This window comes from Arthrobacter sp. MMS24-T111 (assembly GCF_054888995.1).
Genome location: NZ_JBTZRO010000001.1, coordinates 3,186,460 through 3,416,239, shown reverse-complemented (window position 1 = coordinate 3,416,239; position 229,780 = coordinate 3,186,460). Strand labels below are relative to the sequence as shown.

The window sequence follows — 229,780 nt, the reverse complement described above, 5'->3', positions numbered from 1 at the left end:
GAGATAGGCGACCAAAGATTCGACATCGTTCGATGCGGCCAGTGCAATGAGGCGACGCTCCGTGCCGAGAGCCTTGGCCAGGTCCGCGGTGCGCTCGGCCAGGCCCTGATAGGTCAAGGTGAGCCCGTCGGCGATGATGGCAGGCCTGGTTCCGTAGCTCGAAAGATCGGCAGCGAAAGGTACCCGCGCGAATTCAAGCTGCGTGGTCATCCGAGAAATTTTATTAGCTAAGGCTAGCCTAAGTAAAACCACTGCTTGGACAAACTCATACCCCACGGGCGCGGCGACGCCCCTCCGTACGGGATTGACAGAAAGCAGTGCTTGGCTTGGGCCGGAGCTAGTTGTGCAGGGCCACTGAGGGCGAGACCTTCACCAGTGCCCTGATGTGGTCCGGCACAGGCGCGGAGCAGCGCGCCTTCTCCACTAGCTGCAATCCTCGGAGAGCCTGCGGAATACTCGCCAAAAGCTTGGATTCGTCACGGGCCCAGGGTGTACCCCGCCGGAGGGTTGGCCCCGCAAATGTCTTTGTCGGAGGCCATAATTGCTGCGACGGGCTCTAGGGTTACCCTTACTGCTTTTGCCTAAACAGGAAGGGTAACGCGTCAAGCGTATATCGCTGCTGGTTTTCAGGTTCGGTTTTGAACGCGGAGATTTCTCAGCGTCGCGAGTGGCGAGGTGGCCGAAGGACGTGCTGTGAATCGTGCTCTCCTGAGAACAAGCCAGGGTCCCGCGCGTAATCGACATTTGCTCTCCTCAGGAGGCCTTGACGTCAGTTCGGGGTGTTGGGCAGCTGACGTCAGCTGGCGGGGATTAGAGGTGTGATTTTCAGCGGTGCATGGCGGCTTTTCGCGCGTATCTGCGATTGGTGTACCCACAAAACGATCCTTCACAGGATGCCGCGGCCGCCGGTGCAGCTGTCGTGTACGACTTGAGATTCGACGCCCAGAAATTGCGGGGGCACAGGTCATGGGGAGGGGCATGCCGCTCATCTTGGAGTGGCATGCCCCTGGGCTTTATGCAGGTGCTCGATTAGGGGGCTGGGGCTTGCTCAGTTGTTGTTGGGCGCAGGAAGAGGGCGACGGCCAGTGCTGTTGCCAGGCAGAGCGCGGCGTTGACCCAGACGGCCAGGGTTACTCCGGTGAGGACTGCCGGGGCGTCTGCTGATCCGATGGCCAGGAGCTGGGAGGTGAAGATGGCGCTCATGATTGGGATGCCCATGGTGATGCCGATTTGTTGGCTCATGGTTGCAAGGCCGGTGGCGAGGCCTGCTTCTTCTTCGGGCAGGCCTGTGGTGGCGGTGACCATGAACCCTACGATGACGACCAGGTTCGCGACGCCCCCGACGAACGTCGCGATCAGCAACAGGATGATCGCTGCGGGGTCGTTGCTGAGTAGAACGAGTGACGCTGTAGCGATGGCCTGGACGATGAACCCGTACACAATGGCGCGTTTGTTGCCAATCTTGCCGATGACCTTTGGTCCCAGGATTCCGCCGAGGACGGTGCCCAAACCCAGGACAGCGAAGGTGAGCCCCGCACCGAGCGGGGTGTAGCCGAGGACCCGCTGCAGGTACAGGGTGAGCAGGAAGACCAACGAGGTTTCGGTAACGAACGCCAGGATCCCGGCCACGTTGCCCCACGCTACGGTGGAGCGTTTCAGGATTGCCAGCGGCACAAGTGGAGCGGTTGCGCGTCGCTCGACGGCGACGAAAGCGACCAGCAGAATGACGGCTGCGGCGAAGGCTCCCACGGTGATGGGATCGGTCCAGGAGGCTTCGGCCGCGTGGGTGAGTCCGAAGACGAGGGCGAGCAGGCCCAGGGTGACCGTGATGGCTCCGGGAACATCCAGCCGGGTCTTTTCTGTGGGGCGGCTTTCGGCTAGAACGATTGGAGCGAGGACCAGCACGGCGGCCGCGACGGGGACGTTGATCAGGAACGCCCACCGCCAGCTGATCAGATCGGTGAGCAGCCCGCCAAGGATGGCCCCGGTGGTGAACCCTGCGGCCATGAGGGCTCCGTTCAGGCCCAGCGCTTTTTCCCGGACCTTTCCTTCCGGGAAGGATGAGAGCAGCAGTGACAGAGCTGCCGGTACGACGATGGCGGTGGCTACACCTTGGGCGACGCGGGCGATGATCAACAGGAGCGGTTCGGTGGCGATGCCGCCGAGGAGGGAGCCGGCGCCGAGCAGGGCCATGCCGATGATGAACATTCGTCGTCGGCCGGCCAGGTCAGCGACCCGGCCGAAGAGCAGTGTCAGCCCGGCCGCGCAGAGGGCGAAGGACGTGGCGATCCACTGCAGGTGTTCGAGGTTGAATTCGACGTCCGCACCAATGGTGGGCAGGGCGACGTTCAGGATGGAGAAGTCCACGGCCAGGGTGAAGCTGGCGGTGAGCAGGACGATCAGGCTGACCCGTTGCCTGCCGCTCATGCCCGGTTCGGGCCGGGCCTGGGCCGCTGTTTGGGGGCGGTCCATGTCATTCGATGTCGTCACGGGTATTCCTTCAAGGGTGATGAGGTCTGAAAAGAGAAGTTGTCGGATTCAGCTTGCGTGGATCGGGGAACGTCAGCCACACCACGTTGTGGGTAGCACTGGCAGGGACAGGACAACCACGTGACCGTCCGGGCAGACTGGGGGGATGAGCAATGGAAGTGAGCTGGGGGAATTCCTGCGAGTCCGGCGTGCAGCGCTGCAGCCCGAGGACGTCGGGCTCCGGAATTATGGTGTCCGCCGGGTCCCCGGGCTGCGCCGTGAAGAGCTGGCGATGCTTGCCGGGGTCAGCAACACCTACTACACCCGCCTCGAGCAGGGTCTAGGCACCAATGCTTCCGAGGCGGTGATAGAGGCGATCGCCCGGGCACTGAACCTGAACAGGGACGAAAGACTGCACCTGTTCAACCTGGCCAGGCCGGTCACCAAGCGCAAGCGCCGCGCTGCTTCACGGCCTGATCGTGCCCGTACAGGGACGGTGCGGCTGATCGACTCCATGGCGAGCACGCCCGCCGTCGTCCTGGGCCGGCGAAGTGAGGTGCTGGCTTGGAACAGTCTTGGGCACAGGCTGGTCGCCGGGCACCTGGCCTTTGATAGCCCTACCGACCCGGTGGAGCGGCCCAACATGACGAAGATGTTGTTCATGGATGAGCACACCCGGGCCCTTTACGTGAACTGGGCGGAAGAAGCCGCCCGGGCAGTGTCCTCACTCCGGCTGCTTGCAGGAGCCGCGTCCAACGACCAGGAGCTGACAGCCCTGGTTGGGGAACTGACAATGAAAAGCCCGGAATTCGCGAAGCTCTGGGCCAAGCACCCCGTGCAGAACTGCATGGCCGGAAAGAAAATGATGCATCACCCTGAGGTCGGCACCCTGGAGCTGAACTTCGAGGTCCTGGCCCAACCCGACGACTCCGGGCACCGGATCCTGATGTACACCGCGGACGCAGGCAGCCCCGCAGCCGCCGCCCTCCTCTTACTAGCCACCACACCTGACCCAGCGACACCGACCATTAAAACACGGCATCTTTTCCCGTAAACCGATCGGCTAACGCGGTAGCCGCGGATTTTTCGAGCGACCGGGCTGCGGGGCCCTGCAAGTACATCTTTTTGAACTAGAGTTCGCTGCATGATCGTTTGGCTGAACGGCGCCCATGGAGCGGGAAAGACGACTACGAGTGCGCTAGTGGCGGGCATGCTGCCTAGGTCCCGCGTCCTCGATGCCGAAAAGGTCGGCGAGGTGCTCATGGACATTAGGCCGGGACTTCCTGGAACCGACAACTTCCAGCACTGGGCCCTTGGCGGACCCTCGTTGTTGAAACCGCGCGGCGCGTGCTTGAGTTCACCGGAGGCACACTCGTAATGCCAATGACTGTTCTAGTCGAGAGCTACTGGCAGGAAATCAGCGACGGTCTTTCAGAGCACGGCATACCTATCCGGCATTTCGTGCTCCATGCCGATCAAGCCACGCTGCGTGACCGCATACAGAACGACACAGTTCTCGGCCCCTCGACGTTCCGTTTTTCGTATTTGGAACCATACGCCGTCGCAGCCCGCTCCTGGTTGCACAACCAAGCCGAAGTCATCGACACCACCGACCTCACGCCGGACCAGGCTGCGCAACAGGTCGCGGACTCTGTGCTTCGTCGCTGAGATTGCTGAACGCCGAGCCCGGGGTCCGCCGGGGAATCCTTGACGGACTCGCTGCCAGACGGAGTCCAATGCGCTTGCTGAGAGGAACGGGTCTATGGGATCGGTATTCGTGAGTCGAGCAGTCGGAACGGCCACCCTGGCCGATGCGCCGAGCGCGGCTGAAGGCAACTCGCCGTCATTGATCCGGACGCAATTCGAAAGCTGAGGCCGACGCAGGCTTCGGATCGGTTCAACCATGAACTCGAACAGTTTAAGCTCAAATGCCTCGCGGCACCTGCCGGGCAGCGGTGCAAATTGAATCATCGTTGCGAGGCAATCCGGGTGCGCGTCCAGTGGCTCCATGCCGAAACAGCCACCTGACCGATACCGACGGCCTATGGATCTTCGACCCACCGTCGATTGCGGCAAGACCTGGTCCTGGCACTAGATTCTGTGCCCGGGCCCAGCCTTCCTTCCGCCGGAACGCTCCCTCAGTAGGCTGCGGCCAAGGCCGGTGCCAGCCCGGTCAGAGAAGACACCGTGAATTCGGGAGCCGCAAAATAGGCCGGGTAGCTGTCTCCGGTTCTGTTCAGCCACGCGGTTCGGAGCCCGGCCCGGGAGGCGCCGTGGATGTCCCAGGGATGCACGGCCACGAGCAGCATACTGCCTGGATCGGAGCCGGTACTGGCGGCTGCGTAGTCGTAGGAGCTGCGCACCGGCTTCCACGCGGACGCGTTTTCGACCGACAGGACCGCCTCAAATTCATCCCTGATCCCGGCATGACTAAACACTTCCTCGGCGATCTGGGCTGAGCCGTTGCTGAGCGTCACGAGCCGGAACCCTGCGCCCTTGAGAGCTCTGATCCCCGCTGGGACGTCCGGATGCACATCCAGGTCTTTCATACCGCCCATGACGTGCTCGACAACTTCGTCGAGGGGCCGGTCGAGTCTCACATCGCTAAGCAGTCGCCGGAGAACGTCGGCGCCGATGGTGGAAAACGAGCCGTTGTCTCCACTGACGGCCAGCGCGAACCCGTCCCGCAGCAAGGTCGCGAACCAGGGCTTCGCCATGTCGGCGGGTGCCCCGACCTCGCGGAAGCGATCACTCATAGGGGACATGTCGGACAACGTTTCGTTCACGTCAAAGACTATGACGGAGATGGCGGACGTCATGGTTTCTCCTTGCATCTGCGGTGAATCAGCGGTCCTGCTCTGCAGGGCACTATTCTTCCGGCACCGCGTGGAAGTTCCAGCCATCGAACCGGGTGTCCACAGCTAGGAGCGAACCGTCACCGGATGTGGATCTCGGCAGCAGCGTGCCCTCACGCGGCTCCTGTACAGATAATTCCTGGAAAGGGCGTCCTTCGCGTTGGCTACCGCGTCAGTCACGCTGCGGCCGCCCACCGTGAATCGGCTGGCGCCCTGTTCCGCCACGCATTCAGACAGCAAGGTACAACAAAGATCGGCAAGCGCACGCCAACTGTGGGACGTGCCTATACGCACGCCTGCGAACTTCTGGCCCGGACCGGCCGGGGCGTGGGCTTAGGTGGTGGTGGCCATTGTTGGGGTGTCGTGGTCGGCGGCTGGGATTGTCAGGGTTGCGGTCGTGCCCTTTCCGGGATTGCTGGAGAGGGTGATGTGGCCGCGGTGGTTTTCGACGATGGATTTGGTGATTGCCAGTCCCAGACCGGCGCCGGGAATGGTCGAGGAATGTGCGTTCGCGGCGCGGAAGAAGCGGATGAAGGCCTGGTCGATTTCTTCCTCGTTCATGCCGACACCGGTGTCGGTTACTTCGCAGCGGAGCTCGTGCCCTGTGGCATCGACAGTGACGGTGACCCTGCCACCGCGGGGCGTGTATTTGATGGCGTTGGAGATCAGGTTGTCGATGGCCTGGCGGAGCCGTTCGGGGTCGAAGTAGCCCGTGGCGGTTCCATGGGCGAGTAGGTCCAGGGTGACGTCGTCGGACTTCGCTTTAGGCTCGGCGGCCTCGACGCTTTGACGGACAACTTCGACCAGGTCCGCGTGACGGGGCTCTATGGTCAGGGCTCCGGCAGCAACGGTGAGAAGGTCTCCGACCAGGTGCAGGAGCCGCTGGGCGTTCCGTTTTGCGACGGTCAGGTACATCTCGATGTCGGGGTCAAGATCCTTTTCGTCCAGGGCCAGGTCCATGTAGCCCAGGATCGAGGTCAGTGGGGTCCTCAGTTCGTGGGAGACGCTGGCGACGAACTGGTCTTTGGCCGAGAGCGCGTCGACCAGCGCTGTGACGTCGGTGAACGCCATGACCGCTCCCCGGTGTTCGCCACGGGAGTCACGGATCAGCCGGCACGTTGCGGAGTAGGCCCGCTGGCTGGTTCCGTTGTCTGCCCAGATCAGTTCGTCGGTGAAGGACTCTCCTCGTGCCGCCCGGAACCCGGGGCGTCGCTCCGGCGGAAGCGGTTGCTTCCGGTCGGGACCATAGACGAGGAAGCCCGGTGGTTCATCGGATAGCTGCCTGCCGGTGACGGTGCCGCCGAAATGGCTGCTGAATTGGTGATTGGCAAGTACCGCCTGCCCGTTGGCGTCGACGGCGCACACTCCTACACTCACGGTGTCCATGACGCTGCTCAGCAGCCGCTCACGGTCCTCGCTGGCGACCAGGAGGTCCCTGACCTTGCAGCCCTGGGCTTCCAGCCGTTGCCGCTGCAGCGTGAGGGCGTTGGCGATCGCGTAGGACGTCAGTGCGATCGCTCCGAGGATGACTGGCAGCAGGACGATCCGGATGAAGTCCGGGCCGTCGAAGCCCGTGCCCAGGATGACCGGGGGCAGCACGGCGCTGAGGATGGTGGCGACGACGGCGTAAAGGACGCCGCTGCGGCGCCGGTCCGCTGCCAGCCATACGACGGGAAAGACCAGGAGGAAACCCAAAACGGTGAGGTACTGGTCGGCGGCCTCGCGGGAGATCCCAACGACTATGCAGTCCAGGAAAGGGATGACGAGCACGGCCCGTTCGGGCAATCGACCCCACGGCACCAGGGCGCATGCAGCGAGTAAGAGCACGTGTGCTCCCAGGCTGCGGATGAATGGGCCGGCCACGTCGAGTTGGGGGTGCAGGACCATCGTCAGGAGCACAACCATCAACATGGTCACAGAAAGCGGCAGCTGGAACAGCACCGCCCGGCCCCTGGGCCCCAACGTCCGGTAGTACGCATTTAACGGCTCAAAAAGCATGGTCTCCCCTTGTCCCTGCTCCGAACGCCTTTCACCAAGAACCTACCCCAGAAACCCGCAACCACCACCGCAAAGGTTCCTTGAAACGACATATGGCTGGTGGAGCACGAGACAGCAGACGGTTAGCCGGTGAGTCGGACATTGGCTGCGGCCCGGAGGTGAAGTATCGGGTTGGGCATGGCGGCCCTTGGGACGGGTGAAGACTCGGGCGATCACCACGTAATCCGGTAGGTAATCCACCGGGCCCGGCTACTGGTGACGGGGCGTGTGCCATACCGCATACGTCGACCCCGGGCGGCGTGTTCGCGGCTTGCGGGGCGTCCACCAGCGGACGCCGCTTTGTGTTGATCCGTGTCATATAGTTGCGACTGGCTCGGCGTCTCTTCGTCGACGAAGGAGTCACGTGCCCTGACGGTTTGGGGGATCGGGTGTACCTGGATTGCATCGTACAACATGTGCGATGCCGTGGATCGAGAGTTTGTTCCGGTGCGGGGCCGGGAGAGTTGGCCTGGCGGCGGATCGGTCCGACGTCCGTCGGTTCCGATGGACCCGCCCGCCGCCGGCCAACTCTCCCGTATTGATGGCCTCACCACCCCAGCGGTGTGGCCTCGATCCCGAGGTTAGCGCCTGTGTCTCAATGGAGGCGCAGGCCAACCGCGGGATTTGCTCAAGAAACAGTGAACCGGTGGGCTGCCACCAACCGGACTGATCCTGCCCGTGGGGGTTGTCCTGTGGCGTCGTCAGAGAATCGTTGGGTAGCGGGGTCCGCAAATTGGGTAGCTATGTGAGCCATTGGGGTATCGCGTTCACTGAGCGCACTGGTGGTCGCCGAGTAGATTTAGTCCTGTCGCGGTCCGACTACCGCGACGGACCCAAAGCGTGGGGCTGAATGTGGGCCATTTTTTTACGCCGCCCGCTTTTAGGGCTGGCCAACATATATAGACGTTTCGACAGGAGGCAGCCATGTCTGCACGCCGCGCCTCAGCGGTTGCCGCGCTCTTCCCGGCGCTCTTCCTCACGGCAGGGGCTGCGACAGCCTCTTCCGATACCGACGATAATTCTCTGACCACGTACGTCGACTGCCCGCTCGAACGGATCGGGACCCAGCTCGTGCGGTGCGACAACCTCACAGGTGCGGGGGTGCAGGCACCGGCCTCGATTCCCGAACAGAACTAGCCCCGGTACTGCGCTGGCGCGTTCGGAGGCGTGACCGGCGCGATGAGGTCTCCTTCACCTGGCGCGCGAAAGCATCGAGAAACTTGAAAAACGCGCGCTGAATTGATGAAAATTTGGGCGGCGCGATCTGGGAAACGGGGGCAACGATGCCTCTTTTCCCATTTGGCGGCGACGATGCGGCCGCAGGATCCCGAGGAAGAAAGGCCAGGCCAGAGCCCTTCCGGGGCGGTGAGAGGGTCTCTCCGCCCCTCTCACCGGCAGCCATAAAACGGCATTGGATCGGCCCTGCGTCTTCCTCCGGCAATTGGCCCGAAAAGTCTTGGGCCGGAAACTGCTGCTCCTTGACCGCGTCAACCCGGGGGATCACGCTGGTTGCCTGTTCGTGGTGAGCTCTTGATCGGAAGGCCGACGATGTCCTTGACTAGTTGTGCACCCCACGTCTCGCGTCTCCGATTGCTGTTGGCCGCATCGGCAGCCGCCGTGCTGATGCTCGTTGGTGCTCAAGCGCAGGCAGCCACGACCGCTGGTCCCGGTAACGACGTGTCTTGGCCGCAGTGCGGCCAAACGCTGCCCAAGTCCCAGACTTTCGCCATCGTAGGTGTCAACAATGGTCTGGCGAACAACACCAACCCGTGCTTGGCCGCCGAGCTGTCATGGGCGCGCACTTCGAAGGGCGGGACGGGCCAGCCCTTGGTCGCCTTGTGTGTAAACACCGCCAACCCGGGGGCGGCCGGATCTTGGTGGCCCAGCAGCAACACCTACGGCGGGACGACCGTGCCGAACCCGTACGGGCAGTGCACCAGCGGATCGGTCGGGGCAGCATGCTCCTACATGTACGGGTACGCCAAGGCTTATGACGATGCGAACATCCGTGGGGTTAGCAACCCGGCTTCGTACACCTGGTGGCTGGATGTAGAAACAGGGAACAGCTGGTCGACGGATAGGGTGGCGAACAGGGCTGATCTGGAGGGCATGTCGGCCTACTTCGCGAGCATCGGCGCCGGAGTCGGCCTGTACTCCACGAGCGCCCAGTGGACGCAGATCGTTGGCACCGTGCCTGCCACGAGCAACCTGTTCACCCTGCGCAACTGGCTTCCTGGTGCCAGCTCGTCGGCCGCGGCCAAACGCAGGTGCTCCGACGCCCCCCTCACCGGCGGAGGAAAAGTCGCCCTCACCCAATACACCTCGGGCAGCTTCGACTACGACATTTCCTGCATTTGAAGACAGGCTGGTGGTCAGTCGGCAACCAGCATTCCCCCGCGGGATCCACCCTGGCCTAACGCGGGCGGGGCGATTGTTAGTGTGGCCTGGTGACAACCCTTTCATTTCGTTGGACTACCGTGTCAGCGCTGGTCGAAAAGTGAGCCATTTCGCGGGCTTGGCGTCTAGTGGTCGTTGCAACACCTGAGCTTTTAGGAGTTGCAATTGGCAGAGATGAAGAGAGCAAGAAAGTCCCGGGGCGCACCTCCAAATAACGCCGCTCGGGCTCACTATGATCAGCTGATGAAACAGGGAATGGGCAATTCTGAGGCCTGCCGGATTGTGGGAATCAGCCGTAGCTCGGGGACGCGATGGCGGCATGGCCACTCGGTTGTTCTGAAGTCCGGAGACATCAAGAAGGTTGCGCCCATCTCGCATCAGAGGCCGGCGGTTATCTCCGCCCGGTTTCTCTCGGAATTGGAACGGATCACGATCGCGGACCTCCTCCATGCAGGGCGGAGCGTTCGCGCTATCGCAACAGAGCTCGGGCGCAGTCCATCGACAGTGAGCCGGGAAATCCGCCGGAACATTCACGAGCCCTCCGGTAACTACCGTCCTCGCACGGCCCAGCGCAGTGCCGAGCGTCGACGGAGCCGCCAGCGGACGGGGAAGATCGCGTCTAACCCAGTGCTGCAGCAGTTCGTGCGGGAACACCTGAAACAGCGTTGGAGTCCCCGTCAGATCAGCAACCGCTTGCGCGCCGTTTTCCCTGGACAACCGGAAATGCACGTTGTCCCGGAGACCGTCTATCAAGCCCTGTACGGGCGCGGAAGCCTCGATTTGGCCGTGGATGCAGCAGTAGCCCTGCGCACCGGACGGACCGGTCGCCGGCCGCGTCGTCGGAAGGAACACCGAACCAGGCGCTTCCCGGACATGGTCATGATTCGAGACCGGCCGGCAGATGCGATCGGCAGATTAGTACCCGGGCATTGGGAAGGGGACTTAATTATTGGAAAGGGAGGCCGCTCTGCCATCGGCACGCTGGTCGAACGGACCACGCGCTTCATCGTCCTCGTGCACCTGGCCGGTAACCGTGGAGCTGAGAATCTGCGCGATCGACTGGCCGAAGCGATGGGACCGCTACCGGCCCATCTACGCCGATCTCTGACCTGGGATCAGGGCACTGAGATGGCCTGCCACCAGGATTTCACACGGCAAACACTCATCCCTGTCTACTTCTGCGACCCAGCCAGCCCCTGGCAACGCGGATCCAACGAGAACACCAACGGCCTGCTCCGCCAGTACTTTCCGAAGGGAACAGATCTCAGCGTCCACACCCGCGAACACCTGGCCATGGTCGCCGCCGAACTCAATCAGCGACCACGTGAAATCCTCGGATGGCAAAGCCCTTTGGAACACCTCACTAGACTGGTCTCACCGTCGACAGAACCATAAATCGTTGCAACGACCGCTGAACTCCGCCGCCGTCACAATGGCTCAGTTTTCGACCGTCACCGACATACCGAACTCTCCGCGCGTGACTACGCCGATATGGCCGTTCTATTCGATAGTGAATATGAGGACGACTGGGGGCCCTGGAATCCGAAGCGAGGCTACGGTTACGCGCGAGGTGAGCTGCATTGCTTCGCACGTGTCGGTGGAAAACTCGTTGGATACGCTGCCTCAGCACGCCGCTTTGTAGGTGTAGGCAATGATGAGGTTCTCGTCGCAGGCCTGGGTGGTGTCCTGACAGCGGCCGAGGCTCGTGGCCAAGGGGTCGGGCGCGAGGTTCTTTTTGGGCTGCAAGAAGCTATGCGTGGGTTGGCTCCTGCCGATTTCGGTCTGCTCGGATGCCGTGAAGAGGTCGTGCCCTTCTATCAGTCGTGCCGCTTCACGCTTATTGAATGTCGCATTCGAGATGTTTCGCCACGCGATGCCATGAGCGTGATTGAGAGTGCCGGTCCGACCTTGATCTGCGGGGGGACCAAGCCGGTCGAGGCTTGGCCCGACGGAATTGTTGATCTGCGAGGCTTGCCTTGGTAAGCCGTGTGCCAACGACATTGCCGGGCAGTCAGAGTCCTAGTTGATGGTGTTCAAAGGGGCGGTGAGATACTCCGGCAACTGCTGACGCGACACGCCCCGGGGGCTCACTCGGAACCCGCACCCAGCGAATTGTCAGACGCGCTCCAGGATCATCACCTCGCTGGACGGCCCCCGTGGCGCTCACGAGAGTGCGCGGCCGTCGGGCGGATTGGGTGAGGTGACCGCAGCATTGGTCTTCCCCGGTGCGGCGGCGCTTACGACCACTTCTCGAGGTGACGATTCAGATCGGGCGTCAGGATTTGGAGCTGGGTCGACCAGGAATATGGCTAAGAATCGACCTGGAGAAGCCACCGTCGACACAGATGTCTTGGCTGGTGACATAACCGGATAGCGGACTCACAAGGAATTCGATCACGTTGGCGATGTCCATGGGATCGCCAATTCGCCCCAGCGGGATGATATTTTCCCTTGCCTTTTTGATTTGCGGATCAGCGTACATTTTTTCGGTCATCCGCGTGTGAGTCATGCCGGGGGATACCACATTTACTCGGATCCCGTCCGGTGCCCATTCCAACGCGAATGTTTGGGCCAGCATCGTCAATGCAGCCTTGCTCGGGCTGTAGGCCCCGGATCCGGCATGGGGTAGCTGGCCAGACATGGAAGAGGTAAAGCAAGCGGCGCCCTGGCTCTGCTTCAGGTGCGGGTAGCTTGCTTTGGCCAGGAGCCACGGGCCGCGGAGGTTTACGGAGAACATGTTGTCCCAATCCTCAAGGGATACGTCGCAGAGCGCTGCAGGGTTGGCGATTCCGGCGTTTGCTACCAACGCGTCCAGGCCGCCGAATTCAGCTACAGCAGCCTCTACGAGTTGACGTGGCACGTCAGCGTCGCTGAGATCGCCCCCCAGTGCGATGGCGGTACCACCCATGGACTGGATTGAACGAACGACTTCCTCTTGGCTGCTGTTCGATTCGTGTCCAGCCACGGCAATCATCGGCTGCACACCCCGAGCAAGGGCCGCCTCTGCGATTCTCACGCACGTAGCCGCACCTATGCCGCTGCTTCCGCCACTTACCAAAGCTCTCATTGCATACATTCCTTCTACTTGAGGGTTCACATGAATTCGTTTGACTGAAAGAGGGATCTCGGCCTGTACAGCCGGCTGACTTTCCCATAGAAGTGGCAGTGGAATGTCACTATGGATAGACAACATTGACTGGCTGGCCGCAACTTTGGCCTTGGGCTAGGACCCCAGATCCCAGCCTTGATTTTTGAGATCCTGCACGGCCTTATTGAATTCCTGCACGGGGTTTTCTTCGCGAATGATCTCAAGGACGACGTTATTGACGCCGCAGGTTTCTCTTACGGCTTTGCCCAACCCCTTCCAGTCGATCACTCCGGTGCCGATTGGATCGTGACCCCAGGTCTCGGTGCCGGTATCGGAAATGTGCACGAGTCCGATCGATGAATGGTGCGAGAGCAAGCTGTCGACGGGGTCTTCTCCGATGTAGGCGGCGTTGGCGACGTCGTACACAATCTTCACTGCATCGTCGTTGATATTGCTGACAACGCCTGCCAGGTCCTGGATGGTAGGCGTGAAGCAATAGGGCGTATTTTCGAAGAGCAGTCGTGTGCCAGCCTGTCTGGCCAGCGGAATGAGGTTCTCCATACTCTCGTACATCCACCCGTAGGTGTTTTCGAGTGAAGGTGAGATCATGGGGCGTCTTGTGCCGGGGGATATCACGACGTCGGGGACATTCCAGGCCGCAGCGAGGTCAATCACCGATTTGATGTGCTCGATGCTTTTGCGTCGCATGTTGGCGCCCGGGCTGGCCAAGTTGATGTCATAGCCACCGGCGTTCAGTGACCTTACCGTTGCGCCGTAGTCATCAAGTCTCGCGCGAGTGGCCGAACGCTCCAGGGCGGTAATTTCATCCGGCCAGCAATGGGGGAGCTGATCGGAACTTCAAAAGTTCTGTAGCCGTTGTCGGTCAATTCGGCGATGGCATCAATTGCCGTAGCTGACCATAGGTAGGAGAACGTGTTGATGATCATGTGGTTCACGTAAAGGAATCCTCTCTGTTTTTCGCCTGTGGACAACGCGCCGTGAATGTCGAACCCTGCAAAGGGCTCTAAAGCGCGAGCCGGGCGGCTCGACGAGGCTCGGGCGGAAACGCCCCATGTCGCCTGGTCGAGCCGCCATTGCGGCGTGGTACCGGCCTGCTTACCTGGAACGCTTAGCCTCGTGCGTGGCATGAGAAGGAGCCACCAGCAGGTGCTCGCCTTCAAGTACCTCAGCGTCAGCCAGCGCCACGGTGGCACGGCCGGTACGGCTGCCGGTCTCCGGAAGGGTGAAGTAGACGACGAGGCACAGGGCGACGACGACAATCATGTACACCGCGACCAGCATGGGCTGTCCGGCGCCAACGAACGCAGCGGCGATCAGTGGCGCTGTTCCGCCAAAGACGGCGATGACGATCTGGTGTGCAAACCCAATTCCGGATACACGCACTGAAGCCGGAAACAGCTCGGCCTGAATGGTCGGGTAGACAGCCTGCCAGATACCGAGAACCACCCATCCCGAGGCCGATACCAGAACGTAGACACCGAACCCCGGCTGGTTCAGCAGGAGCAGGAGAGGGTAGAAGAGAACGATCATGCCGATGGCACCGACGATCGGGAAGATCTTGCGCCGGCCGAGCCGATCGGACAGCGCGCCGCAGATCGGCACAATAACAACGAGCAAGGCCAGCCCAATGACGTTCCCGGTCAGCGTGGAAGCCAGGTCCCTGCCGGTAGTCAGCTTGGCGTAGGTGGGAAGGAAAGTGGCCCAGGTGTAATAGGCTACGGCCGGAGCAGACAGTGCTGCCGCTTGCAACAGCGCCTTGGGATGTTCCCGAAGCAGGTCCATCAGACGGGCCGCTGCGGACTTCTGATCGACGAGGGCAGTTGCCTCAAACTCGGGAGTCTCTTCAGCCCGGGACCGCAAGATCAGGCCAACGACGCCGAGGATACCGCCCGCAATGAACGGGATGCGCCAACCCCAGGCGGCCAGGTCCGCTGGGGCAAAAGCTGACGTCACCATTGCCGCGGCGCCGGTCGCTGCGAGAGTCGCAAGGCCGCTCGCCGTGTTGGAAAATGAACCGAACAGGCCCCTCCGGTTCGCCGGGGCGTGTTCGACCATGAAGGCAATAGCGCTCTGCGCCTCACTGCCGGCCGAGATGCCCTGGAGGACGCGTGCCACCAGGAAAAGAATCGGTGCGGCATAGCCGATGGTCGCAAATGAGGGTGTGAGGCCGATGATCAGCGCGCCGACCGCCATTCCGGAGATGGACAGAGTCAGGATGCGACGGCGACCGAAACGGTCCGCCAGCGGAGAAACGATGACTCCACTGAGCGGTCGCACAACAAACCCCACGGCATAGGTGAGCAATGCTGCGACCAGCGAGGCGAACGGGGAATCGCCGGGGAATATCTGGGACGAAAACACCGCCGCAAGCAGCCCGTAGATGTACCAGTCGTACCACTCCACGAAGTGGCCAATCGTTCCCGCCACCATATTCACATTGCGGCGAGGACGCTTGGACACTTCGGGAAACTCCGAAGGGTCCGGCCTGCCAACGGCTTCTTTTGAGGTCTTCATTGAACTCTCCATATTTTCACATTTGCTGCGGAGGGGTAATGGGATAAGTGGCGCATGATGCTCGCCCGGCCCTTGCCTTACTGCGGCTCTCCAGCTCGCGACCCGATCATGAGATCGGTTGCTGAGATCGGTTGCAATAACCTTACGAGTGATGAAAGTCGCTTGTCAACGTCTTGCGGAAGGGGTCGTCCGGAAGCTGGGCCCGCCGTCGGCATCCGGCAGGCGGCCACGCTGCCTGTGCTATGGAGGCAGGCCTCCCGCCTCAGCCGGACAAGAAGTAGGGCAGCAGGCCTGAGGAGGGCCGCTCAGAGGGTCCGTGAAGGCAAGCGGTGCGGTCAGGTCTGAAAGTCACGCATCTGCCGGGAGCGGTGTTTCGTTGTTGAAGTCCAGGTACTCCACCCCGGACCACGCGCATTCGAGGCTTCCGTAGATGGACCAGTACTCGTCCCAGTGCGAGAGTTTCCATTGGTCTCGTTCCAGGCCGCGGCGGGTAAGCCGTTCCCGCAGAAGATTCTGGGGAACCCTGACCCGCACGACTGTGGTCTGCGAAGGTGGCCAGTGAAATTTCTCTGCCGCGCCGGTCAGGAAGTCGGGTACCTGGAAGTAGGCGCCGAAAGGGGCGTCGATCACTACCGACCGGCCGAGGCGCAGGTTCGCTCCAGCCACGTCCATAAGTGTGTCGTATTCGAGGGGGAGCAGGTGGTCGCGATAGTAGTCGTTGGATTCCCGGTCGGTGGGGTCGTGTCCGGTCACTTTCAGGGCGAACTCGACAAACCGTCCGCATATCCTGTCCTTGTCCAGGTAAGTGGCATCGTTGTCTTTTGCCGTTTTTTGGGCCACTGTCGTTTTTCCTGAGCCGGCCGGGCCAATGACGATGAAGACGCTGGGGACGGTCATCGGCGGGCCTCTGCCACCGCTGACAGGAATTCCTTGGCGGTTTTGGTGACGCGGGTGAAGTCGCCGTCCGGCTGCCATGCTTTTGTCACATAGCTGCCGACGCCGACACCTGCGACGCCAGCGGCAAACCATTCGCCTACGTTCTCAAGGGTCACGCCGCCTGCCGGCATGATCGGCAGGTGCGCGAGCGGTGCGAGGACGGATTTGACGTAGGGGATGCCTCCGGCTTCGGTGGGGAAGAGCTTGAGGATGTCAGCGCCGGCTTCGGCGGAGTTGACGAGTTCGGTCGGCGTGTAAGCCCCGCTGACGGTTGGTATCTGGTACCGGTTCGCGGTACGGATCATCGCGGGGTTCAGTTGAGGGCTGACCAGGAACTCGGCGCCGGCGCGGATGCATTCGTAGGCTGAGTGCTCGTCCAGTACCGTACCGGCGCCGATCGCTACTCCATTGGGTCCGTGCTTGGCGGCGAGCCGGCGGATGACATCCACGGCTCCGGGGATCGAGAGGGTGATTTCAAGGGCTCGGAAGCCTCCGATGATGGCGGCTTCTGCCACGCGTTCTGCTACCTCAGCGTTCTGGAGGCGGACGATCAGGACGGCGCCGGATTCGTCGATGGTCTGCAGGGTCCGAAGTTTCTTGTACATGTTTGCCTTTTCTGCGCCCCGACGAGTTGATGTAATTGCCCGGGCAAGTTGAAGTGTCGTTGACAAACTTTCCCACCATCCATACTGTTATTGCAACCGATCTCAGCAACCGATCTCATACAAGGGGGTATTGCGGTTGACTCACGTACGCACAATCATTCTGGGCGCTTCCCACTGGCACGTTCCGCTCTGCGCGCCGGCCATTGCCGAGGAACACGAGGTCATCGGAGTCGGTGACGACGACGTATCCCGCATGCAGGTGCAGGACCTGGCGAAAGGATGGGGGGCGCCGCTTGAGGCCGACTGGCGGAAGCTCGTTGATCTCCCTGGCGTCGGACTCGCATATGTCTTCGGCCCGCATGACGGGATGGCCGAAAAGTGTCTTGCCCTGATCAAGCGTGGTATTCCGTTCGTTGTTGAGAAGCCGTTGGGCACGTCCCTTGACGAGCTTTCCGCAGTGCGTAAAGCCGCCGAGGCAGCTGGCGTGCCTGCCACTGTCCCGTTGGTCCAGCGCGGTGGACCTACAGAGCAATGGCTTGCCAAGGCAGGCAGGCCGACTTACCAGCGAACATCGTTCATTGCCGGCCCGCCAGCCCGGTATCGCGACAATGCCAATCCCTGGATGCTCGATCCGGCTAAGGCTGGCGGGGGTTGCCTGGCCAATCTGGGCCCACATTTTGTCGATCTGTTCCTTAGGGGCACGGGTGAGACCATAGCGCGTGTGGACTCCCGGCTCTCATCGGCTCTTCACCACCAGGGCGTTGAGGATCATGCAAGTCTCATCCTCACGACACCGGAAGGACGCGAAGCCGTTGTGGAGGTTGGCTACGCCTTCCCTGGCTCCCCGCTAAGCGCTACTGCAGCTTTACCTCCGTCGGTGAGGCGGGATTCGCCTCCGTTGATTCGGACGGCACAGCGACGTTCACTGCACTGGACGGCACCACGGAGGTCGACAAGATCAATGTGGACAGCGACCCGCTTTACGATCCGTTCGTGCGGAGCGTCGCCCGGACGCTGGATGATGGATTCCGGGGCCTGACGACCCTGGCCCAGCTCGAAAACGTCATGCGCCCCATTTGGCGGGCCTATGACAACCAGCGCGGAGGAAAAGAACATGTCTGACTTGAGTATCGACGTCGTGGCAAAAGCTGCTGGTGTCCATAGGTCTACGGTCTCCCGGGCGTTCTCACGCCCTGAAGCGGTGAAGAGTGAGACACGCGAGCACATCCTTCGAGTCGCCGAGGGACTCGGCTACACGATGAGTCCACTCGCCCAGGCGCTTCGCCGGAAAACCAGCACGTTCATCCCGCTGATCGTCCCCGACATCACCAACCCGTTTTTCGCCGAACTTGCCAAGACGATGACACAGGCGGCGGACGAGCGCGGCTACCAGCTGCTGCTCTGCGTCACCAACGGGGACCCGGCCAAAACCGATGGCTACTTCACCGCCATGCAGGCCATGTACGCCCCCTTCGGAATTGTTGCCCCGTCCACGAAAGTCGACACCGAGGCCATGAAACGCTTCGACTTCGGACGCAAGGTCGTGGTGATCGACCGGGTTGAAGGGGACGACGCCGTCCCCACGGTCACCGTCGACAGTCGCCGCGGAATCATGCTGGCCTTGGATCACCTTCATTCATTGGGCCACAGGTCGATCGGTTATGTCTCCGGTATCGCCGGAACGCACACCGCCCAAGACCGGATGGACGCTTATTTGGAGCTGTCCGCCGAGAGCGGGAGCGCACCTGTCGTGCTGGACAGCGGGTCGGATCTGGATGCGGGCACGCGCGGGGCAGAACATTACCTCGAGATGGACAATCCTCCAACGGCAATCATCGCGGCCAATGACATGGTGGCGTTCGCGGTCATCTCGGCGCTCGGCCAACGTGGCGTACGGGTACCGGAGGACGTGTCGGTCATCGGCTTCGACGGCCTCGCTCTCGGTGCCCGGTTCAACCCTCCACTGACGACGGTCCGACAGCCGATCGCCGACATGGGACACCTTGCCATTGAACTGGCTGAGAAGCAGAACCTTGACGGCTCCGTGGACCACATCGTCCTCGAACCTGAGCTCCTGGTGCGTGGCTCCACCACGGGACCACGCAAATGACCCGGGGACAGGACTCAACGCTCCGGCGCCTGCCAGGGCTCCGCCACACGGACCACGTCGGCCTGACGGTTCCGAACCTTGAGGACGGCATCCGGTTTTTCGTCGACGTTCTCGGAGCCGAGGAGCTCTACCGTTCCGAACGCGGGCCCGACGAAGAATTCATGCCCACAAACTTCGAGGTCCCGGCAGATGCGAAGCTCACGCTCGCCATGCTGCGCCTGCCGCCGAATCTCAACATCGAGCTTTTCGAATGGAGCAGCGCTGAGCGGCGCGATACCCCGCCGCGGCACTGCGACGCCGGCGGGCACCACCTGTGCTTCGTCGTGGACGACGTTGATGAAGCAATCGCGGTGCTGCAGGAAACCCCGGGCGTACGCGTGCTCGGAGAGCGCAAGGAAGTCGCGGGCGACAGCCCCCGCGTGGCCGGCAACCGCTGGACCTACTTCATCACCCCCTGGGGACTGCTGATGGAAATCGTGGATCGATCCCGCGTCGCAGCCCCGCCCCGGCTGGTCGGCCCTGCGGACTGGACGGCAGCCCACAACACTTCTGAAAGGACAAAGAATAATGCGGCTAGCGGGTCACACACTCGGCACCCCGGACCACACGGTTCCCCAAGCACTTAAACTCTTTCGAGCCGCCGGGCTCGACGCCGCCGAAGTCATCTACCAGGATGACTACAGCTCCGGATTGCCGTTAGGCGACCGGCGCGCCGCCATGGAGGCGCTGCAGGCAGCCAATGGCGAAGGCCTGCCCATCGTCGGTCTCACACCATACACAACCGCCATCAACTCACTGGACGATGCGGAATGGCGTCAAGCAATCAATGAATTCCGCGGCGCGATTGAGACCGCGCACCTGCTCGGCGCTGACCGGGTCCGCGTCTATGCCGGTTCCTGGCACCCCGGGGACAACGACCACGCGACACATTGGGGGAAACTGCGCCAGGCATTGGAAACGCTCGCACCTGAAGCGGACCAGGCAGGGGTCCGCCTTTGCGTGGAAAACCACTTTGGCACCATGACCCAGACCGCCGCGGACACCGCCGCACTGGTCCGCGAAATCGCCCACCCGGCCGTCCGCGTTCTCTATGACCAGGCAAACCTGACATTCACGCACGATGAATCGTTCGAACAGGCCTTTGCTGTTCAAGGGGACCTGATCGGCCACGTGCACGTGAAGGACCTCATCTTCACGAACCCCAACGCGGCTTTCCGCGCCACGGAAACAGCCCGGGTCAACGCCTCCGAGCGGTCCGTCCGGTCCCGGGTCGTGGGAAGCGGCGTCGTTCCGTGGCCCCAAATCCTGGCCGCGTTGCTGCAGCATGGCTACGACGACGTACTGAGCATCGAGCTTGAATACCGTTGGCACCCGCAGGACCTGCCTGCACCCGAGGACGGGTTCAGGGAATCCGCCGCCGTTCTGCGCGCAATGCTTTCTGACCTGGCCGAAGTGAGGAACTCCTAATGAACACCAACCGTCTCCGCGTCGGAGTTGTCGGCGCAGGCAACATCGCCACCATCGCCCAGTTGCCCACCCTCGTGCAACGTGCCGACGTCGAATTGGCCGCCCTGGTGTCCCGGCGTGAGGACCCCAGCCACCTGGTCCGGCGCTGGGGCTTCAACGCAGCCTACAAAACGGTGGAGGACATGCTGGATTCGCAGGAGCTGGATGCAGTCTTCGTGCTGACGCCACGCTCCGAACACGCCCATGCCGTCCAGCTATGCCTCAGCCAGGACGTTGACGTGTTCTGCGAAAAACCGTTGGCTCCGGCAACAGATGAAGCAGAACGCCTGGCAGATCTGGCCGACGAGCGGGGACGAGTGCTGATGGTCGACTTCAACCGCCGCTACGCCCCCGTCTACACTGCCGGTCGTGAAGTTTTTGGTAACAAAGGTGCCACCTTCTGCGTCGCCCAGAAAAACAGGCCTGGATCGGAATACCGTGCGACATTCGAGAATGCCATCCACATGGTCGATCTGCTCCGCTGGTACTGCGGCGGCGAACCGGAGCACGTGGCCGCCCACGCCGCCGGTGACGACCCCTGGGAAGAAGACGGCGTCGCAGCGATGATCCGGTTCAGCACCGGCAACACCGGGGTCCTGATGGCAGCCCGCACAGCGGGAGCGTGGAACGAAAAGCTTGACGCCTACGGTGGCGGCAACACCGTTGAAGTCAGGGCACCTGAAACAGTCTCAACCACCGTCAAGGGAGTCACCACGTCACGCGAACTCAGCGCCGAGGCGTATGGCTGGGCCACCGCGACAGACACTCTCGGATTTTCCGCTGCCGTCCACCACTTCCTGGACCGGGTCGCCGACAGGCAACAGCCACTGACCTCTGGCCGTGAAGCCGTCCACACCCAGCGCCTGCTCGACCAGATCCTCGCCGCATCCGGGCTGCCGACAGAGGAACAAGCCGGTCGGGAATGGGCCAGCCACGCAGTGAACGGAAACTGAACAACTAAGCTCGCCCAATTCCTCGGTTTAGGTCTTGCAGCCATAGGTCAAGAAACCGCGGCCTCCACAAGCCGCCGAGCATAAGGAGGCACAAAATAGCTCCAAACCGCCTCCACCCGAGCAACCCGAAAGTCGGGGGAGCGGGACGACAACCGCTGCGCGGACGGCTCACCCCGCTCATTGGCATCCTGCTGGTCGCGTTCAGCGCCAGACAGGCGGTTTCGGCGGTATCGCCACTCCTTGGTCCAATAGGCGGGGACCTATCCCTCGACGCCGTGACGACCGGCATCCTTGGAATGCTGCCGACCGCCGGCTTCGCAGCGATGGGCTTCCTGGCTGTTCCCCTGATCCGACGTACCCAGCCCGAACACCTGCTGCTGGTGTCAATCCTGCTGACAACACTCGGCCAGGTCGGACGCGCCCTGGGGTGGACTACCCTCGCCTTTTTGGTGTTCACCTGTGTCGCAATGCTGGGGATCGGCGTGGTAAATGTGGTGATTCCGCCGCTGCTGATGAAGTATTTCCCCGATAAAATCGGGGTCCTCCCTGCCCTCCACGTAACTCTCCTCGCCGTCAGCACTGCCGTGGCCGCCCAAGCGGCCATACCCTTGGCGGGTATGTATGGCTGGCGGTTCTCCATCGGCATCTGGGCGGTCATCAGCGCCGCCGCGGCCGTACCCTGGCTGATGGTCCTTGCGGTCAGGCGTCCGGCTGCCCGCGTCGAGAAGCCGCCCACCAGCGAAGTGCCGCCGCCCCGCACCAGCGTCATCAAGCCCTGGAGATCATCTCTTGGCTGGGGAACGGCACTGATCTTCGCGGGTTGCTCGAGCAACACGTTTGCGGCGCTGGCGTGGCTTCCGACTGTTCTTGTAGACAGAGGGATGAGTCCGGGAACGGCCGGATTCATGTTGGCGCTCTATTCCATCCTCGGCCTGCCCGTCGGCCTTATTGTGCCTTTTGCCGTGGTGAGGATGCCTCGCCCGCTTCCTGTCGCAATCCTGTTCGTCGTCACGTTCGCGGTCGGCTATGGAGGCATCATCTTTGCTCCGGTAACTTCTGCCGGGGTGTGGGTAGCCATCGCCGGGCTTGGTCAGGGCGCATACTCCTTCGCGTTTACCATGATCAATAAGCGAGCACGAACACAGACCGGGTCGGGGGTACTGTCCGGGTTCGCCCAGGGGATCGGCTACACCCTGGCAAGCCTTGGCCCATTCCTTTTTGGCCTCCTGCATCAGCCCGGAGACCACTGGCTGCCGTCGTTCGGCATGCTCGGAGCCTGGCTGCTCGTGCTTACCACGGGAGCCCTGATGATCAACAGACCGCGCGTGATTGAAGATGCACTAAGGACTTCGGGGCCCCAAACGCCGCATCTCAATACCGAGATACCTCTCGTCCACGACCGGAACCAGAAGGCTCCGAAAACCTGAGCTGAATAATCCTTGACAGACCCTGCTCCCGACCCTATGTTTATTGCAACCGATCTCAGCAACCGATCTCAGTCGCGCTGGTGAAAATGCAACCGATCTCAAAGGAGAGATGAATTGATCAAAGCTGCAAGTACTTTGACCGCCATTGCCGTCGCCGGGGCGCTGCTCACCGGCTGCTCAGGCAGTTCAGGCGACTCCGGCAACAACAACGACGACGGTCCCGTCACGTTGACGTACTGGGACTTCATGGACCCCAGCCAGAACAACCCACGGGCTGCGGCGCTGAAGCAAAACCTCGAGAACTTCCACAAGGAAAATCCCGACATCACAGTCCATCTCGACGGTTTCCTTCGGTGACATGATCAGCAGGCTCCCGCAGGCAGCAGCAGCGGGACAGACACCGGACGTCGTGAAGATGTTCGCCCCGGTTGTTCCCCAAATTGCTGCCGCGCAGGTCTATCAGCCGCTTCCTGAGGAGGCCAAGCAGATCACTGACTGGTTGCGCCCGGTGGACAAGCTGGCGGACAAGGATGGAAAGCAAGTAGCCGTCCCGTACGACTACCGTACGTGCACGCTCTATTACAACGACAAGATCCTCAAGCAGGTCGGCGCTGCCGTACCCACCACCTGGGACCAGGTCGCCGAGGTTGCTGGGAAAGCGGCGAAGGCCGGATTTACCGGGTTCGGGACGGGGTTCTCCGGGGTCGACAACTCAGCGATCATCTCGACCTTCTTCGATTGCTTCATGAGCGAGGTGGGGCAGGAGATCTCCAACCAGGACGGCAAGGCCAGCTTTAACACTGAAAAGGGTAAAGAATTCGCCGACTTCCTCGTGAAGCTCAAAAAAGCCGGCGGCATGCCACCGAGCGTTGTGGGGGACCAGTACTCAACGGTTGCGGACGGCCTCCAAAACGGCACTGTTGCCATGTCCGCCCTCGGAACGGAACGCCTCCTGACCCTGCAAAAGGCCAACCCGGACATCAAGTCGGCCACCCTGCCCAAAACCTCAAACGGCTCGGACACGGGATCGACGTTTGGCTGGACCCTTGGCATCGGCGCCGGAAGCAAGCATGCCAAGGCGGCTTGGAAGTTCATCCAATACATGACCGGCCCGAAAGCCGGGGCGCTCATGGCAACCGGGGGAGACGTACCCACCCGCTCGTCGACGTTCCAGGAGCCGTACTTCACCACTCCCGAGGCCAAGACCGTGCTGGACGTCAGTAACTTCGTCAAAGATCACAGCGAGCCACACACCTACCCGGACAACTGGATCGCGATTGCCGGTGGACTTGCCAACGCCGGACAGCAGCTGTACCTGAACAACTCGTCCGCCGACGATTTCATGAAAGCTGCCCAGGACGCAGCCAACAAATGAGCCCCCGACCGGACAGGACTAACCAGGTAAACCTGCCCCCAGGAAAGCGAATCCCATGTCAGTGACACAAGAACAACGCGCAGCGCGGAGCACCAAGCCCCGTCTCCGGCCGGCACGGAAGGACCGCGCAGTCTGGCTCTACGTCATCCCGGTCGTTGCTGTCTTCCTTTTCGTCTTCGTTGGGCCCCTCCTCTTCACAGCCTGGACGGCCTTCCACGACACCACGTACTACCAAATCAAGGACTTCTCGGGACTAAAGTCGTTCACCAAGCTTTTCACCGACAAGGACCTTCCCAAACAGATCGGCACCACCCTTGCCTTCTCGCTCGGGGCCCTCGCGATTGCCTTGCCACTCGGCTTTGCCTCAGCGGTGGTCCTGAATAAAATCATTCGCTTCAAGCGGACGGTGCGGAGTCTGTTCCTGCTTCCATGGCTGATGTCACAAGCCACCGTCGGCACCCTCTGGCTGTGGTTCCTCAACCCCACCTACGGCCCGGGGACAGCCATCACAAAAGCCCTTGGTTTCGGGCCCGCCGATGCGTTCTCCACACCGGGTTCTGCGCTGCTGGCACTAACACTCATCACCGCGTGGTGGTCCTATCCCCAGGCAATGGTCCTCTTCCTCGGGGCGCTTCAGACCGTACCAACCGAACTGTATGAGAGCCTGCGCGTTGACGGAGGGAACGTGTGGCAGGGATTCGTGAACATCACACTTCCCTTCCTTCGCAACACCATCGTTTCCGTCGTCGTCGTCCTCCTGATGCTGTATGTACAGATGGTAACCATCATCCTGGTCACCACCCGCGGCGGGCCCCTGGGCGGAACGGAAACGCTCTCCATGCGGGTGTTCAACAAGACGTTCCAGGACTTCGACCTCTCCGGTGCCTCCGCGGCAGCAATTTTGCTCTTCGCCATCAACATCGCCTTGACACTGGTAGCGATCCGCTTCCGACGGAAGGAAACCCTGTGACTGCCACCATTCCCGCACGCCGCCGACCCGGGCATATACTCCGCCGGCTACCCATCTGGGCAGTCGTCGCAGTCACGGCGGCCCTGGTGCTGCCTCCCGTCCTGTGGATCTTATCGACGTCCCTGAAAACCGATGCGAACACGGTCGCTTTCCCGCCCGTGTGGATACCGAACCCGTTCTCGTTCGACAGCTACGGCGGACTCTTCACCTCCACCAACGTCCGCTTCTTCCTGAACTCGCTGATCTACGCCATCGGTTCGATCATCCTCGCCCTGGCCGTCTGCGTTCCCGCAGCCTACGTCGCGACCCGATACCGGGGCCATCGCATGGAAAGCCTCATGACCGCAATCCTTGTGCTGTCCATGGTCCCCGGCGTCGTCGTCTTCATTGCGCTCTACTCCATGTTCGTGAAGACCGCGCTCATCAATACCTACCCTCTGCTGATCGTGGTCTACACCGGCATCATTTGCGGACAGACGATCCTGTTCCTGCGCAACTTCATCGAAAACATCCCAGTTGAGATTGAGGAAGCAGCAGCAATCGATGGATGCAGCCGACGCCAAATCCTTCTGCGCATCGTGCTGCCACTGATCCGCCCAGGCATCGCCGCCGTCGCGATCTTCATCTTCGTCTTCGTCTGGAACGACTTCCTCGTCGGGACCGTCCTGGCAACAACCGAAGACATGAAGACCGTGCAAAACGGCATCGTCCGCTACATCTCCACCGGCTACGGCAACTTCTGGGCCGCCTTCGGCGCCTTCGTCATCGTCGCATTCATACCTGTCCTGGCCATCTTCGCCGCCTTCCAACGCTGGTTCATCGCCGGCCTGACCTCCGGTGGTGTCAAGTCATGACCTCAGCAACACCAGCTCCGCGCGTCGCAGTCGTCGGGGCGGCCGGCTGGGCCGGCTCCCGACACGCACGAGCATTCGCCGCAGCAGGGGCCCACGTCACGGCTCTTGTAGAAAAGGACGACCGCGCCTACCCCCTCGCCCAGGAACTGGGCGCCGTGCTGGTAGCCAGCACCGAAGCGCTCCGCCCCGAGCACGCAGACCTCGTGGTCGTTGCCCTCCCGACAACCATTCAACCCGCCATCTGCGCTGACCTGCTGAACCGCGGCTTCCATGTGCTGACTGAAAAACCGGTCGCCGCAGACGCAGAAGGCGCGGCCGTCCTTGCCGCCGCGTCCGGTGTCAACGAGCGCCTGATGGTCGGATACACCCTCCACCAGCACCCGGCAGCAGCCCTCCTCTCTCGATGGGTGAGGAACAACGACGTGGTCGCCGTATCCGTACGCTCCGTAGCCCACAAACAGAACGTCGATTCCTGGCGAGCTGACCCAAAGGAGGGCGGCGTCGCCGTTGTAAACGGCATCCACGCCATCGAGTTGGTGTCATCCTGGTTCGACGGTGACCCAAAAGTCCTTGCCACAAGCTCCAGCAGCAGCCTATACGGCTCGCCGGTACCGGAGTACGTAGTCACCGCCCTCGAATTTCCCGCGGGAGCCGTGTTCCAGCTGCAGACCTACTGGTCTCCCTGGCAGGAGCCGCAAGGGCTCAACCAAGGGGACTGGAGTCTCACCATCGATGTACTCGCACGCAACGGCCGGATGCTGTGGTCCAACGACACCGTCCACGTCTGGAACCGGGACGGGAGCCACGACACAACGTCGTTCGCCCCCACCGACCTCTTCCTTCGCCAGGCAGAGGCGGCGCTCAAATTCCGCACCGGCGAAGGCCCCGCCGTTACGTTCAGCCAGGCTCTCCGGGCCACCGCAATCGCCGACGCGGTCCTGGCTGCAGATGCTTCGGACGCGGAGGACGTTGTCGCCCGATAGCATCACCAAACCTGAACAACGCGCGAGCGGCCCAACTGCACTACACCTAAGGAATTGAACATGAAGCGAGCAACTCACGCTTTCACCGCCGGGGACCCGCGGTGCACCTACGCCCATGGCAAGGAGAACAAATGAGCCTCAAAGACCAGGTGGTTCTTGTAACCGGATCCAGCGGCGGGATAGGCGATGCCGCCGTCAACACCCTCACAGCAGAAGGCGCCATCGTCGTAGGCGCTGACCGTTCCCCTAAAGAGGGCCAGAACCTCAAGGCGTTTTACCCCCTCGACATCACCTCCGACCAGCAATGCGCGGCTGCTATCCAAGACATCACAGCCAAATACGGCCGCATCGATGTCCTGATCCACGCAGCCGGGGTGCTCGGCCCCACCCCCGGCATCATGGAGACAACCACCGAGGAATTTGACTCCATCCTGAGGATCAACGCCACCGCCACCTTCACGATGGTGCGGGAGACCGCCAAGTCAATGCTCGAGACCGGCACTGCCGGTGCCATCGTGGTCCTATCGTCAGTTGCGGCCAAGGAATCACGGCTCAACTATCTGCCCTACAACGCGAGCAAGCTCGCTGTACTTCACATCATGTGGTCATTCGCTGAACTGCTCGGGCCCAACGGCATCTCCGTCAACGCCATCGCACCAGGCCCAGTAAATACACCCATGTGGGCACAATTCGCCAAGGATTCCGGACCGGATGCAGCCGCCAACCGCGCGAAGCGGGCAGCGCAACTTCCGATGCGGAGGTTCGCCGAACCCGACGAAGTCGCCCGCGCCATCCTTTTCCTCGCCGATCCCGACAACCGCTACATCACAGGAGTTTCCCTCGATGTGGCAGGCGGAGCACACCTGGGAATCGGAACCTAAGACTACCCTGCGGGGCTTCATACGTGCCGTCGCCCGATGCTCCCGGGCCTGGCTTACCCACCAACATCAACGCCTCAGGGCTGCCCTCATCGCGCGCACAGTATTCAACAATCGGAGACGAGTAGGGAGCCCTGACCCACCAAGGAGACACCTAAATGCGACACCATCACACCGCCCTGCACGTTACGGACATGGAACGCAGCGCGCGATTCTACGAGGACGGCCTCGGACTAACCCGCTTGGATGCATGAACCTCGGGACCATACATCGGCGAACTTTACGGCCGTCCCAACGTAAAGGTCAGAGCCATGCTTCTCACCACCAATGACGGAACCTTCCGGCTCGAACTTGCCCATGCCGAGCCTCTCCTGCCCGCAGTCGACCCATCAGATGCACAGCCAGGCACGGCACACCTTGCCTTCACAGACATTGACGTACGGCAGGTTTACGCCAAGATGACGGCCCTTGGTTACACGGCCGTATCCGAACCAGTTGCCCCGACCTCAGGCCCCATTGCCGGCGGGTGGCTCGTCTACCTCCTCGACCCAGACGGAAATCGGGTGGAGCTCATTCAAGCACCAGACTGGCAAAGTGCTGACCAGACATAAAATCCTCCTGCTGCAATCGGATTCCTGGCCTGGCACCATATTGTGGCATCAGGGGTCCGATGCTGCTCGCTAAAGTCCCCCGGTCTGTAGAAGGACCTGAGAACCCAAAACGAACATGGGGCCCGACTCCTCCACGGCCCCTGCCCGACGGCGGGAGACTCAGTCCGCGGCCGCGACCCCAAGGTCCGCGGCGTGGCTGCTGATGGCGCGGGCCAGGTCGATGTCGCGGCTGGTGATCCCGCCGACATCGTGGCTCGAGAGCGTGACGCCGACCTCGGGGTAGGTGAGCGTGAGGTCGGGGTGGTGGTTGGCCTCCTCGGCGGAGGCGCCGATGCGGTTCACGAGCTCCAGGCCGGTGGAGAACTTCCGGGTCCTGAATGTGGCGGCGAGGGCCCCACCGGTCACGCGCCAGCCGGTAAGCCCGGCCTCGGCGATCTCGGCGGCGGACAGCTTCCATTGGGGATCAGTCATGGTGCCATCATGGCTCCGGAGGGGCGCCGTGGACTACCCCTGCAGGCACCACGCCTCCCAGTGTGATGGCCGGCTGGCAACTTCGGTAAAGCTCCGCACCGTGTAGGGATGACGCTGTCACGCCCTGGCAGGTGAGGGATTGGCCCGGCGGCGGTGATCAACCGCATGAATTCGCCCCAGGAAACGACGGACCGAGTTCGGGGAATTGCCCCCCAAAGGAGTGTGTGGACAATGTCCACACTTTTCGTAGCAGAGTGCCTCGTACCACCCACGAACTGCTCCGGATTCTGGATGTTTTCGCCGGTTCCCAATGTTTGCAAGGGTTTGAATATAGTTCGAGTCCCACCTCGGGCACAGCAAGTCCCCTCGTCGGAGGGGCTTTCTGCTTAACCTGTTCAGATACTTTGAGTGTCGTCGCTCTGGCCCGCCGTGCCCTCCCGAGATGATGCACCCCACTGCGTGGACCACCGCTATTTGCTGGCGCCGGCGGTGAGGCCTTCTCGCAGGGTTCGTTGGCCGAAGATGAACACGACCAGTGCCGGCAGCATGGACAGGATCACGCCGGCGAGGACCACCGAGATGCTCCCGGTGCCGAGGTTGCCCTGGAGCGTGACCAGGCCGAGGGGAAGGGTGAAATTCTGTTCGCTGATGGTGAGGATCAGTGGCCGGAAGAACTCGTTCCAATGGAAGTTGAAGGCGAGGATCCCGACGATCGCCATGCCGGGGACCGCCAGGGGGACGTAGACCGAACGGAAGATCCGCCACGGCCCGGCACCGTCCAGGGCTGCTGCTTCGGCGAAGTCGTTCGGCAGGCCAAGGAAGTACTGGCGCATCAGGAAGGTGCCGAATGCTGTGGGAATGGCCGGCAGGATCAGGGCCAGCAGGGTGTCGGACAGGCCCATTCCACGGATCAGCATGAACACCGGGACGATGGTGACCTGCACCGGGACCATCATGGTGGCCAGCACCAGCGAGAAGATGGCGTTCTTACCGCGGAAGTCCAGGCGGGCGAAGGCGTAGCCGGCCAGGGTGGCCGACGCCATCTGGCCAAGTGCGATCAGGCCGGTCACCAGGGCGCTGTTCAGGACCAGGAGGCCGACGTTGATCTGCTTGAACACTTCCTGGTAGGCCGTGAAGTCAGGGTTGATGGGCAGGAAGGAGGGCGGCAGGTTGAACGATTCCGACGGCGTGCGCAGCGAGGTGGACAAGGTCCACAGGACAGGGCCGAGGGTCAGCGCCGCTGCCACGGCCAAGGCTGCGTATCTGCCGACAGTGCCGGCTGATGGCAAGCGGCGGGGCGTACGGGTGGCGGGCGGTTCGGCGGTGGAACCGGAAGGCAAGCCGGTCCCGGTGTGCAGGGTCTGGCTGGACATGGCGGACCTCACTGGTAGAAGACGAAGCGGCGGCTAAGGCGGAACTGCAGGGCGGTGACGGCAAGGATCAGCACGGTGAGTACCAGGCCGATGGCGGAGGCTTTGCCGAACTCCAGTTGCTGGAAGGCGGATTCGAAGATGACCATGACGGCGGTCCGGGTGGAGTCGCCGGGGCCGCCGTTGGTCAGGACATAGGGCTGGTCGAAGACCTGCAGGGCGCTGATGATGGCCATGACGGACGCCACGAGCACAGTCGGGCTGATCAGCGGAAGGGTCACGTTGCTGAACTGTTTCCAGCCCGTGGCACCATCCAGGTTCGCTGCTTCATGCAGTTCTTTCGGGATATTGGTCAGGGCGCCGAGAAAGAGCAGGAATGAGAACCCGAAGTTCTGCCACACGTAGACCAGGACGACGACGGCGGCGGACGCCGCAGGGCTTGTCAGCCACGGCACAGCGGGGATCCCGACGAGCGACAGGAGCCAATTCACCACGCCGAATTGTTCGTTGAACATGCACCGCATGAAGATGGACACCGACGCGGCGGACAGGACCAGGGGAAAGAAGAAGGTGGAACGGAGGAATACCCTCAGCCAGGAGGGCATCCTGGCCTGAAGCATGGAGGCCAGGCCAAGGGCGATGCCGAGTTGAAGGACTACCGCCACAATCACAAACCCGATGGTGTTCAGGAAGGACACGCGGACGGTGGGGTCCTGTGCCAGTGAGGCGAAATTGGCGAACCCGACGAACTGCGGTGCCGAAACGATGTCCCAGCGGAAGAACGCGAGGACCAGCGAAGCAATGATCGGCAGGAAGGTGAAAAGGGCCATCCCGATCACCGTAGGAGCAAGGAAAATCCTTGCAAGCCACCGCTCGACAAACGACCGGCGCACGGCCGGTGGCTTCACTGGTGGCCGCGGGACGGTGGACGTGGTGGTCATGAATTCCTCCTCAGGGCCAGTTCGAGGTCACGTTGAAGGTTGCCCATCGCGGCCCGTACATCGGCGGAGCTCGCCGCTGACCGCGGTGGAGACGTTCTTCATCAGGGCAGTTTCGACGGCCGCCTGCTGCGGCGGGGCGGGGATCGGACCGGAGGTGGGGAACCTGTCCAGGGTGTCGTAGAAGACTTTCCAGTGCCGCGGCCCGGTGGCGGCGTAGAAGGACTCGTTGACCATCGAACGGCGTGTGGGGGTGGTGTTCGGTTTGGGAATGGCCAGCTGCATCGCTTGGCGGCTGGAGCAGAACTTCACCCATTCCCAGGCCGCGTCCTTGTCTTTCGCGGTGCGCATGATCGCGTAGCCGGCAGCACCGAACTGGTGCCGCTGGGTCCGCCAGCGCGGGAAGAACTGCACGTCGAACTGATCGGCGGTCATCCCGGCCTCGTGCAGGCCCTGCGCCCAATAGCCACCGGCCGGCGTCGTGCCGATGCGGTTGTTGCCGAACAGGCCCACCAGGGCGTTGCCGCCACCTGATTCGGGACGTACGCCGAGTCCTTCGGCTACGAGCTCGCGCAGGTAGTCGAAGGTTTCAATGACGCGCCCGTCCTCGGCGTTGGGGGCCAGCCACTGGTACCCGCCACCACGGGTGCCGCGGGCAGGGTCGGTGGGGTAGAAGCGGTCCCAGAGCCAGTCCCCGCCGGGCGCCTTCGTTTCGGACAGGAAGCTGGTGTCATTGGCGTAAAGCCACGGGACCACCCCGCCGAAAAGCCGGTTGGTCCAGTAGTACGGGGTGAAATCGGAGGGGCGGGCTTTACGCAGGGCCCGTAGGGTGGAGCTGAAGTCGTCCTTGGTCCAGTCGTCCCTCGGCCGGTCAAGGCCGGCCTGCGCGAAGGTGGTGGTATTCAGGTACATGTTCGCCGCGTTCCAGTCCAGGGGAAGCTGGTACAGGCTTCCCTGGTACATGAAGGCTTCCAGCAGGCTCGGATGAACGTCATTAAAGTAGTCGCTCATCGCCGCGGCGTCCCGGCGGACATATCCATCCAGAGGCTCGGCCAGCTTGTCGGCGAACAACTGGGCGCCTTCGGTGGCGACATAGACCACATCCGGTGGCGTTCCCGCGGCCACCATGGTCAGGATCTTGGAAAAGAAGTCCTTCCAGTCCGCACCCTGAATCGCCTGCAGCCGCACTGGGATGTCGGGATGGGCGGTGGTGAAAGCCTGGATCAGGCCCTGGCGTCCCGCCGCATCCGCTGCCGTTCCCAGAATGGCGATGTTCAGGGCCTTGCTGCCGCGGCCCGGAATGTCGGCGCCGGTAAGTCGGGGCCAGGCCCCCACAGTGGCCCCCGCCACGGCGAGCCCGCCCAGGCCCAGCATGGAACGCCGGGTGAGTTGCGCAAACCTGCTGCTGGACCGCAGCGAATGCGCAGGGGCTTGGTGCTCCGGTGTCTTCTCAGACGTCATTGTTGGCTCCTCCTAACAGGGTAGACGGCGTCCTTTACGTTTGTTGCCCGCGGGGTCGTTTTGTTTATGCCTGGTCGCATGCGAAAGCCCGTGGTGCGGAGGCGTGTGCTTCGACAGCAGCTGTCAGTTCGTCAAGGGTGGGTGGGTTGGCCCCGGCGCGCTGCACGGTGATGGCCGCTGCTGCGGCTGCCGTGCGTCCCAGTTGCTCCATGACGGCGGGGGCAAAGCCCCCGGCGCCGCGGGTGAGCAGGCCCAGGATCAGTGCGGCCATGTAGGAGTCGCCGGCGCCGATGGTGTCCGCCACCGTCGCTTTGACGGCGGGAATGGTGATGCTCGCGGACGGCGAGGTGAATTGGGAGCCGGCAGCACCTTTGGTTATCACCGCCAGCTTGGCGCCCAGGCGGAGGATGTGCTCAGCGGTTTCTTCCAGTGTTTTCGCGGGGTAGAGCCACTGGGCGTCCTCGTCGCTGAGTTTAACGACGTCGGTCAGTGCGCCGATTGCTTCGAAGGTTGCCTTCGCTTCGGCGTGGCTGCCAAGCAGCGATGGCCTGATGTTCGGGTCGTAGGTGATGGTGCAATGCTTGTGGGCTTGTTCGAGCAGGCTTTTGACGGCACCGGCCCCGGGGTTGAGGAAGGTGGCGATGGAACCGGTGTGCAGGACTTGGGGGAAACAGGCAGGCGTTGCTCGTGGCAGCTGCCAGCGGATGTCGAAGTCGTATGCGGCGGATCCGTCGGGTCCGAGGGTTGCGGTCGCTGTTGCGGTGCGGGTGAGGGATTTTGATCCAGGCAGAAGTGTTACCCCTGCCCGGTGGAGGTGGTTCTCGATAGTTCTTCCCCGCTCATCGGGTGCAATGGCCGTGAGCAAGCCCGTGGTGACCCCCAGGAGACCGAGGCCATAGGCGACATTGGCGGGCGATCCGCCAGGATGCTCAACCTGGCTGTCCGGGGCGGTGACCACATCGATCAGCGCTTCGCCGACAACGACGGCGTCAAATGGCTGCTGGGCGTCTGGGCAGGCTGCTTTGAGGTAATCCATATTTTTCTCTCGGGCAGTGTTGATTGGGGAGCGGCTAAGTCGTCGCGTTGATCTCGTTGATCGTGAGGTCACTGAAGGTGGCCGTTCCATCGTTGGCGTAGAGCCGGATGTTGTTGTCACCTTCCAGGGGAAACACCCGGTGTGAGTGCACCACCCGTCCGTCTCCGACGAACATTTCGACGCTGGTCCGGTCCACCAGGAGACGGAGTGTAAGGCGCCCTGCCGAGGGATCGATGGGTGTCTGGCTTTCCCCGCCGGTGGGGTTGATGGTGGGCCGCCGGTTGACGTAAGCGAAGGGGCCGCGGAGGAATGCACCGGCGGCGACGTGCCGGCCCCCACCGGCTGCACGGCAGACCTCAAGGCCGATGTTGGACGGAGGGGCCGCCGGGTCCCATACAAGTTCACAGGTCAGGTCATAGGCCAGTGAACTGATATCGAGGTCATGGGTTCCCGTGACCTCGACGTCCCCGAGGCGGTGGGTGCGTTCGATGTGGTTGGCCAGGCCGGTGGTGGGGGTCGAGAGGAGGCTGTAGCTTCCGCCTGCCTTCTTGAGCCGGATGTCGCGCACGATCATGTCATCACCGTTGTACGCGTCGGTCGCCAGGGTGGGGGTGTTGTGGGGGTAGTCCCAGAAGTTCGCCCAGCCAAGCGCCCTGCGCAGGGTGGCATCCTCCGCGCCGGAGGCGTCGTGGTGGGGGTAAGTCACTGCTCCGTAGAAGTCATAGCCGTAGTCCAGCCACTCCGGCTCGGCATGGTCTGGAGCAAACGTGATTCCGTTGAAGGCTCCTGTCCAATAGGCGTATGTTGCCGGCAGTCCTCGGCCTTTGCCGTTGGCGCTGGTGCCCAGGATCCAGTGCGAAGTACCGTCGTCGGCGGTCATGCGGAAAAGGTCCGGGCACTCCAGCAACCCAAGGTCCGTCCGGACGAACTCGCCGACCCGCCGCCAGGAACGCAGGTTGGCAGATGTGTAGAAGCCGAGCTTCTGCCCTTCGGCGTTGACCATGAACCACTGCCTGCGGTCTTCGTCCCAGATGACTTTCGGGTCGCGGAAGTCCTGCACGCCTGGGTTTGGAAGTACCGGCGCCGTCCCACCAGGTTTGAACGAACGCCCACGGTCAGTTGAGTACCAGAGGTATTGCGCCTGGCGGCCTTGGGGTGCCTGGGTCACGAGGGCTATGACGGCGTTTTCACCGTAGCCGGCAGTGTTTCGTTCGTCGATGACAAGGCAGCCTGACCAGCAGTCGCCGTTGCCGTTGCTGAACTTGGGGATGGCCACGCCACGGTCGCGGAAGGAGACGTGGTCGGTGGTGGTGGCACGGCGCCACGATGTGCCGCCGCCGCCCTGGAGGTAATCGGCGTTGTAGAGGTAGTAGTAGTGGTATTCGCCGTCGATGTAGATGGGCCGCTGGGGGTCGTTCTTCCAGTTGTCGGGGACGCTGAAGTGATAGGTCGGGCGCATACGGGTTGGTCCTTTGTAGGGCGGCTTGGCCGGTGCGTTGTCTGGGGCGTTCAGGCGTGCCGCTGCCGCTGACTGGGCGAATGGTGTTGCTAGTGCGAGCGATCCGGTGAGGGCAGCGGCCCCGCTTCCGGTCAGGAGGGCACGCCGGGATACGGCGGGTGAATCTTCCATCAGTTACCTTTCGGCGGGCAGCGACGGTGCTGCCAGGGCGTGAATGTTGATGTTTGGACGTGGAAACGGGAACGTCAGTCTCCAGGCTCCGGTTCTGTCGCCAATGCATGGCCGCCGGCGCCGGCGCGCGGGCGGTAGAGGTGGCAGCGGACCCAGTGGCGGTTCAGGGGGTCGCCCACCTGGTGCCGGACGGGTTCCTTGGATGAGCAGCGCTGCCCCGGGTCGTTCTCAAAGGCGCAGCCGGCGGAAGCCATGACGGCTTGCCGGAGCTGGGCGCGGTGGATGGGGTCGTAGGATCCGGCCCGCGCCGGGTCGGGGACGGCTGAGACGAGCAATTGGGTGTAGGGGTGGGCCGGGTTGGCCAGCAGGTCCAGTGATTCACCTTCTTCCACGATTTCGCCGGCGAACATGACGGCCGTCCGGTCCGCCAGGTACCGGGCGGAGGCGAGGTCGTGGGTGATGTAGAGCATGGAAATGCCCTGCTCATCGCGCAGTTTCCGCATCAGGTTCAGCACGCCGATGCGGACCGAAACGTCCAGCATGGAAGTCGGTTCGTCGGCGAGGATGACGTTTGGCTCCACGGCCAGGGCCCGCGCGATCGCGACCCGTTGACGTTGCCCGCCGGAGAGCTCATGGGGGTAGGAGTCGAGCATGTCGGCCTGAAGCCCGACGGTGGTCATGAGCTCTTCGAGACGGCGCCTGGTCTGCTCTTCGGAACCGCGTTGGCGGGTGCCGCCTTTGCCGTGGATGGTGAGGGACCGGCGGAGGAAGTGCTCGATTCGGTGGGCGGGATTCAGTGAGCCAAAGGGGTCCTGGAAGACCATTTGCAGCTGGGACCGGAACTCCCGTGAGGCCTGGAAACGGTCACGTTTGAGTACGTCGACCCCGTCGACCAGGATGGCCCCTTCGCTCGGTTTCTCGAGCCGGGCGACACAGCGGGCCAGGGTGCTCTTGCCTGAACCGGATTCGCCGACCAGTGCCACGATCTCTCCGCGACCGATGGTCAGGTCGACACCGTGGAGCGCCCGGACCGCCTGGCTGGAGAACAGGCCGCCGATGTGGAAGGACTTACCAAGTCCGCGCACCTCCAGGGCAGGAGTCAGGGACGAACATCCGGCCGTGCCGGGGAGTGGACGGCGTGGCTCATTGTGCTGCTCCTTCAAGGACGGCGGCTTCGGCGTCGGCATCAAACGGTGCCACGAAGTGGCCGGGCGCAATTTCGGCGAGGTCCGGGATGTTCCGGAACTTCACGCCGTCGGGCAGGCCCTTAGCGGGATCCGCGGGCCGGTGAGCGGCGGGAACGCGCCCATGAGGGCTTGGGTGTAGGGGTGTCCTGGGGCGGTGTAGATGTCGTGGGCTTTGGCCGTTTCCACGATCCGGCCGCCGTACATGACGGCCATCCGGTGGGAGAGTTCCACCATCAAGGACATGTCGTGCGTGATGAAGAGGACGGAGAAGCCCAGTTCGCGCTGCAGATCCTTGATCTGGGCCATGATCTCCTGTTGCACCACCACGTCCAGTGCGGTGGTGGGCTCGTCAAGGATCAGCAGTGACGGCTTCAGGGCGACAGCCATGGCGATGACGGCGCGTTGCCGCATGCCGCCGGAGAGTTGATGCGGGTACGACTTGAGGCGGGCGGGGTCCATGCGGACCAGTTCCAGCAGCTGCGCCGCGCGTCGAAGGGATTCTTTGCGCGGGTAGCCGGCGTGGGTGGTGAAGATGTCAGCCATCTGTTCCCCGATGGTGAGCACGGGGTTCAGCGAGTTCATGGCGGACTGGAACACCATGGCGACGTCCTGCCAGCGGAAACGGCGCAGCTCGTCCTGGTTCATGGCGAGGACGTCCTTGCCGCCGAAGGAGATGCTGCCGGCGGCGATCTTCGCCGGGTCCTTGAGCAGCCGCATGATGGAGTTGGCGATGGTTGATTTTCCGCAACCGGATTCGCCGGCCAGCCCGAAGACCTCACCGGCGCCGATGCTGAAGGAGACGTCGTTCACGGCCGTGGTCGAGCGGGAGTCGCCGACGTATTTGACGGTGAGGTTCTTGACGTCGAGGACCGGTTCATGGGAGCCGAAGGAGGTTTGGGAGACGGTCACTGTGCGGCGCCCCTTTCGGTGGTGGCGGGTTTGCGGATCTTCCTCAGCCGGGGGTTGGTTACTTCGTCGACGGCGTAGTTGATGAGGGCCAGGGCGAATGCGACCAGGGCGATGCAGAGGCCGGAGGGGATGAAGACCCACCAGCTTCCGGTGAGCAGGGCGCCTTCGTTTCCGGCCCAGAAGAGGTTGTTGCCCCAGGAGACAGTGCTGACGTCACCCAGTCCAAGGAATTCGAGGCCGGCCTGGGCCCCGATGCCGTAGATGACGCAGGCGAGCAGTGTTCCCATCACGATCGATGCCATGTTCGGCAGGATTTCGCGGAACATGATGCGGCCGGCGCGCTCACCGGAGACGACGGCGGCAGCGACGAAGTCCTTGGATCGGATGGACAGGGCCTGTGCCCGGAGTACGCGCGCTGATCCGGCCCATCCCGTGACGGTGAGGACCAGGATGACCGTGCCCAGCCCCGGGGGCAGGAAGGCGGCCAGGATGACGAGCAGCGGCAGGCCGGGAAGGAGGAGGAAGACGTTGGTCAGCAGCGACAGTGCTTCGTCGATGAATTTGCCGAAATAGGCTGATGCCAGGCCAACGAGGATTCCGATGAAGGTGGATGCGAACCCGACGGTAAGCCCTACGAGCAGGGAGCTTCGGGCGCCGTGGATGGTCAGGGCGAGCACGTCCTGGCCCTTGGCGGTGGTTCCGAGCCAGTGTTCGCTGTCTGGTTCCAGTGAGGCCATCCCGGTGATCCGGGAGGGGTCGTCCGGGAACAGTACCGGCGCGGCCAGGGAGAGGACGATGAAGACGAGCATGATGGCCATGCCGGTCATGGCCTTCTTGTTGGTGATGAGTCCGTGGATGAATCCACGGTTGGTTTTGCGGGCAGCTTTTGCTTCAGTTGGCTGCTGGAGGATAACGCTGGTCATGGTCGGTCCCTTGGTTACTGGGTACGCACTGCTCAGTTGCTGCGCACGCGGGGGTCGAGGCGGACGTAGAGGATGTCCACCAGGAAGTTCGCCAGCAGCACGGCGGCGGTGATGGTCAGGAACAGGCCCTGCATAAGCGGGTAGTCGAGGCCTTGGACGGCGTTGAGGAGCTGGTATCCGACGCCGGGGTAGGCGAAGACCACCTCGGTCAGAAGGGCGCCGCCGACGACGAAGCCCAGGCCCATGCCGAAGCTGGTCACCGAGGGCAGCATCGCGTTCCGGGCTGCGTAGCGGAGCATGATCCGTCCGGGGCGAAGGCCCTTGGCTTCGGCCATGGTGATGTAGTCCTCGGAGTTCGTGGCAATCATGGTGTTCCGCATGCCCAACATCCAGCCACCGATGGAGACCAGCACGATGGTCAGCGCCGGTAGCACGAGGTGGGCGCCGACGTCACCGATGAACTCGGCAGTGAACGCCGGCTCCAGGCCGTCGGTGAACGCGTGGCGGATGGGGAACCAGCCGAGCACGACGCCGAACAGGTACAGAGCGCCCATTGCCAGCCAGAAGTAGGGGAACGATCCGATAAAGACCAGCACGGGAGGCAGGGCAGAGTCGAGGGCGCTGCCGCGGCGCCAGGCTGCCAGGATGCCCAGCAGGTTGCCCACGACGGCGGCAATCACCAGCGCGGTTCCGCCAAGCAGGAGGGTCCAGCCGATTTGGGATGAGATGACTTCGGTGACGGGGGTGGGGAAGCGTGTAATCGATACCCCCATCTGTCCGGTGAGGATGTTCTGGAGGTAGCCGGCGTACTGCTCCCAGATGGGCCGGTCGTCCACGCCAAGCAGCTTGCGCAGGGCTTCGAGCTGTTCGGGCTGCATTCTGTCCTGGGTGCGGGCAAACATGCGTGATACGGGGTCCCCGGGCATGAAGCGGGGGAGCAGGAAATTCAGGGTAATGGATGCCCAGAAGGCGATCAGGTAGAAACCCAGTCGGCGCAGGATGAAGCGCACGGTTTCCCTCCAATTCGGGAGTGGTCAAGATTGTGGGTACGCCCGACGGCCGGCTGATGGCATGTGCCAGGCCGTCGGGCGTGTGGTGCCTTGAGGGCCAGATGGGCCTCAGGGGCGGGGGACTACTTGCGCGGTTCCAGGCTGGTCAGCACCAGAACCGTGGTGGGTGCGCGAACCGAGAGGGTGGCGTAGGGGTTGTCCTGCGTGGGCCAGCCGGTGAAGCGGGTGTCATTGTATGCACCCCATTCCGGGCCGGAAAACAGCGGCACCACTGGTGCGGCGTCGTTGTATTCTTCCTGCAGCTTGTTGGCAATATCCTTTTGCCTGGACTGGTCAGTCGCTGCAGCGAAGTCGCTCAGCAGGGCATCAGCTTTGGGGTCGCCGAAACGGTGGTAGTTATCAGAGGCCTTGGTGCCCACCGGCTTCACCGATGCGGAGCCCATGGTGGTGTTGAAGTACTTGTACGGGCTGGGATCGTTGGCACTCCAGACGATGCCGGAGTCGAAATCACCCTTTTCGTACCCTGCCACCACGGCAGCCCAGTCCGGAGAGTCCACCTTCGCGGTTACGCCGACCTCCGCCAGGTTCTGGGAGATCACGTTGGCCACGGAGAGCCAGTCGGACGAGGTAGCACCCACGGAAATCTTGAACTCGAACGGTTTGCCGTCTTTGAGCGTGCGCTTGCCGTCGGGGCCCTTGGGGTAGCCCGCCTTGTCCAGCAGGTCGTTTGCCTGCTGGACGTCGTGCTTGGTCCACGTGCAGTTGTCCTTGACCTGGGTGTTCTTCCAGGTCTCGTAGTTGCCGGAGAGGCCGGTGCAGTCGGCCGGCTGCGCGTAGCCGCTCATGCCGATCTTTGTGACCTGGTCCCGGTCCACGGCCATGCTCAGCGCCTTGCGGACATCAACATCGTTGAAGGGCGCCTTGGTGGTGTTGAGCTGCCAGTTGATCATGGCACCGGTCGGAGGGAACCAGTAGTGCCGGTGGTCCTTGTCCTTCGAGACGAAGGTCTTTTCGATATTCGGGATGTACTGGGGCGCCCAGTCCACGTCGCCGTTGGCGGCGGCGAGGTTGGCGCCGTCGTTCCCGGCGAACGCGAGCATCTTGATGCCGGCAATCTTCTGCTTGTCCGGCTGCCAGTAGTTGGGGTTCTTCTTCAGCACGAAGGACTGGGCCTGGAAGTTGTCCACCTCGGTGTACGGTCCGGTGCCCACAGGTTTGGCGTTGGCGTCCTTTTCCGGATCGGCCAGCGCGGACCAGATGTGCTTGGGCAGGATGCTGAGCTGGCCGACGTCGTACAGGGCGGGGGACCAGGGCTTGTTGAAGTTGAAGGTGACCTTGTTGCCTTGTGCAGTCACGCCGTCGAGATACTCGTAGCCGCCTTTTAGCTTCTTCTGGAGCTCGAACGTGTACGCGACGTCGTCGGCAACGAACGGCTGGCCGTCGGACCACTTCACACCATCACGCAGGGTGAACGTGATGGACTTGCCGTCGTCCGCGGCCTTCCAGTCGGTGGCCAGCCACGGCACCGTATTGCCCTTGGCCGGGTTGAAGACCAGGAGGGACTCGTAGATGGACTGCTGGACCATGGGGTTGACGGTCGGCGCGAACGGGTTGAAGTTCTGCACGAAGGTGCCCATGTCTTCGCGGGGAATGGTGAGGAACGCGCTGGCGTTGGCCGCGGCATCGGTGCCGCCGGACTTGTTGCCGGTGGCGGCGCAGCCGGTCAGCAGCATCGCGCCTACCGCCAGTCCGGCCGCGGCAATGCGGGCGGACTTGAGGAACCTGGTTTGTGTCATGATGGGGTTATCTCTTCCTGTCTTCATCAGCAAGGTGAAGGGTGGGTTGGGGTTTTGCTCTTCGACGTTGATTTCGCGGTCAGACCGAAGAGCGTTCTAACAGCGGACAGTCGACCAACTGCTGATTGGCAGTGATCGGCTGTCCGGCTGTAAGGGCGGCGAGCGTCTGGACTCCCAGAGCGCCCATCTTTTCGAACGGCAACGCAACAGTGGTCAGCTTGGGCCTGAGGTAGGCCGCGATGAGTTCCTGGTTGTCGAAGCCGATCACGGCGATGTCACCGGGTATGGCCAGGCCACGTTCCTTGATGGCGTCGTAAGCTCCCATGGCCATACGGTCATTGAGGCAAAACAGGGCGGTGGGCCGGTCCTTGGCCGGGTACCGGTCAAGGATCTGACAGGCTGCGTCGTAGCCTCCGTCTGCCGTCGCATACCCGGCCGCCACGAGCTCCGGATCAAGCTCCAGGCCGGCGTCGGCCAAGGCCTCCCGGACTCCCTGCAAACGCCCAACAGCTGCCGGGATGCGGGGGTCCAGGTTGATCACACCGATCTTGGTGTGGCCGGCCTTGAGGAGGCGTTCGACGGCGACCCGTCCGCCCGCGCGTTCGTCAGGGACGATTGAGGGCAGCTTTCCGTCCAGGTCGAAACAGTTGACGAGCACCGTGGGCACTTCGTGCGCGCTGGGGGGCACATGGACGCCACGGTGGTGGGTTGCGGCGTACAGCAGGCCTTCCACCCGCTGCTCCAGCAGCTTTTCCACAGCAGCATCCTCCATCCCCTGGTTGGGGCCGGCCGCATCACCCTGGTCCGACGGGGCGATCAGGAGGAACCGGCCGTCACTCCAGGCCTGGTCCTGGGCACCTTTGATGATGTCCACGGCGAATGGGGCCGTGACGATCTCGGTGACGATCCCGTACCAATCGCTGCGCTGGGATGCCAGCGCCCTCGCCCCGGCATTTGGACGGTAGCCCAAAGCTTGAACCGCCTCAGCGATGCGGACCCGGGTCTCCTCCGAGATGCTGGCGTCTTCACGGTTGTTCAGCACGAATGAAACAGCTGTCCGGGATACTCCGGCATGCTTGGCTACGTCATTCATGGTGACGCCACGCTGCCGGGCAGTGCCGGGTTTGTCGGGGGAGGTGGTCTTCGCCATTGAATGCTCCAGAGGTCTTCGTTGAGCTGGGGTTGCCCGTGCTAATACGGAGGCAATGGGGTGAATCTAAGCCTAGTAACTCGCGTTACTTTCAGGCTGTGATCTAAGTTACCCGCGTTACTAGATGGTGTCAATACATTTCTTCAGCTGCTGCTGTTAGGGGCGGTCCTTGAAGGACTCGACCTTCCCGGGTCTCTTTCGATGACGGGGCCGAGGATGTCATCGATCCTCAGGAGCATTTCCTGGTCGAGTTTCACTCCTGCGGCACGGACGTTGTCCACGAGCTGATCGGGCCGGGATGCCCCCACGATGGCTGCCGAGACGTTGGGGTTTTGGAGTACCCATGCAACCGCGAAAGCCGCCATGGACAGTCCCGTCTCTTCGGCCAGGGGCTTCAATTTCTGGACGCGGATGAGGATGTCCTCGTTGAGAAAGCGGTGGTCATTCTTCAGCTTGCCGTTGTCGCCTCGGAAGCGGGAGCCTTCCGGGGCCGCCGCGCCGGGGGTGTATTTGCCGGTGAGGACTCCCTGGGCGAGCGGAGACCAGCAGATCTGGCCAATGCCCAGTTCCTCGCTCAGGGGAACGATTTCCGGTTCGATGACGCGCCACAGCATGGAATACTGCGGCTGGTTGGAGATGAGCTGGACCCCAAGGTCCCTGGCAAGGGCAACGCCGGAGCGGATTTCGTCCGCCGTCCACTCCGACACCCCGATATAGTGTGCCTTCCCCGCCCGGACAATATCGGCAAAAGCCTGCATGGTCTCTTCCAGCGGAGTCTCGTAGTCATACCTGTGCGCCTGGTAGAGATCCACGTAGTCAGTCTGGAGCCGGCGCAGCGAGGAGTTAATGGACTCCATGACGTGCTTGCGGGACAGGCCGCGGTCGTTCCGGCCATCCCCGGTAGGGAAGTAGGCCTTGGTAAGGATCTCCACGCTTTCACGGCGTGTTCCCTTGAGCGCGACACCCAAAGCTTCCTCCGCCCGGGTTCCGGCATAGGCATCGGCAGTGTCAAAGGTGGTGATGCCCAACTCCAGTGCCTGTTTGACGCATTCCGTCGCGGCGGCCTGGTCGATCTGCTCGCCGTGGGTGACCCAGTTTCCGTAGGCGATTTCGCTGATGTACAGGCCGGAGGCTCCCAATTTGCGGTATTCCATTAGGCATCAGCCTTTTCGAAGTTGGTGAGTTGGAGCACTGCGTCGGCTGTGCCGCCGGTGGAGTAGAGAGTGAGGGAAGTTTGGGCTTGATCCGGGAAGATCAGTTCGGTCACCGAGACGAGCCCATCGTTGCCGAAGACCTCCACTGAGCAATGGTCGACGAAGATCTGCAGGCGGTAGTTGCCATCCTTGGCTGCGGCAATGGGGGCGCGGCTGGTGGAGGCGAAGGCTTCATGGAAGTCGGTGTCGCCGGAGTGGGTGCGGTCCACGATCAGGTCCCCGCTGCCGGCGTGGATCCCGATTCGTGTCCCGACCGTCCCGTCCGCTGACCCTCTGACCACAAGCCCGAACTCCTCGGCGTCACCAGGGGAGAAGGTGATGTCAATAAGCTGTACCGCAGTGCCGCCCTCAACGGTTGCGGGGCCGTTCAGGGCCAGCCGCTGCTCGGGACCGGGTGTCGAAGTTGCCCTCGCCTCCGGTACGGGGCGCTGCAGGAGCCGGGGTTGCCCGTTCACGGAAACGAGGGACACGTCCCGGACCAGGCTCATGGGGCTGCGCCAGGGCGAGGTGGGGATGTGGTTGGCATACTGCCAGTTGTTCATCCAGCCGATCATCAGCCGCCGGCCGCCCGGGACGTTGCTGAACGAGACCGCGGCGTAGTAGTCCCGGCCCCAGTCCAGCCACTGGTAGTCGGGTACGCGCTCAGGGTCCTGCATCCCCGCGGTGAGGGTTGTCTCGGAACTGAACGTGACGCCGTCGAACTCTCCCACGAAGTACTGCCCGGCGGACCCGCCGTTGGGGCCGCCGGGGTTCATGTTCACCGTCAGGACCCATTTCATGGCTGAGGAGTCACCGTCCAGGGGCAGCTCGAAAAGGTCCGGGCATTCCCAGATGCCTCCCGTGCCATTGGCGGGGCCGAAGGTGCTGAGATATTCCCAGCTCTTGAGGTCTTGTGAGCGGTAGAGCAGGACGGTGAAATCATGGGCCTCCACCGCCACCATGACCCAATAGCTGCCCGAAGGGCCGTCGTAGCGGAATACCTTGGGGTCCCGGAATTCCGGCGAGTTCCGGGTCAGGACCGGGTTGCCGGCGTACTTCGTCCAGGAGTATCCGCCGTCCGTGCTCCACGCGAGGGACTGCGCCTGCGTGCCCTCGTGGAGGGAGCCCGGCTTGTACGCGCTGGTGTAGATGGCCACCAGGGGAGCCTTACCGTCCGCGCCGAATCCGCTGGTGTTTTCGGCGTCAACCACAATGCTGCCGGAGTAGATTTCCTCGTCGTCATCACAGGGAATCGCTACCGGTTGCTCCGTCCAGCTGACCAGGTCAGCAGAAGTCGCATGGCCCCAGGACATATTGGCGTGGACGTTTCCGAAGGGGTTGTTCTGGTAGTACAGGTGGTAGGTGCCCTCGTGGAAGACAAGCCCGTTCGGATCGTTGAGCCACGTGTCTTTGGCGGCAAAGTGCATGGCCGGCCTGTAGGTCTCAACGGTGGTGGTAATGCTGTTCATTGTTCTCTTTTCATGGCCGTGACTGCGGTCCGCGGACCTGTGGAGCGGGCGTGTGTTGGCGTAAAGGGAGCACCGCGAAATCGAACTGGCTGCAATTGCAGGAGTCGGGGTGCTCTCAGGTTCATCGCGTGGGGAGAGCGCCTGGCTCGACCTGAAGAAAGAATCTGGTTTGTGTCATGATGAGCTGTCTCTTCCTTTCTTCATCAGCAAGGTGAAGGGTGGGTTGGGTTTTGCTCTTCGATGTTGATTTCGCGGTCAGACCGAAGAGCGTTTTAGTACCGGACAGTCGATTACTGCCGGATGGCAGTGGTCGGCTGTCCTGCTGCATAGGTTGATGAACTTCCTAAGTGTTTGTTCCTAAAAACCCACGTCTACGAGGCTCCTTGGCGCCCCGTGTGCAGCAATAGCTGCCTGGCGAAGCAATGTCTGAGAAGTTCCGTGCCCGGCTTTGGGAGGCGGTGTCCGCCATTGGATGCTCCAGAAGTCTTCTCTCTAACTGGACCTTGGCCGCTAGTGGTCTGGTCTTACTATTAGTAACTCGCGTTACCTTGGTGCGTGATCTAAGTTACCCGCGTTAGCTGTTTGGTGTCAAAGGGTTTTTCCACATGTACGCCGTCGCCCACTGCATGGGGGGCGTTGCCGGGAATGGCAGATTTCCCAATCCCGGCACCGTATTCGTGAGATACGTGCCAGCCTGTCGTTGACTGGAACGGGGTCGCGTACAGCCCTGGACGGGCGTCCCGGCGGCTCGTCGCTATAGCCGGTAGCCCTGAGAACCTCGATGGGCCTCATGTTCCGGCACGCCTGGCAGTGGCAGCATCGGCGCGGGTAGCCCAAGAGAGATGGACTTAGGCTACTTTTGGTCGGTACCCCGGCTGGTCGGTCGCAGCGCGCCGTCAAATGAGTCTTCGAGAAAATGGACTCTGACACGATGTCAGCGCGGAGAATCAGAGGCATGACCGATATCTCAAAGCTCATGCCCATCGGCCACTTCTCCTCGCTCAGCAGGATCAGTGTCAGGATGTTGCATTACGACGCGAACGGAGTCCTCGCTCCGGCTGTTGTCGATCGAGCCACCGGCTACCGCTGGTATGCCCACGACCATCTCCGCGAGGCAAGCGAAATCCGGCGGCTCAGGGACGTGGGCTTTGGTGTGTCTGCCATAGGGGCGCTCCTTGCTGCCCGGGGGACCCCCGCTTACGCACAAGCCCTGTCCGCTCAGCGAGCGGCCCTTGCCGAGGAATCGTCAGCCGCCCTGCGACGGCTCGTAATCATTGAATGAATGCTGGACCAACAACGTCAGGAGGACGCCATGTCTACCATCTCGGCCCAACTCACCACGTTGCCCGAGCAAACCCTCATCACCCTTCGCGGGAGGGTGCCCGACTACACTGCCGAGGGCGAACTATGGGCCCGGTTCACGCCTGAGATCTCAGCCCAAGGGATTCGCGTCACGGGGGCTGGCGGGTGCATCGAACACGACGGTGAATACCGCGAGCATGACGTCGACGAGTCGGTCTTCCTTGAGGTAGCGCCCGATACCGAGGCCGCGGAGCCACTGAGCGTGCTGCACTTTCCCGCACGTCGCGTGGTGGCCGCTACAGTCACCGGGCCGTACACGGATGCGATTCCCCGGGCACATGAAGCGATCGCAGCGTTCATGGCCGAGAACGATTGGCGGCCGGCCAGGGAAGATGACGACCTCGCGACGCACCACTTCAACATTTATCGCAACGATCCGAGCCAAACGCCCGAAGCCGAGCTCGTGACCTCAGTGTTCATGCCTGTCGTGGAGGCATAGTCATATGCGTTCTCTGAAGGCAGCCAGGTGATTTGGGTGAGCGATCCAGTCGAACCCTGAAGGAAGCAGCGGCGAAGAGGAACCCGTGGCACGAGTCATCTTGCGGCATTCTCTTCGGCGAGTCGGGCTTGGGCGCCAGGGGAGTTTAGTTCTGTGCTTTGTCGTGGGTGAATTCGAGCCGCTGTACCTTGCCCATGATGAGGTAGCCGAGCAGAGCGACGGCTCCGTGGGCGCCGACGAACCAGAGGGCGACGTCGAAGTACCCGGTGGCCGCGATGACGAATCCGATGACGATGGGGGTCACGATGCCGGCGATGTTGCCGAAGGCGTTCATGATGGCGGCGGAGACGCTGTTGGCTTCCTTGGGGGCCATGTCGGTGGCGAATGCCCAGCCCAGTGCCGCAACCCCCTTACCGAAGAATGCGAGAGTCATGAGCGTCACGATGAGGGGAGTGCTGTCGGTGAATGGGCAGAGCATGATCAGCATGGCCAGTGCCATGCCGGCAACCGACGGAATTTTCCGTGCCGCCGTGAGGGGGACTCCCCTGCGTAGGAGGAGGTCGGAGATGAATCCACCCAGTATGCCGCCAGCGAAGCCTGCGAGGGCGGGGATGGCCGCGATGAAACCGGCCTGCATGATGTTCAGGTGCCTGCTGCTGACCAGGTAGATCGGGAACCAGGTGATGAAGAAATAGGTAAGGGCGTTGACGGCGTATTGTGCCACGTAGAGACCCCAAAACATGCGGCTGGTAAAGAGCTGCTTGAACTGGGACCGGGTGATTGTCGCCTTCCGCTGGGAGAGGGTTGCCGATTCGTCGAGGTCGACCAGGCCTCCTCCTGCCCGGATGGATTCGATTTCTGTGGCGGAGACGCGTTTGTGCCTTGAGGGGACGTTCATCCAGCGAAACCAGACGACGGCCATGGCCAGGCCAAGGGCGCCCAGGACGTAGAACCCGATGCGCCAGCCGAAGCTGAAGGTCATCCAACCGATGATGGGGGCGAACATCGCTGTGGCGAGGTACTGGGCGGAGTTGAATACTGCCGTGGCTTGACCGCGCTCGCTGGTGGGGAACCACATGGTGGTAATACGTGCGTTAGCAGGAAAGGCAGGGGCCTCCACAAGCCCGAGGAACAGGCGTAGGGCGAACAGGATGCCCACCGATACCAGAACCGGTGTGGAGATCAGGCCGACGAAGCCCACCACGAGAGTGGCCGCGGACCAGAGCGCGAGGCTGAGCCCGTAGGTCTTTTTGGCTCCGAACCGGTCCAGCAGGTATCCGCCCGGAAGCTGCCCGACGACGTAGGCCCAGCTGAAGGCTGAGAAAACAAACCCGAGCTGGACTGATGTCATCCCGAGTTCTTTGGTCATGTCTGTTCCCGCGATGGACATGCTGCTGCGGTCTGCGTAATTCACTACCGTGACGAAGAAGATCAGCCCCAGCACAAGGAACCGTGTATGGGACTTGGTGCGTGCAGGACGTGCTGGTCCGGCTTCCTGGGTGGTGGATTGGATGATGGGATTGGACATCGACGTTCCTTATCGTGAAAAAAGCGCGGGGGTCGGGTTCACTGCGGCGTCTGTGGGCCGGGTCGGGACATCCGAACACTCGTGGGTTTAGTTCTCGGTGCTGCGCTGTGTGGCGCAGGGGGAAGCCGGAGCGTTGTGTGCTTCGGCCGTGTCGCCGTAGGCGCGAACGGCGGCAAGCGTGGGTTCTGTGGGCGCCGGCAACCGTGCGCGCCCGGAGCGGCAGTTACGCGCCGAAGGTCACGCTTTCGGTTGTCCAGGCGCGGGCTTGGTCGCTGAGGGTGATGCCGAGGCCGGGGCGGTCCGGGACGATCATCCGGCCGTCTTTGGTTTCGAGGCGTTCGTTGAACAGCGGGTCCAGCCAGTCGAAGTGCTCTACCCAGGGTTCGCGGGGGTAGGTGGCGGCGAGGTGGAGGTGGATTTCCATGGCGAAGTGCGGGGCTAGGCCCAGGCCGCGTTCGTCGGCGAGGGCGGCGAGTCGGAGGAATTGGGTGATGCCGCCGACGCGTGGGGCATCGGGTTGGATGATGTCGCAGCCGTTGGCGTTGATCAGGGCTTTGTGTTCGGCGACGGAGGCGAGCATTTCGCCGGTGGCGATGGGGGTGTCCAGGACGTGGGCGAGGTGGGCGTGGCCTTCGAAGTCGTAGGCGTCCAGCGGTTCTTCGATCCAGGCCAGGTTGAAGTCTTCGAGGCGGCGGCCCATGCGCAGGGCTGCGGCGCGGTCCCACTGTTGGTTGGCGTCGACCATCAGTGGGACGTCGGGGCCGATGTGGTCCCGGATGCCGGCGACCCGGCGGAGGTCTTCCGTGCTGTCCGGCAGGCCTACTTTGATTTTGATGCCGCCGATTCCTTCCTCGATAGACCGGCTGGCCCGGTCCTTGACTTCTTCGAGGGTGGCGTTGAGGAAGCCGCCGGAGGTGTTGTAGGTCCGTACCGAGTCGCGGTACGAGCCCAGGAGCTTGGCCAGTGGCAGGCCCGCGCGTTTTGCCTTCAGGTCGTACAGGGCGATGTCGACGGCGGCCAGGGCCTGGGTGGCGACGCCGGAGCGGCCCACGGAGGCCCCGGCCCACAGGAGTTTGGTGTAGATCCTGGCGATGTCGTTGGGGTCCTCGCCGATCAGGCCCTCGGCGACCTCTTTGGCGTGGGCGTACTGTGCCGGTCCGCCGGCCCGTTTGGAGTAGCTGAAGCCGATGCCCGAATGCCCGAGTTCGGTGGTGATCTCGGCGAACAGGAAGACCACCTCGGTCATGGGCTTCTGCCGGCCGGTAAATACCTTGGCGTCACTGATGGGAACAGTGAGGGGCAGGCGTGCGGTGGACAGCTTGACGTGCCGGATCAGATCGACGGTACTCATTCATTCTCCTAGGGAAAGGGGCGACGTTACCCCGCTCACATATAATACAAGTAGATAACTTGTATTACAAGAGGTAGCTTGATGCCGCCGTCGCAGGATCTTCCCTTAGCGTCGCGCTTTCCCGTGCATGGAATTCACCTGTTTTCGCTAAGGAGCACGCTTCAGGTCATCAGGCTGACGGCCCACAAAGCCTGCGACGAGCCCCTCCCGGCCTGGCGAACAAGCCTGCCGCCCCTACTTCCAGTAGGTGGAGATGCAGGCGAGGGGATCGCCCGACTTCGTTTCCGCCGTACCGTTGTAGCCGGTCAAGAGCGCCGTTTTCCGTTCGTCTGCCGAGCCGTGCGGGGCTGTTCCGCCGGGGAGTGTGTCGCCAATGGCCTCCAGGCCAGCAATGGCTTCTTCGTAGTCACCTGGTTCCAGCAGCCCTTCGTAATAGGCGGTAGCCATCCAATTGCCTGCGAAGCAGTCGGCTATGAGTTCAATGTTTTTTCCTTGAGGTGCCGCCGATATTGGCGCTTCCGGATGTAACTTGTTGTAACCCAGTCGGATCGCATTCTGAACGTGATGGCCGAACTCGTGGGCCACAAGTATGGCGGCAGCAAAATCACCCGTGGCCTTGCTGTTGCGTTCGAAGACGTCCCCTGTCCACATCTTCTGGAAGGTCGTGACGGGGAGAATAATTGTCCCGTCATGTTGGCTGTCGCTGTCCTTGGGGCAGTAATAAGAGTTCGGATGATCACTGGAGAGGGGTGCAGTGAAGCATTTACTCGTGGTTGTCGTATTTGGCTCGACGAGGATGAAGTAAACGGACGGTTGCGGCAGGCCAACCGAAGGGAACCACTTCGCCCATTGGTTTCCTACATCTTCCATAACGAAATTCAGGTACTGCTCCACGGTGTACGAGTAGTCGCTCCCTGGAATGATCTGGCTTTGCGGAGGCGCAGCACCGAGCGGTGCATCTCCCAATGAGTCGCTCTCAATGCAATGGCCCGGGTTAAGCCTGTCGGTGCTTGAGCAACTGGCAGTTGCGGTGGCGGTTGGCAGTTGAGCAGTCGCGGTGACGGTTTGCCTTTGCGCTGTGGGTGTGACGGCAGGGGTGGGAGTTTCAAATTGCGGGGTGTCCGTATTGGTCGCTGGTGTCGTTGCAGAATCCGCTGTGCGAGCCGCAGAAGTTGCTGGGGCAGCGGGTGGCCCTTGGGTGGCAGGTATATCAGGCTGCGAACTGCAGCCGGATATGACCAGGGTGAGAAATGTGGCCATCGAGAGAAACTTTGCGATTTTGCGGGGGAGCGAATTCATTGTTGCCTCCTGGCAATTCTTACGAGCTGAATTCAGTGGGGAGCCCCTGCACTCCCTGCGCCGGTTGGGAAAACCCGGATATTAGGGCCATAAAAGGCCGCGTTTTGGTCTGCCAATTCTAAGGATCACTTAGCGCGTAAATCTATTGTTCTGCCTCCCTAATCTGTTTTGGGGGAGTTGACTGGAGATCTCCGTACAATTTCCGGCATCCCTGGTGCAGGCTTCTACAGTCGCCGATGCCTCGGAAACTGCTTCGCATGCGAGCTTATCGGCGGGTTCCAAGTGTCGATACCGTTGCTCGGCTGCTACGCGAATCGGCTGCGGCGTTCGACACGCGGGCAGCGTTCTGACGGGAGCCAAACACGCCCAAGAGCGGGACGCGCGCCACCCCTGAAGTACGTCCGTGATCCGCAATCGCCCGGGCCTGGAGCCCGCGGTGGCGGAGACGCCAGGCTGATCACGACGGCCGCAGCTCTCATGCAGCTCAATCTGGTTTTGGCCTACCGGGTTGTGTTGGTTCGAGGCGTCCAGGGAGTGTGCTCATGCGTCATCCACACGGTTTGCGGATTCAGAGAGCGGACCAGGTGTTGGCCCTCCGTCTTGGGGTTGTCGAGTTCGTCGAACCAGACTGCGGTATCGCCTGCGATGATGGTCGGTCCGGCGTCGCTGTCGATGACGACGACCTGTGATCCCCGGGTATGCCCGGGGGCTGGAAGAAGCCGCAGGCCGGGTAGCAGTTCGAATTCCCCATCTACAGGGATGTAGTGAATCCCTGGCGCATCCACCCATTCAGGAATGGTGTAGTCATTCTGGTTGCGGGCGTCGTCGAGTTCCTGTCGCTGGACGTAGATCGGCGTGCCCGCGAAGAGGTGGTTGCCTCCGCAGTGGTCGAAGTGCAGGTGCGTGTTGACGATCATGTCCACACTCCGGATGTCGAAGCCCTGGTCCTTGAGCGGATACAGGCGGGGGTCCATATCGGCGACCGCCGGGTGAAGGTCAGTCATGCCCGTGTCCACCAGCACGCGTCCTTCGGGATGGTCTATGACGTGCACATAGACGGGCATTGGCGTGGGCTGGCCTTCCGGCAACAACTCGGCCACGCGAACGGGGGTAACGGGAATGGCAGCAGAATCCACTTTTTAGACCTCGTTGTTCAGGTAGCTGTCCCTCTCTCGGAGCAACAGCCTATCGGCAATGGACCCCGCACGGTCTAGGACATTCCAGCTTCCGAGCTCGGAGAAACGCCCACGAGGGCACCACCATGAAGGACATGCTGCGGGTCCTGATCGCAAACTACGTTCACTTTTGCACGGGGTAGGTCGGGTTGTCCTAGGACCGGGAGGGCCACGCGTGAAAGGGGTCTGCGGTCTAGGTTTGGTGTTGATTGGACCGGTTGACATGGGCAATGGTCCCCTGCGGCCTGCCGTGAGCCTGGCAGTGGGCGGGGCAAACAATTCTGAGGAGGATATCGATGAAGATTGCGGTGACTGGTGGAAGCGGGAAGCTGGGCCGGCACGTGGTGCGGCGCCTCACGAGTGAGGGGCACTGGGTGCTGAACCTGGACCGGGCTGGTGAGCGAAGCCCCGGTCTGGTCGTGGTGGACCTTCGGGACTATGGCCAAGTGGTCGACGCGTTCCTGGGCGTGGATCGCAGGCACTCAGGCTTTGATGCAGTCGTCCACCTGGGCGCGGTCCCCGCCCCGGGCCTCATGCCGGATGCGGCGACGTTTGAGAACAACATGCTCTCCACCTACAACGTGTTTCAGGCGGCCCGCCGGGCCGGGATAAAGAAGGTGGTGTACGCCTCCAGTGAGACGGTGCTGGGAACACCGTTCGACGTCGACCCGCCCTATCTCCCGGTCGATGAGGAGTACCCGGCCCGGCCGGAAACCACGTACGCTCTCGTCAAACGCCTGGAGGAGCAGATGGCCATCGAGCTGACGCGCTGGGACCCGGAACTGAGCATCGTTGGGCTGCGGTTTTCGAACGTCATGGATCCGGAGGACTACGAAGCGTTTCCGTCCTTCGACGCCGACGCCATGCTGCGCAAGTGGAACCTTTGGGGTTACATCGATGGCCGCGACGGGGCGCAAGCCGTGCTCCGGGCACTGGAGAACGGCAAGCCGGGGTTCGAGGCCTTCATCATCGCCAACGCGGACACCGTCATGACCCGCTCCAGCGCCAGCCTGGCGGCCGAGGTGTACCCCAACGTCAGAGTGACCAAGGTCTTGGCCGAACACGAGACCTTGCTCTCCATCGACAAGGCACGGCGCCTGCTGGGCTACGACCCCCAATTCACCTGGCGCACCAGCCCACCGTCGAACGGACTTGGGTAACGGGACGGTCGGATCCTTGGATGGGTGGGGTTGGATTACGGCTTGCGGCCCGGGAGTACGAGGAGGGCGTCCCCGACGGGGCGTTCGCCGGTGGCGTCCGAGGGGGAGTTCACCATCTGGCCGCCCTGGACCATGGTGGTGGATCCGCCGCCGTCGAGGTTCATCGCATTGACCATCCCGAGGGACTTGGCTACGTGGGCTTCTTCGTTCAGGCTCAGGCCAAGGCTGGTTGTTTGGCGGCCGTCGGCGGTGACCAGGAGGGTACGTCCCTGGGCGTCCACTCCGGCGAAGGTGCGTGGGTTGCGCTTGTGGACCCAGCCGTAGAAGAAGCTGTTGCTGTCGTTTGTCCGGACCATGCCGTCGCGCTTGGCCGTTACGTCCAGCCGCCCGTCCTGGACCAGGGTCGGGCCGCCGTTGACGACGTCTGTCGAAGGGGTTGTTTTCAGCGCCTTGCCGCTCTCGGTGAGCAAATCGGCGTCGACCTTCAGCTTCTTGCCCGTGACGGCCACGGCGGCGAGCTTGTCGACGTCGGCGCCGATCGCCTGCACCGTCTGCCCGCCGGCGGGCACAGCGGCCCCGCGCGTGTGGTTGACGGCGGTGACCGTCCCTTGGGCGTCCAGGACGACTTCGAGTCCAGGGCCGGCCGGGGTGGTGGGGCCGAACTCGGGGGTGAAGGCGACGATCTCGTCCGCGTCTGTGCAGGTGAAGTCGTGCAAGGGCAGGTTGGTCGGGGTGTCGTCGGTGCCGCCGCAGTTGCGAATGAGCCCGGGGACCCGGTCGATGCCGTCGAGGGTGAGTCCGGTCGAGTCAGGGCCGGTAACCTTGCCGTGCCAGTGCAACCGCTGGATGGAGGTGCCGTTCTTATCCAGGATGAGGGAGGGTCGGTCGCCGACGGGTTCGCTGAGGACCTTGCCATCGTGGACTGCGGCACCGGCGGGGTCCCCGGGGGCGCCCGCTGCGGGGTCCATGGTGAAGAACCCGCCGTTCACGGCGGCCAGTGCCCCTGCTGCTGCGGAGAGCTGGCTGGTGGTTTCGCGGTCTTCCAGGTTGGGGCCGAAGGAGGAGGTGAGGTCGCCGTGGAATTCCTTCGGATCAATCGTGAGCACCTGGAGATTCCAGGGTCCGCGGTCGTTTTCGCTGGTGCCGGCGTCGCCGTCCCAGCCGGTGTAGATGACGGAGGATTTGTAGCCCGCGGCTTTGATCTGGTCCGCGGTGGCGGTGCCGTCGGCCTTGGTCTGGAAGTGGCCCGCACGGACCCGGTAGCCGAGGTCGCCGCCGGCGTCGGCGAGCTGGGGTGACTGGACGTGCTCGACTCGTGCGGTGACTCCGGCTGCGTTGAGTTTGTCGGCAACCTTCTGAGCCTGTGCCTGTGTGGACAGGGCGGAGGCCGGGGCGTCGGGGTCGGTCGAGGTGGACGGGACCGCGACTTCGGCGGTCCAGTAGAAATCCTGGTTAGGGGCGCCGCGCGTGATCGTGGTCCGGGTCAGGCCCGGGGCCAGCGTGGTCACGTTCCTCGTCTCGGGCAGGTCCTGCGCGCCAAGGTCCAGGTGTGAGGTCCGTGCCGGTGCTGCCGCCTGCTTATCGGGCGCCGATGGCGCCGCGGTGGAGGCGCTCGCGGGGGTGAGGACGGCGAAGGGGAGGGACACGGCCAGCGCGATGGTAACCGCACGGCGGCGACGATGATTGGGGGTGATCATGGTTATCGACACTAAAGCGCCATGAAGTCAGGGCCCGCTCCCACACGCCGGGTTTATTCATGCCTTCGACCAGTGTTCATCAGCCGTTCGGGGGACCGTGTCCAGATGTTCCGTCCCGATACCGTAACCCCGTTCGTAGACGTGAACCTCACTGAGTAGCGAGCCCAGGTTCGGAGCCCAAAGGTCCGATGAAATAACGTCATCGGCGCCGGCGTTTCTTCTCCGCGACTATCCGCTGCCGTTCTTCGACCAGAAACCGCCGTCCGTCACCGGGCGTAACTACCCAACCGAGGAAATTGCCGCCCTGGGCCGCAAAATTGATGAAGCGGACGGGTTCGTCATCATGACCGGGGAATATAACCACGGCTACCCCGCAGTGTTGAAGAACGCCATCGATCACACCTTCATCGAATGGCAGCGCAAACCTGTTGGCTTCGTCGGCTGGGGCGGGGTAGGGGGCTCGCGGGCGATCGAACAACTCCGACTCGTGGCAATGGAACTTGACATGGCAGCCATCCGCCAGGCCGTGCACATCCTGCCTGACGTCATACGCCCAGCACTGAAATCCAAAAACCCTGCTGACTTCAGCGTCTTCGAGCCTATCGAACCCCGGCTCAAAGCCCTCGCCGAAGGGCTCAAGTGGTGGGCCGAAACCCTCGCCAAAGGCCGCGCCATCGACTACAAATGACGGGTATGCTCAGGGCGCCGTCTCATAACCGATGAGCCAGTGGAGCCCGTGGCGGTCGATGACCTGGCCGTCCGCCGCGCCCCATGGCTTCGGGCCAAGGGGATCGATCACGCGGCCGCTCAGAGCGAGCTCGTCGAACCACTGGTGAAGAACAGCAGGTTCGGCCGTTCCCAGCAGCGAGAGCATCAGCCCCTCAGATTGGACAGTCTTCTCGCCTGTGGCCGCGTCCGCCCCGGCCACGGCGACCGGGCCAGAGAGGACGCCGTGGGCTATGGCATCCGGTGGTCCGTCATCCCGGCTGAACTCCCGGTAAGTGAACAAGGAGAGTTCGCCGCCGAAAACGTCCGCGTAGAAAGCAAGTGCTTCACGCGCCGTGCCGGGGAACATGACATAGATTTGCGGCGCCGTCATGGCCCACAGCGTACACGGCGTTCTTTGCTCAGCGGATGGAGAGCACGGTGTCAGAACGGATGTTGCCGGGGGACTGCAGGTCCGACGCGTGTGGCAGGCACCACGGAGGCGGTTACACGCCGCGGCGGTCGTTCAAAGCTAGCGTGGAACGACCCCCAGCGATCCAGAGGACCATGAAAACCGCCCTTCAGACTTCCAAAGTCCTAACCGCCGCAACCGTCTTGCTGCTGGGTGGGTCATTGGCCGGATGCGACGCCACAGCCCACGCCTTTGACGACGTCCGGGGTGGCCCAGGCATCGCCTCGGGAGCAACGGTGGATCCTGAAGCTTCCGTTGACGCCGCGAAAGCTCTCGACCTACTGGAAACCATCCAAGTCAAGGGTCGGGCCCCCAAGACCGGCTATACCCGCGATGAGTTCGGTCCAGCCTGGGCGGATATTGACCACAACGGTTGTGACACCCGGAATGACATTCTCGCGCGGGACCTCGTCGACAAGACTTTCAAGCCGAACACGAACAACTGTGTAGTCGCCAGTGGCACTTTGGCCGACAAATACACCGCCACAACAATCAACTTCGTCCGCGGCCAGGACACGAGCTCCAAGGTCCAGATCGACCATATCGTTCCACTCAGTGATGCATGGCAAAAGGGTGCGCAGGAACTGAGTAATGAGCTGCGCGAGGAGCTCGCCAACGACCCGCTCAATCTCATGGCGGCGGACGGACCGACCAACGCCGCCAAGGGGGATAGTGACGCGGCGACGTGGCTGCCGCCGAACAAAGCCTTCCGATGCGAGTATGTCGCCCGCCAAACGTCTGTGAAGGCCAAATACAGTCTCTGGGTCACGCAGGCCGAGCATGATTCCATTGCCCGTACCCTTGAGGGCTGCAAATAGAGCCCGTGTGCAGCTCCCTGCCCAGGGTGCGGGACGATCAGGCAGGCGGTGGCTGTGAACGGCCCGGTGTCAGCGGGGGTTTTCGAGCGAAATGGTCTCCTGGTGTTCAGGAACGCGGACGTTCCAGCCAAGTTGACGCTTGATTCGGGCACGGAGGGCGTCGGCGGCGTCCGGTTCCCCGTGCGTGACGTAGGTCATGTCTGGCGCCTGTGGGGCGGTCTGCATCCATTGGAGCAGTTCATTGGAGTCGGCGTGCGCGGAGAGGCCTTCCATCTGGATGACTTCGGCTTCGATGTGGACATCCTGTCCGTAGATGCGGAGGTGTTTCCCACCTGCGGCGAGTGCTGCGCCGCGTGTGCCTCCCGCCTGGTATCCGCTAAGGATGATGGCATTGCGCTTGTCTGGGCCGTAGGCCGCGAGGTGGTGCAGGATCCGGCCGCCCGTGAGCATGCCGCTGGCGGAGATGATGATCATGGGTCCGCCGCGGAGGTTGAGCAATTTGGATTCGTCCGCGCTGCGGATGGGCTTCGCGACCTTGTACATGGCTTCGAAGTCGTGCTGTTCCAGCCTGTGTTCCTCGCGGTGGCGCTGATAAATCCCGGAGGCGTCGATGGCCATCGGGCTGTTGAGGTATATGGGGATGGCGGGAATTGCATGGCGGGCCACCAGGCGCGAAAGGTACAGCAGGACTGTCTCGGCCCGGCCGACGGCGAATGCAGCGATCATGATGACTCCATGTCGTTTGGCCACGCGGCTGATGATTTCGCCGAGTTCAGCTTCCGGGTCTCCTTGTGGATGTGCCCGGTTGCCGTACGTGGATTCCGTGACAAGGACGTTAGTGGGCTCAAGGTCCCGGGGCGGGTACATCAGGGGATCGTTCCTGCGTCCCAGATCGCCGGTGAAATGCATGGTGTGGCCTGCGAGTCTGAGGTGTACCTGTGCTGCCCCGAGGATATGGCCGGCGGGAAGGAATGTTGCCTCGATTCCCCCTGGCAGTACGAAAGGGGAGTCGAAGTTCCGGGTTTGAAAACTGTCCAGCGACCGGACGGCGTCGTCAGCGGTATATAAGGGCATGGGCGGATGGTGCGTTGACGATTCGGTGCGGTCCGCATACCGGGCTTCCTCCTCCTGGAGATAACCGCTGTCCGGGAGCAGGAGGGAACACAGTTCCGCGGTGCCGGGTGTCGAGTAAACAGGACCGCGAAAGCCATCGCGTACCAAGGCGGGGATGTACCCGCTGTGATCCAAATGGGCGTGGGTGAGGATCACTGCATCAACGTTCGCGGGGCTGATCTGCGACGGAGCACGGTTTCGGTCCCGGAGGAGTTTGTAGCCCTGGAAAAGTCCGCAGTCAACAAGGATCCGGTGATTTTGCGAACGAATCAGGTACCGGGAACCTGTCACCGTATCTGTCGCGCCAAGGAACTGCAGCGCAGGGGGCTGCTGTCCGCTCATATTTGCTCCTCTCCCGCCCGGCGGGGTGAGTCACCATGCGCTCGATTCGCTGGCCGTTAGGGGCCACGCAAGGCCCGCCGTCCTTTCAGTAGATACCTGACCTGGTGGCACCGACAGGGCCTAACGCCCTGCCGCCGGGGAGGGGAACCTGGGTTTCTACCTGCACTCCGGGTCCCTATCCCAAAATTGCGTCCATTTCCTGGCCCGCGATGTCCACGATGCGTTGCATGGCCGCATGTGCTGCCGCGGGTTCGCTGGCGACAACGGCCCGTGCGACTTCGAGGTGCAGGCGCAGCGGCTCGGGTTCGGGCCGGTCGGGCATCAGCCCGTGTTGGGTTCGCCCGGTCAGGACCTCTCCGATCGCCGATTCGAGGTTGAGCAGCATCTCGTTGCCGGACGCTTTGAGGATCAACGCGTGGAATTGGATGTCCAGGGGTAGAAAGGCTTCGAGGTCGCCGGCTTCGGCAGTGACTTCAAGTCCTGCCGCAAGTTCAAGCAGCAGGCGGCCGTCCTCCGCCGCTATCCGCGTGGCAGCCAGTTTCGCGGCCAGCGGTTCGACGGCGGAGCGGAGCTCAGTCAGTGATCGAAGCTGGGCTGCCCTGCCTGAACCGTTCAAGCGCCACCTGACCACGAGTGGATCGAAGACGTTCCACTCGGCTTGGGGGCGGATGGATACGCCCACGCTGCGCCGGGAGGTCACCATTCCCAGTGTTTCCAGGACGCGCAGGCCTTCGCGGAGCACAGATCGCGTGACGTCGTACTGCTGCTCCATGTCTTCGGAGCGGAGTACCAGGCCGGTGGCCAGCTTGCCGGACGTAATGTCGCTCCCGAGCCGCTCGACGATCGCAGAATGCCTGCTGATGTGCCGGGCGGTCCCTGGTTGATCAGTCATCGCAGCGTCCCCCTTGAGCCGGAGGCACGTCAATTTGTTGGCAGCGCCGCCGGGTTCCATAAATCGTATTTAGTGTGTACGGTGATCCACAGCATATTTGGCGGTCCGGTCAAAAACAAACAGATCCCGGTTCCGCCCCAACCCAAGGAAACCCATGACACCCCTCCTCCTTCCTGCGGCAGCGCAGCCCTGGAACGGCCACGACACCCAACTCGTGGTGGTCGCCGCGATCGGCATTGCCCTTATCGTGCTGCTGATCGTCAAATTCAAACTTCATCCCTTCCTGTCACTGGTACTTGGCTCGGCCTTTGTCGGGCTGGCGTCCGGCGTCGGCTTGGACAAGGTCATCAGCAACTTCGAAGATGGCGTGGGCAACACCCTGAAGGAAGTGGGCCTGCTGATTGCCCTCGGCGCGATGTTGGGCAAACTCCTTGCCGATTCCGGCGGAGCGAACCGCGTGGTGGACACCCTGCTTGGCAAGGTCTCTCCGAAGCTCCTCCCGTGGGCCATGGCCCTGGTGGCGGTGATCATCGGTCTGCCGATGTTCTTCGAGATCGGCCTGGTCCTCCTGCTGCCGGTCATCGTGCTGGTCGCCCAGCGTTCCGGCGGAAAGCTGATGCGCGTCGCCATTCCAGCCCTTGCCGGCCTTTCCGTGCTCCACGGACTGGTCCCGCCGCACCCCGGCCCCCTGGTTGCCATTTCCAGCCTGAACGCCCCGCTCGGCATCACCCTGGCCCTCGGCCTCCTGATCGCCATTCCCACCGTTATTATCTGCGGGCCGCTTTTCGCGATCTACGCCGCGCGCTGGGTTCCCGTCGACGCACCGAAGCTGGCCGGCGGTATCGACACCGAACACACGCAGGCCGACCCGGACGCCAAACGCCAGCCGTCCTTCCTCGTCACCCTGCTGACTATCGTCTTCCCCGTCGTGCTCATGCTCCTCAAGGCGATCGTTGACATCATCTCCCCGGATGCGAAGAACCCGAGCGCAGCACGCGTGTTCTTCGACTTCATCGGTGAGCCGCTTGTCGCCATGACCCTCGCAGTGCTCCTGGCCCTGGTGACCTTCGGCTATGCCGTCGGCTTCTCGGGCAACAAGATCGGCGGCAAGATCGGTGCCTCCGTAGGACCGATCGCGGCGGTTATCCTCATCGTCGGCGCCGGCGGCGGTTTCAAGCAGACACTGATCGGGGCCGGCGTCGGAGACGCCGTCGCGAAATGGGCCACCGGGGCGAATATCTCGGTGCTGGTCCTTGGGTTCCTCATCGCCGTTGCCATGCGGCTGGCCACGGGTTCGGCCACCGTCGCAACCGTCACGGCCGCCGGCATCGTCGCTCCATTGGCCACGTCCCTTTCGCCGGTGCACGCAGGCCTGCTGGCACTAGCGGTGGGCGCAGGATCGCTATTCCTCTCCCACGTCAACGACGCCGGATTCTGGCTGGTGAAGGAGCTCTTCGGTTTGACCGTGGGCCAGACCTTCAAGACCTGGTCCGTGATGGAGACGCTGATCTCGCTCGTCGGCTTCGGCCTGGTGATGCTTCTTTCCGTGGTGATTCCATGACGCAGGACTCAGTGCCCGCACCAGGGCACGACCAACAGCCCGTCCTTGTCATCATGGGTGTGTCAGGTTCCGGCAAGTCCACGGTGGCAGGCATCCTCGCCGGCCAGCTTGGCTGGGACCTTGAGGAAGGCGACGATCTCCATTCACCTGAGAACATCGAAAAAATGGCGTCCGGCATCCCGCTGACCGATGAAGACCGTTGGCCGTGGCTGGACACGATCGCCTCATGGATCATCGAACACACCATGGCCGGGATACCAGGCATCATTACCTGCTCAGCGCTGAAGAAGATCTACCGTGACCGGCTCCGCGAAAAGAACGTCGTCTTTGTGCATCTTTCGGGCTCCAAGGAACAGATCGCCCGGCGCCTGACGAGCCGCATGGACCACTACATGCCGGCCACATTGCTGGATTCACAGATCGCCACCCTGGAACCTCCGGGACCCGAGGAAAATACCGTCGTCATCGACGTCGGCCGGACTCCCGCAGAGGAAGCAGCCGAAATCGTCCGCCGTTTGGGTCTTTCCCCTGCTGCAGGCTCCTCGGCCCTCGGCCACCCCCGGCCAGGCACTTCATCCGCCGGCACGTCCGCTGCCGGCAGCGACGGCTGACGCCTCCTCAGAAGTGACCACAAAATGCAGCGCGCCAATGGCGCGCTGCATTTTGCTTTACCCGGAACCGAATAGGCCCTGCAGGCGCCGGTCCGGTCGCAACGACGGGGGGACCGCACTTAAAGCCCCCCGGCGTCGGCCCAGGGTGGCTTCCCGGCCAGCACCGCATGCTGCGCCGTCGGCCTCAAGAGACCGCCCTAATGCTGGCGCCGCGGTGAGATTCAGGCCCCGCCCGTCGGCTGGACCCGCCGCAGGATCTCGTCCACCACGTCACGGAGCGGCACGGTGGCGTCGATCGTGATGCCGCCAGCCGGGATGTCCTCCCGGGTCCTGTGCAGGTGCTCAATCAGGGCCCGTTCCGCCGGCCGCCCGCCCCATTCGTCATCGGGCCGCCCGTCAAGCCGACGCTGCAGCGTCTCCAGGTCCACCTCCAAGACGAAGACGCCGTCAAACAGGTGGATGAACTTTTCGAGGTTTCTTGAGCCGCCGCAGAAGAAGGTCAGCGCTTCACTGCGGTCCGAGGCGATGGCTTCGACCTCGCCCACCCGCCAGAGGTGGTGCTGATGCGCAGCGACGCCGGTGATGCCCGCCTGTGGTTCTCCGGTTTCCGGATCACCCTGGTAGGCCAGCTCCCGGTCGCCGTTGATGGCCTGGAAACCGCGCCGCCGCAACTCGTCGCAGACCGCGGTTTTTCCAGTCCCTGAACCACCTTCCACCAGGTAATTCCTTCTGCCCATGCCTGATGGTACCCAGCAGTCAACCGGCTGCGGCCGGAAATGGTTTGATTGGTCAGTGCTCCGTTTCAAACGCTACCTGGTTCTCTGCCTCTTCCTGGTGGGCGCCATCACGGCGTTCTCGTTCTGGGCCATCGGGCAGCCGGCTGCGGACGCACGCGGGGTCTTTTCGCCGCCGCCCCGGGCGGCCGTAAAGATGGATGCGTTGTCCGCCGGCATGACGACGGCGGTGAATGTGACCAGGACCCCGGACGGCGGGTGGCTCGCGCAGGCGGCCGCGCAGACCGGGATCCCCGCTCCCGCGTTGCGCACATATGTTGCCGCGGCTGCGGCTGCCAACGGGTCCAATCCTGGCTGCGGGATTGGCTGGAACACGGTGGCGGCGGTGGGCTTCGTCGAATCGGCGCACGGAAGCTACGGCGGAGGGAGCCTGGACAGTGAAGGTCAAGCAACGGGCCCCATCGTGGGCCCAAGCCTCAACGGCGCCGGCTTCGCCGCCATCCCTGACACGGACGGCGGTGCCCTGGATGGTGACGCCCGCTGGGACCACGCCGTTGGACCGATGCAGTTCATCCCTTCCACCTGGAAGATGGCGGGCCTGGACGGAAACGGCGACGGCGTGGCGGATCCGTTCAACCTGGACGACGCAGCCCTCACCGCCGCGACGTACCTGTGCGCCCACGGCCGCGACCTGACCACCGCGCAGGGGTGGACAGATGCCATCTACTCGTACAACCAGTCAGATGCCTACATCCGGCAAGTCCGCGCGCAGGCCACCGCCTATGCCGCGAAGACGGGGACCGCCCAGTAGCACGGCGGGCACGGGCCGCGCTGTAGCACCCTGCCGGGGCGATCCGCCACACCCGCACGGCGGGTAGTCTGGGCGCGTGGACTTCTCTTGCGAACTCGCCAACGGCATCGTGCTCCGTCCCGTCCACCTGTCCGATGCCGGGCCGCTGGCCGCCGCGTTCCAGGCCAACCGCGCCTACCTCGCACCGTGGGAACCGGTCAGGCCCGAGGAGTTTTACACGGTCCAGGGCCAGCATGACGTCCTCACCCGCCGGCTGAAGGACCTCGACGACGGCACCGCACTCCCCATGGTCCTCGTGGCGGACAACTCAGTGGTCGGCCTGCTGAACCTGAGCTCGATCGTCCGCGGCGCCTTCCAAAACGCCCATGTGGGTTACTGGACCGCGCAGGACGCCCAGGGGGAGGGCTCATGACGTCCGCGCTGGCCGCGGCGATGATCATTGCCAAGGCCCAACTCGGCCTGCACCGCCTCGAGGCCGCCACGCTCGTCCACAACACGGCATCGCAACGGGTGCTGGAAAAGAATGGCTTCGAGGCGTACGGCACCGCCCGGGCCTACCTGCGGATCGCGGGCCAGTGGCAGGACCACCGCATGTACCAGCGCATCCTTTAACGACGCCGGCACTCGGCAAAGGGACGCGCCGTACCCGGCTGCGTGGAGGCCTGGCCCCCTGACCTTTACAGGGGGCCACGCACGCCTCAGGACGTTGCGGCGCCCTCGGCCGGATGCGCCGCGGGTGGCGCAGCGTCCTCGTGCGGCACGGCTTCCGGTCCCGGCGTGGCGGCCGCCGCGGTGGGCTTGATGTTCTGGTTCACGTGGAAGAAGTTGTCGGGATCGTACTTCGCCTTGAGGTGGGCCAGCCGCGCATAGTTCGACCCGAGGGTATCCTCGATCCGGGACTGGTCGTCGGCGTCCTGGAAGTTGAGGTAGCCGCCGGGCTCGGAGAACTCGTGCAGCGCGGACCAGTATTTCCGCACCCAGGCAATGTTCCGCTCGTTCTCTGCCGGGTCGGGCCACTGCGCGGCGATGACCGGTGCAAAGTCAACGTCGCGGTACGCGAAAGCGGTGGCCTCGGGCGCCACCCGCTGGACCGCCCCGTCGATCGGATAGAAGTGGTTGGCTGAATGGACGCTGGGAATACCCGGTGCGTACTCGACGGCGGTCCGCAACGCCTCGTCGCTGAGGGTGCGCAGGAAATCAGCCTTCCAGTAGCCCTGAAGGCCCGGCACGCCGCTGAGTCCGTCGAACATGATGTTCAGCGCAGGGTACGGCATGGGTGCGAAGAAGCTGCCCAGCACCGTTCCCGCGTCAAGCATCGGCTGCCAGTGTGCCGGTCCCGCGTCCAGATCGCCCGTCCACATGCCGGCAATCACGGCCACCGGCTTCCCGTGCCATTCTTCCGGAAGGAACGGAACCGGCGGTCCCTGGTGGAATCCAAGGAAGGCCCCCATCTCGTCGGGCTCGGCGGCAATCCACTCCCGGTAGGCTGCGCCCACCGCAGCCCCGGCCGAGGCGTCGAAGAACATGATCCCCACATGCACCATGTCCACCGGGTGCAGCCGGAATTCCATCGACGTCACCACGCCGAAGTTGCCGCTTCCGCCCCGCAGCGCCCAAAAGAGGTCCACATTTTCCGCTTCGCTGGCCGTGACGAAGGTGCCGTCGGCAAGGACCACGTCCGCTGAAGCAAGGTTGTCGCAGCTCAGCCCATACTTCCGGGAGAGGTAGCCGATGCCCCCGCCGAGCGTGAGGCCGGCAACCCCGGTTGAACCGATAATCCCGCCGGTACTGGCCAGCCCGAACGCATGCGTGGCGTGGTTGTAGTCCGCCCACGTGGCGCCGGGCTCCACCCGGGCCAGCCGTGCTGCGGGGTCTACGCGCACGCCGCGGCGCGCCGAGAAATCAAGGACGAGCCCGCCGTCGACCGTCCCGAAACCCGGGGCGCTGTGTCCGCCGCCGCGCACGGCGACCTCGATCCCGAGGCCCCTGGCGAATCGGACGGCCGCCAGGACGTCCGCCACCTGCGAGACCCGCAGGACTGCTGCCGGACGGCGGCTGATCATGCCGTTGTAGACGAGCCGCGCAGCCTCATACTCGGCGTCGTCCTCTTCGATGACCTGCCCGCGGACCTGTTCGCGGAGCACGTCGAAACGTTCGCTACCCATCACAACTCCAGATATTTCGTGTCCAAGACCAGGGGCAGCCGGCTCCATACAGGGCCCAGCGGGGGCCAGCATGATGATTCTTTCGGTATACGCCTGGCCCCCGGCGGGGTCAAGGGAGGACGGGGAGCCATCGGACCGGTCCTGGCCGTAGGGGACGTTGGACCCTGTCCTGCCCGCCAACGCCCCCTTTACTGTGAAACCGCACACGTCACCGCAGCAACGCGCAAGGGGATCCAATGACCCGGATATCAGTCGTCACAGGTGCCGCTTCCGGCATCGGCAAGGCAACCAAGGAGCTGCTGGAGCAGCGGGGCGGCCGCGTCATTGGCGTGGACATCCACGGCACCGACGTGACCGCCGACCTTTCAACCCCCGCAGGGCGGACAGCACTGGTGCAGGGAGTCAGGGACCTGGCGGGGCAGGTGGACGCCGTGTATGCGGTGGCTGGCCTGGCCACCCCCACGGCGGCTACCGTGGCGGTGAATTTCTTCGGCACCGTCGCCACCCTCGATGGCCTGCGCCCGCTCTTGGCCGGTTCCCCTGCCCCGCGGGCCGTGCTGGTCTCCTCCATGGCCGCCCTGATGCCCAGCGACCCCGACCTCGTTTCCCTCCTTACGGCAGGGGACGAAGCGGCGTCGCTGGCCCGCGCCGAGGTACTGGCCCGGGAACCGGAAACCACAGGGGGACTGATCTACGCCTCCACCAAGCTGGCACTCTCCCGCTGGGTCCGGCGGCAGGCGGCCACCCCGGAGTGGGCCGGCGCAGGCATCCCGCTCAACGCGGTCGCCCCAGGCATCATTGCCACCCCCATGACGGCGGGCCTGATTGAAACAGCCGAAGGCCGGGAAGCCCTGCTTGCGATGGTGCCGATGCCGTTGAACGGCATCGCCGAACCGATCGCCGTGGCGCGCCTGCTGGCCTGGCTTGGCGGCGAGGAAAATACCCATCTGTGCGGTCAGGTGGTCTACATCGACGGCGGCAGCGACGCCGTCCTGCGCGGCGACTCCGTCTGGTGACCCCGCAGCCACCCGGGCCGCCCGGCTTCCCGGCCTGATCCACGGCCTCGGCGCGGGACAGGCGCCGCGTCCGGCCGTGCGGCTATCGTGGTGCCTATGCGAAGGTGCGCCGATGGCTGATGGACTGACGACGGGCGCCTTGGAGTGCCTATATACGGGAACCGTCTGGGCTGAAGGGCCCGTTTGGGTGCCCTCGACGCAGACTGTGCGCTGGAGCGACATTCCCAACAACCGCATCCTGGAATTCGACCCCGCCACCGGCGATGTCCGCGACTACGCCCGGAACGTCGAATTCACCAATGGGCGCACGCTCGACCACGACGGCAGCGTGGTGCAGTGCAGCCACGGCCGCCGCCGGGTGGAACGGGACAGGGACGGCACCGTGGCCGGCCTGGTCGATTCCTTCCGGGGCCGCCGGCTGAACTCGCCCAACGACGTGGTCATTGCCCGCGACGCGTCCATCTGGTTCACCGACCCGCCCTACGGCATCCTCCCCGGCACCAGGGAAGGGCACGAGGGCGAGCAGGAATACGGAGGCTGCTATGTGTTTCGGCTCGACCCGGCGTCCGGAAACCTTGACGCAGTGATCACCGGCCTCGTGCACCCCAACGGGCTGGCGTTCTCCCCGGATGAGGCCGTCCTTTACGTGGCGGACACCGCCGGATCCAGCCACGGGGTGCCGCTGAGGATCGTGGCCTACGACGTTCGCGACGCCGCCTGCGGGCCCGGCCGCGTCGTGGTGGAACTCCCCGACGGGCAGGCTGCCGACGGCCTCCGGGTCGATGTCGAGGGCAGGATCTGGACCTCCGCAGGCCCCGCCGTCAGGATCTACTCACCGTCTTTCGAGCTGCTGGCTTCCATCGACGTCCCGGAGACCGTTTCCAACCTGTGCTTCGGCGGCCCGGACGGCCGGGACCTCTATCTCACCGCGACCACCAGCCTGTACCGGATCCGCACGAGCACCCGCGATGCGGCCAGCCGGAACATTCCATCAACCCACCCCTGAACGTGAGGACCTCCATGCAGTACAGAACCCTGGGCCACAGCGGCACCGTCGTGACCAACTACGCGCTCGGAACCATGACGTTCGGCGCGGAAGCCACCGAGGAAGATTCGCACGCCATCCTGGACAGCTACTTCGCCGCGGGCGGAAACTTCATCGACACCGCCGACGTCTACAGTTCGGGCACGTCGGAGGAGATCATTGGCCGCTGGCTGGCCCAGCGTCCCGCGCTGCGGGACACGGCGGTCATCGCCACCAAGGGACGCTTCCCCATGGGAACGGCACCGAACGACGTCGGAACCTCGCGGCGGCGCCTGACGCGCGCCCTGGACGATTCCCTCCGCAGGCTGGGGGTGGACCAGATCGACCTCTACCAGCTGCACGCGTGGGACCCCATCACGCCGCTGGAAGAGACCCTCCGCTTCCTCGACGACGCCGTGAGCCGCGGCAAGATCGCCTACTACGGTTTCTCCAACTTCCTCGGCTGGCAGCTGACCAAGGCCGTCCACACGGCGCGCAACCAGGGCTGGAGCGAGCCCGTGAGCCTGCAGCCGCAGTACAGCCTGCTGGTCCGGGACATCGAGTTCGAGATTGTCCCCGCGGCCCTCGACGCCGGGATTGGCCTGCTGCCGTGGTCCCCGTTGGGCGGCGGCTGGTTGTCCGGCAAGTACAAGCGGGACCAGCGTCCGGCCGGCGCAACCCGTCTCGGTGAGAACCCCGAACGCGGCATGGAGGCATGGAAGGCACGCAACGACAACCCCCGGACCTGGGCGGTCATTGACGCCGTCGAAAACATCGTTGCCGGCCACGGGGTAAGCCCCGCCCAGGTGGCCTTGGCCTGGTTGGCGGACCGGCCGGCCGTGACCTCGGTGATCCTGGGAGCCCGTACCACCGAACAGCTCGCCGACAACATGGCTGCTGCCGACCTGCGGCTCAGCAGCGAAGAAGTCAGCCTGCTGACTGAGGCCAGCCGGCCGCAAACGGGTGTGTACCCGTACGGGCCGATGGCACAAGAGCAGCGCAGCCGCAAAATGGAGGGCGGCCGCTAGGAACGGCGGCGGTGCGTGGGCCTTTACGTCGGGTGCTTCAGCACATCGGGCAGTTGGTCCACGTACACCGTCTGCGGCGGGTCGTAGTAGATCACCAGCACTTCCTCGCCCACCGCGAAGCCGCTTGACTTGTCGTACGGGTAGGCGTGGAACGCCATGATGCCGCCCAGGTACGGCAGCATGACCTCGCCGATGGTGCCCGGCCCGATGCGGCCCGTCACCCGCCCAATCTTTCCCGTCAGGCTCCGGTCCACCTCTTTGTGCATCGGCTGTCCCTACGCGCCCGGAGCCTTGGGCGCACGCTTGTCCTCGCCGCCCTTCCGGAGCGCGGACGAGAGGGCCGGCAGATAGTCACCCACCTGTGCCAGGATCCCGCCCAGCATCTTGTTGACCCCCTCGCCGCCGTTCAGGACCGTCATCTGGCCCACGTGGGAGAAGGGCTCGGCCGCTGCGGCGACGATCGCGGGCATGTTTTCGGCGAGCTGCTGCGAGATGACGGCGTCCTGGTTGGTTCCCAAAGCCTCGGCCCGGGCCTTGATGCCGTCTGCCTCAGCCAGGGCCTTGGCCTTGATTGCCGAGGCTGCCGCGTCACCCTTGGCCTTGGTGGCCGCGGCCTCGGCCTCACCGGTGACTTTGGTGGCTCCGGCGGCAGCAGCTGCGGCGTTGGCGTTGGCCTGCGCCTGAAGTTCCGTTCGGCGGGCATTGGCCGTGGCCTCAAGCTCGGTGCGCCGGGCCAGGGCCTCTGCGGCGGAGATGTCGGCGGCCTTTTGGCCTTCCGCGTCGGTGCGCTTGGCATACGCTTTGGCATCGGCAGGCTTCCGGATGGTGGTCTGCAGTTTCTGCTCTTCCCGGTCCGCCTCCAGCTTGGCAACTTCGGTTTCCTGGACCACCACCTGCTGCCGGGCCGTGGCCTCCGCCAGCGGGCCGGCTTGCGCAGCGTTGGCCTTGGCGCGTTCGGCGTTCGCCTGGGCCACTGACTGCCTGATCGCCGAGACGCTCTGCGCGTCGGCAATCAGCGCGGCAGCCTCCGCTTCCTTCTCGGCAGCCTCGCGGTTACGGGTGGCCTCGGCAATGCGGGCCTCCATCTTCACCTGCGCGATGTGCGGCTTGGCGATGTTCTGGATGTAGCCGGTGGGGTCCTGCAGGTCCTTGATCTGCAGCGAATCCACCACCAGGCCCAGTTTCTCCATCTCCACGCCGCTGGCGCTGCGGACCTGCGAACCCAGCTTGTCGCGTTCGCGGATGATTTCCTCCATGGTCATGCTGCCAATAATGGAGCGCAGGTGTCCTTCAAAAACGTTATAGACCTGGCTTTCCATTTTTGGTTGCTGGCCCAGGAAACGTCGGGCCGCATTGGCAATAAAAGGCGGGGCATCGCCGATTTTGTAAATGACAACCCCTTCCACGATCACTTGGATGCCTTGGGAGGTAACGCAGGAAACTTTGAGCTCGGTTTCATTCAGCGTGAGCGAGAGGGTCCGCACGGTCTGGAGTCCGGGCAGCACCAGGGCGCCCTTGCCGGTGACAATCTTGAAGTCCATTCCGGCCCGGGTTTCGAGGGTTCCGCGGGTCAGCCCGGAAATGATCAGGGCTTCGTTGGGTTCGGCAACCTTCCACATCAGTTTTGTTGCTGTCCAAATGAATCCGATGGCGACAAGCACCGCCAGAATGGTGGCAATAAGCGGGAAGAATGCGGTGAAATCCGGCATGTCCAGGTCCTTTCGATGCCGCGGAACAGGCATCACGGTAAATCCCCAACAAATGCAGCCGTCCGGTATCCCGTCGTCGAAATTCACGTCATCGTCGGCGCGCCCGGCCAGCTGTTGTAGACAGTCTGATTGGGCCCCGCCCAAGAGTCCAGAGCTGGGCTGATATTTGCCTGCGGCAACAGAACAGGAGCGGCCGACGGCGGAGGGGGCACCCGCCCAAGGGCCAGGATTGCCACGGGGCCCCGTAAGCCGCGGACCTCTTGCCGCCGGGATTTCTTTGTTCTATAACAAATGGCATAAAGAGGTGCAGCATGATTCTGACGCTTGATCTCACCAGCGACGTACCGCTCTACGTGCAGCTGCGGGACCGGATCACGGAAGGTATCGCCGAGGGCGCCCTGGTTGAGGGCAGCCCGCTACCTGCCACACGCGCCTTGGCGGCCGATTTCGGCATCAACTTCCATACGGTCAATAAGGCCTACGCCCTGCTGCGGCAGCAGGGCCTGATCAGGCTCAACCGCAAGACCGGGGCAGTGGTGGCGGCTGCGGCGGCTGCGGACCCGGTGTTCCATGCGGAATGGACGGCCCGGGCCCGAACCCTGCTGGCTGAGGCCATTGCCAGGGGAGTCCCGGCCGACGACGTCATGGCCGCCTGCCAGTCCATGCTCGCCTCCTTCCACACCCCGCAGACCAAGGATTCGCCATGACCGTCGGGATCATCCTGAGTTCAGTTCTTTTGGCGTTGGTGCTCCTGCTGGCGCTGGTACTGCCCTCCATTACCAGCCCCACAGTGCCGTTTGGAGTGCGGGTGCCGGACGGCCACGTTGATGATCCGGTGGTGGTGGCGCAGTCCAGGCACTACCGGTGGAGGGTGCTGCTCAGCGGTGTCGTCACCGCCGTGGCCGGGGTGGGCATGTTCGCCGTCACGGGCGCAACGTTCCTGCTGCCCGTTTCTGTGCTGCTGCTCCTGGGCGCTTGGTACGGCTGCTTCTTTCTCGCCAACCAGGAAATCCGTGCCGCCAAGGCCGCCGGAAACTGGTACGGCGGCCTTCGGCAGGGCGTCGCCGTCGACACCGGTCTCCGGTCGGACCCGCCCAGGTTCCCCTGGCTGTGGCTGGCATTCCCGGCCATAGTGACGGTGGCGACCGCGGTGACCGGGATCATCCGGTATCCGGCGATGCCCGGTCAGTTGGCCGTGCACTACGGTGCCGGCGGCCAGGCCGACCGGCTGGCGCCGAAGTCAATCGGAACCGCCTTTTCCCTGGTTATTGTCCAGGTGATCGTCACCGCGCTGCTGTCCGCCATCGCAGCCGGCATCCTCCGCGGCCGGGCCGACCTCGACCCCGCACACCCGGATGCCTCGGCGCGCTGGCACCGCGAGTACGCCTCGCTCGGGGCACGGACCTTGCTCGGCCTGGCCGGCACGATCACGCTGGGGATGATGGGGGCGTCCCTGCTGATGTGGACCGGGACCCGGACTCCGTGGGCTGCGCTGGCCGTGGTGGTCCCGGTGCTGGCCGGCGTCGGACTTTGCATGGTGGTCCTCGCGCGGCACAACCGCGAACCCCGCGGGACTCCTCGGGAAACCGGCTTGACCCACCGGGACGACGACAGGTTCTGGCGCGGCGGACTGCTGTACATCAACCGTGAGGACCACGCGCTCATGGTGCCCCGCCGGTTCGGCCTGGGCTGGACCCTCAATTTCGGCAACCCCAGGGCCGGGATGCTGCTTGCCGGGGTACTCGCCCTGATCAGCCTGGTGGTGATCCTGCGCTTTGGCGGGTGAACGGACACCGGCGCCGACCCGCAGGGCCGGGCAGCGTCACCGTCCGGCGGCGGCAGTGAAGGCGTCCACGGCCGGCCACAGCACCTCCGGGTGCCTGATATCGCTGTGGGCGCCGGCAAACGGGTTCTGGTCCTGGGAAATCACCGCATTGGCGTCAAGGCAGTAGAACCCGCCCGCGCTGAATCCGTAGGACTCACCAGGCCGGCGCAGGGGGACCGTTGTTGCGCCGGCCTGCTGGTAGCCGTCGTGGCCCATGCCCTCCCAGCGGTACATGAAGTCGTGGACGTCCTCGTTGTCCTGGCGCTGGAGGAAGCTTGCTGTCGGGTACCAGGTCCCCACCGCGCGGTCGGCTTTGCTGAAGGTGGCGATGAACGGCCCGTCCACCCGGCCGGCACAGGATGCCAGGAGGCCCGACCGTGCGGGGTCGGTGGGGAGCGGGGACGCGAAACTGAAGTGTGAGAAGGCTCCTTGGATGAGGTAGAGCAGCTTGACGGGGCTGGCAGGGCCGGCAGCGGACGCCGGCAGCCCGGCGAGCGCGTTGGCCACCAGCCGGGCCCCAAAGCTGTGCCCCATCAGGTAGATGCGCGGTTGGCCGCCGGGTCCCGCGAGGGAACCGAGGTACGGGCCCAATCCCTGGCTGCCGATGACGCCGGCACGGTTCTTCATTTCGTAATAGCTGAACGCGCGCAGCACCTCACGCGCCCCTTTCCACAGCATGCCGAACGGGTTCCCGATGTCCTGCGCACTCGGCTGCGACGGGGCGGCGAGTGCGGCGGCGTGGGTCAGGAGGGGCGCTGTGGTGGCTGACAACGCTGCCTGCAGGTTCGAGTCCTCGGATTCAGGCGGCGGCACGGGGGAGCTGACCAGGCCACGCGCAAGGTGATGGAAGCGTTCGAGTTCCTGCGGCTCTTCCGGTTTCCGGTCCAGCAGGTCTCCGATCACGCCGAGGTCCTGCTCGTTGCGGGGGAACGACGGGGCCAGGTGCGCCGCCAGTGCCGCCCCCGTGGACGCGGCTGCCGGCGCGGCGGTTGCCTGGTCCTCGGGAAAGAGCAGGGAGGGCCAGATGATTCCGACGGCGGCGCAGCCGTCCGCCTGCTGCCCCAGCTGGTCGGACAGATTGCCGAACATCCACTGGTAGAGGCTGCGCGCTGACTGGACATCGCTGTTCCAGCCGTGGGAGAGGACAAAGATGTCACGGATGCCGCCGTCCGCAACGGCGGCGGCCAGGGAAGCACCGTCCGAGGGGCTTCCAGGGTCGGCGCTGCCATCGGCGGCGAATGCCAGCTCGTAGTAGTCGAGGTTCCCGATGCGACCGGTCATGGCTGCTCCTGCTTGGTGGGTGGTTAGATCGAGTTCAGGACCCGCATCAGGTCCACCAGGCCGCTGCCTTGGAAGAACGGGTGCCGGCCCAGCGAGCTTGCATTCTGCATGAACAGGTCTTTGACCACCTCAGGCTTGCCGATGAATTCCGGCCGTGCTGAGAGGAAAGCGGCGATGGCTCCTGAAACGTGCGGCGCAGCCATTGAGGTTCCGCTGTCCTCCACATAGCAGGGCATGGGAGCGGGCGCGTCCTTGAAGCCCGGGACCTGGCTGCGGTTCTTTCCGGCAGCTGCTGACGTGATGCGCTCGCCGGGGGCTACAAGGTCCGGCTTCAGGCGCCCGTCAAGGGTGGGTCCCTTGGATGAGGTATAGGACACCCCGAAGACGTGCGGCTGGTCGCGGTGCGTTGAACCGACCGTGATGGCCTTGGCCGCATTTCCCGGGTCGGTGATGGTGGAGAGCCGGCCGTAGAAGTCGCCGTTGTCGTCCCGGGCGTCTCCACCGTTGCCTGCGCTGACCACCACCACGACGCCGGAGCCCACCAGCAGGTCGATCTCCCGGCACAGGGGGCTTTGGCCGGCGGCGAAGTCACCGGGATACCAATCGCAGCCGAGCGAAAGGTTGACGCCGTGGATCACCATGTTGCGGCCGTAGGAGTTGACCGCCCTGACGTAGTTCAGTGCGGCGATGACGGCGCTGGACAGCGTGTGCTCCTGGTTGTTGAGGACCTTCAGGCTCACCAGCAGGGCCTCGGAGGCCAGGCCGGCCAGCGACCGGCCGGGGTCCAGGTCCCGCGGTATCCATTCCGGCAGCCCGTCCGGCGTGGACCGGCTCATCATGATGAGGGCTGCCGGGGGAGCGGAGCCGGCGATGATCCCTGCCACGTGTGTCCCGTGTCCGACGTCGTCCACCAGGGCAGGTGCCGGGTCCTGCGGGACCAGGTCCTTGGCTGAGCGGACGTCTCCTGCGTCTTTGGGAGCCGAACCGTCGGCATCCGGGCCGGTGACCAAAACCGTGAAGTCGCGGTGGAGATCAGCCACTCGCGGGTCATGCAGGTTGTCCGCTTTGCCCGCCTGGACGGGAAGGAAATGCGGGTGCGTGCCGTCGATGCCCGAGTCGATGACGGCCCATACGCATCCGCGGCCCGAGGCCCCGAACGTGCGCAGGGCGGCATCAGCCTGGACCGTGGCGGCCGACCTGTCGATGTGCGGGCGCACGATGTAATCGGGCCACACACGGTAGATGGTGCGCTCCGCAACGCCGTGTACCGCATCCGCGGCCAGGAGGTCTGTGAGCTCGTCGGGCCGGAGCCGGCACTGGAGGTACAGGGTTGAGACCTGCAGCGGCGGGGAAGGCGGATCCGCAACCGATGAAAAAGTGAGGTTGAAGAGCGTGGCGAACTTGGCCCCCGCGGATGTGGCCAATGTCCCGTGCCCCACCTGCAGTTCCACCAGGACGGCCTGGCGCTGGTTACCGTCGGTGTGGACCAGAAGGTCGTGTCCGCGCTGCTCTGAATTGTTGCGGGGCCTCAGCAGTGAGCTCACCAAACGCGTCATGCCATTCTCCGGTCTCACTGAAGTGCTGCCACCAATTATGGGCAGCGGCCCCGGCATGTCAATAAGGCGCGGGCCGCCCTACCATGAGGTGTGGGCTCGAAAAACCGCATCGTGAGGCGGGCGGCGCTCGCGGTGGCCCTCTCCGTCTCCGGCTGCACCTACACGGACGACCCCCTTCCGCCCGGTACCTTTCCGCCTGCTTTGGAGCCTATGATCCAGCAGATCCAGCTGTTCCTGGACCAAGGCGCCGTCTCGGCCGTTGTCCAGGTCCGCTGGCCTGGCGGCGAATGGTCGCAGGCGTTTGGCGTGCGCGACCTCGACTCCCTGAAGCCGGCGCAGCCCACGGACAGGGTGGAGGTTGCCGGCGTTACCCAGGCCATGACCGCCGTTGCGGTACTTCGGCTCGTGGATGACCACCTCATCGGCCTTGACGAGCCGGTCCTCGACGCCGTCCCGGAACTCGCGGGCGTGCTGCGGCCGCCCGGACCGCTGACTGTGCGCCAACTGCTGAGCCACACGTCCGGGATGCCGGACGCCGCCGCGGCGCTGCCCCGCGACGTCGACTTCCGCCCGGCCCTGTCGCGGGCCCTGGACCTCAGGCAGCAGGTGCAGGCGGCCGGGACGCTCCCGTGGCCGGCCTCCGACGTCGGCCTGTTCAAATACTCCACCACCGACTATGTGGCCCTGGGCCTCGTGGTGGAGGCCTTGCGCCATAAGCCATTCGAGCAGGTCATGCTGGAGCAGGTGTTCTCCCCATTGGGACTGAAGGACAGCACCCTGGACCGGCCGGACCCGCGGGCACCGAACGTCCTCCACGGCTACGCCACCCTTCACGGCGAGCGCATCGACACCACTGGCGACGCGTCCGTCGCCGGCTCCCCGGCATCCGGGGTGGTGTCAACGGTGGCGGACCTGAACCTTTTCATGGCCGCCCTCCTCCAAGGCCGTGCCGTTTCTTCGTCCTCGCTGAAGGAGATGAAAACCAGCCCCGGCTTTGGCCGCTTCGGGCTGGGACTGTGGCGCTTCGCGGACCAGTGTTCACCCGCCATGAGGCAGGAAGGCAAGGGCTCGTTCCGGGACTTCCAGACCGTTGCCGTGAGCAGCGACGACGGGCGGTACCAAGCCGCAATGACGGTCACGGCGCCGCCCCTGCCCGGTGAGGTTGAAGACCCCGCCAGCACCGGCCGCCGGGACCTCCTCAACGGCCAGATCGAGTCCACCCTCAACGAGGCCCTGGACAGGCTCTGCCAGCCTGCACACTGAGGACAAACGCGCCGGTCAGCCGCGCATCAGGCCACACCGGAGGCCTGTCGGGATGTTCCCCGCGGATCTACACTGAAGCATCCCGCGACACGCTGCGGCCGGGGAAAACTGGCGTGGGAACAGAGGATCAAGTACATAGCTGGAAGGGCGGACCATGGGCAACGCGTCGCAGGGAGCTAACCGGGCAGTTTCGGAAGCGGCATCGGCCAGCCGCAGCCCGGCGTTACGCATTCTGGCCCGTGCCGGTTTCGTGTTCATCGGCCTGGTCCACGTGCTGATCGGCGTGATCGCCCTGCAGCTGGACCGGGGCCAGGGCGGGGAAGCGGACCAGTCCGGGGCGATTGGATCCCTTGCCTCAAAACCCGGCGGCGGAATCCTCCTGTGGGCAGGGGCGGTTGCCTGCGCGGCCCTCGCTCTGTGGATGGTCGGCGAAGCCGTGTTCGGTGCGCGTTCCGAAAGTGATTCGAAGAAAAAGCTGAAAGAGGCAGGATCCGCTGCGGGAAAGGTCGTGGTGTTCGGTTTCCTGGCCTTCACGTTCGCCGTGTTCGCGACGGGCGGTTCCAAGAGTTCCAGCCAGTCGGCCAGTGACTTCACGGCTCAGCTCATGGCTGCGCCCGCTGGAGTGGTGCTGCTGGTCGTTGTCGGCTTGGCGATCGTTGCCGCCGGCGTTTACTACGCGTACCGGGGCTTCACCCGAAAGTTCATGGAAGACCTGCAGGATCCCGGAAACGCCCGCACCGCTGTCGAGTGGCTCGGCACCGTGGGCTACATCGCCAAGGGAGTGGTCCTCACCGTCGTTGGTGTCCTGATCATCGTGGCGGCTGCGACCGCCGATCCGTCCAAGTCTTCGGGACTGGATGGCGGCCTGAAGGCACTGGGTTCACAGCCCTACGGCGTGTTCCTGCTCGCGGCCATCGCCGCCGGCCTCATCTGCTACGGCGTGTACTCCATGGCGCGGGCCCGGTACGGCAAGTTCTAGGGAGCGGTCTTGTCAGCCGATGGGCCACCAGTCCGGAAGCAGTTGCCCCAGGTCCGCCAGGAATTCCTCCGCCGGCCGGGGCTGATCCTCCAGGAGGCGTGACTCCAGTGCCCCCACCACGCCGTAGGCAATGAACCGCGCCACCATGGGCGGCGGGACGTCGCGGCCGCCCGGTGCCGGAACGGCGATGGCCCGGCGTTCGATCAGCAGGCGGACCGAACCCTCGAAATGGGCGCCGAGCATGCCGTGCAACCCCGCCGTTCCCGGCTCGGTGGCCAGGCCGTGGCGGTAGATCCGGCGGTGGGCATCCACGTGCCGGATCACGCCGGCGGTTACGGCGGCGACGGCGGGGCCGATGTCGCCGCCGGACACAGCGAGGTGCTCGTCCCGCAGGGCATCCAGTTCGGCGGAGAGGACCTGGCGCAGCAAGGCGGCGGGGGATGCCGCGTGCTGGTAGAACGTCGACCTGTTGACGCCCGCGGCAGCGGCGACCTGCGCGGCCCCCAGCGTCCCGGCGTCGTGCTCCGCTGCCAGCTCCAGGATGGCGGCGGCCAGCCTGGCACGGCTCCTGGCCGCGCGAGGATCGCGGGCAGCCGGTACCACCGCGCCCCCTTCCGGTCCTTTTGTCATGCCGGTCACACTCCCTGGTGATCTTGGCCGCCGGCGGTGGATAAACCGCAGCGGCGGGCGTAGCGTTCTAACTATCCAACACTTGTTGGATAAGTCGATTGGGCCACTGTACCTTCGGCCCACGGTTGAAAGGAAGCACCATGTCCCGCTTTGACGGACGAGTCGGCATCATCACGGGGGCCGCCAGCGGCATCGGCCGGGCCACGGCCGAGAGGTTTGCCGCCGAAGGCGGAGCCGTGATCGTCGCGGACATCCAGGACGGAGCCGCCGCGGAGGTCGCCGCCGGGATCCAGCAGGCCGGCGGCCGCGCGCGCGCCTTCCACCTCGACGTCACCAGCGAGTCGGGCTGGGCCGGGGTTGTCGCCCACGCCCTCAACGAATTCGGCCGGCTTGACGTCCTGGTGAACAACGCCGGGATTGGCGACAACGAAGCGATCGAAGCAACCAGCGTGGAAACCTACAACAAGGTGGTAGCCGTCACGCAGACCAGCGTCTTCCTCGGCGAGAAGGCGGCCGCGTCGGCCCTGAAGGATTCCGGCAACGGCGCCGTGGTGAACGTGTCCTCCATGTTCGGCATCGTGGGTGGATTCGGGACGTCCCCGGCCTATGCGGCCGCCAAGGGTGCGGTCCGGACACTGACCAAGAACACTGCCCTCGGCTGGGCCACGGAAGGTGTCCGCGTCAACTCCGTCCACCCCGGCTTTATCGACACGCCCATCCTGGGCGACACCGACCGCAAACTCCTCACCGAAACCACTCCCATGGCACGGCTGGGCCGCCCCGAGGATGTGGCGGCGGTCATCCTGTTCGCCGCCAGCGACGACGCCGCGTTCATGACCGGCTCCGAACTCGTGGTCGACGGCGGCTACACCGCCCGCTGAACCAGAAACCCACCACAATACAACAGAAAGAAGAGGGCAGCAGCATGCGCGCCATAGTATTCAACGAATGGAAGCAGTTTCCCGAGCTTCAGGAAGTAGCCCGGCCCGTTCCGGGGCCCGGCGAGGTCCTGCTCAAGGTGGCCGGCGCCGGTGCCTGCCACTCGGATGTGAGCATCTTCGAGGATTTCACGGCCGAAGTGCCCGGAAACATGTCAAAAGGCTTCATCCTCGGCCACGAAAACTCCGGGTGGGTTGAAGAGGTCGGGCCCGGCGTCGACGGCATCAACCTCGGCGACGCCTACCTGGTGTACGGGCCCATCGGCTGCGGGCACTGCAAGGCATGCTCCCGCGGCCAGGACACCTACTGCGAGAATGCGGCGACCAACCCCTACTTGGGCATCGGGCTGGGACGCGACGGCGGAATGGCCGAATACGTCACCGTCCCGGTCCGCAACCTCATCCCTCTCGGTGCCGCGGATCCGATCGCCGCGGCACCACTGGCCGACGCCGCACTGACGCCGTACCACGCCATCAAGACTGCCCTTCCGCACCTGAACGGCGGAGGCCGCTTTGCGCTGGTGGTGGGACTCGGCGGGCTGGGGCAGATCGCAGTCCAGATCCTCACGGCACTCACGGGCGCCACCATCATTGCCACCGACATGAAGCCGGAGGCCATGGCCAAAGCTGAAGCGGCTGGGGCCGTCACTGTGCCCGGCGGCCCGGACCAGGTAGCCAGAATCCGTGAGCTTACCGGCGGCCGCGGCGTGGACGCGGCCTTCGACTTCGTGGGCGTCACCCCCACGATCGCCACCGCCACCGGGTCCATGGCCCAGGGCGGGCGGCTGACCGTGGTGGGCATCGCCGGCGGAGTCCACGAATGGACGTTCTTCAACACGCCCTACGAATCCACCATCACGAACACCTACTGGGGCACCATCGAGGAGCTCCACGAGGTGGTGGACATGTACCGGGCGGGCCAGATCGTGCCGGAGATCGAGACCTTTTCCCTTGACGACGGCCTGGACGCCTACCGTCGGCTGGCGGAGGGGAAACTGAGCGCCCGTGCGGTGGTTGTTCCGCACCAAGGATGACCACCCGGGGCCGGTCCCGGGCAGCCGGCAAGGCCCGCCGGACGGGACCGGCCGCCCGGCGGCAACCGTTGCAGAAGGTGTGAATTGCCTGTGGAGTTGCTGTGCGATCTGTCGCATTGGCCCCGCCGGCACTACAGTATCCTCACTGAATGCCTACGATGGGACACGGACAAACGACAATTAGGTGGCGGCCGGCGACATAGCCGCCGCCAGATTCCAGGCAGGAGGCGGCACCCATGCAACACAACGTGCCGCTGCGCGGGCACCCGGCCAGGCTCGTTGCTGCCGGCACATTCGGCGTCCTGCTGGCCGTTACGTCAGGCAGCGCGGCGCAAACCCAGCCACCGGCCACGGGGGAGGCCCCGGTCCGGGTGGTAGTGGTGGGGGACTCCCTTAGCACCGGCCACGGCACCTCGCCGCAGGAAGCCTGGCCGGCCCTGATGCGCAACGACCCCGTAGGCGCCGGCCTGGAAGTGGTCAACGCAGCAGAAGACGGCAGCGGATACGTCAGCCCCGGCGATTTTGACGGAACGTTTGGCACCCAGGTTGAAGACCTGGTCAACTCAAATACCGGCATTGTGGTGTTCTTCGGCTCGGAAAACGACCTCGGCTACGCGTCCGATGAAGTTGGCGACGCCGCGCTGGCTGCGATGGACCGGGCCGAGACGCTCGCCCCGGAAGCCAAAATCATTGTGGTGGGACCGCCGTCGTACTCTTCGGACCCGGACCCCGGGCTCCTGGAGATCAGCAGCCAGCTCAAAGCCGCCACGGCCCGGGCCGGTGGTGAATTCGTGGACCCCATCGCCGAGGGCTGGATCAGCGGCGACTTCAACGACTTGATCGGCCCCGACGGCGACCACCCCACCGTGGCCGGCCAGCACTACCTCCTGGAACACATCGGCGCCTACCTTGAGCAGGCGGCGCCGGCTGCCGCGGCGGCCGTGCAAGGACGCCCCGAACCCCAGTGATATGCCGCTCCTGCCGGCGGGCGCCTTGCCGGCCCAGGAATCTGGAGGAATCTATCGATTACCTTCAGGGTGGGGATTACGGTAGAGGGGTGACTGACCGCCCCGAAATCTACACCGTTGGTGAACTCCGAGCAGCGGGCCATGTCCTCAAGGACCTGAGGCACGAAATCCGCGACAATCTCCTCGCCGCCCTGGCATCAGGACGTGACCCGTGGCCTGGCCTCTACGGGTTCAGCCGGACCGTCCTGCCCCAGCTCGAACGTGCCCTGATCGCCGGCCACGACCTGGTCCTGCTGGGAGAACGCGGACAGGGCAAAACGCGCCTGCTCCGCACCTTGGCCGGGCTGCTGGACGAATGGTCTCCGGTGATTGAGGACTCGGAACTGAACGAACATCCCTACCAGCCGATCACCGAACAGTCCATGGCCCGCGTCCGCGCCGAGGGGGACCGGTTGAGGATCGGCTGGCGGCACCGGTCCGAACGGTACGTCGAGAAGCTCGCGACGCCGGACACGTCCGTGGCGGACCTCGTCGGCGACGTTGATCCCATGCGCGTGGCCGAGGGCCGAAGGCTCGGGGATCCGGAAACCATCCACTACGGGCTTATTCCGCGCTCCAACCGCGGCATTATCGCCATCAACGAGCTTCCCGGACCTGGCCGAACGCATCCAGGTGTCCATGCTGAACGTGATGGAGGAACGTGACATCCAGATCCGCGGGTACGTACTGCGGCTGCCCCTGGACGTGCTTGTTGTGGCCTCCGCCAACCCCGAGGACTACACCAACCGCGGCCGGATCATCACCCCGCTGAAGGACCGCTTCGGTGCCGAGATCCGGACCCACTACCCGATCGAACTCGAGGACGAGGTCTCCGTCATCCGGCAGGAGGGCCGGCTGGTGGCTGACGTCCCGCCCTTCATCCTGGAGATCCTTGCCCGTTACACCCGGGCGCTGCGCGAGTCCCCGGCCATCAACCAGACCTCCGGAGTTTCGGCCAGGTTCGCGATCGCCGGTGCCGAAACCGTGGCCGCGGCGGCGCTCCGCCGGGCCCGGCTCCGAGGGGAGGACCACGCCGTGGCCCGGATCATCGACCTCGAACCGGCCGTGGAAGTCCTGACCGGCAAGATCGAGTTCGAATCGGGTGAGGAAGGCCGCGAACAGGGCATCCTCGACCACCTCCTCCGCACCGCCACCGCAGAGGCCGTCAGGGCCCACTTCCAAGGCCTCGACATGGGACCGCTTGTATCGGCCCTGGACGGCCACCGGACCGTCACCACCGGTGAGCAAGTCACGGCACAGGAGTTCCTCGGCAACCTCCCGTCCCTGAATGGCTCCGGCCTCTACGACGAAATCGGCCGCCGCCTGGGTGCGACGAACGACGGACAGCGGGCTGCCGCCGTCGAACTGGCCTTGGAAGGGCTCTACCTGGGCCGGCGGATCTCCAAGGAGTCCGGCGACGAGGAAACCATCTACGGCTAAGCACGGGAGGCAGCATGGCCATCCACAAACGGTCCGCCAGGTACGGCCGGTACACCGGCGGCCCGGACCCGCTGGCTCCGCCGGTGGACCTGGCGGAAGTCCTCGACGCCGTCGCCGAGGACGTGATGGCAGGCTATTCGCCGCGGCATGCCCTGCAGGAGTTCCTGCGGCGCGGTGGACGGAACCGCGAAGGCCTGGACGACCTTGCCCGCCGCGTGCAGGAGCGGCGGCGGGACCTGCTCAGCAGGCACCGGCTGGACGGCACGCTGGAGGAAGTCAAAAGGCTCCTGGATACCGCCGTGCTGGAGGAACGCAAGCAGTTGGCCCGGGACGCCATGATGGACAACACCGAACGCGATTTCCGGGAGATGCAGCTGCAGAACCTGCCGGCCTCGACCGCCGCAGCGGTCAACGAGCTCGCCTCCTACGACTGGCAATCCGGAACCGCCAAGGAAGCCTACGACCGGATCAAGGACCTGCTGGGCCGGGAGGTCCTGGAACAGCGGTTCGTCGGGATGAAACAGGCGCTGGAGAACGCCACCGATGAGGACCGCGAGGCCGTCAATGCCATGCTCCGGGACCTCAACGGGCTGCTGGCAAAGCACCGCCGCGGCGAAGACACCGAGGCCGATTTCCAGGAGTTCATGGCCAAGCACGGCCAGTTCTTCCCCGAGGACCCGCAATCAGTGGAAGAACTCGTGGATGCCCTGGCGCAACGTGCCGCCGCCGCCCAGCGGCTCCTGCAGTCCATGTCCGCCGAACAGCGCGCCGAACTGATGCAATTGTCCGCCCAGGCATTCGGCTCGCCGGAACTGATGGCCCAGCTCAGCGAGCTCGACGCCTCCTTGCAGGCACTGCGTCCAGGGGAGGACTGGAGCGGCTCGGAACGGTTCGAGGGGCAGGAAGGACTCGGCCTGGGCGACGGAACCGGCGTCCTGCAGGACATCGCGGAACTGGACGAGCTCTCCGAGCAGCTGTCCCAGTCCTACAACGGATCCCGGCTTGATGACCTTGACCTCGACGCGCTGGCCCGGCAACTTGGTGAGGGTGCGGCCGTCAGCGCCCGCACGCTTGCCGAAATCGAGCGGGCTATGCAGGAGGGCGGCTACCTGCGCCGCGGCGCCGACGGCGACCTCCGGCTCTCGCCGCAGGCCATGCGCCGGCTCGGCAGGTCGCTGCTGCGCGACACCGCCAAACAGCTGTCCGGGCGGCAGGGAAACAGGGATACCCGGACGGCAGGGGCCGCCGGTGAACAGTCCGGCTCCAGCCGCCAGTGGGAGTTCGGCGACGCCGAGCCCTGGGACGTGACGCGCACCTTGACCAACGCCATCCGCCGCACCATGGCCGACGGCGGCGATCCGGCCCGCGGACTGCGCCTCGCCGTCGGGGACATCGAGGTAACCGAAACCGAGGCCCGGACCCAGGCCGCCGTCGCGTTGCTGGTGGACGTCTCCTTTTCCATGGCCGCGGAGGGGCGGTGGGTCCCGATGAAGCGCACGGCGCTGGCCCTGCACCACTTGGTGTCCACCCGGTTCCGCGGTGACCGGCTGCAGCTGGTGACCTTCGGCCGCTACGCCCAGTCCATGGACATCGCGGAACTGACGGCCCTGCCGGCCCTGCGGGAACAGGGCACCAACCTCCACCACGGGCTGCTGCTGGCCGGCCGCTTCTTCCGCCGCCACCCCTCAATGCAGCCGGTGCTCCTGGTGGTGACGGACGGGGAACCGACCGCCCACCTGTTGCCGGACGGAGACTCCTGGTTCAACTGGCCGCCGGACGCGGAAACCATCCGGGCCACCGTTGCAGAGCTGGACCGGTTGGGAAGGGCGGGGACGCAGACCACGTTCTTCCGGCTTGGGAACGATCCCGGGCTGGAGCGCTTCATCCAGCGCCTGGCACGCCGGGTGGACGGCCGCGTGGTGGCTCCTGACGTCGGTGACCTGGGCGCGGCCGTGGTGGGGGAATACCTCCGGGCGCACGTACGCAGCGCCTACGCCGACGGCGACTGGTTCTGACCGGGCCGGGCGCTCCGCAGCGTCCCGGCCCGGGATGCGGCTTCCGTCCGTCCGGCTCAGGCTGCTGCTTCGATGCCGGCCGCTTCCCTCCTGGCGGCTTCGGCAGCCTTGAGGCGCTCCCGCTGGGGGACCACCACATACTTGGGGTCGCGCGTCGACGCTTTTCCGGCCTCGAAGACACCGAACCGCAGCAAGGCCGACCCCGCAGCCACGGCGAGGCCACCCACGACGCTGACAGTGCGCGACCCGTGACCGCCTACGGCCAGCCCCACGGCGCCGCCGATGCTGAAGGCCTTGGACAGGCGCATCAACGTACCGCTCCGGCCCTCCCGCAGTGTCTCCGTGCTCAGGTGGCCGCTGCGTTCCATCCGCAGGCTCGCCACCGTTTCCAGCAGCGCACCCCCCACTGCCATGCGCCGCGCAGGACCGGCCTCCGGGACGGGCGCCAGGGCGGCCGCGATGCCGCCGCCTGCAGCTGCGGCCGAACCGGCAAACACGAACGGCAGGATTTCGTGGGCGTCATGCCAGGTGGGAACCGCGGTGTCAGCCAGCAGCACCGCCGTGTACGTGGCCACCGCGGAACCGCTGACAGCTGCGCCGAGGCCGCAGGCCCGCCCGGCCGCCGGGAACAGTCCCGTGATGTTGGCGGCCGCACTCGCACCGGCGAGCGGGCCGTACACGGAAAGGATCCACGAACCCATGCTCATGGGCGAGGTGGGTTTGGCCACCCGCAACATGTTGAGGAACCGTTCCGGCCGGCCCAGGTCGTGCACCAGCGCCGCTGCGGACACCGAGATCGCGGTCAGCGCCGTGAGCTTGGCCCCGCGTTCCAGTGCGGGCCGCCCGGTGTACTGCGCGCCGGCCGCCAGCATGGAGGAGGCCGCAGCCACGCCGCCGGCAAAAATGTACCCCGCGATGTCCGCCGCCTCCCATGTGGGTTCCTTGAGGATGGGCCGGCCATAGTATGAGGTGAATTCCTCACGCTCGCGGCGGCGGCTCACTTCCGGGCTCCCCAGAAGACGACGGCGGCCCCCGCCAGGAGCCCGGCCGCAGCACCCGCGGCCCGCCGCCACATGGCAGGCAGGTCCCGGGTGGTCACCACCGGGTCCGGCGGCAGCCCGTAGGTTTCGGGTTCATCCAGCAGCAGGAAGAGGGCCCCGTCACCGCCCACCCCGCCGTCGGGGTCCCTGCCGTACAGCCTGGCCTCGTCCACACCCCGCTCGTGGAGCTCCGCGACCCGGGCGTCGGCCCGTTCCCGGAGCTCATCAAGCTCGCCGTACTGGATGGACTGGGTGGGGCACGCCTTGGCGCAGGCCGGCTCTTCGCCGACACCCAGGCGGTCGTAGCACATGGTGCACTTGAAGACGCGGCCGTCGTCGGGCCGCTGGTCGATCACGCCGTACGGGCACGCCGAAACGCAGTACCCACAGCCGTTGCAAATGTCCTGCTGGACCACCACCGTGCCATGCTCGGTACGAAACAACGCACCGGTGGGGCACACATCCAGGCAGGCGGCGTTGGTGCAATGCTTGCAGACGTCCGAGGACATCAGCCACTTGATGCCCTCGGTCCCGCCAGCCGCCGGAGCCGGAACCTTCTTCTCGATGAAGGCCACGTGCCGCCAGGTGTCCGCGCTGAGCCGGGAAGTGTTGTCAAAGGACTCACCGGTGAGCTGCAACGGCCTTTCCGCCGGCAGCGAGTTCCACTCCTTGCAGGCCACCTCACAGGCCTTGCAGCCGATACAGAGGCTGGTGTCCGTGAAGAAGCCCTTGCGTGCTTCACCGGGTGCTCCGATGGCGGGCATTCCCAACTGGGTGACGCTCATGCCTTGATTCCTTCCTGGCCGGTGTGCTCATCGATGCCTGCCCGCTGACGGTATTCCGCTACCACGGACGGCAAGGCCGGTCCTTGCGGCCTCCGCCCGGGACGGATGTCAACCGTCAATGCCTTGACTTCCTGGATGTGGACGTTCGGGTCCATGGCGATGGATGAGAGCTCGTTCATCGCATCGCCGCGGCTGAGCCCGTTGGGGCCCCAGTGGTAAGGCATCCCGATCTGGTGCACGGTCCGCCCCTGCACGGTGAGCGGTTTCATCCGGCCGGTCACCAGGACCCTGGCCTCGATGGCTCCGCGGGCCGAGACCAAGGTGGCCCAGCCGTTGTTGGTCAATCCGCGCTCGGCCGCCAGTTCCGGCGACACTTCGCAGAACGACTCGGGCTGCAGCTCGGCAAGGTAGGGCAGCCAACGGGTCATGGCCCCGGCGGTGAAATGCTCCGTCAGCCGGTAGGTGGTCAGCACGAACGGATACACCTCCGCCCCCGGTTCTCGGCCACTGGGTTGGTACCGGTTGCCGTCATGTTTGAGGAGCTTCCGGACCGGGTTCCGGTTCTGCCCGTAGAGGGCATTGTCGAAGGGGGATTCCTGCGGCTCATAGTGTGTGGGGAGCGGCCCGTCGGTCAGGCCTGCGGGGGTGAAGAGCCAGCCCTTTCCGTCGGACTGCATGATGAACGGGTCGATGCCGGAAAGGGCGTCGGTGCCCGTGGCGTCCTCGCTTGGACGGTAGGAGGGTGGTTTGGTGGGCTCGCAGTCGGGGACGTCGTCGCCGGTCCATCTCCCGGCGTCCGCGTCCCACCAAATGAGCTTCTTCCGCTCGCTCCACGGCCGTCCCTCCGGATCGGCGGAGGCCCGGTTGTACAGTTCCCTCCGGTTGGCCGGCCAGGCCCAGCCCCACTCGCGGCTCGAAATACTCTGCTCGGTGTGGGGTTTCCGCCGGGCCGCCTGGTTGATGCCGTCGGCGCGGCAGCCACAGTAGATCCAGCACCCGCATGAGGTGGAGCCGTCGTCCTTGAGCTGGGTGTAGGCGGAGAGCGGGCTGCCGTCGGCGCCGCGGCCGTTGATCTCGGCGAAAACAGCGTCCGCGTCCGGTTCATCCTGGGTGCCGACGGTGGGGTAGTCCCACGTCAGGTCCAGGATGGGACGGTCGACGTCGTCGCTCGAGTCCGCGAGCAGTTTCCGGATGCGGTTGCCCAGGTGCCAGATGAACCAGAGGTCGCTGCGGCGCTCGGCGTCAGGCTCCACGGCCTGCTCGCGCCACTGGACCAGGCGGTTGGTGTTGGTGAAGCTGCCGGCCTTTTCCGTGTGGGCTGCGGCCGGGAAGAAGAAGACTTCAGTACCGATATCCTCCGTGCGCATTTGCCCGGTGGCGATTTCCGGTCCGTCCTTCCACCAGGTGGCGCTTTCGATCAGGGAGAAATCGCGGACCACGAGCCAGTCGAGGTTGGCCATCCCGGCGCGCTGCAGATGGGTGTTGGCGGATCCGACGGCGGGGTTCTCGCCCATGAGGAAATAGCCCTTGCAGATTCCTTCCAACTGCGCCATGACGGTGTCGTAGGTGCTGTGGCTGCCGGTGATCCGGGGAAGGTAGTCGAAGCAGTAGTCGTTGCTTGCCGTGGCCGCGTCCCCCCACCAGGCCTTGAGCAGGCTCACGGTGTAGGCGGACATGTTGGCCCAGAAGCCCTGTTTGGCGGAGTCTGCCTCGACGTATCCGGCCAGGTCCAGGTGCTGCTTGGCGTGCGGCATGGGCAGGTAGCCGGGCAGCAGGTCGAAGAGGGTGGGGATGTCGCTGGAGCCCTGGATGCTGGCGTGCCCGCGGAGGGCCATGATCCCGCCGCCGGGGCGGCCGATGTTGCCCAGCAGGAGCTGCAGGACCGACGCGGCCCGGATGTACTGGGTCCCCGTGGTGTGCTGCGTCCAGCCCACGGCGTAGGCGAAGGCCGTGGTCCTGTCCCGGCCCGAGTTGCTGGTGAGCGCCTCTGCCACCTCCTCGAACAAGGCCTGCGGCACCCCGCACACCTCTTCCACCAGCTCCGGGGTGTAGCGCGAGTAGTGCCGGCGCAGGACCTGGAACACGCAGCGGGGATCCTGCAAGCTCTCGTCGCGGTGCCACTTCCCGGTCACGCCGGGCCCGCCGGAACCATGGGACTGGGCGTGCGAGGATTCACCCAGCCTGCTGCCTTCCTGCTCGTCCGCGTCCCGTTCACCGGAGGACGCAGCCGCGAAGCCGCCCTCGTACTGCCAGCTTTCGGTTTCATAGGAGGAATCGTCCGGGTTGAATCCGGAGAAGAGGCCGTCAAGGTCTTCGGTGTCGCGAAAATCCTTGCTGAGGATGGTAGCGGCGTTGGTGTAGTTGACGACGTATTCGTGGAAGTACGCATCGTGGCCAATGACCCAGTTGATCAGGCCGCCCAGGAAGGCGATGTCCGTCCCGGCGCGGATTGGAACAAACGTATCGGCCATGGCGCTGGTGCGGGAGAACCGGGGATCCACGTGGATGATTTTGGCCCCGCGTTCCTTGGCTTCCATGACCCATTGGAATCCGACGGGGTGGGCTTCGGCGAAGTTCGATCCCTGGATCAGGATGCAGTCGGCGCGTTGGAGGTCCTGGAGATAGGTGGTGGAACCGCCACGTCCGAAGCTCGTGCCCAGCCCGGCCACCGTGGAGCTGTGGCAGACCCGGGCCTGGTTCTCCACCTGGACGATCCCCAGGGAGGTGAACAGCTTCTTGATGAGGTAGTTTTCTTCGTTGTCCAGGGTGGCGCCGCCCAAGCTGGCGATACCCATGCTGCGGCGGGTGCGGAGGCCCCCGGATTCCCATTCCCAGGTCTTCCGGCGGGTGTCCACCACGCGTTGGGCCACCATGTCCATGGCTGTTTCAAGGTCGAGCCGCTCCCAGTCGGTTCCGTGGGGCCGCCGGTACAAGACGTACTTTTCGCGGGAGTCCCCGGTGGTCAGCTGCAGCGAGGCAGAGCCTTTGGGACACAACCGGCCCCGGCTGATGGGGGAGTCCGGATTGCCCTCGATCTGGATGACGTTCCCGTCCTTGACGTAGACCCGCTGGGCGCATCCGACCGCACAGTAGGGGCACACCGAAGGGACCACGTGGTCTGCGGTGGCGATCCGGGGCGTGAGCTTCTCGGTGGCGGGTGATTTCACGGCATGATGCCTGCCCGTGGGGTCGTTCTCGAGCAGCTGGCGCAGCACTGGCCATTGCAGCGGATTCACCATGGGGCACCCCTTTGGTCGTCGAATCGACATGCTTGTGGCACGGGTCACATGCACGTGAGGAAAATGCTAACAGGGGCTTAGCATTTCTGCACCGGCTTGGGGAAGCGAAATCGCGCCCGCAGATGAGCGTAGGCACGCGCCGGCGTCGGTGCGATACTGCGTTCATGAAGATACCCGCCTGGTGGCCGCTGGTACGTGATGAAACACGGACGTGGCTCATTGAGCACAACGGTGAACCCTTGCCGCCGCTTGTCATCACGGACATCATGGCCGTCACCGGCGGCTCGACCGATCCTGAATGGTGGGCTGGCGAATCAGCTGACGGTCCCCAACTTACTGATGGGGCCGTGGATTGGATCGAGGCTGTCGCCAACGGCGAAGAGCCCACGACAGGCTGAACCTAGAGGGTGGGCAGCAGCAGCGCGGGTTCGGGCCGGTGAACGCCTCGTGGCCGGTAGCCGAGTGCTTCGGAGTGGCCCAGAAGATCGGCGAGGTACCAGATGATACTGAGCCACATTTCGGTCCCCTGCAGGCCGGGCGTATTGTCCCTGCTGTTTTCGGGCGACGCGCTGAAAGCCATTCCGGCGCCGGACTGCCACCGGGAGAGGGCCTGGTCGAGTTGCGCGGCGGCCCAGTCCCGGGCGTCCTGGCCGCGGTGCGTGGTTTGCTTGCGGGCCAGCCAGAGGGGATGGACGACGTCGAGCACGTTGCAGGCGTTTTGCCGGCCGGTGCTGAAATACCTCGGATCGGCGGCGTGTCCCAGGACGGTATCCACCAGCCTTTCGGGGTGCGGGACCGGAAGGCCGAACTGGGCGAAGGTTCCGCGTGTCAGGCGGTAGTACCCATTGACCACCTTGAGCCGGGTTTCGTCCTGCGGGGTGCCCCACGTACCGGACGATCGGTTGACGTGTGTCAGGAGCCAGCCGAACAGTGCGTCAAGGGATACGTGTTGTCCTGCCGGTTCCCTGGCCAGGTTCCAGTACTCGGCGGTTCCCCAGGCGTCCACCCAGGCTCCGGATTCCCAGGCTTCCGTCTGCCAGGGGAGCTGGGTCAGCCGGGCCGCCAGATCGTCCGGGCCGGTATCCGCGACCACATGGACGGGGTGCTTGAACTTCCTGCCCAGCAGGCCGAGCGCATACCCGGCAGCGAGGACGTAGTAGGTTTCCGGGCCGGATCCGAAGCGGAGGCCGGCGGAGTGGGTGAGGCCGTCCGGACCGTATTCGGGAACCAGTCCGGTCACAGGGTCCTGGAGTGACTCGAGGCGTCCGGCGTGTTCCTCGCGGCTGAGTTGGCCCGGGACGCCGTGCAGGAGGAGATCCGCGATTTCGATGGCGTCACAGTGTGCCCTGACGGTGGCCGGGCTCCCGGGGTGGTCCACGTAGCGGCCCCGCGGGCCGCCGCCGCTGCCTCCCGCCGCCGGGTCCCAGGACCGGGCCAGGATGGCCGGCGCGTCATCCCGCGCGGCGTCAGCGAACCGCGCCAGCCTCCCCCGGATGCCGTCCCCGGCACCCCTGGACGCCGGCCGGGCCCTGCGGTCACGGATCATCCGGGCTGGATTGCCGCCCACGACGGCCCACTCCGGGACGTCCTTGGTGACCACGGCGCCGGCTGCCAGGACCGCGTGGGAACCCACCGTGACGCCGTCGAGCACCACCACGTTGGAGCCAATCCAGACGTCGTCGCCCAGGACGATGCCCTTACTGGTGAGCGGTTGCCTGAACACGGGCTCGGATGGGTCCATCGAGTGATTGAAGCCGAGGATGGAGGTGTGGGCGCCGATGCGGACGCCATCGCCCATGCTGACCGATCCGCGCACCACGGTGAAGGCGTTGACGGTGCAGTTGTTCCCGATGTCCAGGGTTCCGGTGAGGTAGGCGTGGGCTGCCACCAGGGATTCGCTGCCCATCGCGAGGGTGTCCGGGTCCACCATGGCCAGGGCCGAGATGTAGGACTTCTCCCCAATGGTTACGCCCCCGCGGCCGGTGAGCAGGTGCTGGCGTTCGAGCTGGGCGTCCCGTTGTGCCTCTGATGCCGTTGCCCAGAAGGTCCAGGGGGAGTAGTCGAAGTTCAGGTCAGGGCTGGCGATCATGATGTCTCCATGGGAAGGATGGGGCCGGAATGGTGCGGCGGAGCGGCGTCGGCTCCGGACCGGGCGGGCCAGTGCCGCCGGAACCACCGCACGGTGGATCCGAGTGCCTCGTCCAGTGGCGGTGCTTCGGGGTGCCACGCCTTCTCCCACTCCAGGCAGACGGGACCAGCGTAGCCGGCGTCCCGGAGCAGTCCGGCAAAGGCGTCGACCGGGAGGGTGCCCGTGCCGACGAGGGCCGGAGTCCTGCTGGCGGGCAACCGGGCGTCCTTGACCTGGACGCTGCCCGCTCCGCCGGTGAGCCAGGGGTGCAGGGCCTGCCATGTTTCGTCGAGGGTCTCGCCCACCCGCCACGGATGCATGAGGTCCCAGACGGCGCCCGCAGGCCCATCGACCATGTCCAAGATCGCGGCAATGTCGCTGCCGCGGGGGTGTGAATCGTGCGTTTCAAGCGCCGGGTACGTTCCCAGATCCCGGGCCAGGCGTGCGACGGCGGTGAGCCGGCCGGCTGCAAGAGCGTTGGCTTCCTCCCTGGCTTGGATAGTGTCGGGAACCCGGTCGTATCCGCAGGGGTGGACGGGGGCTCCCGGGAACACCCGGACAGTCGGTGCGCCGAGATCATGGGCCAGGATCAGCGCCGCTTCGAGCGCTCCCACCACCAGTTCATCGGCAACCGGTTCCGCGACCCTGATGTAGCTGGCCACCCCGGTGACGGCCAGGCCGGCACCTTCGATTCTGGACCGGAGTTCGGAGCGTTCGCGCCGGGTCATGGCCGGGCCGGCGATTTCGCCGATGCCAAGCCGCAGCTCCACTCCCCGGGCGCCGTGCCCCGTCAGCCAGGACAGGACCGTGTCCAGGCTTTCGCCGGGCGCCCCCAGGGTTGACACCGTCAGTGTTGGCTGGAGCTCCTGTGGGTGGTGCATTGGTCTTCCTGGCTGGTCGCAACGCTAATAACGTTTCAACCCTGGCGCACCGGGCCCGCCGGGGTCAACGGCCGTCGGCCATTCGATCACACTCGGTCACCGGGTCCCGGGTGGTCCGGGCGCCCGGCATCAATGCAGGACCACCACGTCTGTCGCATAGTCCTGGGACGAGGTCATGCTGCCGCGGAACCAGCAGACAGCGTGGGTGGAGGGATCCCCGGGCGGCACCATAGGCCGGAGGTTGTCCACTGCGGAGCCTTCTGTGACCGCTTCCCAGCCAAAGGTGGCACCGCCGTCCCGCGTCCTGCCCCGGTAGATCTCGTAGTGGCCGGTGGCCTGCCCGGTCCGCGGGTCGATGGGAGTGGAGATGTACACCTGGTTGAGGTCATGCGGGTCCACCGCGCCCAGGCCCGTATAGTCCTGCTCGTGCGGCAGCAGGGCCGGGCCGGCGGCCGCCAGCGGGTGCAGGTTCCACTGCCTCCCGTCGAACCGGGCGTACAGCAGCCGGTGATCATCGACGTCGAGCGGCTGCTCCTGCTGCAGCGGGCCGTTGACGTCGTTGGCGCGGCAGCTGATGATGGCGGCCAGGTCCTGCCCCTGGCGGCGCAGGTCCACGGTCCAGCCGTGGGTAAGGATGTCGCCGTCAATGTCCGTTCCCGCCGCGAACACTGTGGTCAGTGCAGCCTGGTTGATCCCCGGCGAGCCGATCAGCGGCTTGCTGACCACCTGGCCCCGGGCGTCGTGCAGGGCGTCGTCGCGGATGTAGCCGTGGTAGATGCTGTTGTTGAAGTCCCGCGGGTGGTGGTCGGTGGTGATGAGGTCAATGCGGTCCGTCCCGTTTCCGCAGTATCGGGTGTAGCCGTTGACGTAGCCGATCTTGGGGCGGGTGAAGAGTTTTCCGCCGAATCGCCATGTGGTGCCGTCATCTCCTGACACCAGAAGGCTGGGGTCGTCGTTGATGGCACGGACAAAGTTGTACACCCGGGACTCGGCAGCGAGCCGGTGCAGGTTCGAGTAGGTCGCGCCGCGGCCGCCGGCCAGCTCCGTCCAGTCGAAGTGTTCCTCCGGGCCCCATTCGGAGGCGTCATGTGGCCGGGTGGAGATCCGCCAGCGGGAGTAGTTGTCCGTTTTGTGTTTGGCATACATCGCCAGGTAGCGGCCATCGGGCCTGATCAGGAGCGCCGGGGCGTTGTGGTCGTCCGGCTCCAGCCTTGTGTGGACAACGTGGACCTGGCTGTCACCGGTAGCAAGGTCAAGTACGGCAACCTCGATGTTTCCGCCCCGCCTGTCGCCCCCGGCGCCCCCGGGGGCTGCCACGGAGCCCACCAGCAGCGTGTTGTTGGCCGGGTCCACCAGGGCGCGCTCGTCCTGGAACCAGCACCATGCGCCGTTGTCATTGATGGTGGTCTGCATGCCGGGCATCGGAATCCTGCTCTCGTTGTGGGGTGGGTTCCACCCGTGGGTGCGCCGCCTGGCGTCGGCCACGGAGCCGTCATGGGCTGCGTGGTTGGACCATATGGAAGTATCGGCGCGCCCGGATGCGGTGGTCAAGGGTGTGGCCAAAACCGGTCGGATTCGAACGTTCAGGCAGCCCCGACTTATCCGGACACAATGCTTGAAGCTTGAACTAATGCGGGATACCCTTACTTTAATCTTCAACCATTTATGATGATCGCCGAGGCCCGCAATGACAGCAATTGCCCATTCCGCACCGCATTCGTCCGCCCTGCCCGCGGCCACCGTCCGCAGCCAGGTCAGCGTCCCGCTCCGGTTCGTCGACGGCTACGCCACCACCGCCGTCGTCATGACGTTCCATGGCTTGGTGGACGGCCGCGAACACCTGCTGCTGGCCCTGGGTAACTGGGAGCAGGCCCTCCTCGGCGGCGCAACGGCGCCCCTGGTCCGGCTGCACAGCGAATGCATGACAGGGGACGTCTTTGGCAGCGAGCGCTGCGACTGCGGACCGCAGCTCCGGGAAGCCGTGGAACGCATTGCTGCCTCCGGAGGCTTCCTGCTCTACCTCCGCCAGGAAGGCCGCGGCATTGGCCTTTACCCCAAACCAGATGCCTACGCCCTGCAGGACCAGGGCCTTGACACCTATGACGCCAACCTTGCCCTCGGCCACGGCGAGGATGAACGCGACTATACGGCGGCAGCCCAGATGCTCAATGCCCTGGGCGCCACGTCGGTGAGGCTGTTGAGCAACAATCCCGACAAAGCTTCGCAGCTGGCCGCACTCGGCATCGCCGCCGCCGAAAAGATCCCCACCGGTGTCCACCTCTCCGAGGCCAACTCCCGCTACCTCGCCGCCAAGCGGGACCGGACCGGACATACGCTGGAGCTCGGCCAGGCCGCCGTCGTCCGCGCCGCCCCGGAAGGCTCGGGCCGCGCCCCCGGTCACGCGGACATGCTGGGCCGCGTGGAAGCCCTGATCCCCGCCCTGCGCGCCAGGGCGGAGGAGGCCGAGCAGCTGCGCCGGCTCCCGGAGGGGACGATGCGGGACCTGGGGGCCGCCGGCATCTTCCGTCTCCTGGCGCCCGCGGGTGTCGGCGGGTATGGCCTGGGCGCACAGACGTACGGGGAAGCCATCAGGGGCCTCGCACGGGGTTGCGCCTCCACGGCCTGGACCGCCGGGCACCTGGCGGAGCACGCCTGGATGCTGGCACGCTGGCCCCGGAAGGTGCAGGACGACGTTTTTTCCGGCGGCGTGATGCCGCTCGCCGCCGCAACCAGTGCCCCGGTTGGTTCGGCGCGGAAGGTACCGGGCGGATATGCGGTTTCGGGCCACTGGAGCTTCGCTTCGGGCATCATGCACTCGCAATGGGTCCTGTTGGCGGTGCAGCACGACGGCATCCGGTTGCAGGCGCTGGTTCCGCTCACCGACCTGGAACTGGTGGACGCGTGGCATACGGACGGGCTCAGGGGAACCGGCAGCAACGACCTCCGCGCGGACTCGCTCTTCGTTCCGGCGGACCGGGTCATGGACTGGGCCGTGCTCAGCGGCCCCGACAATCCCGGCGCAGAGCTCCACTCCGAACCACTGATCTCTGCGCCGATGTCAACCTTGCTCAACCTGGTGGCCCCGGCGGCGGCACTTGGCTCCGCAGAGTATGCCCTGGAGCTGTTCCGGGACCAGCTGCTGCGCCGGAAGGAAAAGAACGGCACCATCACCCGGCAGGCAGACTATGTCCCGGCGCAAACCCGCTACGCCAAGGCGTCCGGGCTGGTGGCCACCGCCCAACTGCACTGGCAGGCGGCACTGTCCCTGCTGCCGGGGGACGGGTCGGCGCCCAGTGGGCCTGCCGCGCGGGAGCGGGCCTCGTTCCGGCTGTCGCTGGCCCTAAGCGCGGAAGCCGCCCAGAAGGCGGTCCGGCTAGCCGTCGCCGGATCGGGCGCCAGTGCCCACCGCCTGTCCCATCCGCTGCAGCGGATCCAGCGCGACGTCGGCGTGCTCCTGAGCCACCCCACCCTGGGCCTCGACCCCATCCTGGAGCAGGCGGGCCGCGGCCTGCTGGGCATGGAATTCACCATGCCGTCCTTCTAGGCAGCGCGGCGTCGGTTGCCCGGTGCAGCCGCAGGCGGGAAATCCGTGTCAGGATCAGGTATGCCCCAGCGCCTGATGCTGCTTGACACTGCTTCCCTGTACTTTCGTGCCTTCTACGGCCTTCCGGACAGCATCCGGCGGCCGGACGGTACGCCGGTAAACGCTGTCCGCGGCCTGCTGGACATGATCGCGCGGCTCACCACCGACTACCAGGCCACCCACCTGGTGGCGTGCTGGGACAACGACTGGCGGCCCCAGTGGCGGGTGGACCTGATCCCCACGTACAAGGCACACCGCGTGGCGAGGGCGGTACCGGGCGGAACCGACATCGAGGTGGTCCCCGAGGGCCTCGAGACCCAATTGCCCATGATCCGCCGGACCCTTGAGCTCGCCGGCATTGCCATCGTGGGGGCCGCAGACCATGAGGCCGACGACGTCGTGGGCACCTACGCCAGCCACGCCGCCTTCCCGGTGGACGTGGTCACGGGAGATCGGGACTTGTTCCAGGTATGCGACGACGAACGCGGCGTCCGGGTGATCTACACCGCGCGCGGCATGAAGAACCTCCAGGTGGTCACGGAGGAAACCGTAGTGGCCAAATACAAGGTCCTGCCGCAGCAGTACGCCGATTACGCCACCCTCCGCGGGGACGCCTCCGACGGACTGCCTGGCGTTGCCGGGATCGGTGAGAAGACGGCGTCGTCCCTGCTCCTGAAGTACGGCACCCTGGAAGGATTGCTGGCAGCAGCGGCGGAGCCCGGCGGCGGGGTATCCGGCCCGGTCCGGGCCAGGCTGGAAGCCGCCGCCGAATACCTGGAAGCCGCCCCCGCCGTCGTGCGCCTGGTCCGCGACCTGGAGCTGCCCACCCTCGACGAGGCGGGTGCGCGGCTGCTGCCCGTGACCGGCGGCCGGCGGGCCGAGCTTGAGCAGGCGGCCGCCGACTGGAACCTCGGCGGCTCGGTCCGCCGTCTGCTGGCCGCACTGGACCAGCGCGCCTGACCGACATCGCCGGCAGTGGCCGCCTGATCCGGGATGACTGTTTGTTGCGTAAAACCAGGTCACGCTGGACGGCCAGGAGCGAGGCTTCGATGACGCAGGGTGTCCGGCCGTGACATTTCGTTGCGGTACGCGTCGGCTCATTTCATGCGGTTTGAACGCGCAATCCGCTGATGGTTTGGTGAGGTAACGATCCAAACGAGAGGCCACATTATGACCGCCACATCAGATCTTGCTCCCCGCCGGCTTCGGGACATTTTTGGAACTTTTGCCAGCGGATTGACAGTAATCACGAGCTCCACGCCGCAGGGGCCCGCAGGCTTCACCTGCCAGTCGTTCGCGTCGCTGTCCCTGGAACCGGCGCTCGTCACGTTCAGCCCGGCGCGTACGTCCACCACCTGGCCCGTGCTCCGCAGTGCGGGCACCTTCGCCATCAACATCCTCCCGGCTGAACACCAGCACCTCGCGGGGCAGTTCGCCCGCTCGGGAGCTGACAAATTCGCCGGCGTCAGCCACACGTCGTCACCCCTGGGCAATCCCGTCCTGGATGACGCCCTGGCTTGGCTCGACTGCGAACTGCACGCGGAATACGACGGCGGCGACCACACCATCGTGGTGGCGGCGGTACGGCACCTGGATGCCCGGGTGGACGCTGAGCCGCTGTTGTTCTTCAAGGGACGCTACGCGGGGATCTCGCCGGCCGAGCGCCTGCTCGAAGCTGCCGGCTGACCGGCACCGGTATTTCGGCCAGCCCACCGTCCCGCCCTTTACCCTCCGGGCTCTTGAATCAGTCCCGCCAAGTAGTAAGCTTGCTGAGCAATACCAGTAAGCGTGCTGACTAAATGGGATGGAGCAGGAGCCATGGGCGTTATCTCAGGAACGGCCCTGTCAATGATGTTGACCGTCGGCGGCGTGGCGATGGCAGCCGAAGGGGGTCCGGGAGCCGGGCAACGTTACGTTGCAGGACACGTGCTCCTCGGGATGGGGATCGGTCTATTCCTCACCACCTGGATCCGCACCGCTGTCCGCCATATCTTGGCGCGGTCGACTTTCGGTTCGCGGAGGACGCCGGCAGCCCAGGAGCCCGCGGACCCCGCCACCGTTACCGTGCTGCCCCTGCGCGCACCCTCCGTCGTCCCGCTCCGTGGCCGGCATGCGGCCTGAAGCCGGACGCGACACGGACAATGACCGTGTAACAGCGCCCGGCACCCGTGGCAGCCTGCGGCGCCGCGGAACGCGTGCCCTGATCCTCGTGTGCATTGCCGTCGCAGCCTCACTGGTTGCCGGCGCCGCTGCCGTTGGCCCCGGGCGCACCGACCAGGGCCTGCTGCGGGGCTTCCAGGTTCGGGTGCTGGGCATCAGCCAGGCGGCGGCCGAAAACAGGATGGACGGCGCCTTGTCAGCGCTTGCGGCACTGGAGAAGGACCTGGGCGAGGCGGCAGCGGACGGGCGGCTTTCACCCGAGCGGTACAACGGGATCGAAAGCGCACTGGCCTCGGTCCGGGCAGACATCGCAGCGCACGTGGCGGCAGTTGCGCCCGCCGAGGCACCACAGGCTGATCCGGCCGACGGCGGCCTCTCCGGGGCGCCGGGTGACACTGGAAGCGCTCCGGCTGAACCGGCCGTGGCCGCCGTGGCGCCGGAACCGGTGCCCGCCGCCGATCCACCGGGCGCGGGGCGTTCGAACACGGCGAAGGAAGCCAAGGGCAAGGCCAAAGGCCCAGGCAAGCCCTGACCGGGGGCCACGGAACCTGTCCCGGTCAAGGGAGAATAGATGGATGATTCCTCCTGGCGGCCACCCCGACGACGGCTTTGACCTCCGTGCCATCGGCGCCGGGCTTGCCTTCGGGGCCTCAATTCCCCGGCTGCGGCAGGCACTGGAAACCGGCCCCGATGCTGCCGCAGTGGTGCAGGCCCCGCCGGGAACCGGAAAGACCACCCTCGTGCCGCCCCTGCTGGCCAACCTCGCAGGCCGGTCGGGCCGCGTCGTCGTCACCCAGCCGCGGCGCGTCGCGGCACGCGCAGCAGCCCGGCGGCTCTCGGAGCTGGACGGCAGCCCGGCTGCCGGGCGGGTGGGGTACACGGTCCGCGGTGAACGCCGGGCAGGCCCGGACACCCGGATTGAGTTCGTTACCCCCGGCATCCTCCTGCGCCGCCTTCTGGCGGACCCGGGCCTGGACGGGACGGCCGCCGTCGTTTTGGACGAGGTGCATGAACGCGGCCTCGAAACTGACCTCCTCGTCGGGATGCTCGCCGAGGTCCGCGAGCTTCGCGGGGACCTTGCCGTCGTCGCCATGTCAGCCACCCTCGACGCACCCCGGTTCGCTGCGCTGCTGGGCACATCCGGCCGCCCGGTCCCCGTGGTGGACTGCCCGGCGGTGCATTACCCGCTCGAGGTGCAGTGGCTGCCGGCACAAGCGCCGCGCCTTGACGCCGGGGGAGTGACGCGCGCCTTCCTTGACGAATTGGCCGCCACGGCTGCGGAGGCCCACGCTGCGGCAGACAAGCTCCGTGGACGCCCTGGTCTTCGTTCCGGGAGCCCGGGAGGTCTCGCACGTGGCCGCGGCCCTGCGCGGCAGGCTGGGCAGCAGCGTGGATGTCCTGGAACTGCACGGGCAAATTGGTGCGGCCGAACAGGACCGGGCGGTGTCCGGACGGCACCCCGGGGACGGCCCACGGATTGTCGTCTCCACGGACCTTGCCGAATCGTCACTGACCGTGCCCGGAGTGCGGTTGGTCATCGATTCCGGCCTGGCCCGGGAGCCCAGGCGCGATGCGGGCCGCGGAATGAGCGGGCTTGTCACCGTTTCCTGTTCCCGGGCATCCGCTGAGCAACGAGCAGGACGCGCCGCCCGGCAGGGCCCGGGCACCGTGGTCCGCTGTTACAGCCAGCAGGCCTACGGTGCCGCGCCGGCGCACGTCACACCGGAGATCAACGTGGCGGACCTGACCAGCGCGGCGTTGACCCTGGCCTGCTGGGGATCGCCCGGCGGGGAGGGCCTGCCCCTGCTGGACGCGCCGCCCCGCCAAGCCATGGGTGAGGCCGTCGAGGTCCTGCGGGAGCTCGGCGCCATTACCGACGACGGCCACGTAACGGCCGAGGGCCGGCGCCTCGCGGCCATACCCGCCGACCCCCGGCTCGCCCGGGCGTTGCTTGAAGGTGCCGCGTCCGCCGGGACCCGGCTGGCCGCCGGGGTGGTGGCTGCACTCTCCGGGGACCACCGCGCGCCCGGAGCCGACCTGCCCCGGCTCCTGTCCCAGCTGCGGGCAGATCCGGGGCCTGCCGGCCGGCGCTGGGCGGATGAAACCAAGCGCCTTGCGTCCCTGGCCCGCCGGCGGCTGGACCGCCATGCCACGGTTCCCCCGTCGTTGCCCGGCCCGGGCGAAGCTGTGGGTGCCGTCGTCGCCCTCGCCTATCCCGACCGCGTGGCACGCCGCGTCCCCGGTAGCGAGGGGTCGGGGCAGTACTTGTTCACGTCGGGCACCCGGGCGGGGCTCCCCGGAGGCAGTACCCTCTCAGACCACGAATGGCTGGCCGTGGCCGACGTTTCACGGGCCGGCGGGCGGGATGCGGCCGGAACCGGTGCCGTCATCCGCGCCGCAGCACCCTTGTCTGCCACCACGGCCGAAACTGCGGCCGCGCACCTGCTGGCGGAAACCGTGGACACGCGTTTCAGCGGAGGGCGGCTGACGGCCCGCAAGACCAGGCGGCTGGGGGCGGTCGTGCTTGCCTCGACACCGGTGCGTCCCACGGCCGCCCAGGCCAGGGCCGCCGTGGCAGACGCTTTCCAGTCGGGCGGGCTGGCAGCGCTTTCCTGGCCGACGGCGGCGGCCTCCTTCCGGAGCCGGCTCGCCTTCCTGCGCCGCCAGGTAGGGGAGCCGTGGCCCGATGTCTCGGATACTGCCCTCCAGGGCCGGCTGGAAGAGTGGCTGGGAACCGGGTTGGAAGCCCTCGCAGCGGGGGCGCCGCTGGATTCCCTTGACCTGGCCGGGGCGCTGCGCGGGCTCCTTCCCTGGCCCGAGGCAGCCAGGCTTGACGAACTCGCTCCGGAATCGCTTGAAGTGCCCAGTGGTTCGCGGATCCGGATCGAATATCCGGAGCCGGGTGACGACGGCGCGGCGCCGGTGGTGGCAGTGAAACTCCAGGAATGCTTCGGGCTGGCTGAATCACCGAGGCTGGCCGGCGGCCGGGTGCCGGTGCTCTTCCACCTGCTGTCCCCGGCACGCCGCCCCCTGGCCGTCACGGACGACCTGACCTCTTTCTGGTCCGGCCCGTACGCCCAGGTGCGCACCGAAATGCGCGGCCGCTACCCCAAGCACCCCTGGCCGGAGGATCCCTGGTCAGCCCCGGCGACTGCACGCGCCAAGCCACGCACATAGGGCCGGTCAGGAGCGGCGCACAGCGGCCGCGGCCTACGTGGGCGCCGGTTGGCGTCCTAGGTGTGTGCGGCGATGAACTCCGCCACGGGAAGCGCCAGCGATGCACCCACCTGATCGGCGGGACGCTTGTTTCCCGCCACGGCAAAGGAGTGGTCACCGCCCTCCACCCACTGCAAGACCGCGTTGGAGCCGATCCGGGCCACGACGTCCGTCAAAATGTGGGGCGTGGCAAACGTGTCGCGCGTTCCCTGCAGGAACAGCATCGGCACCGTGATCCCGTACTGGTGCTCATCCCGGAGTTTCTCCGGCTTGCCGGGGGCATGCAGCGGGTAGCCGAGGTACACCAGGCCTTGGGCTTCCATGCCCTCGGCCACGGCCATTGATGCCATCCTGCCGCCGAACGACTTGCCCGCCGCCCAGACGGGGCCGCTGTCACCGTGGGCCTCCGCCTTGGCGCGGGCTGCGTCCATGGCGGCCCGCCAGGCGGCGATGGCAGCCGGAGGGCGGTCGGGGAACTTCCGCCCTGCCTCCCGGTACGGAAAATTGAAGCGCAGGGTGGCCAGTCCCAGGCCGTTCAGGGCGTCCGTGAAACCGCGCAGGAACGGATGGTCCATTCCGGCTCCTGCGCCGTGCGCCACCACCACTGTTGCGGTGGGCTGGTCCGGGCGCTTGTAAATGGCCGAAAACGTGGCGTCACCTGCAGCGATGACGAGCTGGTGGTCTTGGTGGTGCATGGGTCCATCATGCCTGAGGGCAGCCGCATATGCCGGTGTGTGCCGGCGGCCGGGTGTACGTTGTCCCCATGGCGAGCGAACAGACCACCATCACTGTCAAAGGTCCCAACGGCGAGCGCGACATGCGCATCTCCAGCCCCAGCCGCGTCCTCTGGCCGGACCTGGGCCTGACCAAGCTGGACCTCGCCAGGTATATCTGCGAGGTGGGGGAGGCATTCATTGCCGCCAACGGGGACCGGCCCGTGTCCCTCCAGCGGTACTCGGACAACATCGACGGCGAGATGTTCTTCTCCAAAAACCCGCCAAAAGGCACGCCGGACTTCGTCCGGTCCGTCAAGGTGGTGTACCCCAGCGCCAGGTCCCATCCCCAACTGGTCCTTGACGAACCGGCAGCTGCCGTCTGGGCCGTCCAGATGAACACCGTGGTCTTCCACCCCTGGCCGTCCCGGGCGGAAAACACCGACAACCCGGACCAGCTTCGCATCGACCTCGACCCGCAGCCCGGAACAGATTTCGGCGACGCCGTCCCCGCCGCCCTGGTCCTCAAGGACGTCCTTACAGAGGCGGGCCTCACAGGCTTCGTCAAGACCTCCGGAAACCGCGGCCTGCACGTTTACGCTCCCATCGAACCAACCCGCGAGTTCCTTGATGTCCGGCACGCCGTCATCGCCGCTGCCCGGGAGGTGGAGCGCCGGATCCCGGACAAGGTGACCACTGCCTGGTGGAAGGAAGAACGCGGCCGCCGGGTGTTCCTGGACTTCAACCAGGCCAACCGTGACCGCACCATCGCCGGCGCCTACAGCCCGAGGGCCCTCCCGCACGCCCCCGTGTCCTGTCCCATCACCTGGGCGGAACTGGAAAACGCGGATCCAAAGAGCTTCACCATCCTGACAGTTCCGGAACGCTTGAAGACGGTGGGAGACCCCTGGGCTAACTTCAACGCCGCGCCCGGCACCATCGACACGCTCCTGGAATGGTGGGACCGGGACTGCACGGACGGCCTCGGGGAGATGCCCTTCCCTCCGGACTACCCCAAGATGCCTGGCGAACCGCCCAGGGTGCAGCCCAGCCGGGCAAAAAAGCCGACCGACGCCAGCAACGACTGACCCGGCCCGCCACAACAGGGCACGTTGGCACGGACGCACCGGCCGTCGTCGGAAATTACGACGGCGGCGCAGCCAAAGTGCACTGGGACCGCAGGTGCGTCGAGGCTATTCGAAACGGGACGGGTCGCCCATGCCGCGCCGGACAACCTCAGCCACCCCGCTGGAGAAATCGACCACTGTGGTGGGTTCAGCACCGCAGTCTCCGGCGTCGATCACCGCGTCCACCTGGTGGTCCAGCCGCTCCTTGATTTCCCAACCCACGGTCAGCGGTTCGTCCTCATCCGGCAGCAGGAGCGTGCTCGAGAGCAACGGCTCACCGAGCTCGGCGAGCAATGCCTGGACCACCCGGTTGTCCGGAATGCGCACCCCCACTGTTTTCTTCTTCGGGTGGAGCAGGCGCTTCGGAACCTCCTTTGTGGCAGGAAGGATGAACGTGTAACTGCCCGGAGTGACGGCCTTGATGCTGCGGAAGACATCGTTTCCGATGTTCACGAACTGTCCCAGCTGGGCGAAGTCCCGGCACACGAGGGTGAAATGGTGTTTGTCATCCAGATGGCGGATGCTTCGGATCCGGTCCAGAGCATCCTTGTTGCCCATCTGGGCTCCCAAGGCATAGCAGGAGTCCGTGGGGTAGGCGATCAGGCCGCCGTCGCGAATGATTTTGACTGCCTGCGCAATGGCGCGCGGCTGCGGGTCGTGCGGGTGAACATCAAAGAATCTGGCCATCACCCGAGCCTACGTTCCCGGGGCCGCACGGCACCATCACCCGGATACGATGGCGCTGCCTTTTTGGCCGCGCAAACACGGGATGAACAGGGGAGACATCCCCTACCGGGCCGGCGCGGGATCGGGCAGGATGGTGTGTGCACCGTTCCGGCCATGTGAAGGAGAACCCGCAATGCCCACCATCCTCAACCCCTACCTGAGCTTCCGGGACAACGCCCGTGAGGCAATGAACTTCTACCAGTCCGTCTTTGGCGGCGAACTGACACTGAGCACATTCGCCGACTTCCAGGCCAGCGACGATCCTGCCGAAGCCGAGAAGATCATGCACGGCATGCTCACCACCACGCAGGGGCTGGTCCTCATGGGCGCCGATACCCCCAACAGCATGGAATACCACCCGGGTTCATCGATCTCGGTTTCCCTCAGCGGCGACGACGAAGCTGAGCTCCGGGGCTACTACGAAAAGCTCAGCGGTGAGGGCGGCGCGGTCACCGTCCCCATGGAAAAAGCACCGTGGGGCGACGTCTTCGGCATGTGCGTCGACCGCTTCGGCACGTCCTGGCTGGTCAACGTCAACGGCGCGCAAGCCACGCAGGCTCCCTGACCGCAACGCCCGGGCCAAGGTGGCGGGGAACGGCTGGCCACTGCAGTTCCCCGCCGCGGCCCGGGCGAATCCACCCCGCCCGCTCCTTGAGGCGGACCCTTCGTCCTGCGAGGATGGAGGGGTGAGTTCCCTCATGGAATTTCTTTCCGATAAATGGTGGCTGGTCTTCCCGCTGATGGCGTTCGCCGGCCGCTGGGCCGGCGGCTGGCGGCGTGCCGCAGAACGGCGCCACCGGCGCCGGGTTGAACTGTACAACCTGAAGAACCAGGCACGTGAAGCGGAGAGGGCCTCCCTGGCAGAGGTGCAGGCCCTGATGGCTGCCCATGACGCCACCAACAAACGTTGGCTCGACTACGAACTCGATGTTGGCAAGCTCATCGACTTTCCGCTCATGACTGACGTCCGTGAGCCTCTCACGGTCGCCTTCCTGCGGGCCAAACGGGAAGCAGACGGCAAGCGGCCGGTATCTGCCGCGGACCTGACTTCAGTGACCGGACTCGAGTCGTACCGGCAGGCCGTCAACAACTTTGCGGTGGCCCTCGACGTCGCGGAACGGGAAGCAAAGCGGATCAGGGACAGCAGGTTCAGCGGTCCCGAGCGCGAACGGCTGGCTACAGCACGGAAACTCCTGATGATCGCGGAAAACCAGGCCGCCACGCCCGCCGAACGCCAGGCCGCCTACAAACGGGCCCGCCGCGAACTGGACGGCCTGATTGTCCTGCCCGATATAACCGTCGCCGCGATCGAGGAAAAAATCGCTCCAGAACTGGATGCGCCGCCCCGTACCGCGCAGTTCCACCAGGGCTGAAGCCGCGGCAGGGCACCGCCCCGGTCCCGGCCGCGATGGCCTGGAAACGGGGCGGACCGGCGCCGGCGGCCACCCGCTGGCGGTACCGGCCACTGTTTTGTCCTCCTGCCGGGGACGCGTACGATCGATAAGGTTTCCCGCCGGTTCCGGCCCCCACCGCAAGTCATTCCACGCAAACAGCTGGTGAACTATGCTGTGCAAGGCAGCCTGGTAGGGGAAACTGCTGAACGTCGACTCTGCAGATTGGGCAACAGGTGGATATCACCTTCATGGTGGCGCTGGTCATAGCACTGGCACTATTTTTCGACTTCACGAACGGCTTCCACGACACCGCGAACGCCATGGCCACACCCATCGCGACGGGCGCCATCAAGCCACGGACAGCGGTGGCCCTGGCGGCCGTCCTGAACCTGGTGGGCGCTTTCCTGTCCACTGAAGTGGCCAAGACGGTGTCGGGTGGAATCATCCGCGAAGGATCCGGTGGCGTGCAGATTACCCCGGAGATCATCTTCGCCGGCCTGATGGGCGCGGTCCTCTGGAATATGGTCACGTGGCTCAAGGGCCTTCCCTCCAGCTCATCGCACGCACTCTTCGGCGGCCTGATCGGCGCCGCTGTGGTTGGTGCAGGATTCAGTTCCGTCAACTTCGAGAGCCTGCTCCAGAAGGTCATCCTCCCGGCTGTCTTCGCCCCGGTCATCGCCGGCCTCGCAGCCTATGTCTGCACCCGGCTTGCCTATGCGCTCACCGCCCGCCATGATCCCGAGACCGGCAGCAAGCTCACCCAGAAGCGCGGCGGTTTCCGGACGGGCCAGATCTTCACGTCCAGCCTGGTGGCCCTTGCCCACGGCACCAATGATGCCCAGAAGACCATGGGCATCATCACCCTGGTGCTGATCGCCGCGGGCAGCCAGGCCCCTGGTTCGGGCCCGCAGCTCTGGGTGATCACGGCTTGCGCACTGGCCATTGCGATCGGTACCTACGCCGGCGGCTGGCGCATTATCCGCACCATGGGCTCCGGCCTGACGGAGGTCAAGCCCGCGCAGGGCTTCGCCGCCGAGACCAGCACCGCCGCCGCGATCCTTGCCTCCTCCCACCTTGGTTTCGCCCTGTCCACCACCCAGGTGGCGTCCGGATCGGTCATCGGCTCCGGAATGGGACGCCGCGGAACCACCGTCCGCTGGAACATGGTGGGCAAGATCGCCCTCGGCTGGCTCTTCACCCTGCCGGCAGCGGGAATTGTCGGCGCCCTGACCGCACTGCTGGTCACGACCGGCCCGGTTGGCGTGCTGATCGCCGCCGTGGCAGGCAGCGCCGCGGTGCTGTTCATGTTCTTCTACTCGCGCAAGTCCTCTGTAGGCCACCAAAACGCGGTCGAGGTCGAGGAAGCCGGCCAGGCGGTCCGCTTCGCCAAGAAAAAGGCCCTGGCACGTGCCCGGGCCAAAGAGAAGGAACAGGCCAAGGCTGACGCTGACGCTGCTGCCAACACCCCGAAGGAGAATCAGCGATGAAGTGGTTGGAACTCCTGACCGTCGCAGGCACCACGCTCATTTCCGCCGCACTGGTGGTTACGCTTTACTCGCTCGGCGTCAGGTTTACGGCAATCGCCGCCGACGCCCAGCAACCGTCCCCGGGGATCAAGCGTTCGGTGGCCTACCTGTGCTTCGCCCTGTGTGGCGTGGCCGTGCTCTTCGGGCTGTACCTGATCATCCCGTACTTCACCAAGTAGCGGGTCCTTCCGGCCGGGCCCGATCATGGGCAGCGCCGCCGGGGCTGGCTAGGCTGGGCCCATGCCGCGCATCCAGTACTTCGTAGCCGCGTCCCTGGACGGATTCATCGCCACCCCCACGGACGACCTCGGCTGGCTCCTGCAGTTCGACGGCTTCGAGGGCGGGGCGGAAAGCTACGACGCTTTCATGGCCGGGGTGGGGTGCATCGTCATGGGCGGGGAGACGTACGCCTGGCTGCAGGAGCACGACGCCAGCACCTGGCCGTACGCGGGCACTCCGGCGTATGTTTTCACGCACCACGAGTACCCGGTCCCCGACGGCGCCGATGTCACGTTCGTCCGCGGCGACGTGGCCGAATTCATCGCTGACTTCCGGGATGCAGCGCAAGGGCGGAACATCTGGGTGGTGGGCGGCGGGAACCTGGCCGCCCAGTTTGCGGACGCCGGGCTGCTGGATGAGATCATCCTCTCCCTGATTCCGGTAGTGCTGGGGGAGGGAAAGCGGCTGCTGCCACTCAAGGGGCCGACGGCGCCACTTGAACTGGCCGCCTCCCGCACCTTGGGCAGTGGGATCGTTGAGTTGCGCTACCTGCTGGCCGCGGGAACAACACGGCCTGGCGCTGCCTGATTCAGCCGGCGTTGTCCCGGAGCATGTTGGTGATCCGGGCAGATGACAGCCGCCGCCCCCGGGCGTCGGTCATGACCACCTCGTGGGTGGTCAGTGTGCGGCCCAGATGGATCGCGGTGCACGTACCCGTAACCAGCCCCTGGGCAATCGAACGGTGATGCGTGGCGTTGACCTCGATGCCGACAGCGTGCCGGCCCGGGCCCGCATGCATCCCGGCGGCGAACGAACCAAGGGTTTCCGCCAGCACCACGTGGGCGCCGCCGTGGAGGATTCCCGCGACCTGCGTGTTGCCCTCCACCGGCATGGTGGCGACTGTCCGTTCCGGGCTCATCTCCAGGAAATGGATCCCCATTTTGACCACCAGGGCGCCGACGCCGAACGCGCCCAGCCAGTCGTGCATGTGGTCGGGGATTCCGGCCGCTGCCAGCTCTTCGGCGAAGGGGCCCGGCGTGAAATTGTCTGTCATGGCAACTAGGCTGGCACCTGTGAGTGAAACAACCAAACCGGCCCCTTTCCCGTCCCAGGTCCTGGAGGAAGAGCCCTCGGCGCAGCCTGCTTCCACCCCCCAGGACCCGGGAGCCAGTGACGCTTCCCCTGCTGCCGGCGGGTCGGTTTCCGCCACCGTTGCCCCCGTCGTCCCCATCACCGGCCAGCCGCGCCTCCTGGTGCTTGACGGGCACTCCATGGCTTTCCGGGCTTTCTTCGCTCTTCCGGCGGACAAGTTCTCCACCGCCAACGGCCAGCACACCAACGCCATCCACGGGTTTACGTCCATGCTCATCAACCTGATCAAGGAACAGCAGCCCACGCACATCGCCGTCGCTTTCGACGTCTCGGACGAATCCACGCATCGCAAGGCCGAGTACAGCGAGTACAAGGGCGGCCGCAACGAGACACCCCGCGAGATGAGCGGGCAGATCGACCTTATCGGGCAGGTGATGGAGGCCTGGGGGATCAAGACCATCAAGATGCCCGGTTACGAGGCCGACGACATCCTCGCAACGCTTGCCGCCATGGGGGAAAAGGCCGGCTTCGAGGTCCTCCTCGTTTCCGGCGACCGGGACGCCTTCCAGCTGATCACGGACAACGTCTTTGTCCTTTACCCCAAGAAGGGCGTCAGCGACATCCCCCGGATGGACGCCGCAGCCATCGAAGCCAAGTACTTCGTGAGCCCGTCCCGCTACTCCGACCTCGCGGCCCTGGTGGGCGAGACGGCGGATAACCTGCCCGGCGTGCCCGGTGTCGGGCCCAAGACGGCGGCCAAGTGGATCAACCTCTACGGCGGCCTCGAAGGGGTACTGGAACACATCGACTCCATCGGCGGCAAGGTAGGTGACGCCCTGCGCGGGAACGTGGACGCCGTCAAGCGCAACCGCAGGCTGAACCAGCTCCACACCGACCTCGACCTGCCGGTCACGCTCGATGACCTCTACCAGCCGCGGCCGGACCAGGCCGTCCTCGAGGACCTCTTCGACCAGCTCGAATTCAAGGCCATCCGCGGCCGCCTCTTCGCCCTCTACGGCGACGCCGACACCCCGGCAGCGGAACGGGACAGCATCGACACGCCGGAGTACAGTGCTCCCGCGGGAGCCTCTGAGCTTGCCGCCTTCCTGGCTGCGGGAGACGGCCAGCGCTCCGCCCTCGCCGTCGACCTCGTGCCCGGACGGATCGGCGAGGATGCCGCGGCGCTGGCGATCGTCCGTGGCGACGCCGCCGTCTACGTCGACCTCACCGGCCAGGACGCGGGGACAGAGAACGTCCTCGCAGGGTGGCTCCGGGACCCGGAGGCGCCCAAGGTGATGCACGGCTTCAAAGCCGCGCTGAAGGCACTCTCTGCCCGCGGCCTGGAGCTGGAAGGCGTGGTGGACGACACCTCCATTTCCGGCTACCTGATCGAGCCGGACCGGCGCACCTACGAACTCGCCGAACTGGCCCAGCACCACCTCAATGTGGGAATCCCCGCGGCCACGGCCAAGGCCGGGCAACTGGAACTGTCGTTCGATGGCGAGGACACCGCCGCCGCCGACGCCTTGGTCCAGGCCGGCGCCGTCGTGCTCGCCCTCAGCCGCTTCTTTGAGGATGAACTCAAGGAGCGCAAGGCCGAGGACCTGCTGTCCACCCTTGAGCTGCCGGTGGGCCGCGTCCTCGCGGACATGGAACTCGCCGGCATCGCGATCGACATGGACAAAATGGACGAACAGCTCGCCGATTTGGCGCGGGTGATCGACCAGGCGCAGGAACAGGCGTTTGCCGCCATCGGGCACGAGGTCAACCTGGGCTCGCCCAAGCAGCTCCAGACAGTACTGTTCGACGAGCTGCAACTGCCCAAAACCAAGAAGATCAAGTCCGGCTACACCACGGACGCCGCATCGCTGAAGAACCTCTTGGAGAAGACCGGCCACGAGTTCCTGGTCCAGCTCATGGCCCACCGCGAGGCCGCCAAGCTGCGCCAAATGCTCGAGTCGCTGAAGAAGTCGGTGGCCGAGGACGGCCGCATCCACACCACCTACGCCCAGAACGTCGCGGCCACCGGCCGCATCTCCTCGAACAACCCCAACCTGCAGAACATCCCCATCCGCAGCGAGGAAGGCCGCCGCGTCCGCGGCATCTTCGTGGTCAGCGAAGGCTACGAATGCCTGCTCTCCGCCGACTACTCCCAGATCGAAATGCGCATCATGGCGCACCTGTCCGGCGACCAAGGGCTGATCCAGGCCTACAAGGACGGTGAGGACCTGCACCGGTTCGTCGGCTCGAACATCTTCCACGTGCCAACGGACCAGGTCACCAGCGCCATGCGGTCCAAGGTAAAGGCCATGTCTTACGGACTGGCCTACGGCCTGACCTCCTTCGGCCTGTCCAAGCAGCTGGAGATATCGGTCGACGAAGCCCGCACCCTCATGAAGGACTACTTCGACCGCTTCGGCGCCGTCCGGGACTACCTGCGGGGCGTGGTGGACCAGGCCCGGGTGGATGGTTATACAGCCACTATCGAAGGCCGTCGCCGCTACCTCCCGGATCTCACCAGCACGGACCGCCAGCTGCGCGAAAATGCCGAGCGCATTGCCCTGAACAGCCCCATCCAGGGCTCCGCCGCGGATATCATCAAGCGCGCCATGCTCGGTGTGCATGACGAGCTCAAGGCGCAGGGGTTGAAGTCCAGGATGCTGCTCCAGGTCCACGACGAACTTGTCCTCGAAGTGGCCGCCGGTGAACGCGCAGCCGTCGAGAAACTCGTCACCGAGCAGATGGCCGCCGCCGCCGACCTCAGCGTGCCCCTGGAAGTGCAGATCGGCGTCGGCCCCAGCTGGTACGACGCCGGCCACTAGGCTTCCTGCCGGCCCAGCAGACGGCCGGCGTGTTTGTGCTGGTCAAGCGCCGGATTCATTGGCTAGGCTCGGGTAAATGGGTGATCTGAGCGGAAACTATGAAATCCGGCGCTTTCCCGCCGTGTCCAAAGGCAACGAAGGGTACGCGGAGGCCGAAACCTGGGCCAAGGCCGTCGGGTTCGGTTTCCACGACTCCACCCGCACCCCCGAGCACCGGGAGCGGTCCCTTGCCACCTATGAGGTCGACGGCCGGATCTTCACCGGGGTTTACCAGACCGGTCCCGTGGCCCCCTCGTCGCTGCCTGCCGAGGTGCCCGTTGCCACCTTCGGGACCTTCCGCAAAACCCTGAACATTGGCTTCGGCCGCATGCTGGAAACGCAGATGGTTACGGCCGTGACCGTCCGTACATCGCACCGCCGGCGCGGCCTCCTGCGCCGCATGATGACCGAAGACCTCCAGGCCGCCAAGGATGACGGCATCGCCATGGCAGCGCTGACGGCCTCGGAGGGCAGTATCTACGGCAGGTTCGGCTACGGCGTGGCAAGCCTTGAGCGCACCGTGAAAGTGGACACGACGGCCCGGTTTGCCCTGCGGCACACGGCCACGGGCGCCGTGGAAGTGGCGGACCCCAAGACCCTGTTGGACGTGGCCCCCGCCGTGTTCGAACGCGTCCACCGGCACACGCCAGGGTCCCTCGGCCGGCAGGAATGGTACCGGCACCTGGCCTCCGGGTCGCTGGGACGCGACGGCAAGGAAGATCCCGCCATCAAGGTGGCGCTGCACTACGGCCCGGACGCAACCATCGACGGCTATGTCTCCTACAAGTTCCTTGGCTGGGACACCACCCCCTACACGGTGGAAGTGGTGGACCTTGTCGCCGCCACCGACCATGCCTACCTCGAACTGTGGCAGTACCTGGCGGCCATCGACCTCGTGGAGCGGGTCACCTGGAACGAGGCGCCGGTGGATGATCCCCTTGCCTGGGCCCTGGCTGACCCGCGCTGCATCGACGCCTCGGACAGCCGCGACATGCTCTGGCTGAGGATCCTCGACGTTCCACAAGCCCTCGCTGCGCGCCACTACCCGGCCGATGGCCGGCTGGTCCTCAAAGTCGATGATCCGCTCGGCCTCACGCCGGGGATTTTTGCGCTGACCGTGGAGGGCGGCCAGGCCGGCGTCGAACGCCTGCCCGAAGGCACCGCCGCCGACCTCGAACTGGGCGTCTCCGCGCTGTCCTCGATCTTCCTCGGTGCTGTGTGCCCGGTGACCCTGAAAGCTGCCGGCGCCATCGGCGAGCCACGGCCGGGCGCCGCCCTCGAGGCCCGGCAGATGTTTGCGGTGGAACGGGCGACGCACTGCCTGACCCACTTCTGAGTCCCCGTCCCCGCTCCCGGCCGCTTTGACCCGCGTTGCCGGCACCGACTAGAATAAACGGGCGTGTACCACGTGCACGTCCTTGCGGTCCCAGGCCGCATTGAAAGTAATCCACAAAATCAGGATGACCCGGAGGATCCGTCGGATTCACCGTGAATCGCGCCTGCGTTCCATAACGCGGGCGCGCCGGTTTGCCTGACCGACTAACTATCCACAACGGAGCCCCTACTACATGACCATCACCTCCACCGAGAAGCCCGGTACCCCCGTAGTCGCAATTAACGACATCGGTACCGCTGAGGACTTCCTCGCAGCAGTCGACGCCACCATCAAGTACTTCAACGACGGAGACCTCGTCGAAGGTACCGTCGTCAAGGTCGACCGCGATGAAGTCCTGCTCGACATCGGTTACAAGACCGAAGGTGTCATCCCCTCCCGCGAGCTGTCCATCAAGCACGACGTTGATCCCGGAGACGTCGTCTCCGTTGGCGATCAGGTCGAAGCCCTGGTGCTCACCAAGGAAGACAAAGAAGGCCGCCTGATCCTCTCCAAGAAGCGCGCTCAGTACGAGCGTGCCTGGGGCGACATCGAGAAGGTCAAGGAAGAAGACGGTGTCGTCACCGGTACCGTCATCGAGGTCGTCAAGGGTGGTCTTATCCTCGACATCGGCCTGCGCGGCTTCCTGCCCGCATCCCTGGTCGAAATGCGCCGCGTGCGCGACCTGGCTCCGTACATCGGTCAGCAGATCGAAGCCAAGATCATCGAGCTGGACAAGAACCGCAACAACGTTGTGCTGTCCCGCCGTGCATGGCTCGAGCAGACCCAGTCCGAGGTCCGCTCCACCTTCCTCAACAAGCTGGAAAAGGGCCAGGTCCGTCCCGGCGTCGTTTCCTCCATCGTCAACTTTGGTGCCTTCGTGGACCTGGGCGGCGTCGACGGCCTGGTTCACGTTTCCGAGCTGTCCTGGAAGCACATCGACCACCCGTCCGAGGTTGTCGAGGTTGGCCAGGAAGTCACCGTCGAGGTCCTCGAGGTGGACCTGGACCGCGAGCGTGTCTCCCTGTCGCTCAAGGCTACGCAGGAAGATCCGTGGCAGACCTTCGCCCGTACCCACGCCCTGGGCCAGGTTGTTCCGGGTAAGGTCACCAAGCTGGTTCCGTTCGGTGCGTTCGTCCGCGTCGAAGACGGCATCGAAGGCCTGGTCCACATCTCCGAGCTCGCCGTGCGCCACGTTGAGCTGGCCGAGCAGGTTGTCTCCGTTGGCGACGAACTGTTCGTCAAGGTCATCGACATCGACCTCGAGCGCCGCCGCATCTCGCTGTCCCTCAAGCAGGCCAATGAGGGCGTCGACGCCGACAGCACCGAATTCGATCCCGCCCTGTACGGTATGGCCGCAGAGTACGACGAAGAGGGCAACTACAAGTACCCCGAGGGCTTCGACCCCGAGTCCAACGAATGGCTCGAGGGCTACGAGAACCAGCGCGCCGCCTGGGAGCAGCAGTACGCTGACGCCCAGACCCGTTGGGAAGCACACAAGAAGCAGGTTGCCCAGCACGCTGCCGACGACGCTGCAGCTGCAACGTCCGGTGACAGCGATTCCGGCGCTACCAGCTACTCCTCCGAGCCTGCTGCCACCGACACCGGTGCCGGCACCTTGGCTTCGGACGAGGCACTTGCTGCTCTCCGCGAGAAGCTGACCGGCAACTAGTTGCCACCGGTGCCGGGTTCATCCCGGCACCAACGCGAACAGGCCCCCTGCCTCTGGCAGGGGGCCTGTTCTCGTTGCTGCGGGTCCCGGGCGCTGCTGCGGCGACAGCGCCTCGCGCCCTCACAGGTGGACGACTGCGTGGACCGTTCCGTCGTCGTCGGGCGTCAGCACGGCGCCTGCTGCCTCGAGGAGCCGCTGGGCTTTGAGGTTACCGGCCAAAGTGCGGGCAGTGACGCGTTGCAGGCCCGCCATGCGGGCTTCTTCAAGGACCAGCGCCAGGGCGGCGCTGGCGATCCCGCGGGAGCGAAAGCTGCGGCCCAACCAGATGCCGGTTTCGGCCGAAAGCACATCCGTGTGGGTTTCCCGTTTGAGCCGGACGGAACCGGCTACGTCACCGCCGCTGAACACGGCCCAGGACTTCTCCGCCGCGGGCCCGTCAAGGCCGGCGGCTGCGGCGTGGTGGTAGCTGAAGAACCAGGCGGTACGCTCAAGGTTCCAGCCGGGGCCGCCGAGCGGGGGAGCCACTTCGTCAGGGGAGGCATCACGTTTGGCCAGTTCGAGCAGCTGGTCCGCGACAGCCCGGTCCACATCCACGATGGTGACCTCAGGCAAGGCGTTCATCCACCCACTCCGTTCCTTCGGGTGTCAGGGCAGCGGACCCTGCGGTGAGCTGCTGGATCCGTTCCGTTGCTGCCGCAATGGCATCGGCATGGTCGGGTACGGCGATGCGCAGGACCGTGAGGCGGTCCTGGTAGGACGTTTCCGCCATTACCAGGCCGGCGGCGCGCAGGTCGTTTTCCAGCCGGCCGGCCCCGGCGTGCGGCACCGCCGTCCAGCAGATCCGCAGCCGGCTGCGCCGGATCAGGGGTGCCTGTTCCAGTGCCGCGGAGACAGATTCCGAGTAGGCGCGGACCAGGCCGCCCGCGCCCAGCAGCACTCCGCCGAAATAGCGCACGACGACGGCACTGACGTCGCTGAGGTCGGCCAGCCCGGGTGCCGTTTCCCTTTTCACCAGCGCTTCGAGCATGGGGATCCCTGCGGTGCCTGCGGGCTCGCCGTCGTCGCTGGAGCGCTGGATGCTGCGGTCCGGGCCGATGACGAATGCGGAGCAGTGGTGCCGGGCATCGTGGAACTCGCGGCGAAGCCCGGCAGCCAGTTCGCGGGCGTCCTCCTCCGTTCCGGCCCTGCGGAGGACGGTGATGAACCTGGACCGCTTGATCTCCAGCTCATGCCGGAGGTCCTGGCCGGCCGCCAACGTGGTGTAGGTCGTGGTCCTGCTGTCTTGCGCTTGCACCCACCCCAGTCTAGCGGCGGCGGGAACCGGCGCCGTCGGGGTCTCGGTGGAGACTCCATGACGCCACTGACGCCGCCTTCGCACGCGGTTCAGTAGGGTGGGAGGGTGTTGAAAATCGGCTTGACGGGCGGAATCGCCTCGGGAAAATCGGTGGTGGCGGCCCGGCTGAAGGAGCGCGGCGCGATCCTGGTGGATGCGGATGCACTGGCCCGGGAGGTCGTGGAGCCCGGGACCCAAGGCCTGGGACAGATTGCTGCCGAGTTCGGCGCGGACATGCTCGACGGCGACGGGCGGCTTGACCGCGCGCGCCTCGGCGAAGCGGTGTTCGGCCAGCCGGAGCGCCTTGCGGCACTGAACGCCATCGTCCACCCCCTGGTGCGTGCCCGCGCGGCCGAGCTGACGGCAGCTGCCCCGGATGACGCCGTCGTGGTCCAGGACATTCCCCTGCTGGTCGAGACCGGGCAGGGGAGCAGCTTCCACCTCGTCGTGGTGGTGGACGCTCCCGATGACGTCAGGCTGCAGCGAATGCAGGCGCTGCGGGGGATGACCCCGGAAGCGGCGCGATCACGGATGGCCGCCCAGGCCACCCGCGAGCAACGCCTGGCAGCCGCCGACGTCGTCTTGGACAACTCCGGCACCGTGCAGCAACTCCTGGACCAGGTGGACCGGCTCTGGGAACAGCGGTTGCAGCCTTACGCCCGCAACCTCGCCGCCGGGACCCGGGCACCGCGTACCGGCGGGCCGGTCCTTGCCCCGCACAGCCCCGACTGGTCCCGGCAGGCCGCGCTGATCGCGGCGCGGCTGAGGGCGGCCGCCCCTGACGCCATCCTGGCGGTGGACCACATCGGCTCCACGGCCGTCCCCGGCCTGGCTGCCAAGGACGTCATCGACCTGCAGGTGGCCGTGCCTGACCTGGACGCGGCAAGCGCAATCGCGCCGCTCCTGTCCGCTGCCGGATACCCGGCGGTGCGGGGGATCGAATTGGACACGCCGAAGCCCGGCACGCCGGATCCCGCGTCATGGCTCAAGCGATTCCACGCCAACGCGGACCCGGGCCGGGCGGTGAACGTGCATGTGCGGCCGGCCGGCTCGGCCGGCTGGCGTTATGCGCTGATGTTCCGGGACTGGCTGCGCAACGATCCTTCCGCCCTTGCGATCTACCAGGCGCACAAGGCGGACCTCGCCCAGCGCCTCTCCGGCTCCGCCGGAACCGGGCCCTACGCTGAGGCGAAGGAACCGTGGTTCACCGACGTTGCCTGGCCGCTGATGTCCGCCTGGGCCGAGGCAGCCGGGTGGGCGCCGCCGTCGTACGCGTCGTGAATGGCCGCCACGTCCCGGCGCTTGTTCGCCCGTAACGGATTGGACCCTTCACTGTCGGTGCCCGGCTGTAAATTAGATCCATGAGCCTTGCGCAGGAGATCAACCGTGTTGTAGCGCCATTTGAAGTCATCAGCGAATTCAAGCCCGCTGGTGACCAGCCGGCCGCCATCGCGGAGCTGACCGAACGCATCAACAACGGGGAGAAGGACGTTGTGCTGCTCGGTGCCACCGGCACCGGTAAAAGCGCCACCACGGCATGGCTCATTGAGCAGGTGCAGCGGCCAACCCTGGTGATGGTCCAGAACAAGACCCTTGCCGCCCAGCTCGCCAACGAATTCCGCGAACTGTTGCCCAACAACGCGGTGGAGTACTTCGTCTCCTACTACGACTACTACCAGCCCGAGGCCTACGTGGCGCAGACGGACACCTTCATCGAGAAGGATTCCTCCATTAACGAGGAAGTGGAACGGCTCCGGCACTCCGCCACCAACGCGCTGCTGACCCGCCGCGACGTGATCGTGGTGGCCACCGTTTCCTGCATCTACGGCCTGGGAACCCCGGAGGAATACATTTCCGGGATGGTCACCCTGCGCAAGGGCGCCGAGATGAACCGGGACGACCTCCTGCGCAAGTTTGTTTCCATGCAGTACGCGCGCAACGACGTCGACTTCCACCGCGGCACCTTCCGGGTCCGCGGGGACACCGTGGAAATCATCCCGATGTACGAGGAACTGGCCATCCGGATCGAGTTCTTCGGCGACGAAATCGAGAACATCCATACCCTCCACCCACTGACCGGTGAGGTCATCCGCGACGAGGAAGAGATGTACGTCTTCCCGGCATCGCACTATGTGGCCGGGCCCGAGCGGATGGCGCGGGCCATCAAGCGGATCGAGGATGAACTCGCGGACCGGCTGAAGGTGCTGGAAAGCCAAAACAAGCTCGTCGAAGCCCAGCGGCTTCGGATGCGGACCACGTACGACCTCGAAATGATGCAGCAGATGGGATTCTGCAACGGCATCGAGAACTACTCCGCGCACATCGACGGCCGCGGACCCGGGACCGCGCCGCACTGCCTCCTGGACTACTTCCCGGACGACTTCCTGCTGGTGGTGGATGAGTCCCACGTGACCATTCCGCAGATCGGCGCCATGTACGAGGGCGACATGTCCCGAAAGCGGAACCTCGTGGACTTCGGCTTCCGCCTGCCATCCGCCATGGACAACCGGCCGCTGAAATGGGACGAGTTCCTCCAGCGGGTGGGCCAGACCGTCTACCTTTCGGCCACACCGGGCAAGTACGAACTTGGCAAGGCGGACGGGTTCGTCCAGCAGATTATCCGTCCCACCGGGCTGGTGGATCCTGAAGTGGTGGTCAAGCCCACCAAGGGACAGATCGATGACCTCCTCGGTGAGATCAAGACCCGGGTGGAGAAGGACGAACGCGTCCTGGTGACCACGCTGACCAAACGCATGGCGGAGGACCTCACCGACTACCTGCTGGGTCACGGCGTGAAGGTGGAGTACCTGCACTCGGACGTCGACACCCTGCGCCGCGTAGAGCTCCTGCGCGAGCTGCGGATGGGATCCTTCGACGTCCTGGTGGGCATCAACCTCCTCCGGGAGGGCCTCGACCTGCCTGAGGTGTCCCTGGTCAGCATCCTGGACGCGGACAAGGAAGGCTTCCTGCGCTCGTCCACATCCCTGATCCAGACCATCGGGCGCGCAGCCCGCAACGTCTCGGGCCAGGTGCACATGTACGCGGACCGGATCACCGACTCCATGGCCCTCGCCATCGACGAAACCAACCGCCGCCGCGCCATCCAGGTGGCCTACAACAAAGACCATGGCGTCGATCCCCAGCCGCTGCGCAAGAAGATCGCCGACATCACGGACCAGTTGGCCAAGGAAGATGCCGACACCGAGGAACTGCTCAAGAACAACCGGCTCGCCAAGGGCGCCAAGCGCGCCACGTCCGGGGCCAAGGGCGCGGCCCAGGTCCGCGCGGATGGCTTGGCCGCGGCTCCGGCCGAGGACCTGGTGGGACTGATCGAGCAGCTCACCGAACAGATGCACGGGGCCGCCGCCGAACTGCAGTTCGAAGTGGCGGCGCGGATCCGGGACGAGGTCAGCGAACTGAAGAAGAGCTGCGCCAGATGCAGGCCGCCGGCCACGCCTAGCCGGGCTCCTGCCAGCCGGGGCTGCACACAGAACGGCGGGCACCTCCGTGGGGAGGTGCCCGCCGTCGTTAACCTTGCGGTGCCTGGGTGCTACTTCCTGGCGGAGTCGATCATTCCCTTTGCTTCGTCCATCAGGCCCTTGGCTGCGTCAGCAGGGGACTTCCGGTCGAACAGGACGTCCGTGCAGTACCGCTGGATCAGCGCCTGAACTCCGGAGGAGCCGGTTGGGGGCACCGGCGGGCCGCTTTGCAGGTCAGGCTTGATGTCTTTCAGGAACGCAGCCGCGGACTTGTCCGCCGGAGTCAGCAGCGGGTCGATGGCCGTCTGGACTTCTGAATTCGTGGGGAAGCCGCGCTCGGTCAGGATGGTCTTTGCCGAGTCCAGGTTGTTGAGCATGTAGTTGACCACCTCTGCAGCTTCCTTGGGATGCTTGCTGCGCGAAGACACGGACCAGAACATGGACGGTTTGTAGGACATTCCGTTGTCCTTCGCGCTGCCTGTGGAACTGGGTGCACGCAGGATCTTGACGTCGGTCTTCAGTGCCGACTGAAGCGCGTTGACCTGGTTGGTCCACCACCACGACATTGCAGTCTTGCCGGTGGCGAAGAGCGTCTGTTCCACCGGTGCGCTGATGTCCTCGGTGGCGATGTTGGCCGGCGGGGCAAGCTCCGGCGTTGCGCATGTCCAGCAGGTTCTGGAAGAAGGACGTGGCGGTGCTTTCCTTGAAGCCGAGGCCGCCGTCCGCCGAGTAGAGGGATTCGCCGTGCTGCATCGCCCACGTGTTCAGGTCGGAGTCCGTCAGCGAGTAGGAGCTGCCGTAGTTGGTTTGGCCCGCCTTGGCAGCGGCCTTTGCGATCTGGGCGGCGGTCTTGGTGTAGTCAGCCCAGGTCCAGGTCTTGTCGTCCGGGATGGGCACACCGTAGTCCTGGAACATCTTGGCGTTGATCATGACGGCCTTGGCGTTCTGCCCTGTGCTGAGGCCAAACTGCTTGCCGCTGACCTGGCCTGAGTTAAGGGCATCCTGGTCAATCTTGGAGGTGTCGATATTGCTTTGCTTGGACAAGTCCAGGAGGGCGCCCCGGCCGCCATACTCAGCGATGTAGGCCTGGTCCATCTGGATCACGTCGGGGGAATCATTGGCGGCCGTGGTGGTGGCCAGTTTGTCCCAGTAGCTGCTCCACACCCCGGGCTCGGCCTGGATCTTGATGTTGGGGTGGGAGGCCTGGAACGCGTCGATCACCTGTTGGGTTTCTTTGTTGCGGAGGTCGTTGCCCCACCACGTGAAGCGGACCGTGACGTTCCCGCCGCTGTCGCCGGATGAGGAGGGAGAACAGCCGGTGGCAAGCAAGGCAAGGGTGGCCGCAGCTGCGAGCGACTTGACCATCGTGCTGGTGCGAAGCGAAGTCTTCATTGACCGTGACTTTCTGGAGGGGTCTAACAGATGGGGCGAGAAACCGCTTTCTCACTGAATGTGATTATGACAGCAGCGCTTGCCGGGGGTCAATGGTTCCGGGAAACCGTTATCCAACGGCGCTGCTGGGGTAGAGTTGGAGGCACGTAGGGGAGTATCCCAAGCGCTACGATCGTCAACACGCAGGGCATGGTTGCCCCGCCGGGCGTAGCGGGCCGCCGCTTCAGCACCAAGTGCACTGGCAGGCCGGAGAGACTTACACCATTTTGTGTACCCTGCGAAAGGCCGTCCCTGTGCTCGACTTGCCCGTATGGTTCGAGGTTGGCTCATTTGTCATCCTTGGCCTGATCCTCCTGACCGACCTCCTCCTGGTGGTCCGCCGGCCCCATGAACCCTCCATGAAGGAAGCCGGCCTGTGGGTTGCCTTCTATGTCGCACTGGCCATGGCCTTCGCCGGAGCGATGTTCGCCTTTACCGGCCCCGAGTTCGGCAGCCAGTTCGTCGCAGGCTGGGTCACGGAATACAGCCTGAGCATCGACAACCTTTTCGTCTTCATCATCATCATGGCCAGGTTCTCCGTACCGCGGAAATACCAGCAGGAAGTGCTGATGGTGGGGATCATCATCGCGCTCATCCTGCGCGGCATCTTCATCCTGCTCGGCGCCATTGTCATTGAACAGTTCAGCTGGGTGTTCTACATCTTCGGCGCATTCCTGCTGTGGACGGCCTGGAAGCAGGCCCAGGACGAAGGCGAAGAGGAAGAAGACCGCGAGAACCCCCTGATCGCCAGGATCCGCAAAGTCATCCCCATGTCGGAGAAGTTCGACGGCGGCAAGCTGCGGACCACGGTGAACGGCAAGAAGGTGTTCACCCCCATGGTGATCGTCTTCATCACCATCGGCCTCACGGACCTCCTGTTCGCCGTGGACTCCATTCCGGCGATCTTCGGCCTCACCCAAAGCCCCTTCATTGTCTTCACCGCCAACCTGTTCGCCCTGATGGGGTTGCGTCAGCTGTACTTCCTCCTCGGCGGCCTGATGAACCGGCTGATCTACCTCAAGCACGCACTCTCCTTCATCCTGGCGTTCATCGGCGTCAAGCTCGTCCTGCACGCCATGCACGTCAACGAACTGCCCTTCATCAACGGCGGACGCCACATCGAGTGGGCACCCGAGATTCCGACCTTCGTGTCGTTGGCAGTCATCGTGGGCACCATCATCGTTGCCGTGGTGGCCAGCCTGCTGAGCTCCAAGGCCAAGGCGGCGGCGATCGATCCGCGGCTCGAGGAAGACGCCCGGAAGAGCCACAGCGACGTCGACTAGGCGCCCGCTGCACCTCTGCAACAGGTAATCCCGGCCCGGCCGGGATTACCTGTTAAGCCCCTGCATCAGGCGGCAGCGCAGGACTATGCTCGGATCATGGCCAGCACAGCAGCGGACCAGCGCGTGCGCCAGGTGCAGCGGCGCACCGTTGTGCTCCTGGGGACAGCCCAGGTCTTCGGCGGCATCGGCACCGGGGCAACCGTGTCGATCGGTTCCATCCTGGCCGTGGAATTGTCCGGTTCCAGCGCGTGGGCGGGGGCCGTGGCAACGGTCATGACGCTGGGGGCCGCGGCAGCCGCACTTCCGCTGGCGACGTTGGCCGACCACCGAGGGCGCAGGGCGGGCCAGGTGGCGGGTCTTTCAGCGGCCTTGGCAGGTGCGCTTCTTATGGTCCTGGCCGTCGTGTCCGGGCTCTTTATCCTCCTGGTCCTGGGTGCCGCAGGCATCGGCGTCGGCACTGCGGCCACCCTGCAGGCACGGTTCGCGGCCGTGGACCTTGCAGCCCCCGAACACCGGGGAGGGCGCTGTCGACGGTGGTCTGGGCCGTGACCGTCGGCGCCGTGACGGGGCCAAACCTCATCCAGCCCGGCACGGTGGTGGGCACGGCACTGGGCCTGCCGCCGGTTGCCGGACCATTCGTCATCGCCGCGGCGGGATTGCTGATTGCCTCCGTGCTGATGTTCGCCGGGCTTCGCCCCGACCCGCTGTTGCTGGCACGCCAGCTCGCGGCTGCGGGAGCCAACACCGCCCAAGACCATGACCCGGCACGCCCGGACGCTGTGGCGGCCGGGCGTGCCGGCGGTTCACTCATCCGCGGGCTCCATGCCATCAGGGACTCCCGGACGGCGGTCCTGGCGGTGACAGCCGTCGTCGCCGCCCACGCAGTGATGGTGGGCGTGATGTCCATGACGCCGCTGCATCTGCAGCACCTGGTGGAAGGGCCTGCGTTCCACCCAGGGCACGTCGCCGAGGGGGACGTGCTGGTGATCATTGGCTTCACCATCTCGCTGCACATCGCCGGGATGTTCGCCCTGTCGCCGGTCATGGGCTGGCTGACGGACAGGGCCGGCCGGATCGAGACCATCATTATCGGTTTCGCGGTGTTGGTCGCGGCGGTGGTGGTCGCAGGCTTTGGACAGTCTTCCACCCCTGCTGTAGCGGCAGGCCTCGTGCTGCTGGGCATTGGCTGGTCCGCTGCGACGATCTCCGGGTCCACGCTGCTGGCCGAAAGCGTAGGACGCGACGCCCGGGTGGCGGTGCAGGGCGTCTCGGACATGCTGATGGGTGCTGCCGGAGCGGCGGGCGGTGCGGTGTCGGGGCTCGTCCTGGGCGCCGCCGGCTACCTCGGCCTGAACCTCATCGGCGCGGCCATCGGAGCAGCCGTGCTGGCTGCAGCCATTCTCGCCCGCACTTCACGAAGCCAGTCAGCGGCCGCCTGAACGCGCCATCCCCAGCAGGCGGGCAAAGATCCGCTCACCGTCGTCGGCGATTCCGTCGTGATGGAAATCGGCGGTCTCCCATACCTGCAGCCCGCGGACCGCTGCCGCCGTCCGAAGGGAGAGGTCCCGGTCGACATAGATGTCGTCGGTGTACACGGCCGCGGCCACGGGAACGGTGTTGGCGGCCAGCGCCCGCGCGTCGTACAGCGGCTTCCAGTCCCGCTTGGCGGCCAGCAGTTCGGCCACGTCCCGGAGCGGCTGCAAGGCGGGATCCTGCTCGAAGTACCACGGGTACACCATCTCGCCGGTCAGGAGCAGCGGCTCGGCGTCGGGCTTGAACCAGGGGTTTTCACCCAGCATCCGCCACGCGGACCAGTTGGTCGCCTGCCCTTGGCCATAGATGGATTCGTGCATGAGCGCATACAGCGGGTTGGAGCGGCGGGAGACGACGGACTGCAGCTGTTCCAGGAAGGCATCGGACAGGCGGGGCCCGCCGGGAGCGGCGATGAAGGCATCTTCCAGGAGGTAGTGGAAGCTGTCCACCCGCGTGTTGCCGCCCAGGAATGCCCCGGCCATTTGGAACCGCTCCACGGAGAGGGGCGCGCCGTCGGGCATGATCTCGGTGGTGGACCGCAGGTGCCGGGCGATCCGTTCCACCGTCTCCCGGTCCTCGGGGTACCAGCCGAAGTATTCCTCGTTCCGGGCAGCGACGCGCTGGAACGTTGCACGGTAGACGTCGTCGGCGCTGCCATTGAGCGGCGCCAGGCCGCCGGTGATGAGTGCTTCGCGGACTCCTTCCGGCGCGAAGGAGAGGTAGGTCAGGGCGCAGAATCCGCCGTAGCTTTGGCCGTAGATGGTCCAGGGCGCTGATTCGAGGGCGGAACGGATCAGTTCAGCGTCCGCCACGATCGAATCGGCCCGGAAGTGCTCCAGGTAGGCGGCTTGGGCGGCCGCATCCCCTCGTGCCGGCAGCGTATGCCTGTCGATGGGGGTGGACAGCCCAGTGCCCCGCTGGTCCAGCATCAGGATACGGAAGTCTGCCGCCGCAGCCTTGCCCCAGCCGCCCAGGGAAGCCCACCTGTTGCCGCGGCCGCCCGGGCCGCCCTGAAGGAAGAGGAGCCAGGGCAGCGCGGCCGCTGCTTCCTCGCTGTGCGCGGCGGAGACGTACTCGCGGGCGAAAACGGTGATGGTTTCAGCCGCCGGGGCGGAGGGGTCATCTGGAGCGAAGTGGTCCAGGGGGACGGTGAACCAGTGTTCCACGGTCCGCATACCCCGGAAGGCGTGGCTGGCGCCAACGCGATGCCTGGCGGCCAGGGCCGCGCTGTGCCGCTCAGCCACGCGCGGCTGCGGGGACGGAGGTGCGGGACTGCGCCCGGCCGAACCGGTCCAGTGCCTGGCCGGTGAGCCGGAAGGTTGACCATCCGTCCATGGGGACGGCGCCGACGCGGCGGTAGAAGTTGATGGACGGCTCGTTCCAGTCCAGCACGCTCCATTCCACCCGCGCGTAGCCGTTCTCGACGGCAATCCCGGCCAGGTGCTGCAGCAGTGCCTTGCCGTGTCCTTCGCCCCGCGCTCCGGGGCTGACGTAGAGGTCCTCCAGGTAGATCCCGAGCACGCCCTCCCAGGTGGAGTAGTTCAGGAACCACAGGGCGAAGCCCTGCACTTCACCGGCCGTGTTCTCAGCCATGGCCGCGAACACGCTCGGGTTGCCGCAGAACAAGGCCCGCTCCAGCATTTCGGGAGTGTTCCGGACGGCGTCCGGTTCCTTCTCGTAATCGGCCAGTTCGTGGATCATCCGGAGAATGGCGGGAACGTCGTGCGGGGTGGCGGGGCGGATAACACTCATTGTTCGAGCTTACCGCCGGTCCCGCGTCAGAGCCGGTTCACGTCCGTCACCCTGACCACGGCGGTCCCGGTGTCGTCCGACCCGGCCAGGTCCACCTCGGCCGAGATCCCCCAGTCGTGGTTGCCTGCCGGGTCGTCGAAGATCTGGCGGACTTTCCACGTGCCGCGCTCCTCGGTGATGATCAGCAGGCCCGGCCCGCGGGCGTCCGGGCCCGTGCCGATGTCGTCGTGTTCGTCGAAGTAGTCGTCCAGCGCGTCTTCCCAGCGCTCGGCACCCCACCCGGATCCGGCGTCGAGTTCACCCAGCGCGGCTGCGTCCTCGTCGGCGAACAGTTCCACGCGGCGGAACATCTCGTTGCGCACCATTACCCGGAACGCGCGGATGTTGGAGGTCAACGACGGCGGGGGAGGCGGTGGCGCGTCGTGCGGGGTGGGCGCCGCACCGGAGGCCAGTTCCTCCCACTCGTCCAGGAGGCTGGAATCCACCTGCCGCACCAACTCGCCGAGCCAGGCGGTCAGGTCCTCAAGGTCTTCCCGCAGCATGTCCTGGGGCACGGTCTGGCGGAGTGCTTTGAAGGCATCGGCCAGGTAGCGCAGCACGATCCCTTCGGAACGGGCCAGGCCGTAGAACTGCACGAATTCACCGAAATTCATGGCGCGCTCATACATATCGCGGACCACCGACTTCGGTGCGAGCTCAAAGTCGCCCACCCACGGCGCCGCTTTCCGGTACACCTCGAAGGCCTCGCCCAGGATCTCCGCGAGCGGTTGCGGGTAGGTGACCTCGTCCAGCATGGCCATCCGCTGGTCGTAGTCGATGCCGTCCGCCTTCATGGCGGCCACCGCTTCGCCGCGGGCCTTCTTTTGCTGCGCGGAGAGGATCTGCCGCGGTTTCTCCAAGGTCGCCTCGATCACGGACACAGCGTCCAGGGCGTACGACGGCGACTCCGGGTCGAGGAGATCCAGCGCAGCGAGGGCGAACGGGGAGAGCGGCTGGTTCAGGGCGAAGTTCGGCTGCAGGTGGACGGTCAGCCTCACGGTGCGGCCGTCAGGTCCCTGTTCTTCGGGCGGGATGCGCTCCAGCACCTCGGCGGCCAGGAGTTCCCGGTAGATCCCCAGCGCCTTCTTCATCAGCCGCAGCTGCGACGACCGTGGCTCGTGGTTTTCGGTCAGCAGCCGCCTGGCCGCCGCAAATGGGTCACCCGGGCGCTCCATCAGGTGCATCAGCATGGCGTGCGTGACGGTGAAACTAGACGTCAGCGGGTCCGGCACGGATTCCACCAGCCGTTTGAACGTGGGCTCGCCCCACGAGACGAAGCCTTCAGGCGGCTTCTTCTTCACCACCTGGCGCAGCTTCTTCTGGTCATCGCCGAACTTGGCGGTGGCCTTGGCCATCGCCTTGGCGTTCTCGATGACGTGCTCGGGTGCCTGCACCACCACGGTCCCGGCGGTGTCGTAGCCTGCCCGCCCGGCGCGGCCGGCAATCTGGTGGAACTCGCGTGAGTTAAGCAGCCGGGTCCGGACGCCGTCGTACTTGCTGAGGGCGGTGAGGAGCACTGTCCGGATGGGGACGTTGATGCCGACGCCCAGCGTATCCGTACCGCAGATAACCTTCAGCAGCCCGGCTTGAGCCAGTTGCTCCACCAGCCGGCGGTACTTGGGCAGCATGCCGGCGTGGTGCACGCCGATTCCATGGCGCACCAGCCTGTTCAGTGTTTTCCCGAACCCGGCGGCGAACCGGAAGTTGGCAATCAGCTCGGCAATCTTGTCCTTTTCCTCCCGGGTGCACACGTTGATGCTCATCAGGTTCTGGGCGCGGTCGATCGCTTCGAGCTGGCTGAAGTGAACCACATAGACCGGCACCTGTTTGGTGGACAGCAACTCTTCCAGGGTCTCGTGGACCGGGCTCTGGTGGTAGTAATAGTGCAGCGGGATGGGCCGCTCCGCCGAGCTCACGGTGGTGGTGGGCCGGCCCGTCAAGGACGTCAGGCCTTCCTCGAAGCGGGTCACGTCCCCCAGCGTGGCGGACATCAGCAGGAACTGTGCTTGCGGCAGCTCCAGCAGCGGCACCTGCCAGGCCCAGCCGCGCTGCGGGTCCGAGTAGAAGTGGAACTCGTCCATGATCACGGCGCCCAGTTCTGCCGCGGAGCCCTCGCGCAGGGCGATGTTGGCGAGGATCTCGGCCGTGCAGCAAATGATGGGGGCGTCCTGGTTTACGCCGGAATCGCCGGTAATCATCCCCACGTTTTCCGCGCCGAAGATGTCGCAGAGGGCAAAGAACTTTTCCGATACGAGGGCCTTGATGGGCGCCGTGTAATAGCTGCGCCTGCCCTGGGCCATTGCCTGGAAGTGCGCTGCGATGGCCACCAGGGACTTGCCGGATCCGGTGGGCGTGGCCAGGATGACGTTCGCCCCGGTGGCCAGCTCCATGATCGCCTCATCCTGCGCCGGGTAGAGCGAGAGCCCCCGGCTTTCCGTCCACTCCACGAACCGGGTGTAGAGGGCGTCGGGGTCGACGGCGGAGGCCGGGTTGGGGACGGACAGATCGGTCAGCTGGTCAAGGAGTTTCATTGACTTCCACCTTAGTGCCACGTCGTGTCCGTGCTCCCGCCCGGGGCCGGGTTAGGCTCGGCCTGGCCGTGTGCGCAGCAGAACCTGGAGAACCTCATGCAATGGGACCCCGTCAAGTACGTCCAATTCGGCGATTACCGGAACCGGCCCTTCTTCGACCTCACCGCCCGGATCCTTGCCGGACACCCTGCCAAGGTGGTTGACCTGGGCTGCGGCCCGGGCAACCTGACGGCGACGCTCAGCGACCGCTGGCCCGGGGCCGAAGTGGTGGGCGTGGACTCCTCCGCGGAGATGCTGGCCAAGGCCGCGCGCCTCGCGCAGAAGCACCCGTCGTTGCGGTTCCAACAGGGCGACATCGCTGACTGGATGCCCTCGCCGGACACGGACGTCGTGGTCAGCAACGCCGCCCTGCAGTGGGTCCCCGGCCACCAGGACATGCTGCGGGGCTGGCTCGCGGCGCTCCGCCCTGGTGCATGGTTCGCCCTGCAGGTTCCCGGAAATTTCGACGCCCCCTCGCACGCGCTGATGCGGGAACTGGCGTCCTCAGCCCCGTGGGCGGACAAGCTTGGCGGGGTGTTGCGGGGCGGGGAGTCCGTGGGGGAGCCGGGCGACTACCTTGGGAGCATGCTCGACGCCGGGTACGCCGCGGACGCGTGGGAAACCAGCTACCAGCAGGTCCTTCCGGGGCCGGACCCGGTCCTTGAGTGGGTTCGGGGCGCCGGGCTGCGTCCCGTCCTGGCCGCGTTGGCGGCGGACGACGCCAAGCGCTTCGAAGCCGAATACGCCGCAGCACTGCGTGACGCCTATCCGCGGGGACCCCACGGCACCGTCTTTCCGTTCCGCAGGATCTTTGCCGTCGGGCGCAGGGACGGCTGAAACGGGCGCCGGCTATTGTTTGCTGCATTTGGTCACACGGCGTGACAGCGGCGGAAAGTGATCTGGCTTACAATGTGATCTGTGGTTTAGGGTCGAGTCGCCGGCCCGTTTCGACCGAGTGCATCTACGGGGGGTATTTTGCTGGTCGGTCTCATCAGGCGGCAACTCGCGGGACAGCAAGCCCAGGTATGGGCCATCGTGCTGCTCCAGTTGGTCCAGGCAGCGGCCAACCTGCTCCTGCCAACAGTGAACGCGGCGATCATTGACGACGGCATTGTGGCCGGGGATACGGCCGTCATAGCCAGGCTCGGCGCGGTGATGGCCGTCATTGCCGTGGTGCAGGCTGCTTCCGCCATCGGGGCCGGGTACCTGGGGGCCGTGGTGGCCATGCGGATCGGGCGCCGGCTGCGGGCGGAAGTCTTTGCCCGGATCCAGTCGTTGTCCTCACAGGATGTGGCACTGTTCGGCACCCAAAGCCTTACCACGCGTGCCACCAACGACACCCAGCAAATCCAGGCATTCGCAGTCCTGGTCTTCACCATGCTCTTTGCCGGACCTGCCATGGGAGTCGGGGGAATCGTCCTGGCCGTGCAGCAGGACGTGGCGCTGTCCGTGGTGGTGATCGTCGTCGTGCCGCTGCTCCTGCTGATCATGTACCTGATCGTGCGCCGCTTGATTCCGCTCTACCGGGAAGGCCAGGACCTGCTTGACCGCTCGGGCGGAATACTGCGCGAACAAATCATCGGCGTGGACGTCATCCGGGCCTTCGTCCGCCAGGATCACGAAGCAAGGCGGTTTGCCCGGGCCAACTCGGGCCTGACGGCAAACAACCTGCAGTCGGCCCTGCTGGTGGCGGGGATGCTGCCGATGATCATGCTGGTGGTCAACATCAGCTCGGTCGCCGTGGTCTGGTTCGGCGGGCACCGCATCCAGGACGGCCAGATGAACCTCGGCGCCCTCACCGCCTTCATCGCCTACATCATGCAGATCCTGCTGGCCATCATGATGGCCATGTATGTCCTCATGACGGCGCCGCGTGCGGCCGCCTGCGCCGAACGCATCCAGGCTGTCCTGGACACCGAGCCGTCGGTCCGCGACGCTGCGGCCCCCGTGCCCGGCGCCGGTAATGGACCAGCCAGGCCGGGCAGCCGGGGCACGGACGCGGGCAAACCGGCACCCGGGCCGGGCCTCCTCCAGTTCCATGGGGTTGGCTTCTGCTACCCGGGAGCTGAAGCGCCGGTGCTGGCGGACATCAGCTTCACCGCAGCACCGGGTACCACCTTGGCGGTCGTCGGCTCCACGGGAAGCGGAAAGTCGACTCTGCTGAACTTGATTCCGCGGTTCCTCGACCCCACGGAAGGCCACATCACCGTAGGCGGCCGCGACGTCCGGGACCTGCCTCTGGGGCATTTGCGCGGAGGCATGGGAATCGTGCCGCAGCACTCCCACCTCTTCACCGGGACCATTGCGGAGAACCTGCGGATGGGTGCGCCGGAGGCTACCGACGAGGAACTGTGGGCCGCCCTGGAGACGGCGCAGACCATGCGGTTCATGCGCGACCTCCCGTTGGGTCTTGCCACGCCGGTGGGGCAGGGCGGCGCAAGCCTGTCGGGAGGGCAGCGCCAAAGGTTGTGCATTGCCCGGGCGCTGCTGCGCCAGGCGCCCCTCTACCTTTTCGACGACAGCTTCTCCGCCCTCGACTACCGCACCGACACCAGGCTGAGGCTGGCACTCGACCAGGTTTTGGCGGCCGCAACAGTGGTCGTGGTTGCTGAACGCCTCTCCGCCGTTGAGGACGCGGACCTCATCCTGGTGCTCGACGACGGCCGGCTCGCCGCCCAGGGAACGCATGCGGAGCTGTTGCAGGACTCGGCCACGTACCGGGAAATCGCCGAGTCCCAGCTCGCGCTGGACGGCCCCCTGTGACGGCGGCCGTCGACTCAGTGGCTGCTGCCCACACCTTCCGGCCCACCGCGGCGAGGCTCCTTGGCCTTCTGCGCCCTTTCCGGCTGCAGGTCCTGGGCGCCGTTGGCGCCACGTGCGCCTTCGCCGGCCTCAACGTTGCCGCCCCCAAATATCTTGGTGACGCCACGGACCTGGTGGTGGACGGCGTCGCCCAAGGCAGCCTGGACCAGCGCCTCGGAACCCTGCTCGCGCTTGTAGCCGGCATGTACGTGCTAGCCTCATTGTTCAATTGGATCCAAGGGGCGCTGACGGCCCGCGCCGTCCAGGGCCTCATGTTCAGGCTCCGCGCCTCGGTGGAGGACAAGCTGCACCGCCTGCCGTCCACCTACTTCCGGGAGCGGTCCCGGGGTGACGTCCTCAGCCGCGCCACCAACGACATCGACAACATTGCCCAGGCCCTGAACCAGGTCCTGACGCAGCTGATCGTCTCCGTCCTCATGCTGTGCGGCTCGCTGGCCATGATGTTGTGGATCTCGCCGCTGCTCGCCGCCATCGCTGTTGCCACCGTCCCGGTCTCGACCTGGATCACCGTGCTGGTGGCGCGCCGCTCGCAGGAGCATTTCGCCAGCCAATGGAAGGAGACCGGCGAGCTCAACGCGCACGTGGAGGAATTCATCAGCGGCCATGAGGTGGTCAAGGCCTTTGGCTGGCAGGAACAGGCTGCGGAAGTGTTCGGCCGGAGCAACGCACGGCTGGCCCGGGCCGGCCGCAAGGCCCAGTTTTCCGCCGGCGTGGTCCAGCCGCTGATGGTCCTCATGTCCAACCTCAACTACATTGCGGTGGCGGTCGTGGGTGCCCTGCAGATCCTGTCCGGGTCCATGACCATTGGCGGGGTCCAGGCGTTCATCCAGTTCAGCCGGCTGTTCACCCAACCCGTGGGGCAGATTGGCGGCCTGCTCAGCGTCATGCAGTCCTGCGCGGCGTCGGCGGGAAGAGTCTTCGCGCTCCTGGACGCGGTGGAGGACCCCCGGGAACCGGCCGGCACGGCTCCGGCCGGGCCAGTTGCCGGCCGCATCGCCTTCGACAGTGTCACGTACCGCTACCCGGGTTCGGTCCCCGCCGTCCGCGACCTCACCTTCACGGTTGAACCGGGGCAGGCGGTGGCCATCGTGGGACACACCGGTGCCGGCAAGAGCACCGTGGTGAACCTGCTGATGCGTTTCCTCGAGCCTTCCTCGGGCCGGATCTCCATTGGCGGGCAGGACATCTCCTCCGTTCCCCGCGACCACCTGCGCTCCCGGTTCGGCGTGGTTCCGCAGGATGCCTGGCTGTTCGCCGGGACCATCCGGGACAATATCGCCTACGGCCTTCCGGAGGCTGCGGACCACGACATCGTCGCCGCCGCGGAGGCCACCCATGCCGACCGTTTCATCCGGTCCCTGCCCCACGGCTACGGCACCGTACTGGAAAACGGCGGCGAGCCCCTCAGCCAAGGACAGCGGCAACTCATCACCATTGCCAGGGCGCAGCTGGCCGGACGCTCGGTGCTGGTCCTGGATGAGGCCACCAGCTCGGTGGATTCCAGGACCGAGCTTCCTGATCCGCCAGGCGATGCAACGGCTCAGGAACGGCCGGACCAGTTTCATCATCGCCCACCGTTTGTCCACGGTCCGGAACGCTGATCTAATTCTGGTCATGGACCATGGACGCATCGTTGAGCAGGGAACGCACGAGAGCCTCCTGGCCGCCAACAGCTACTACGCCGCGCTCTACAACGCACAGTTCGCCGCCCGTGACGGCCGTGCCGGCGTCCTGGAGGGTGGCCTGTGAACGCCCCGGCGGACTTCCCCGGCACCTGGCGGCCGAATCCCGCCAGCACCGTGGCGCTGTTCGAGCAACTGCGGCTGCAGGTCATCCACCTCGCGGACAACGGCGCGCTTGCCCCAGGCACCAGGCTCCCGGCCGTGCGTGCCCTGGCGGAAAAGCTCGACGTCGCCCCGCACACCGTGGCCAGGGCGTACAAGGAGCTCGAAGCCGCCGGGATTGTAGCCACCCGCGGGCGGAACGGCACGGTGGTTTCGGCACGGGATGAGAGGCTCGGCGGCTTGGCCGCCGCCGCGGCAGCGTACGCTGACGTGGCCAAGGCGCAAGGAGCCAGCTTCGCGGAAGCAGTCAAGCTGCTCGCGGCCGCCTACGATGTTCCCTGAGGGCGGAACCGCGCATTTTCGAAGAAGTTTTCGATTAGCATTATGGGGTGCCTAAAGCCGTAGCTGAAGAAACCTCTGCCCCCGCCACTTCCTTCACCGCCGCCCCTGCTGCCGTCCCGCAGCGGCCGGACCTCTCCAGGCTCGTCGTGAAGGGCGCGCGGGAGCACAACCTGCGCAACGTGGACCTGGACCTTCCCCGCGACGCCATGATTGTCTTCACCGGCCTCTCCGGATCCGGAAAATCGTCCCTGGCGTTCGACACCATCTTTGCCGAAGGCCAGCGCCGTTACGTCGAATCGCTGTCCGCCTACGCGCGCCAGTTCCTGGGCCAGGTGGACAAACCCGACGTCGACTTCATCGAAGGGCTGTCTCCGGCGGTCTCCATCGACCAGAAGTCCACCAGCAAGAACCCGCGGTCCACCGTGGGCACCATCACCGAAATCTACGACTACATGCGCCTGTTGTGGGCACGTGTCGGCAGGCCGCACTGCCCCGTATGCGGTGAGCCGGTATCCAAGCAGACGCCGCAGCAGATTGTGGACCAGCTCCTGGAACTCGCAGACGGCACCCGCTTCCAGGTCCTGGCGCCGGTGGTGCGTGGCCGCAAGGGCGAGTTCGTTGACCTCTTCAAGGAGCTCAGCGCCAAGGGCTACTCCCGTGCGCGGGTGGACGGCAACCTGGTCCAGTTGAGCGATCCGCCCAAGCTGGGCAAGCAGTTCAAGCACACCATCGAGGTGGTGGTGGACCGCCTGGTGGTCAAGGAAGGCATCAGCCAGCGGCTCACCGACTCCATCGAGACGGCCCTGGGGCTTGCGGAAGGCCGCGTCCTGGCCGAGTTCGTGGACCTTGAGGCCGACGATCCCGGACGGATCCGGGCTTTCTCCGAAAACCTCGCGTGCCCCAACGAACACCCGCTGGCCATCGACGAGATCGAGCCCCGCTCGTTCTCCTTCAACAACCCCTTCGGTGCCTGCGCGGCCTGCAGCGGAATCGGTACCCGGCTGGAGGTGGACGAGGAACTGATCGTTCCCAACCCGGAACTCTCGCTGTCCGAAGGCGCCATCGCGCCATGGTCCCTGGGAACCGCCACCACCGAATACTGGAACCGGCTCCTGGAAGGCCTCGCCAAGGAAGTGGGCTTCTCCATGGCCACGCCGTGGGAGAAGCTCGGCAAGGATGTCCGCCAGACCATCCTGCACGGCAAGGACCACAAGGTGGTGGTGCAGTACCGGAACCGCTTCGGCCGCGAACGCAAGTACAGCACCGGCTTCGAGGGCGCCATCCAGTACGTCCACCGCAAGCATGGCGAGACCGATTCCGACTGGGCCCGCGACCGCTACGAAGAATACATGCGCCAGGTTCCCTGCCCTTCCTGCAACGGTGCCCGGCTCAACCCGGCCTCCCTCTCGGTCCTCATCAACGGCAAGTCCATCGCCGAGGTGGCGGCACTGCCCATGCGTGAATGTGCGGAGTTCCTGAACACCCTTGTCCTGACCGGACGTGAAGCACAGATCGCGCACCAGGTCCTCAAGGAGATCCAGGCGCGCCTTACCTTCCTGCTGGACGTGGGCCTCGAGTACCTCAACCTTGAGCGCCCGTCAGCCACCCTCTCCGGCGGCGAAGCGCAGCGCATCAGGCTTGCCACCCAGATCGGCTCCGGCCTGGTGGGCGTCCTGTATGTCCTGGACGAGCCCTCCATCGGCCTGCACCAGCGCGACAACCGCAGGCTCATCGAAACCCTCACCCGGCTCCGCGACATGGGCAACACCCTCATCGTCGTCGAGCATGATGAGGACACCATCCACGTGGCTGACTGGATCGTGGACATCGGACCAGGCGCCGGCGAACACGGCGGACAGGTGGTCCATTCCGGAACCTACAAAGAGTTGCTGGAAAACAAGGAGTCGCTGACCGGCGACTACCTGTCCGGGCGCAAGGCCATTGCCGTGCCCAAGAAGCGCCGGAAGTACGACAAAAAGCGCGAGATCAAGGTGGTGGGCGCCCGGGAAAACAATCTTGTGAACGTCGACGCCGCCTTCCCGCTGGGCCTCTTTACGGCCGTGACCGGCGTCAGCGGTTCCGGCAAGTCCACGCTCGTCAACGAAATCCTTTACAAGGTGCTCGCCAACAAGCTCAACGGCGCCAAGCAGGTGGCTGGCCGGCACAAGACCGTCCAGGGCCTCGAACACCTGGACAAGGTGGTCCACGTGGACCAGAGTCCCATCGGACGCACCCCGCGTTCCAACCCGGCGACGTACACGGGAGTATTCGACAACATCCGCAAGCTCTTCGCGGAGACCACCGAAGCCAAGGTTCGCGGCTACCTCCCGGGCCGGTTCTCCTTCAACGTCAAGGGCGGCCGCTGCGAGGCATGCTCCGGTGACGGCACGCTGAAGATCGAAATGAACTTCCTCCCCGACGTGTACGTCCCCTGCGAGGTCTGCCACGGGGCCCGCTACAACCGGGAAACGCTGGAAGTCCACTACAAAGGCAAGACCATCGCCGACGTCCTCAACATGCCCATCGAGGAGGGCGCCGAGTTCTTCGCGGCATTCTCGCCCATCGCCCGCCACCTGAACACCCTGGTGGACGTCGGGCTGGGCTACGTGCGGCTGGGCCAGCCCGCCACCACGCTGTCCGGCGGTGAAGCGCAGCGCGTCAAGCTCGCGGCCGAGCTGCAGAAGCGGTCCAACGGGCGCAGCATCTACGTCCTTGACGAGCCCACCACGGGGCTGCACTTCGAGGACATCCGCAAGCTCCTGATGGTCCTCCAAGGGCTCGTGGACAAGGGCAACACGGTGATCACCATCGAGCACAATCTTGACGTCATCAAGAGTGCGGACTGGCTCGTGGACCTCGGGCCCGACGGCGGTTCGGGTGGCGGCCAGATCGTCGCCGCGGGAACGCCGGAGCAGGTAGCCAAGTCCAGCACCAGCCACACGGGGAAGTTCCTGGCCGAAATACTGGGCTGACCAGCAGCGGAATCCGTCCGGAAATATTCCTGTACGGGAATGCGAGTTTCAGGCACTCGCGCTGTCGTGAGAAACTAACCCGGTGACTTCAACAACAGTGCCCGTGATCTTTGACCTGGACGGCACTCTTGTCGACCCGGCCGGTGGAATAACAGAAGGCATTGCATCGGCCCTCCGCGCGCTGGGGCTCCCGGTTCCCACCCAGGACCTGCTGGATGCGATGATCGGCCCCAAACTGAGCGACTCACTGCTCAATGTGGCGAAGGTGCCGGCGGACCGCCTCGAAGAGGTGGTCCGCCGGTACCGGGAACATTACGTGTCCACCGGAATCGCGCAGAGCCGGCTGTACCCGGGAATCCAGGGAATCCTCGAATCCTTCGCAGCGGCCGGACGGCCCGTGGCCGTGGCCACCCAGAAGCCGCAGCGCCTGGCCCGCACCGTGCTGGCCCACCACGGCATCGACGGCTTCTTCCATGGCATCCACGGGTCCGCCGACGACGAAGCCGCCGTGGACGGCGTTCCGCTCGGTAAGACCCAGATCATTGCCGCCGCCCTCCGGGATCTGGAGACCCAACATGCCATCATGGTGGGGGACCGGGCCCAGGATGTTTCGGGGGCGATCGCCAATGGCCTGGACTGCATTGGCGTGGCCTGGGGATTTGCGCCTGACGGCGAACTTGAAGAGGCCGGGTCCGTCGCCGTCGTCAGCACGGGCCAGGAACTGGTCACGGTCATCGACCGGCTGCAAGCCATCCATGCCGCGGCCATGAGCGGGGTGAGCAACGATGGAAATGTTTGATGCCGTCCGCTGGACCACGCGGAACCTGATCTCCGGCACCTGCCGGCCCACCGTCGTCGGCCTGGAAAATGTACCCTCCGACGGCCCCTTCATTGTGGCCCCCAACCACCTGTCATTCTTTGACAGCGTGATCGTGCAGGCGCTGATGCCACGGCCCGTCGCGTTCTTCGCCAAGGCCGAGTACTTCACCACCGGAGGCGTCAAGGGCAAGGTCATGAAGGCCTTCTTCGAATCCGTGGGCTCCATCCCGGTGGAGCGGGGCGAACAGGCGGCCAGCGTCCAGGCGCTCAAGACACTCCTGGACATCCTTGAGTCCGGCCGCGGCATCGGCATCTACCCCGAAGGCACCCGCTCCCGCGACGGCATCCTGTACCGCGGACGCACCGGCGTCGGCTGGCTCGCGCTGACCACCGGGGCTCCGGTCATTCCGGTGGGCCTCATCGGTACCGAGAAACTGCAGCGGGCAGGCGAGAAGGGTGTCAGGCCACAGCATTTCACGATGAAAGTGGGGGAGCCGCTGTACTTCGATAAGACCGGCCCGGACCATTCCCTGCCAGCGCGCCGTGAAGTCACGGACCGGATCATGGACGCGATTGCTGCCCTGAGCGGCCAGGAGCGTTCCACCAGCTACAACCAGAGCAAGTCCGCCGAGTAGCCGGGCTGGCACAGATGCCCGGCGCGCCTTAGTAGACTTGATAGGTGGCAAATCCAGCAAGTTACCGGCCCAAAACCGGTGAAATCCCCACCAACCCGGGCGTCTACCGGTTCCGTGACCCGCACGGCCGGGTCATTTACGTGGGAAAGGCGAAGAGCCTCCGGTCCCGCCTGAACTCATACTTTGCCAACCCGGCGGGCCTGTTGCCGAAGACCTACGCCATGGTCCACGCCGCCAGCAGCGTCGAGTGGACCGTGGTGGGCAGCGAACTGGAATCGCTGCAGCTCGAGTACACCTGGATCAAGGAATTCAAGCCCCGGTTCAACGTCGTGTTCCGGGACGACAAGACCTACCCCTACCTCGCCGTCACCATGGGCGAAAAATACCCCAGGGTGCAGGTCATGCGCGGGGACAAGCGGAAGGGAACCCGCTACTTCGGCCCCTATACCGCGGGCGCCATCCGCGAAACCATGGACACCCTGCTGCGCGTCTTCCCTGTGCGCAGCTGCAGTGCCGGCGTGTTCAAACGGGCCGAAGCCAGCGGCCGGCCGTGCCTGCTGGGCTACATCGACAAATGCTCCGCACCCTGCGTGGGCCGGATTTCGCCGGACGACCACAGGGCGCTGGCCGACGACTTCTGCGCTTTCATGGGCGGCGAAGCAAAACGGTTCATCAACAAGCTGGAAAAGCAGATGGCCGACGCCGTGGCGAAACTGGACTACGAGCACGCCGCGCGGCTGCGTGACGACATCGCAGCCCTGCGGAAAGTCTTCGAACGCAACGCCGTGGTGCTGTCCGAAGACACCGACGCCGACGTCTTCGCCCTGCACGAGGACGAGCTCGAAGCCGCCGTCCAGGTGTTCCACGTCCGGGGCGGCCGGATCCGCGGGCAGCGCGGCTGGGTGGTGGAAAAGGTGGAGGACTTCACCACCCCGGACCTCGTGGAGCACCTGCTCCAGCAGGTCTACGGCGAAGACGGCGAGACCCACGGCAGGCTGCCGCGCGAGGTCCTGGTCCCCGTCGCGCCCAGCAACGCGGAGGACCTCGCCACCTGGCTTGGCGGCATCCGCGGGGCCAAAGTGGACATCCGCGTCCCGCAGCGCGGGGACAAGGCGGCGCTGATGTCCACCGTGCGCGAAAATGCCGAGCACGCGCTCAAGCTCCACAAGACCCGGCGTGCCGGTGACATCACGGTCAGGTCCCAGGCGCTCCAGGAACTGCAGGAAGCCCTTGACCTGCCCGTGCCGCTGCTCCGGATCGAATGCTTCGACGTTTCCCACGTCCAGGGCACCAACGTGGTGGCCTCCATGGTGGTGGTGGAGGACGGCCTGCCCAAGAAGTCCGATTACCGCAAGTTCTCCATCACCGGCCCTGCCGCCTCCGACGACACCGCGGCCATGCATGACGTCCTGACCCGGCGTTTCCGCCATTACCTGCAGGACAAGTCCGCGCAGGTGGATGAGTCCCTCCTTGCCGGGGATGGCAAAGACCTTGTCGCCGGAGACGCAGTGCTGGACACCACCACGCCGGCGCCCAAAGCCAAGTTCGCCTACCCGCCGAACCTGGTGGTGGTGGACGGCGGCCAGCCGCAGGTGAACGCGGCAGCGCGCGCCCTGGCCGAGCTGGGCATCGATGACGTTTACGTGGTGGGCCTGGCCAAGCGGCTGGAAGAAGTATGGCTGCCGGACAGCGATTTTCCGGTGATCCTGCCCCGAACTTCCCAGGGCCTGTACCTGCTGCAGAGGATCCGTGACGAGGCCCACCGCTTCGCCATCACCTTCCACCGGCAAAAGCGCGGCAAGGCCATGACCGTCTCTGCGCTCGATGCCGTCCCGGGCCTGGGCGCGTCCAAGCGGAAGGCCCTCCTGGCGCACTTCGGCTCGGTCAAGGGCGTAAAGGCCGCCACCGTGGAAGAGCTCTCCGAAGCCAAGGGGATCGGACCTGCCCTGGCCGGCGCCATCGTGAACCACTTCGCCGCCGGCACTGCCGAGGCCGTGTCCGTCCCGGCGATCAACATGGCCACCGGCGAAATCATTGAAACTTAGCTAGGGTAAGTGACGGGGCGGCGCCATCGCGGCCGCCCCTGGCACAACAACGAAACGGGGCGGACTTCATGGCAGACACGACGGCGGGATCCGAGGACGGGCAGGACGGGCTGGAGACAGTCAAGCCGCTCGAAGCGGAGCTGCTGGTGGTCACCGGAATGTCCGGCGCCGGGCGGAGCACCGCCGCCGACGCGTTGGAGGACCACGGCTGGTATGTCGTGGAGAACCTGCCGCCGCAGATGCTTGGCACCCTGGCAGAACTCGTCTCGCACGCTCCCCAGTCCATTCCCCGGCTCGCGGTGGTCATCGACGTCCGCAGCAAGGGCCTTTTCGCCGACATCCGTGCCGCGCTGGGCGCACTCGCCGCCAGCGGGGTCACCTTCCGGGTGCTGTTCCTCGACGCCAGCGACAACGTCCTGGTCCGGCGCTTCGAACAGGGCCGCCGGCCCCACCCGCTCCAAGGCGGCGGACGGATCCTGGACGGCATCGCCGCGGAACGCGAGCTGCTGCAGGAACTGCGCGACAGCTCCGACGTCGTGCTCGACACCTCCAATTACAACGTCCACGGACTCGCCACGGCCATTACGGAGCTGTTCAGCGAAACCGGTCCCGTGGCCCTGCGTCTGAACGTCATGAGCTTCGGCTTCAAGTACGGCCTGCCGGTGGACGCAAACTACGTGGCCGACGTGCGGTTCATCCCCAACCCGCACTGGGTGCCCCAGCTGCGCCCGCTGACCGGCCTGGACAAGGACGTCAGCGACTACGTGCTTGAGGCAGAGGGGGTCAAGAACTTCGTGGACCGCTATGTCCTTGCGCTGGAGCCCGTGTTGGAGGGGTACCGGCGGGAAAACAAGCACTACGCCACCATCGCCGTTGGCTGCACCGGCGGCAAGCACCGCTCCGTCGCGGTCGCCGTCGAGCTTTCCAAGAAGCTCGCCCAGTACCCGCGCGTCACCGTGACCACCGCGCACCGGGATCTGGGCCGCGAATAATGGCCCTTTTCACCGGCGCCCTGCCCCTGGTGCCACCGGCCGGCGGAACGGCTCCCGGCCAGGACAAGGGCCCCAACGTTGTAGCACTGGGCGGCGGACACGGCCTCGCGGCCTCCCTGTCGGCCCTGCGCCTGCTCACCTCCGAGCTCACCGCAATTGTCACCGTGGCGGACGACGGCGGCTCGTCCGGGCGCCTGCGCGAGGAGTACGGCGTGCTCCCGCCCGGCGACCTCCGCATGGCCCTGTCCGCCCTGTGCGACGACACCGACTGGGGCCGCACCTGGCGCGACGTCATGCAGCACCGGTTCCGCGCCGGCAAAGGCCCGGGCGGTTCCCTCGATGAACACGCCATGGGCAACCTGCTGATCGTCACCCTGTGGGAACTGCTGGGCGACGCCGTCGCCGGACTTAAGTGGGCCGGTGCGCTGCTGGGCGCCCGTGGCCAGGTGCTGCCCATGTCCACCGTCCCGCTCACGATCGAAGGCGACGTCCGCGTCACCACCCCCGGCGGCGGAACGGGGCTGGAGACCATCCACGGGCAAGCGCGCTGCGCCGTCGCCGGGTCGCTCGAAGAAGTGCGGCTCCTGCCGAAATCGGCGCCGGCCTGCACGGAGGCCCTGACGGCGATCGAGCTGGCGGACTGGGTGGTCCTGGGCCCGGGGTCCTGGTACACCTCGGTCCTGCCGCACCTGCTGCTGCCCGAGATGCGCCAGGCACTGTGCAGCACGCCGGCCAAGCGCTGCCTGACCATGAACCTTGCCACCGATACCAAAGAAACGTCGGGCATGAGCGCCGCCGACCATCTCCACGTCCTCCGGCGCTACGCTCCGGAGTTCAGCGTGGACGTGGTCCTCGCCGATCCCGCTTCAGTACCCGACCGGCAGGAGTTCGAGAAGGCCGCCGCCATGATTGGAGCGGAGGTGGTCTTGGGTAAAGTAGGGGCGTCGGGACGCCGCCCAGTCCACGAGCCACTGCGGCTGGCCACGGCGTACCAGGACATTTTTGGGAACAGTTAGGAAGGTGCCATGGCACTGACAGCATCAGTCAAAGAAGAACTGTCCCGTCTGGACATCAAGAAGTCATCAGTGCGCAAGGCGGAAGTCTCCGCCATGCTCCGGTTCGCCGGGGGACTGCACATCATTTCCGGCCGGATCGTCATCGAAGCGGAAGTGGACCTGGCGTCCACGGCCCGCCGGCTCCGCGCCGCCATCGCCGAAGTCTACGGACACCAGAGCGAAATCATCGTGGTCTCGGCCGGTGGACTGCGCCGCGCCAGCCGCTACGTGGTCCGCGTGGTCCGCGACGGCGAAGCACTGGCCCGGCAGACCGGCCTGCTGGACGGCCGGGGCCGCCCGGTGCGGGGGCTGCCGTCCGCCGTCGTCAACGGCTCCGCGGCCGATGCCGAAGCCGTATGGCGCGGGGCGTTCCTGGCCCACGGCTCACTGACGGAACCGGGACGGTCGTCCTCGCTGGAGGTCACCTGCCCGGGGCCCGAATCGGCCCTCGCCCTGGTCGGGGCGGCCCGCCGCCTGGACATCCAAGCCAAGGCGCGTGAGGTCAGGGGAGTGGACCGCGTGGTCATCCGCGACGGCGACACCATCGCGGCGCTGCTGACCAGGATGGGCGCCCACGACGCGTTGATGGTCTGGGAAGAACGCCGCATGCGCAAGGAAGTCCGTGCCACGGCCAACCGGCTCGCCAACTTCGACGACGCCAACCTGCGCCGTTCCGCGCAGGCCGCGGTGGCCGCAGGCGCCCGGGTGGACCGGGCCCTGGAGATCCTCGGCGACGACGTTCCGGACCACCTGAAATACGCCGGGGAACTGCGGGTGGCGCACAAACAGGCGAGCCTGGACGAACTGGGCCGGCTGGCCGACCCCGTGATGACCAAGGACGCGATTGCCGGCCGGATCCGCCGGCTCCTGGCCATGGCGGACAAACGCGCCCTTGACCTGGGCATTCCCGGAACCGACGCCAATGTGACGCCGGAAATGCTGGACGAGTAAGCGCCCCATAGAATCAAAAAGATTCCGGGCGCCAGACGCCCGGATGCACAATCCGAGAGTCACCAACCGGACCGCGTGTCCACGATATTGGAGGATTTTGTGACTGAGTACGTATTGCCCGAACTCAAGTACGACTACGCCGCCCTTGAGCCGCACATCTCTGCGCGGATCATGGAGCTGCACCACAGCAAGCACCACGCAGCCTATGTCACCGGCGCCAACAACGCACTGGCCCAGCTTGCCGAAGCACGGGAAAAGGGCGACTTCGCCAACATCAACCGTCTCTCCAAGGACCTCGCGTTCCACACCGGCGGCCACATCAACCACTCGGTCTTCTGGAACAACCTGTCCCCGGACGGCGGCGACAAGCCCGAAGGCGAGCTGGCAGCTGCCATCGACGACGCGTTCGGTTCCTTCGATGCGTTCCGCGCCCAGTTCAGCGCCGCGGCACTGGGCCTGCAGGGCTCGGGCTGGGGCTTCCTGGCCTACGAACCCATCGGTGGAAACCTGGTCATCGAGCAGCTGTACGACCAGCAGGGGAACGTTGCCTTGGGCACCACGCCGCTGCTGATGCTGGACATGTGGGAGCACGCCTTCTACCTGGACTACGTCAACGTCAAGGCCGACTACGTCAAGGCATTCTGGAACATCGTCAACTGGGCCGACGTCGCCCAGCGCTTCGAAGCTGCACGCGCCAACGCCACGGGACTCATCACCCTCCCGTAGTGAGCTGCGTTATACATCGATGTAACAAACTTCACATTCTGGTTAAACCGGCCGGGATGTGGATGGTCCGCCCCGCACTTGCGGGGGCGGACCCAGTTAAACGTAAGATGGGTCACGGAAGGCGGTTAGCCTTCAGCAATGAGGCTGGTCGCCCTCCGTGTTAATCATCTCTGCCCAATGGCGTGCGGGATCTGTTAGTTGGCTTGAACGCCCGCTCAACTAGTAGTGCTTCTCAAAGCACCAAGGAGACTGTAAAAGTGACGACCCGTATTGGTATCAACGGCTTCGGCCGCATTGGCCGCAACTACTTCCGCGCAGCACTTGCACAAGGCGCGGACCTGGAGATCGTTGCCGTCAACGACCTCACCAGCCCCGAAGCCCTGGCCCACCTGTTCAAGTACGACTCCGTCGGCGGACGCCTGAAGGAGACCATCGAGGTCAAGGACGGCAACATCGTCGTCAACGGCAACGTCGTCAAGGTCCTGGCCGAACGCGATCCCGCCAAGCTTCCCTGGGGCGAACTGGGCGTGGACATCGTGATCGAATCCACCGGGTTCTTCACCAAGGCAGCAGACGCCCAGAAGCACATCGATGCAGGCGCCAAGAAGGTCCTGATCTCAGCTCCCGCCTCGGACGAAGACATCACCATTGTGATGGGCGTCAACGACAAGCTCTACGACAACGCCACGCACAACATCATCTCCAACGCCTCCTGCACCACCAACTGCCTCGGCCCGCTGGCCAAGGTGGTCAACGACGAATTCGGCATTGAGCGTGGACTCATGACCACCGTGCACGCCTACACCGCGGACCAGAACCTGCAGGACGGCCCGCACAAGGACCTGCGCCGTGCACGTGCTGCGGCCATCAACATGGTCCCCACCTCCACCGGCGCCGCCAAGGCAATCGGCCTTGTCCTCCCCGAGCTCAAGGGCAAGCTGGACGGTTACGCCATCCGCGTCCCCGTGCCCACCGGCTCCGCCACCGACCTCACCGTCACCGTCTCCCGCGAGACCACCGTGGAGGAAGTCAACGCCGCCCTCAAGCGCGCCTCGGAGTCCGAGGAACTGCAGGGTTTCCTGACCTACACGGACGAGCCCATCGTCTCCTCCGACATCGTTGGCGACCCCGCGTCCTCGATTTTCGACGCCGGCCTGACCAAGGTCATTGGCAACCAGGTCAAGGTTGTTTCCTGGTATGACAACGAATGGGGCTACTCCAACCGCCTCGTCGACCTCACGGAGCTTGTGGCATCCAAGCTGGGCTAGGGTTAGACACATGACATCTCACACCCTCAACGAACTGATCGCTGAAGGTGTCCGCGGGCGGTACATTCTGGTTCGAAGTGACCTGAATGTGCCGCTCGACGGCTCTACAGTCACTGACGACGGCCGCATCAAGGCCTCACTTCCAGTGCTGTCAAAGCTCACGGACGCCGGTGCCCGCGTGCTGGTAACAGCCCACCTCGGACGCCCCAAGGGCGCCCCGGAGGACAAGTATTCCCTTCGACCCGCTGTGGCCCGCCTCGCCGAGCTGGCGGACTTCAAGGTCACCCTGGCAGCGGACACCGTTGGTGAAGCCGCCAAGGAGGCTGCTGCCGCCCTGCAGGACGGCGAAGCGCTGGTCCTGGAGAATGTACGCTTCGATTCCCGCGAGACCAGCAAGGACGACGCCGAACGCGGCGCCTTCGCCGACGAGCTCGTGGCACTCACCGGCGACAATGGCGCCTACGTGGACGATGCCTTCGGCGCCGTCCACCGCAAGCACGCCAGCGTCTACGACGTCGCCACCCGGTTGCCGTCGTACCAGGGCGACCTGGTCCACACGGAGGTGGACGTCCTTCGGAAGCTGACCACCGACACCCAGCGTCCCTACGTTGTGGTGCTCGGCGGTTCCAAGGTCTCCGACAAGCTTGCGGTCATCGACAACCTGCTCGGCAAGGCCGACACCATCCTGGTGGGCGGCGGCATGCTGTTCACCTTCCTGGCAGCGGCCGGCCACAAGGTTGGCTCCAGCCTCCTTGAGGCAGACCAGATCCCCGTGGTCCAGGACTACCTCAAGCGGGCCGCTGATGCGGGCACCGAGTTCGTCGTTCCAACGGACGTCGTGGTGGCAGAGAAGTTTGCTGCCGACGCGGCGCACGAAACGGTGCCGGCTGAGGCCATCGAAAGCAGCAGCTTCGGTGCCAACGGCATCGGCCTGGATATCGGACCCGACACCGCAGCCGCGTTCGCGGAGCGCATCAAGGGAGCCCGCACAGTCTTCTGGAACGGCCCCATGGGCGTGTTCGAATTCGAGGCGTTCTCCGCTGGCACCCGCGCCATCGCGCAGGCGCTGACGGAAACCGACGCATTCACCGTTGTGGGCGGCGGCGACTCCGCGGCTGCAGTGCGTACGCTGGGATTCGCAGACGACCAGTTCGGCCATATTTCCACTGGTGGCGGTGCAAGCCTGGAATACCTCGAAGGCAAGGAGCTTCCCGGTCTCAGCGTTTTGGACCGGTAGCAGAACTGCCACAGCAGTATCGGACTGGACAGTCCTTCGGCCGGCAGGTTGCCCGCGGCAGCCTGCCGGCCGCACACATATCAAGACTTTTTTGGAGATCACGTGACTACGTCAACGAACGGCGCCTTCGACCGCAAGCCCTTCATCGCGGGCAACTGGAAAATGAACATGGACCACGTGCAGGGCATCACGCTCCTGCAGAAGCTGGCCTGGACCCTCTCCGATGCCAAGCACGACTACAGCCGTGTTGAGGTCGCCGTCTTCCCGCCGTTCACGGACCTCCGCGGCGTCCAGACGCTGGTCCAGGGCGATGACCTGCAGGTCGCCTACGGCGGCCAGGACCTTTCCCAGTTCGACTCCGGAGCCTACACCGGCGACATTTCCGGCCAGTTCCTCGCCAAGCTTGGCTGCACCTACGTCCTGGTGGGCCACAGCGAACGCCGTACCATCCACAACGAGTCCGACGACGTCCTGAACGCCAAGGTCAAGGCGGCCTTCAAGCATGGGGTCACTCCAGTCTTGTGCGTCGGGGAGGGCCTGGAAATCCGCCAGGCGGGAACCCATGTTGAGCACACGCTCCAGCAGCTCCGCGCCGGAGTTGCAGGCCTCACCGATGACCAGGCCGCCGAACTTGTGGTCGCCTACGAGCCCGTCTGGGCAATTGGCACCGGCGAGGTCGCAGGCCCCGAGGATGCGCAGGAGATGTGCGCCGCCATCCGCGCGGAGCTCGGAAGCCTCTTCGGTGCGGACGTCGCCGCCAAGACCCGTCTGCTGTACGGCGGTTCCGTCAAGGCCAACAACGCCGCCGCCATCCTGCAGGAGCGCGACGTGGACGGTGTCCTGGTGGGCGGCGCCAGCCTCGATCCTGCCGAGTTTGCTAATATTGTCAGGTTCGAGAGCCACCTGGTCACGGACTAGTCCGGAACCAGTACAAACTCCCGCCATCCCATCTTCCGAAAGGCCGTCGTGGACGTTCTTCATGTCATCCTGCAGATCCTCCTGGGCATCACCAGCCTCCTGCTGACGCTGCTGATCCTCCTGCACAAGGGTCGCGGCGGCGGGCTTTCCGACATGTTCGGCGGCGGCATGAGCTCGGGCCTGAGCTCCTCCGGGGTAGCCGAACGAAACCTCAACCGATTCACCATCGTCCTGGGCGTTACGTGGGGCGTGGTGATTATTGCCCTCGGCCTGATCATGCGGTTCAGCGGCGGTGGCGACTCCTAAGGGTCCCGCTGACTAGGGTCCTGAGGCCCTCCCGCTGCCCGGAGCGGGCATCTAAACTGTGGCTGTCGGTTTATCCGGCAGCCACAGTTGCTTTAAGCTGCCGAAACCGGCCGTCCGCTTCGAGGCAGGAGATGTCATGGTCCATCCAGCATCGGGCTTTCGGGGGACCCGCGCCGGGGTGACGGCAGGGTCCGGATCGAGCCTGCAGTCCACCGATTCTTCCGCCCAGCCCCTCCCGCGCATCCGGGTGTCCTACTGGTGTGCGAAGGGACACGAGACCCAGCCAGTCTTCCTCAAGCTCCCCGAGGAGCAGATTCCCGTGACCTGGGACTGCCGCCGCTGTGGTGCTCCGGCCTCCCGTGACGGGCAGGCGGCCGCCCTGGCTGATCCGTTCGACGACGGATACAAGAGCCACCTGGAATACGTTAAAGAGCGGCGCTCCGACCGGGACGCGGAAGACGTCCTGGCCGGAGCGCTGGAAAAGCTACGCGCCCGCGGCGTCCTTTCGGACGAGCTGCTGCGGGACACGTGAGGCGGCGTTCTCGTCGATCAGCCACAGGGTACGGGACGTGCCGCGCGGCCCGGCGGCAGGCACCTGGACAGGGTTGGCGCCGGCAAGGGCAAGTCCAACCGCCCCGGCTTTGTCCTCTCCGGCCACCACCATCCAGACCTCCGACGCCGTATTAATGGCTGGGAGCGTCAGTGAAATGCGCAGCGGCGGCGGCTTGGGCGAGTTGCGGACGCCCACCACTGTGAGGTTCTTTTCCCTGATGCCGGCTTGCTCAGGAAACAGGGATGCGATGTGGGCATCAGGGCCGACGCCCAGGAGCACTACGTCGAGGCGTGGCAGCGTTGACGGCTCCTCCGGGCGGTCATCGGACATGTCGGCTGCATGTTCGGCCGCTGCAGCGTCCCTGAGTTGCCGCGCATAGTCTTCGGCTGCCTCCTCGGCGGTGCCGAACTCGTCCGCGGAACCCGGGGAGTGGACCCGTTCCGGGTCCACCGGAATGTGCGAGAGCAGGGCATCGTACGCCTGCTTGGTGTTCCGGTCCGGGTCCGCAGTACCAACGAAGCGTTCGTCACCCCACCAGAAGTTGACCTTGGACCAGTCGACGGCGGGCGCCGCCGGGGAATCGGCAACTGCCTTCAGCGTACCGATCCCCACGGTCCCCCCGGTGAGCACCACTGTGGCTTCGCCGTACTTGTCCTGCACATCAACGAGCTTGGTGATCAGGCGGGCCGCGATGGCGGCCATGAGGACAGACGAATCAGGATGGATGCTTACTCTGGGGTCAACGCTCACTGGGTCGGACGCTCCTTAGATTGGTACGTGGCAGTCCAATAGTAATCACTTCGCCAAACACTTCGTCCGGGTCCAGACGGCGCAGCTCCTCGGCGAGGCAGTCGCGGAGGCTGCGTCGGGGGAGGGTGATCCGTTGGGCCGGCTGGCCGGGCTGGGTGAGTTCGGCGACCGAGAGTCCAGGGCGGAAGAGCTGCACGTCGCCGCCGGGCCGGCTGAGGCGGACGCGGCGGATCCCGGTGCCGGCCGGGTCCGCGACGATGGTCACGGGCGCGTCCAGGGTGAGCGTGAGCCATGCCGCGAGCAGGATGGTGGACGGTGAGTCCGAAGCGCCTTCGACCGCGACCGCGGTGACGGGGGAGGAATCGACTTCGTCCAGTGCCGCGGCCAGCTGGATCCGCCAGTTGGTCAGCCGGGTCCAGGCGAGATCGGTGTCACCGGCTTTGTAGGTGTGGTGGATCCGTTCCAGTGCTGCCTGCGGGTCCGGTTCGTTGGCAGAGTCCGTGATCCTGCGGTGCGCGATCGCGCCGATGGAGGTCTCGCACGCGTTTTCCGGTGCCCCATGCGGCCACCAGGCCACGATCGGGGCATCCGGGAGCAGCAGGGCGGCCACCAGGGATTCGGACTCGTGCGCGAGCTGGCCGTAGCCCCGGAGCACGATGACCTCGGACGCGCCGGCATCCCCGCCCACGCGGATCTGCGCGTCGAGCCGGTCCTCGGCGTCCTTTCCGGCGTCGGCCAGGACGATGATCCGGCAGGGGTGTTCCCGGCTGGCGTCATTCGCGGCCTCGATGGCCTCTTCCTCAAGCCCGGACTTGGTTACCACCACGAGGGTCAGGACCCGGCCCAGGGCGATCACCCCGCCCTGCTCGCGCAGGGACATGAGTTTCTTGGATACCTTCGAGGTGGTGGTATCGGGCAGGTTTACGATCATGGCCTTCTCCAGGTTCGTCCGTCGCGGGCCAGCAGCTCATCGGCGCTGGCCGGGCCCCAGGAGCCGGGGGCGTAGGGTTCGGGCTGTTCGGCCAGGGTGGCCCAGTACTCCTCGAACGGGTCAAGGATCTTCCAGGACAGTTCCACTTCCTGATGCCGCGGGAACAGCGGCGGCTCACCGAGCAGGACGTCCAGGATCAGCCGCTCGTACGCTTCGGGGCTCGATTCGGTGAACGAGTGCCCGTAGCCGAAGTCCATGGTCACATCGCGGACTTCCATCTGGGTGCCGGGGACCTTGGAGCCGAACCGAATGGTCACGCCCTCGTCCGGCTGGACCCGGATCACCACGGCGTTCTGGCCGAAGTCGTCCTCGCCATGGTCGCGGAAGAGCAGGTTCGGCGCGCGTTTGAAGACCACGGCGATTTCGGTGACGCGGCGGCCCAGGCGCTTGCCCGCACGCAGGTAGAACGGAACCCCGGACCAGCGGCGGGTGTGGATGTCCACCCGGATCGCCGCGTAGGTCTCCGTGGTGGAGTCCGCGGGGATGCCTTCCTCCTCCAGGTAGCCCTGGACCTGCTCGCCGCCCTGCCAGCCACCAGTGAACTGGCCGCGCGCGGAGTGCGTGGAGAGATCTTCCGGGAGTTTGACCGCGGCGAGGACCTTTTCCTTTTCCGCCCGCAGGTCATCGGCGTTGAAGGAGATCGGTTCTTCCATTGCCGTCAGTGCAAGCAACTGGAGCAGGTGGTTCTGGATGACGTCGCGGGCCGCACCCACGCCGTCGTAATACCCGGCGCGGCCACCGGTGCCGATGTCCTCGGCCATGGTGATCTGGACATGGTCCACGTAATTGGCGTTCCACAGCGGTTCGAACAGCTGGTTCGCGAAACGCAGTGCCAGGATGTTCTGGACCGTCTCCTTGCCCAAGTAGTGATCGATCCGGAATACGGCGTCCGGCGGGAAGACGGACTCGACAATGTCGTTAAGCTGCCGCGCCGATTCCAGGTCATGGCCGAACGGCTTCTCGATCACCACCCGCCGCCACTTGTCCCCGTCAGCCTGCGCCAGGCCGTGCTTGGAGAGCTGCCGGCACACCTGTTCAAACGCCTTGGGCGGGATCGACAGGTAGAACGCGTGGTTCCCGCGGGTGCCGCGGACGTCGTCGAGCTCCTTGATCGTCTCGCCGAGGCGCTCGAAGGCGGCGTCGTCGTCGAACTCGCCCTGGACAAACCGGATGCCCTCGGACAGCTGGTTCCAGACCGCCTCATCGAACGGTGTGCGCGCGTGCTCCTGCACGGAGGCCTTCACCTCGGCGGCGAAATCCTCCTTGTCCCACTCACGGCGGGCGAATCCCACCAGCGCAAAGCTGGGCGGCAACAGCCCGCGGTTGGCGAGGTCATACACCGCGGGCATGAGCTTCTTCCGGGCAAGGTCGCCCGTCACCCCGAAGAGGACAAGCGACGACGGACCGGCGATCCGGTTCAAACGGCGGTCACGCGGGTCGCGCAACGGATTACGCCCGCGGCCCGCGCCCTTCCTGCCGTATTCAGTTTCTGGCATGGTTGCTTCTGCGCCTTAGCTCTCGGTTGCGGATGCGCGGGTGGACAGCGCAGCGACAAGGTCCTGCAGCTGCGTCACACCGGCGGCACGGTCGGTGAGGTGGAGGCGCAGCACGGGCCGGCCGTGCTGGCCCAGGACCTGGGCGTCGCCTGCAGCCTGGGCGGCAATGAGCTCGCCGAAGCTGAACGGCCGGTCCGGGATCGCGAGGTCCTCGGCCGCAGCAGCGGTGACCTGCAGGAACACGCCGATCGCGGGGCCGCCCTTGTGGAACTGCCCGGTGGAGTGCAGGAAGCGCGGGCCCCAGCCGAAGGTCACCGGCCGGCCGGAAGCCGCAGCGAGCTCGTCACGGATTCCTTCGAGGCCGGCAAAGGCCAGGCGGTCGAAGTACGCCTGGACGCTCAGGTAGCTGTCGGCAGCGAGCGTCCCAAGGAGTGCTTTGACGGCTTCGGCGGCGGTGGTGGCGGCGCCGAGCCAGTCGCCGCCCCGGACCTCGATGGCACCGTCCACGAAAGCGGCAGGGGTCGGCTCCGGCTGGGCATCCAGCAGCCCCCGGGCAGCCACCTTGGCGGCTTCCACGTCAGGCTGGTCGAAGGGGTTGATGCCCAGCAGCCGGCCCGCAACGGCGGTGGCGAACTCCCACACCATCATCTGGGTGGCGAGGCCTCCGGCGATGGCCACCTGGTTGTCTCCGAGTTCGACGTCGGCATCCGCGGCTACCAGCCGCACCACCAGGACGTCGGGCGCGCCGGAGGTTACCTCGGGCGCGTTGGGTCCCGCGACGACCGGCAGGATGCCCGTCCCCAGCTTGCCCGTCGATTCAGCGATGAGCTGCTCGGCCCAGTCGGCGAAGCCAACGATGCCGGAGCCGTCCTCGGCGATCACGATCTTGTTCCGCAGCGGGCTGGTCCCGCCGAGGGCGGCGCCCAGGGCAAGGCCGATGTTTTCGGGGGCGTCGTCATTGAGGACCTCGGCGGCTTCCTCGGCCTCATCCAGGAAGGCCTGGATATCCACTCCGGCCAGGCCTGAGGGCACCAGGCCGAACGCCGTCAGCGCCGAGTAGCGTCCGCCGACGTTGGGATCGGCGTTGAACACCGCGCGGTACCCGGTTTCGCGGGACGACTTGTCCAGCGGCGAACCGGGATCGGTCACGATGATGATCCGGCTCTTGGCGTCCAGGCCGGCCTCGGTGAAGGCCTGCTCGAAGATGCGGCGCTGCGAGTCGGTTTCCAGGGTGGAACCGGACTTGGACGAGACCACGATTGCGGTCTCGGCCAGCCGGTCCTCGAGGGCAGTACGGACCTGGTCGGGGTCCGTACTGTCCAGCACCGTCAGCTCGACGCCGGCCGTGCCTGCGATGACCTCGGGGGCCAGCGAGGATCCGCCCATGCCGCAAAGCACGATCCGGGTGACGCCCTCGGCGCGCAGGGCGTCGCGGAGTTCCAGGATGTCCTTGACCAAGGGTTGTGAAACGGTGGCCGCCTCCACCCAGCCGAGGCGGATGGCCGACTCGGACTCGGCATCAGGACCCCACAGGGTGTGGTCCTTCGCGAAGATCCGGGTGGCGATCCGGTCATTCACCAAGGCGGGAAGGTGCTGGTCCAGGGCTTGCTGTGCAGCGCCGGTGGCGTCGAAGCTGAGTGTGCTCATTGTGTGTTAGGAGGCCTTCCGTGCAGAGGCGAGGGCACCTTCGACGTCGGCCAGCAGTTCCTTCCAGCTGGCCACGAACTTGTCCAGGCCTTCGGTTTCGAGCAGGGCGACGACATCGTTGTAGGAGATGCCGAGCTTTTCCAGGGCGTCGAGGGTGGCGTTCGCCTCGGCGTACGTGCCGGTGACGGTGTCACCGGTGACCACGCCGTGGTCGAAGGTAGCGTCCAGGGTCTTCTCCGGCATGGTGTTGACGACGCCGGGAGCGACGAGTTCGGTGACGTAGAGGGTGTCGGGGTAGGCCGGGTCCTTCACGCCGGTGGAGGCCCACAGGGGGCGCTGGGGGAGTGCCCCGGCCCCGGCGAGCAGTGCCCACCGCTCAGTGGAGAAGAGTTCCTCGTAGACCTGGTAGGCCAGGCGGGCGTTGGCAACGCCGGCCTTCCCCTTCAAAGCCTTGGCTTCGTCGGTGCCGATGTTGTCCAGGCGCTTGTCGATCTCGGTGTCCACCCGGGAGACGAAAAACGAGGCCACGGAGTGGATCTTGGCGAGGTCGTGGCCGTTCTCCTTGGCCTGCTCAAGGCCGGACTGGAAGGCGTTGATGACCGCGCGGTAGCGCTCCAGCGAGAAGATCAGCGTTACGTTGACGCTGATGCCCTCGGCCAGGGTGGCGGTGATGGCCTCGAGGCCCTCCAGGGTTGCCGGGATCTTGATGTGGACGTTGTCCTTGTTGACCCGCTGGTAGAGGTGCTTGGCCTCGGCGATGGTGCCTGCGGTGTCCCAGGCCAGGCGGGGGTCGACCTCGATGGACACGCGGCCGTCGACGCCCTTGGTGGCTGCCGCCACCGGGGCGAAGAGGTCGCAGGCGTCGGCGACGTCGGTGGTGGTGATCTCGAAGATCGTTTCCTCGACGCTGGCGCCGGCCGCGGCCTGGGCTGCGATGGTGGCGTCGTAGTCAGTGCCGGAGGTGATGGCTGCGTGGAAGATGGACGGGTTGGTGGTCACGCCAACCACGTTCTTTTCCTCGATGAGCTTGCGCAGGGTGCCGGTTTCCAGGCGCTTGCGGGAGAGGTCGTCGAGCCAGATGGAGACTCCGGCGTCGGAGAGCTGCTGGGTGGGAGTAGTCATTTCTGTATCTCCTAAAAGATGAGGTTTAGCCCTGGAGGCTGGAGAGGGAGTCCTTGGCGGCGGCGGCGACTGCTTCTGCCGTGATGCCGAACTCCTGGAAAAGGCGCTTGTAGTCGGCGGAAGCGCCGTAGTGCTCGAGGCTGATGGAACGGCCGGCGTCGCCGACGAATTCCCGCCAGCCCAGGGCCAGGCCGGCTTCCACCGAGACGCGAGCCTTGACGGCGGCCGGCAGGACGGATTCGCGGTAGGCGGCATCCTGCTTCTTGAACCACTCGACGCACGGCATGGAGACAACGCGGGCGGCGATGCCGTCGGCCTGCAGCGCTTCGCGGGCCTGGACGGCCAGCTGGACCTCGGAACCGGTGGCAATGAGGATCACGTCGGCAGGTACCGTGGCACCGTCTTTCGAAGCCTCGGCCAGGACGTAGCCGCCCTTCGCAACACCGGCGGTGGAACCGAAGGTGTCGCCCTCGGCGTCGCCCGTACCGCGTTCCCACGTCGGGATGTTCTGGCGGGTCAGGACAATGCCAGCCGGGTTGGCGTGGTTTTCCAGCATGGTCTTCCAGGCGGCGGCAACCTCGTTGGCGTCGCCGGGGCGGACCACGTCCAGTCCCACGATGGCGCGCAGTGAGGCCAGCTGTTCCACCGGCTGGTGGGTGGGGCCGTCCTCGCCCAAGCCGATGGAGTCGTGCGTCCAGACATACAGGGACGGCACACCCATCAGGGCGCCGAGGCGGATGGCGGGCCGCTGGTAGTCGCTGAAGATCAGGAAGGTGCCCGAGAATGCCCGGGTGTTTCCTGCCAGGCTGATGCCGTTGACGATCGACGCGGCAGCGTGCTCGCGGATGCCGAAGTGCAGCACCCGGCCGTACGGGTTGCCGGACCAGGCGTCGGTCTGCTTGGAGGCCGGCACGAAGGACGGCGAGCCCTCGATGGTGGTGTTGTTGGACTCTGCCAGGTCGGCGGAGCCGCCCCAGAGTTCGGGCAGGACCGGACCCAGCGCATTGAGGACCTTGCCGGAAGCCGCGCGGGTGGAAACGTCTTTGCCTGCGGGGAACACCGGCAGGGCGTCGTCGATGCCTTCGGGAAGTTCGCGGGCTTCGATGCGCTGCAGCAGAGCTGCCCCTTCCGGGTTGGCTGCCTGCCAGGCGTTAAACGACTCTTCCCATTCCTTGTGTTCGGCAGCGCCGCGTTCAACCACGGAGCGGGCGTGTTCGAGCACTTCCTGGTCCACATCGAAGGACTTGGCGGGGTCGAAGCCCAGAACTTCCTTGAGTGCGGCGACTTCCTCGGCGCCCAGGGCCGAGCCGTGGATCTTGCCGGTGTTCTGCTTCTTGGGTGCCGGGTAGCCGATGATGGTGCGCAGCGAGATGATGGACGGCTTGGAGGTTTCGGCCTTCGCGGCGAGCAGGGCCGAGTAGAGCTCCTGGACGTCTTCCTTGTATTCGCCCGTGCGGGTCCAGTCCACGCGCTGGGTGTGCCAGCCGTAGGCCTCATAGCGCTTCAGGACATCCTCGGTGAAGGCGATGTCCGTGTCGTCCTCAATGGAAATGTGGTTCTCGTCGTAGATCACTACCAGGTTGCCGAGCTCCTGGTGGCCGGCCAGCGAGGACGCCTCGGAGGTGACGCCTTCCTGGAGGTCGCCGTCGGAGGCGATAACCCAGATGGTGTGGTCGAACGGCGATTCACCCGCGGGAGCATCGGCGTCAAACAGGCCGCGCTGGCGGCGCTGGGAGTAGGCAAAGCCCACGGAGGACGCCAGGCCCTGGCCCAGCGGGCCGGTAGTGATTTCCACGCCGGCCGTGTGCTTGTACTCAGGGTGCCCCGGGGTGAGTGAACCCCAGGTGCGCAGCGCCTCCAGGTCCTTCAGTTCCAGGCCATAGCCGGAAAGGAACAGCTGGATGTAGAGCGTGAGGGAGGTGTGGCCGGGGGAAAGGATAAAGCGGTCGCGGCCCAGCCAGTGCGGATCACGCGGATCGTGGCGCATCAGCTTCTGGAAAAGAAGGTACGCGGCCGGGGCCAGGCTCATTGCCGTACCCGGGTGGCCGTTGCCCACCTTCTCTACGGCATCCGCTGCCAGCACGCGGATAGTATCCACGGCGCGCTGGTCCAGGCTGGTCCATGACAGTTCTTGCTCTTCCAAATGTGGCACGAAAACCGGGCCCCTCTCTGTGCTGGTGGCAGTGGTACACCGGATCCGGCTAAGGGCGCGCTCTGTGGCGCCGCTTTGGTGTGTACCAGCCGTTCACCATCGAAACGTTGATCTTTGCTTTCAGTCACGAACAGCGAATGGGAACGCGTTTTCCACCGCTTTCTTGCTGCGTGCTGATCTGGTGACAGCTTAGCTCTTATCCATAGTCCGGGCGGCCCGAATCTCACGTTTTGGACGCAATTTCCCCTTTTGTGAAAGGCTCCGGCGGAAGGCTGAGTTAATCTGCTCGAATGGGCCTGCGAGCGATCAACTGCGTATACGGCGGGCCCCGGGTGGGGGTGCCGGCACGGTATGATATTTGGAGGCCGACACCGGTGGGCACCAACGCCGCCGGAGTTTCCCGGCAGCTGCAGGCAGATGGCAATTTCCTTTCGTCGTGCCATGCCCGGGGCGGGGCCGCACGACCGGAGCTGCACAGCCAGCCTCAACTGCCACACAGAACGGGTGACTGCCACCGTGAGCACAACAGATACGCCGCTAAACGCATCCCGGGCCTCAGGCTCCGGGTTTGCCCGCAAGGCAAAGGCGTATCTCGCCCTCACCAAGCCCCGCGTGATCGAACTGCTCCTGGTGAGCACCCTGCCCACCATGATCTATGCCGAGCGGGGCTTCCCGTCCATCGGCCTGATCCTTGCCACCCTGGTGGGGGGCGCCTTCGCCGCCGGAAGTGCCGGGGCATTCAACTGCTACATCGACCGGGATATCGACAAGCTGATGCACCGCACCGAAAACCGGCCGCTGGTGACGGGCGAAGTCACGCCCCGCGAAGCGCTGGTCTTCTCATGGCTGCTGGGTGCGGCGGCGATCGTGATCCTCTGGTTTGGTGCCAACCCGCTGTCGGCCTGGCTCGGCCTGGGCGCCATCTTCTTCTACGTGGTGGTCTACACCATGATCCTGAAGCGCCGTACCGCACAGAACATTGTGTGGGGCGGCGCCGCAGGGTGCTTTCCGGTCCTGATTGCCTGGGCTGCGGTGACCAATTCGGTGGAGTGGCCGGCGGTCATTCTCTTCATGGTGATTTTCCTGTGGACACCGCCGCACTACTGGCCGCTGTCAATGCGCTACGGCGAGGACTACCGCAACGCCAATGTCCCGATGCTTGGCGCCATCGCCGGCGCCAAGGTGGTTTCCGTCCAGGTTGTCCTCTATGCCTGGGCCATGGTTGCCTGCTCGCTGCTGTTGATTCCCGCGGGCGGCGCCGGTTGGGTCTACACGGCCACGGCGGTCCTGGCGGGCGCCTGGTTCCTTTATGAGTCCCATGCCCTGTATGCCCGCGCGCAGCGGGAGGACATCTCCGACAAGCGGGCCATGAAGGTGTTCCATGGCTCCATCAGCTACCTGACCCTGCTCTTCATCGCCCTTGCCGTCGATCCCTTCATCGGCCGGGCGGTGGCAGGCGGCTAGCTGAACCGCCGTACCAAGCTTCCGGCGGCCCCCACCTCAAGGTGGGGGCCGCCGTCTTTGTTGTTGAGCTTTGTTGGGGCCGCAGGCGTGAAAGCAAATCGGCGCTTCGTTGCCTTGGCGAACGATATGACATCTTTGTCATATCTGTCACGTTAACTGTCATTGAACATGACCAGCTGCTTACGGTGGACTGGACCCTTCCCGCAAGCAAAGGAATCAGCCCATGGAAGCCCGCCCCACAGCCGTCCCCGCGCCCAGCCACAGCCCACCGGGCGGAAACAGTAACCCGCTTCGGAAAAAACCCGGAATCCCCGGGTTTGCCTCCCATCTCGGCGCCGACGTCCCCGCGTCCCTGGTGGTGTTCCTCGTCGCGCTCCCGCTCTCGCTTGGCATCGCGGCGGCGTCCGGCGCCCCGATCATGGCGGGATTGATCGCAGCCGCCATCGGCGGCATCGTGGCCGGCAGCCTTGGCGGCTCACCGCTCCAGGTGAGTGGCCCCGCCGCCGGGCTGACCGTGGTCGTGGCCGGCCTGGTCCAGGAATTCGGCTGGCAGGTGACGTGCGCCATCACGGTAGCCGCCGGCGTCGTGCAGCTGCTGCTGGGCATCAGCCGCGTCGGCCGGGCAGCCCTGGCCGTTTCCCCCGTGGTGGTCAAAGCCATGCTCGCCGGCATCGGCGTCACCATCATCCTGCAGCAGCTGCACGTCCTTCTGGGATCGCAGCCTGCGGGCTCCGCGCTTGAAAACCTCGCAGGACTGCCTGCCGCCATCACCAACCTGGAACTGCATGCCGCCCTGCTGGGCCTGGCGGTCATCGTGATCCTGCTGTGCTGGCGGTTCCTTCCCGCCATTGTCCGCCGGGTGCCAGGCCCGCTGGCGGCAGTTGCCGCCGGCACCGCGCTGGCGGTCGCCTTTGCCCCGGGGGTGGAACGGATCTCCCTCGACGGGTCGATAATCGACGCGATCGCGCTGCCGCAGCTTCCCGACGGAAACTGGCGGGCCTTCGCCTTCGCAGTCCTGACCATGGCCCTGATCGCGAGCATCGAATCCCTCCTTTCCGCGGTTGCAGTGGACAAAATGCACACCGGCCCGCGCACCAACCTCAACAAGGAACTCGTCGGCCAAGGCGCCGCAAACATCGTCTCCGGATCACTGGGCGGCCTGCCCGTCACGGGTGTGATCGTCCGCAGCGCCACCAACGTGGAGGCCGGCGCGGCCACACGGACGTCCGCCGTGCTGCATGGCGTCTGGGTCCTTGCCTTCTCGGCGCTCTTCGCCGGACTGATCCAGCTGATCCCGCTGGCGGTCCTCGCCGGCCTGTTGGTGGTCATCGGCGCCCGCCTGATCAAGGTGGCCGATATCCGCACCAGCCTGCGGACCGGTGACCTCTTGATCTACGCCGTGACCCTTGGCTGCGTCGTCTTCCTGAACCTGCTGGAGGGCGTCATGATCGGGCTCGCCCTGGCCGCCGCGTGCGTGCTGTGGCGGGTCCTTCGCGCCCCGATCCAGGCCCACACGCCCGCCGCTCCGTCGTCGCCTTGGCGGGTGACCGTTGCCGGATCCTGCAGCTTCTTCGCCCTGCCGCGGCTGACCGGGACGCTGCAGTCAATCCCCGCCGCCGCGGACGTCGTCGTCGAGCTGAATGCGGACTATGTGGACCATTCGTTCCGCGAAGCCCTGCTGGCCTGGCAGGTCCAGCACCAGGCCACAGGCGGCACCGTGAATCTCGAAGAGCACGGCAACACCCTGTTCCGGGAAGCGGCAAACTGTTCACCCCGGCGCGGGGAAGCCAGCGAATTGCCGCTGCCGCCGCGGAGGGAATCCCTGCTGCAGGGCATCAACAAGTATCACCGCCGGTTCGCGGACCAGGTGCGTCCGCTGGTACACGACCTGGCCGAGGCGCAGAATCCGGACAGCCTGTTCGTGGCCTGCGTCGACTCCCGCGTCAACCCCAACCTGATTACCAGCAGTGGTCCTGGCGATCTGCTCACCCTGCGGAACATCGGCAACGTGGCGTGCAACCACGGCCAGGACGCCTCGATCGATTCCGCCCTGTCCTTCGCCGTCAATGGCCTGGGCGTGAAGTCGCTGGTGATCTGCGGGCATTCAAACTGTGGCGCCATGAAGGCGTTGATCGCCGAGGCGGACGGCGCGGACCACGCTTCCCTGGGCCCGGCGTTCGGGCGTTGGCTGGGGCACGCCCGGCAAAGCCATGCCGAACTGCTGGCTGGCCACCCGGTGGGGAGGCAGGCCGCGGCCGCCGGGTACAGCACGGTGGACCAGTTGGCGATGGTCAATGTGGCCGTGCAGCTGGGCAAGCTCCACAACCATCCGCACGCGGGGCCGGCCCTGGCCGGCGGGCAGGTCCAGGCAACGGGCCTGTTCTACGACATTGCCACGGCGCGGGTCCTCGAAGTGACGCCGGACGGCATAGCGGACCTCGACCCGGCGCTGGGGTCCAGGCTGCAGGACGGCGCATTGGCGTCCGGCTAGTCCGGGCACCTGGGCCAAGGCCAGCGAATAAAGCAAAGGCGCCCCGGTCCGCAGACGGACCGGGGCGCCTTCTTCGTGGCGCTGCCTGAACTACTTGGCCGTGCCTGAGCGGGCGATATCCCAGGCGTTCGTCGATGCAGCCATCAGCAGCGCGGCACCGAGCATGTGGGCCGCCACCAGCAACGCGGGAATGCCGTTGTAGTACTGCGTGAACCCGATGACAGCCTGCAGGACTGTCACTCCGAGGAGGGCCAGCACGGCGGTCCGGAACGGGCCAGTGATCCGCCGCCGCACCACCAGGACGAGGGCCACCACCGTGCCGGCAGTCACCAGGTAGGCGGGTACGGCGTGGATGTGCGACACAAGGTCCCAGTCGAGGTTGTTGCGGGGCGCATCCGCGTCGCCGGCGTGCGGCCCGGCTCCGGTCACCACCACGCCGAGCATGACGGCCGCGGCAGAGAAGAGGGCGACGGCGGCCGTCACCGGGCGCAGGACCGCGGGCAGCACGGCCGGCCGGGCCGCCAGGAAACGGCCGGTCCGGCCGAAAGCGCGGTTCACCAGCAGGGTGGAGAACACCACCAGGGCCATGGACACCAGGAAGTGCAGGCCCACCACCCACGGGTTGAGGTTGGTCAGCACGGTGATGCCGCCGATCACGGCCTGCGCCGGGATGCTTGCCAGCAGGCCAAGGGCCAGCAGGAAGAGGTCCTTGCGTTCCTTCCGCAGGTTCCACAGGTAAACCAGCAACAGCACGGCAACCGCGGCCAGGACAAACGTCAGTAGCCTGTTCCCGAATTCGATGAAACCGTGGATGCCCATTTCCGGGGTGTTCACCAGCGAATCGGAAGTGCAGCGCGGCCACGTGGGGCAGCCAAGTCCGGACGCCGTCAGCCGGACGGCACCGCCGGTGACCACCAGGAGTGTCTGGCCGATCAGCGACGCGACAGCGAGGCGGCGGACGCGGACGTCCACGGTGCGGGGCAGCCGGGACGCCAGGCGGCTGGCGAGCTGGGGGAGGCGGGAAGCCGTGGTCACGATTTTCTCAATTCCACTTGAACCAACGGATGGCTGCGGCCCCGGCGATGACGGTCCAGAGCAGCAGGATGAGGGCGGCGCCGCCATTGACGGCCCCGCCCAGGAAAGCGGCGCGCATGGATTCGCCGAGCGCGCCGGAGGGCAGGAAGTGGATGACGGCCTGGGCTGCGGCAGGCAGCCGTTCGGCGGGGATGACGATGCCGCCCATGGCGCCCAGAAGGATCCACAGCAGGTTGGTGATGGCCAGGGTCGCTTCCGGCCGCACCGTTCCGGCCACCAGCAGCCCTAATGACGTGAAGGCTGCGGCGCCAAGCGCCAGCAACCCCAGGCCGGGAAGCCAGCCGGCCGCCGTCGGCTGCCAGCCCAGGGCCAGCGCCACCACGCCCACCACGACCACCTGCAGGCAGAGGACGGCGAGGACGGAAAGGACCTTGCCGGCGATCAGGCCGCCGCGGCCGAGCGGCGTGGTGGAAAGGAACCGCAGGACGCCGTACCGGCGGTCGAACCCGGTGGCGATGCCCTGGCCGGTGAAGGCGGTGGACATCGCACAGAGGGCAAGGATGCCGGGGACCGCCACGTTCACGCGGCTGGAGCCCATGCCGTCCAAGAACGGGGTCACCGTCAGGCCAACAAGGGCAAGGAGCGGAAGCACCACTGCAAGGATCAGCTGCTCACCGTTCCGGAGCATCGTCAGCGCCTCGTATTTGCCCTGCAGCAGCACACGGCGAAGCAGGGGAGCGGGCTGCTGGTGCTCCTGCAGTGCTGCGGCGCTCATCGGATGTCCTTTCCCGAAATATCCAAAAAGACGTCTTCAAGGCTACGCGCCTGAAGGCTCATCGAGGCCGGCATGATGCCTTTCGCTTCCCACCACTGCGCCAGGGCGGCCAGATGGCGCGGTGTCAGGGTGCCGGTCACCGTGTAGCTCCCGGCGCGTGCTTCGGAGACGTCGACGCCGGCGGGCAGCACGGCGGCCACGTCCAGGCCGGCCGGCGCCTCGAAGACCAGGGTCCGGACGTGTTCGGTGCCCGGGTCCGCCTCCGGGCTGCGCTGCAGCAGTTCCTGGACCGTTCCCTCTGCCACGTTGCGGCCGCCGTCGATGATGTAGACGTAATCGGCAAGGCGCTGGGCATCGTCCATCAGGTGGGTCGTGAGGATGATGCCCATGCCGCCGTCGCGGAGTTCGGCAATCAGGTCGAACACCAGCTGGCGGGACTGGGGATCCAGCCCGGCGCTTGGCTCGTCGAGGAACAGTACTTCGGGGCGGCCAACCAGGGCGGCGGCCAGGGCAAGGCGCTGCTTTTGGCCGCCGGAAAGCCTGCGGACGCCGGTCCGGCTGAAGGTATCGATGCCCAGCCTGTCCACCAGGTCTTCCAGGGGCCAGGGGTTGGCGTAGAGGCCGGCGATGTGCCGCAGCAGCGGCAGGGGCCTTGCCGACGGCGGGAGCCCGCCATCCTGGAGCATGACGCCGACGCGGGCGCGAAGGGCGGCCCCGGCCGCCGCCGGGTCCTGGCCGAGCAGCGAGATGCTGCCGCCGCTGCGTTTCTGCAGGCCTTGGGCGCATTCGAGGGTGGTTGTCTTGCCGGCACCGTTGGCGCCCAGCAACGCGGTCACTTCCCCCCGCTCGGCGATGAGTGAAACGCCGCTCACCACCCGGAGCATCTTTCCGTCCAGGTTGGACAGGGGGCCTACGTCCTTGATGAGCCCGTTAATGGACAGGACAGGGGACTTGGGGGATCGCACCACAGTATTCTACGGGATGTAGTATTCAGTGCAGTCCTTGCTGCGGCTCCCGCCTCCGGCGCCGGGCGGCACTCCCGGGTGCCACGGGAAGCGTGCGGTCACATTCCGGCAGGAGCCAAGGTCAGCCTGCCCTTACTGGAGTCGTGGACTAAATTACGACATGATTGTGTTGTGTATTCCATGACCAATGCTGCAGCTGTGCCCTTGGCTGGGCCGGCTCCCGTGGCTGATGCCGACGAGCGTACCCGTGACCGGGTGCTCGCTGCCGTCCTGGAGCACGGACCCGTCAGCGCGGCCGAACTCGGAGACATGCTGGGATTCACCCCGGCGGCTGTCCGCCGGCACCTGGACCACCTCTCCCGCGCGGGCGTCATCGAAGTCAAACGGGTGGCCAAGCCCGGTGCGGGTGCAGGCCGTCCCGCCAGACGCTACGTCCTGAGTTCACAGGGCCAATCGAGCCTGGGCAATGACTACCTGGACATTGCCGCCCTGGCCCTCCAGCAGCTGCAGAAGGTCGCCGGCCCGGACGCGGTGCGCGCCTTCGCGGAAGAACGCTTCGCGGACATGGAGCGGCGCTACGCACCCGAAATCGAGGAAGCAGGCCCCGACATCCGGGACCGCGCCACGGCACTTTCGGCCGCACTGAGCCGGGACAATTTCGTGGCTTCCGCCGCAGCCATCGAAGCGAAGGCGCCGCTGCCCGCCGCGCTGTCCAGCGTGCAGCTCTGCCAGGGGCACTGCCCCATCCAGCAGCTCGCCGCCCGCTTCCCCGTCTTCTGCGACGTCGAAACCGAAGTGTTCTCAAGACTGGTGGGAGTGGACGTCCGCCGCCTCTCCACCCTGGCCCGCGGCGGCCACGTCTGCACCACCCACATTCCTACAGGCAGGCTGCCTGCCAAACCGGCCCCCGTGCCGGCCGCAGCCCCCGCCGGCCTGGACGAAGTAATCAACCATCAGCAAGAAAGGCCGTGATGACGGACCAACTATCAGAGAAAGCAGTAGCCGAAAACACTGTGATCTCGGAGATTCTGGAAAAGAATCCCGAGCTCCACGGCATCGGCAACTACGAGTACGGCTGGGCTGACAAGAACGATGTCGGCGCCAATGCGCGCCGTGGGCTCAACGAAGAGGTTGTCCGGGACATTTCGGCGAAGAAGAGCGAGCCGGAGTGGATGCTTGACCTGCGCCTTAAGGGCCTGAAGTACTTCGACCGCAAGCCCATGCCCACTTGGGGCGCGGACCTGTCCGGCATCGACTTCGACAACATCAAGTACTTCGTTCGGTCCACCGAGAAGCAGGCTGCCACCTGGGATGACCTGCCCGAGGACATCAAGAACACGTACGACAAGCTGGGCATCCCCGAGGCCGAAAAGCAGCGCCTTGTTTCCGGTGTCGCCGCCCAGTACGAGTCCGAGGTCGTCTACCACCAGCTGCGTGAGGACCTCGAACGGCAGGGTGTTATCTTCCTGGACACCGATACTGCCCTGAAAGAGCACCCGGAGATCTTCCAGGAGTACTTCGGCACGGTTATCCCGGTGGGCGACAACAAGTTCGCCTCGCTGAACACCGCCGTCTGGTCCGGCGGCTCCTTCGTGTACGTGCCCAAGGGCGTCCACGTCGAGATCCCGCTGCAGGCCTACTTCCGCATCAACACGGAAAACATGGGCCAGTTCGAGCGAACGCTGATCATTGCCGACGAGGACTCCTACGTCCACTACATCGAAGGCTGCACCGCCCCGATCTACACCTCGGACTCGCTGCACTCCGCCGTGGTGGAAATCATCGTCAAGAAGGGCGCCCGCGTCCGCTACACCACCATCCAGAACTGGTCGAACAACGTCTACAACCTGGTGACCAAGCGCGCCATCTGCGAAGCCGGCGCCACCATGGAATGGATCGATGGCAACATCGGCTCCAAGGTCACCATGAAGTACCCGGCCGTCTACCTGGTGGGCGAGCACGCCAAGGGCGAAACCCTGTCCATCGCGTTTGCGGGCGAAGGCCAGCACCAGGACACCGGTTCGAAGATGGTCCACATCGCGCCGAACACCAAGAGCTCCATCATCTCCAAGTCCGTTGCCCGTGGCGGCGGCCGCGCCGCCTACCGCGGCCTGGTACAGGTCCGGGAAGGCGCCAAGCACTCGGCCAACACCGTGCGCTGCGACGCGCTCCTGGTGGACACCATCTCCCGGTCTGACACCTACCCGTACATCGACATCCGCGAGGACGATGTCCAGTTGGGACACGAGGCAACTGTCTCCCGCGTCAGCGAGGAGCAGCTGTTCTACCTCATGTCCCGCGGCATGCCCGAGGACGAGGCCATGGCCATGATCGTGCGCGGCTTCATTGAGCCGATCGCCCGTGAACTGCCCATGGAATACGCCCTTGAGCTGAACCGCCTCATCGAACTCCAGATGGAAGGATCCGTCGGTTAATGACTGCCGAAGCTACTACTGAAAAGGCGCGCATCGGCGCACCGTCGATCGCCGGTTTCACCGAGGAGGGCGAACACCTCGTTGCCTCCAAGGTGGACCGCCACCACAGCCATGGTGTACAGGTCATGGCCTCCCGCGCCGAGCGCCTCACCAGCCACAAGGTGGCCGATTTCGCGCTGCCCAACGGCCGCGAAGAGGAATGGCGCTTCACCCCGGTGCGCGAACTGGCGAACCTGCTTTCCGACACGGCCGCGGAAGCCGGCGCCCTGGGCGTCTCCGTCGAAGCGCCCGAGGCTGTCCGCCAGGGAACCTTGCGCGCCGGTGAGGCCCCCCGCGGTGCCACCCTGGTCCCGGCCGACCGGGCCGCCGTCGTCGGCTCCGCCAACTCGGAAGAGGCCCAGCTCATCTCGATCCCGGCCAACACCGAGCTGGACGCCCCCGTCCGGCTCGTCCTGACCGGCAACGGGGCGGGACTGCGCACGAACTCCCACCATGTGATCGAAGCCGGGGTGAACAGCCGTGCGGTGGTGATCATCGAACATGACGGCTCGGCCGACCACAACGGCAACGTGGAGATCCTGGTCCGCGAAGGCGCCCACCTCACTGTCGTTTCACTGCAGCTGTGGGGCGACGACGCCAAGCACCTGGCCCAGCACGACGCCGAGGTCGCCAAGGATGCGGTCTACAAGCACATCGCCGTCTCCCTCGGCGGGAAGATCGTGCGAATGAACTCCAACGTCCGCTTCGCCGGTGAAGGCGCCGAGGCCGAACTCCTGGGCCTCTACTTCGCCGACGCCGGCCAGCACCTCGAGCACCGCTCCTTCGTGGACCACAACGTGGCCAACTGCAAGTCCAACGTCCTGTACAAGGGCGCGTTGCAGGGCAAGGGCGCACACACGGTCTGGGTTGGCGACGTCCTCATCCAGAAACAGGCCGAAGGCACCGACTCCTACGAGAAGAACCAGAACCTGGTCCTGACCGAGGGCTGCCGCGCGGACTCCGTTCCGAACCTCGAGATCGAAACCGGCCTGATCGAAGGCGCCGGCCACGCAAGTGCCACCGGCCGCTTCGACGACGAGCACCTGTTCTACCTGATGGCGCGCGGCATCCCCGAGGATGTTGCCCGCCGGCTGGTGGTGCGCGGCTTCCTGAACGAGATCATCCAGCAGATCAAGGTTCCGGCCCTCGAAGAGCGCCTGACCGAGGCTGTGGAACGCGAACTCACCGCAATCGACTACTAGGACGGACGGGCACGAACGCATGAACGGGACTCCCAAGGGCGAGCTGGTGTGCAGCGCCAATGACATCAAGGTCAAGCAGGCGCTGCGCATCCTGGTGGACGGCTATCCTGTGGCCGTCGTCCGGGACTCGATGGGCGACATCCACGCCATCGGCGACACCTGCTCGCACGCGGACATCTCACTGTCCGAGGGCGACGTGGAAGGCTGCGCCATCGAGTGCTGGGGGCACGGCTCCCAGTTCGACCTGCGCAGCGGCCAGCCCCTCCAGCTCCCTGCCTACGATCCCGTGCCCGTCTTCGCCGTCGAACTTGATGGCGACGACGTCTACGTGGACGTCACCAACGTTTTGAACGGCGCGGCAGTAAACAACTACTGAGCGCCCGCAGCACTGGACTTACGAACGAAGAAGAAAGAAGAGCATGTCAACTCTTGAGATCAAGGACCTGCACGTCAGCATTGACACGGAGCAGGGCACCAAGGAGATCCTGAAGGGCGTCAGCCTGACCATCAGGACCGGCGAAACGCACGCCATCATGGGCCCCAACGGCTCCGGCAAGTCCACCCTGGCATCCACCATCGCCGGCCACCCCCGCTACACCGTGACCAGCGGCACCATCACCCTGGACGGCGAAGACGTCCTGGCCATGAGCGTCGACGAGCGCGCCCGCGCCGGCGTCTTCCTGGCCATGCAGTACCCGGTGGAGGTTCCCGGTGTCACGATGACCAACTTCCTCCGCACCGCCAAGACCGCCATTGACGGCCAGGCGCCGGCCCTGCGCACCTGGACCAAGGACGTCAAGGCCGCGATGGAGAAGCTGCGCATCGACGCCGACTTCGCCCAGCGCAACGTCAACGAAGGCTTCTCCGGCGGCGAGAAGAAGCGCGTGGAGATCCTGCAGCTGGAGCTCTTCAAGCCCAAGTTCGCAGTCCTCGACGAGACTGACTCCGGCCTGGACGTCGATGCTCTCAAGATCGTCTCGGAGGGCGTCAACCGCGCCCACGCCGAAGGCAACATGGGCACCCTGCTGATCACCCACTACACGCGCATCCTGCGCTACATCAAGCCTGACTTCGTCCACGTGTTCGTGGACGGCCAGGTCGTCGAGGAAGGCGGCCCCGAACTGGCCGACCGCCTCGAGGAAGAGGGCTACGACCGTTACGCCACGGGCGCCGGTGCAGCCACCATCGCGGCTGCTGCCGCAGCACAGGCCTAGTAAGGACTTGTCATGACCGAAATCAAGCCGGGCCGAACGGCCCTGGAGGACGTCGAAGAGGCGCTCAAGGACGTCATCGACCCTGAGCTTGGCGTCAACGTGGTGGACCTGGGTCTGCTGTACGGCCTCAAGTACTCCGACGACGACGGCGCCCTGCTGATCGACATGACGCTGACCACTGCTGCCTGCCCGCTCACCGATGTACTCGATGAGCAGGTGGGACAGGCCCTGGACGGCGTTGTGGACGACTGGCGCCTGAACTGGGTATGGATGCCGCCTTGGGGTCCCGAGCGGATCACCGACGACGGCAAGGACCAGATGCGGGCCCTTGGCTTCAACATCTAAATAAGTACCACGACGGCGGGCCACTTTCCCTTGGGAAGGTGGCCCGCCGTCGTCCCTGCCGGCCCCAACCTCGCTTCGCTCGGCCAGGGAACCCTCCCCGCTACCTCCCCAACCTCGCGAGCTCGATTGGGGCCCCTCAGTAGCGTGGGCCCAGGCGTGGGCCCAGGCGTGGGCCCAGTTAAAGGGTGGCGGCGCTGAACGTGTCGCACTGCTTGATGTCCCCGGACTGGTATCCGCGGGCAAACCAGCGCTGGCGTTCCTCGCTGGACCCGTGCGTCCAGCCCTCGGGGGAGACCCGCCCGGTGGCGGCCTTCTGGATCCGGTCATCACCCACGGACGCGGCCGCCGAGAGGGCATCGTTGACATCCTGCTGGGTGAGCGGTTCCAGGTAAGGCTGGCCGGTGGCCGGGTCCGGTGTGCTGGAGGCGTACTTGGCCCACAGGCCTGCGTAGCAGTCAGCCTGCAGCTCGGTACGGACGGAACCGGACTCCGGTCCTTGCGGATCCTGCTGGGCACGCCCCAGGTCACCCAACAGGTTCTGGATGTGGTGGCCAAACTCGTGGGCCACCACGTATTCCTGCGCCAGCGGACCGCCGGAGGAGCCAAACCGGTCCACGAGTTCCTGGAAGAATCCGGGATCGAAGTACGCGGTGGTGTCGGTGGGGCAGTAGAACGGACCCACCTCCGAGGTCGCGGCGCCGCAGGCGGTATTGGTGCCGCCACTGAAGATCACCGCTTCGGGCCGGGGATACTGCACGTTGTACTTCTTCAGGTAGCCGGGCCAAAAGGCGTTGAGGCTGTTGACGGTTCCGGTGATCCGGCAGTCGAGGCGGGCGTCCGCGTCCGCGCCGGTTTTACAGGCAGGCACGGTGCCCTGGGATTGTTCGGCGGTCCCGCCGTCGGTCAACCCGCCGAGGAGGTTGGGGTTGATGCCCAGCAGCAGCGCAATGAGCAGCACTAATCCGCCGCCAATCCCGCCCCCAACCTTGACCCCGGTGCCCATGCCCCGCCGGTCCTGGACCTGGGACGGATCCAGCTGCGCGTTGTCGTTGAAACTCATAACGTCACAATACCCGCGGCCCGGAGGCTCAATCCGTGCCTGCCGGTAAAGTTGGTCCGTGCCTTTCCTGAACAAGATCCAGCACTGGGCGGAGCAGCGGCCGCACCACACCGCCGTCGTGGTCGCCGGGCGCCGGCTGGACTGGGCGGAGCTGCGGGACGCTGCCGCAGCGCTGGTGGCGGAGACAAAGTCGGTGACCACCCTCTGCGAGGCCAATTCCGTGAATTTCGCGGTGAGGTTCGCGGCGGCGGTCGCGGGCAACCGGCAGTGCGCGGTCCTCGATCCTTCCTGGCCCGCTGCCCTGCAGGATGACATTGTCCGCCGGGTTGAGGCGTGCGCGGTTCCGGCCCAGGTGGAGCCGGACGACGCCCTGGCCGACGGGCCGCCGGACACCGGATTCCTCATTGGCCTGACCTCGGGAACTACTTCAGTCCCCAAGGCTTTTACCCGGTCCAGGCAGTCCTGGCAGCAGTCCTTTGACGCGTCCATCGAGTTCTTCGGCTTGCGCCAGGATGATGTGACCCTCGCTCCCGGCCCGCTGGCGGCCAGCCTGAACCTGTATGCCCTGGCCGAATGCCTTTATGCCGGCTCCGAGTTCCAGACGTTGGAGTCGTTCGACGTCGGCGACGTCCACGCGGCCATTACGCACGACCGGGTTACCCGGCTGGTGCTGGTGCCCACCATGCTGCGGATGCTCAGTGAACGCGGCATGACCGGATGCGTTGACGCATCGGGGATCCGGACCATCATCTGTGCCGGTTCCAAACTCGATGCCAGGACCCTTGAAGCCGCCCGGCGCTGGGCGCCCAACGCCACGATTTACGAGTACTACGGCGCGTCCGAGCTCAGTTTCGTCTCCGGACTCGGACTGGCAGCCGGGCAGGCCGGAACTCCGGGCGGGACCGGCATTGGCCGGCCTTTTCCAGGCGTCGAGGTCAGCATCAGGGATGATGCCGGCACCGTTGTGGCGGAAGGCAGTTACGGCAATATCTGCGTGCGCAGCGGCATGGTCAGCAACGGCTACTTGTGGGGAGACGACGGCGAGGCCCTGCGCTCGTTCGGGAGCTGGTTCACGGTGGGGGACCAGGGCTATCTGGCGGACGGGGAGCTGCACATCCTGGGCCGGCGTGCGGACATGATCCTCACCGCCGGGCGGAACGTCTACCCGCACGAGGTTGAACTGGCGTTGGCCGCTGTTCCAGGGGTGGCCGCAGCGGTGGCTGCCGGCATGCCGGACGACCTGCGCGGCCAGCGCGTGGTGGCCGGGGTGGTCCCGTCCCAGGGCGGAATCACCGCCACCCAGCTGCGGACCGGGTTGGAGGAGATCCTGGCCAGGGACAAACGGCCGCTGCAGTACTACCTCCTGCCCGAACTCCCCACCACGGACCGGGGCAAGGTCAGCCGAAACCTGCTGCTGGAATGGATCAACGCCAGGGACCCGCGGGTGCGCAGCCTTGGTGGCTGAGGATCTCCCGGCGGAACGGCAACCGGTCATCATCGCCGCCCTCCGGACACCGGTCTGCCGGATCAACGGGCCTTTGCGGGCCCTGCGCGCCCATGAACTCCTGGCACCGGTCTTGCGGGAGCTGGTCGTCCAGGCCGCCCTGGAGCCCTCCTCCGTTGACGACGTGGTGATCGGCAACGCCGTGGGGGGCGGCGGAAACGTGGCCCGACTTGCCCTGCTGGAAGCCGGGCTGCCGGTCACCGTTCCGGGGCTCACCGTGGACCGGCAGTGCGGTTCGGGCCTGGACGCCATTGTCCTCGCCGCTCGGCTGGTGGCCGGCGGCGGCAACCAGGTGTACCTTGCCGGCGGAGTGGAAAGCACCAGCACGGCGCCGTTGCGTGCGCACCGGAACGACGACGGCGGTCCGGAGTTCTACCATCGCGCCCAGTTTGTGCCGCACAGCTTCGGCGATCCGGACATGGGCGTGGCCGCCGAGACGGTGGCGCAGGAATACGGTGTCGGCCGCGACCGGCAGGATGCCTTTGCGCTGGCCAGCCACCGGAAAGCCCTTGCAGCAGGGCGCGACGGGACCTTTGAGGGCGAAATCGTGGCACTGTCCACCCCGGGAGGCGCCGTCGCCACCGATGACGGACCGCGGGCGGGCCTCACCCCGGCAATCATGGCGCGGTTCCCTGCCACCTTCGTCGCCGGGGGCACCGTCACCGCCGGGAACTCCTGCTTCGACGCGGACGCAGCGTCCGCCGTCGTGATGACCTCGCTGCAGCGTGCACGCGAACTGGGCGCCCGTGACGCGCTGCTGGTGCGCGGTACCCACACCGCCGGGGTTGCTCCGGGGGTTCTGGGGATCGGTGCCGCGAGCGCGGCCCGGCATGTGCTGGCCGGGGCCGGTGTCGCGGCCGGGGACCTGGACCTCGTGGAATTCAACGAAGCGTTCGCCTCGCAAACGCTCGCATGCCTCGATGAGCTGGGGATCGACCCGGCGGGGGTGAACCTGGATGGCGGTGCTTTGGCCCTGGGGCACGCCTACGGGGCCTCGGGGGCGGTCCTGGTGACCCGGCTGTTCGCGCAGGCACGGAAGACGGACGTCGACGGCACCCTGGCGATGGCGATGATCAGCATGGCGGGCGGCATGGGAACGGCCGCGCTCCTGGAGTACCGGCGCCTGGGCTGCTGAGCCGGGTTTTAGCGTGCCCCGTCAGTCCTCGGCCTCGCCCAGGCCGCGGGCGGCGAGCGCTTCCCCCGTTTGCCGTGCGTAGGCCACGGAGGTGATGAACACCGGCAGGACCAGGGCCCGCGGATTGCGTTCCAGGCCCCTGGCCCGCGCGGAGTCCCGCACGTCAGCGAATGTTCCCGCGATGTACGGGATGCTGCGGAGCATGATGCCGATGGTCAGGGCGAAACGCTCAGGGTCGGCGCCGAACCTTTCGAAGGGCCGTGCCAGCCGGACGACGCCGTCGAGCAGCCGCTGCACAGGAGTGGTGGCGGTGAGCAGGGACGCAGCAACGACGCACACCAGGATGTTCAGGACAATCCGTGCGCCGGTGGGTGCACCCAGCTGCCACCCTTGGAAGAGCCCCACTACCAGGAGCACGGGGACCAGTGGCCGGACAGCACCCCATAGCCTCTTCCCCCCGGCGCCTGCCAACAGGAAGAGTCCACACAGAACTGCCAGGACCGCAGCAGAGGCGGCCCAGTCCACGATGACGAAGGATGCCAGGCCGCAGCCAACCACGAGCAAGAACTTCAGCGCCAGCGGTGACCGGTGGAGGTACGAGGTCCCCGGCACATAATTGGCCAGGAGGAATCCGTGGCCCCTCATGGCGTGTCCGTCGCGGTGTTGATCCTGTCCAGCCCGTCCAGGCACCAGGAGCGGTAAGCCGCCACAGCGTCGGCCGGGGCGCCATCGAAGGCCACACGCCCCTGTTCGATGACCAGCACCCGGTCCATTTCCAGGGCCAGGTCCAGGTCGTGGGTGGACATGATGATCTGCTGGTCCAGGCCCGCAAGGGTCCTCCGGAGCAGCTCGCGGTTGCGCAGGTCCAGCAGCGTTGACGGTTCGTCCAGGACCAGGACCTTGGGGTCGACGGCGAGGACGGCGGCGAGGGCCATCAGCTGCCGTTCGCCGCCGGAGAGTTCGTAGATGCTTTGGTCTGCCAGCGGCAGGAGGCCGAGCCGCGCCAGGGCAGCCTCGGCCCGGCTGCGCCGCTCGGCTCCGTTCTTCACCGAGCGGCGCAGCGACAGCTCCACGTCTTCCCGCCCGGTGGGCATGACCAGTTGGGAGAGCGGGTCGGTGAAGACAAAACCGACGTTCCGCCTGACTTTGCGCACGGCACGTGCTGTGTCGTCGCCGTCGACCGCCACCGTGCCCGTGGTGGGCTGGACCAGCCCGTTGACCAGCCGCAGCAGCGTGGACTTGCCGGAGCCGTTGGCGCCAATGACGCCCACGCGTGGTTCGTCCAGCCGGAGGTTAACGTCATCAAGGAGGACCTTGGGTTGCGGGGATTCCTCTTGTTCGACCGAAACGGTTACCTGGTCGAAAGTCACGGTGGGCATGGCTTGCAGTCCTACGCCGTTGCAGGGGTGGCGGCCTGCCGCCGCACCCGGCGGACCAGGACATCGGGGAAGGCGCGGTGCAGCGCGACGGCGATGGCCGCCGCAAGGATGTTCTTGATGACGTCGCCGGGGTAGAAGACAAGGTCGCCCAGGAAGGCCTGTTCCAGGGTTGCCTTGGAGTTCAGGGCGATGCCCAGGATGCCCAGGGTGTGGACCACCACAACGCTGGTGGCCGTGGCGGCGAGGAAGAACCAGAGGGCGCGGGCCTTGCTGGTGCGTTTGATGATGATGGCGGCCAGCCAGCCCACCACGCCGGCGGCGATGGGAAAAGCGATGATGTAGCCGGCTGAGGGACCGGCAAGGATGCCCAGGCCGCTGCGGCCCTGGCTGAAGATGGGCAGGCCGGCGAGCCCCAGGAGGGTGTAGAGCCCGACGGCGGCAAGTCCGCGGGCCGGCCCCAGGACCAGGCCCGTAAGCATCACGGCCAGCGTCTGGAAGGTAATGGGGACGCCGAAACCGTTCAGGGCAAGCCCCGGCACGAGTGCTGCGCCGGCGACGAGGGCGGCGAAGACGGCAATCAGCCCCAGGTCGGTGCCGTTCCAGCGGCGGCGCCCTGTCGGTTGGCTGTTCGGTGTGGTGGTGCGGGTGTTGCTCATGGCGGTCCTGTCGGGGTTGTACAAGCGGAATCTAATGTACCGCCGACGTTACCGGGGTGGAACGGTGCCCATTTTGTAGGGGGTCTACTAAGCCGGATGCGGGCTGCGTTGGGCTGGGCACAATTGTCCCCTCAAGAAGCCTTCTCCGGTCCACTTGGGCCTTCAGGGTTTTGCGGTGGCTATTTTCGACCGTACCCGGACGAGGGGTGCGTTGGGATCCTGCGGTTGGGGTATGGCCTCCAGCGCGAACTGGTCAATGACGCCGGGCCGGAAGATGAGGCACTCGGTTGAGCCGCCGAACTGGAAGTACCCCAGTTCATCGCCTTTATCCACGTGGTGCCCCGGCACGATGTCCTTGCCGATGACGCAGGAGGACACTTCGATCATGCCCACGGGGACGAAGGCCATCAGGCCGATGGCTGGGTCGTCGGCCTCGATCAGGATGATGGCCCGTGCCGCCACGTGGGCAAGGTAGGACTGCGAGAATCTCGAGTCGACAGCATCTGCGCCTTCCGACTCCGCTTCAGAGAAGTAGGTGCCGTCCTTCAAATAAGACCGTACGATCGTCCCGGCAACCGGCGCATGCCAACGGTGGTAGTTCAGGGCGCTAAGGAACGCCTGGTAGACCGTTCCGCCGACGAACTGATCTACCGCTTCGTCCCGGGCAAGCAGGTCATCGAGAGAGTAAGGCTGGTTCTTCACCCAGAACCGCCCTTGGCGTTGAACGTCGGAGCTGATCTTGTACGGGGTGGATTCGCAGGCGCTGACGATGACCTTGCTGTCGTCCGGGGCCGCAACGGGTCTCGACGTTGAGGTGAGGCGGCGGGAAAAGAAGTCGTTCCACGACGTGAAGCCCCAGTGGTCTGCGAGGGGATCATGTTCGTAGTCCTGTATGCCAACGGCGCGCTGGGCCTTCTCTGACATCCACCCGGAGGGTGAGTCGTTCAGCACGTACAGCGAGTCCGGACTGGTGAGGAACACACACCAAGCATCAAGGACCTTCCGGAACATGGCGACGATCCTGGGGTCGCGGTGCGCGGCAAAGCCGGCCTCGGTTCCCATGGTCCAATCCAGGATTGCCGTCAGTGGGGTGGTGACCATGCCGCCCTCGCTGAACTCGGGGGCCATTGTCAGGACCTCGTTGATGAGCCTCAGCATCTGGTCGACGCTTGTGAGGTGCCGTTTGCGGTACGGCTTGGATTTCGGAACCTGTTCAATCATTTCGGTCATATAGAGGCGGACCACCGGATCGCTGGCGATCAGTTCCTGGAATTCGACGATCACCGGGTGGAGGGGCACGTCTTCCCCGCGCGCTTCTACTCGTTCCCGGTGGCCGGCAATCCAGTCCTCGAGTTCGTCCTGTCCGGGCAGCCAGCCCCCAGGACGCCGAATACCTTCAGATGCAGTTTCAGGGGTCATATCGCAGAGCCTACTCCCGTAGGTTGTGAAAATTGCGAGCCCCGTCCCTTCGAGCAGGTGTCCGTAAGCTGATCGCTTACCGGACGCCATGGCTCCCCGAGAATTGAGGTCGGGCTGCGAGTCCAGGGGTCAGCTAAGCTGGGCGAGTAAGCGACCCTCGACGCGTTCCATGACCCCAAGGAACGTAGTCTCGTCGCCGTAGGCGCGGGTAAGGATGAGTCCGCCCTGGATCACGGCAACGGCATCGAGCGCGTTCTCACGAGCGTCCCCGGGAGTGAGCCCGCCGCTCTGAAGGAGCGCGGCCAATGCGTCCACCCAGTCCGCAAAGTATGTCTTGACCTCGCCGGCGAACGTCGCCTTCTCCTCACCGAGCGTCATGGCGGCGAACAGGCAGACATTCTCGCGGGAGATGAAGTAGTTAGCGACCGCCTTTGTCATCGCGGAGACCGCTTCAGCGGCGTCAGCCGCGGAACGAAGGGGCGCGAAAACCTCATCCTCGAACCAGTCCTTCACCTGGTCAAGTACCGCCCTGGCCATGTCCGTCTTGCCATCAGGGAAGAAATGGTACAAGCTGCCGCGACCGATCCCGGCCTCCTGCTGGATGACAGACAGGGAGCTGCCCTCAAACCCCCGCCGGCGGAAAACACCGGCGAGGGCGCGAACGGCGTCCGGGCGTTCAAGAAGGGTGCGTGGCATTAGAGTCCGAGTTCGCTAAGGCCAGGGTGATCTGCCGGCCGGGGGCCTGCGGTATCCCAGAAGAACTTACGCTCTGACTCGTCAATGGCGAGGTCGTTAATGCTCGCGTGACGGTGCGTCATAAGTCCTTCCTTGTCGAAGTGCCAGTTCTCGTTGCCGTAAGCGCGGAACCACTGGCCCGTGGAGTCATGGTACTCGTAGGCGAAGCGGACTGCGATGACGTCGTCGGTGTAGGCCCACAGCTCTTTGATGAGCCGGTAGTCGAGCTCGCGCTCCCATTTGTCGGAGAGGAACTCGATGATGGCGGCGCGACCCTGAACGAACGTCGAGCGATTGCGCCACCAGCTGTCCTTGCTGTACGCGAGGGAAATGCGCTCGGGGTCCCTGCTGTTCCAGCCATCCTCGGCGGCACGGACCTTCTGCACGGCGGACTCTTCTGTGTAGGGAGGGAAGGGGGGACGAGACATGATGGGCTCCTTCATGACTTTAGTTGTACCGTTTAGTACAAGTTGTACTAGACGGTACAGAATGTGGGCAATCGCCGTCAACTCACAACAGCAGCGCCTCGAGCTTCCGGAAGCCGGCCGAACAGGTCAGGGAGGCCTCGCAGCCCGTTGCGCACCGCCTCGTGCGACAGCGCGAGGTCAGGACCGGTGCCAGCCTCGACGCCGGCGAGGCACCGGAGGATGTTCCATCTCGTGTGCCCCAGCCAACCGCCGATCAGGTAAACAAACCAGCTCGGACCTGGCGCCGGCAGCGCGCCGCCGCCGGCAACATAGCCGTCGAGAACCGAGCGGAAAATGGCGGGCTTGATGTCGTCGAAGCCGGGTCCCTTAGCGAGGCCCAGCGCGGTCGAGCCGAGCTCACCGGACAGATCGAGCATCCCCGAGAGCTCCCAATCGAGCACCACCGGCCGGCCCTCCCGTGCGAGGAGGTTCCATGGTTGGATGTCCCGGTGGGTCAGTACGACGGGGCCCGGCCGTTCGCAGGTGTCGACGAAACGGGCGATCGCGAGGAACGTCCCGGCGCGAGAAGCGAGCTCGTCGGCCCACGGTTGTCCGGTGGCCGACGCCCGTGCTGCGAGCTCGGACCAGTCCCGCGATGCCGGGTCCTCGACCGGCACCCGTGAAAAGGCGACGTCGAGTGCGTGGATGCGCGCCAGGATCCCGCCGACCTCAAACGCGAACGCCGCCGACACCGGCGCTTCGGGCACCTTCTCGCCGTCGACCCACCGGTGGACGAGCGTGGAGTGGCCGGCCGAGATCGGCTCCGGCATGGGAATGCCGGCAGCGAAGGCTGCCAGCTCAAACCTGAACACATCCTCGACCCGATAGGGCTGCCGTCGGTCAGCGAGGTTCAACTCCTTCACCGCGAACGATCCCCGGTCGGTGTCGAGTCGGTACATCCGGTTGGCATAGCCGCCGTGGACGCGGATCATCGGCCCGATCGGGGCGCCGAGATGCGAAAGGTTCACCCACTCATTCTAGGAACTGGCAGTTCCTCCCGGTCCGGCGGCCCGCGAACAACAGCCGGCCGGACACCGGTGGAACCCGCAGCAGGCCACCGGCAAAATCAGACCTTAGCCGGAGCCGCCGGCTTGGTACCCTGTGCCGTATGCCCATCAAACTTGAAAACGTCGGCATCGCCGTCGGCGATCTGGAAGCAACAATCGCGTTCTTCACCGACCTCGGCCTAACCGTCCTGGGCCGGGACACGGTCAGCGGCGACTGGGCAGACACGGCTGTGGGCCTGGACGGCAACCACGCCAAAATAGCCCTCCTCCAAACGCCGGACGGCAACGGCCGCCTCGAACTGTTCGAATACATCCACCCCGATGCAATTCCCACCGAGCCCACCCTGCCCAACGAGATCGGCATGCATCGTGTGGCCTTCTCCGTCGACAGCATTGATGATGCCCTGGCCATTGCGGCCAGGCACGGCTGCCACCCGCTGCGCGGCGTCGCAACGTATGGCGACGTCTACAAACTCTCCTACGTGCGTGGCCCCAGCGGCATCATTGTGATGTTCGCCGAGGCACTCCAGAAGGGCTGAGGACGCGGGGCGGCCTGCAATATACTCCGAACATGCCCATCACGCACCCTGCCCCAAATCCCCACTGCTCCGATAACCCGCTGCGCGGAGGCCGGCTGTGAGCGGCGGCCTCGTCGCCCTGCTCGATGACGTGGCAGCGCTGGCCCGGATCGCGGCGGCCTCTGTGGACGATGTCGCGGCCGGCGCCGCAAAGGCAGGGGCCAAGGCCGCGGGAGTGGTCATCGACGACGCCGCCGTCACCCCGCAGTACGTCTCCGGTGCGGATCCCGCCCGCGAACTGCCAATGATCAAGAAGATTTTCTGGGGCTCCATTCGCAACAAGCTCCTGATCATCCTCCCGGCCCTCCTGCTCGTCAGCGCGTTCGTTCCCGGGATCATCCCGTTCATCCTCATGCTTGGCGGTACCTACCTCTGCTATGAGGGAGCGGAGAAGGTCTGGCACAAGTTCCGCGGCGGCCATCACGACGCCGGGGAAGCTCCGGCCGTGGAGCGCGGGCACGATGCCGAGGCAAAAGTGGTCAAGGGCGCCATCACCACCGACTTCATCCTGTCCTGCGAAATCATGGTCATCTCCATGAATGAGGTGGCAACGGAATCCATTTGGGTCCGGGCGTTCATTCTGGTGCTGGTGGCGTTTGCCATCACAGTGCTGGTTTACGGTGCGGTGGCCCTCATCGTCAAAATGGACGATATCGGGCTGCACCTGATGGCCAAGGACTCGGCACGTTCCAAGCGCATCGGTGAACTGCTCGTCAGGGGAATGCCGGGGGTCCTGGCGGCCATCACCTTCGTCGGCACGATTGCCATGCTGTGGGTCGGCGGACACATCATGCTGCAGGGGGCCCACGATCTCGGCTGGCACGCCCCCTACGACCTTGTCCACGCCCTGGAGCACCCGGTGGCATCCGTTCCCGCCGTCGGTGGCCTCCTCGCGTGGCTCGTGAACACTTTGTGCTCGGCGGTGCTGGGACTTGCCTGGGGCCTGGTGGTCCTGGCCGTCGTGGGCCCGCTGATGAAAGTGCTGCCGTTTGGCAAGGCGAAAGAAGCCAAGGACGGTCATGACACGGCCGGCAGCCGGCTGCCGGAGAATCACCAGGGCTGACGCCTCCGCGCGGCAAACGACGGCCTCCGCTAGAACGCGTAGCGGATCCGGCAGTAGGGCGCTATGTCGGCCATGAGCGTCGAGAGCTGCCGCACGTAACCTGTCTTTGCCCGCGCGCGGTACCTGACGTTGCTGAAGCCGTTCAATGAGACTTTGGCTTCCTGCAGGCCGGGACGCCACAGCACTTCCTCTGCCTGCGGGTGCCAGCCCAGGTTGACGTTGTGCAGCTGCTCATTGTGGGTGAGGAAGATGACCTCCGCCGCCAGCTGGGCTTTGGCTTCGGGGGTCAGGGTTGCGTTGAGTTGGCGCAGCAGTTGTTCCCAGTCGGCAAGCCAGGTATCCGTGATGATGACCGGGGAAAATTCACGTGTACTTCGTAACCGGCTGCAACAAAGTCGTTGATGGCGGCCATCCTTTCGGCCACCGGCGATGTGCGGACGTCGATGGACTTCGCCAGGTCCGCGGGCATCAATGAAAAGCGGATCCTGGTATGGCCGCCATGGTCCCATGCGAGCATCGCGGGGTTGACGAATTTCGTGGCGAAGGACAGCTTGGCGTTAGGCAGTTCGCGGAACAACGCGACCAGTTCTTCCACGTTGTCGCTGATCAGGGCATCCACCGAGCAGTCGCTGTTTTCACCGATGTCGTAAACCCAGAGCTCCTGGTCGCACTGGTTGGGCTCCAGTTTTATCCCCTGGCGGGTGGCGTGCCGTTCGATGGCTCCGGCGATCTGCCCGATGTTCGCGAACACGGTGACCGGGTTGCTGTAGCCCTTGTGGCGGGGAACGTAGCAGTAGGCGCACGCCATGGCGCACCCGTTGGCGGTAGACGGAGCGATGAAGTCCGCCGAACGCCCGTTGGGCTTGACGGCCAGCGACTTCTTCACGCCGAGGACCAGCGCCTCCGTCTTGATCCGCGACCAGCGCGGGACGTTCGTTTCGTCACCGTGCACGTCCGGAATGTTCCAGTGGTTCTCCACCAGCACGACGTCGGCATCCGGCCAGCGCGCCACGATCTCCTGGCCACGGGGCAGCTCCAAAGCTTCAGGCTGCGCGTAGATGCGCCGGACCTGGAGGAGACGGTCAAATTCCATGCACCCCATTGTCCATTGGAGCGGGAAGCCGGCATCCGCACGCCACAGCCGGTGCCCCCGCCGAAAGTCCAGGAGCCCTGACGTTGAAATTGCGGCGGCCCGCTGGACGGTAGACTGGACTGTGCCGTTCTCCGGCCGTTTACCGCCCCGCCCAACCACAGACGCTCCGGGCCGCGGCTTATCCCTGTTTGTGAAAGGCCTTACCTGCTGTGATTACTGTCCAGGATCTTGAACTGCGTGCCGGCGCCCGGCTCCTCATGGACCAGGTGAGCTTCCGCATCGACAAAGGGGACAAGATCGGCCTGGTGGGCCGGAACGGGGCCGGCAAGACCACGTTGACCCGCGTCCTTGCGGGGGAGGGTCTTCCGGCTGCCGGCAAGGTCACCCGGAGCGGCGAAATCGGCTACCTTCCCCAGGATCCGCGGACCCCTGACATGGAACAGCTGGCCCGGGACCGGATCCTCTCTGCGCGTGGCCTCGATATCGTCGTCGGCAAACTCCGCAAGGCGCACGATGAGATGGCCAGCGAGGACGCCGATATCCAGCGGAAGGCCATGAACCGCTACGACCGGCTGGAATCGGAGTTCCTGGCCGCGGGCGGCTACGCGGCCGAGGCTGAAGCGGCGTCGATCTGTTCCAACCTGGCCCTCCCTGACCGCTTGCTGAACCAGCCGCTGAAGACGCTCTCAGGCGGACAGCGGCGCCGCGTGGAGCTGGCCCGCATCCTGTACTCCGACGCCGAGACGATGCTCCTGGACGAGCCCACCAACCACCTCGACGCCGACTCCATCGCCTGGCTGCGTGACTTCCTGAAGAACCACCAAGGCGGCCTGATCGTCATCAGCCACGACACGGACCTGCTGGAAGCCACCGTCAACAAGGTGTTCCTGCTGGACGCCAACCGCGCCCAGATCGACTTCTACAACATGGACTGGAAGCGCTACCTGCAGCAGCGCGAAACGGATGAGCGCGCCCGCAAGCGTGAACGCGCCAACGCCGAAAAGAAGGCCCAGGTCCTCATGGACCAGGCCAACAAGATGCGGGCCAAGGCCACCAAGGCCGTCGCCGCGCAGAACATGGCAAAGCGTGCCGAACGGCTGCTCAGCGGCTTGGAAGCGGTTCGCGAGCAGGACCGCGTGGCAGCGTTGCGTTTCCCCGATCCGTCGCCCTGCGGCAAGACCCCCCTCACCGCGGACGGGCTCAGCAAATCCTACGGTTCGCTGGAAATCTTCACCGACGTGGACCTGGCGATCGACCGCGGCTCCAAGGTGGTCATCCTGGGTCTTAACGGCGCCGGCAAGACCACCCTGCTGCGCATGCTCGCCGGCGTGGATGCGCCGGACACCGGCGAGGTCATCCCGGGCCACGGGCTCAAGGTGGGCTACTACGCCCAGGAACACGAAACCCTGGACCACGACCGCACCGTGCTTGAGAACATGCGTTCCTCCGCGCCGGACATGAAGGACGCGGAGGTCCGCGGCATCCTGGGCTCGTTCCTGTTCTCGGGAGACGACGTCGACAAGCCCGCCGGCGTTCTCTCCGGCGGTGAGAAGACCCGCCTGGCCCTGGCCACCATCGTGGCTTCCAGCGCCAACGTCCTGCTCCTCGATGAGCCCACCAACAACCTGGACCCCGCCAGCCGCGCCGAAATCCTGGGCGCCCTGCGGAACTACACCGGCGCCGTCGTCCTGGTCAGCCACGACGAGGGCGCGGTGGAGGCCCTCAACCCCGAACGCGTCGTCATGCTTCCTGACGGTGTGGAGGACCTCTGGAACGAGGATTACCTGGACCTGATCACCCTGGCCTAGCGGACGGTCAGCTCCCGGGCCGCGGTCATGCGGAGCAGCTGCTGGTAGGTGATGCTGAACATGGAGTTATGGTCGCCTGCTCCGGCCCAGAGCACTTCGTGTTCCCGCAGGCTGGTATCCAGGAGGGTCCGGATGGGCGCGGGGTGGCCCACCGGTGCCACGCCGCCCACCTGCTGGCCCGTGTGCTCCAGGACAAAGTCGGGGGAGGCCCGGCGGATCCTGCCGTGGCCCAGCTGCCCGGACACCAGCTTCGTGTCCACCCGCGCCGCGCCGCTGGCGAGGATCAGCAGCGGCCGGCCGTCCAGCTCAAAGACCAGGCTGTTGGTAACGGCCGCAACGTCGCATCCCAGTGCTTCCGCCGCTGCCAGGGCGGTGGGGACGCCGGCAGCAAAAGTCCGCACCGTATCCGGTAACCCTGCTTCGAGCAGTGCCGAGCGCACCAAGGCGACCGGGCCGGCGTCGTACCCGCTCATTCCTAGAACCCCTGCGCGTCCAGGAGGGCGTCTTCTTCTTCCTCGGCCGTCGCCTTGGAGCGCTTGCGCGCTGGTGCCGGCCGACGGCGGGCGGCCGGGACGGCGGAGTGGACGGCCCCGTCGGCGGGCGCCTCCTCATCCTCGGCGTCTATCGCGGCGTTGCGCGCCTGCTGCCGCGCGGCATAGCCGAAGCCGACGAACATGAGCACGCCGAACGCGAACCACTGCAGGGAGTAGGACAGGTGCGTCCCCTCGTCAGTTGACGGTTTGGGGAAGGCCACAGGCATATCGGCAACGGCCGGGGTTTCCGAGGCCAGCTGGCCGTACGCCCCCGTGAACACCGGATAGCCCAGCTGGGCCGCATAGGTTTGCAGGTCGATGGACGCCAGCTGTCCGGTGGGGGCTCCCCGCTGCAGTTCGGGTTCGCCGTGCTTCAAGCGCACGACGGCGGTCACCTCACCGGCCGGGGCGCGGGCACCGAATCCGGGCTTCCGGGATTCTTGTTTCCGATGGGCAGCCAACCCCGGTCGATCACGACGGTTTCGCCGCTGTCCAGCCGGAACGGGACAACAACCTCGTAGCCCGGTTGGCCGTTGAGGGGCCGGTTCCTCACCACGCGCTGGCCGGCAGCATCGTAGGTTCCCTTGAGCTCAACCTGGGTCCATTCCTTGGCCGGGTCCAGCTGCGCGAACTGGTCCTTCGCCTGGGAGAACGGGATGGGCGTTGCCGAATAGTTGTTGACGACCCGGTTGATTTCGGCCAGGGTTTCAGCGCGGCGGTCCATTTGCCAGCGGCCCAGGAAGACGCACGCCGTGGCAAAGATGGCGGCCAGCAGGAGGTAGCCCAGCCACTTGCTGGAGAAGAGGAAGCGGTACATTCAGATGTCCTGCTCCAGGGGGCCAAGGTCTGCCTGCAGGGGAAGGGTTTCCCTCCAGAGTCCCCGCGTTTGGAGGTAGTCCTCAAGCCATTCCCGGTGCTCGGCGCAGGCCAGCCAGGTCTTCCGCCGCTCGGGAGCGTGGATCTTGGGGTTGTTCCAGAGGAGTTGCCAGGACGCTTCGGACCTGCAGGCCTTCCGCGAGCAGAGCGCCGCCGCCTCCGATGCCATGTCCGATCCTGCTGCGAAATCGAAAAGGCTCATGGCGCCTGCCGCTCCTCTCCCAGTTCCTCGTCGTCTGTTACCAGTTCGCCCTGGAGCACCGCGCTCCCTGCTTCTTCGTCCCCGGCCGGGGGAACCGGGCTCTCGAGCTCCGCCAGGGGCGCGGAATCGATCAGCAGGTCGCTGTGCCCTTCGGCTTTGTCATTGCCGTTGGCTATGACCACCGCCACCCAGGGCAGGAACACCGCGCCGGCCACCGCAATGATCTTGAACCAGCCGTCCACCACGAAAATCATGACCAGGCAGACCATGCGGATGCCCATTGCCAAGGCGTACTTGATCATCCGCTGACGCATATCCTCCGAGTGCGCTCCAGCAGCTTCGGTAATGCTGTGTACCTCGGTATCGCCGGAGAACCGGCCCGGTTCTCCGGGCGCGGAATGTCCCGCATGGTTTTCAAGGGTCACGGTGAATAATCACGCTCCAAAGGCTTCCCTCAATTCTCGCACCATCGGCAGTGCTGCCCAAACCCGTTCCGGGCCTGCCGCTAAGATCGGAGGCAGCCCAAACCACTCACTGCAACCGCGGCCCAGCCTGCCGCAGAAAACCGGAGCCCTCTATGACTGAAGCAGTTTCCGCAGCCCGCAGCGTCCTGATCACCGGCGGAAACCGCGGTATCGGGTTGGCAATCGCACAGGCATTCCTGGCCAACGGCGACAAAGTGGCCGTCACCTACCGCAGTGAATCGCAGCTGCCGGAGGGAATTCTCGGCGTCAAGGCCGACGTGACCGACGAGGCTTCCGTGGACGCAGCCTTCAAGGAAGTGGAAGCCGCCCACGGCCCCGTCGAAGTCCTGGTGGCCAACGCCGGCATCACCAAGGACACCCTGCTGCTGCGCATGAGCGAGGACGACTTCACCTCCGTCATCGACACCAACCTCACCGGCGCGTTCCGCGTCATCAAGCGCGCGTCCAAAGGGATGATCCGGCTCCGCAAGGGCCGCGTCGTCCTGATCTCCTCGGTGTCCGGCCTCTACGGCGCTCCCGGCCAGATCAACTACTCCGCGTCCAAGGCCGGACTGGTGGGCATCGCCCGGTCCCTCACCCGCGAACTTGGTTCACGCGGCATCACCGCCAACGTGGTGGCCCCCGGTTTCATCAATACCGACATGACCGCCGAACTCCCCGAAGCAACCCAGAAGGACTACCTGGCCAGCATTCCGGCGGGCCGCTTTGCCGAAGCGTCAGAGGTTGCCAACGTGGTCCGCTGGATCGCCAGCGACGAAGCCGCCTACATCTCCGGGGCCGTCATCCCGGTGGATGGCGGCCTGGGCATGGGGCACTGACCGGTCCTGCCCACGGCCATGCAGCGAACTAGGCCGGCGGCGCTTATTTGTCGAGGTCGGACAAAGGCATTGGGAACAGCCGCTGGCATGATGGACTGCAGGCCACAACGATTTGGATGTTTCGAACAAAGGAAGCTCGTATGGGACTGCTGGACAACAAGACGGCCATCGTCACCGGATCATCGCGGGGCATCGGCGCCGACGTAGCCAAGATCCTCGCCTCGGAAGGGGCCGCCGTCGTCGTCAACTACCGCCAGAAGGCGCCCCGCGCCAACAAAGTGGTGCAGGGAATCGAGGCTGACGGCGGCCGGGCGGTAGCCGTCGGTGCCGACCTCACCACGCAGGAAGGCGTGCAGGCGCTGGCCAGCGCGGCAATGGAAAACTTCGGGTCCCTGGACATCCTGGTCCTGAACGCTTCGGGCGGCATGGAAACGGGGATGGGGGAGGACTACGCGCTCAAACTAAACCGCGACGCGCAGGTCAACATGCTCAACGCCGCCGTGCCCCTCATGCGGGAAGGCTCCCGCGTGGTGTTTGTCACCAGCCACCAGGCCCACTTCATCAACACCGTTCCCACCATGAAAGCCTACGAGCCCGTTGCCCGCAGCAAGCGCGCCGGTGAGGACGCCCTCCGGGAACTGATCCCCAACCTCGCGGAGAAGGGCATCTCCCTCGTGGTGGTCTCCGGGGACATGATCGAAGGCACCGTCACCGCCACGCTCCTGGACCGCTCCACGCCAGGTGCCATCGAGGCACGCCGCGCCGAAGCCGGGAAGCTGTACTCCGTGGAGGAATTCGCCCAGGTTGTGGCCGGTATGGCAACGGCCGACGTCGAGTCCGGCCACACCGAGTATGCCGGCGGCGCAGACTACTTCGGCAAGGGCGTCCAGTAGCCGCCCGCTGTTGTACCCCTTAAACCCCTGATGGGCTCCGCCAAGCGGAGCCCATCAGTTGTTTGCAGGGACTCAGACCCCAGCGATGTAGCGGACGGCGTCCAGGTAAGGCATGTTCACTGCGGCATCCGCTACCGCCCTGACGGCCGGCTTGGCGTTGAACGCCACCCCGATGCCGGCGGCGCCGAGCATGTCCAGGTCGTTGGCGCCATCGCCTACGGCAACGGTGTGTTCCAGGGCAATGCCCTCCGCCGCGGCCCACTCGCGCAGGTACTTCTCCTTCGCGGCCCGGTCCACCACCGCGCCGAGCACCTTGCCGGTCAGCGCACCGTCCACGATTTCCAGTTCGTTGGCCTGCCAGTGGTCCAGGCCAAGGTCCGCGGCGATCGGTGCGAGGATCTGGTTGAAGCCACCGGAGACCACAGCCACCACGTGGCCTGAGGCCTTGAACGCGGCAACGAGTTCGGCGGCGCCTTCGCTGAGTTTCACTTCGTGGCGGACGGAATTGACGACGTCGGCCGGCAGCCCCGCGAGGACAGCCACCCGGGCGTGGAGGGACTGCGCGAAATCCAGTTCGCCGCGCATGGCGGCCTCGGTCACGGCGGCAACTTCCTCCCGCTTGCCGGCGTACGCGGCCAGGAGTTCGATGACCTCCTGCTGGATCAGGGTGGAATCGACGTCCATGATGAGCAGCTTCCGTGCGGCGGCGCGCAGCCCGGCCGGCACCAGGGCGGTGTCAAAACCCCCGATCGCGGCCTCCGCCACGGCCCGCCGCAGGGACGCGAGCCCGGCCGCCGTGTCGTCTGGAAAGGCCAGTTCGGCCAGGGACACCTGGTAGCGGTCATCGCCCAGGCCGGTCTCGGACAGCACCTCGGCGCCCTGTGCAGCAAGGACGGAACGCAGCTGCTCCAGCCCGTTGGGGGTCAAATTTTGGCCATAGCTGACCGCAGTCACGTTCGAAGTCATGCCTGCAATCTTATCGAGCGGCAACAAGGTCCCCTGCATTCGTTGCGCACCCGCCTCCGGGGGGTTCCCTGGGACCTTCACGCCGGTTATCAGTCATCATCTTTTTTGTCCTAGTGTCTATTCCTATGAGTGATGTTCTGGAACTGGACTCCGTCAGCGTTGTCCGAGGTAAAAAGACCCTGCTGGACAAGGTCGACTGGCAGGTCAACGAAGGCGAGCGGTGGGTCATCCTTGGCCCGAACGGCGCCGGCAAAACCACCCTCCTCCAGATTGCGGCAGCCCGGCTCCACCCCAGCAGCGGCACCGCAGGCATCCTTGACGAAGTCCTTGGCCGGGTGGACGTCTTCGAGCTCCGGCCACGCATTGGCCTGTCATCGGCAGCCCTGGCCACCCAGATCCCCGAGCATGAGAACGTCCTCAACGTCGTGGTCACCGCGGCGTACGGCGTCACCGGACGCTGGCGGGAAGGGTACGAGCGCGACGACGAACGGCGCGCCTTCCGGCTCTTGAACGACTGGGGCATGGGACCGCTGCTCAACCGGACCTTCGCCACCTTGTCCGAGGGGGAGCGGAAGCGTGTCCAGATCGCCCGCGCCCTGATGACCGATCCCGAGCTCGCTGCTGCTGGATGAGCCGGGCGCCGGCCTGGACCTTGGGGGACGTGAAGAACTGGTGCACAAGCTTGGCGAGCTCGCCCGCGACGAAGCCGCTCCGGCCATGGTCCTGGTCACGCACCACCTCGAAGAAGTGCCTCCCGGCTTCACGCACGCCATGCTGCTCCGGGACGGAGGCGTGGTGGCCGCCGGCCCCATCACCGAGGTCCTCACCGAAGAACACCTGAGCACCACTTTCGGCCTTCCCTTGGACGTGTCCGAAAACGCGGGCCGTTACACCGCCACCGCGCGCCGTTAAGCCACGCCTGCCGAACCGTTGTGGAATTTTTCAGCAGCATCATTGTGTTCATCGCCGGCCTGTGGGCCGGGACCATCAATGCAGTAGTTGGCTCCGGGACCCTGGTCACTTTCCCGGTCCTCATCGCCCTGGGGGTGGCTCCGGTCGTGGCTTCCATGAGCAACGCCATGGGACTCGTGGCCGGTACCGCGGCCGGTGCGTTCGGCTACCGCCGGGAGCTCGCAGGACGGGGCCGCCAGGTGCTCCGGCTCCTGCCGGCGTCGGTCCTCGGCGGGATCACCGGGGCCTGGCTGCTGCTGCACCTGCCCGAACAGGTCTTCCATTACGTCGCACCCGTGCTCCTGGTACTGGCGCTGCTGATGGTGGTGTTCCAGCCCAGGCTCCAGGACTGGGTCCGCAACCGCGAGGCCAATCCGGAGCACGCCGTACGGGACAAACGCCACGGGATCCTCCTGGTGGTGCTTGTGTACCTGGCCGGCGTGTACGGCGGCTATTTCGTCGCAGCACAAGGAATCCTGCTGGTGGGAATCCTCGGCGTATTCCTCACCGGGACCATCCAGAACGCCAACGCCATGAAGAACATCCTGGTCCTCGGCGTGAACATGGTGGCCGCCATCTCCTACCTGGTCTTCGCTTTTGACCGGATCAACTGGCTGGTGGTGCTGCTGATTGCCGTCAGTTCCACCATCGGCGGCCTGATGGGATCGAAGGTGGGCCGGAAGCTCTCGCCGCGCGTCCTCCGGGCGGTCATCTTCAGCCTGGGCATCGTGGCCCTGGGCGTCATGATCGCCAACCTGCTGAAATAATCACCCGGTGACCTTCCACTACCTCGAATCCGCCGATGACCCGCGCGTAAGCGACTACACCACGCTGACCGATGTCCACCTGCGCAAGCTCCGCGAGCCTGCCGAGGGGATGTATATCGCCGAATCGTCGCGGGTGCTCCGCCGCGCCCTGGCGGCAGGCCATGCGCCGCGCTCATTCTTCCTGGCAGAGAAGTGGATGGCGGACCTCGACGACGTCTTCCAGGCCTACCCCGACGTTCCCGCCTACATTGGCTCGGCCGCGTTGTTGGAGGAAATCACCGGTTTCCATCTCCACCGCGGCGCGATGGCGGCGATGCAGCGCCCGGCCCCGGTGCCCCTGCCGGAGCTCCTCGCCGGTGCACGCCGCGTGGCCATGCTGGAGGACATCGTGGACCACACCAACGTCAGTGGTCGCAAAATCCAAGAGCCTGACCGAGCTCGTATGCCGGGACGATCAAGGATCGCGGTCCTGGAGAACCTTACCGACCATACAAACGTTGGGGCGATTTTCCGCAGCGCCGCAGCCATTGGCGTCGACGCTGTCCTGGTCTCTCCGCAGTGCGCCGACCCGCTCTACCGACGCTCCATCCGGGTGTCGATGGGGACTGTGTTCCAAGTGCCCTGGACCAGAATCGAGTCGTGGCCTGGTGACCTTGAGGTACTCAAGGATGCAGGCTACTTCGTCGCCGGCATGTCGCTCGGCGAAGGTGCCATCACACTCGATGAGCTGGTCGCCCAGGACCACCCGAACCTGGCCCTGGTCTTCGGCACGGAGGGAGAGGGGCTGAGGCCTGAGACTGATCGGGTGCTCGACGCGCGCGTGACGATTCCGATGATGAACGGCGTCGACTCCCTCAACGTGGCCGCCTCGTCGGCGGTCGCCTTCTACGCGACCAAGTAGGGGCTGAGCGTGACGCCCCCGCCCGACCGCGGCGTCGGGAGCATGAAGAGCCGGCATTGATGCGCCGGGGGATGTACCGCATCAATGCCAGCGGCGACTCCCGAGGAACGTCACAGCGGCGGTGATGGTGATGCCGAGGCCGATCGGGACGCTGAAATGGATTTGCAGCAGGAGTACTCCGCTGGCGGCCCCGGCGAACATGGCGAGGACAGCGCCCAGCCGTCGGTTGAGCAACCGGGGCCGTTGCTTGCCCACAAGTGACTCTCCGGCGAGGGAAGTCATGGTGGAAGTAATGACCACTGTGGTCATGTCTCGTACGCCCAAATGCCGCGCAATCAGGGCCTGGGAGCCCATGTGCATGGCGATAACGGCGGCCACAATGACACCAATGGACTGCCGGCCGACGTCTTCCACGATGAGAGAGATGGCGGCGGTTCCCGTCAACGCGATACAACCCGCTGTGAGAAGGAGCGTCACCCGGCGGTTCCAGCCTTTCGGGCTTGACTGGAGCGTAGATCCGGCAACCGCCGCGCCAAGGAGAAAGGCACCAAGTGCTACCAGTGGGCCCAAAGTTGGCAGGTTCGCCGCCCCGGCTAACGCCATCGCAAGAATCACCACGTTGCCGGTCATATTTCCGGTGAAGACGTGATCAAGTCCAAGGTAGCCGACCGCGTCAACCACACCTGTAACGAGCGTTAGGGCCATCATGAGCATCAGTCGGAACTTTTCCGGAGACGACGCATTTTCTTGTGGGGTAGAGGCGGTTTTGGTACCTGAGCTGGCTACAGCTGATGTCATGGTCTAAGGGATCTTTCATCGTGAGGGGAGGTCTCTATGACCGCCCCTCGGACATGCTTGTTGGTGGTTTTAGATGGGATTTGCGCCGGTGGCCGGGGCGCCATCGTAGCGTCGACGTGCAATCACGGAATGGCCGGCAAGGTCGTCCCGGCCGTTGCCGTTCCGGATCGTGAACGTTATCTCGCCCAACTGGGCAACGGTGTCATCGTCTATCAGGCTTCAAGCTTGGGATGCTCGCCCAGACGGTGCCACGAACGGTTGTAGTAGACCAGGGCGTCGCCGGGTTCGCCCGCTTGGACGTCACGCAGCACGCGGGACTCCAGGGCGTGAACGGCGATGATGGTGGATGTCCCCACCTCCATGCGATCGATGACGGCGCAGCGCACCCAGGCGCGGACATCCTCATACACCGCTTCGCCGGTTGCAAGCGGCGACCAGCGGTGCGTCTGGTCAAAGCGGTCGGCGCCGGGGGTCGCTCCAAACTTCGCCAAGTCGACGTCGAGCGCGTCCAGCAGGTGCACGACGACGGTTTCGGCGCGGGAAAGTACTTCGGACGCAGAGGACAGTGCCGAGACCGAGAAGATCATCAACGGAGGTTCCGCACTCACTGACACGACCGAAGATACCGTCAGTGCCACCGGTCCTTCGCCGGCATCGGCCGTGATGACGGCGACACCTCCCGGATGGCCACGGAACAGTGCTTTGAAATCCTCGGCGGAGAGGGAGGACGGGAAGCTTTGCTTCGGAGCCTCGAGCCATGTGTCCGTGGGGTAAGCATGGAACATCCTTATGACACCTTGGGGGCGGAGCGGGCGAGTTCCTCGCGAATGATGTTTGTCCCTGCGCTGAGGGCACTCAGCTTGGCCAGTGCGACGTCCGGGGGAACGGTGCCATGCCACAGTTGGAGCTGGGGATGAGCTTGTCCGCATCGACGAACTGGAGGGCCATGCGGAGGGTGTTGGCGACCTCCTCCGGGGTCTCGATGGTCTCGCTTGCGACGTCGATTGCCCCGAGCATGACTTTTTTGCCGCGGAGGAGCTCGATGAGGTCCATGGGCACGTGAGAGTTCTGGGATTCCAGCGAGATGATGTCGATGCTGGAGTTCTGCAGCAGCGGGAACGTTTCCTCGTACTGCCGCCACTGTGAGCCGAGCGTCGCCTTCCAGTCGTTGTTCGCCTTAATCCCGTAGCCGTAGCAGATATGCACGGCGGTCTCAGCGCCCAGTCCTTCTGCGGCTCTCTCAAGCGCAGCCACTCCCCAATCCTTGACCTCATCGAGGAAGACATTGAACGCCGGCTCGTCGAACTGGATGATGTCAACGCCGGCCGCTTCGAGTTCTTTCGCCTCCTGGTTCAGGATCGTGGCGAACTCCCAGGCCAGCTTCTCGCGGCTCTTGTAGTGGTCATCGTAGAGCGTATCCACCATCGTCATTGGACCGGGAAGAGTCCATTTGATCGGCCGGTCAGTGGTCGCGCGGAGGAACTTTGCGTCGTCGACGAATACGGGCCGCTCGCGGCGCACCGGTCCGACGACGGTCGGTACGCTTGCATCGTAGCGGTCGCGGATGCGCACGGTCTTGCGTTGTTCAAAGTCGACCCCGCTGAGATTCTCGATGAAGGTCGTGACGAAGTGCTGGCGGGTTTGCTCGCCGTCGCTGACGATGTCGATGCCGCGCAGGCTCTGCTCGTGGATGGCGATGCGCAGGGCATCCTGTTTGCCCTCGAGCAGCGCATCTCCCTCCAGCTTCCACGGTGACCAAAGAGTCTCCGGCTGTGCGAGCCACGATGGTTTCGGCAGGCTACCGACGACGGTGGTGGGCAAAAGTGTGTTCATGATTGACGATTCTCCGTGGGTCAGTTGACGAGTGCGGGGTAGTTGGCGGTCCACTGGTCCAACAGATCCTTGTGGGGCTTGATGAAGTGCTCCTCCGTGTACTTCGCCTGCGTGATCGCGAGCTGACCGCGCTCGACGCGGTCGTAAGCGATCTGGGTCCGCGAGTAATCCTGCTCGCCCAGGCTCGGCTGGTAGACGTGGGCGGCGGCGGAGTTCGCGTTGTAGACCTCCGGGCGGTAGATCTTCTGGAACGTCTCCATGGTGCTGATGGTGCCGATGAGCTGCAGGTTGGAGTAGTCGTTGAGCAGGTCGCCGCGGAAATAGAAGGCGAGCGGCGCAACGCTGCCGCGTGGCATGAAGTAGCGCACCTGCAGCCCCATCTTTGCGAAGTACGCATCCGTCAGCGAGAACTCGTCCTGCTGGAACTCGACGCCCAGGACCGGGTGGCGGTTCTCCGTTCGCCGGTACGTCTTGCTTGTGGAGACGCTGATGCACACCACTGGCGGCTGCGGGAAGCGCTCCCGGTATACCGGGGAATCGAGGAAGTGCTGGAACAGCTTGCCGTGAAGATCGCCGAAGTCCCCGGGCACCGTGGGCTTGCCTGAGTCCCCGACTGCCGCTGGCAGTACGACGCTGAAGTCGAAGTCTCGGACGTAGGAGGAGAAGTTGTTGCCGACGATCCCTTGATGGCGGACCCCGTTCAGCAGGTCGACGATCTGGATATCGAGAACCTCGAACAGCGGGAACTGCTGATCCGTGCCGTCCGCGGTGAACTGTATCTGCACGGAAACGATCTCAAGCTCGAGCGCGTAGCGGTCCCGGTCCGGGTTGTCCCAGTCTGCGAGATCGTTGAAACGGCGCCGAATCATGGTCAAGGCGTTGCGGAGGTTCTCCTGGCGGTGTTCGCCCCGCGCCAGGTTGGCGAAGTTCGTCGTGATCCGGGATCCTTCCGACGGGGAGTAGTCCTCGTCGAAGCGGGTCGTGGTAACGCTGAAGGTGAAGTCGTCTGCCATGTGCTGCCAATCCGTTGATGGGCCGGAGACGGCCTTTCCGAAGGGGATGCATCCATGCTGCAACCTTCCGAGGGATATCAAGTAACTAGTGGTTGTTATGCATTCATATAGAATTTGCCTATGCCCCAGATAACGAGCGGATTGACCCTGCAGCAGCTGCGCTACTTCATAGAAGTTGCAGCTGAGGGGTCGATCTCCGCGGCTGCCGATCTTCTCTACGTAGCGCAGCCGACGATGTCCGCCGCGATGAAGGACCTTGAGGCCAGGGTGGGCCGTGCGCTCCTGGTTCGCTCCGCCCGCGGGGTCACCCTCACCGCCGACGGGGTAGAGTTCCTCGGCTACGCGAGGCAGGTCGTCGAGCAATTCGCTCTCCTCGAGCAGCGCTACCTTGGTAGGCCACCGCGGCGACGCCTGCTTGGGGTGTCAACGCAGCACTACTCGTTCGCGGTGGACGCCTTCGTCCGGATGGTCAAGGCCACTGAGGTGGCCGAATACGAGTTCTCGCTGCGTGAGTCCCGCACTTGGGACATCATCGAGGACGTCCGGACGCTCCGCAGCGAGATAGGCATCCTCTACCGGAACGATTTCAACCGGAAGATCATCGACAAGCTGCTCCGCGAATCCGGGCTGGCGTTCTCTCCGCTGTTCCTCGCCGATCCGCACATCTTCATTTCACGGAACAACCCGCTCGCCTCAAAAGAGCGAGCGACTCTGGAAGACCTTGCCGGCTTGCCGCGGCTGACCTTCGATCAAGGTGCGAACAACTCCTTTTACTTCGCCGAGGAGATTCTCTCCACCTTGTCCAGTAAGCAGGAGATCCGGGTCTCTGACCGTGCGACGATCTTCAACCTCATGATCGGGCTCCACGGCTACACGATTTCGACGGGAATCATCAGTGGGCAGCTCGACCCGGAGATCGTCGCCATCCCGCTCGACGTTGACGAACGCATCGAAATCGGCTGGATTGGCCACGCCGCGATTCCGCTCACCGACCAAGCGCAGCGCTACCTCGGGGAACTGCGGGCCGTCGTCGCTGAATTCGGCGTGGCGCTACTCGGCTGACTGCAGTTGAGCGGGCGATTCTTTACCCTCGGGTGATTCGTGCCGGGCTCCGGCGATGTTCCACGCAGTGGAATGCCTGCAACACATTGCAACCACCACCAACGTCGGCGCGATTTTCCGCTCTACCGCCGGAGCGTCCGGGTCAGTATGGGCACCGTCTTCCAGGTGCCCTGGGCGCGCCTGCAAGACTGGCCGGGGACCCGCAGGTAATCAAGGACCACGGATTCACGGTCGCCGCGCTGGAGCTGACGCCGGACGCCGAGGCCGGCACCTTGGCCGCCGTCGACCTCGCTGTCAAAATCCCGATGCGCAACGGCGTGGATTCCCTCAATGTGGCCGCGGCGTCCGCCGTGGCGTTCTGGGAGTTGCGCGCACGGGGGTGACCTGCGTCTTCGCAGGGGCGCCGGTTCGTCAGCCCCCTCCGCTTGGTCTATGATGGATAGCTGGTTGTCCTGCTTTTTCAGCTTCGGCTGATCCGACAGATCCCAGCCATCCCATTCATACCTGGCAACTGGCAAAATCCAGTTGCGCGAACAAAGGTCCAATTATGAAGTCTGATACCCACCCGAAGTACGAAGCTGTTGTCTTCAACGACCTGGCCTCCGGCACCAAGTTCCTGACCCGCTCCACCGTGTCTTCCTCCAAGACCATCGAGTGGGAAGACGGCAACACCTACCCGGTCATCGACGTCGAAATCTCTTCCGAGTCCCACCCGTTCTACACGGGCAAGCAGCGCATCATGGACTCCGCAGGCCGCGTCGAGCGCTTCAACGCTCGCTTCAAGGGCTTCGGCGGCAAGAAGTAATTCCTTCGCCCAAGCTTGTTGCTGGACGCCCGCACCGGAAACGGTGCGGGCGTTCTGCGTTAACCGTGCACCCGTTTTCTGGGGCAGGATGGGAAGCATGAGCCAGCCCTTCCCTGCCACTGATCCTTCCGGCATCCGGCGACTGCACGGCGAATATAAGGTCCCGGGCGGCAAGCTCGTCGTGGTCGACCTTTCCGTCTTGGACGGCGCCCTGGCGGAGGTCTCCGTCAGCGGCGACTTCTTCCTCGAACCGGACGAAGCCCTGGAGGACATCAACCGGGCACTGACCGGACTGCCGGAGACGACGACGGCCGCGGACCTCGCTGCTGCCGTCACGGCTGCCCTTCCGGCCGGGGCCGTCCTGTTCGGCTTCTCCGCCGACGCCGTGGCCGTCACGGTCCGCCGCGCGCTTGCCAAGGCGACCTCCTGGACGGACCACCACTGGAACGTCATTGCGCCCTCGGTGCTCCCCACGGAAATCAACGTTGCCCTGGACGAGGTTCTCACCGAGGCCGTCGGCGCCGGGGAGCGGACCCCCACCCTGCGGTTCTGGGACTGGCAGGAGCCCTCCGTGGTGATCGGCAGCTTCCAGTCCGTCCAGAACGAGGTGGACCCCGACGGCGTGGCCAAGCACGGCATCAACGTGGTCCGGCGGATCAGCGGCGGCGGCGCGATGTTCATGGAGGCCGGCAACTGCATCACCTACTCGCTCTACCTGCCGCAGACCCTGGTGGACGGGCTGAGCTTCGCCGACTCCTACCCGTTCCTGGATGCCTGGGTCATGGCGGCACTGGAGAAGCTCGGTATCAACGCGTTCTACGTCCCCCTCAACGACATCGCCACGGATCAGGGAAAGATCGGCGGCGCCGCGCAGAAACGCCTGGCCAACGGGGGAATGCTGCACCACGTGACCATGAGCTATGACATCGACGCCGACAAGATGGTGGAGGTGCTGCGGATCGGCCAGGAGAAACTCTCTGACAAGGGCACCCGCAGCGCAAAGAAACGCGTCGATCCGCTCCGACGGCAAACGGGCCTTGCCCGGATGGCGATCATCGAAGCCATGATCGAGGTGTTCAGCGAGCGCTACGGGGCCGCCCCGTCACAGCTGGCCGGGCACGAACTGGCAGCCGCCGAGGAACGCGTGGCTGCGAAATTCGGCACCGAGGAGTGGCTCTACCGGGTTCCGTAGCCTGCCAGCGGTTATCCGCCGAACGATGACGGAACGCCGGCGGCCTGCGCCGTGAGAGCCCGCACCAGGTGGCTTCGCTGTTCGACGATGATCCGGCGCAGGGCCCGCGGTGCATCCTCGTTGGCCGCCAGCCATTCATCCGTCCGCCGGACCACTGCCTGCTGTTCAGGAGCCGTGCCTTGCGCCAGGTCCTGGGATGACGGGTAGAGCCCGCGCACGATCCGGCTGGCGATTTCGATGCTCCGCTCAGCCCAAACGGTCCGCAGGCAATCAAAGTACGGGCCGATGTACGGGTCCAGCAACTGCGCCGGTGCCGTGCTGAAACCGTTGATGGTGGCTGACAGCAGCTGGTTGGAAAGCTCGTTTTCCTTCACTGCGGCGTCCCAGGCCGCCGCCTTCACGCCGGCTTCGGGACGGGCCGCCATCGCCGTTGCATGGCCGGCACGGCCGGAAGCTGTGGTGTCCCGGGCAAGTTCGGCATCGAGCTCGGCAGCGGTGGCCTGTCCGTTGGCGGCCAGCGCGTGCCACAGCTGCCAGCGCAGTTCAGCGTCGACCGCCAGGCCGGGCACGGGAGCTGAGCCGTCCAGCAGGCCGCGGAGCCGCGGGAGCATGGCGGGATCGTGCCTGCTGAAGCCCGCCAAGGTCCGTGCCCAGGCCAGTTGCTGGTCCGAACCAGGCGTGGCCCGGTCCAGTTCGGCTGCCGCGGTGGCGAGGAAGGACGCGCGGACCGAGTCCCTGGCTGCCGGCGGGACGTAGTGTTCGGCGGCGGTGGCCGCGTTGTCGAGGATGTTCAACAGGACGCCGATTCCGGTCTCGGCGGGAGCGAACGCGGCTACGGCGTCCACGTAGAGCATGGCAGGGCTTTGCCCGTCGCGGGCGGAATTCCACAAGGCCGTCCAGCAGAGGGCTCGGGCCATGGGATCGCCGATCCGGTCCAGGGAGGCGCGGACAGTCGCCAGGGAGTCCGGGTCCAGCCGTACCTTGGCGTACGTCAGGTCGTCATCGTTGACCAGGATGAGGGCAGGCCGTGGCTGTCCGGCAAGCTGGGGGAGTTCCGTCCTGGCACCCGCCACGTCGGTTTCGATGCTCCCGGTCCGGACCAGGGCGCCCTCGCTGTCGAAATCGTAGGAGCCAACGCGTAGGCGGTGCGGCCGCAGCTCTTCGCGTCCGGTGACCGGGTCTACTGCTTCCTGGACGATGGCCACCCCTGCCGGCAGTCCGTCGTCGGAACCGCCGGTGCCCACCTGAAGGGACAAGGTGGAGATCCCGGAGGTCTGCAGCCACTGGCGGGCCCAGGCGGTCAAGTCCCGGCCGGAAGCGGCCTGCAGGGACTCGAGCAGATCGGCCAGCGTGGTGCTTCCAAAGGCGTGGTTGCGGAAATACTCCCGCGATCCGGCGATGAAGGCGTCAAAGCCGACGTAGGCCACCAGCTGCTTCAGCACCGAGGCGCCCTTGGCGTAGGTGATGCCGTCGAAGTTCTGCTTGGCGGCTTCGAGGTCGGGGATGTCCGCCACGATCGGGTGCGTGGTGGGGAGCTGGTCCTGCAGATAGGCCCAGGCCTTGCGCTTGTTGGCGAAGTTGACCCAGGCGGTGTCCCAGCCAGTGGCCTGGTCCACCCCGAGGGTGCCCATGTAGTCGGCGAACGACTCCTTGAGCCAGAGATCGTCCCACCATTGCATGGTCACCAGGTCGCCGAACCACATGTGCGCCATCTCGTGCAGCAGGGTGTTGGCCCGGGCCTGGTACTGCGCATCTGTGGCGCGGGACGTGAAGACATAGCTTTCCGTGAAGGTGACCAGGCCGGGATTTTCCATGGCGCCGAGGTTGTACTCGGGCACGAACGCCTGGTCGTACTTCCCCCACGGGTACGGGAAATCGAAAAGGCGGTTGAAGAAGTCCAGGCCTGCCTTGGTGAGCCCGAAGAGCGCTTCCGGGTCAAAGGATTCCGCCATGGACGCGCGGCAGTAGAGGGCAAGCGGCACGTCCAGCCGGGTGCCGTCGTCGAGCGTTGCCTCCCAGCGGTCCTCTGCCTTGAAGTAGGGGCCGGCCAGGACCGTGGTGATGTACGTGGACATGGGCAACGTGGTGGCAAAGTCCCACCGGGCGGTAGCGGGATCGCTGGTCAGCAGGGTGCGGTCCACCTCGGCTCCGTTGGATGCCACCTGCCAGTGGGCCGGCGCCGTCACATGGAACGTGTAGGCGGCCTTGAGGTCCGGCTGCTCGAAGTTGGCGAAGACCCGGCGGGCGTCGGCCGGCTCGTACTGGGTGTACAGGTAGCACTGGCCGTCAGCCGGATCCACGAAACGGTGCATGCCTTCGCCCGAGCGGCTGTACAACGCCGTGCCGGTAACGGTCACCTGGTTCTCGACCCGCAGGTTGTCCAGCCGGATCCGGGCGCCATCCACCACGTCTGCCACCGGCAGGCTCTTGCCGTTGAGGAACACGCTGTGCACTTCGCTGCCAATGAAATCAAGGAACGTGCTGGCGCCCGGCTCGGAGGCCGTGAAGTTGATGACGCTGCGGCTCGTGTACCCGGCGACGGCCGGGTCCGCCGCTTGCCGCACATCGAGCGAGATGTCGTAACTGGTGGTGCTGATCAGGACGGAACGGTCAGCGGCTTCGCGGCGCTGCAGATTCTCATGTGACACCCGGCTATCTAATCATGGTGCCGTTTGATTGACTCAGCCCGCGATCACGAAGGCGGCCGCGAGGCCCAGCACGGCAATCAGGAGCCAGGAGGCGAGGGCCGCGAGCAACGCCGGTCCGCCCGTATGCAGCAGGGTGCGGATCCGCACCGCGGAGCCCAGCCCGAACAAGGCCGCGCCCAGGAGGATGTCCTGCAGGGTGGCGCCGGCGTCGAGCCAGCCGGGAGCCAGCCAGCCCGTTGACCGCAGCGCCACCATGGCAACGAACCCCAGGACAAACAACGGCACCAGCGGCGGCCTTTTCGCGGTGGCATCGTCGGGCTCGGCCGGGGGCCGGGCACCGCGGCGGTGGTGCGCCCCGGCCAGCGCGGCAACCGGCGCCAGCAGCAGGACCCGGGTGAGCTTGACGACGACGGCGATCGCCAGTGCCGCGGTGCCGGCGGTTTGCGCCGTGGCCACTACCTGGCCGACGTCGTGCACCGAGGCACCCGTCCAGGCGCCGAAGACGGCCGCGGAAAGTCCCAGCGGATGGGAAAGCAGGGGAAGGACACCGATGGCCAGGGTCCCGCAAAGGGTCACCAGGGCAACCGGCAGGACCGTATCCGCATGCCGGATGCGGCGGACGGCGGCCATGGCGCCGATTGCCGAGGCGCCGCAGATGGAGAACCCGGTGGCCACCAGCAGCGCTGTCACCGGCGGCAGGCGGAACAGTCGGGAGATCGCGTAGGTCCCGCCGAAGCTGGCAGCCACGACACCCACGATCAGGACCAGCGCCGGCCAGCCCAGGCCCAGGACATCCATGACGCTCACCTTCAGGCCCAGGAGCACGATCCCGCCGCGCATCAGGTGCTTGCCGGCGAAGTCCAGCCCGGGCCTGGCACGGCCCGCCGTCCACGCTCCCGATCCCGGCAGGTTGGCGGCGAGGACGCCCAGGACAACGGCAACGGTCATGGCCGGCAGGGCCGGAACCAGTCCGTGCACGAGAAACGCGGCGGCAACGGCGGCTGCCGCGGTCAGGAAGCCTGCGATGAGCCGCACCAGCGGGCGCCGGGAACCGCCGTGGCCCGGCGCTGGGAGGCTTCTGCTTTCTGGCACTCACCTACTGTGCCCGAAGAGGCCCGTAAAGTACGAACCGGGCCATCGGTGCCAACACGCCAGAATGGATGGCAGTAATGAATTCGAAACAAAAAGATGGTTGGCTATTGGACATGTCAGACCTATTCCAGGATTACTCCGAGGCCGCGGGCCGCACCGGGGCCTACGACGAGATGTTCGCCCCCGGCCAGCAGGCCAGGGACTCGTACGGGCAGGTGGCGGACGCCCTCCGGAAGCTTTCGCTGGCGGACGTGAGTGCACGCGCGGACTCGATGGCCCGCACCTTCCTGGACCGCGGTGTCACGTTCGACTACGCGGGCGAGGAGCGGCCCTTTCCGCTGGACATCGTTCCCCGCGTCATCCCGGCCGCCGAGTGGAGCGTCCTGGAACGCGGCGTCGCCCAGCGCGTGCGCGCCCTCGAGGCGTTCCTGAACGACGTTTACGACAAGATGACGGTGGTCTCCGACGGCGTCATCCCGCGCCAGCTCGTGACCACCAGTGCACACTTCCACCGCCAGGTCCACGGCTTTGAACCGGCCGGCGGGGTCCGGGTCCACATTTCCGGCATCGACGTCGTCCGCGACGCCGCCGGCACGTTCCGCGTCCTGGAGGACAACGTCCGTGTTCCCTCCGGCGTGAGCTATGTGCTGGAGAACCGGCGCGCGATGGCCAAGGGCCTGCCCGAAGCCTTCGGCCAGCAGCTCATCAGGCCCGTCGAGGAGTATCCCCGCCGGCTGCTCTCGGCCCTGCGCAAGACTGCACCGGCGGGCGTCGACGATCCCACCGTCGTCGTCCTCACCCCCGGCGTGTTCAACAGCGCCTACTTCGAACACACGCTCCTGGCCGGGCTCATGGGCGTGGAACTCGTGGAAGGCCGGGACCTCATCTGCCGCGGCAACCGCGTGTACATGCGCACCACCGCGGGCGAACAGCGCGTGGATGTCATCTACAAGCGGATCGACGACGACTTCCTGGACCCGCTGCAGTTCCGCTCCGATTCCATGCTCGGCTGCCCCGGCCTGGTCAACGCCGCCCGCGCCGGCGGGGTCACCATCGCCAACGCCGTGGGCAATGGCGTGGCGGACGACAAACTGGTTTACAGTTACGTCCCTGACCTGATCCGCTACTACCTCAGCGAGGAACCCATCATCGCGAACGTGGACACCTTCCGCCTCGAGGAGAAGGAGGCCAGGGAGTACACCCTGGACAACCTTGCCGAGCTGGTGGTCAAACCGGTGGACGGGTCCGGCGGCAAGGGCCTGGTCATCGGCCCGGACGCTTCCAACGATGAACTGGACGCCCTCCGCCAGCGGATCATCGCGGATCCGCGCGGCTGGATCGCCCAGCCCGTGCTGCAGCTATCCACTGTTCCCACCCTCGGCGGGGACAAATTCGGCCCCCGGCACGTGGACCTGAGGCCCTTTGCCGTGAACGACGGCGAGAATGTCTGGGTGCTCCCCGGCGGGCTCACCCGGGTGGCGCTGAAGGAAGGGTCCCTGATTGTCAATTCAAGCCAGGGCGGCGGATCCAAGGACACCTGGGTCCTGGCAGATTCACCCCAGATGCCGGTGGAAACTGTTCCCCGCCAGTCGGTCACGGTCCGCGAACGGGTCTCCGTGTGGCCCGTGGAAAGCAACTGGCGGGACCGCCAGTCGGAGCAGCAGCAGTGAGCCGCGCCGCCGTCGGGCATTTTTCTTTCAACGTTCCGGACGCGCAGGAGGTAGCCGCGAATGCTTAGCCGAATTGCCGAGTCCTTGTTTTGGATCGGCCGCTATGTGGAGCGGGCCGACGGCACCGCCCGCATCCTCGACGTGCACCTGGAACGCCTGAACCACCTCCCTATGGAGGAACGACGCAGCGTTGCCCAGGAACTCCTGGCGGTGATGGGAGCCCGGCCGCAGAGCGAGGACTTTGGCCTGCCCGAGCTGCTGCACGCCCTGGCCTACGACAAGACAAGCGCCACGTCCATCGCCGGGTCCCTCGGGGCGGCCCGGGAGAACGCCCGCCGTGCCCGGGAAACCGTCTCGTCAGGTTTGTGGGAGAGCCTGAACACCACGTACTACGGGCTCAGCCAGCACCGCAAGGATGTGGTGGGCACCTACCGCTTCTGCAACTGGACCCTCGAGCGGACGGCCATGGTCAGCGGCCTGGCCGACACCACGGTCAGCCACGACGAAAGCTGGCTCTTCCTGGTCCTGGGCCGCTCCCTGGAACGCGCCGACATGACGGCCCGGATGCTGTCCACCCGCGATGTCCTCTCTGCGGGCATGTCCTGGGTCAACATGCTCCGCTGCGCCGGGGCCTACGAATCGTTCCTGCGGACCCGGCGGGCAGCGTTCGGCGACCAGCACGCGGCTGAGTTCCTGCTCCTGGACCGGTTGTTCCCGCGGTCGATTGTCTACGCGCTGCGCGACGCCGACGAGTGCCTTGCCAAGCTGGATCCGTCAGCGCAGCGGGTTGGCTTCATCAACGACGCCCGCCGCATCGTTGGCCAGGCCCGGACCTTCCTCGAGTTCCACCGGACGGATGACCTCATGTCCGAACTGCCCGAGCACATGGAGCGGGTGCAGAAGGCCGTGTCCCAGGCCTCGGATGCCATTTCCCGTAAGTACTTCAATCAGGCGGACGAACTTGCCTGGGTGGGAGAAGTGTCATGACCCGGTTGAGCATCGTCCACAGGACGGCCTACAAGTACAACAAGCGGGTGACGCTGTCCTACAACGAAGCCCGGATGACGCCGCTGACGGACTCCCAGCAGGTAGTGCTGGAATCCGTGGTCAAGGTGTCCCCGTCCCAGGCAGCCGTCAGCACCTACCGTGACTACTGGGGCACCCGGGTGACGGCCTTCGACATGCAGATGCCGCACGAGCACCTCGAGGTGGTCTCCAACATCACCGTCGAGGTGCACCGGGCGGAAAAGATCCCCACCGACGCGGACATCGTGGGCTGGGACGTCCTGGCGTCGCCGGAGACCCTGAACACGTTCAGCGACTGGCTGCCGCAGTCCCGGCTGAGCGGCCCCGGGGAGGAAGTCCTGGGCATCGTTCCCGGCGTGGTGGCCGGCAAGAACCCGCACGAGGCGGCCATGGCGGTCTTCGCCTGGATGCGGGGCGAAATGACGTACATGTCCGGCTCCACCGCCGTCACCACCAACGCGGAGGAGGCCTGGGGCCAGCGCCAGGGGGTCTGCCAGGACCTGGCCCACCTTGCCATCGGTGCGCTGCGGAGCTGCGGCATTCCAGCCCGGTATGTCTCCGGCTACCTGCACCCGCGGTCCAGCGCCGGGATCGGCGAGACAGTCGCCGGGCAGTCGCACGCGTGGCTGGAATGGTGGGACGGGGACTGGCGCAGCTGGGACCCCACCAACCACAAACCTGCCGGGGACTTCCACGTCACGGTGGCGCGGGGCCGCGACTACCGCGACGTGCCACCGCTGAAGGGCATCCTGTCCGGCGGTGGTGGGTCCGCCCTCAACGTGAGCGTCGAGATCACCCAGCTCGCCTGACCACGGCGCCCCCGGCCCCCGGCCCGCGCGGCCGGGGGAGGGGCCGGCGTCGTCCTATTCCGGGGCTGACCTGGCCGAATTGCTGATCTGGGTCCACCAGGTCATCGGATCGGTGACCTTGAAGCGGCGTCCGGTCATGGACTCCGGGGTGACGCGCACGAACGCATCCTTCCGTCCCGCCTGCCAAGGGAACAGATAGAGGCGGGAAGTGTCGAGGACCTCTTCGGTGCTTGTGACCAGTGCGGCGGTCCCCTTGATCACCACGCTCCACGCCAGCCCAGTGGCCGGGTCCACACCGTCTGCCTCCACGGCGACGGCGGCGTCCTCACCGGTGGCTGCGGAGAGCTTGGTGCCCTGGCCGGTGCGGAACACCAGGGTGCCGCCGTCCACTGTGTAGTTGACCGGGAAAATGTCCGGCCGCCCGTCCGCCAGTACGGCGAGCCTGCCCACGGAGACGGTCCGCAGCAATGCCCAGCAATCGTGGTGTTCCAGGTTGTCCACTTGGGTAGATGACTCGTTGCTCATGCCGTGAGCATACGCCCATCACCAGGGGCTGGGCTTGTAATCCTTGAGGAAGACACCGTACTGGTCCTCACCGTTTTCGCCCATGACGATCGGGTCATAGACGCGGGCGGCGCCGTCAACCAGGTCCAGGGGAGCGTGGAAGCCTTCCTCCATGAGCCGGACCTTGGTGAAGTGGGGACGTTCGTCGGTGATCCACCCGGTGTCCACGGCGGTCATCAGGATGCCGTCGGTGTCCAGCATCTCCTGGGCGCTGGTGCGCGTCATCATGTTCAGCGCTGCCTTGGCCATGTTGGTGTGCGGGTGTCCCGGCCCCTTGTACGCCCGCGAGAACTGGCCTTCCATGGCGGAGACGTTCACGATGTACTTTCGTCGCGCCGTGGACCGTTTCATGGCCCCGCGAAGGCGGCTGACCAGCAGGAACGGGGCCGTGACGTTGCAGAGCTGGACTTCGAGCATTTCCAGAGGATCCACTTCGTCCACCACCTGGGTCCAGCTGTTGATGGTGGCCAGGTCCGGGACCAGCCCGCCGGCGTCGATGGCCGTCCCGGACGCAATCCGTTCCAGTGACGCCGAGCCGGTGGACAGGGCCAACGACGTGATCGCATCGCCGGCCAGGACCGGGTGTTCGGTGACGCTGCCGGCCAGGGCCAGGGGGTGCTTGTCATGGGCGTGGCCGAAGGTCAGCAGCTCGGGACCACCGTTGGCGTGTTCCAGGGCCGGGGGCAACGGCTCGTCCTCGGCATCCACCAGCGGCTTGTAGGCGTTCCCTGACCGGCGGACGGTCTGTGCCGCGTTGTTGATGATGATGTCCAGCGGCCCGGCCTCGTCCAGCGAATCGGTCAATGCCATCACCTGGGCCGGATCCCGGAGGTCGATGCCGACGATCCGGAGCCGGTGCAGCCAGTCGGCACTGTCCTCCATGGCGGCGAACCGGCGTGCGGCGTCCTTGGGGAAGCGGGTGGTGATGGTGGTGTGGGCACCGTCCCGGAGCAGCCGGAGGGCGATGTACATCCCGATCTTGGCGCGGCCGCCGGTGAGCAGCGCACGCCGGCCGGTGAGGTCGGTGCGTGCGTCGCGTTTGCCGTGGCTGAAGGCCGCGCATTCGGGGCAGAGCTGGTGGTAGAAGGCATCCACCTGGGTGTAGTGCTGCTTGCAGATGTAGCACGGGCGTGACCGGATGAGGTGGCCGGCGATGGTCCCTGTGGCGGACGGAGCCAGTTTGTTGCCGCGGGTTTCGTCGTCGATCCGGTCCGGGGCAGCGGTGGCGGTCTGGGCGATGACTGCCCGGTCGGCTTCGGCAATGGAATCGCGCTTGGTGACCCTGCGGTGGCGCTTGACGGCCTTGAACATCTTGCCGGTGGCGCGGCGCACCGAAACGTAGTCGGGGTGCTCCTCGTCGTACGCGTGGATCGTATTCAGGACCTTGAGGCAGGCCTGGATTTCCTCAGGGGTCAGATCGGGGAGCTCATTAGCCAAATTTTACAGCGTACGGCGCGGGCCGGAGCACCGTCCAGGTGCTCCGGCCCACGCCGTACGTCCTTGCCGTCAGTATTCGGTCAGGACACCCTGGCGCCGTCCGGTGAGGCCTGCGCCGCGGCGGCCGCGTGCGTTCCGGCCACCTTGCCCACAGTCTCGCGGACCTCGGGGTACTGGTCCGCGGCAGCCTTGACGGCGTTGGGCATGAGCCCCAGGTGCCGGGCGGCAAGCTGCCGTTCGCCGTCGCCGGGTTCCGGTACTTGCTGGCCCTTGGCCAGGACGGTGATGCCGGACTCGGTGACCTTGAATCCACGCGACCGGTCCAGGTCCGGGTCCAGGCCGATGGCGGCTCCTGCCGGCACCTTGACGTTCTTGTCCAGGATGGCGCGGTTGATCACGGCGCCTGCTCCAACCTGCACCTTGTCCATCAGGACGGAGTCCGTGATCCTGGCGCTCGTGGCCACGTAGACGTCGTTGGAAAGGACGGAGCCTTCAACGATGCCGCCGGAGATGACCACGCCGCTGGCCACGATCGAGTCCAGGGCCGTCCCCACCGTGTTGTTGTCGCCCCGGACGAACTTCGCGGGCGGTGAGATGCTTTGCCGGGTGTAGATGGGCCACTCGGAGTTGTACAGGTTGAACACCGGCATCGGGGAGATGAGGTCCATGTGGGCGTCATAGAAGGAATCGATGGTGCCCACGTCGCGCCAGTAGGTGCGGTCGCGGTCGGTGGAGCCGGGAATGTCGTTGAGCGTGAAGTCGTAGACACCGGCTTCGCCGCGGTTGACGAAGTAGGGGATGATGTCGCCGCCCATGTCGTGCTTGGTGTCCAGCCGTTCGGCATCCACATGCAGGGCTGCCACCAGGGCGTCGGCGTCGAACACGTAGTTGCCCATGGAAGCCAGGAACTGGGACGGGTCTGCGGCCAGGCCCGGCGTGCTGGCCGGTTTCTCGACGAATGCGGCGATCTTCTGCGAATCGTTCTGGTCCACTTCGATGACGCCGAACTGATCGGCCATGTGCAGCGGCTGCCGGACGGCCGCGACCGTGGCCTTGGCACCGCTGTGGACGTGCTGGGCCACCATCTGGGCGAAGTCCATGCGGTAGACGTGGTCCGCGCCGACCACGACGACGATGTCGGGGTTGGCGTCATGGATGAGGTTCAGGGATTGGTAGATGGCGTTGGCGCTGCCAAGGAACCAGCTCTTGCCCACGCGCTGCTGGGCGGGAACGGAAGCGATGTAGTTGCCCAACTGGGTGGACATGCGCCAGGTTTCGGAGATGTGGCGGTCAAGGCTGTGCGACTTGTACTGGGTCAGGACGACGATCTGCAGGTAGCGGGAATTCACAAGGTTGGATAACGCGAAATCGATAAGGCGGTAGCTGCCGGCAAAGGGCACGGCGGGTTTGGCCCGGTCTGCCGTCAGTGGCATCAGCCTGTTTCCCTCGCCGCCTGCGAGGACAATGGCCAGGACTTTCTTATTTAACGGCATGGTGGTCGCTCCTGTACGCCTTCGTAACTCCCAAGACAGTCCGGTCCACCCGGACTCCTTCACACTAGAACAGTTATGCGTGAAGGACTACCTTGGGTCTTGTGCGTATAGACATTGTGACTAAAGAGTTTCCGCCGGAGATCTACGGTGGCGCCGGGGTGCACGTCGCCGAATTGAGCAGGGTGCTTAGTAAGCATGTTGACCTGCAGGTTCGTGCTTTCGGGGCGCCGCGCGACGCTGACTACCACGGGGCGACGGTGACGTCCTACCAGGTGCCGGAGGACCTCGGCGGGGCCAATGCCGCGGTCCAGACCCTGGGCGTGGACCTCCGCATCGTGCCGGATGTCCAAGGCGCCGACGTGGTCCACTCGCACACCTGGTACGCCAACATGGCGGGGCATCTGGCGTCGCTGCTCCACGGAATTCCGCATGTTCTCAGTGCCCACAGCCTCGAGCCGCTGCGTCCCTGGAAAGCCGAGCAGCTCGGCGGCGGCTACGCCCTCTCGTCCTGGGTGGAGAAGACGGCGTACGAAGCTGCGGCCGCCATCATCGCTGTTTCGGAAGGCATGCGGCAGGACATCCTGCGCAGCTATCCCAACGTGGACCCGGAGAAGGTCCGGGTGGTCCACAACGGCATCGACGTTGCGCTCTGGCAGCGTGACGGGAATGACGACGCCGTCCGCGCCCTGGGCATCGATCCGGCCAAACCGAGCGTCGTTTTTGTGGGAAGAAACACGCGGCAAAAGGGCGTCCCCTACCTCCTGCGGGCCGCTGCGAAGCTTCCGGCCGACGTTCAGCTGGTCCTGTGCCTGGGCGCGGCCGACACCCCCGAGCTGGCAGCGGAAACCGCCGCACTGATCGAGGACCTGCAAAAGCAGCGCACGGGCGTTGTCCTCATCGAGCGGATGCTGCCGCGCCATGAGCTGATCCAGGTGCTCAGCCACGCCACAGCGTTCGCGTGCCCCTCCATCTACGAACCCCTCGGAATCGTCAACCTCGAGGCGATGGCCTGCGGGGCAGCCGTGGTGGCCAGCGCCACCGGCGGCATCCCCGAAGTGGTGGAGCACGGCAGGACCGGGCTCCTGGTGGACCTGGAACAGGTAACGGACGGTACCGGAACGCCGCTGGATCCGGAGAAGTTCGTCAAGGAGTTCGCCGCAGCCCTCACCGAGGTGGTGTCAGATCCCGAACGTGCCCGCGCCATGGGGCAGGCCGGCCGGGAACGTGCCGAAAAGCACTTCTCCTGGGAATCCATCACCGAGACCACCCTTGAGGTCTACCGTTCGGTGCTGCCTGCCACCAGCTAAGCGTCCCTGCAGCAGAAACGACGACGGCGCCGCTCCCCGTGGAAGGGGAGTGGCGCCGTCGTCGTTATGTCACCCGAAGGGGGGTGTGCGTCTTAGCCCTTGCGCCCGGCCGCGGTCTTCGCGATCAGCACCTTCTCATCCACCGGAGCCTGGCCGCTGGCGCGCTCGCTCCGGAAGTGCGCACGGGCCTCGTCCTGGCGCACCTTTTCGGCACCCGTGGCGATGGCGGCGCGGACGTGGTCCTCTCCGTAGCCGAAAGCGTCCACCAGGTCCACGGCGTAGGGACGGATCTTCTCCAGCAGCCGGTTGATGTAGCCGCCCACGGTCCTGGCCCGCTGCATGGAGAGGCGGCCGTTCATGAGGTACCAGGACAGGTTCTTCTCGATCAGTGACAGGCCAAAGAGGTCCCGCAGCCAGGTCAGGACCGTCCGGGTGCCAGGGTCGGTCACCTGCTGGAGCGCCTCGGTGAAGGCCTCCCACTGGAGCAGCTCGGCGTGTGCCTGGGCGGCGTCGATGAGTTCGTTTTGGTGCCGGTTGAACAGTGCGGCGCCCTTGTCCTGCGGGAGCCGCTTGCTGCCCTTGAGCGCAGCACCGGCCTCGGCCACCATGGTCTGCACCCTGTCGGTCAGGAGCGCGCGCTGGCCTTCCTCGTCGCGGAGGGCGATCGCAGCCTTCTGGACCGATCCGGTGTCCGCCACGAACTGCGCCACCTGGCGCAGACCGGTGCGGTGGACCGCGGCGCCGGCCGCCTGGTTGACCACGTAGCGGGCCAGCACGCCGAAGTCCACGTTCCGGAACTCCTTGGCGTAGTCGGCGAGCAGGCGCTTGGCCACAAGCTGCAGCAGCACGGTGTTGTCGCCCTCGAACGTGGCATAGACGTCAAGGTCGGCCCGGAGCGAGGCGAACCGGTTCTCGATCAGGAATCCGGCACCGCCGCATGCCTCCCGGCACTCCTGCAGGGTGTCCAGCGCGTGCCAGGTGCTCAGCGGCTTAAGTGCCGCCGCAAGGGTTTCGAGGTCCTGGCGGTCCGCGTCGGTGTCGTGCGCGCCGGAGAAGACGTCGTCGAACTTCTTCAGCAGCTGTTCATGGGCAAAGCCGGCAGCGTAGGTGGTGGCGAGCCGGGTGAACAGCCTCCGCTGGTGCCGCTGGTAGTCCAGCAGGACTTCCTCGTCGGTGTGGGATGAAGCGTTGAACTGGCGGCGTTCGGTGGCGTACTGGATGGCCGCCTTCAACGCCAGCTTGGACGCTGCAACGGCAGCGCCGTCCAGGGACACACGGCCTTGGACCAGCGTTCCGAGCATCGTGAAGAAGCGGCGGCCGGGACTGGCAATGGGGGACGTGTAGGTGCCGTCGGCATCCACGTTGCCGTACCGGTTCAGGAGGTTGGTGCGCGGGACGCGGACGTTGGTGAAGTGCAGGCGGCCGTTGTCGATCCCGTTCAGGCCGCCCTTGATGCCATCATCCTCGCCGCCGATGCCCGGCAGGAACTCCTTGGTGTCCGGGTCCCGCAGGTCTACATAGAGTGCGTGGACGCCGTGGTTGACTCCCCGGGTGATGAGCTGGGCGAACACCACTGCTCCCAGTCCGTCCGTGGCAGCGTTGCCGATGTAGTCCTTCCACGCTGCACGGAACGGTGTGTGGATGATGAACTCTTCGGTATCCGGGTCATAGGTGGCCGTGGTGGCGATGCTGGCAACATCCGAGCCGTGGCCTGTCTCTGTCATGGCGAAGCAGCCGGGGATGGCCAGGCTCATGATGCCCGGCAGCCACTTGGCGTGGTGTTCAGCCGTGCCCAGGTGCATGACGGCCGATCCGAACAGCCCCCATTGGACCCCGGCCTTGATCTGCAGGGAAGGGTCCGCCACCACCAGTTCCTCGAACCCGGCGATGTTTCCGCCGTGGTCGTCGGAGCCGCCCAGTTCCGCCGGGAACGCGCGGTGGACGGCGTTGTTGTCCACGAGGTATTTCAGCTGGCCGAATACGCGCCCGCGGTGGTCCGTATGTGTCAGGCCCTCAACCTTGTGCAGTTCCGGACGCGCAGCCAGGTCCCGGGCCTGGAGCCGGACATCGGCCCACTTCCCCAGGCTTGCCGCCCCAGGGCCGCGACGTCGACGGCGGGTACAGGGGTCTGGGCTACGGGGTTGGCTGCCGGCGTTGCCGGGGAGCGGAGCCCATTTCGGGCGGTGCGGTCCACTACGTCAGTCATGTCACAGTCCTTCTTTGGCGGATAACTTGGTGGTCGGTGGGGCGGGGGTGAGTTCGGGTGCTATGCCAACGCAGAGCCACGCCGTGATGTGGCGGGCCATGGCTTCCTGGCTGGGCTTGGTGGGGGAATCAGGTGTACTGAGCCATTGCTCGCCGGCGTTCCGCACCAGGCCGATCGCGGCCCGGGGCCAGAACCCGATGACGGTTTCCCCCACATCACCCAGGTGGGAGCGCATGGGCGCAGCGATCATGTCGGCAATGGCATCGAAGAAGTGGCCCAGGGCGCCGGCCCCCGTCGCGGGAGAGGTGGGTCCCGTGGGCTCGGTGGGGGCGTAGCTGGTGACGAATGCATAGACGCTGGGGCTGGTGTCCGCCATCTGCAGGTAGGCCGAAACCATCGCGAGCAAGCCTTCCCGCGGCGTCACGGCACTCTGCGCGGCTTCCTTGATGCGGTTCTGCATCTGGCTCAGGACCACTTCTCCCACCGCTTGTTGCAGGCCGGCTTTGTCCCCGAAGTAGCGGTAGAACACGGACTTGGAGGTTCCTGCCGCGGTGGCGATTTCTTCCATGGACGCGTCGCTGCCAAGCGCGTGGACCGCCCTGCGGGCCTGCTTGATCAGCTCCCGGCGGCGTTCTTCCCGGTGGCTTTGCCAGCGCGCTGAACGGCCGTCTGAACTGGCGGCAGGCGGGAGCTCAACGGTAATCGCGTGGCCGGGATGGTGGAAGTTCACGATACCCAGCGTATCAGGTACGCTGGGTATCGGTAACCGCATGTGAGCAGAGGAGCCACCCATGTCCATCGACGGACAGTCCACGCCAGCACCTGACGAATCAGTTCGACCAGCAGTTTCCGCGCCGCGCAGGGCGGTGATAGTTGGGGGCAACAGAATTCCCTTTGCGCGCGCCGGCGGCGCCTACGCAAAGTCCTCCAACCAGGACATGCTGACCGCAGCCCTTGATGGCCTGATCGCACGGTTCGGCCTTCAGGACGAACGGATTGGACAGGTCGCCGCAGGAGCCGTCCTGAAGCACTCCAGGGATTTCAACCTTACCCGGGAGGCCGTCCTCGGGTCTGCGCTGTCCGCCGAAACCCCGGTGTACGACCTTCAGCAGGCATGCGCCACCGGGCTGGAGACCGTGGTGGGGCTGGCCAACAAGATCAAGCTGGGACAGATTGATTCCGCCATCGCCGGCGGCGTGGATTCAGCCTCCGATGCTCCCGTGGTGGTCAGCGAGGGACTCCGCGACATCATCCTTGACCTCAACCGCGCCAAGTCGCTTCCGCAGCGGCTCCAGATCCTGAGCCGCCTCCGGCCAAAGGATCTGGCGCCGCTGGCACCCGGTACCGCGGAACCGCGCACCGGCCTGTCCATGGGGGAGCACCAGGCACTGACCACTGCGCAGTGGCAGATTTCCCGCGAAGCGCAGGACGAACTGGCACTTAACAGTCACCGGAACCTCGCAGCCGCCTATGATTCAGGCTTTTTCGATGACCTGCTGACCCCCTACCGGGGGCTGACGCGGGACGCCAACCTCCGCGCTGATACCTCCATGGAAAAGCTGGCATCGTTGAAGCCGGTATTCGGCAGGAACCTCGGCGCCGGCGCCACCATGACGGCGGGCAACTCAACCCCGTTGACCGACGGCGCCTCGACCGTCCTTCTTGCCTCCGACGACTGGGCCGATGCCCGCGACCTGCCCAAGCTCGCCGCCGTGGTGGACGCCGAAGCGGCAGCAGTGGACTTTGTGCACGGCAAGGATGGCCTGCTGATGGCCCCGGTCTTCGCTGTGCCGCGGCTCCTGGCCAGGCAGAACCTGACACTGGCGGACTTCGATTTCTTCGAAATCCACGAGGCCTTCGCGGCCACGGTCCTCAGCACGCTGGCCGCATGGGAGGACGAGGAATTCTGCCGGACGCGGCTCGGGCTCGACGGCGCGTTCGGCAGCGTCGACCGTTCGCGCCTCAACGTCAACGGATCTTCACTGGCGGCTGGTCATCCCTTCGCCGCCACCGGCGGACGGATCGTGGGTTCGCTGGCCAAGATGCTGCACGCCAAGGCGGCCGCGGAGGGCCGGCCCGTCCGCGGCCTGGTGTCGGTGTGCGCGGCCGGCGGCCAGGGCGTCGTCGCGATCCTGGAATCGGTGTAGGGGGAAGTCATGACGGATACGTACACCCAGTTGGTCAACAGCGGCCCGGGCCGCAACATGGCCAGGAAGCTCGGACTCCCGCAGCCCGCAGTGCTCCGCCGCTACCAGCCAGGACAGCCACTGGTCGTTGGCCCGGTCGTCGTCGTCGGAAGCAGTCCTGGGGCGGACAGCCTCGCCACAGAACTGTTGTCGTGGGACCTCGATGTCCGCAGGCATGCAGTTCCGGCCGAAAAGCTGGGTGCCATCATCCTGGTCCTCGACGAGCTGGAGCATCCGGCGGACCTGGAACAGCCCGTACTCTCCGCAGCAGGTTCGTTGCGGGACCTGCGGACCAGCGGCCGGGTCATTACGGTGTCCCGGGCCGCAGCCGACGCTCCTTCCCCTGCGGCAGCGGCTGCCCGCCAGGGAGTCGATGGTTTCCTGCGTTCCCTGGCCAAAGCTGCGGGCCGGCGCCACGGCCAACGGTGTCCTCCTCTCGGACAGCACCACCACCATGAGCCCCAGCGCCCTGGGCGCCGTCAGGTTCTTTCTCTCCAGCCGGTCGGCATTCGTTGACGGGCAGTTCCTGACGGTCTCTTCACAGGACGGTGCGCTTCCCACCAATACGGACAGGCCGCTGGAGGGCAAGGTCGCTGTGGTGACAGGCGCAGCCAGGGGCATCGGCGCCGAGATTGCCCGGACGCTGCACCGAGACGGTGCCACGCTGATCCTGGTCGACATTCCGGCGGCCGGTGACCAGCTGGCGGCCGTGGCCAACGAGGTGAGGGGTACGGCGCTGCAGCTGGACATCAGCGGCGCAGACGCCGGGGCGCGGATCCTTGAGCATGCCGGGCAGCGGCATGGCCGCCTGGATATCGTGGTGCACAATGCCGGGATTACCCGGGACAAACTGCTGGCCAACATGGACCACGCCCGGTGGAACTCAGTCATCAACATCAACATCGCCGCCCAGCTTCGGATCAACGCGGCCCTCCTCGCCGCGGACCACTTCCGCTCGTCACCGCGGATCGTGTCAGTCGCCTCCACCAGTGGCGTGGCCGGCAACAGGGGCCAAACCAACTACGCCGCCTCAAAAGCCGGCGTGATGGGAATGGTGCGGGCCACCGCGCCGCTGCTCGCCGCCAACGGCGGCACCATCAACGCCGTCGCGCCCGGGTTCATTGAAACCGAGATGACCGCGCGGATCCCTTTTGCGGTCCGTGAAGTGGCGCGCAGGCTCAACTCGCTCCAGCAGGGAGGCCGTCCCACGGACGTGGCGGAGACCATCGCCTTCCTGGCCAGCGACGCCGCGGGTGGAATCAACGGGGAGGTGCTGCGGGTGTGCGGTCAGAACTTGGTGGGGGCATGACACTCCAGCAACCAGTGATCCTGGCGGAGATGCCCTCGCTGTCCAAGCTGTACGTCAACGCCGCCGCCCAGGCAGCACGTCGCAGGCTCCTGGGAACGCATGACTCCGCCGATCTCCCGGCCGAGAGCCACGAAGTCAGGGGCGTCACCGTGGATGTTGGAAACCTCACGGCCTACCAGCACCTGATTGGAGAGACCGCCAGCGATGTCCTGCCTGCCGGCTTCATCCATGCCCTGGCCTTTCCCCTCGCCATGAGCGTCATGAACCGTGACGACTTCCCGCTGCCGCTGCTTGGCATGATCCACCTGCGAAACAGCGTTGAGCAGAGAGCGCCCTTGGTCTTCACGGACGTGCTTGACATGACAGCCCGGGTGGAAAACCTCCGAGGCCACCGGGCAGGGACGCAGGTGGACGTCGTGGCTGAGGTGCGCCGCGCGGGCTCGCCGGACATTCACTGGAGCGGAGTCTCCACCTACCTGGCCAAGGGGTTGTTCCTTCCCGGCATCGACAAACCGACCTCCGCCGCCCCGAAACCGGACTTCACTGCTCCGGCACCGACGGCCCTGTGGCACTTGGGGGTGGATACCGGTCGGGCGTACGCCGCCGTGTCCGGTGACTTCAATCCAATCCACCTGAGCGTGCTCTCTGCCAAGGCGTTGGGGATGCGGCGGTCGATCGCCCACGGGATGTACCTCGCCTCGAGGGCGCTCGCCGACGTCGGTCCCGCCCGGGGCGACTCCTTCAGCTGGGACGTGGAGTTTGAAGCGCCGGTTTTCCTGCCTTGCCGCGTGGCTTTGGAGATCAGTACGGACCAGGCCTCGTCCGGTGCGTGGAAACATTCGCGCTATGTGGCATGGAACCCTCGCTCGGGGCGGCGCCACTTCCACGGCACTGTCTCAGCGCTTTAGGCGCTGAGACGCCGGCCGGCTCAGTCCTTCGGCTGAGCGGCGCGCAGGATGCGGTGCAGGCTCAGGAGGACCGATTCGGAGGCCGGTACGGTGCCCTCCTCGGCCTGCCTGGCGGTGGTGGCGGCCATGCAGGCTTCCACCGCCGCCTTGGCGGCGGCGTACCGGTCGTGGCGACCGTTGTATTCACCCTCGTCGTCGGAGGACAGCAGCTCCCCGGTCGCCGTGATGGCGTGGGCCAGCGGTTCGTTGTCTTCCGGGGGAATCTCATACGGCAGGTCGCTGTTCCAGATCACGTCGGATAGGACATCGGTCATGTCCTGGATATGGAATGTCACCTGCTCCAGGTTCTGCAACTCGCGGTAGTCCTGGTCGATGTCCCTTGGGTGCAGCTTTCGCCGCGGGTTGGCGCGCCGGCTGGCGTCAGCTTCCTTGACCAGGTGGCGCACCGACCTTGCCGCGTCGGACAGCTCTTCCGACCTGCGGGACCATTCCTCGTGTTCGGGCGGCCACTTCTCCGTCAGGGCCGCCCCCATGTCGGTCAGTTGCCTGCCAAGGGCGCGCCTGAGTTCCGCCAGGCTGGTGGCGGCCGCGTTCAGGTGCAGGGGTGGAAAGATCAGGAAGTTCACGGCGATGCCCACTGCCACTCCGGCGGCCATTTGCAGGAGGTAGCCGTAGGAAAAATCCTCGGCGTTCCTGCCGCCGACCAGCAGCACCAGGAGCGCAGCCGTCGGAATCCAGTCGCTGCCGGAGCCGATGCCGGGCAGCCCGCCCAACAGCACTCCGACGCCCATGAAGAGAGCCACCGTCAGCGGTGAGGGATCGGAAATGCTGACCAGGATGAACGCCAAACCGATCCCCACCGCCAAACCTGCGATGGCCTGGAGTCCGTTCCGCACCGAGCCCGCGACGTTGCGGTACATGGCAACGAGCGCGCCCAGCGGCGCGTAGTAGGTGTAGTGCGAAGCCGCCCCCGGCATCAGCGGAGCGATGGTGAAGGCCAGGCCCGCTGCGAGCGCAGCTTTCGCCGCCAGCTGCAGCCGTTGTGCTGCAAAGGCGGCGGAAATTCCTTCCACCGATTGTTTGAGAAGTTGGGTCCCCCGAGCCCACCGTGCATCCGGTCGTGCTTGAGTATTGCCCATCCGGCCACAGTAGGGCCGGCATCCCGTCAGGACAAGCCGGCCGCGGAACGCCGCACTTCGGACGCCAGCCGGTGGGCCCTGCCCGGGGTCCGCCCTTCCTCCTGGCGGCGGGGGATATAGCCGAAGCCAAGGGCGTAGGAGGGATCCGCAAAGCCAAGGGCGGCGTTCGCTCCCTCATGGCCGAATGCGCGGTGGCTGCCGAAGTTCCTGGACGGGTGCGGTTTCATGAAGACGACGGCGAACGCGTTGTCGAGCCCCGAGGACCGGTCAAGGCCCCACACCTGTTCCCGTGACATTGCTTCGATGGTTGTGGCCGCGAGGAAGGGACGGTCGCCATCGACGCCGGTGGTTGCGGCGGCGTAAAGGCGGGCCAGCCCCTCGGCGGATCCCACTCCTCCGGCCGCGGACATGCCTGCTGCGCGGACTGAGCGGATGTTCGGCAGCTCCATGATGGTGCTGACGGGTGCGTTGCCGTTGATGCCCTCGAGGCTGAGCGGGTCCACCCATCCCTGATCGGGGGTGTCCTGATAGAGGACGTCCCGGTACCGCGGTTCCAGTTCTTCCGGCAGGCCGAGGAAGAAGTCCACGCCGTGGGGCGCGCGGATCCTGGCTTCGTAGACAGCCTGCAATGGCTCGCCGGCGGTGCGGCGGCACAGTTCCTCCATCAGAATTCCAATGGTGAGTGCGTGGTATCCGAACTGCCGCCCCGGCTCCCAGAGGGGCGGTGACGCGGCGAGCCGCGCCGCAGCCTCGGGCGTGGTGAACTCGGCGAGCCCGAACCCGCCGTCGATACCCAATAGTCCGGCCTGATGGGACAGGGCTTCGCGGACCAGCAGCCTGTCCTTGCCGTGGGCGGCGAACTCCGGCCAGTAGTGGGCTACCGGACGGTCCAGATCGAGGAGGCCGTCCTGGACCAGCAGTGCGATTACCATCGCACCGACGCCCTTTGAACAGGAGTACGCCCCCGTCAGGGTGTCCGGCGCCATGTCAGGGCCTCCGGTCAGCCGGACCACCTGCCGGGATCCCTGGTAGGCCGCCAGTTGTGCGCTGTACCGGGGGTCCTCAGCGAGCAGGGTTTCGAACAAGGCCAGCACGTTCTCGTATCCGGGGGCGACGAAGCCAAGGGATGTCTGCATGCCTCCCAGCATAAGGGAAAGCGATTTCCTGCCCGGGTTTTCCGGACTAGCCCTTGGCTCCGTGTCCGGCAGCCACTTCTTCGCCCGGCCGTAGCGGACCCGGCGGAGTGCCGTCTCCGAAGGGCCGGCCGCCAAGCGCTTCGCGGCCATGCGGGGTCAGCCAGCTGGACAGGTCCGGCCCCTTGGGTACGATCCCGGTGGGGTTGATGTCCTCGTGGACGATGTAGTAATGCTGTTTGATCTGGACGAAGTCGGTGGTGTCACCGAAGCCCGGAGTCTGGAACAGGTCCCGGGCGTAGCCCCAGAGCGCGGGCATCTCACTGAGCTTTTGCCGGTTGCACTTGAAGTGGCCGTGGTAGACGGCGTCGAATCGGGCCAGTGTGGTGAAGAGCCTGACGTCCGCTTCGGTGATGGTATCGCCGACCAGGTAGCGCTGGCGTGAGAGCCGCTCTTCGAGCCAGTCCAGGGCCGTCCAAAGCCGGTCATACGCGGCGTCATAGGCCTCCTGCGAACCGGCGAAACCACAGCGGTAGACGCCGTTGTTGACTTCGGTGAAGACGCGCTTGTTGACCCGGTCGATCTCCCCGCGGAGGTGCTCCGGGTAGAGTTTCGGAGCGCCGGGCCGGTGGAAAGCAGTCCATTCGGTGGAAAAGTCGAGGGTAATCTGCGGGAAGTTGTTGGTCACGACCTTGCCGGTTGGAATATCCACGACGGCGGGGACGGTGATGCCCCGCGGATAGCCCGGGAAACGCTTGAAATAGGCCTCCTGGATGCGCTCAATTCCCAGGACGGGATCAACGCCGCCGGGATCGAGGTCGAAAGTCCAGGACCGGGCATCATGGGTAGGTCCGGGCTGGCCCAGTGAAATGGCGTCTTCAAGGCCCAGCAGCCTGCGGACTATGACAGTCCGGTTGGCCCACGGGCAAGCCCTGGCGGCAATGAGCCGGTACCGTCCCGCTTCCACCGGCCAGCCGGGTTCACCGTTGCTGCCGGGAGCGGCATCCCTGGTAATGCGGTCTTCGATGTAGTTGGTGTCACGGGTGAACTCTGCCCCGCCGGTCACATAGGCGCCTCGGGTGCTGTGGTCCGTCGCTGTGGGAGTGCTGTCGGTTTCCTGGCTCATGGCACTAGCGTATGCGTCCGGCTCAACAATCTACGCGCCGCCAAGAAGGATCCGGGAGACGGGCAGCCATGCCGCAAGCCATGAGCCAGCCACGAGGGCACTGAAGATGGTGATCCAGACGGCGGACGGCACGGAGGTCGCGCGGTACAGCAGATAGGCGTCGGAACTTTCCAGGCGGTCGCGACGCCGGAGGTGGACTTGGGTGAGTTTGGCCAGGTCCCGAACCGCGGCCACGAGCAAGGCAAGGCCGAAGATGACGGCGGCATGTCCGGCAACCGAGGCCGTTGCCAGGAACGTGAGGGCAGCGGCGCCTGCCATAGCGGTAATGGTGATGAGGAAACCGGCGAGGTTGCGGAGGAACAGCATAGACGCGGCCAGGACCACCACGCTTGCCGCCATGGCTGCGGCGCCCCATCCGGTGACTCCGCACCACACGAAAGCCGCACCAACGAGCGCCGGGACCGGATAGCCCCAGAAACACGACCAGGCAGCGGCAACACGGCTCCGGCTGTAGGTCGTCGTTGTTCCGGAGTGGTCCAGACGGAGCCGGATCCCGGACAGCCGCTGGCCGGAGGTGACGGCGGCAACCGCGTGGCCCAGTTCGTGCGTTGCGGTGGCGAGGAGTCCGAAGTAGCGCCAGGAACGGCGCGGGATCGACAGCGCCGTGGCTGCTGCGAGGGACAGCAGCATTTCTGCCCAGGTGATGTTGGGCACGGGTGCCTGGGAGAAGGCCGCCACGAAGGTGTTCCATATGCCGGCTGGGCTGTCCAACGGTGCCTCCTGGGTGCCGGGTCGTCGTGGTAAGTCTCTGACGGCACGTTACCCACCTTGCCTGGGGGAACGCTAAAGCCGGAAGGCACGCCTTGTGCGGCGTGCCTTCCGGTTGGTTTTCACGAGGGTCCAGGTATTTCGCCCGGAACTGTTTCTTCCTAGCCTTCGCACTCAGTGCAGTAGCTGTGGCCGTCTTTCTGGCGCGCAATCTGGGACCGATGCCGGACCAGGAAACAGGAGTAGCAGGTGAATTCGTCTTCTGCCTGCGGGATGACCTGGACTACGAGTTCCTCAGCGACGAATTCGCCGCCAGGGACGCCCGCGCCGTCCAGCCCGTCAGCTTCGTCCAACTCCTGCACAACACTGCGGGCGTCGGGAGCATTTGCTGACTGGAGCTGCTCAAGTGAGTTGTCCTGCGATTCCTTGACGTCGGAACGCAGTTCATCGTAATCGGTTGCCACTTTAGGTGCTTCTCTTTTCTTTGATTGGCTGTCGGGTATGAAACGTACAGCATCCGGCCCATATTCCCCAATAGGAAGCGCCGCGGCCGGTGTGGATTTAGGCGGCTTCGATGTGGATCTGCGCAGGGTCCGCCTGAGCCGCCGGGTCCTAAAATTGGGACTATGAGCACTGAGCTGGAGATCGTCTTGGTGTTGGGCACCGCCATCCTCTGGATGGCGATGACGCTGACCATCCTGTCCGCTATTGACCGTCCGGAACGCAAGGCGCGGCGGCAGGAACGGCGTGACATCCGGACGGAGAAACGTCGGATCGAGTACCGTCCGGCCGTGGCCGGTTCGCGTGTCCACCGCCACTCCCGACCCCGCAGGGTGCATCCGCACTGACAGCTTGCAGGGCCTGGGGGCACACGGTGAGCGGGCGGTCGGCGAGGCTGCTCGGCACGGCTCGGCGCCCGCCGTCGGACCACCTTTACCAGGATCCCGACGCTGGCCGCAAAGCTGCCTGAATAGTCAAGTCTTGACGAGGCTCGCCGGACCGCTGACACTTTGCCGATGGGAGTAAGCGAAGAATTGCGGGCCCTCGGCGAAGTGGTGGACCGGTTGGCAGCGAGGTTTCCGACGCTGTCCAGGGAGCAGATCGAAGACGTGGTGCAGCAGGAGCACAGCACACTTGATACCGGCAGGGTGCGCGCTTTCATACCGGTGCTCGTTGAGCATGCGGCGAGGGACCGGCTTTCGCAATAGTTGCCCTGATGGCGTCGCTGCCGCCGGTCCCCGCAGGTCAGCGCGCGACGTCGATCAGCACCTTTCCGATGATGCCCTGTTCAACGGCGTCGTGGGCAGCGGCGGTCTCTTCGAGGGGGAAGCGGGTCAGCGGCAGCCCGTAGTCTTCGCCGACGCGAAGCGCACCGGCTTCAAGGGCTTCGGAGACCGCAGCAACCGCATCCTGCTTCTGCTGGTCCGTCACCGTGTAGGTGAGGATGAATTGCAGCCGGACGTTCTTGGTCATGCCCGAGCGGATGGGCACGGTCAGTGACTCCCCGGGGTTTGCGGCATAGACGGAGATCGTCCCGTTTGGCTTGAGCACCTCCAGGCCTGCCTCGATGTTCGCCGGGGCGTTGACGTCCACAATGGTGTCCACACCGGCGGGGGACGCGTCGCGGACAGCACGCACCACGTCGTCGGTCCGGTAATTGATGATCGTGCCTGCTCCTGCCCGCCGGGCCAGTTCCGCTTTGTGGTCGCCGCTGACGGTGGTGATGACGGTTGCCCCGGCCCAACGAGCCAACTGGATGGCTGCATGCCCCACGGCCCCGGCGCCGCCGGTGACAAGGACGGTCCGTCCGGCCAGGGCGCCGGGTGAGAGCCGGGACGGTCCGCTTTCGCTCGAGGTGAGGGCCCGGTGGGCAGTCAAAGCAGGAATACCGAGTGAGGCGCCGGCGTCGAAGGACTCTCCATCCGGAAGAGCCACAACCTTTCCGGCCGGCACGGTCACGTACTCCTGTGCGGTGCCTTCATTGCCGCCCCACGCGACATCCCAGAGCCAGACACGGTCCCCGACGCCGAACCCGGCTACCCCGGCACCTACGGCATCGATCACCCCGGCTCCGTCCTGGTTGGGAACCTTGGGCTCGTCCAGTTTTTTGCTCCCGCCGCCGGAGCGTGACTTCCAGTCGGTAGGGTTCACCCCGGACACCAGCAACCGGACCCTGACCTCGTCCTGGCCGGGGTCCACCAGGGGCTTGTCGCGGAGCTTCAGGACCGACGACGGACCCGTCTCTTCGTACACGATGGCCTTCATGTCTTCTCCCTATCCGCGCTCGGCTGTAATTACCGCTCCAACTTACCGCGCCCGCACAGTGCCACTGCAGGGGGTTCGTGCCACGTGGCCGTCGTTGCGTGGCGCGGAACCCGGCCGCTTCCGGCGCCTAGAACCGGTCTGTGCCGCGGAGGGACCGAGGGCGCCCGTCCGGGTCCACGATGAGCCGGTACAGGGGATCGGCCCAGAGCCGGTGGAGGCGCGGCAGGGGCTCTATGGTGTGGCGCCGCACCTGTCCGGAAGGCCGAGGCGCGCGGCGCCCGTCCCGGTGCCAGTGCGCAAGGGCATCGGCAGTGCTGTTCCACAGGTCCAGACCGGCCGTCGGCTCAAAGAGCCGCGGGTCGTCGGGGTCCAGCCCCAGGTGCTCAGCCCAGAAGCTCGATCCGCAGCTCCCTGGCCAAAGGCCCGGGTCCGGCAGGTTCGTTGGCTTGGGCGGGGCTGTCGCTTCCGGGGTGGGACGTATCGATGACGGCGCACGTGAGCTCGCTGTCAGTGGTCCAGGACCGGCGGTTGAAATTGTCTGATCCGCAGGTAAACCAGGTGTCGTCGATAATGCAGATTTTCGCGTGGACATAGATTGGCGTGCCGTCGCTGTTCTCCAGGTCGAAAACGCACACCCGGTCCGGCGCGACCCGCCGGAGCATGGAGACGGCGCGCAGTTGGCCCAACCTCCTGGGCGGGCCGCCCAACCGGCCATCAGAATCCGGATATCGGGGAACGACGATAATCACCTGCAGCGAGGGATTGCGCTCCAACGCCGTCGCGATTCCGGCCGCGACATCCGTTGACCACAAATACTGGTCCTCGATGTAGATGAGGGAACGGGCCTGCGAGAACGCTTTCGCGTAGGCGCGGGCAATGCTGCGCTCGCCGTCGGGAGCGAACGGGAAGGGCGGATGCTTCCGGCCGTATGTCCTCAGCAGCTGCACAGCGTGGGGGCCCGCCGGCGGCGGGGAGGGGCAGCGGCGGGCAGCGGCCTGGGGTGACGGGGCATCCGGGCCAGGCGCTGCAGCAACATGCGGTATGGCGTGTGCCGGTCCAACGGGTGGGGATCGTTCCAGCGTTCAGCGAAGACCGCCAGGACATCAGCCACCACGGGCCCACGCAGCTCCAGCGCGGCGTCGTGCCAGGGGGGCCGCTGACCGTACTTGGGGTCCATCTTTACCGCCTGCGGGTCACCGCCATGGCGGGCGTCATCCCGGCGGCTGTGCGAGAGGTCGAGCCCGCCGACGAAAGCGACGTCTTTCGATGGGTCGTCGCGACGGCGGATGACCACCAGTTTCTGGTGATGGGAACCGAAGAGACGCACCCGCTGGTCCAAGAGCGCTTCGCCGCCGGCATCGTTGATTTGCCGGCTGAGCAGTTCGTTGGAGCGTCCGCTGATAGGGGCCGATACCCGCTCCCCATGGGACCGCCAAACGAGTCCACGTACTTCCACCCCTGCCCGGGACAGCTCCGCCAGCACCGTGCCAATCGTTGGGCCGTCAGCGGAAAGACGCTCATCGGCATCCCCCCGCCAGTCCGTGAACCACACCCGGTCACCGGCCTTGAGCGCAGACAATTCCCCGTGCAACCGGGAAAAGTAGGATGCCCCGTGGATCAAGGGCCGCACCAGGTTTCCCTCTGACCACGATGGTGATCCGTCGTTCCCCGCTTGAACGGCACTGGCCGGATTTCCGCGCTCGAACCTGCTCAAAAACCACTTGCGGGCGATGTTGTCCAATCGGCGCTCCTTGTCAGGGCCCCGGGCAGGCCGCTTCGATCCCAAACTAGCCCATGGACTTGGCCCGGCGCGGTATCTCCGGCAGTGCCCTTTCCCTGTTGTTCCGGGGAAAATTGGGAAAATTGTTACCCCTGTGCAGGTTTCTTTTGACCGCAGCGACAGTCAGCTCCGGCATGGTGGCGTCAACGTCGACTTACGGCAGCGCTCCGCAGCTGGGTCCTGGAGCAGTTGTCGGACTGATCCTGGGCATGATCTGGGGCCTGGCCACCATCGTCCCGTCGCCGGCACTGACGGTGCGCCGCCTGCATGACAGCAACAAGAGCGGCTGGCTGATCCTGCTGCGCCTCATCCCGTTCGCGGGAGCGATCATCCTACTGGTCTTCCCCTCTTTCATGTCTTGGGCCCTTCGCATTCCCGCGTGGCGGCCGAGGTGCCCGCCATATCGTCAGGGCTCAGCGACCGGCCGTTGTCCGCGCCAGGTGCCCTTGGAGGACATCGCGGACCGAGGTCCAGCGGTGCGGCCCGTAGCGATGGTTGTCGACATGGCGGAGTTCTGCCTGGCCGCTGAACATGCTGAAGAAATACTGCATGCCCTGCCACGCCGGAAAGGTTCCCTCCTTGTCCTTCGAGAAGCGGCGGCCGATCCTGCCCATCGCAGACAGGGTCCCGGTGGTACCCGCCCACTGCAGCGCAAAGGGCTCTCCCGTGAGTTCAGTCATGGTCCGGGCAACGGAACGGGCAGTGACACGGTCACCGGCCACTTCGACAACCCGGGGCGCGTTTTTGTCGAGGGCGACAAGCGCGACAACGCGTGCCACATCATCTTTGGTGGTGAAATCGAGGATCTGGTCGGCTGAGGACCAGTAGAGGACCCGGCGGCGCGAGAACAGGATCATGGGCGCCTGCCCGGTGAGCATGTCCGCAAACGCGCCGTTCAGCACGGACGTCACGCGGAGGGGAGCAGCGTCGAGTTCAGCGGCGAAATCACGGCGGAGCTCGAAGTTCCGGTTGCTGCCGGGAGTGACGCGACGGTAGTCAGCGGAGTAGTCCGAAGGTATGAACCGCGCCACACCTGCCTCGATGGCGGCCGTCAGGAGCGACCTTTGCGCGTCGATGATGACCGGACGCGCCCCGCTGACAGCCGAGATGACCGTGTCGACGCCGGACAGTGCGGAGACGAGGCCTGCGTGATCCGTGTAGGCGGCCTCACGGACCTCCACGCGATCCGCCCGGCCGAAGCCTTCCTGCGCCCTGCCGCTCCCGGGACGGGTAAGGACCCGGACGAGCGTGTCGTGGCGAAGCAGCTCACGAACAATGCGTTGGCCGAGGTCGCCGGTGGCTCCGGCGACGAGGACGGTATTGGTAGTCATGGGCTGCTCTTCCCGGTGGGATTGGTGGTGCGACGACGGGGAAGCAACCCGGGGACCGCCCAGGGTTGCCTGGATACAGAAAAACCCCGGAAAATCAATGATTTTCCGGGGTTTCCCAATGTGCGCGGAGGGGACTTGAACCCCCACCCCCTTTCGAGGACTAGCACCTCAAGCTAGCGCGTCTGCCATTCCGCCACCCGCGCAGATGGTATTTCGGGAAGCCGTCCCGCCTTTCAGCGTTTCGCGCCTCTCCGAAGCAGCGAGAAAAACTCTAACATGACTTTTCGGGAAGAACGAATCGGGCCGAATGGGTAGGCTGAGGACAGCGGTTCAGCTCGTGCCACCCAGTCATTCCCTACCAAGGAGATACCAATGCCTGACGTCCTGCCCGAGGATGAAGTTGTCCGGATTTGCCAGGAACTCATCCGGATCGACACGTCCAACTACGGTGACGGATCGGGGCCGGGCGAGCGGGCGGCTGCTGAGTACACAGCAGGGCTGATCGAAGAAGTGGGGTTGGACGCGGAGATCTTCGAATCCGCCCCCGGCCGTGCCAGTGTTGTGAGCCGGATGGCGGGGAGGACCCTTCGGCAAGCGCCCTGGTGGTCCACGGCCACCTGGACGTCGTTCCTGCCCTGCGTGACCAGTGGTCGGTGGACCCGTTCGGCGCAGAACTGAAGGACGGGCTCATCTGGGGACGCGGCGCCGTCGACATGAAGGACATGGATGCCATGATCCTGTCCGTCATGCGCAGCTTCGCCCGGGACGGCAGGAAGCCCAAGCGCGACATCATCTTCGCGTTCTTCGCCGATGAGGAAGCCGGCGGCGTCTACGGCGCCCGGTACGCCGTGGACAACCGCCCCGAACTCTTCGAGGGCGCCACCGAGGCAATCTCGGAGGTGGGTGGCTTCTCCGCCACCATCGGCGGCCAGCGCACCTACCTGCTGCAAACCGCCGAGAAGGGGATCTCCTGGCTTCGGCTGGTGGCACATGGCAGGGCCGGCCACGGCTCGCAGATCAACACGGACAACGCGATCACCCGACTGGCCGCCGCCGTCACGCGCATCGGCGAGTACAAATGGCCCATCGAACTCACCCCCACGACCCGCCAGTTCCTTGACGGAGTGACCGAACTCACCGGTGTGGAGTTCGACGCCGACAATCCGGACCTCCTGCTGGACCAGCTTGGCACCGTGGCACGCTTCGTCGGTGCCACCCTGCAGAACACCACCAACCCCACCCTCCTTAAAGGCGGGTACAAGCACAACGTCATCCCGGAGTCGGCCGAAGCCCTTGTTGACTGCCGCACACTGCCCGGCCAGGAACAGCAGGTCCTGGAGATCGTCCGCGAGCTCGCCGGCACCGGCGTTGATGTCAGCTACGTCCACAGCGATGTCTCCCTGGAGGTTCCCTTCGCCGGCAACCTGGTGGACTCCATGATCGATGCCCTCCACAGCGAGGACCCGGGCGCCAAAGTGCTGCCCTACACGCTCTCCGGTGGCACGGACAACAAGTCGCTCAGCCGGCTGGGCATCACCGGATACGGGTTCGCCCCGCTCATGCTTCCGGACGAGCTCGACTTCACCGGAATGTTCCACGGGGTGGACGAGCGGGTCCCGGCCGATTCCCTCAAATTCGGCGCACGGGTGTTGAACACCCTGCTGACCAACTACTAGGAACCGGCCGTGACTCCGGACCAGCTGCTGCCGGACGCTCTCCTGGAGCGCATCCGGGGACGCGCCGCCGGCTACGACCGGGACAACGCCTTCTTCCACGAGGACTTGCAGGAGTTGGCGGCGGCCGGGTACCTGAAGCTCTTCGTACCGGCGTCCGACGGTGGTCCGGGCCTTGGGCTCCGGGCGGCGGCGCAGTGCCAGCGCAGGCTGGCAACGGCTGCCCCCGCCACCGCGCTGGCAGTCAATATGCACTTGGTCTGGACCGGCGTCGCACATGTCCTGGCAGCCCGGGGCGACGACTCCTTGTCCTTCGTCCTGGAAGAAGCCGCGCAGGGCGAGGTGTTTGCGTTCGGCAACTCCGAAGCGGGCAACGACTCCGTCCTCTTCGACTCACGGACCACCGCGGTGCCGGACCCCGACGGCGGGTACACGTTCACGGGAACGAAAATCTTCACGAGCTTGTCGCCTGCCTGGACCCGCCTCGGGATCTTCGGCAAGGACCCTGCGGCCAGGGATGGAGCGGGAGAGCTTGTCCATGGATTCATCCGCCGCGATTCGCCGGGCTACCGGATCCTTGACGATTGGGACACGCTGGGCATGCGGGCCAGCCAGTCTGCCACCACGGTGCTGGAGGGTGCGGCTGTCCGGGCGGACCGGATCTTTCGGAAGCTGCCGGTGGGGCCCAACTCCGACCCCCTCATCTTTGCCATCTTCGCCTGCTTTGAGACGCTCCTCGCCGCCGTCTATACGGGGCTGGGGGAGCGTGCCCTGTCGGTGGGCGCGGAGACGGCGAAGCGGCGCACATCGTTCAAGAACGGCGGCCGCAGCTACGCCCAGGACCCCGATATCCGCTGGAAAGTCGCCGAAGCGGCCATGGCCATGGATGCGCTCTACCCCCAGCTGGACGCCGTGGCGGCGGACGTCGACGCGCTGGCTGATCACGGGTCCCAGTGGTTCCCCAAGCTGGTGGGGCTGAAGGTGAATGCGACCGAAACCGCCAGGCGGGTAGTGGACCTGGCCATCCGGGTCAGCGGCGGATCCAGCTACTTCAGGGGCTCCGAACTGGAGCGGCTGTACAGGGACGTGCTGGCCGGTATGTTCCACCCGTCGGACGATGAGTCAGCCCACAACACCGTTGCCAACGCCTGGCTCGGTCCCCTGGAGGAGTAACCAGGGCGCGGAGCGTCTGCTCCTGTTCGTTCCCCAAAGGCCGCTGGTTCCCCGAGCCCGCCCTACACGGTGCGCTGGACCTGCATGACCCGGCGGCGCAGCCAAAAACGGCGGCCGCCGCCCATGTAGAGCTTGCTGCGTTCCAATTCCCACTTGCCGTACTCAGAGTGTTCCACCAGGCGGCGCCGTGCCTCCGGCAGGGAATCCTCAGGGCTGAGCGTCAGTACGAGGTATTCGTACTGACGTAAATAGTCCCGCTCCCGCTGGACTGAGCTGGTGAGAAATTGCTCCTTCATTTGCTCTCCATTTTCGTCCTTTTCCGGCTAACGTGAAGTCATGAGCATCGATCCGCGTGTCGCGCTTTCGTCCCTGACCACCGCTTTGGAAGAACACCTTATAGCAGCATCGAACCGGCGCGGGGATGGTGACCCCTCCGTGGAGGCAGCTTTTTTTGCAGTTGCAGATGCATTCGAAGTTTATGAAGACGCCCTCTATGAGGCCTACAACGAAGTTACCCCGTTGCAGGTGTTCGACGATGAAGACGACGATGATGAAGCCGATGTGGACGACGACGAGGACCTGGAGATTGTCGAGGAATAGCGCAGCGGGGAAACGCTCTGGAGCCCACGGGATCCCGGTGGTGGGGCGCTAGCCGGACACGTCTTCCAGCGCCCGGGCAATTTGGGGCGGCAGCGGTGAGAGTTGGGCGTCGAGGATCTCCTTCAACTGCACGTTCGTGCGGGCACCGACAACAACTGTGGCGACGCCGTGCTGGGACAGCAGCCACGACAATGAGACATCCTGCGGTGAACGTCCCAGCCCGTTGGCTGCCATGCACACGGCGTCCACGATGCGGGACGGCTTTTCCTCCAGGTAGGGCTCAACGTAATCGGCCTCGCCCGCGGAGGCGCCGCGCGACCCGGCCGGAATGCTGCCCCGGTATTTGCCCGTGAGGACACCCCGGCCCAGGGGACCCCAGGCCATCAGGCCCAGCCCGGCGTCTTCGAGGGCCGGCATGAGTTCCGATTCCGCCGACCTGTTAAGGAACGAATACTCGGCCTGGGCGGCCACGAGCGGAACGCTGCTGATCGCCGCAGCCTTCGCCGCCTGCCAGCCCTTGAAATTGGAGATTCCGGCGTACCGGGCCCGCCCCGAACCGACAGCGAACTCCAGTGCTGCCAGCGTCTCCTCGAGGGGAACGTTTCCGTCCCACTCTTCAGCGAACCAGAGGTCCACGTAATCCGTGCCCAGCCTGGCCAGGCTGGCGTCCAGTCCGCTGAGCATCGCATTGCGTGAGGTATCCACGGCACGCCGGCCATCCGGCGTCGTCATTCCCGCTTTGGTGGAGATGGAAATCTCCGTGCGGGATACTACGTCGCCAAGCAGAGCGCCCAGGATCCCTTCGGAGCCCCCGCCAGCGTAGGAAGCGGACGTGTCCACATGCCGGCCGCCCGCGCTAAGGAAAGTCCGCAGCAACTCGGAGGCGTCCTGCTCATCGGTCTCCCGGCCCCAGGAACGGGTGCCCAGGGAGAGGGCTGAAACTCGCAATCCACTGTTGCCGACGTAACGCTGCTGCATAGCAGCAAGCTTACGGGCAGAACCACCGCCGCCATGCCGTAGGGTCTTAGCGTGAACTGGTTTGAAGCGGCCCTGCTGGGCCTAGTACAGGGACTGACCGAATTTCTACCGATTTCATCGAGCGCACACCTGCGGATTGTGGGCGAGTTCCTTCCCAACGCGCAGGATCCGGGTGCAGCTTTTACGGCCATCACCCAGCTGGGCACGGAAACGGCCGTGCTCATCTACTTCTGGCGTGACATTGTCCGCATCGTCAAAGCCTGGGCGGGCTCATTGGCCGGCAAAGTGCCGCGGCAGGATCCCGATGCCCGCATGGGCTGGCTGGTGATTCTGGGCAGCTTGCCGATCATCGTGCTGGGGCTGCTCTTCCAGGACCAGATCGAGTCGGTCCTCCGCAGCATGTGGATCGTTGCCACCATGCTGATTGTCTTTGGCCTCATCCTCGCGGTGGCGGACGCCATCGGCGCCCAAAAACGGGACCTGGCCCACTTGACCTACAAGCACGGCATCTTTTACGGCCTCGCCCAGGCCATGGCCCTGATCCCGGGGGTATCACGCTCCGGCGGCACCATTACCGCCGGGCTCCTGATGGGCTATACCCGTGAGGCCGCCGCCCGTTATTCCTTCCTGCTCGCCATCCCCGCCGTGTTCGGCAGTGGCCTGTACCAGCTCTACAAAGTGGTCACCAAGGAAGGCATTACGGGGCCGTTCGGGCTGCCTGAGACCGCCCTGGCCACTGTGATCGCCCTGGTGGTGGGGTACGTCATCATCGGCTGGTTCCTGAAGTTCGTCTCCACGCGCAGCTACAGGTTGTTCGTCTGGTACCGGATCTTCCTGGGCCTCGCCCTCTACCTCCTGCTCGGTTTCAACGTCATCAGCGCCTAGGACTAGGCTTTACCTGTGAAATCCTGGACTTCCCGCCCCGTACCTGCCCTGCCCGGAAACATGCCCGCCATCCGGCTGTTCGACACTGCGGCAGGCCGCGAAGTGGCCCTCGAACCGGATGCCAGGCCGTCCATGTACGTCTGCGGCATCACCCCCTACGACGCAACCCACATGGGTCACGCCGCCAGCTATGTCGCCTTCGACCTGCTGAACCGTTCGTGGCGCGACGCCGGCAGCGAGGTGTCCTATGTCCAGAACGTCACCGACGTGGACGACCCCCTGCTTGAGCGCGCCACGGCCACCGGGGTGGACTGGCGCGATTTGGCCGCCGAACAGGTGGAGCTCTTCCAGACCGACATGGAAGCCCTCAACGTCCTGGCGCCGGACCACTACGTGGGCGCTGTTGAGTCCATCGCGCTCATCGTGCCGGAAGTGGAGCGGCTGGTAAGCATGGGCCTGGCCTACACAGTGGATGGCAGTAACGGCGAACCCGACGGAGACGTCTATTACGACGTCGAGGCAGCCGGCAAACAGTCAACCGCCCCTGACGCGTGGGCACTTGGAGCCATTTCCCACCTGGGCGAAAGCGCCATGCTGGAGCTTTTCGCCGAACGCGGCGGCGACCCGGGACGCGCCGGAAAGCGGCAGGCCCTGGATCCGTTGCTGTGGCGGGTGGCACGGGACGGTGAACCAAGCTGGCCCGGGGAAGCCTGGGCGCAGGCCGGCCCGGCTGGCACATTGAATGCACCGTCATCGCGCAGAAGTACCTGCCCTCGCCCTTCACCGTGCAGGGCGGCGGCTCCGACCTGATCTTCCCGCACCACGAAATGGGCGCCGGCCACGCCTACTCGCTGGCTGGAGTCCCGCTGGCGAAGCACTACGCCCACGCCGGCATGGTTGGGTTGGACGGCGAGAAGATGAGCAAGTCCAAAGGCAACCTGGTGTTGGTTTCGAAGCTCCGTGCTGCCGGGGAAGACCCGGCGGCCATCCGGCTGGCGATCCTGTCCCACCATTACCGTTCTGACTGGTCGTGGACGGATGAAGGGTTCGCAGCGGCCAAGGCAGACCTTGCGGCGTGGCGGACTGCCCTGCAGCATGCCCCCGCAGGTTCGGGAACGGCGCTCCTGGCCGGAATACGTGAAGCCATGGCAGCGGACCTCAACGCGCCTGCAGCGGTTGCCGCTGTATCCCGATGGGCACGGAATGCCAATGATGCCGGCGCTGCTGCCAGCGCCGCCGACGCCGCCCTGGTAAAGGACGCGGTGGACGCACTCCTGGGCATCCAGCTGTAAAGAACTCCGCTTCGGGCGGAATAAAGAGGGCCTGGCCCGGATTCCTCCGGGCCAGGCCCTCTTCGCGTCCGGCCGGTTTCAGCCCCTGTCCTGGCCCCGCCGCTTCAAATACCGCTCGAATTCCCGGGCAATGGACTCGCCGCTCGCTTCGGGCAGGTCGGCGGTATC

The 229,780-nt window shown here is 65.5% G+C and carries 196 protein-coding genes, 1 tRNA gene and 19 pseudogenes (2 of these 216 running past the window's edge); 115 read left to right on the top strand and 101 right to left on the bottom strand.

From position 1 onward, the window contains the following. Together ACX5I6_RS16040 and ACX5I6_RS16035 are read right to left on the bottom strand one after the other, a co-directional pair. Positions 1-210, bottom strand: the 5' portion of a protein-coding gene (locus tag ACX5I6_RS16040; protein ID WP_461841117.1) for a non-ribosomal peptide synthetase. The gene continues 1,527 nt to the left of window position 1, outside the view; 210 of the gene's 1,737 nt are visible here — the first part of the coding sequence; the start codon lies at positions 208-210; the stop codon falls past the left edge of the window. Positions 211-1,029: 819 nt separating this feature from the next. Continuing rightward, positions 1,030-2,427, bottom strand: coding sequence for an MFS transporter (locus tag ACX5I6_RS16035; protein WP_223995170.1), 1,398 nt, complete (start codon positions 2,425-2,427; stop codon positions 1,030-1,032). Positions 2,428-2,635: 208 nt separating this feature from the next. On the opposite strand from ACX5I6_RS16035, the gene ACX5I6_RS16030 reads away from it, so the two are divergent. Together ACX5I6_RS16030 and ACX5I6_RS16025 are read left to right on the top strand one after the other, a co-directional pair. Beyond that, on the top strand, positions 2,636-3,523 hold the full coding sequence (locus tag ACX5I6_RS16030) for a helix-turn-helix transcriptional regulator (RefSeq protein WP_461841116.1): 888 nt from the start codon (positions 2,636-2,638) through the stop codon (positions 3,521-3,523). A gap of 329 nt (positions 3,524-3,852) precedes the next feature. Continuing rightward, positions 3,853-4,137 carry a hypothetical protein gene (locus ACX5I6_RS16025; protein ID WP_223994942.1) on the top strand — a complete coding sequence of 95 codons (285 nt, stop codon included), beginning with the start codon at positions 3,853-3,855 and terminating at the stop codon, positions 4,135-4,137. A 470-nt stretch (positions 4,138-4,607) separates the two neighbouring features. Here the strand turns inward: ACX5I6_RS16025 and ACX5I6_RS16020 are convergent, their stop codons facing one another. Both ACX5I6_RS16020 and ACX5I6_RS16015 read right to left on the bottom strand, forming a co-directional pair. Further along, positions 4,608-5,288 carry a haloacid dehalogenase type II gene (locus tag ACX5I6_RS16020; protein ID WP_461841115.1) on the bottom strand — a complete coding sequence of 227 codons (681 nt, stop codon included), beginning with the start codon at positions 5,286-5,288 and terminating at the stop codon, positions 4,608-4,610. Positions 5,289-5,657: 369 nt separating this feature from the next. Next, positions 5,658-7,322, bottom strand: coding sequence for a PAS domain-containing sensor histidine kinase (locus ACX5I6_RS16015; protein ID WP_461841114.1), 1,665 nt, complete (start codon positions 7,320-7,322; stop codon positions 5,658-5,660). 963 nt (positions 7,323-8,285) lie between these two features. Here ACX5I6_RS16015 and ACX5I6_RS16010 point away from each other — a divergent pair. From ACX5I6_RS16010 to ACX5I6_RS15995, 4 genes are all read left to right on the top strand, one after another. Further along, entirely contained in the window at positions 8,286-8,498 is a 213-nt protein-coding gene (locus ACX5I6_RS16010) for a hypothetical protein (protein WP_223994948.1), read from the top strand. Positions 8,499-8,951: 453 nt separating this feature from the next. After that, on the top strand, positions 8,952-9,719 hold the full coding sequence (locus ACX5I6_RS16005) for a hypothetical protein (protein ID WP_461841113.1): 768 nt from the start codon (positions 8,952-8,954) through the stop codon (positions 9,717-9,719). A gap of 294 nt (positions 9,720-10,013) precedes the next feature. Then, positions 10,014-11,153 (top strand): IS30 family transposase, encoded by a 1,140-nt coding sequence (locus ACX5I6_RS16000; protein ID WP_461841738.1) that lies wholly within the window; start codon positions 10,014-10,016, stop codon positions 11,151-11,153. 96 nt (positions 11,154-11,249) lie between these two features. Further along, positions 11,250-11,741, top strand: coding sequence for a GNAT family N-acetyltransferase (locus ACX5I6_RS15995; RefSeq protein ID WP_461841112.1), 492 nt, complete (start codon positions 11,250-11,252; stop codon positions 11,739-11,741). Between the two features lie 292 nt (positions 11,742-12,033). Here ACX5I6_RS15995 and ACX5I6_RS15990 read toward each other — a convergent pair whose 3' ends face one another. The 5 genes from ACX5I6_RS15990 to ACX5I6_RS15970 all read right to left on the bottom strand — a co-directional run bounded on the left by ACX5I6_RS15990 (position 12,034) and on the right by ACX5I6_RS15970 (position 16,922). Beyond that, positions 12,034-12,825, bottom strand: coding sequence for an SDR family oxidoreductase (locus tag ACX5I6_RS15990; RefSeq protein ID WP_223994951.1), 792 nt, complete (start codon positions 12,823-12,825; stop codon positions 12,034-12,036). A gap of 156 nt (positions 12,826-12,981) precedes the next feature. Then, positions 12,982-13,659 carry a sugar phosphate isomerase/epimerase family protein gene (locus tag ACX5I6_RS15985; protein WP_461841737.1) on the bottom strand — a complete coding sequence of 226 codons (678 nt, stop codon included), beginning with the start codon at positions 13,657-13,659 and terminating at the stop codon, positions 12,982-12,984. A 303-nt stretch (positions 13,660-13,962) separates the two neighbouring features. Next, entirely contained in the window at positions 13,963-15,381 is a 1,419-nt protein-coding gene (locus ACX5I6_RS15980; protein WP_461841111.1) for an MFS transporter, read from the bottom strand. A gap of 348 nt (positions 15,382-15,729) precedes the next feature. Next, a complete protein-coding gene (locus tag ACX5I6_RS15975; protein WP_387453378.1) occupies positions 15,730-16,278 on the bottom strand; it encodes a P-loop nucleotide/nucleoside kinase family protein in 549 nt (182 codons plus the stop codon). Continuing rightward, positions 16,275-16,922 (bottom strand): bifunctional 4-hydroxy-2-oxoglutarate aldolase/2-dehydro-3-deoxy-phosphogluconate aldolase, encoded by a 648-nt coding sequence (locus ACX5I6_RS15970; protein ID WP_461841110.1) that lies wholly within the window; start codon positions 16,920-16,922, stop codon positions 16,275-16,277. The genes ACX5I6_RS15975 and ACX5I6_RS15970 overlap by 4 nt, the downstream gene beginning before the upstream one ends. 253 nt (positions 16,923-17,175) lie before the next feature. Here ACX5I6_RS15970 and ACX5I6_RS15965 point away from each other — a divergent pair, with 253 nt between their 5' ends. The 14 genes and pseudogenes from ACX5I6_RS15965 (at position 17,176) to ACX5I6_RS15900 (ending at position 28,589) form a co-directional block, all read left to right on the top strand. Beyond that, complete coding sequence (locus tag ACX5I6_RS15965; RefSeq protein ID WP_461841736.1) at positions 17,176-17,961, top strand: Gfo/Idh/MocA family protein; 786 nt, start codon at positions 17,176-17,178, stop codon at positions 17,959-17,961. After that, positions 17,916-18,044, top strand: a complete 129-nt coding sequence (locus ACX5I6_RS15960) for a hypothetical protein (RefSeq protein ID WP_461841762.1) — start codon at positions 17,916-17,918, stop codon at positions 18,042-18,044. Before ACX5I6_RS15965 ends, ACX5I6_RS15960 begins: the two co-directional genes overlap by 46 nt. Next, on the top strand, positions 18,037-19,032 hold the full coding sequence (locus ACX5I6_RS15955; protein WP_461841109.1) for a LacI family DNA-binding transcriptional regulator: 996 nt from the start codon (positions 18,037-18,039) through the stop codon (positions 19,030-19,032). The genes ACX5I6_RS15960 and ACX5I6_RS15955 overlap by 8 nt, the downstream gene beginning before the upstream one ends. Continuing rightward, entirely contained in the window at positions 19,029-19,658 is a 630-nt protein-coding gene (locus ACX5I6_RS15950) for a VOC family protein (RefSeq protein ID WP_223994962.1), read from the top strand. The genes ACX5I6_RS15955 and ACX5I6_RS15950 overlap by 4 nt, the downstream gene beginning before the upstream one ends. Continuing rightward, the gene (locus tag ACX5I6_RS15945; RefSeq protein ID WP_461841108.1) at positions 19,600-20,499 is read left to right on the top strand and encodes a sugar phosphate isomerase/epimerase family protein; all 900 of its coding nucleotides are present in this window, start codon (positions 19,600-19,602) and stop codon (positions 20,497-20,499) included. The genes ACX5I6_RS15950 and ACX5I6_RS15945 overlap by 59 nt, the downstream gene beginning before the upstream one ends. After that, entirely contained in the window at positions 20,499-21,491 is a 993-nt protein-coding gene (locus tag ACX5I6_RS15940; protein ID WP_461841107.1) for a Gfo/Idh/MocA family protein, read from the top strand. Before ACX5I6_RS15945 ends, ACX5I6_RS15940 begins: the two co-directional genes overlap by 1 nt. A gap of 95 nt (positions 21,492-21,586) precedes the next feature. Further along, positions 21,587-22,918: an MFS transporter gene (locus ACX5I6_RS15935; protein WP_461841735.1), complete on the top strand. Its 1,332-nt coding sequence runs from the start codon at positions 21,587-21,589 to the stop codon at positions 22,916-22,918. A gap of 114 nt (positions 22,919-23,032) precedes the next feature. Next, positions 23,033-23,275, top strand: coding sequence for a hypothetical protein (locus tag ACX5I6_RS15930; protein WP_461841106.1), 243 nt, complete (start codon positions 23,033-23,035; stop codon positions 23,273-23,275). A 1-nt stretch (position 23,276) separates the two neighbouring features. Further along, positions 23,277-24,293, top strand: coding sequence for an ABC transporter substrate-binding protein (locus ACX5I6_RS15925; protein WP_461841105.1), 1,017 nt, complete (start codon positions 23,277-23,279; stop codon positions 24,291-24,293). 55 nt (positions 24,294-24,348) lie between these two features. After that, positions 24,349-25,263, top strand: coding sequence for a carbohydrate ABC transporter permease (locus ACX5I6_RS15920; protein WP_223994971.1), 915 nt, complete (start codon positions 24,349-24,351; stop codon positions 25,261-25,263). Beyond that, the gene (locus ACX5I6_RS15915; RefSeq protein ID WP_223994973.1) at positions 25,260-26,117 is read left to right on the top strand and encodes a carbohydrate ABC transporter permease; all 858 of its coding nucleotides are present in this window, start codon (positions 25,260-25,262) and stop codon (positions 26,115-26,117) included. The genes ACX5I6_RS15920 and ACX5I6_RS15915 overlap by 4 nt, the downstream gene beginning before the upstream one ends. Continuing rightward, on the top strand, positions 26,114-27,100 hold the full coding sequence (locus ACX5I6_RS15910; protein WP_461841104.1) for a Gfo/Idh/MocA family protein: 987 nt from the start codon (positions 26,114-26,116) through the stop codon (positions 27,098-27,100). Before ACX5I6_RS15915 ends, ACX5I6_RS15910 begins: the two co-directional genes overlap by 4 nt. Positions 27,101-27,231: 131 nt before the next feature. Continuing rightward, positions 27,232-27,981: an SDR family NAD(P)-dependent oxidoreductase gene (locus ACX5I6_RS15905; RefSeq protein WP_223994975.1), complete on the top strand. Its 750-nt coding sequence runs from the start codon at positions 27,232-27,234 to the stop codon at positions 27,979-27,981. A gap of 155 nt (positions 27,982-28,136) precedes the next feature. Next, positions 28,137-28,589, top strand: a pseudogene (locus tag ACX5I6_RS15900) (VOC family protein). Positions 28,590-28,748: 159 nt separating this feature from the next. Here the strand turns inward: ACX5I6_RS15900 and ACX5I6_RS15895 are convergent. The 14 genes and pseudogenes from ACX5I6_RS15895 to ACX5I6_RS15830 form a co-directional block, all read right to left on the bottom strand. After that, the gene (locus ACX5I6_RS15895) at positions 28,749-29,060 is read right to left on the bottom strand and encodes a 4a-hydroxytetrahydrobiopterin dehydratase (protein ID WP_223994978.1); all 312 of its coding nucleotides are present in this window, start codon (positions 29,058-29,060) and stop codon (positions 28,749-28,751) included. A 470-nt stretch (positions 29,061-29,530) separates the two neighbouring features. Then, the gene (locus tag ACX5I6_RS15890) at positions 29,531-30,433 is read right to left on the bottom strand and encodes a carbohydrate ABC transporter permease (protein ID WP_133832852.1); all 903 of its coding nucleotides are present in this window, start codon (positions 30,431-30,433) and stop codon (positions 29,531-29,533) included. Between the two features lie 8 nt (positions 30,434-30,441). Beyond that, positions 30,442-31,371, bottom strand: a complete 930-nt coding sequence (locus ACX5I6_RS15885; protein WP_461841103.1) for a carbohydrate ABC transporter permease — start codon at positions 31,369-31,371, stop codon at positions 30,442-30,444. Next, a pseudogene (locus ACX5I6_RS15880) lies at positions 31,368-32,829 on the bottom strand (extracellular solute-binding protein). Before ACX5I6_RS15880 ends, ACX5I6_RS15885 begins: the two are co-directional and overlap by 4 nt. Positions 32,830-32,893: 64 nt before the next feature. Next, positions 32,894-33,865, bottom strand: coding sequence for a PfkB family carbohydrate kinase (locus tag ACX5I6_RS15875; RefSeq protein WP_018763811.1), 972 nt, complete (start codon positions 33,863-33,865; stop codon positions 32,894-32,896). Positions 33,866-33,899: 34 nt separating this feature from the next. Next, positions 33,900-35,495: a glycoside hydrolase family 32 protein gene (locus ACX5I6_RS15870; RefSeq protein WP_243835580.1), complete on the bottom strand. Its 1,596-nt coding sequence runs from the start codon at positions 35,493-35,495 to the stop codon at positions 33,900-33,902. Positions 35,496-35,569: 74 nt separating this feature from the next. After that, positions 35,570-36,658 (bottom strand): ABC transporter ATP-binding protein, encoded by a 1,089-nt coding sequence (locus tag ACX5I6_RS15865; RefSeq protein ID WP_461841102.1) that lies wholly within the window; start codon positions 36,656-36,658, stop codon positions 35,570-35,572. Further along, positions 36,639-37,591: pseudogene (locus ACX5I6_RS15860) on the bottom strand (ABC transporter ATP-binding protein). Before ACX5I6_RS15860 ends, ACX5I6_RS15865 begins: the two are co-directional and overlap by 20 nt. Then, the gene (locus ACX5I6_RS15855) at positions 37,588-38,514 is read right to left on the bottom strand and encodes an ABC transporter permease (protein ID WP_133832848.1); all 927 of its coding nucleotides are present in this window, start codon (positions 38,512-38,514) and stop codon (positions 37,588-37,590) included. Before ACX5I6_RS15855 ends, ACX5I6_RS15860 begins: the two are co-directional and overlap by 4 nt. Positions 38,515-38,546: 32 nt before the next feature. Beyond that, positions 38,547-39,524: an ABC transporter permease gene (locus tag ACX5I6_RS15850; RefSeq protein ID WP_018763806.1), complete on the bottom strand. Its 978-nt coding sequence runs from the start codon at positions 39,522-39,524 to the stop codon at positions 38,547-38,549. 122 nt (positions 39,525-39,646) lie between these two features. Continuing rightward, positions 39,647-41,320 (bottom strand): ABC transporter substrate-binding protein, encoded by a 1,674-nt coding sequence (locus tag ACX5I6_RS15845; RefSeq protein ID WP_461841101.1) that lies wholly within the window; start codon positions 41,318-41,320, stop codon positions 39,647-39,649. Between the two features lie 79 nt (positions 41,321-41,399). Continuing rightward, on the bottom strand, positions 41,400-42,470 hold the full coding sequence (locus ACX5I6_RS15840; RefSeq protein ID WP_461841100.1) for a LacI family DNA-binding transcriptional regulator: 1,071 nt from the start codon (positions 42,468-42,470) through the stop codon (positions 41,400-41,402). A gap of 143 nt (positions 42,471-42,613) precedes the next feature. Beyond that, on the bottom strand, positions 42,614-43,624 hold the full coding sequence (locus ACX5I6_RS15835) for an aldo/keto reductase family protein (RefSeq protein ID WP_461841099.1): 1,011 nt from the start codon (positions 43,622-43,624) through the stop codon (positions 42,614-42,616). Then, positions 43,624-45,132, bottom strand: coding sequence for a glycoside hydrolase family 32 protein (locus ACX5I6_RS15830; RefSeq protein WP_461841098.1), 1,509 nt, complete (start codon positions 45,130-45,132; stop codon positions 43,624-43,626). The genes ACX5I6_RS15835 and ACX5I6_RS15830 overlap by 1 nt, the downstream gene beginning before the upstream one ends. A 955-nt stretch (positions 45,133-46,087) precedes the next feature. On the opposite strand from ACX5I6_RS15830, the gene ACX5I6_RS15825 reads away from it, so the two are divergent. Beyond that, positions 46,088-46,414 carry a MerR family transcriptional regulator gene (locus ACX5I6_RS15825; RefSeq protein WP_461841097.1) on the top strand — a complete coding sequence of 109 codons (327 nt, stop codon included), beginning with the start codon at positions 46,088-46,090 and terminating at the stop codon, positions 46,412-46,414. Positions 46,415-46,444: 30 nt separating this feature from the next. Next, positions 46,445-46,933: a GyrI-like domain-containing protein gene (locus ACX5I6_RS15820; protein ID WP_461841096.1), complete on the top strand. Its 489-nt coding sequence runs from the start codon at positions 46,445-46,447 to the stop codon at positions 46,931-46,933. Positions 46,934-47,078: 145 nt separating this feature from the next. Here the strand turns inward: ACX5I6_RS15820 and ACX5I6_RS15815 are convergent, their stop codons facing one another. The 4 genes from ACX5I6_RS15815 to ACX5I6_RS15800 form a co-directional block, all read right to left on the bottom strand. Further along, positions 47,079-48,461 (bottom strand): MFS transporter, encoded by a 1,383-nt coding sequence (locus ACX5I6_RS15815; protein ID WP_461841095.1) that lies wholly within the window; start codon positions 48,459-48,461, stop codon positions 47,079-47,081. A gap of 223 nt (positions 48,462-48,684) precedes the next feature. After that, positions 48,685-49,812: an L-talarate/galactarate dehydratase gene (locus tag ACX5I6_RS15810; protein ID WP_461841094.1), complete on the bottom strand. Its 1,128-nt coding sequence runs from the start codon at positions 49,810-49,812 to the stop codon at positions 48,685-48,687. Positions 49,813-50,046: 234 nt separating this feature from the next. Next, positions 50,047-51,111, bottom strand: a complete 1,065-nt coding sequence (locus tag ACX5I6_RS15805) for a neutral zinc metallopeptidase (RefSeq protein ID WP_461841093.1) — start codon at positions 51,109-51,111, stop codon at positions 50,047-50,049. A 500-nt stretch (positions 51,112-51,611) separates the two neighbouring features. Beyond that, positions 51,612-52,247 (bottom strand): N-acyl homoserine lactonase family protein, encoded by a 636-nt coding sequence (locus ACX5I6_RS15800; RefSeq protein WP_461841092.1) that lies wholly within the window; start codon positions 52,245-52,247, stop codon positions 51,612-51,614. Positions 52,248-52,582: 335 nt separating this feature from the next. On the opposite strand from ACX5I6_RS15800, the gene ACX5I6_RS15795 reads away from it, so the two are divergent. Next, the gene (locus ACX5I6_RS15795) at positions 52,583-53,446 is read left to right on the top strand and encodes an NAD-dependent epimerase/dehydratase family protein (RefSeq protein WP_461841091.1); all 864 of its coding nucleotides are present in this window, start codon (positions 52,583-52,585) and stop codon (positions 53,444-53,446) included. A 35-nt stretch (positions 53,447-53,481) separates the two neighbouring features. Here ACX5I6_RS15795 and ACX5I6_RS15790 read toward each other — a convergent pair whose 3' ends face one another. After that, positions 53,482-55,143 (bottom strand): phosphodiester glycosidase family protein, encoded by a 1,662-nt coding sequence (locus ACX5I6_RS15790; protein ID WP_461841090.1) that lies wholly within the window; start codon positions 55,141-55,143, stop codon positions 53,482-53,484. Between the two features lie 151 nt (positions 55,144-55,294). On the opposite strand from ACX5I6_RS15790, the gene ACX5I6_RS15785 reads away from it, so the two are divergent. After that, positions 55,295-55,831, top strand: coding sequence for an NADPH-dependent FMN reductase (locus ACX5I6_RS15785; RefSeq protein ID WP_461841734.1), 537 nt, complete (start codon positions 55,295-55,297; stop codon positions 55,829-55,831). A 9-nt stretch (positions 55,832-55,840) separates the two neighbouring features. Here ACX5I6_RS15785 and ACX5I6_RS15780 read toward each other — a convergent pair whose 3' ends face one another. Continuing rightward, a complete protein-coding gene (locus tag ACX5I6_RS15780; protein ID WP_461841089.1) occupies positions 55,841-56,242 on the bottom strand; it encodes a VOC family protein in 402 nt (133 codons plus the stop codon). A 173-nt stretch (positions 56,243-56,415) separates the two neighbouring features. Here ACX5I6_RS15780 and ACX5I6_RS15775 point away from each other — a divergent pair, with 173 nt between their 5' ends. After that, entirely contained in the window at positions 56,416-57,138 is a 723-nt protein-coding gene (locus ACX5I6_RS15775; RefSeq protein ID WP_461841088.1) for an HNH endonuclease family protein, read from the top strand. 69 nt (positions 57,139-57,207) lie between these two features. Here ACX5I6_RS15775 and ACX5I6_RS15770 read toward each other — a convergent pair whose 3' ends face one another. Next, positions 57,208-58,593, bottom strand: coding sequence for an MBL fold metallo-hydrolase RNA specificity domain-containing protein (locus ACX5I6_RS15770; RefSeq protein ID WP_461841087.1), 1,386 nt, complete (start codon positions 58,591-58,593; stop codon positions 57,208-57,210). A gap of 175 nt (positions 58,594-58,768) precedes the next feature. Further along, positions 58,769-59,485, bottom strand: a complete 717-nt coding sequence (locus ACX5I6_RS15765; RefSeq protein WP_461841086.1) for a FadR/GntR family transcriptional regulator — start codon at positions 59,483-59,485, stop codon at positions 58,769-58,771. Positions 59,486-59,639: 154 nt separating this feature from the next. On the opposite strand from ACX5I6_RS15765, the gene ACX5I6_RS15760 reads away from it, so the two are divergent. Further along, positions 59,640-61,046, top strand: coding sequence for a GntT/GntP/DsdX family permease (locus tag ACX5I6_RS15760; RefSeq protein WP_461841085.1), 1,407 nt, complete (start codon positions 59,640-59,642; stop codon positions 61,044-61,046). After that, positions 61,043-61,657 carry a gluconokinase gene (locus ACX5I6_RS15755; protein ID WP_461841084.1) on the top strand — a complete coding sequence of 205 codons (615 nt, stop codon included), beginning with the start codon at positions 61,043-61,045 and terminating at the stop codon, positions 61,655-61,657. The genes ACX5I6_RS15760 and ACX5I6_RS15755 overlap by 4 nt, the downstream gene beginning before the upstream one ends. Before the next feature lie 221 nt (positions 61,658-61,878). Here ACX5I6_RS15755 and ACX5I6_RS15750 read toward each other — a convergent pair whose 3' ends face one another. After that, positions 61,879-62,373, bottom strand: coding sequence for a nucleoside/nucleotide kinase family protein (locus tag ACX5I6_RS15750; protein WP_461841083.1), 495 nt, complete (start codon positions 62,371-62,373; stop codon positions 61,879-61,881). A gap of 76 nt (positions 62,374-62,449) precedes the next feature. Here ACX5I6_RS15750 and ACX5I6_RS15745 point away from each other — a divergent pair, with 76 nt between their 5' ends. Together ACX5I6_RS15745 and ACX5I6_RS15740 are read left to right on the top strand one after the other, a co-directional pair. Further along, positions 62,450-63,202 (top strand): lytic transglycosylase domain-containing protein, encoded by a 753-nt coding sequence (locus tag ACX5I6_RS15745; protein ID WP_461841733.1) that lies wholly within the window; start codon positions 62,450-62,452, stop codon positions 63,200-63,202. 76 nt (positions 63,203-63,278) lie between these two features. Then, positions 63,279-63,814: pseudogene (locus tag ACX5I6_RS15740) on the top strand (GNAT family N-acetyltransferase). A gap of 86 nt (positions 63,815-63,900) precedes the next feature. On the opposite strand, the gene ACX5I6_RS15735 reads toward ACX5I6_RS15740, so the two are convergent. Next, positions 63,901-65,367: an FAD-binding oxidoreductase gene (locus tag ACX5I6_RS15735; protein ID WP_461841082.1), complete on the bottom strand. Its 1,467-nt coding sequence runs from the start codon at positions 65,365-65,367 to the stop codon at positions 63,901-63,903. 236 nt (positions 65,368-65,603) lie between these two features. On the opposite strand from ACX5I6_RS15735, the gene ACX5I6_RS15730 reads away from it, so the two are divergent. From ACX5I6_RS15730 to ACX5I6_RS15720, 3 genes are all read left to right on the top strand, one after another. Further along, a complete protein-coding gene (locus ACX5I6_RS15730; RefSeq protein WP_461841081.1) occupies positions 65,604-66,383 on the top strand; it encodes an SDR family oxidoreductase in 780 nt (259 codons plus the stop codon). 112 nt (positions 66,384-66,495) lie between these two features. Next, on the top strand, positions 66,496-67,389 hold the full coding sequence (locus tag ACX5I6_RS15725) for an SMP-30/gluconolactonase/LRE family protein (protein ID WP_461841080.1): 894 nt from the start codon (positions 66,496-66,498) through the stop codon (positions 67,387-67,389). A 14-nt stretch (positions 67,390-67,403) separates the two neighbouring features. Next, positions 67,404-68,435, top strand: coding sequence for an aldo/keto reductase (locus ACX5I6_RS15720; protein ID WP_461841079.1), 1,032 nt, complete (start codon positions 67,404-67,406; stop codon positions 68,433-68,435). 23 nt (positions 68,436-68,458) lie between these two features. On the opposite strand, the gene ACX5I6_RS15715 is transcribed toward ACX5I6_RS15720, so the two are convergent. Both ACX5I6_RS15715 and ACX5I6_RS15710 read right to left on the bottom strand, forming a co-directional pair. Next, positions 68,459-68,701: a hypothetical protein gene (locus ACX5I6_RS15715; protein WP_461841078.1), complete on the bottom strand. Its 243-nt coding sequence runs from the start codon at positions 68,699-68,701 to the stop codon at positions 68,459-68,461. Between the two features lie 9 nt (positions 68,702-68,710). Then, a complete protein-coding gene (locus ACX5I6_RS15710; RefSeq protein WP_461841077.1) occupies positions 68,711-70,144 on the bottom strand; it encodes a flotillin family protein in 1,434 nt (477 codons plus the stop codon). 311 nt (positions 70,145-70,455) lie between these two features. Here ACX5I6_RS15710 and ACX5I6_RS15705 point away from each other — a divergent pair, with 311 nt between their 5' ends. Then, positions 70,456-70,851: a GntR family transcriptional regulator gene (locus ACX5I6_RS15705; protein WP_461841076.1), complete on the top strand. Its 396-nt coding sequence runs from the start codon at positions 70,456-70,458 to the stop codon at positions 70,849-70,851. Next, a complete protein-coding gene (locus ACX5I6_RS15700; RefSeq protein WP_461841075.1) occupies positions 70,848-71,930 on the top strand; it encodes a DUF1648 domain-containing protein in 1,083 nt (360 codons plus the stop codon). Before ACX5I6_RS15705 ends, ACX5I6_RS15700 begins: the two co-directional genes overlap by 4 nt. Before the next feature lie 36 nt (positions 71,931-71,966). Here ACX5I6_RS15700 and ACX5I6_RS15695 read toward each other — a convergent pair whose 3' ends face one another. Next, positions 71,967-73,250, bottom strand: a complete 1,284-nt coding sequence (locus ACX5I6_RS15695) for a serine/threonine protein kinase (protein ID WP_461841074.1) — start codon at positions 73,248-73,250, stop codon at positions 71,967-71,969. A gap of 23 nt (positions 73,251-73,273) precedes the next feature. Further along, the gene (locus tag ACX5I6_RS15690) at positions 73,274-74,806 is read right to left on the bottom strand and encodes a S8 family serine peptidase (RefSeq protein WP_461841073.1); all 1,533 of its coding nucleotides are present in this window, start codon (positions 74,804-74,806) and stop codon (positions 73,274-73,276) included. 210 nt (positions 74,807-75,016) lie between these two features. Here ACX5I6_RS15690 and ACX5I6_RS15685 point away from each other — a divergent pair, with 210 nt between their 5' ends. Next, positions 75,017-76,069 carry a serine hydrolase domain-containing protein gene (locus tag ACX5I6_RS15685; RefSeq protein WP_461841072.1) on the top strand — a complete coding sequence of 351 codons (1,053 nt, stop codon included), beginning with the start codon at positions 75,017-75,019 and terminating at the stop codon, positions 76,067-76,069. A gap of 154 nt (positions 76,070-76,223) precedes the next feature. Further along, the gene (locus ACX5I6_RS15680; protein WP_461841071.1) at positions 76,224-77,048 is read left to right on the top strand and encodes a DUF1206 domain-containing protein; all 825 of its coding nucleotides are present in this window, start codon (positions 76,224-76,226) and stop codon (positions 77,046-77,048) included. Between the two features lie 12 nt (positions 77,049-77,060). Here ACX5I6_RS15680 and ACX5I6_RS15675 read toward each other — a convergent pair whose 3' ends face one another. Beyond that, positions 77,061-77,678 (bottom strand): TetR/AcrR family transcriptional regulator, encoded by a 618-nt coding sequence (locus tag ACX5I6_RS15675; protein WP_461841070.1) that lies wholly within the window; start codon positions 77,676-77,678, stop codon positions 77,061-77,063. 140 nt (positions 77,679-77,818) lie between these two features. On the opposite strand from ACX5I6_RS15675, the gene ACX5I6_RS15670 reads away from it, so the two are divergent. The 5 genes and pseudogenes from ACX5I6_RS15670 (at position 77,819) to ACX5I6_RS15650 (ending at position 84,112) form a co-directional block, all read left to right on the top strand. Then, positions 77,819-78,559, top strand: a complete 741-nt coding sequence (locus ACX5I6_RS15670) for an SDR family NAD(P)-dependent oxidoreductase (RefSeq protein WP_461841069.1) — start codon at positions 77,819-77,821, stop codon at positions 78,557-78,559. Positions 78,560-78,603: 44 nt separating this feature from the next. Further along, positions 78,604-79,650: an NAD(P)-dependent alcohol dehydrogenase gene (locus tag ACX5I6_RS15665; RefSeq protein ID WP_461841068.1), complete on the top strand. Its 1,047-nt coding sequence runs from the start codon at positions 78,604-78,606 to the stop codon at positions 79,648-79,650. Positions 79,651-79,886: 236 nt separating this feature from the next. Continuing rightward, positions 79,887-80,618, top strand: a complete 732-nt coding sequence (locus tag ACX5I6_RS15660) for an SGNH/GDSL hydrolase family protein (protein WP_461841067.1) — start codon at positions 79,887-79,889, stop codon at positions 80,616-80,618. Positions 80,619-80,707: 89 nt separating this feature from the next. Further along, a pseudogene (locus tag ACX5I6_RS15655) lies at positions 80,708-82,097 on the top strand (sigma 54-interacting transcriptional regulator). A gap of 14 nt (positions 82,098-82,111) precedes the next feature. Continuing rightward, a complete protein-coding gene (locus tag ACX5I6_RS15650) occupies positions 82,112-84,112 on the top strand; it encodes a vWA domain-containing protein (RefSeq protein WP_461841066.1) in 2,001 nt (666 codons plus the stop codon). 56 nt (positions 84,113-84,168) lie between these two features. On the opposite strand, the gene nrfD is transcribed toward ACX5I6_RS15650, so the two are convergent. From nrfD to fdh, 3 genes are read right to left on the bottom strand one after another with little or no spacing between them, the layout of a single operon-like run. Continuing rightward, positions 84,169-85,113, bottom strand: a complete 945-nt coding sequence (gene nrfD / locus ACX5I6_RS15645; protein WP_461841065.1) for an NrfD/PsrC family molybdoenzyme membrane anchor subunit — start codon at positions 85,111-85,113, stop codon at positions 84,169-84,171. Next, positions 85,110-85,937, bottom strand: a complete 828-nt coding sequence (locus tag ACX5I6_RS15640) for a 4Fe-4S dicluster domain-containing protein (protein WP_461841064.1) — start codon at positions 85,935-85,937, stop codon at positions 85,110-85,112. Before ACX5I6_RS15640 ends, nrfD begins: the two co-directional genes overlap by 4 nt. Then, positions 85,934-89,176 (bottom strand): formate dehydrogenase, encoded by a 3,243-nt coding sequence (fdh, locus tag ACX5I6_RS15635; protein WP_461841063.1) that lies wholly within the window; start codon positions 89,174-89,176, stop codon positions 85,934-85,936. Before fdh ends, ACX5I6_RS15640 begins: the two co-directional genes overlap by 4 nt. A 164-nt stretch (positions 89,177-89,340) precedes the next feature. Here fdh and ACX5I6_RS15630 point away from each other — a divergent pair, with 164 nt between their 5' ends. Next, positions 89,341-89,574 carry a hypothetical protein gene (locus ACX5I6_RS15630; RefSeq protein ID WP_285245986.1) on the top strand — a complete coding sequence of 78 codons (234 nt, stop codon included), beginning with the start codon at positions 89,341-89,343 and terminating at the stop codon, positions 89,572-89,574. Between the two features lie 2 nt (positions 89,575-89,576). On the opposite strand, the gene ACX5I6_RS15625 is transcribed toward ACX5I6_RS15630, so the two are convergent. From ACX5I6_RS15625 to ACX5I6_RS15615, 3 genes are all read right to left on the bottom strand, one after another. Continuing rightward, positions 89,577-91,265, bottom strand: a complete 1,689-nt coding sequence (locus tag ACX5I6_RS15625; RefSeq protein ID WP_461841062.1) for an acyltransferase — start codon at positions 91,263-91,265, stop codon at positions 89,577-89,579. Beyond that, the gene (locus ACX5I6_RS15620; protein WP_461841061.1) at positions 91,262-92,185 is read right to left on the bottom strand and encodes a sugar phosphate isomerase/epimerase family protein; all 924 of its coding nucleotides are present in this window, start codon (positions 92,183-92,185) and stop codon (positions 91,262-91,264) included. Before ACX5I6_RS15620 ends, ACX5I6_RS15625 begins: the two co-directional genes overlap by 4 nt. A gap of 129 nt (positions 92,186-92,314) precedes the next feature. Beyond that, positions 92,315-93,607, bottom strand: a complete 1,293-nt coding sequence (locus ACX5I6_RS15615) for a BNR-4 repeat-containing protein (RefSeq protein WP_461841732.1) — start codon at positions 93,605-93,607, stop codon at positions 92,315-92,317. 265 nt (positions 93,608-93,872) lie between these two features. On the opposite strand from ACX5I6_RS15615, the gene ribA reads away from it, so the two are divergent. The 6 genes and pseudogenes from ribA to hrpB all read left to right on the top strand — a co-directional run bounded on the left by ribA (position 93,873) and on the right by hrpB (position 101,105). Next, positions 93,873-95,729, top strand: a complete 1,857-nt coding sequence (ribA, locus tag ACX5I6_RS15610; RefSeq protein WP_461841060.1) for a GTP cyclohydrolase II RibA — start codon at positions 93,873-93,875, stop codon at positions 95,727-95,729. A gap of 60 nt (positions 95,730-95,789) precedes the next feature. Then, entirely contained in the window at positions 95,790-96,728 is a 939-nt protein-coding gene (locus ACX5I6_RS15605; RefSeq protein ID WP_461841059.1) for a 5'-3' exonuclease, read from the top strand. 210 nt (positions 96,729-96,938) lie between these two features. Beyond that, a complete protein-coding gene (locus ACX5I6_RS15600; protein ID WP_461841058.1) occupies positions 96,939-97,454 on the top strand; it encodes a flavin reductase family protein in 516 nt (171 codons plus the stop codon). A gap of 132 nt (positions 97,455-97,586) precedes the next feature. After that, entirely contained in the window at positions 97,587-97,889 is a 303-nt protein-coding gene (locus tag ACX5I6_RS15595; protein WP_461841057.1) for a hypothetical protein, read from the top strand. Continuing rightward, on the top strand, positions 97,879-98,460 hold the full coding sequence (locus ACX5I6_RS15590) for a hypothetical protein (protein WP_461841056.1): 582 nt from the start codon (positions 97,879-97,881) through the stop codon (positions 98,458-98,460). The genes ACX5I6_RS15595 and ACX5I6_RS15590 overlap by 11 nt, the downstream gene beginning before the upstream one ends. Positions 98,461-98,503: 43 nt before the next feature. Next, a pseudogene (gene hrpB / locus ACX5I6_RS15585) lies at positions 98,504-101,105 on the top strand (ATP-dependent helicase HrpB). 56 nt (positions 101,106-101,161) lie between these two features. Here hrpB and ACX5I6_RS15580 read toward each other — a convergent pair. Next, complete coding sequence (locus tag ACX5I6_RS15580) at positions 101,162-101,839, bottom strand: alpha/beta hydrolase family protein (protein WP_461841055.1); 678 nt, start codon at positions 101,837-101,839, stop codon at positions 101,162-101,164. Between the two features lie 68 nt (positions 101,840-101,907). On the opposite strand from ACX5I6_RS15580, the gene ligD reads away from it, so the two are divergent. Beyond that, positions 101,908-102,945, top strand: a complete 1,038-nt coding sequence (gene ligD / locus ACX5I6_RS15575) for a non-homologous end-joining DNA ligase (RefSeq protein ID WP_461841054.1) — start codon at positions 101,908-101,910, stop codon at positions 102,943-102,945. A gap of 105 nt (positions 102,946-103,050) precedes the next feature. On the opposite strand, the gene ACX5I6_RS15570 is transcribed toward ligD, so the two are convergent. Then, on the bottom strand, positions 103,051-103,671 hold the full coding sequence (locus ACX5I6_RS15570) for an L-threonylcarbamoyladenylate synthase (RefSeq protein ID WP_133831507.1): 621 nt from the start codon (positions 103,669-103,671) through the stop codon (positions 103,051-103,053). A gap of 172 nt (positions 103,672-103,843) precedes the next feature. On the opposite strand from ACX5I6_RS15570, the gene ACX5I6_RS15565 reads away from it, so the two are divergent. The 5 genes from ACX5I6_RS15565 to ACX5I6_RS15545 all read left to right on the top strand — a co-directional run bounded on the left by ACX5I6_RS15565 (position 103,844) and on the right by ACX5I6_RS15545 (position 107,437). After that, positions 103,844-104,275, top strand: coding sequence for a VOC family protein (locus ACX5I6_RS15565; RefSeq protein WP_461841053.1), 432 nt, complete (start codon positions 103,844-103,846; stop codon positions 104,273-104,275). 133 nt (positions 104,276-104,408) lie between these two features. Continuing rightward, positions 104,409-105,083, top strand: coding sequence for a hypothetical protein (locus tag ACX5I6_RS15560; protein ID WP_461841731.1), 675 nt, complete (start codon positions 104,409-104,411; stop codon positions 105,081-105,083). Between the two features lie 254 nt (positions 105,084-105,337). Beyond that, positions 105,338-106,591, top strand: coding sequence for an inorganic phosphate transporter (locus ACX5I6_RS15555; RefSeq protein ID WP_461841052.1), 1,254 nt, complete (start codon positions 105,338-105,340; stop codon positions 106,589-106,591). Then, complete coding sequence (locus tag ACX5I6_RS15550) at positions 106,588-106,809, top strand: hypothetical protein (protein ID WP_461841051.1); 222 nt, start codon at positions 106,588-106,590, stop codon at positions 106,807-106,809. Before ACX5I6_RS15555 ends, ACX5I6_RS15550 begins: the two co-directional genes overlap by 4 nt. Before the next feature lie 61 nt (positions 106,810-106,870). Then, entirely contained in the window at positions 106,871-107,437 is a 567-nt protein-coding gene (locus ACX5I6_RS15545; protein WP_461841050.1) for a dihydrofolate reductase family protein, read from the top strand. Position 107,438: 1 nt separating this feature from the next. Here ACX5I6_RS15545 and ACX5I6_RS15540 read toward each other — a convergent pair whose 3' ends face one another. Then, positions 107,439-107,903, bottom strand: coding sequence for a hotdog fold thioesterase (locus ACX5I6_RS15540; protein WP_285246004.1), 465 nt, complete (start codon positions 107,901-107,903; stop codon positions 107,439-107,441). 217 nt (positions 107,904-108,120) lie between these two features. On the opposite strand from ACX5I6_RS15540, the gene polA reads away from it, so the two are divergent. From polA to rpsA, 3 genes are all read left to right on the top strand, one after another. Beyond that, positions 108,121-110,763 (top strand): DNA polymerase I, encoded by a 2,643-nt coding sequence (gene polA / locus ACX5I6_RS15535; RefSeq protein ID WP_461841730.1) that lies wholly within the window; start codon positions 108,121-108,123, stop codon positions 110,761-110,763. A gap of 76 nt (positions 110,764-110,839) precedes the next feature. Then, entirely contained in the window at positions 110,840-112,138 is a 1,299-nt protein-coding gene (locus ACX5I6_RS15530; protein WP_018761234.1) for a GNAT family N-acetyltransferase, read from the top strand. A gap of 232 nt (positions 112,139-112,370) precedes the next feature. Further along, complete coding sequence (rpsA, locus tag ACX5I6_RS15525; protein WP_018761235.1) at positions 112,371-113,846, top strand: 30S ribosomal protein S1; 1,476 nt, start codon at positions 112,371-112,373, stop codon at positions 113,844-113,846. Between the two features lie 120 nt (positions 113,847-113,966). Here the strand turns inward: rpsA and ACX5I6_RS15520 are convergent, their stop codons facing one another. Together ACX5I6_RS15520 and ACX5I6_RS15515 are read right to left on the bottom strand one after the other, a co-directional pair. Then, positions 113,967-114,467, bottom strand: a complete 501-nt coding sequence (locus ACX5I6_RS15520; RefSeq protein WP_461841049.1) for a GNAT family N-acetyltransferase — start codon at positions 114,465-114,467, stop codon at positions 113,967-113,969. Beyond that, a complete protein-coding gene (locus ACX5I6_RS15515; protein ID WP_461841048.1) occupies positions 114,451-115,140 on the bottom strand; it encodes an IMPACT family protein in 690 nt (229 codons plus the stop codon). The genes ACX5I6_RS15520 and ACX5I6_RS15515 overlap by 17 nt, the downstream gene beginning before the upstream one ends. Before the next feature lie 105 nt (positions 115,141-115,245). On the opposite strand from ACX5I6_RS15515, the gene coaE reads away from it, so the two are divergent. Both coaE and uvrB read left to right on the top strand, forming a co-directional pair. Beyond that, on the top strand, positions 115,246-116,460 hold the full coding sequence (gene coaE / locus ACX5I6_RS15510) for a dephospho-CoA kinase (RefSeq protein WP_461841047.1): 1,215 nt from the start codon (positions 115,246-115,248) through the stop codon (positions 116,458-116,460). Positions 116,461-116,540: 80 nt separating this feature from the next. Then, positions 116,541-118,639: pseudogene (gene uvrB, locus ACX5I6_RS15505) on the top strand (excinuclease ABC subunit UvrB). A gap of 90 nt (positions 118,640-118,729) precedes the next feature. On the opposite strand, the gene ACX5I6_RS15500 reads toward uvrB, so the two are convergent. Further along, positions 118,730-118,873, bottom strand: coding sequence for a hypothetical protein (locus ACX5I6_RS15500; RefSeq protein ID WP_461841046.1), 144 nt, complete (start codon positions 118,871-118,873; stop codon positions 118,730-118,732). A 19-nt stretch (positions 118,874-118,892) separates the two neighbouring features. Continuing rightward, positions 118,893-120,050 (bottom strand): ABC transporter substrate-binding protein, encoded by a 1,158-nt coding sequence (locus ACX5I6_RS15495; RefSeq protein ID WP_461841045.1) that lies wholly within the window; start codon positions 120,048-120,050, stop codon positions 118,893-118,895. Positions 120,051-120,343: 293 nt separating this feature from the next. On the opposite strand from ACX5I6_RS15495, the gene ACX5I6_RS15490 reads away from it, so the two are divergent. Both ACX5I6_RS15490 and ACX5I6_RS15485 read left to right on the top strand, forming a co-directional pair. Then, entirely contained in the window at positions 120,344-121,372 is a 1,029-nt protein-coding gene (locus ACX5I6_RS15490) for a TerC family protein (RefSeq protein ID WP_109044638.1), read from the top strand. A gap of 96 nt (positions 121,373-121,468) precedes the next feature. Beyond that, positions 121,469-122,811, top strand: a pseudogene (locus ACX5I6_RS15485) (MFS transporter). Here ACX5I6_RS15485 and ACX5I6_RS15480 read toward each other — a convergent pair. From ACX5I6_RS15480 to ACX5I6_RS15470, 3 genes are all read right to left on the bottom strand, one after another. Beyond that, complete coding sequence (locus ACX5I6_RS15480) at positions 122,797-124,080, bottom strand: alpha/beta fold hydrolase (protein ID WP_461841729.1); 1,284 nt, start codon at positions 124,078-124,080, stop codon at positions 122,797-122,799. The pseudogene ACX5I6_RS15485 and the gene ACX5I6_RS15480 overlap by 15 nt on opposite strands. Before the next feature lie 61 nt (positions 124,081-124,141). Then, a complete protein-coding gene (locus ACX5I6_RS15475; protein ID WP_461841044.1) occupies positions 124,142-124,657 on the bottom strand; it encodes a GNAT family N-acetyltransferase in 516 nt (171 codons plus the stop codon). A 26-nt stretch (positions 124,658-124,683) separates the two neighbouring features. Then, the gene (locus ACX5I6_RS15470; RefSeq protein ID WP_461841043.1) at positions 124,684-127,227 is read right to left on the bottom strand and encodes a DEAD/DEAH box helicase; all 2,544 of its coding nucleotides are present in this window, start codon (positions 127,225-127,227) and stop codon (positions 124,684-124,686) included. A 96-nt stretch (positions 127,228-127,323) separates the two neighbouring features. Here ACX5I6_RS15470 and ACX5I6_RS15465 point away from each other — a divergent pair, with 96 nt between their 5' ends. From ACX5I6_RS15465 to ACX5I6_RS15385, 17 genes and pseudogenes are all read left to right on the top strand, one after another. Beyond that, positions 127,324-128,103, top strand: a complete 780-nt coding sequence (locus ACX5I6_RS15465) for a trans-aconitate 2-methyltransferase (RefSeq protein WP_461841042.1) — start codon at positions 127,324-127,326, stop codon at positions 128,101-128,103. Between the two features lie 138 nt (positions 128,104-128,241). Further along, positions 128,242-130,029: an ABC transporter ATP-binding protein gene (locus ACX5I6_RS15460; RefSeq protein ID WP_461841041.1), complete on the top strand. Its 1,788-nt coding sequence runs from the start codon at positions 128,242-128,244 to the stop codon at positions 130,027-130,029. Then, a pseudogene (locus ACX5I6_RS15455) lies at positions 130,026-131,838 on the top strand (ABC transporter ATP-binding protein). Before ACX5I6_RS15460 ends, ACX5I6_RS15455 begins: the two are co-directional and overlap by 4 nt. Then, positions 131,835-132,215, top strand: coding sequence for a GntR family transcriptional regulator (locus ACX5I6_RS15450; protein WP_461841040.1), 381 nt, complete (start codon positions 131,835-131,837; stop codon positions 132,213-132,215). Before ACX5I6_RS15455 ends, ACX5I6_RS15450 begins: the two are co-directional and overlap by 4 nt. 47 nt (positions 132,216-132,262) lie before the next feature. Further along, a complete protein-coding gene (uvrA, locus tag ACX5I6_RS15445) occupies positions 132,263-135,187 on the top strand; it encodes an excinuclease ABC subunit UvrA (RefSeq protein ID WP_461841039.1) in 2,925 nt (974 codons plus the stop codon). An 82-nt stretch (positions 135,188-135,269) separates the two neighbouring features. Continuing rightward, the gene (locus ACX5I6_RS15440) at positions 135,270-135,986 is read left to right on the top strand and encodes an HAD hydrolase-like protein (RefSeq protein ID WP_461841038.1); all 717 of its coding nucleotides are present in this window, start codon (positions 135,270-135,272) and stop codon (positions 135,984-135,986) included. Then, a complete protein-coding gene (locus ACX5I6_RS15435) occupies positions 135,973-136,641 on the top strand; it encodes a lysophospholipid acyltransferase family protein (protein WP_285243107.1) in 669 nt (222 codons plus the stop codon). Before ACX5I6_RS15440 ends, ACX5I6_RS15435 begins: the two co-directional genes overlap by 14 nt. A 44-nt stretch (positions 136,642-136,685) precedes the next feature. Next, entirely contained in the window at positions 136,686-138,686 is a 2,001-nt protein-coding gene (gene uvrC, locus ACX5I6_RS15430) for an excinuclease ABC subunit UvrC (protein ID WP_461841037.1), read from the top strand. 68 nt (positions 138,687-138,754) lie between these two features. Continuing rightward, entirely contained in the window at positions 138,755-139,678 is a 924-nt protein-coding gene (rapZ, locus tag ACX5I6_RS15425) for an RNase adapter RapZ (protein WP_285246023.1), read from the top strand. Then, positions 139,678-140,694: a gluconeogenesis factor YvcK family protein gene (locus ACX5I6_RS15420; protein WP_461841036.1), complete on the top strand. Its 1,017-nt coding sequence runs from the start codon at positions 139,678-139,680 to the stop codon at positions 140,692-140,694. Before rapZ ends, ACX5I6_RS15420 begins: the two co-directional genes overlap by 1 nt. A 9-nt stretch (positions 140,695-140,703) precedes the next feature. Further along, complete coding sequence (whiA, locus tag ACX5I6_RS15415) at positions 140,704-141,684, top strand: DNA-binding protein WhiA (RefSeq protein ID WP_015937022.1); 981 nt, start codon at positions 140,704-140,706, stop codon at positions 141,682-141,684. Positions 141,685-141,783: 99 nt separating this feature from the next. Further along, positions 141,784-142,410 (top strand): superoxide dismutase, encoded by a 627-nt coding sequence (locus ACX5I6_RS15410; RefSeq protein ID WP_026264449.1) that lies wholly within the window; start codon positions 141,784-141,786, stop codon positions 142,408-142,410. A gap of 257 nt (positions 142,411-142,667) precedes the next feature. Then, positions 142,668-143,678, top strand: coding sequence for a type I glyceraldehyde-3-phosphate dehydrogenase (gene gap, locus ACX5I6_RS15405; protein ID WP_018761257.1), 1,011 nt, complete (start codon positions 142,668-142,670; stop codon positions 143,676-143,678). 10 nt (positions 143,679-143,688) lie between these two features. Further along, positions 143,689-144,915, top strand: coding sequence for a phosphoglycerate kinase (locus ACX5I6_RS15400; protein WP_461841035.1), 1,227 nt, complete (start codon positions 143,689-143,691; stop codon positions 144,913-144,915). 102 nt (positions 144,916-145,017) lie between these two features. Further along, complete coding sequence (gene tpiA, locus ACX5I6_RS15395) at positions 145,018-145,833, top strand: triose-phosphate isomerase (RefSeq protein ID WP_461841034.1); 816 nt, start codon at positions 145,018-145,020, stop codon at positions 145,831-145,833. Positions 145,834-145,881: 48 nt separating this feature from the next. Next, on the top strand, positions 145,882-146,139 hold the full coding sequence (secG, locus tag ACX5I6_RS15390) for a preprotein translocase subunit SecG (protein ID WP_018761260.1): 258 nt from the start codon (positions 145,882-145,884) through the stop codon (positions 146,137-146,139). Between the two features lie 136 nt (positions 146,140-146,275). Beyond that, a complete protein-coding gene (locus tag ACX5I6_RS15385; RefSeq protein ID WP_461841033.1) occupies positions 146,276-146,671 on the top strand; it encodes an RNA polymerase-binding protein RbpA in 396 nt (131 codons plus the stop codon). On the opposite strand, the gene pgl is transcribed toward ACX5I6_RS15385, so the two are convergent. The 6 genes from pgl to tkt are packed head-to-tail and all read right to left on the bottom strand — an operon-like array spanning position 146,624 to position 154,841. Next, positions 146,624-147,442, bottom strand: coding sequence for a 6-phosphogluconolactonase (pgl, locus tag ACX5I6_RS15380; RefSeq protein ID WP_043423878.1), 819 nt, complete (start codon positions 147,440-147,442; stop codon positions 146,624-146,626). The two genes, ACX5I6_RS15385 and pgl, sit on opposite strands and share 48 nt — an antisense overlap. Beyond that, on the bottom strand, positions 147,432-148,373 hold the full coding sequence (locus tag ACX5I6_RS15375) for a glucose-6-phosphate dehydrogenase assembly protein OpcA (protein ID WP_018761263.1): 942 nt from the start codon (positions 148,371-148,373) through the stop codon (positions 147,432-147,434). Before ACX5I6_RS15375 ends, pgl begins: the two co-directional genes overlap by 11 nt. After that, on the bottom strand, positions 148,370-149,929 hold the full coding sequence (gene zwf, locus ACX5I6_RS15370; RefSeq protein ID WP_285246030.1) for a glucose-6-phosphate dehydrogenase: 1,560 nt from the start codon (positions 149,927-149,929) through the stop codon (positions 148,370-148,372). Before zwf ends, ACX5I6_RS15375 begins: the two co-directional genes overlap by 4 nt. Before the next feature lie 15 nt (positions 149,930-149,944). Further along, positions 149,945-151,576 carry a glucose-6-phosphate isomerase gene (locus ACX5I6_RS15365; RefSeq protein ID WP_461841032.1) on the bottom strand — a complete coding sequence of 544 codons (1,632 nt, stop codon included), beginning with the start codon at positions 151,574-151,576 and terminating at the stop codon, positions 149,945-149,947. 6 nt (positions 151,577-151,582) lie between these two features. Continuing rightward, positions 151,583-152,698 (bottom strand): transaldolase, encoded by a 1,116-nt coding sequence (gene tal, locus ACX5I6_RS15360; protein ID WP_285246032.1) that lies wholly within the window; start codon positions 152,696-152,698, stop codon positions 151,583-151,585. 25 nt (positions 152,699-152,723) lie between these two features. Continuing rightward, entirely contained in the window at positions 152,724-154,841 is a 2,118-nt protein-coding gene (gene tkt / locus ACX5I6_RS15355) for a transketolase (protein ID WP_461841728.1), read from the bottom strand. 513 nt (positions 154,842-155,354) lie between these two features. On the opposite strand from tkt, the gene ACX5I6_RS15350 reads away from it, so the two are divergent. After that, positions 155,355-156,314: a heme o synthase gene (locus tag ACX5I6_RS15350; protein WP_461841031.1), complete on the top strand. Its 960-nt coding sequence runs from the start codon at positions 155,355-155,357 to the stop codon at positions 156,312-156,314. 223 nt (positions 156,315-156,537) lie between these two features. Continuing rightward, positions 156,538-158,805: a SulP family inorganic anion transporter gene (locus ACX5I6_RS15345; RefSeq protein ID WP_461841030.1), complete on the top strand. Its 2,268-nt coding sequence runs from the start codon at positions 156,538-156,540 to the stop codon at positions 158,803-158,805. Between the two features lie 90 nt (positions 158,806-158,895). Here ACX5I6_RS15345 and ACX5I6_RS15340 read toward each other — a convergent pair whose 3' ends face one another. From ACX5I6_RS15340 to ACX5I6_RS15330, 3 genes are read right to left on the bottom strand one after another with little or no spacing between them, the layout of a single operon-like run. Next, entirely contained in the window at positions 158,896-159,840 is a 945-nt protein-coding gene (locus ACX5I6_RS15340) for a COX15/CtaA family protein (protein ID WP_461841029.1), read from the bottom strand. A gap of 7 nt (positions 159,841-159,847) precedes the next feature. Then, positions 159,848-160,615 (bottom strand): ABC transporter permease, encoded by a 768-nt coding sequence (locus ACX5I6_RS15335; RefSeq protein ID WP_461841028.1) that lies wholly within the window; start codon positions 160,613-160,615, stop codon positions 159,848-159,850. After that, the gene (locus tag ACX5I6_RS15330) at positions 160,612-161,580 is read right to left on the bottom strand and encodes an ABC transporter ATP-binding protein (protein ID WP_461841027.1); all 969 of its coding nucleotides are present in this window, start codon (positions 161,578-161,580) and stop codon (positions 160,612-160,614) included. The genes ACX5I6_RS15335 and ACX5I6_RS15330 overlap by 4 nt, the downstream gene beginning before the upstream one ends. Before the next feature lie 180 nt (positions 161,581-161,760). On the opposite strand from ACX5I6_RS15330, the gene ACX5I6_RS15325 reads away from it, so the two are divergent. Genes ACX5I6_RS15325 through ACX5I6_RS15300 form a run of 6 tightly spaced genes read left to right on the top strand, consistent with a single transcriptional unit; the run spans position 161,761 to position 166,815 of the window. Next, positions 161,761-162,552 carry a helix-turn-helix transcriptional regulator gene (locus ACX5I6_RS15325; RefSeq protein ID WP_461841026.1) on the top strand — a complete coding sequence of 264 codons (792 nt, stop codon included), beginning with the start codon at positions 161,761-161,763 and terminating at the stop codon, positions 162,550-162,552. Beyond that, positions 162,552-164,015: a Fe-S cluster assembly protein SufB gene (gene sufB, locus ACX5I6_RS15320; RefSeq protein WP_018761274.1), complete on the top strand. Its 1,464-nt coding sequence runs from the start codon at positions 162,552-162,554 to the stop codon at positions 164,013-164,015. The genes ACX5I6_RS15325 and sufB overlap by 1 nt, the downstream gene beginning before the upstream one ends. Then, entirely contained in the window at positions 164,015-165,256 is a 1,242-nt protein-coding gene (gene sufD / locus ACX5I6_RS15315; RefSeq protein WP_461841025.1) for a Fe-S cluster assembly protein SufD, read from the top strand. The genes sufB and sufD overlap by 1 nt, the downstream gene beginning before the upstream one ends. A 19-nt stretch (positions 165,257-165,275) precedes the next feature. Next, positions 165,276-165,632: a non-heme iron oxygenase ferredoxin subunit gene (locus ACX5I6_RS15310; protein ID WP_018761276.1), complete on the top strand. Its 357-nt coding sequence runs from the start codon at positions 165,276-165,278 to the stop codon at positions 165,630-165,632. Between the two features lie 43 nt (positions 165,633-165,675). Next, positions 165,676-166,470 (top strand): Fe-S cluster assembly ATPase SufC, encoded by a 795-nt coding sequence (gene sufC / locus ACX5I6_RS15305; protein ID WP_109044623.1) that lies wholly within the window; start codon positions 165,676-165,678, stop codon positions 166,468-166,470. Between the two features lie 12 nt (positions 166,471-166,482). After that, positions 166,483-166,815: a metal-sulfur cluster assembly factor gene (locus tag ACX5I6_RS15300; RefSeq protein ID WP_461841024.1), complete on the top strand. Its 333-nt coding sequence runs from the start codon at positions 166,483-166,485 to the stop codon at positions 166,813-166,815. Positions 166,816-166,993: 178 nt separating this feature from the next. Here the strand turns inward: ACX5I6_RS15300 and ypfJ are convergent, their stop codons facing one another. Further along, on the bottom strand, positions 166,994-167,875 hold the full coding sequence (gene ypfJ / locus ACX5I6_RS15295; RefSeq protein WP_461841023.1) for a KPN_02809 family neutral zinc metallopeptidase: 882 nt from the start codon (positions 167,873-167,875) through the stop codon (positions 166,994-166,996). 58 nt (positions 167,876-167,933) lie between these two features. On the opposite strand from ypfJ, the gene ACX5I6_RS15290 reads away from it, so the two are divergent. Further along, positions 167,934-169,340, top strand: a complete 1,407-nt coding sequence (locus ACX5I6_RS15290) for a class I adenylate-forming enzyme family protein (RefSeq protein ID WP_461841022.1) — start codon at positions 167,934-167,936, stop codon at positions 169,338-169,340. Next, the gene (locus ACX5I6_RS15285) at positions 169,330-170,514 is read left to right on the top strand and encodes a thiolase family protein (RefSeq protein ID WP_461841021.1); all 1,185 of its coding nucleotides are present in this window, start codon (positions 169,330-169,332) and stop codon (positions 170,512-170,514) included. The genes ACX5I6_RS15290 and ACX5I6_RS15285 overlap by 11 nt, the downstream gene beginning before the upstream one ends. A gap of 21 nt (positions 170,515-170,535) precedes the next feature. Here the strand turns inward: ACX5I6_RS15285 and ACX5I6_RS15280 are convergent, their stop codons facing one another. The 7 genes from ACX5I6_RS15280 to ACX5I6_RS15250 all read right to left on the bottom strand — a co-directional run bounded on the left by ACX5I6_RS15280 (position 170,536) and on the right by ACX5I6_RS15250 (position 176,138). After that, the gene (locus ACX5I6_RS15280) at positions 170,536-171,159 is read right to left on the bottom strand and encodes an energy-coupling factor transporter transmembrane component T family protein (RefSeq protein WP_461841020.1); all 624 of its coding nucleotides are present in this window, start codon (positions 171,157-171,159) and stop codon (positions 170,536-170,538) included. Further along, positions 171,156-171,893: an energy-coupling factor ABC transporter ATP-binding protein gene (locus tag ACX5I6_RS15275; RefSeq protein WP_461841019.1), complete on the bottom strand. Its 738-nt coding sequence runs from the start codon at positions 171,891-171,893 to the stop codon at positions 171,156-171,158. Before ACX5I6_RS15275 ends, ACX5I6_RS15280 begins: the two co-directional genes overlap by 4 nt. 11 nt (positions 171,894-171,904) lie before the next feature. Then, positions 171,905-172,549, bottom strand: a complete 645-nt coding sequence (locus tag ACX5I6_RS15270; protein ID WP_461841018.1) for a biotin transporter BioY — start codon at positions 172,547-172,549, stop codon at positions 171,905-171,907. 162 nt (positions 172,550-172,711) lie between these two features. Next, a complete protein-coding gene (locus tag ACX5I6_RS15265) occupies positions 172,712-173,968 on the bottom strand; it encodes a phophatidylserine decarboxylase associated domain-containing protein (protein ID WP_461841017.1) in 1,257 nt (418 codons plus the stop codon). A 129-nt stretch (positions 173,969-174,097) separates the two neighbouring features. Beyond that, a complete protein-coding gene (locus ACX5I6_RS15260) occupies positions 174,098-174,664 on the bottom strand; it encodes a TetR/AcrR family transcriptional regulator (RefSeq protein WP_461841016.1) in 567 nt (188 codons plus the stop codon). Then, positions 174,664-175,131 carry a nuclear transport factor 2 family protein gene (locus tag ACX5I6_RS15255; RefSeq protein WP_461841015.1) on the bottom strand — a complete coding sequence of 156 codons (468 nt, stop codon included), beginning with the start codon at positions 175,129-175,131 and terminating at the stop codon, positions 174,664-174,666. Before ACX5I6_RS15255 ends, ACX5I6_RS15260 begins: the two co-directional genes overlap by 1 nt. A gap of 77 nt (positions 175,132-175,208) precedes the next feature. Next, positions 175,209-176,138 (bottom strand): phosphotransferase family protein, encoded by a 930-nt coding sequence (locus ACX5I6_RS15250; RefSeq protein WP_461841014.1) that lies wholly within the window; start codon positions 176,136-176,138, stop codon positions 175,209-175,211. A 140-nt stretch (positions 176,139-176,278) separates the two neighbouring features. Between ACX5I6_RS15250 and ACX5I6_RS15245 the strand changes: the two genes are divergently transcribed. Then, the gene (locus ACX5I6_RS15245) at positions 176,279-176,716 is read left to right on the top strand and encodes a VOC family protein (protein WP_285246050.1); all 438 of its coding nucleotides are present in this window, start codon (positions 176,279-176,281) and stop codon (positions 176,714-176,716) included. Positions 176,717-176,813: 97 nt separating this feature from the next. After that, on the top strand, positions 176,814-177,818 hold the full coding sequence (locus ACX5I6_RS15240; protein ID WP_285246051.1) for a DUF808 domain-containing protein: 1,005 nt from the start codon (positions 176,814-176,816) through the stop codon (positions 177,816-177,818). 29 nt (positions 177,819-177,847) lie between these two features. On the opposite strand, the pseudogene ACX5I6_RS15235 reads toward ACX5I6_RS15240, so the two are convergent. Beyond that, positions 177,848-178,911, bottom strand: a pseudogene (locus tag ACX5I6_RS15235) (spore photoproduct lyase family protein). A gap of 209 nt (positions 178,912-179,120) precedes the next feature. On the opposite strand from ACX5I6_RS15235, the gene ACX5I6_RS15230 reads away from it, so the two are divergent. Then, on the top strand, positions 179,121-180,719 hold the full coding sequence (locus tag ACX5I6_RS15230) for an ABC-F family ATP-binding cassette domain-containing protein (RefSeq protein ID WP_285246053.1): 1,599 nt from the start codon (positions 179,121-179,123) through the stop codon (positions 180,717-180,719). Here ACX5I6_RS15230 and ACX5I6_RS15225 read toward each other — a convergent pair. From ACX5I6_RS15225 to ACX5I6_RS15210, 4 genes and pseudogenes are all read right to left on the bottom strand, one after another. Beyond that, positions 180,716-181,192 (bottom strand): YbaK/EbsC family protein, encoded by a 477-nt coding sequence (locus ACX5I6_RS15225; RefSeq protein WP_461841013.1) that lies wholly within the window; start codon positions 181,190-181,192, stop codon positions 180,716-180,718. The two genes, ACX5I6_RS15230 and ACX5I6_RS15225, sit on opposite strands and share 4 nt — an antisense overlap. A gap of 2 nt (positions 181,193-181,194) precedes the next feature. Next, positions 181,195-181,976: pseudogene (locus tag ACX5I6_RS15220) on the bottom strand (SURF1 family cytochrome oxidase biogenesis protein). Positions 181,977-182,069: 93 nt separating this feature from the next. Further along, positions 182,070-182,330 (bottom strand): hypothetical protein, encoded by a 261-nt coding sequence (locus tag ACX5I6_RS15215; protein ID WP_461841012.1) that lies wholly within the window; start codon positions 182,328-182,330, stop codon positions 182,070-182,072. After that, positions 182,327-182,755, bottom strand: a complete 429-nt coding sequence (locus ACX5I6_RS15210) for a DUF3099 domain-containing protein (protein WP_461841011.1) — start codon at positions 182,753-182,755, stop codon at positions 182,327-182,329. Before ACX5I6_RS15210 ends, ACX5I6_RS15215 begins: the two co-directional genes overlap by 4 nt. A 152-nt stretch (positions 182,756-182,907) precedes the next feature. On the opposite strand from ACX5I6_RS15210, the gene ACX5I6_RS15205 reads away from it, so the two are divergent. Both ACX5I6_RS15205 and ACX5I6_RS15200 read left to right on the top strand, forming a co-directional pair. Beyond that, positions 182,908-183,633 carry a beta-ketoacyl-ACP reductase gene (locus ACX5I6_RS15205; protein ID WP_109044611.1) on the top strand — a complete coding sequence of 242 codons (726 nt, stop codon included), beginning with the start codon at positions 182,908-182,910 and terminating at the stop codon, positions 183,631-183,633. A 140-nt stretch (positions 183,634-183,773) separates the two neighbouring features. Further along, positions 183,774-184,526 carry an SDR family oxidoreductase gene (locus ACX5I6_RS15200; RefSeq protein WP_461841010.1) on the top strand — a complete coding sequence of 251 codons (753 nt, stop codon included), beginning with the start codon at positions 183,774-183,776 and terminating at the stop codon, positions 184,524-184,526. Positions 184,527-184,598: 72 nt separating this feature from the next. Here the strand turns inward: ACX5I6_RS15200 and serB are convergent, their stop codons facing one another. Next, positions 184,599-185,492 carry a phosphoserine phosphatase SerB gene (serB, locus tag ACX5I6_RS15195; protein ID WP_461841009.1) on the bottom strand — a complete coding sequence of 298 codons (894 nt, stop codon included), beginning with the start codon at positions 185,490-185,492 and terminating at the stop codon, positions 184,599-184,601. Positions 185,493-185,617: 125 nt separating this feature from the next. Between serB and ACX5I6_RS15190 the strand changes: the two are divergent. From ACX5I6_RS15190 to ACX5I6_RS15180, 3 genes and pseudogenes are all read left to right on the top strand, one after another. Then, positions 185,618-186,404 (top strand): annotated as a pseudogene (locus ACX5I6_RS15190) (ABC transporter ATP-binding protein). A gap of 20 nt (positions 186,405-186,424) precedes the next feature. Then, positions 186,425-187,210 carry a sulfite exporter TauE/SafE family protein gene (locus ACX5I6_RS15185; protein WP_018761301.1) on the top strand — a complete coding sequence of 262 codons (786 nt, stop codon included), beginning with the start codon at positions 186,425-186,427 and terminating at the stop codon, positions 187,208-187,210. A 7-nt stretch (positions 187,211-187,217) separates the two neighbouring features. Then, a complete protein-coding gene (locus ACX5I6_RS15180) occupies positions 187,218-188,111 on the top strand; it encodes a TrmH family RNA methyltransferase (RefSeq protein WP_461841008.1) in 894 nt (297 codons plus the stop codon). A gap of 81 nt (positions 188,112-188,192) precedes the next feature. Here the strand turns inward: ACX5I6_RS15180 and ACX5I6_RS15175 are convergent, their stop codons facing one another. From ACX5I6_RS15175 to ACX5I6_RS15160, 4 genes and pseudogenes are all read right to left on the bottom strand, one after another. Continuing rightward, positions 188,193-188,909, bottom strand: coding sequence for a YoaK family protein (locus ACX5I6_RS15175; protein WP_461841007.1), 717 nt, complete (start codon positions 188,907-188,909; stop codon positions 188,193-188,195). A 212-nt stretch (positions 188,910-189,121) separates the two neighbouring features. Beyond that, positions 189,122-189,694, bottom strand: coding sequence for a flavin reductase family protein (locus ACX5I6_RS15170; protein WP_461841006.1), 573 nt, complete (start codon positions 189,692-189,694; stop codon positions 189,122-189,124). 2 nt (positions 189,695-189,696) lie between these two features. Beyond that, positions 189,697-190,742, bottom strand: a pseudogene (locus ACX5I6_RS15165) (methionine synthase). A gap of 20 nt (positions 190,743-190,762) precedes the next feature. Further along, positions 190,763-191,755 carry a DUF1852 domain-containing protein gene (locus tag ACX5I6_RS15160; RefSeq protein ID WP_461841005.1) on the bottom strand — a complete coding sequence of 331 codons (993 nt, stop codon included), beginning with the start codon at positions 191,753-191,755 and terminating at the stop codon, positions 190,763-190,765. Between the two features lie 120 nt (positions 191,756-191,875). Between ACX5I6_RS15160 and ACX5I6_RS15155 the strand changes: the two genes are divergently transcribed. The 4 genes and pseudogenes from ACX5I6_RS15155 to ACX5I6_RS15140 all read left to right on the top strand — a co-directional run bounded on the left by ACX5I6_RS15155 (position 191,876) and on the right by ACX5I6_RS15140 (position 194,814). Continuing rightward, on the top strand, positions 191,876-192,817 hold the full coding sequence (locus ACX5I6_RS15155) for a LysR family transcriptional regulator (RefSeq protein WP_461841004.1): 942 nt from the start codon (positions 191,876-191,878) through the stop codon (positions 192,815-192,817). A 117-nt stretch (positions 192,818-192,934) separates the two neighbouring features. Continuing rightward, positions 192,935-193,200: pseudogene (locus ACX5I6_RS15150) on the top strand (TrmH family RNA methyltransferase); the annotation flags it as partial. Between the two features lie 164 nt (positions 193,201-193,364). Then, positions 193,365-193,622 (top strand): type B 50S ribosomal protein L31, encoded by a 258-nt coding sequence (locus ACX5I6_RS15145; RefSeq protein WP_018761303.1) that lies wholly within the window; start codon positions 193,365-193,367, stop codon positions 193,620-193,622. A 97-nt stretch (positions 193,623-193,719) separates the two neighbouring features. Beyond that, positions 193,720-194,814: a lipoate--protein ligase family protein gene (locus ACX5I6_RS15140; RefSeq protein WP_461841003.1), complete on the top strand. Its 1,095-nt coding sequence runs from the start codon at positions 193,720-193,722 to the stop codon at positions 194,812-194,814. A gap of 11 nt (positions 194,815-194,825) precedes the next feature. Here ACX5I6_RS15140 and pepN read toward each other — a convergent pair whose 3' ends face one another. Together pepN and ACX5I6_RS15130 are read right to left on the bottom strand one after the other, a co-directional pair. Then, positions 194,826-197,462, bottom strand: coding sequence for an aminopeptidase N (pepN, locus tag ACX5I6_RS15135; protein WP_461841002.1), 2,637 nt, complete (start codon positions 197,460-197,462; stop codon positions 194,826-194,828). A 33-nt stretch (positions 197,463-197,495) separates the two neighbouring features. Further along, entirely contained in the window at positions 197,496-198,554 is a 1,059-nt protein-coding gene (locus ACX5I6_RS15130) for a YeiH family protein (RefSeq protein WP_461841001.1), read from the bottom strand. A gap of 113 nt (positions 198,555-198,667) precedes the next feature. Between ACX5I6_RS15130 and ACX5I6_RS15125 the strand changes: the two genes are divergently transcribed. Genes ACX5I6_RS15125 through ACX5I6_RS15115 form a run of 3 tightly spaced genes read left to right on the top strand, consistent with a single transcriptional unit; the run spans position 198,668 to position 202,059 of the window. Next, the gene (locus tag ACX5I6_RS15125) at positions 198,668-200,224 is read left to right on the top strand and encodes a circularly permuted type 2 ATP-grasp protein (protein ID WP_461841000.1); all 1,557 of its coding nucleotides are present in this window, start codon (positions 198,668-198,670) and stop codon (positions 200,222-200,224) included. A 60-nt stretch (positions 200,225-200,284) separates the two neighbouring features. Next, entirely contained in the window at positions 200,285-201,211 is a 927-nt protein-coding gene (locus ACX5I6_RS15120) for an alpha-E domain-containing protein (protein ID WP_018761308.1), read from the top strand. Then, positions 201,208-202,059, top strand: coding sequence for a transglutaminase family protein (locus tag ACX5I6_RS15115; protein WP_285246069.1), 852 nt, complete (start codon positions 201,208-201,210; stop codon positions 202,057-202,059). Before ACX5I6_RS15120 ends, ACX5I6_RS15115 begins: the two co-directional genes overlap by 4 nt. 54 nt (positions 202,060-202,113) lie before the next feature. Here ACX5I6_RS15115 and ACX5I6_RS15110 read toward each other — a convergent pair whose 3' ends face one another. The 3 genes from ACX5I6_RS15110 to glgC all read right to left on the bottom strand — a co-directional run bounded on the left by ACX5I6_RS15110 (position 202,114) and on the right by glgC (position 205,553). Beyond that, positions 202,114-202,584: a pyridoxamine 5'-phosphate oxidase family protein gene (locus ACX5I6_RS15110; protein ID WP_461840999.1), complete on the bottom strand. Its 471-nt coding sequence runs from the start codon at positions 202,582-202,584 to the stop codon at positions 202,114-202,116. 18 nt (positions 202,585-202,602) lie between these two features. Beyond that, complete coding sequence (locus ACX5I6_RS15105; protein ID WP_461840998.1) at positions 202,603-204,060, bottom strand: SDR family NAD(P)-dependent oxidoreductase; 1,458 nt, start codon at positions 204,058-204,060, stop codon at positions 202,603-202,605. Between the two features lie 80 nt (positions 204,061-204,140). After that, positions 204,141-205,553, bottom strand: a complete 1,413-nt coding sequence (glgC, locus tag ACX5I6_RS15100; RefSeq protein WP_461840997.1) for a glucose-1-phosphate adenylyltransferase — start codon at positions 205,551-205,553, stop codon at positions 204,141-204,143. 101 nt (positions 205,554-205,654) lie between these two features. Here glgC and glgA point away from each other — a divergent pair, with 101 nt between their 5' ends. Next, the gene (glgA, locus tag ACX5I6_RS15095; protein WP_461840996.1) at positions 205,655-206,860 is read left to right on the top strand and encodes a glycogen synthase; all 1,206 of its coding nucleotides are present in this window, start codon (positions 205,655-205,657) and stop codon (positions 206,858-206,860) included. A 92-nt stretch (positions 206,861-206,952) separates the two neighbouring features. Here glgA and ACX5I6_RS15090 read toward each other — a convergent pair. Then, positions 206,953-209,066, bottom strand: a pseudogene (locus ACX5I6_RS15090) (acyl-CoA dehydrogenase family protein). Position 209,067: 1 nt separating this feature from the next. Further along, entirely contained in the window at positions 209,068-209,838 is a 771-nt protein-coding gene (locus tag ACX5I6_RS15085) for a TetR/AcrR family transcriptional regulator (RefSeq protein WP_461840995.1), read from the bottom strand. Positions 209,839-209,857: 19 nt separating this feature from the next. On the opposite strand from ACX5I6_RS15085, the gene ACX5I6_RS15080 reads away from it, so the two are divergent. The 3 genes and pseudogenes from ACX5I6_RS15080 (at position 209,858) to ACX5I6_RS15070 (ending at position 213,469) form a co-directional block, all read left to right on the top strand. Next, positions 209,858-211,213, top strand: a complete 1,356-nt coding sequence (locus ACX5I6_RS15080) for an acetyl-CoA C-acetyltransferase (protein WP_461840994.1) — start codon at positions 209,858-209,860, stop codon at positions 211,211-211,213. Between the two features lie 9 nt (positions 211,214-211,222). Then, positions 211,223-212,561 (top strand): annotated as a pseudogene (locus ACX5I6_RS15075) (3-oxoacyl-ACP reductase). Continuing rightward, a complete protein-coding gene (locus tag ACX5I6_RS15070) occupies positions 212,558-213,469 on the top strand; it encodes a MaoC family dehydratase (protein WP_461840993.1) in 912 nt (303 codons plus the stop codon). Before ACX5I6_RS15075 ends, ACX5I6_RS15070 begins: the two are co-directional and overlap by 4 nt. A 20-nt stretch (positions 213,470-213,489) precedes the next feature. Here ACX5I6_RS15070 and ACX5I6_RS15065 read toward each other — a convergent pair whose 3' ends face one another. From ACX5I6_RS15065 to ACX5I6_RS15045, 5 genes are all read right to left on the bottom strand, one after another. Further along, on the bottom strand, positions 213,490-214,542 hold the full coding sequence (locus tag ACX5I6_RS15065) for an FUSC family protein (protein WP_461840992.1): 1,053 nt from the start codon (positions 214,540-214,542) through the stop codon (positions 213,490-213,492). A 92-nt stretch (positions 214,543-214,634) separates the two neighbouring features. Further along, positions 214,635-215,744 carry a serine hydrolase domain-containing protein gene (locus ACX5I6_RS15060; protein ID WP_461840991.1) on the bottom strand — a complete coding sequence of 370 codons (1,110 nt, stop codon included), beginning with the start codon at positions 215,742-215,744 and terminating at the stop codon, positions 214,635-214,637. Between the two features lie 46 nt (positions 215,745-215,790). Further along, positions 215,791-216,867 carry a glutathione S-transferase family protein gene (locus ACX5I6_RS15055; protein WP_461840990.1) on the bottom strand — a complete coding sequence of 359 codons (1,077 nt, stop codon included), beginning with the start codon at positions 216,865-216,867 and terminating at the stop codon, positions 215,791-215,793. A gap of 30 nt (positions 216,868-216,897) precedes the next feature. Beyond that, complete coding sequence (locus ACX5I6_RS15050; RefSeq protein ID WP_461840989.1) at positions 216,898-217,638, bottom strand: M50 family metallopeptidase; 741 nt, start codon at positions 217,636-217,638, stop codon at positions 216,898-216,900. Positions 217,639-217,796: 158 nt separating this feature from the next. Further along, on the bottom strand, positions 217,797-218,099 hold the full coding sequence (locus ACX5I6_RS15045) for a DUF4193 domain-containing protein (RefSeq protein ID WP_018761323.1): 303 nt from the start codon (positions 218,097-218,099) through the stop codon (positions 217,797-217,799). Between the two features lie 162 nt (positions 218,100-218,261). On the opposite strand from ACX5I6_RS15045, the gene ACX5I6_RS15040 reads away from it, so the two are divergent. Both ACX5I6_RS15040 and ACX5I6_RS15035 read left to right on the top strand, forming a co-directional pair. Continuing rightward, positions 218,262-218,483 carry a hypothetical protein gene (locus ACX5I6_RS15040; RefSeq protein WP_461840988.1) on the top strand — a complete coding sequence of 74 codons (222 nt, stop codon included), beginning with the start codon at positions 218,262-218,264 and terminating at the stop codon, positions 218,481-218,483. Positions 218,484-218,651: 168 nt separating this feature from the next. Beyond that, positions 218,652-218,843, top strand: a complete 192-nt coding sequence (locus ACX5I6_RS15035) for a three-helix bundle dimerization domain-containing protein (protein ID WP_461840987.1) — start codon at positions 218,652-218,654, stop codon at positions 218,841-218,843. 37 nt (positions 218,844-218,880) lie between these two features. Here ACX5I6_RS15035 and ACX5I6_RS15030 read toward each other — a convergent pair whose 3' ends face one another. The 3 genes from ACX5I6_RS15030 to ACX5I6_RS15020 all read right to left on the bottom strand — a co-directional run bounded on the left by ACX5I6_RS15030 (position 218,881) and on the right by ACX5I6_RS15020 (position 221,530). After that, complete coding sequence (locus tag ACX5I6_RS15030; RefSeq protein WP_461840986.1) at positions 218,881-219,900, bottom strand: NADPH:quinone reductase; 1,020 nt, start codon at positions 219,898-219,900, stop codon at positions 218,881-218,883. Positions 219,901-220,283: 383 nt separating this feature from the next. Then, positions 220,284-220,847: a phospholipase D-like domain-containing protein gene (locus tag ACX5I6_RS15025; RefSeq protein WP_461840985.1), complete on the bottom strand. Its 564-nt coding sequence runs from the start codon at positions 220,845-220,847 to the stop codon at positions 220,284-220,286. Further along, positions 220,835-221,530, bottom strand: coding sequence for a hypothetical protein (locus tag ACX5I6_RS15020; protein ID WP_461840984.1), 696 nt, complete (start codon positions 221,528-221,530; stop codon positions 220,835-220,837). Before ACX5I6_RS15020 ends, ACX5I6_RS15025 begins: the two co-directional genes overlap by 13 nt. A gap of 164 nt (positions 221,531-221,694) precedes the next feature. Here ACX5I6_RS15020 and ACX5I6_RS15015 point away from each other — a divergent pair. After that, positions 221,695-222,012 (top strand): annotated as a pseudogene (locus tag ACX5I6_RS15015) (DUF805 domain-containing protein); the annotation flags it as partial. A gap of 81 nt (positions 222,013-222,093) precedes the next feature. Here ACX5I6_RS15015 and ACX5I6_RS15010 read toward each other — a convergent pair. Both ACX5I6_RS15010 and ACX5I6_RS15005 read right to left on the bottom strand, forming a co-directional pair. After that, positions 222,094-223,011, bottom strand: coding sequence for an NmrA family NAD(P)-binding protein (locus ACX5I6_RS15010; protein ID WP_461840983.1), 918 nt, complete (start codon positions 223,009-223,011; stop codon positions 222,094-222,096). Between the two features lie 120 nt (positions 223,012-223,131). Then, a tRNA-Leu gene (locus tag ACX5I6_RS15005) sits at positions 223,132-223,215 on the bottom strand. Positions 223,216-223,383: 168 nt separating this feature from the next. Between ACX5I6_RS15005 and ACX5I6_RS15000 the strand changes: the two are divergent. Beyond that, positions 223,384-224,687: pseudogene (locus ACX5I6_RS15000) on the top strand (M20/M25/M40 family metallo-hydrolase). Positions 224,688-224,696: 9 nt separating this feature from the next. Continuing rightward, on the top strand, positions 224,697-225,857 hold the full coding sequence (locus ACX5I6_RS14995; protein WP_461840982.1) for an acyl-CoA dehydrogenase family protein: 1,161 nt from the start codon (positions 224,697-224,699) through the stop codon (positions 225,855-225,857). 62 nt (positions 225,858-225,919) lie between these two features. Here the strand turns inward: ACX5I6_RS14995 and ACX5I6_RS14990 are convergent, their stop codons facing one another. Continuing rightward, positions 225,920-226,153 (bottom strand): DUF5703 family protein, encoded by a 234-nt coding sequence (locus tag ACX5I6_RS14990; RefSeq protein ID WP_018761332.1) that lies wholly within the window; start codon positions 226,151-226,153, stop codon positions 225,920-225,922. Between the two features lie 40 nt (positions 226,154-226,193). Between ACX5I6_RS14990 and ACX5I6_RS14985 the strand changes: the two genes are divergently transcribed. Next, complete coding sequence (locus ACX5I6_RS14985; RefSeq protein WP_018761333.1) at positions 226,194-226,457, top strand: hypothetical protein; 264 nt, start codon at positions 226,194-226,196, stop codon at positions 226,455-226,457. A 48-nt stretch (positions 226,458-226,505) separates the two neighbouring features. Here the strand turns inward: ACX5I6_RS14985 and ACX5I6_RS14980 are convergent, their stop codons facing one another. Beyond that, entirely contained in the window at positions 226,506-227,435 is a 930-nt protein-coding gene (locus tag ACX5I6_RS14980) for an aldo/keto reductase (protein ID WP_461840981.1), read from the bottom strand. A gap of 51 nt (positions 227,436-227,486) precedes the next feature. On the opposite strand from ACX5I6_RS14980, the gene ACX5I6_RS14975 reads away from it, so the two are divergent. Both ACX5I6_RS14975 and mshC read left to right on the top strand, forming a co-directional pair. Then, positions 227,487-228,320 (top strand): undecaprenyl-diphosphate phosphatase, encoded by an 834-nt coding sequence (locus ACX5I6_RS14975; protein ID WP_018761335.1) that lies wholly within the window; start codon positions 227,487-227,489, stop codon positions 228,318-228,320. Between the two features lie 15 nt (positions 228,321-228,335). Further along, positions 228,336-229,612, top strand: a pseudogene (gene mshC, locus ACX5I6_RS14970) (cysteine--1-D-myo-inosityl 2-amino-2-deoxy-alpha-D-glucopyranoside ligase). Positions 229,613-229,690: 78 nt separating this feature from the next. On the opposite strand, the gene ACX5I6_RS14965 reads toward mshC, so the two are convergent. Continuing rightward, positions 229,691-229,780, bottom strand: partial view of a PAC2 family protein gene (locus ACX5I6_RS14965; RefSeq protein ID WP_018761337.1) — the end only. Its footprint extends 816 nt past the window's final position; only the last 90 of its 906 coding nucleotides appear in the window; its start codon lies off the right edge, out of view; the stop codon is at positions 229,691-229,693.

Coding starts and splice junctions, on each gene's coding strand:
- ACX5I6_RS15280 (WP_461841020.1), bottom strand. CDS start 171,159: ATGAGGGGCCACGGATTCCTCCTGGCCAATTATGTGCCGGGGACCTCG.
- ACX5I6_RS15885 (WP_461841103.1), bottom strand. CDS start 31,371: ATGACCACCACGTCCACCGTCCCGCGGCCACCAGTGAAGCCACCGGCC.
- ACX5I6_RS15225 (WP_461841013.1), bottom strand. CDS start 181,192: ATGAGCGGGTACGACGCCGGCCCGGTCGCCTTGGTGCGCTCGGCACTG.
- ACX5I6_RS15205 (WP_109044611.1), top strand. CDS start 182,908: ATGACTGAAGCAGTTTCCGCAGCCCGCAGCGTCCTGATCACCGGCGGA.
- ACX5I6_RS15070 (WP_461840993.1), top strand. CDS start 212,558: ATGACACTCCAGCAACCAGTGATCCTGGCGGAGATGCCCTCGCTGTCC.
- ACX5I6_RS15715 (WP_461841078.1), bottom strand. CDS start 68,701: ATGCACAAAGAGGTGGACCGGAGCCTGACGGGAAAGATTGGGCGGGTG.
- ACX5I6_RS15035 (WP_461840987.1), top strand. CDS start 218,652: ATGGGAGTAAGCGAAGAATTGCGGGCCCTCGGCGAAGTGGTGGACCGG.
- ACX5I6_RS15620 (WP_461841061.1), bottom strand. CDS start 92,185: ATGCACCACCCACAGGAGCTCCAGCCAACACTGACGGTGTCAACCCTG.
- ACX5I6_RS15085 (WP_461840995.1), bottom strand. CDS start 209,838: ATGCGGTTACCGATACCCAGCGTACCTGATACGCTGGGTATCGTGAAC.
- ACX5I6_RS15560 (WP_461841731.1), top strand. CDS start 104,409: ATGGAATTTCTTTCCGATAAATGGTGGCTGGTCTTCCCGCTGATGGCG.
- tal (WP_285246032.1), bottom strand. CDS start 152,698: ATGACTACTCCCACCCAGCAGCTCTCCGACGCCGGAGTCTCCATCTGG.
- ACX5I6_RS15835 (WP_461841099.1), bottom strand. CDS start 43,624: ATGGAATACCGCAAATTGGGAGCCTCCGGCCTGTACATCAGCGAAATC.
- ACX5I6_RS15385 (WP_461841033.1), top strand. CDS start 146,276: ATGGTCCATCCAGCATCGGGCTTTCGGGGGACCCGCGCCGGGGTGACG.
- ACX5I6_RS15690 (WP_461841073.1), bottom strand. CDS start 74,806: ATGACGCGTTTGGTGAGCTCACTGCTGAGGCCCCGCAACAATTCAGAG.
- ACX5I6_RS15665 (WP_461841068.1), top strand. CDS start 78,604: ATGCGCGCCATAGTATTCAACGAATGGAAGCAGTTTCCCGAGCTTCAG.
- sufB (WP_018761274.1), top strand. CDS start 162,552: ATGACGGACCAACTATCAGAGAAAGCAGTAGCCGAAAACACTGTGATC.
- ACX5I6_RS16020 (WP_461841115.1), bottom strand. CDS start 5,288: ATGACGTCCGCCATCTCCGTCATAGTCTTTGACGTGAACGAAACGTTG.
- ACX5I6_RS15870 (WP_243835580.1), bottom strand. CDS start 35,495: ATGGAAGATTCACCCGCCGTATCCCGGCGTGCCCTCCTGACCGGAAGC.
- ACX5I6_RS15775 (WP_461841088.1), top strand. CDS start 56,416: ATGAAAACCGCCCTTCAGACTTCCAAAGTCCTAACCGCCGCAACCGTC.
- rpsA (WP_018761235.1), top strand. CDS start 112,371: ATGACCATCACCTCCACCGAGAAGCCCGGTACCCCCGTAGTCGCAATT.
- ACX5I6_RS15625 (WP_461841062.1), bottom strand. CDS start 91,265: ATGATCGCCAGCCCTGACCTGAACTTCGACTACTCCCCCTGGACCTTC.
- ACX5I6_RS15855 (WP_133832848.1), bottom strand. CDS start 38,514: ATGACCAGCGTTATCCTCCAGCAGCCAACTGAAGCAAAAGCTGCCCGC.
- ACX5I6_RS15755 (WP_461841084.1), top strand. CDS start 61,043: ATGACGCAGGACTCAGTGCCCGCACCAGGGCACGACCAACAGCCCGTC.
- ACX5I6_RS16035 (WP_223995170.1), bottom strand. CDS start 2,427: ATGAGCGGCAGGCAACGGGTCAGCCTGATCGTCCTGCTCACCGCCAGC.
- ACX5I6_RS15170 (WP_461841006.1), bottom strand. CDS start 189,694: ATGTTCCATGCTTACCCCACGGACACATGGCTCGAGGCTCCGAAGCAA.
- ACX5I6_RS15770 (WP_461841087.1), bottom strand. CDS start 58,593: ATGAGCGGACAGCAGCCCCCTGCGCTGCAGTTCCTTGGCGCGACAGAT.
- ACX5I6_RS15995 (WP_461841112.1), top strand. CDS start 11,250: ATGGCCGTTCTATTCGATAGTGAATATGAGGACGACTGGGGGCCCTGG.
- ACX5I6_RS15470 (WP_461841043.1), bottom strand. CDS start 127,227: ATGAAACTCCTTGACCAGCTGACCGATCTGTCCGTCCCCAACCCGGCC.
- ACX5I6_RS15540 (WP_285246004.1), bottom strand. CDS start 107,903: ATGACAGACAATTTCACGCCGGGCCCCTTCGCCGAAGAGCTGGCAGCG.
- ACX5I6_RS15420 (WP_461841036.1), top strand. CDS start 139,678: ATGGCCCTTTTCACCGGCGCCCTGCCCCTGGTGCCACCGGCCGGCGGA.
- ACX5I6_RS15810 (WP_461841094.1), bottom strand. CDS start 49,812: ATGAGTACCGTCGATCTGATCCGGCACGTCAAGCTGTCCACCGCACGC.
- ACX5I6_RS15710 (WP_461841077.1), bottom strand. CDS start 70,144: ATGCCGGATTTCACCGCATTCTTCCCGCTTATTGCCACCATTCTGGCG.
- ACX5I6_RS15435 (WP_285243107.1), top strand. CDS start 135,973: ATGGAAATGTTTGATGCCGTCCGCTGGACCACGCGGAACCTGATCTCC.
- ACX5I6_RS15480 (WP_461841729.1), bottom strand. CDS start 124,080: ATGCGGACCGTGGAACACTGGTTCACCGTCCCCCTGGACCACTTCGCT.
- ACX5I6_RS15550 (WP_461841051.1), top strand. CDS start 106,588: ATGAAGTGGTTGGAACTCCTGACCGTCGCAGGCACCACGCTCATTTCC.
- ACX5I6_RS15630 (WP_285245986.1), top strand. CDS start 89,341: ATGAAGATACCCGCCTGGTGGCCGCTGGTACGTGATGAAACACGGACG.
- ACX5I6_RS15795 (WP_461841091.1), top strand. CDS start 52,583: ATGAAGATTGCGGTGACTGGTGGAAGCGGGAAGCTGGGCCGGCACGTG.
- ACX5I6_RS15895 (WP_223994978.1), bottom strand. CDS start 29,060: ATGACTGATCCCCAATGGAAGCTGTCCGCCGCCGAGATCGCCGAGGCC.
- ACX5I6_RS15275 (WP_461841019.1), bottom strand. CDS start 171,893: ATGCCCACCGTGACTTTCGACCAGGTAACCGTTTCGGTCGAACAAGAG.
- ACX5I6_RS15310 (WP_018761276.1), top strand. CDS start 165,276: ATGAACGGGACTCCCAAGGGCGAGCTGGTGTGCAGCGCCAATGACATC.
- ACX5I6_RS15705 (WP_461841076.1), top strand. CDS start 70,456: ATGATTCTGACGCTTGATCTCACCAGCGACGTACCGCTCTACGTGCAG.
- ACX5I6_RS15600 (WP_461841058.1), top strand. CDS start 96,939: ATGACCGCCACATCAGATCTTGCTCCCCGCCGGCTTCGGGACATTTTT.
- ACX5I6_RS15125 (WP_461841000.1), top strand. CDS start 198,668: ATGTCAGACCTATTCCAGGATTACTCCGAGGCCGCGGGCCGCACCGGG.
- ACX5I6_RS15820 (WP_461841096.1), top strand. CDS start 46,445: ATGTCTACCATCTCGGCCCAACTCACCACGTTGCCCGAGCAAACCCTC.
- ACX5I6_RS15545 (WP_461841050.1), top strand. CDS start 106,871: ATGCCGCGCATCCAGTACTTCGTAGCCGCGTCCCTGGACGGATTCATC.
- ACX5I6_RS15695 (WP_461841074.1), bottom strand. CDS start 73,250: ATGACCGGTCGCATCGGGAACCTCGACTACTACGAGCTGGCATTCGCC.
- ACX5I6_RS15580 (WP_461841055.1), bottom strand. CDS start 101,839: ATGCACCACCAAGACCACCAGCTCGTCATCGCTGCAGGTGACGCCACG.
- fdh (WP_461841063.1), bottom strand. CDS start 89,176: ATGGTGAATCCGCTGCAATGGCCAGTGCTGCGCCAGCTGCTCGAGAAC.
- ACX5I6_RS15030 (WP_461840986.1), bottom strand. CDS start 219,900: ATGAAGGCCATCGTGTACGAAGAGACGGGTCCGTCGTCGGTCCTGAAG.
- ACX5I6_RS15940 (WP_461841107.1), top strand. CDS start 20,499: ATGAACACCAACCGTCTCCGCGTCGGAGTTGTCGGCGCAGGCAACATC.
- ACX5I6_RS15660 (WP_461841067.1), top strand. CDS start 79,887: ATGCAACACAACGTGCCGCTGCGCGGGCACCCGGCCAGGCTCGTTGCT.
- ACX5I6_RS16030 (WP_461841116.1), top strand. CDS start 2,636: ATGAGCAATGGAAGTGAGCTGGGGGAATTCCTGCGAGTCCGGCGTGCA.
- ACX5I6_RS15270 (WP_461841018.1), bottom strand. CDS start 172,549: ATGAGCAACACCCGCACCACCACACCGAACAGCCAACCGACAGGGCGC.
- ACX5I6_RS15780 (WP_461841089.1), bottom strand. CDS start 56,242: ATGACGGCGCCGCAAATCTATGTCATGTTCCCCGGCACGGCGCGTGAA.
- ACX5I6_RS15365 (WP_461841032.1), bottom strand. CDS start 151,576: ATGAGCACACTCAGCTTCGACGCCACCGGCGCTGCACAGCAAGCCCTG.
- ACX5I6_RS15990 (WP_223994951.1), bottom strand. CDS start 12,825: ATGAGAGCTTTGGTAAGTGGCGGAAGCAGCGGCATAGGTGCGGCTACG.
- ACX5I6_RS15905 (WP_223994975.1), top strand. CDS start 27,232: ATGAGCCTCAAAGACCAGGTGGTTCTTGTAACCGGATCCAGCGGCGGG.
- ACX5I6_RS15845 (WP_461841101.1), bottom strand. CDS start 41,320: ATGACACAAACCAGGTTCCTCAAGTCCGCCCGCATTGCCGCGGCCGGA.
- ACX5I6_RS15465 (WP_461841042.1), top strand. CDS start 127,324: ATGCAATGGGACCCCGTCAAGTACGTCCAATTCGGCGATTACCGGAAC.
- rapZ (WP_285246023.1), top strand. CDS start 138,755: ATGGCAGACACGACGGCGGGATCCGAGGACGGGCAGGACGGGCTGGAG.
- ACX5I6_RS15120 (WP_018761308.1), top strand. CDS start 200,285: ATGCTTAGCCGAATTGCCGAGTCCTTGTTTTGGATCGGCCGCTATGTG.
- ACX5I6_RS15115 (WP_285246069.1), top strand. CDS start 201,208: ATGACCCGGTTGAGCATCGTCCACAGGACGGCCTACAAGTACAACAAG.
- ACX5I6_RS15145 (WP_018761303.1), top strand. CDS start 193,365: ATGAAGTCTGATACCCACCCGAAGTACGAAGCTGTTGTCTTCAACGAC.
- ACX5I6_RS15955 (WP_461841109.1), top strand. CDS start 18,037: ATGTCTGACTTGAGTATCGACGTCGTGGCAAAAGCTGCTGGTGTCCAT.
- ACX5I6_RS15975 (WP_387453378.1), bottom strand. CDS start 16,278: ATGACCGTCCCCAGCGTCTTCATCGTCATTGGCCCGGCCGGCTCAGGA.
- ACX5I6_RS15615 (WP_461841732.1), bottom strand. CDS start 93,607: ATGCCCGGCATGCAGACCACCATCAATGACAACGGCGCATGGTGCTGG.
- ACX5I6_RS15760 (WP_461841085.1), top strand. CDS start 59,640: ATGACACCCCTCCTCCTTCCTGCGGCAGCGCAGCCCTGGAACGGCCAC.
- ACX5I6_RS15040 (WP_461840988.1), top strand. CDS start 218,262: ATGAGCACTGAGCTGGAGATCGTCTTGGTGTTGGGCACCGCCATCCTC.
- ACX5I6_RS15080 (WP_461840994.1), top strand. CDS start 209,858: ATGTCCATCGACGGACAGTCCACGCCAGCACCTGACGAATCAGTTCGA.
- ACX5I6_RS15335 (WP_461841028.1), bottom strand. CDS start 160,615: ATGAGCGCCGCAGCACTGCAGGAGCACCAGCAGCCCGCTCCCCTGCTT.
- ACX5I6_RS15970 (WP_461841110.1), bottom strand. CDS start 16,922: ATGTACAAGAAACTTCGGACCCTGCAGACCATCGACGAATCCGGCGCC.
- ACX5I6_RS15920 (WP_223994971.1), top strand. CDS start 24,349: ATGTCAGTGACACAAGAACAACGCGCAGCGCGGAGCACCAAGCCCCGT.
- whiA (WP_015937022.1), top strand. CDS start 140,704: ATGGCACTGACAGCATCAGTCAAAGAAGAACTGTCCCGTCTGGACATC.
- ACX5I6_RS15815 (WP_461841095.1), bottom strand. CDS start 48,461: ATGTCCAATCCCATCATCCAATCCACCACCCAGGAAGCCGGACCAGCA.
- ACX5I6_RS15325 (WP_461841026.1), top strand. CDS start 161,761: ATGACCAATGCTGCAGCTGTGCCCTTGGCTGGGCCGGCTCCCGTGGCT.
- ACX5I6_RS15875 (WP_018763811.1), bottom strand. CDS start 33,865: ATGGATTACCTCAAAGCAGCCTGCCCAGACGCCCAGCAGCCATTTGAC.
- ACX5I6_RS15300 (WP_461841024.1), top strand. CDS start 166,483: ATGACCGAAATCAAGCCGGGCCGAACGGCCCTGGAGGACGTCGAAGAG.
- ACX5I6_RS15200 (WP_461841010.1), top strand. CDS start 183,774: ATGGGACTGCTGGACAACAAGACGGCCATCGTCACCGGATCATCGCGG.
- ACX5I6_RS14990 (WP_018761332.1), bottom strand. CDS start 226,153: ATGAAGGAGCAATTTCTCACCAGCTCAGTCCAGCGGGAGCGGGACTAT.
- zwf (WP_285246030.1), bottom strand. CDS start 149,929: ATGCCAGAAACTGAATACGGCAGGAAGGGCGCGGGCCGCGGGCGTAAT.
- ACX5I6_RS15255 (WP_461841015.1), bottom strand. CDS start 175,131: ATGTCTCGTCCCCCCTTCCCTCCCTACACAGAAGAGTCCGCCGTGCAG.
- ACX5I6_RS15650 (WP_461841066.1), top strand. CDS start 82,112: ATGGCCATCCACAAACGGTCCGCCAGGTACGGCCGGTACACCGGCGGC.
- ACX5I6_RS15175 (WP_461841007.1), bottom strand. CDS start 188,909: ATGACATCAGCTGTAGCCAGCTCAGGTACCAAAACCGCCTCTACCCCA.
- ACX5I6_RS15530 (WP_018761234.1), top strand. CDS start 110,840: ATGGGTGATCTGAGCGGAAACTATGAAATCCGGCGCTTTCCCGCCGTG.
- ACX5I6_RS15345 (WP_461841030.1), top strand. CDS start 156,538: ATGGAAGCCCGCCCCACAGCCGTCCCCGCGCCCAGCCACAGCCCACCG.
- ACX5I6_RS15725 (WP_461841080.1), top strand. CDS start 66,496: ATGGCTGATGGACTGACGACGGGCGCCTTGGAGTGCCTATATACGGGA.
- ACX5I6_RS15765 (WP_461841086.1), bottom strand. CDS start 59,485: ATGACTGATCAACCAGGGACCGCCCGGCACATCAGCAGGCATTCTGCG.
- ACX5I6_RS15570 (WP_133831507.1), bottom strand. CDS start 103,671: ATGGCCAGATTCTTTGATGTTCACCCGCACGACCCGCAGCCGCGCGCC.
- ACX5I6_RS16015 (WP_461841114.1), bottom strand. CDS start 7,322: ATGCTTTTTGAGCCGTTAAATGCGTACTACCGGACGTTGGGGCCCAGG.
- serB (WP_461841009.1), bottom strand. CDS start 185,492: ATGACTTCGAACGTGACTGCGGTCAGCTATGGCCAAAATTTGACCCCC.
- ribA (WP_461841060.1), top strand. CDS start 93,873: ATGACAGCAATTGCCCATTCCGCACCGCATTCGTCCGCCCTGCCCGCG.
- ACX5I6_RS15735 (WP_461841082.1), bottom strand. CDS start 65,367: ATGGGTAGCGAACGTTTCGACGTGCTCCGCGAACAGGTCCGCGGGCAG.
- ACX5I6_RS15965 (WP_461841736.1), top strand. CDS start 17,176: ATGCAGGTGCAGGACCTGGCGAAAGGATGGGGGGCGCCGCTTGAGGCC.
- ACX5I6_RS15890 (WP_133832852.1), bottom strand. CDS start 30,433: ATGTCCAGCCAGACCCTGCACACCGGGACCGGCTTGCCTTCCGGTTCC.
- ACX5I6_RS15640 (WP_461841064.1), bottom strand. CDS start 85,937: ATGAGCGTCACCCAGTTGGGAATGCCCGCCATCGGAGCACCCGGTGAA.
- ACX5I6_RS15160 (WP_461841005.1), bottom strand. CDS start 191,755: ATGGCAGACGACTTCACCTTCAGCGTTACCACGACCCGCTTCGACGAG.
- ypfJ (WP_461841023.1), bottom strand. CDS start 167,875: ATGAGTTTCAACGACAACGCGCAGCTGGATCCGTCCCAGGTCCAGGAC.
- ACX5I6_RS15825 (WP_461841097.1), top strand. CDS start 46,088: ATGACCGATATCTCAAAGCTCATGCCCATCGGCCACTTCTCCTCGCTC.
- ACX5I6_RS15670 (WP_461841069.1), top strand. CDS start 77,819: ATGTCCCGCTTTGACGGACGAGTCGGCATCATCACGGGGGCCGCCAGC.
- ACX5I6_RS15910 (WP_461841104.1), top strand. CDS start 26,114: ATGACCTCAGCAACACCAGCTCCGCGCGTCGCAGTCGTCGGGGCGGCC.
- ACX5I6_RS16025 (WP_223994942.1), top strand. CDS start 3,853: ATGACTGTTCTAGTCGAGAGCTACTGGCAGGAAATCAGCGACGGTCTT.
- ACX5I6_RS15790 (WP_461841090.1), bottom strand. CDS start 55,143: ATGATCACCCCCAATCATCGTCGCCGCCGTGCGGTTACCATCGCGCTG.
- sufC (WP_109044623.1), top strand. CDS start 165,676: ATGTCAACTCTTGAGATCAAGGACCTGCACGTCAGCATTGACACGGAG.
- ACX5I6_RS15980 (WP_461841111.1), bottom strand. CDS start 15,381: ATGAAGACCTCAAAAGAAGCCGTTGGCAGGCCGGACCCTTCGGAGTTT.
- ACX5I6_RS15595 (WP_461841057.1), top strand. CDS start 97,587: ATGGGCGTTATCTCAGGAACGGCCCTGTCAATGATGTTGACCGTCGGC.
- ligD (WP_461841054.1), top strand. CDS start 101,908: ATGGCGAGCGAACAGACCACCATCACTGTCAAAGGTCCCAACGGCGAG.
- ACX5I6_RS15950 (WP_223994962.1), top strand. CDS start 19,029: ATGACCCGGGGACAGGACTCAACGCTCCGGCGCCTGCCAGGGCTCCGC.
- ACX5I6_RS15680 (WP_461841071.1), top strand. CDS start 76,224: ATGGGCAACGCGTCGCAGGGAGCTAACCGGGCAGTTTCGGAAGCGGCA.
- ACX5I6_RS15675 (WP_461841070.1), bottom strand. CDS start 77,678: ATGACAAAAGGACCGGAAGGGGGCGCGGTGGTACCGGCTGCCCGCGAT.
- ACX5I6_RS15945 (WP_461841108.1), top strand. CDS start 19,600: ATGCGGCTAGCGGGTCACACACTCGGCACCCCGGACCACACGGTTCCC.
- ACX5I6_RS15060 (WP_461840991.1), bottom strand. CDS start 215,744: ATGCAGACATCCCTTGGCTTCGTCGCCCCCGGATACGAGAACGTGCTG.
- polA (WP_461841730.1), top strand. CDS start 108,121: ATGGCTTTCCGGGCTTTCTTCGCTCTTCCGGCGGACAAGTTCTCCACC.
- ACX5I6_RS15720 (WP_461841079.1), top strand. CDS start 67,404: ATGCAGTACAGAACCCTGGGCCACAGCGGCACCGTCGTGACCAACTAC.
- ACX5I6_RS16010 (WP_223994948.1), top strand. CDS start 8,286: ATGTCTGCACGCCGCGCCTCAGCGGTTGCCGCGCTCTTCCCGGCGCTC.
- ACX5I6_RS15110 (WP_461840999.1), bottom strand. CDS start 202,584: ATGAGCAACGAGTCATCTACCCAAGTGGACAACCTGGAACACCACGAT.
- ACX5I6_RS15055 (WP_461840990.1), bottom strand. CDS start 216,867: ATGAGCCAGGAAACCGACAGCACTCCCACAGCGACGGACCACAGCACC.
- ACX5I6_RS15245 (WP_285246050.1), top strand. CDS start 176,279: ATGCCCATCAAACTTGAAAACGTCGGCATCGCCGTCGGCGATCTGGAA.
- ACX5I6_RS15375 (WP_018761263.1), bottom strand. CDS start 148,373: ATGATCGTAAACCTGCCCGATACCACCACCTCGAAGGTATCCAAGAAA.
- ACX5I6_RS15700 (WP_461841075.1), top strand. CDS start 70,848: ATGACCGTCGGGATCATCCTGAGTTCAGTTCTTTTGGCGTTGGTGCTC.
- ACX5I6_RS15590 (WP_461841056.1), top strand. CDS start 97,879: ATGCGGCCTGAAGCCGGACGCGACACGGACAATGACCGTGTAACAGCG.
- ACX5I6_RS15605 (WP_461841059.1), top strand. CDS start 95,790: ATGCCCCAGCGCCTGATGCTGCTTGACACTGCTTCCCTGTACTTTCGT.
- ACX5I6_RS15830 (WP_461841098.1), bottom strand. CDS start 45,132: ATGAACAGCATTACCACCACCGTTGAGACCTACAGGCCGGCCATGCAC.
- sufD (WP_461841025.1), top strand. CDS start 164,015: ATGACTGCCGAAGCTACTACTGAAAAGGCGCGCATCGGCGCACCGTCG.
- ACX5I6_RS15400 (WP_461841035.1), top strand. CDS start 143,689: ATGACATCTCACACCCTCAACGAACTGATCGCTGAAGGTGTCCGCGGG.
- ACX5I6_RS15925 (WP_461841105.1), top strand. CDS start 23,277: ATGATCAGCAGGCTCCCGCAGGCAGCAGCAGCGGGACAGACACCGGAC.
- ACX5I6_RS15730 (WP_461841081.1), top strand. CDS start 65,604: ATGACCCGGATATCAGTCGTCACAGGTGCCGCTTCCGGCATCGGCAAG.
- glgC (WP_461840997.1), bottom strand. CDS start 205,553: ATGCCGTTAAATAAGAAAGTCCTGGCCATTGTCCTCGCAGGCGGCGAG.
- ACX5I6_RS15265 (WP_461841017.1), bottom strand. CDS start 173,968: ATGACCCCTGAAACTGCATCTGAAGGTATTCGGCGTCCTGGGGGCTGG.
- ACX5I6_RS15215 (WP_461841012.1), bottom strand. CDS start 182,330: ATGAGCCTTTTCGATTTCGCAGCAGGATCGGACATGGCATCGGAGGCG.
- ACX5I6_RS14985 (WP_018761333.1), top strand. CDS start 226,194: ATGAGCATCGATCCGCGTGTCGCGCTTTCGTCCCTGACCACCGCTTTG.
- ACX5I6_RS15495 (WP_461841045.1), bottom strand. CDS start 120,050: ATGAAGACTTCGCTTCGCACCAGCACGATGGTCAAGTCGCTCGCAGCT.
- ACX5I6_RS15155 (WP_461841004.1), top strand. CDS start 191,876: ATGCCCCAGATAACGAGCGGATTGACCCTGCAGCAGCTGCGCTACTTC.
- ACX5I6_RS15475 (WP_461841044.1), bottom strand. CDS start 124,657: ATGAGTGTTATCCGCCCCGCCACCCCGCACGACGTTCCCGCCATTCTC.
- ACX5I6_RS15685 (WP_461841072.1), top strand. CDS start 75,017: ATGATCCAGCAGATCCAGCTGTTCCTGGACCAAGGCGCCGTCTCGGCC.
- ACX5I6_RS14980 (WP_461840981.1), bottom strand. CDS start 227,435: ATGCAGCAGCGTTACGTCGGCAACAGTGGATTGCGAGTTTCAGCCCTC.
- ACX5I6_RS15260 (WP_461841016.1), bottom strand. CDS start 174,664: ATGCCACGCACCCTTCTTGAACGCCCGGACGCCGTTCGCGCCCTCGCC.
- ACX5I6_RS15140 (WP_461841003.1), top strand. CDS start 193,720: ATGAGCCAGCCCTTCCCTGCCACTGATCCTTCCGGCATCCGGCGACTG.
- ACX5I6_RS15010 (WP_461840983.1), bottom strand. CDS start 223,011: ATGACTACCAATACCGTCCTCGTCGCCGGAGCCACCGGCGACCTCGGC.
- ACX5I6_RS15840 (WP_461841100.1), bottom strand. CDS start 42,470: ATGGCGAAGACCACCTCCCCCGACAAACCCGGCACTGCCCGGCAGCGT.
- ACX5I6_RS16000 (WP_461841738.1), top strand. CDS start 10,014: ATGGGCAATTCTGAGGCCTGCCGGATTGTGGGAATCAGCCGTAGCTCG.
- ACX5I6_RS15565 (WP_461841053.1), top strand. CDS start 103,844: ATGCCCACCATCCTCAACCCCTACCTGAGCTTCCGGGACAACGCCCGT.
- ACX5I6_RS15805 (WP_461841093.1), bottom strand. CDS start 51,111: ATGAATTCGCTCCCCCGCAAAATCGCAAAGTTTCTCTCGATGGCCACA.
- ACX5I6_RS15520 (WP_461841049.1), bottom strand. CDS start 114,467: ATGAACGCCTTGCCTGAGGTCACCATCGTGGATGTGGACCGGGCTGTC.